General features: G+C 63.7%; 189 protein-coding genes, 1 tRNA gene and 1 riboswitch (1 of these 191 cut by a window edge). Of the genes, 76 read left to right on the top strand and 114 right to left on the bottom strand.

Features of this window, described 5'->3' with window-relative positions:
* The 35 genes from ACK4FJ_RS10120 to ACK4FJ_RS09950 all read right to left on the bottom strand — a co-directional run.
* Window positions 1–797: the 5' portion of a glycosyltransferase family 4 protein gene (locus tag ACK4FJ_RS10120; RefSeq protein ID WP_409765996.1), read on the bottom strand. The gene continues 556 nt to the left of window position 1, outside the view; only the first 797 of its 1,353 coding nucleotides appear in the window; it begins with the start codon at window positions 795–797; its stop codon lies beyond the left edge, outside the window.
* 16 nt (window positions 798–813) lie between these two features.
* Window positions 814–1,806 carry a glycosyltransferase family 2 protein gene (locus ACK4FJ_RS10115; protein WP_409765994.1) on the bottom strand — a complete coding sequence of 331 codons (993 nt, stop codon included), beginning with the start codon at window positions 1,804–1,806 and terminating at the stop codon, window positions 814–816.
* A complete protein-coding gene (locus ACK4FJ_RS10110) occupies window positions 1,791–2,660 on the bottom strand; it encodes an alpha-1,2-fucosyltransferase (protein WP_409765992.1) in 870 nt (289 codons plus the stop codon). Before ACK4FJ_RS10110 ends, ACK4FJ_RS10115 begins: the two co-directional genes overlap by 16 nt.
* 35 nt (window positions 2,661–2,695) lie before the next feature.
* Window positions 2,696–3,751: a glycosyltransferase gene (locus ACK4FJ_RS10105; RefSeq protein ID WP_409765990.1), complete on the bottom strand. Its 1,056-nt coding sequence runs from the start codon at window positions 3,749–3,751 to the stop codon at window positions 2,696–2,698.
* The gene (locus tag ACK4FJ_RS10100; RefSeq protein ID WP_409765988.1) at window positions 3,748–4,617 is read right to left on the bottom strand and encodes a glycosyltransferase family 2 protein; all 870 of its coding nucleotides are present in this window, start codon (window positions 4,615–4,617) and stop codon (window positions 3,748–3,750) included. The genes ACK4FJ_RS10105 and ACK4FJ_RS10100 overlap by 4 nt, the downstream gene beginning before the upstream one ends.
* Window positions 4,614–5,309, bottom strand: a complete 696-nt coding sequence (locus ACK4FJ_RS10095) for a class I SAM-dependent methyltransferase (RefSeq protein WP_409765986.1) — start codon at window positions 5,307–5,309, stop codon at window positions 4,614–4,616. Before ACK4FJ_RS10095 ends, ACK4FJ_RS10100 begins: the two co-directional genes overlap by 4 nt.
* Before the next feature lie 13 nt (window positions 5,310–5,322).
* Window positions 5,323–6,255 (bottom strand): glycosyltransferase, encoded by a 933-nt coding sequence (locus ACK4FJ_RS10090; RefSeq protein WP_409765984.1) that lies wholly within the window; start codon window positions 6,253–6,255, stop codon window positions 5,323–5,325.
* Entirely contained in the window at window positions 6,255–7,673 is a 1,419-nt protein-coding gene (locus tag ACK4FJ_RS10085; protein WP_409765982.1) for a glycosyltransferase, read from the bottom strand. Before ACK4FJ_RS10085 ends, ACK4FJ_RS10090 begins: the two co-directional genes overlap by 1 nt.
* Complete coding sequence (locus ACK4FJ_RS10080) at window positions 7,670–8,737, bottom strand: polysaccharide deacetylase family protein (protein WP_409765980.1); 1,068 nt, start codon at window positions 8,735–8,737, stop codon at window positions 7,670–7,672. The genes ACK4FJ_RS10085 and ACK4FJ_RS10080 overlap by 4 nt, the downstream gene beginning before the upstream one ends.
* Window positions 8,737–9,423 (bottom strand): class I SAM-dependent methyltransferase, encoded by a 687-nt coding sequence (locus ACK4FJ_RS10075; RefSeq protein ID WP_409765978.1) that lies wholly within the window; start codon window positions 9,421–9,423, stop codon window positions 8,737–8,739. Before ACK4FJ_RS10075 ends, ACK4FJ_RS10080 begins: the two co-directional genes overlap by 1 nt.
* Entirely contained in the window at window positions 9,420–10,784 is a 1,365-nt protein-coding gene (locus ACK4FJ_RS10070; protein WP_409765976.1) for a polysaccharide pyruvyl transferase family protein, read from the bottom strand. The genes ACK4FJ_RS10075 and ACK4FJ_RS10070 overlap by 4 nt, the downstream gene beginning before the upstream one ends.
* Window positions 10,748–11,437 carry a class I SAM-dependent methyltransferase gene (locus tag ACK4FJ_RS10065; protein ID WP_409765974.1) on the bottom strand — a complete coding sequence of 230 codons (690 nt, stop codon included), beginning with the start codon at window positions 11,435–11,437 and terminating at the stop codon, window positions 10,748–10,750. Before ACK4FJ_RS10065 ends, ACK4FJ_RS10070 begins: the two co-directional genes overlap by 37 nt.
* 10 nt (window positions 11,438–11,447) lie before the next feature.
* A complete protein-coding gene (locus tag ACK4FJ_RS10060; protein WP_409765972.1) occupies window positions 11,448–12,521 on the bottom strand; it encodes a radical SAM/SPASM domain-containing protein in 1,074 nt (357 codons plus the stop codon).
* 14 nt (window positions 12,522–12,535) lie between these two features.
* Window positions 12,536–13,345: an SDR family oxidoreductase gene (locus ACK4FJ_RS10055; RefSeq protein ID WP_409765970.1), complete on the bottom strand. Its 810-nt coding sequence runs from the start codon at window positions 13,343–13,345 to the stop codon at window positions 12,536–12,538.
* 50 nt (window positions 13,346–13,395) lie between these two features.
* Window positions 13,396–14,052 (bottom strand): SIS domain-containing protein, encoded by a 657-nt coding sequence (locus tag ACK4FJ_RS10050; RefSeq protein ID WP_409765968.1) that lies wholly within the window; start codon window positions 14,050–14,052, stop codon window positions 13,396–13,398.
* Complete coding sequence (locus tag ACK4FJ_RS10045; RefSeq protein WP_409765966.1) at window positions 14,027–14,791, bottom strand: SDR family NAD(P)-dependent oxidoreductase; 765 nt, start codon at window positions 14,789–14,791, stop codon at window positions 14,027–14,029. The genes ACK4FJ_RS10050 and ACK4FJ_RS10045 overlap by 26 nt, the downstream gene beginning before the upstream one ends.
* 1 nt (window position 14,792) lies before the next feature.
* Window positions 14,793–15,608 (bottom strand): sugar phosphate isomerase/epimerase family protein, encoded by an 816-nt coding sequence (locus ACK4FJ_RS10040; RefSeq protein ID WP_409765964.1) that lies wholly within the window; start codon window positions 15,606–15,608, stop codon window positions 14,793–14,795.
* A gap of 17 nt (window positions 15,609–15,625) precedes the next feature.
* The gene (locus ACK4FJ_RS10035) at window positions 15,626–16,072 is read right to left on the bottom strand and encodes a VOC family protein (protein ID WP_409765962.1); all 447 of its coding nucleotides are present in this window, start codon (window positions 16,070–16,072) and stop codon (window positions 15,626–15,628) included.
* The gene (locus ACK4FJ_RS10030) at window positions 16,069–17,397 is read right to left on the bottom strand and encodes an aspartate aminotransferase family protein (RefSeq protein WP_409765960.1); all 1,329 of its coding nucleotides are present in this window, start codon (window positions 17,395–17,397) and stop codon (window positions 16,069–16,071) included. Before ACK4FJ_RS10030 ends, ACK4FJ_RS10035 begins: the two co-directional genes overlap by 4 nt.
* A gap of 99 nt (window positions 17,398–17,496) precedes the next feature.
* Window positions 17,497–18,228 carry an acylneuraminate cytidylyltransferase family protein gene (locus tag ACK4FJ_RS10025; protein ID WP_409765958.1) on the bottom strand — a complete coding sequence of 244 codons (732 nt, stop codon included), beginning with the start codon at window positions 18,226–18,228 and terminating at the stop codon, window positions 17,497–17,499.
* Between the two features lie 10 nt (window positions 18,229–18,238).
* A complete protein-coding gene (locus tag ACK4FJ_RS10020) occupies window positions 18,239–18,985 on the bottom strand; it encodes a class I SAM-dependent methyltransferase (RefSeq protein WP_409765956.1) in 747 nt (248 codons plus the stop codon).
* On the bottom strand, window positions 18,982–19,287 hold the full coding sequence (locus tag ACK4FJ_RS10015) for a hypothetical protein (protein WP_409765954.1): 306 nt from the start codon (window positions 19,285–19,287) through the stop codon (window positions 18,982–18,984). The genes ACK4FJ_RS10020 and ACK4FJ_RS10015 overlap by 4 nt, the downstream gene beginning before the upstream one ends.
* 4 nt (window positions 19,288–19,291) lie before the next feature.
* Window positions 19,292–20,179, bottom strand: coding sequence for an N-acetylneuraminate synthase family protein (locus tag ACK4FJ_RS10010; protein ID WP_409765952.1), 888 nt, complete (start codon window positions 20,177–20,179; stop codon window positions 19,292–19,294).
* Window positions 20,180–20,220: 41 nt separating this feature from the next.
* Window positions 20,221–21,204 (bottom strand): NAD(P)-binding domain-containing protein, encoded by a 984-nt coding sequence (locus ACK4FJ_RS10005; RefSeq protein WP_409765950.1) that lies wholly within the window; start codon window positions 21,202–21,204, stop codon window positions 20,221–20,223.
* Window positions 21,201–23,186, bottom strand: coding sequence for a hypothetical protein (locus tag ACK4FJ_RS10000; RefSeq protein WP_409765948.1), 1,986 nt, complete (start codon window positions 23,184–23,186; stop codon window positions 21,201–21,203). Before ACK4FJ_RS10000 ends, ACK4FJ_RS10005 begins: the two co-directional genes overlap by 4 nt.
* Window positions 23,183–24,313 (bottom strand): SGNH/GDSL hydrolase family protein, encoded by a 1,131-nt coding sequence (locus ACK4FJ_RS09995; protein ID WP_409765946.1) that lies wholly within the window; start codon window positions 24,311–24,313, stop codon window positions 23,183–23,185. Before ACK4FJ_RS09995 ends, ACK4FJ_RS10000 begins: the two co-directional genes overlap by 4 nt.
* On the bottom strand, window positions 24,313–25,290 hold the full coding sequence (locus ACK4FJ_RS09990; protein WP_409765944.1) for a Gfo/Idh/MocA family oxidoreductase: 978 nt from the start codon (window positions 25,288–25,290) through the stop codon (window positions 24,313–24,315). Before ACK4FJ_RS09990 ends, ACK4FJ_RS09995 begins: the two co-directional genes overlap by 1 nt.
* The gene (locus ACK4FJ_RS09985) at window positions 25,287–26,009 is read right to left on the bottom strand and encodes a class I SAM-dependent methyltransferase (RefSeq protein WP_409765942.1); all 723 of its coding nucleotides are present in this window, start codon (window positions 26,007–26,009) and stop codon (window positions 25,287–25,289) included. Before ACK4FJ_RS09985 ends, ACK4FJ_RS09990 begins: the two co-directional genes overlap by 4 nt.
* A 125-nt stretch (window positions 26,010–26,134) precedes the next feature.
* A complete protein-coding gene (locus ACK4FJ_RS09980; protein ID WP_409765940.1) occupies window positions 26,135–27,421 on the bottom strand; it encodes an ABC transporter ATP-binding protein in 1,287 nt (428 codons plus the stop codon).
* 27 nt (window positions 27,422–27,448) lie between these two features.
* Window positions 27,449–28,336 (bottom strand): ABC transporter permease, encoded by an 888-nt coding sequence (locus tag ACK4FJ_RS09975; protein WP_409765938.1) that lies wholly within the window; start codon window positions 28,334–28,336, stop codon window positions 27,449–27,451.
* A gap of 6 nt (window positions 28,337–28,342) precedes the next feature.
* Complete coding sequence (galE, locus tag ACK4FJ_RS09970) at window positions 28,343–29,359, bottom strand: UDP-glucose 4-epimerase GalE (protein ID WP_409765936.1); 1,017 nt, start codon at window positions 29,357–29,359, stop codon at window positions 28,343–28,345.
* Window positions 29,356–30,249 (bottom strand): glycosyltransferase family 2 protein, encoded by an 894-nt coding sequence (locus ACK4FJ_RS09965; protein WP_409765935.1) that lies wholly within the window; start codon window positions 30,247–30,249, stop codon window positions 29,356–29,358. Before ACK4FJ_RS09965 ends, galE begins: the two co-directional genes overlap by 4 nt.
* A 19-nt stretch (window positions 30,250–30,268) precedes the next feature.
* On the bottom strand, window positions 30,269–31,225 hold the full coding sequence (locus tag ACK4FJ_RS09960) for a GDP-L-fucose synthase family protein (protein ID WP_409765933.1): 957 nt from the start codon (window positions 31,223–31,225) through the stop codon (window positions 30,269–30,271).
* Window positions 31,225–32,316: a GDP-mannose 4,6-dehydratase gene (gene gmd / locus ACK4FJ_RS09955; RefSeq protein WP_409765931.1), complete on the bottom strand. Its 1,092-nt coding sequence runs from the start codon at window positions 32,314–32,316 to the stop codon at window positions 31,225–31,227. The genes ACK4FJ_RS09960 and gmd overlap by 1 nt, the downstream gene beginning before the upstream one ends.
* Before the next feature lie 18 nt (window positions 32,317–32,334).
* Window positions 32,335–33,750 carry a mannose-1-phosphate guanylyltransferase/mannose-6-phosphate isomerase gene (locus ACK4FJ_RS09950; protein WP_409765929.1) on the bottom strand — a complete coding sequence of 472 codons (1,416 nt, stop codon included), beginning with the start codon at window positions 33,748–33,750 and terminating at the stop codon, window positions 32,335–32,337.
* A 737-nt stretch (window positions 33,751–34,487) separates the two neighbouring features.
* On the opposite strand from ACK4FJ_RS09950, the gene ACK4FJ_RS09945 reads away from it, so the two are divergent.
* The 9 genes from ACK4FJ_RS09945 to cysG all read left to right on the top strand — a co-directional run bounded on the left by ACK4FJ_RS09945 (window position 34,488) and on the right by cysG (window position 46,664).
* Entirely contained in the window at window positions 34,488–35,066 is a 579-nt protein-coding gene (locus ACK4FJ_RS09945; RefSeq protein ID WP_409765927.1) for an ANTAR domain-containing response regulator, read from the top strand.
* Window positions 35,067–35,376: 310 nt separating this feature from the next.
* Entirely contained in the window at window positions 35,377–36,672 is a 1,296-nt protein-coding gene (locus ACK4FJ_RS09940; RefSeq protein ID WP_409765925.1) for a CmpA/NrtA family ABC transporter substrate-binding protein, read from the top strand.
* 32 nt (window positions 36,673–36,704) lie between these two features.
* Window positions 36,705–37,568 (top strand): nitrate ABC transporter permease, encoded by an 864-nt coding sequence (ntrB, locus tag ACK4FJ_RS09935; RefSeq protein ID WP_409765923.1) that lies wholly within the window; start codon window positions 36,705–36,707, stop codon window positions 37,566–37,568.
* Between the two features lie 10 nt (window positions 37,569–37,578).
* The gene (locus tag ACK4FJ_RS09930) at window positions 37,579–38,895 is read left to right on the top strand and encodes a CmpA/NrtA family ABC transporter substrate-binding protein (RefSeq protein ID WP_409765921.1); all 1,317 of its coding nucleotides are present in this window, start codon (window positions 37,579–37,581) and stop codon (window positions 38,893–38,895) included.
* Between the two features lie 19 nt (window positions 38,896–38,914).
* Window positions 38,915–39,715 (top strand): ABC transporter ATP-binding protein, encoded by an 801-nt coding sequence (locus ACK4FJ_RS09925; protein WP_409765919.1) that lies wholly within the window; start codon window positions 38,915–38,917, stop codon window positions 39,713–39,715.
* A 23-nt stretch (window positions 39,716–39,738) separates the two neighbouring features.
* On the top strand, window positions 39,739–42,186 hold the full coding sequence (gene nirB / locus ACK4FJ_RS09920) for a nitrite reductase large subunit NirB (protein WP_409765917.1): 2,448 nt from the start codon (window positions 39,739–39,741) through the stop codon (window positions 42,184–42,186).
* Between the two features lie 10 nt (window positions 42,187–42,196).
* Window positions 42,197–42,547: a nitrite reductase small subunit NirD gene (nirD, locus tag ACK4FJ_RS09915; protein WP_409765915.1), complete on the top strand. Its 351-nt coding sequence runs from the start codon at window positions 42,197–42,199 to the stop codon at window positions 42,545–42,547.
* A 6-nt stretch (window positions 42,548–42,553) separates the two neighbouring features.
* Window positions 42,554–45,229, top strand: coding sequence for a molybdopterin-dependent oxidoreductase (locus ACK4FJ_RS09910; protein ID WP_409765913.1), 2,676 nt, complete (start codon window positions 42,554–42,556; stop codon window positions 45,227–45,229).
* Complete coding sequence (gene cysG / locus ACK4FJ_RS09905; protein ID WP_409765911.1) at window positions 45,201–46,664, top strand: siroheme synthase CysG; 1,464 nt, start codon at window positions 45,201–45,203, stop codon at window positions 46,662–46,664. The genes ACK4FJ_RS09910 and cysG overlap by 29 nt, the downstream gene beginning before the upstream one ends.
* Before the next feature lie 172 nt (window positions 46,665–46,836).
* Here cysG and rimO read toward each other — a convergent pair whose 3' ends face one another.
* The 4 genes from rimO to ACK4FJ_RS09885 form a co-directional block, all read right to left on the bottom strand.
* Window positions 46,837–48,180: a 30S ribosomal protein S12 methylthiotransferase RimO gene (gene rimO, locus ACK4FJ_RS09900; protein WP_409765909.1), complete on the bottom strand. Its 1,344-nt coding sequence runs from the start codon at window positions 48,178–48,180 to the stop codon at window positions 46,837–46,839.
* A gap of 47 nt (window positions 48,181–48,227) precedes the next feature.
* Window positions 48,228–48,725 carry a transcription termination/antitermination protein NusG gene (locus tag ACK4FJ_RS09895; protein WP_409765907.1) on the bottom strand — a complete coding sequence of 166 codons (498 nt, stop codon included), beginning with the start codon at window positions 48,723–48,725 and terminating at the stop codon, window positions 48,228–48,230.
* On the bottom strand, window positions 48,722–49,387 hold the full coding sequence (locus ACK4FJ_RS09890) for a MarR family transcriptional regulator (protein WP_409765905.1): 666 nt from the start codon (window positions 49,385–49,387) through the stop codon (window positions 48,722–48,724). Before ACK4FJ_RS09890 ends, ACK4FJ_RS09895 begins: the two co-directional genes overlap by 4 nt.
* A 72-nt stretch (window positions 49,388–49,459) precedes the next feature.
* Window positions 49,460–50,779, bottom strand: coding sequence for an amidase (locus tag ACK4FJ_RS09885; protein WP_409765903.1), 1,320 nt, complete (start codon window positions 50,777–50,779; stop codon window positions 49,460–49,462).
* Window positions 50,780–50,883: 104 nt separating this feature from the next.
* On the opposite strand from ACK4FJ_RS09885, the gene ACK4FJ_RS09880 reads away from it, so the two are divergent.
* Entirely contained in the window at window positions 50,884–52,638 is a 1,755-nt protein-coding gene (locus ACK4FJ_RS09880; RefSeq protein ID WP_409765901.1) for a glucan ABC transporter ATP-binding protein/ permease, read from the top strand.
* A 1-nt stretch (window position 52,639) separates the two neighbouring features.
* Window positions 52,640–53,074, top strand: a complete 435-nt coding sequence (locus tag ACK4FJ_RS09875) for a hypothetical protein (protein WP_409765899.1) — start codon at window positions 52,640–52,642, stop codon at window positions 53,072–53,074.
* 5 nt (window positions 53,075–53,079) lie between these two features.
* On the opposite strand, the gene ACK4FJ_RS09870 is transcribed toward ACK4FJ_RS09875, so the two are convergent.
* The 9 genes from ACK4FJ_RS09870 to ACK4FJ_RS09830 all read right to left on the bottom strand — a co-directional run bounded on the left by ACK4FJ_RS09870 (window position 53,080) and on the right by ACK4FJ_RS09830 (window position 63,895).
* On the bottom strand, window positions 53,080–53,391 hold the full coding sequence (locus ACK4FJ_RS09870; RefSeq protein ID WP_409765898.1) for a hypothetical protein: 312 nt from the start codon (window positions 53,389–53,391) through the stop codon (window positions 53,080–53,082).
* 154 nt (window positions 53,392–53,545) lie between these two features.
* A complete protein-coding gene (gene hutU, locus ACK4FJ_RS09865) occupies window positions 53,546–55,222 on the bottom strand; it encodes a urocanate hydratase (RefSeq protein WP_409765896.1) in 1,677 nt (558 codons plus the stop codon).
* A 13-nt stretch (window positions 55,223–55,235) separates the two neighbouring features.
* Window positions 55,236–55,994 (bottom strand): histidine utilization repressor, encoded by a 759-nt coding sequence (hutC, locus tag ACK4FJ_RS09860; RefSeq protein WP_409765894.1) that lies wholly within the window; start codon window positions 55,992–55,994, stop codon window positions 55,236–55,238.
* 86 nt (window positions 55,995–56,080) lie between these two features.
* The gene (locus ACK4FJ_RS09855; protein ID WP_409765892.1) at window positions 56,081–57,469 is read right to left on the bottom strand and encodes an amidase; all 1,389 of its coding nucleotides are present in this window, start codon (window positions 57,467–57,469) and stop codon (window positions 56,081–56,083) included.
* A gap of 18 nt (window positions 57,470–57,487) precedes the next feature.
* Window positions 57,488–58,786, bottom strand: coding sequence for a M20 family metallopeptidase (locus ACK4FJ_RS09850; protein WP_409765890.1), 1,299 nt, complete (start codon window positions 58,784–58,786; stop codon window positions 57,488–57,490).
* Between the two features lie 53 nt (window positions 58,787–58,839).
* Window positions 58,840–60,474, bottom strand: coding sequence for an ABC transporter ATP-binding protein (locus ACK4FJ_RS09845; RefSeq protein ID WP_409765888.1), 1,635 nt, complete (start codon window positions 60,472–60,474; stop codon window positions 58,840–58,842).
* A 3-nt stretch (window positions 60,475–60,477) separates the two neighbouring features.
* Window positions 60,478–61,320, bottom strand: a complete 843-nt coding sequence (locus tag ACK4FJ_RS09840; RefSeq protein WP_409765886.1) for an ABC transporter permease — start codon at window positions 61,318–61,320, stop codon at window positions 60,478–60,480.
* Window positions 61,320–62,261, bottom strand: coding sequence for an ABC transporter permease (locus ACK4FJ_RS09835; RefSeq protein ID WP_409765884.1), 942 nt, complete (start codon window positions 62,259–62,261; stop codon window positions 61,320–61,322). The genes ACK4FJ_RS09840 and ACK4FJ_RS09835 overlap by 1 nt, the downstream gene beginning before the upstream one ends.
* Window positions 62,262–62,293: 32 nt before the next feature.
* Window positions 62,294–63,895: an ABC transporter substrate-binding protein gene (locus tag ACK4FJ_RS09830; RefSeq protein WP_409765882.1), complete on the bottom strand. Its 1,602-nt coding sequence runs from the start codon at window positions 63,893–63,895 to the stop codon at window positions 62,294–62,296.
* Window positions 63,896–64,128: 233 nt separating this feature from the next.
* On the opposite strand from ACK4FJ_RS09830, the gene ACK4FJ_RS09825 reads away from it, so the two are divergent.
* The 3 genes from ACK4FJ_RS09825 (at window position 64,129) to ACK4FJ_RS09815 (ending at window position 67,850) form a co-directional block, all read left to right on the top strand.
* Window positions 64,129–65,595 carry a M81 family metallopeptidase gene (locus ACK4FJ_RS09825; RefSeq protein WP_409765880.1) on the top strand — a complete coding sequence of 489 codons (1,467 nt, stop codon included), beginning with the start codon at window positions 64,129–64,131 and terminating at the stop codon, window positions 65,593–65,595.
* Between the two features lie 22 nt (window positions 65,596–65,617).
* The gene (locus tag ACK4FJ_RS09820; RefSeq protein ID WP_409765878.1) at window positions 65,618–67,171 is read left to right on the top strand and encodes a gamma-glutamyltransferase family protein; all 1,554 of its coding nucleotides are present in this window, start codon (window positions 65,618–65,620) and stop codon (window positions 67,169–67,171) included.
* Window positions 67,172–67,289: 118 nt separating this feature from the next.
* Complete coding sequence (locus ACK4FJ_RS09815; RefSeq protein ID WP_409765876.1) at window positions 67,290–67,850, top strand: VUT family protein; 561 nt, start codon at window positions 67,290–67,292, stop codon at window positions 67,848–67,850.
* Between the two features lie 44 nt (window positions 67,851–67,894).
* Here the strand turns inward: ACK4FJ_RS09815 and queC are convergent, their stop codons facing one another.
* The 4 genes from queC to ACK4FJ_RS09795 all read right to left on the bottom strand — a co-directional run bounded on the left by queC (window position 67,895) and on the right by ACK4FJ_RS09795 (window position 73,404).
* On the bottom strand, window positions 67,895–68,602 hold the full coding sequence (queC, locus tag ACK4FJ_RS09810; RefSeq protein WP_409765874.1) for a 7-cyano-7-deazaguanine synthase QueC: 708 nt from the start codon (window positions 68,600–68,602) through the stop codon (window positions 67,895–67,897).
* A complete protein-coding gene (locus tag ACK4FJ_RS09805; RefSeq protein WP_409765873.1) occupies window positions 68,599–71,178 on the bottom strand; it encodes a TRAP transporter permease in 2,580 nt (859 codons plus the stop codon). Before ACK4FJ_RS09805 ends, queC begins: the two co-directional genes overlap by 4 nt.
* Before the next feature lie 87 nt (window positions 71,179–71,265).
* Complete coding sequence (locus ACK4FJ_RS09800; RefSeq protein WP_409765871.1) at window positions 71,266–72,243, bottom strand: TAXI family TRAP transporter solute-binding subunit; 978 nt, start codon at window positions 72,241–72,243, stop codon at window positions 71,266–71,268.
* A gap of 237 nt (window positions 72,244–72,480) precedes the next feature.
* A complete protein-coding gene (locus ACK4FJ_RS09795; RefSeq protein ID WP_409765869.1) occupies window positions 72,481–73,404 on the bottom strand; it encodes a LysR family transcriptional regulator in 924 nt (307 codons plus the stop codon).
* A 169-nt stretch (window positions 73,405–73,573) separates the two neighbouring features.
* Between ACK4FJ_RS09795 and ACK4FJ_RS09790 the strand changes: the two genes are divergently transcribed.
* A complete protein-coding gene (locus ACK4FJ_RS09790) occupies window positions 73,574–74,830 on the top strand; it encodes a D-amino acid dehydrogenase (protein ID WP_409765867.1) in 1,257 nt (418 codons plus the stop codon).
* A 3-nt stretch (window positions 74,831–74,833) separates the two neighbouring features.
* Here the strand turns inward: ACK4FJ_RS09790 and ACK4FJ_RS09785 are convergent, their stop codons facing one another.
* Genes ACK4FJ_RS09785 through ACK4FJ_RS09775 form a run of 3 tightly spaced genes read right to left on the bottom strand, consistent with a single transcriptional unit; the run spans window position 74,834 to window position 77,972 of the window.
* Complete coding sequence (locus tag ACK4FJ_RS09785) at window positions 74,834–75,688, bottom strand: 3-keto-5-aminohexanoate cleavage protein (protein WP_409765865.1); 855 nt, start codon at window positions 75,686–75,688, stop codon at window positions 74,834–74,836.
* The gene (locus ACK4FJ_RS09780; protein ID WP_409765863.1) at window positions 75,688–77,022 is read right to left on the bottom strand and encodes an aspartate aminotransferase family protein; all 1,335 of its coding nucleotides are present in this window, start codon (window positions 77,020–77,022) and stop codon (window positions 75,688–75,690) included. The genes ACK4FJ_RS09785 and ACK4FJ_RS09780 overlap by 1 nt, the downstream gene beginning before the upstream one ends.
* Entirely contained in the window at window positions 77,019–77,972 is a 954-nt protein-coding gene (locus ACK4FJ_RS09775; RefSeq protein ID WP_409765861.1) for a MurR/RpiR family transcriptional regulator, read from the bottom strand. Before ACK4FJ_RS09775 ends, ACK4FJ_RS09780 begins: the two co-directional genes overlap by 4 nt.
* A 111-nt stretch (window positions 77,973–78,083) precedes the next feature.
* Between ACK4FJ_RS09775 and ACK4FJ_RS09770 the strand changes: the two genes are divergently transcribed.
* The 9 genes from ACK4FJ_RS09770 (at window position 78,084) to ACK4FJ_RS09730 (ending at window position 86,258) form a co-directional block, all read left to right on the top strand.
* Window positions 78,084–78,998 (top strand): LysR family transcriptional regulator, encoded by a 915-nt coding sequence (locus ACK4FJ_RS09770; protein ID WP_409765859.1) that lies wholly within the window; start codon window positions 78,084–78,086, stop codon window positions 78,996–78,998.
* Between the two features lie 113 nt (window positions 78,999–79,111).
* The gene (locus ACK4FJ_RS09765; protein ID WP_409765857.1) at window positions 79,112–79,912 is read left to right on the top strand and encodes a putative hydro-lyase; all 801 of its coding nucleotides are present in this window, start codon (window positions 79,112–79,114) and stop codon (window positions 79,910–79,912) included.
* Window positions 79,913–79,937: 25 nt separating this feature from the next.
* Window positions 79,938–80,996: a TRAP transporter substrate-binding protein gene (locus ACK4FJ_RS09760; protein WP_409765855.1), complete on the top strand. Its 1,059-nt coding sequence runs from the start codon at window positions 79,938–79,940 to the stop codon at window positions 80,994–80,996.
* Window positions 80,997–81,063: 67 nt separating this feature from the next.
* A complete protein-coding gene (locus ACK4FJ_RS09755; protein ID WP_409765853.1) occupies window positions 81,064–81,663 on the top strand; it encodes a TRAP transporter small permease subunit in 600 nt (199 codons plus the stop codon).
* A 4-nt stretch (window positions 81,664–81,667) separates the two neighbouring features.
* Window positions 81,668–82,951 carry a TRAP transporter large permease gene (locus tag ACK4FJ_RS09750; RefSeq protein WP_409765851.1) on the top strand — a complete coding sequence of 428 codons (1,284 nt, stop codon included), beginning with the start codon at window positions 81,668–81,670 and terminating at the stop codon, window positions 82,949–82,951.
* A 16-nt stretch (window positions 82,952–82,967) separates the two neighbouring features.
* Complete coding sequence (locus ACK4FJ_RS09745) at window positions 82,968–83,648, top strand: DUF2848 domain-containing protein (protein ID WP_409765849.1); 681 nt, start codon at window positions 82,968–82,970, stop codon at window positions 83,646–83,648.
* 24 nt (window positions 83,649–83,672) lie between these two features.
* Window positions 83,673–84,416 carry a 5-oxoprolinase subunit PxpB gene (pxpB, locus tag ACK4FJ_RS09740; RefSeq protein ID WP_409765847.1) on the top strand — a complete coding sequence of 248 codons (744 nt, stop codon included), beginning with the start codon at window positions 83,673–83,675 and terminating at the stop codon, window positions 84,414–84,416.
* Window positions 84,413–85,468: a biotin-dependent carboxyltransferase family protein gene (locus ACK4FJ_RS09735; RefSeq protein ID WP_409765845.1), complete on the top strand. Its 1,056-nt coding sequence runs from the start codon at window positions 84,413–84,415 to the stop codon at window positions 85,466–85,468. Before pxpB ends, ACK4FJ_RS09735 begins: the two co-directional genes overlap by 4 nt.
* A 16-nt stretch (window positions 85,469–85,484) precedes the next feature.
* Window positions 85,485–86,258 (top strand): LamB/YcsF family protein, encoded by a 774-nt coding sequence (locus ACK4FJ_RS09730; protein ID WP_409765843.1) that lies wholly within the window; start codon window positions 85,485–85,487, stop codon window positions 86,256–86,258.
* Here ACK4FJ_RS09730 and ACK4FJ_RS09725 read toward each other — a convergent pair.
* Entirely contained in the window at window positions 86,233–87,222 is a 990-nt protein-coding gene (locus ACK4FJ_RS09725) for a helix-turn-helix transcriptional regulator (RefSeq protein WP_409765841.1), read from the bottom strand. The two genes, ACK4FJ_RS09730 and ACK4FJ_RS09725, sit on opposite strands and share 26 nt — an antisense overlap.
* 192 nt (window positions 87,223–87,414) lie before the next feature.
* Here ACK4FJ_RS09725 and ACK4FJ_RS09720 point away from each other — a divergent pair, with 192 nt between their 5' ends.
* The 17 genes from ACK4FJ_RS09720 (at window position 87,415) to glpK (ending at window position 102,647) form a co-directional block, all read left to right on the top strand.
* Window positions 87,415–87,969 carry a dTDP-4-dehydrorhamnose 3,5-epimerase family protein gene (locus ACK4FJ_RS09720; protein WP_409765839.1) on the top strand — a complete coding sequence of 185 codons (555 nt, stop codon included), beginning with the start codon at window positions 87,415–87,417 and terminating at the stop codon, window positions 87,967–87,969.
* 3 nt (window positions 87,970–87,972) lie between these two features.
* The gene (locus tag ACK4FJ_RS09715; protein WP_409765837.1) at window positions 87,973–88,863 is read left to right on the top strand and encodes an urease accessory protein UreD; all 891 of its coding nucleotides are present in this window, start codon (window positions 87,973–87,975) and stop codon (window positions 88,861–88,863) included.
* A gap of 297 nt (window positions 88,864–89,160) precedes the next feature.
* A complete protein-coding gene (gene urtA, locus ACK4FJ_RS09710; RefSeq protein ID WP_409766726.1) occupies window positions 89,161–90,432 on the top strand; it encodes an urea ABC transporter substrate-binding protein in 1,272 nt (423 codons plus the stop codon).
* Between the two features lie 154 nt (window positions 90,433–90,586).
* Entirely contained in the window at window positions 90,587–92,518 is a 1,932-nt protein-coding gene (gene urtB / locus ACK4FJ_RS09705; RefSeq protein WP_409765835.1) for an urea ABC transporter permease subunit UrtB, read from the top strand.
* Window positions 92,511–93,686: an urea ABC transporter permease subunit UrtC gene (gene urtC, locus ACK4FJ_RS09700; RefSeq protein ID WP_409765833.1), complete on the top strand. Its 1,176-nt coding sequence runs from the start codon at window positions 92,511–92,513 to the stop codon at window positions 93,684–93,686. Before urtB ends, urtC begins: the two co-directional genes overlap by 8 nt.
* The gene (gene urtD / locus ACK4FJ_RS09695; protein ID WP_409765831.1) at window positions 93,683–94,510 is read left to right on the top strand and encodes an urea ABC transporter ATP-binding protein UrtD; all 828 of its coding nucleotides are present in this window, start codon (window positions 93,683–93,685) and stop codon (window positions 94,508–94,510) included. Before urtC ends, urtD begins: the two co-directional genes overlap by 4 nt.
* Window positions 94,511–94,514: 4 nt before the next feature.
* Complete coding sequence (gene urtE / locus ACK4FJ_RS09690) at window positions 94,515–95,210, top strand: urea ABC transporter ATP-binding subunit UrtE (RefSeq protein ID WP_409765829.1); 696 nt, start codon at window positions 94,515–94,517, stop codon at window positions 95,208–95,210.
* Window positions 95,211–95,239: 29 nt separating this feature from the next.
* Complete coding sequence (locus ACK4FJ_RS09685; protein WP_409765827.1) at window positions 95,240–95,542, top strand: urease subunit gamma; 303 nt, start codon at window positions 95,240–95,242, stop codon at window positions 95,540–95,542.
* Window positions 95,543–95,555: 13 nt separating this feature from the next.
* The gene (locus ACK4FJ_RS09680) at window positions 95,556–95,864 is read left to right on the top strand and encodes an urease subunit beta (protein WP_409765825.1); all 309 of its coding nucleotides are present in this window, start codon (window positions 95,556–95,558) and stop codon (window positions 95,862–95,864) included.
* A gap of 12 nt (window positions 95,865–95,876) precedes the next feature.
* A complete protein-coding gene (ureC, locus tag ACK4FJ_RS09675) occupies window positions 95,877–97,649 on the top strand; it encodes an urease subunit alpha (protein ID WP_409765823.1) in 1,773 nt (590 codons plus the stop codon).
* A gap of 114 nt (window positions 97,650–97,763) precedes the next feature.
* Window positions 97,764–98,363 (top strand): urease accessory protein UreE, encoded by a 600-nt coding sequence (locus tag ACK4FJ_RS09670; RefSeq protein WP_409765821.1) that lies wholly within the window; start codon window positions 97,764–97,766, stop codon window positions 98,361–98,363.
* Window positions 98,347–99,051, top strand: coding sequence for an urease accessory protein UreF (locus ACK4FJ_RS09665; RefSeq protein ID WP_409765819.1), 705 nt, complete (start codon window positions 98,347–98,349; stop codon window positions 99,049–99,051). Before ACK4FJ_RS09670 ends, ACK4FJ_RS09665 begins: the two co-directional genes overlap by 17 nt.
* On the top strand, window positions 99,048–99,674 hold the full coding sequence (ureG, locus tag ACK4FJ_RS09660; protein ID WP_409765817.1) for an urease accessory protein UreG: 627 nt from the start codon (window positions 99,048–99,050) through the stop codon (window positions 99,672–99,674). Before ACK4FJ_RS09665 ends, ureG begins: the two co-directional genes overlap by 4 nt.
* A gap of 6 nt (window positions 99,675–99,680) precedes the next feature.
* Window positions 99,681–100,061, top strand: coding sequence for a DUF805 domain-containing protein (locus ACK4FJ_RS09655; RefSeq protein ID WP_409766724.1), 381 nt, complete (start codon window positions 99,681–99,683; stop codon window positions 100,059–100,061).
* Between the two features lie 146 nt (window positions 100,062–100,207).
* On the top strand, window positions 100,208–100,876 hold the full coding sequence (gene eda / locus ACK4FJ_RS09650) for a bifunctional 4-hydroxy-2-oxoglutarate aldolase/2-dehydro-3-deoxy-phosphogluconate aldolase (RefSeq protein WP_409765815.1): 669 nt from the start codon (window positions 100,208–100,210) through the stop codon (window positions 100,874–100,876).
* Between the two features lie 14 nt (window positions 100,877–100,890).
* Window positions 100,891–101,136 carry a DUF1272 domain-containing protein gene (locus ACK4FJ_RS09645; protein WP_409765813.1) on the top strand — a complete coding sequence of 82 codons (246 nt, stop codon included), beginning with the start codon at window positions 100,891–100,893 and terminating at the stop codon, window positions 101,134–101,136.
* A gap of 17 nt (window positions 101,137–101,153) precedes the next feature.
* Window positions 101,154–102,647, top strand: a complete 1,494-nt coding sequence (gene glpK, locus ACK4FJ_RS09640) for a glycerol kinase GlpK (RefSeq protein WP_409765811.1) — start codon at window positions 101,154–101,156, stop codon at window positions 102,645–102,647.
* Between the two features lie 4 nt (window positions 102,648–102,651).
* On the opposite strand, the gene ACK4FJ_RS09635 is transcribed toward glpK, so the two are convergent.
* Entirely contained in the window at window positions 102,652–103,692 is a 1,041-nt protein-coding gene (locus ACK4FJ_RS09635; protein ID WP_409765809.1) for a helix-turn-helix domain-containing protein, read from the bottom strand.
* Window positions 103,693–103,943: 251 nt separating this feature from the next.
* Between ACK4FJ_RS09635 and ACK4FJ_RS09630 the strand changes: the two genes are divergently transcribed.
* The 7 genes from ACK4FJ_RS09630 to ACK4FJ_RS09600 all read left to right on the top strand — a co-directional run bounded on the left by ACK4FJ_RS09630 (window position 103,944) and on the right by ACK4FJ_RS09600 (window position 110,691).
* Entirely contained in the window at window positions 103,944–104,693 is a 750-nt protein-coding gene (locus ACK4FJ_RS09630; RefSeq protein ID WP_409765807.1) for a hypothetical protein, read from the top strand.
* Window positions 104,694–104,820: 127 nt separating this feature from the next.
* Entirely contained in the window at window positions 104,821–105,420 is a 600-nt protein-coding gene (locus tag ACK4FJ_RS09625) for a hypothetical protein (protein WP_409765805.1), read from the top strand.
* A gap of 375 nt (window positions 105,421–105,795) precedes the next feature.
* Window positions 105,796–106,356 (top strand): F0F1 ATP synthase subunit delta, encoded by a 561-nt coding sequence (locus tag ACK4FJ_RS09620; protein WP_409765803.1) that lies wholly within the window; start codon window positions 105,796–105,798, stop codon window positions 106,354–106,356.
* The gene (gene atpA / locus ACK4FJ_RS09615; RefSeq protein WP_409765801.1) at window positions 106,356–107,885 is read left to right on the top strand and encodes a F0F1 ATP synthase subunit alpha; all 1,530 of its coding nucleotides are present in this window, start codon (window positions 106,356–106,358) and stop codon (window positions 107,883–107,885) included. Before ACK4FJ_RS09620 ends, atpA begins: the two co-directional genes overlap by 1 nt.
* 26 nt (window positions 107,886–107,911) lie before the next feature.
* On the top strand, window positions 107,912–108,796 hold the full coding sequence (locus ACK4FJ_RS09610; protein ID WP_409765799.1) for a F0F1 ATP synthase subunit gamma: 885 nt from the start codon (window positions 107,912–107,914) through the stop codon (window positions 108,794–108,796).
* Window positions 108,797–108,841: 45 nt separating this feature from the next.
* Window positions 108,842–110,266, top strand: coding sequence for a F0F1 ATP synthase subunit beta (atpD, locus tag ACK4FJ_RS09605; protein ID WP_409765797.1), 1,425 nt, complete (start codon window positions 108,842–108,844; stop codon window positions 110,264–110,266).
* Between the two features lie 23 nt (window positions 110,267–110,289).
* Window positions 110,290–110,691, top strand: coding sequence for a F0F1 ATP synthase subunit epsilon (locus ACK4FJ_RS09600; protein WP_409765795.1), 402 nt, complete (start codon window positions 110,290–110,292; stop codon window positions 110,689–110,691).
* A 257-nt stretch (window positions 110,692–110,948) separates the two neighbouring features.
* Here ACK4FJ_RS09600 and ACK4FJ_RS09595 read toward each other — a convergent pair whose 3' ends face one another.
* The 7 genes from ACK4FJ_RS09595 to sfsA form a co-directional block, all read right to left on the bottom strand.
* A complete protein-coding gene (locus ACK4FJ_RS09595; RefSeq protein ID WP_409765793.1) occupies window positions 110,949–111,224 on the bottom strand; it encodes an Imm27 family immunity protein in 276 nt (91 codons plus the stop codon).
* A gap of 11 nt (window positions 111,225–111,235) precedes the next feature.
* Window positions 111,236–111,883 carry a 5,6-dimethylbenzimidazole synthase gene (bluB, locus tag ACK4FJ_RS09590; RefSeq protein ID WP_409765791.1) on the bottom strand — a complete coding sequence of 216 codons (648 nt, stop codon included), beginning with the start codon at window positions 111,881–111,883 and terminating at the stop codon, window positions 111,236–111,238.
* Window positions 111,880–113,691 (bottom strand): phosphomethylpyrimidine synthase ThiC, encoded by a 1,812-nt coding sequence (thiC, locus tag ACK4FJ_RS09585; RefSeq protein WP_409765789.1) that lies wholly within the window; start codon window positions 113,689–113,691, stop codon window positions 111,880–111,882. Before thiC ends, bluB begins: the two co-directional genes overlap by 4 nt.
* 79 nt (window positions 113,692–113,770) lie before the next feature.
* Window positions 113,771–113,920, bottom strand: a riboswitch (TPP riboswitch).
* A gap of 35 nt (window positions 113,921–113,955) precedes the next feature.
* Window positions 113,956–114,657 carry a RadC family protein gene (gene radC / locus ACK4FJ_RS09580; protein WP_409765787.1) on the bottom strand — a complete coding sequence of 234 codons (702 nt, stop codon included), beginning with the start codon at window positions 114,655–114,657 and terminating at the stop codon, window positions 113,956–113,958.
* Window positions 114,658–114,721: 64 nt separating this feature from the next.
* The gene (locus tag ACK4FJ_RS09575; RefSeq protein ID WP_409765785.1) at window positions 114,722–116,284 is read right to left on the bottom strand and encodes an MFS transporter; all 1,563 of its coding nucleotides are present in this window, start codon (window positions 116,282–116,284) and stop codon (window positions 114,722–114,724) included.
* A gap of 145 nt (window positions 116,285–116,429) precedes the next feature.
* Window positions 116,430–117,242, bottom strand: coding sequence for a type I methionyl aminopeptidase (gene map / locus ACK4FJ_RS09570; protein WP_409766722.1), 813 nt, complete (start codon window positions 117,240–117,242; stop codon window positions 116,430–116,432).
* A gap of 61 nt (window positions 117,243–117,303) precedes the next feature.
* A complete protein-coding gene (gene sfsA, locus ACK4FJ_RS09565) occupies window positions 117,304–117,996 on the bottom strand; it encodes a DNA/RNA nuclease SfsA (RefSeq protein WP_409765783.1) in 693 nt (230 codons plus the stop codon).
* Between the two features lie 59 nt (window positions 117,997–118,055).
* On the opposite strand from sfsA, the gene ACK4FJ_RS09560 reads away from it, so the two are divergent.
* From ACK4FJ_RS09560 to ACK4FJ_RS09540, 5 genes are all read left to right on the top strand, one after another.
* The gene (locus ACK4FJ_RS09560; protein WP_409765781.1) at window positions 118,056–118,832 is read left to right on the top strand and encodes a competence/damage-inducible protein A; all 777 of its coding nucleotides are present in this window, start codon (window positions 118,056–118,058) and stop codon (window positions 118,830–118,832) included.
* A complete protein-coding gene (locus ACK4FJ_RS09555) occupies window positions 118,832–119,248 on the top strand; it encodes a Rap1a/Tai family immunity protein (protein WP_409765779.1) in 417 nt (138 codons plus the stop codon). The genes ACK4FJ_RS09560 and ACK4FJ_RS09555 overlap by 1 nt, the downstream gene beginning before the upstream one ends.
* 101 nt (window positions 119,249–119,349) lie before the next feature.
* On the top strand, window positions 119,350–119,709 hold the full coding sequence (locus ACK4FJ_RS09550) for a hypothetical protein (protein ID WP_409765777.1): 360 nt from the start codon (window positions 119,350–119,352) through the stop codon (window positions 119,707–119,709).
* Window positions 119,710–119,719: 10 nt separating this feature from the next.
* A complete protein-coding gene (locus ACK4FJ_RS09545; RefSeq protein WP_409765775.1) occupies window positions 119,720–120,055 on the top strand; it encodes a hypothetical protein in 336 nt (111 codons plus the stop codon).
* On the top strand, window positions 120,052–120,393 hold the full coding sequence (locus ACK4FJ_RS09540) for a hypothetical protein (RefSeq protein ID WP_409765773.1): 342 nt from the start codon (window positions 120,052–120,054) through the stop codon (window positions 120,391–120,393). The genes ACK4FJ_RS09545 and ACK4FJ_RS09540 overlap by 4 nt, the downstream gene beginning before the upstream one ends.
* On the opposite strand, the gene ACK4FJ_RS09535 is transcribed toward ACK4FJ_RS09540, so the two are convergent.
* From ACK4FJ_RS09535 to ACK4FJ_RS09515, 5 genes are read right to left on the bottom strand one after another with little or no spacing between them, the layout of a single operon-like run.
* The gene (locus tag ACK4FJ_RS09535) at window positions 120,374–121,369 is read right to left on the bottom strand and encodes an ABC transporter ATP-binding protein (protein WP_409765771.1); all 996 of its coding nucleotides are present in this window, start codon (window positions 121,367–121,369) and stop codon (window positions 120,374–120,376) included. The two genes, ACK4FJ_RS09540 and ACK4FJ_RS09535, sit on opposite strands and share 20 nt — an antisense overlap.
* Window positions 121,366–122,373, bottom strand: a complete 1,008-nt coding sequence (locus ACK4FJ_RS09530; protein WP_409765769.1) for an ABC transporter ATP-binding protein — start codon at window positions 122,371–122,373, stop codon at window positions 121,366–121,368. The genes ACK4FJ_RS09535 and ACK4FJ_RS09530 overlap by 4 nt, the downstream gene beginning before the upstream one ends.
* A 19-nt stretch (window positions 122,374–122,392) precedes the next feature.
* Complete coding sequence (locus ACK4FJ_RS09525; RefSeq protein WP_409765767.1) at window positions 122,393–123,238, bottom strand: ABC transporter permease; 846 nt, start codon at window positions 123,236–123,238, stop codon at window positions 122,393–122,395.
* Window positions 123,231–124,181: an ABC transporter permease gene (locus ACK4FJ_RS09520; protein ID WP_409765765.1), complete on the bottom strand. Its 951-nt coding sequence runs from the start codon at window positions 124,179–124,181 to the stop codon at window positions 123,231–123,233. Before ACK4FJ_RS09520 ends, ACK4FJ_RS09525 begins: the two co-directional genes overlap by 8 nt.
* Window positions 124,181–124,366, bottom strand: a complete 186-nt coding sequence (locus tag ACK4FJ_RS09515; protein WP_409765763.1) for a DUF1289 domain-containing protein — start codon at window positions 124,364–124,366, stop codon at window positions 124,181–124,183. The genes ACK4FJ_RS09520 and ACK4FJ_RS09515 overlap by 1 nt, the downstream gene beginning before the upstream one ends.
* Before the next feature lie 161 nt (window positions 124,367–124,527).
* Between ACK4FJ_RS09515 and ACK4FJ_RS09510 the strand changes: the two genes are divergently transcribed.
* The 5 genes from ACK4FJ_RS09510 to htpG are packed head-to-tail and all read left to right on the top strand — an operon-like array spanning window position 124,528 to window position 131,023.
* On the top strand, window positions 124,528–125,280 hold the full coding sequence (locus ACK4FJ_RS09510; RefSeq protein WP_409765761.1) for an ABC transporter ATP-binding protein: 753 nt from the start codon (window positions 124,528–124,530) through the stop codon (window positions 125,278–125,280).
* 14 nt (window positions 125,281–125,294) lie between these two features.
* On the top strand, window positions 125,295–126,029 hold the full coding sequence (locus ACK4FJ_RS09505) for an ABC transporter permease subunit (RefSeq protein ID WP_409746175.1): 735 nt from the start codon (window positions 125,295–125,297) through the stop codon (window positions 126,027–126,029).
* 9 nt (window positions 126,030–126,038) lie between these two features.
* The gene (locus ACK4FJ_RS09500) at window positions 126,039–127,973 is read left to right on the top strand and encodes a Gldg family protein (RefSeq protein WP_409765759.1); all 1,935 of its coding nucleotides are present in this window, start codon (window positions 126,039–126,041) and stop codon (window positions 127,971–127,973) included.
* 21 nt (window positions 127,974–127,994) lie between these two features.
* Window positions 127,995–129,137, top strand: coding sequence for a DUF4340 domain-containing protein (locus tag ACK4FJ_RS09495; protein ID WP_409765757.1), 1,143 nt, complete (start codon window positions 127,995–127,997; stop codon window positions 129,135–129,137).
* 23 nt (window positions 129,138–129,160) lie between these two features.
* Window positions 129,161–131,023, top strand: a complete 1,863-nt coding sequence (gene htpG, locus ACK4FJ_RS09490; RefSeq protein ID WP_409765755.1) for a molecular chaperone HtpG — start codon at window positions 129,161–129,163, stop codon at window positions 131,021–131,023.
* A gap of 20 nt (window positions 131,024–131,043) precedes the next feature.
* Here htpG and ACK4FJ_RS09485 read toward each other — a convergent pair whose 3' ends face one another.
* The 16 genes from ACK4FJ_RS09485 to ACK4FJ_RS09410 all read right to left on the bottom strand — a co-directional run bounded on the left by ACK4FJ_RS09485 (window position 131,044) and on the right by ACK4FJ_RS09410 (window position 150,161).
* Window positions 131,044–131,841, bottom strand: a complete 798-nt coding sequence (locus tag ACK4FJ_RS09485) for an NUDIX hydrolase (RefSeq protein ID WP_409765753.1) — start codon at window positions 131,839–131,841, stop codon at window positions 131,044–131,046.
* Between the two features lie 31 nt (window positions 131,842–131,872).
* Complete coding sequence (locus ACK4FJ_RS09480; RefSeq protein ID WP_409765751.1) at window positions 131,873–132,298, bottom strand: GNAT family N-acetyltransferase; 426 nt, start codon at window positions 132,296–132,298, stop codon at window positions 131,873–131,875.
* A gap of 101 nt (window positions 132,299–132,399) precedes the next feature.
* Window positions 132,400–133,182: a DUF1223 domain-containing protein gene (locus tag ACK4FJ_RS09475; RefSeq protein WP_409765749.1), complete on the bottom strand. Its 783-nt coding sequence runs from the start codon at window positions 133,180–133,182 to the stop codon at window positions 132,400–132,402.
* Window positions 133,183–133,201: 19 nt separating this feature from the next.
* Window positions 133,202–136,678, bottom strand: coding sequence for a double-strand break repair helicase AddA (addA, locus tag ACK4FJ_RS09470; protein ID WP_409765747.1), 3,477 nt, complete (start codon window positions 136,676–136,678; stop codon window positions 133,202–133,204).
* Complete coding sequence (addB, locus tag ACK4FJ_RS09465; protein ID WP_409765745.1) at window positions 136,675–139,641, bottom strand: double-strand break repair protein AddB; 2,967 nt, start codon at window positions 139,639–139,641, stop codon at window positions 136,675–136,677. Before addB ends, addA begins: the two co-directional genes overlap by 4 nt.
* A complete protein-coding gene (locus ACK4FJ_RS09460; RefSeq protein ID WP_409765743.1) occupies window positions 139,631–140,353 on the bottom strand; it encodes a nucleotidyltransferase family protein in 723 nt (240 codons plus the stop codon). Before ACK4FJ_RS09460 ends, addB begins: the two co-directional genes overlap by 11 nt.
* Window positions 140,350–141,363, bottom strand: coding sequence for an aminoglycoside phosphotransferase family protein (locus tag ACK4FJ_RS09455; RefSeq protein ID WP_409765741.1), 1,014 nt, complete (start codon window positions 141,361–141,363; stop codon window positions 140,350–140,352). Before ACK4FJ_RS09455 ends, ACK4FJ_RS09460 begins: the two co-directional genes overlap by 4 nt.
* Window positions 141,356–141,838 (bottom strand): tRNA (adenosine(37)-N6)-threonylcarbamoyltransferase complex ATPase subunit type 1 TsaE, encoded by a 483-nt coding sequence (gene tsaE / locus ACK4FJ_RS09450; protein ID WP_409765739.1) that lies wholly within the window; start codon window positions 141,836–141,838, stop codon window positions 141,356–141,358. The genes ACK4FJ_RS09455 and tsaE overlap by 8 nt, the downstream gene beginning before the upstream one ends.
* 9 nt (window positions 141,839–141,847) lie before the next feature.
* On the bottom strand, window positions 141,848–143,959 hold the full coding sequence (locus ACK4FJ_RS09445) for a PAS-domain containing protein (RefSeq protein ID WP_409765737.1): 2,112 nt from the start codon (window positions 143,957–143,959) through the stop codon (window positions 141,848–141,850).
* Window positions 143,960–144,087: 128 nt separating this feature from the next.
* Complete coding sequence (ahcY, locus tag ACK4FJ_RS09440; protein ID WP_409765735.1) at window positions 144,088–145,482, bottom strand: adenosylhomocysteinase; 1,395 nt, start codon at window positions 145,480–145,482, stop codon at window positions 144,088–144,090.
* Window positions 145,483–145,600: 118 nt separating this feature from the next.
* Window positions 145,601–145,900, bottom strand: coding sequence for an HPr family phosphocarrier protein (locus ACK4FJ_RS09435; RefSeq protein WP_409765733.1), 300 nt, complete (start codon window positions 145,898–145,900; stop codon window positions 145,601–145,603).
* On the bottom strand, window positions 145,900–146,307 hold the full coding sequence (locus ACK4FJ_RS09430; RefSeq protein WP_409765731.1) for a PTS sugar transporter subunit IIA: 408 nt from the start codon (window positions 146,305–146,307) through the stop codon (window positions 145,900–145,902). Before ACK4FJ_RS09430 ends, ACK4FJ_RS09435 begins: the two co-directional genes overlap by 1 nt.
* 51 nt (window positions 146,308–146,358) lie before the next feature.
* Window positions 146,359–147,258 carry an RNase adapter RapZ gene (rapZ, locus tag ACK4FJ_RS09425; protein WP_409765729.1) on the bottom strand — a complete coding sequence of 300 codons (900 nt, stop codon included), beginning with the start codon at window positions 147,256–147,258 and terminating at the stop codon, window positions 146,359–146,361.
* Entirely contained in the window at window positions 147,255–147,734 is a 480-nt protein-coding gene (locus ACK4FJ_RS09420; protein WP_409765727.1) for an HPr kinase/phosphorylase, read from the bottom strand. The genes rapZ and ACK4FJ_RS09420 overlap by 4 nt, the downstream gene beginning before the upstream one ends.
* A gap of 93 nt (window positions 147,735–147,827) precedes the next feature.
* Window positions 147,828–149,393 carry a stimulus-sensing domain-containing protein gene (locus tag ACK4FJ_RS09415; protein WP_409765725.1) on the bottom strand — a complete coding sequence of 522 codons (1,566 nt, stop codon included), beginning with the start codon at window positions 149,391–149,393 and terminating at the stop codon, window positions 147,828–147,830.
* Between the two features lie 60 nt (window positions 149,394–149,453).
* The gene (locus tag ACK4FJ_RS09410) at window positions 149,454–150,161 is read right to left on the bottom strand and encodes a response regulator transcription factor (protein WP_409765723.1); all 708 of its coding nucleotides are present in this window, start codon (window positions 150,159–150,161) and stop codon (window positions 149,454–149,456) included.
* A gap of 116 nt (window positions 150,162–150,277) precedes the next feature.
* Between ACK4FJ_RS09410 and ACK4FJ_RS09405 the strand changes: the two genes are divergently transcribed.
* On the top strand, window positions 150,278–150,673 hold the full coding sequence (locus ACK4FJ_RS09405) for a DUF2306 domain-containing protein (protein ID WP_409765721.1): 396 nt from the start codon (window positions 150,278–150,280) through the stop codon (window positions 150,671–150,673).
* A gap of 19 nt (window positions 150,674–150,692) precedes the next feature.
* On the opposite strand, the gene ACK4FJ_RS09400 is transcribed toward ACK4FJ_RS09405, so the two are convergent.
* The 4 genes from ACK4FJ_RS09400 to ACK4FJ_RS09385 form a co-directional block, all read right to left on the bottom strand.
* The gene (locus tag ACK4FJ_RS09400) at window positions 150,693–151,586 is read right to left on the bottom strand and encodes an OmpA family protein (protein ID WP_409765719.1); all 894 of its coding nucleotides are present in this window, start codon (window positions 151,584–151,586) and stop codon (window positions 150,693–150,695) included.
* The gene (locus ACK4FJ_RS09395; protein WP_409765717.1) at window positions 151,579–152,376 is read right to left on the bottom strand and encodes a motility protein A; all 798 of its coding nucleotides are present in this window, start codon (window positions 152,374–152,376) and stop codon (window positions 151,579–151,581) included. The genes ACK4FJ_RS09400 and ACK4FJ_RS09395 overlap by 8 nt, the downstream gene beginning before the upstream one ends.
* Window positions 152,377–152,539: 163 nt before the next feature.
* Entirely contained in the window at window positions 152,540–153,352 is an 813-nt protein-coding gene (locus tag ACK4FJ_RS09390) for an ABC transporter permease (RefSeq protein WP_409765715.1), read from the bottom strand.
* Complete coding sequence (locus tag ACK4FJ_RS09385) at window positions 153,349–154,131, bottom strand: ABC transporter ATP-binding protein (RefSeq protein WP_409765713.1); 783 nt, start codon at window positions 154,129–154,131, stop codon at window positions 153,349–153,351. Before ACK4FJ_RS09385 ends, ACK4FJ_RS09390 begins: the two co-directional genes overlap by 4 nt.
* A gap of 127 nt (window positions 154,132–154,258) precedes the next feature.
* Between ACK4FJ_RS09385 and ACK4FJ_RS09380 the strand changes: the two genes are divergently transcribed.
* Window positions 154,259–154,334, top strand: a tRNA-Phe gene (locus ACK4FJ_RS09380).
* A 202-nt stretch (window positions 154,335–154,536) separates the two neighbouring features.
* Complete coding sequence (locus ACK4FJ_RS09375; RefSeq protein ID WP_409765711.1) at window positions 154,537–156,768, top strand: mechanosensitive ion channel family protein; 2,232 nt, start codon at window positions 154,537–154,539, stop codon at window positions 156,766–156,768.
* Here the strand turns inward: ACK4FJ_RS09375 and ACK4FJ_RS09370 are convergent.
* The 4 genes from ACK4FJ_RS09370 to ACK4FJ_RS09355 are packed head-to-tail and all read right to left on the bottom strand — an operon-like array spanning window position 156,765 to window position 159,742.
* Window positions 156,765–156,953 carry a hypothetical protein gene (locus ACK4FJ_RS09370; RefSeq protein WP_409765709.1) on the bottom strand — a complete coding sequence of 63 codons (189 nt, stop codon included), beginning with the start codon at window positions 156,951–156,953 and terminating at the stop codon, window positions 156,765–156,767. The two genes, ACK4FJ_RS09375 and ACK4FJ_RS09370, sit on opposite strands and share 4 nt — an antisense overlap.
* A gap of 55 nt (window positions 156,954–157,008) precedes the next feature.
* A complete protein-coding gene (locus tag ACK4FJ_RS09365; protein WP_409765707.1) occupies window positions 157,009–157,572 on the bottom strand; it encodes a hypothetical protein in 564 nt (187 codons plus the stop codon).
* Entirely contained in the window at window positions 157,569–158,930 is a 1,362-nt protein-coding gene (locus ACK4FJ_RS09360) for a cytochrome P450 (protein ID WP_409765705.1), read from the bottom strand. Before ACK4FJ_RS09360 ends, ACK4FJ_RS09365 begins: the two co-directional genes overlap by 4 nt.
* A complete protein-coding gene (locus ACK4FJ_RS09355) occupies window positions 158,927–159,742 on the bottom strand; it encodes a 2-oxo acid dehydrogenase subunit E2 (protein WP_409765703.1) in 816 nt (271 codons plus the stop codon). Before ACK4FJ_RS09355 ends, ACK4FJ_RS09360 begins: the two co-directional genes overlap by 4 nt.
* A gap of 372 nt (window positions 159,743–160,114) precedes the next feature.
* Between ACK4FJ_RS09355 and ACK4FJ_RS09350 the strand changes: the two genes are divergently transcribed.
* The gene (locus tag ACK4FJ_RS09350; RefSeq protein WP_409765701.1) at window positions 160,115–161,335 is read left to right on the top strand and encodes an aminotransferase class I/II-fold pyridoxal phosphate-dependent enzyme; all 1,221 of its coding nucleotides are present in this window, start codon (window positions 160,115–160,117) and stop codon (window positions 161,333–161,335) included.
* A 93-nt stretch (window positions 161,336–161,428) separates the two neighbouring features.
* On the top strand, window positions 161,429–163,939 hold the full coding sequence (locus ACK4FJ_RS09345) for a DNA translocase FtsK (protein WP_409765699.1): 2,511 nt from the start codon (window positions 161,429–161,431) through the stop codon (window positions 163,937–163,939).
* A 179-nt stretch (window positions 163,940–164,118) separates the two neighbouring features.
* Here ACK4FJ_RS09345 and ACK4FJ_RS09340 read toward each other — a convergent pair whose 3' ends face one another.
* Window positions 164,119–164,874: an alpha/beta fold hydrolase gene (locus ACK4FJ_RS09340; RefSeq protein WP_409765697.1), complete on the bottom strand. Its 756-nt coding sequence runs from the start codon at window positions 164,872–164,874 to the stop codon at window positions 164,119–164,121.
* Between the two features lie 277 nt (window positions 164,875–165,151).
* A complete protein-coding gene (locus ACK4FJ_RS09335) occupies window positions 165,152–165,475 on the bottom strand; it encodes a heavy metal-binding domain-containing protein (protein ID WP_409765695.1) in 324 nt (107 codons plus the stop codon).
* Between the two features lie 79 nt (window positions 165,476–165,554).
* Here ACK4FJ_RS09335 and ACK4FJ_RS09330 point away from each other — a divergent pair, with 79 nt between their 5' ends.
* From ACK4FJ_RS09330 to ACK4FJ_RS09295, 8 genes are all read left to right on the top strand, one after another.
* Complete coding sequence (locus ACK4FJ_RS09330; protein ID WP_409765693.1) at window positions 165,555–166,232, top strand: LolA family protein; 678 nt, start codon at window positions 165,555–165,557, stop codon at window positions 166,230–166,232.
* Window positions 166,233–166,446: 214 nt separating this feature from the next.
* A complete protein-coding gene (gene sucC / locus ACK4FJ_RS09325; RefSeq protein WP_409765691.1) occupies window positions 166,447–167,616 on the top strand; it encodes an ADP-forming succinate--CoA ligase subunit beta in 1,170 nt (389 codons plus the stop codon).
* A gap of 1 nt (window position 167,617) precedes the next feature.
* A complete protein-coding gene (gene sucD / locus ACK4FJ_RS09320; RefSeq protein WP_409765689.1) occupies window positions 167,618–168,496 on the top strand; it encodes a succinate--CoA ligase subunit alpha in 879 nt (292 codons plus the stop codon).
* Between the two features lie 50 nt (window positions 168,497–168,546).
* A complete protein-coding gene (locus ACK4FJ_RS09315; RefSeq protein ID WP_409765687.1) occupies window positions 168,547–171,426 on the top strand; it encodes a 2-oxoglutarate dehydrogenase E1 component in 2,880 nt (959 codons plus the stop codon).
* A 48-nt stretch (window positions 171,427–171,474) separates the two neighbouring features.
* On the top strand, window positions 171,475–172,689 hold the full coding sequence (gene odhB / locus ACK4FJ_RS09310) for a 2-oxoglutarate dehydrogenase complex dihydrolipoyllysine-residue succinyltransferase (protein WP_409765685.1): 1,215 nt from the start codon (window positions 171,475–171,477) through the stop codon (window positions 172,687–172,689).
* An 11-nt stretch (window positions 172,690–172,700) separates the two neighbouring features.
* On the top strand, window positions 172,701–173,015 hold the full coding sequence (locus tag ACK4FJ_RS09305) for an antibiotic biosynthesis monooxygenase (protein WP_409765683.1): 315 nt from the start codon (window positions 172,701–172,703) through the stop codon (window positions 173,013–173,015).
* Between the two features lie 18 nt (window positions 173,016–173,033).
* Window positions 173,034–174,437 (top strand): dihydrolipoyl dehydrogenase, encoded by a 1,404-nt coding sequence (lpdA, locus tag ACK4FJ_RS09300; RefSeq protein ID WP_409765681.1) that lies wholly within the window; start codon window positions 173,034–173,036, stop codon window positions 174,435–174,437.
* 68 nt (window positions 174,438–174,505) lie between these two features.
* Entirely contained in the window at window positions 174,506–175,384 is an 879-nt protein-coding gene (locus tag ACK4FJ_RS09295) for a DMT family transporter (RefSeq protein WP_409765679.1), read from the top strand.
* Window positions 175,385–175,389: 5 nt separating this feature from the next.
* Here the strand turns inward: ACK4FJ_RS09295 and ACK4FJ_RS09290 are convergent, their stop codons facing one another.
* Genes ACK4FJ_RS09290 through ACK4FJ_RS09280 form a run of 3 tightly spaced genes read right to left on the bottom strand, consistent with a single transcriptional unit; the run spans window position 175,390 to window position 178,491 of the window.
* Window positions 175,390–175,932, bottom strand: a complete 543-nt coding sequence (locus ACK4FJ_RS09290) for a GDYXXLXY domain-containing protein (protein WP_409765677.1) — start codon at window positions 175,930–175,932, stop codon at window positions 175,390–175,392.
* Window positions 175,929–177,101 carry a DUF2157 domain-containing protein gene (locus tag ACK4FJ_RS09285; protein ID WP_409765675.1) on the bottom strand — a complete coding sequence of 391 codons (1,173 nt, stop codon included), beginning with the start codon at window positions 177,099–177,101 and terminating at the stop codon, window positions 175,929–175,931. The genes ACK4FJ_RS09290 and ACK4FJ_RS09285 overlap by 4 nt, the downstream gene beginning before the upstream one ends.
* 25 nt (window positions 177,102–177,126) lie before the next feature.
* Window positions 177,127–178,491 (bottom strand): alpha/beta fold hydrolase, encoded by a 1,365-nt coding sequence (locus tag ACK4FJ_RS09280; protein ID WP_409765673.1) that lies wholly within the window; start codon window positions 178,489–178,491, stop codon window positions 177,127–177,129.
* 118 nt (window positions 178,492–178,609) lie between these two features.
* Here ACK4FJ_RS09280 and ACK4FJ_RS09275 point away from each other — a divergent pair, with 118 nt between their 5' ends.
* From ACK4FJ_RS09275 to ACK4FJ_RS09265, 3 genes are all read left to right on the top strand, one after another.
* The gene (locus ACK4FJ_RS09275) at window positions 178,610–179,818 is read left to right on the top strand and encodes an MFS transporter (RefSeq protein WP_409765671.1); all 1,209 of its coding nucleotides are present in this window, start codon (window positions 178,610–178,612) and stop codon (window positions 179,816–179,818) included.
* 91 nt (window positions 179,819–179,909) lie between these two features.
* Window positions 179,910–180,194, top strand: a complete 285-nt coding sequence (locus ACK4FJ_RS09270; RefSeq protein WP_409765670.1) for a hypothetical protein — start codon at window positions 179,910–179,912, stop codon at window positions 180,192–180,194.
* A gap of 31 nt (window positions 180,195–180,225) precedes the next feature.
* Entirely contained in the window at window positions 180,226–181,503 is a 1,278-nt protein-coding gene (locus ACK4FJ_RS09265; protein WP_409765668.1) for an amidohydrolase, read from the top strand.
* Here ACK4FJ_RS09265 and ACK4FJ_RS09260 read toward each other — a convergent pair.
* The 6 genes from ACK4FJ_RS09260 to fsa form a co-directional block, all read right to left on the bottom strand.
* Window positions 181,500–182,264: a putative DNA-binding domain-containing protein gene (locus ACK4FJ_RS09260; protein WP_409765666.1), complete on the bottom strand. Its 765-nt coding sequence runs from the start codon at window positions 182,262–182,264 to the stop codon at window positions 181,500–181,502. The two genes, ACK4FJ_RS09265 and ACK4FJ_RS09260, sit on opposite strands and share 4 nt — an antisense overlap.
* Window positions 182,248–183,201 (bottom strand): DUF692 domain-containing protein, encoded by a 954-nt coding sequence (locus ACK4FJ_RS09255; protein ID WP_409765664.1) that lies wholly within the window; start codon window positions 183,199–183,201, stop codon window positions 182,248–182,250. Before ACK4FJ_RS09255 ends, ACK4FJ_RS09260 begins: the two co-directional genes overlap by 17 nt.
* Before the next feature lie 127 nt (window positions 183,202–183,328).
* Window positions 183,329–184,111, bottom strand: a complete 783-nt coding sequence (locus ACK4FJ_RS09250) for a DUF3750 domain-containing protein (protein ID WP_409765662.1) — start codon at window positions 184,109–184,111, stop codon at window positions 183,329–183,331.
* A 68-nt stretch (window positions 184,112–184,179) separates the two neighbouring features.
* Window positions 184,180–185,154, bottom strand: coding sequence for a tyrosine recombinase XerC (locus ACK4FJ_RS09245; RefSeq protein WP_409765660.1), 975 nt, complete (start codon window positions 185,152–185,154; stop codon window positions 184,180–184,182).
* Window positions 185,130–185,849, bottom strand: coding sequence for a DUF484 family protein (locus ACK4FJ_RS09240; RefSeq protein ID WP_409765658.1), 720 nt, complete (start codon window positions 185,847–185,849; stop codon window positions 185,130–185,132). Before ACK4FJ_RS09240 ends, ACK4FJ_RS09245 begins: the two co-directional genes overlap by 25 nt.
* Window positions 185,850–185,865: 16 nt before the next feature.
* A complete protein-coding gene (gene fsa, locus ACK4FJ_RS09235; protein WP_409765656.1) occupies window positions 185,866–186,534 on the bottom strand; it encodes a fructose-6-phosphate aldolase in 669 nt (222 codons plus the stop codon).
* A 128-nt stretch (window positions 186,535–186,662) separates the two neighbouring features.
* On the opposite strand from fsa, the gene ACK4FJ_RS09230 reads away from it, so the two are divergent.
* Window positions 186,663–188,834, top strand: coding sequence for a primosomal protein N' (locus ACK4FJ_RS09230; protein WP_409765654.1), 2,172 nt, complete (start codon window positions 186,663–186,665; stop codon window positions 188,832–188,834).
* A gap of 78 nt (window positions 188,835–188,912) precedes the next feature.
* Window positions 188,913–189,311 (top strand): hypothetical protein, encoded by a 399-nt coding sequence (locus ACK4FJ_RS09225; protein ID WP_409765652.1) that lies wholly within the window; start codon window positions 188,913–188,915, stop codon window positions 189,309–189,311.
* Window positions 189,312–189,323: 12 nt separating this feature from the next.
* On the opposite strand, the gene ACK4FJ_RS09220 is transcribed toward ACK4FJ_RS09225, so the two are convergent.
* The 10 genes from ACK4FJ_RS09220 to ACK4FJ_RS09175 form a co-directional block, all read right to left on the bottom strand.
* Complete coding sequence (locus tag ACK4FJ_RS09220) at window positions 189,324–189,575, bottom strand: hypothetical protein (RefSeq protein ID WP_409765650.1); 252 nt, start codon at window positions 189,573–189,575, stop codon at window positions 189,324–189,326.
* A gap of 132 nt (window positions 189,576–189,707) precedes the next feature.
* On the bottom strand, window positions 189,708–190,637 hold the full coding sequence (locus ACK4FJ_RS09215) for a 2-hydroxyacid dehydrogenase (RefSeq protein WP_409765648.1): 930 nt from the start codon (window positions 190,635–190,637) through the stop codon (window positions 189,708–189,710).
* Between the two features lie 15 nt (window positions 190,638–190,652).
* Window positions 190,653–192,281 carry an ABC transporter ATP-binding protein gene (locus ACK4FJ_RS09210; protein WP_409765646.1) on the bottom strand — a complete coding sequence of 543 codons (1,629 nt, stop codon included), beginning with the start codon at window positions 192,279–192,281 and terminating at the stop codon, window positions 190,653–190,655.
* A gap of 5 nt (window positions 192,282–192,286) precedes the next feature.
* The gene (locus ACK4FJ_RS09205) at window positions 192,287–193,315 is read right to left on the bottom strand and encodes an ABC transporter permease (protein WP_409765644.1); all 1,029 of its coding nucleotides are present in this window, start codon (window positions 193,313–193,315) and stop codon (window positions 192,287–192,289) included.
* Between the two features lie 4 nt (window positions 193,316–193,319).
* The gene (locus tag ACK4FJ_RS09200; RefSeq protein ID WP_409765642.1) at window positions 193,320–194,429 is read right to left on the bottom strand and encodes a microcin C ABC transporter permease YejB; all 1,110 of its coding nucleotides are present in this window, start codon (window positions 194,427–194,429) and stop codon (window positions 193,320–193,322) included.
* 12 nt (window positions 194,430–194,441) lie between these two features.
* Window positions 194,442–196,259, bottom strand: coding sequence for an extracellular solute-binding protein (locus ACK4FJ_RS09195; protein ID WP_409765640.1), 1,818 nt, complete (start codon window positions 196,257–196,259; stop codon window positions 194,442–194,444).
* Window positions 196,256–196,864, bottom strand: a complete 609-nt coding sequence (locus ACK4FJ_RS09190; protein ID WP_409765638.1) for a GNAT family N-acetyltransferase — start codon at window positions 196,862–196,864, stop codon at window positions 196,256–196,258. The genes ACK4FJ_RS09195 and ACK4FJ_RS09190 overlap by 4 nt, the downstream gene beginning before the upstream one ends.
* A gap of 14 nt (window positions 196,865–196,878) precedes the next feature.
* Window positions 196,879–198,708: an extracellular solute-binding protein gene (locus ACK4FJ_RS09185; protein ID WP_409765636.1), complete on the bottom strand. Its 1,830-nt coding sequence runs from the start codon at window positions 198,706–198,708 to the stop codon at window positions 196,879–196,881.
* A 23-nt stretch (window positions 198,709–198,731) separates the two neighbouring features.
* Window positions 198,732–199,529 (bottom strand): histidinol-phosphatase, encoded by a 798-nt coding sequence (gene hisN / locus ACK4FJ_RS09180; RefSeq protein ID WP_409765634.1) that lies wholly within the window; start codon window positions 199,527–199,529, stop codon window positions 198,732–198,734.
* A 39-nt stretch (window positions 199,530–199,568) separates the two neighbouring features.
* The gene (locus ACK4FJ_RS09175) at window positions 199,569–200,114 is read right to left on the bottom strand and encodes a c-type cytochrome (protein WP_409765632.1); all 546 of its coding nucleotides are present in this window, start codon (window positions 200,112–200,114) and stop codon (window positions 199,569–199,571) included.
* Window positions 200,115–200,192: the final 78 nt, after the last annotated feature.

Below are 200,192 nucleotides of genomic sequence, written 5' to 3'. Positions count from 1 at the left end.
CTGCGGGCCAGATTCCGGATATAGGTCATTGTGGAAGGCGCCGCCATGTCATCTGCATGCCGTTTAAATCTGTCGATCTGCGGCGGCAGTAGCGCGTTACCGTTAAGTATCAGAGTCACCGCGCGGCCATGTGTTCTCATACGAGCGAACGCCATAGCCAGTTCAAGATGGCCCTTGCGACCGGTCAAGCTGCCGACTGTAGAGAAAACAAAATGTTGTGGTGTGATGCCCAGTTTTTTGCGCAGATCGTTCGCCTGCGGAATTGGTCCGAATTCCCGCTCGTCGGCACCATTTGGGATCACCACCCAGTTCTGCAGCCCGTGCTGGCGGGCGAAATCGATATCCCGATACTGATTGGCATAGAAGATCAGGCGGTCGAAGGCGGCTAAGTGCTTCGGTAATTCACGAAAATATTGTGCGAAGGCCGGATTGTGCAGGCCGGAGAAGCCGCAGGGGATGAAGACTTTTCTAGAGTGGATGCGATCAAGGATGGGCAGCAGGGCGTCGAAAGTCCATTGCTGTGCGGCCTTGATCAGAATGGCATCGGCGGGAAAATCGAGCACAAACTGTCGATAGCGCTCGACCTCGCCCACGATTCTGCCGGCCGAGTTTCCGGTTATCCCAAACTCCTTTATATGCACGCCGTTAAGTTCGGAGAAGTGGCGAGCTGCCAGTTTTGTAGTCGCCACCGTCACCTCGTGGCCGCGTGCGACCATGCGTTCGGCGATTTGTCGCATGACCTCCTGAACGCCGCCGACGCTTGGCGCGTAGAATTCGCAGCAAAATAGAAGGCGCATACCGTGTGGTTCTGTTTCAGCGTATTAGGTTGATCAGGCGCTGGGCCAGCGGTCGTGCCGCAGATAGGGCAGTCCTCAGGTATGGGTGCCTGTAGTTCATGTAGTGGTAGCGAAGGGAGGCGAGACGATAGCGCAGGCGGCTGGTAAATTCCTCGTCCTGCCGTCCCTGAGCTATCCGTTCTGCCGCACGGCGGATGATGCTGGTCATGAGCTGATAATTTGGGTGGCGGGACAGGCGGGTACTAGAGCGGAGCAGAAGGGAGGCTGCGTCATGCATTTCCTGGCTGGGCTGGCTCAGTCCCAGGGTAGCTGCCAGGTTCTCGGCACTGATCAATGCCACCTTGTCTTGAAACGAGACGGTACGGCTGATGCTGGTCGGCATTTCACGGTATATAACCAGTCGATCCGGCAGATTAGCCATGCGGTGCCGGCGGGCAAGGCGGGACCAGAGTTCAAAGTCTTCCGGTGGTTGGCGTTGCGGGTCGGTGGTATAGCCGCCGATCGCCCGCACAGCGTCGCGGCGCAGCATTACAGAACTGTGGACAAACTGCGAATCGAACAGCAACTCGAAGCGGATATTCATGTCATCGAGCGGATGGTCATGACCGCGTTCGGTCGGTGTATTATTCACGTGTATTCGTGAGCGGGTGCCCAGCAAGGCATGATCTGGATGAGTGGACAGAAAGGCGACCTGCTTCTCCAGGCGGTCGGGCATGGAGAGGTCGTCGTGATCCTGACGGGCGATGAATTCTCCGCGCGCCATCTCGATTCCGAGATTAAGGGTGGCCGCGAGGCCACGATTCTCCTGTTCGATCAGGCGTAAGCGCGGATCAGAGAAAGACCGTACTACGGCAGACGAATCGTCTTTCGAGCCGTCGTTGATCACGATCAATTCGAAATCGACGAAGGTTTGTGAAAGAATACTCTGGATTGCCTCGCCGACCTGGTCGGCACCGTTGTAGAGCGGCAGAATAACGCTGACGCGTGGGGATGTCACAAGCGGCTCCATGTGTCAGGAATCAGGTCGCGAGTATCGAGCGCATTTGTCGCGAACCAGCGGCGCGGCGCGAATACGAGTTTGTCAGGGCGGGGATTGAGCCATGCCCCCCACCAGCTGAATGAGCTATTCGCGGTGATATGATGGCGGCAACGCGCCATCAGATGCATGTCCTCGAAATCGCGGCCGTCTCCCTGCGGGTCGACGAAGACCAACGGCCAGCGATGCGGCAGGTTGGAGCGGGTCCATTCCGGGTCGTCACTGAAGACAAAAAAGACCGGATCAATTATCCGCTCGGCCATGCGGCCCATCGCTTCGACATACCATTCGATCGGACAGAGGCCATGATGTTCCAGCGTCACAGGGTTGCTGGCATAATCGCCGCGGCGCACATGCAAGGAAATGGCGTTAACTGTGGCCATTTGTTCGGCCAGTGCTATGCGCTGCGCCGAGAGTGGCTGGACCGGCTGAAATTCGGCGCGGATAGTGTCGGCGATGGTGCTGAAATAGCGCTCGCTCTGCCAATACCCGATCAGATAGGCCGACGAGCCGCAATTCAGGGCTGCCGGATTAAACTGGAAGCCGCGCTCATGCACCGTCGGCATCCGGCTCGGCCAGTATCGACCCAGGCGCGCCAAGCGCGGATGCAGCCGTTGCGGCCATGGAATCATGTTCGCGAGATCGGCTTTGTGCGCCAGCTCTGCCTTAATGTTTAAGTGGCCAAGCTCGTAATTGCGCAGCTTGTCGGACCGGAAGCTCTCGATATCCAGTTTCAGTGGTACCCCGCGTTCTAACGCCAGACGGCGCCCGAAAGCATACTGAAACATCTGGTTGCCGAGACCGCCGAGAAGGCGAATCACAATCATGTGCAGAATAACCTACAATACAGGATGATGTGCATTCAGCGCGCTGCCGTGAAAAAGGCACGCGCCGTGCGCAGGAACTGGAGGGGGCGAAAGCCAGTTTTTATCGCAAGCTTCCTGATGTGGCGCTTTATCGGATATGTCAGCATCGTTATGCAAAGCCGCAGAGGGCGCAGGAAGGGGGGGCCGTAGAGCCGGGTTGCGAAAGTATAGGGGCGGACGCGCGCATACATCGCCTCGATCTCCCGCAGACAGGCGAAGAGGCGCCATGGCGCAATATCCGAGGCAGTGGTCAGGCAGTTCAGGTTTTCCTTTATTACGACCTGCGCATTGACGTTCCTGGCCACCGCTTCCTGCCATTTGCCCCAGATGACGATCTGTGCCTCGACCTGGCGGATCAGACGGGTCAGCGTATGGCCAGTCTGCATTTGGTTTGGATGTCGACGCAGGCGTACCAACGGCTGATCCGCAAAATCAAAAGTGGTCGCATGTGCCAACCGGAGCCAGAAATCCCAATCTTCAGCAAACTTCAGGCTTGTATCAAACAGACCAACCTGCTTCAGCAATTCACGCTTCAGGACCACGGCCGAGGCGGAGCCGGAGATGTAGTTGCCGGACAGCAGGGGATCGAAGATCTGTCCGCGCAGCGTGGGTGCGATGATTCTCTCGGTTTCAAGCGGGCTGCCATCCGCGGTCATGGCGCTGTAATTGCAGTAGACAACACCGGGCCTGAGCGGCGAGGTGGCGAACAGAGCCATTTGCATCTCTAGCTTGTGAGGTTCCCAGACATCGTCGCTGTCGAGGAAGGCGATGTATTCGGCAGTCGCCTGTCGACAGCCATGATTGCGAGTGTCGCTGAGGCCAGAATGCGGCTTCCGTAAAAGACGGACCCTGGGGTCGTCTGCGAAGCTCTGCTCCACCAGTTCGGGCGACCCATCCTTGGACCCGTCGTCGACAACCAGAACGGCATTGACCGGGTATGTCTGGTCGAGGATGGACTGAATGGCCTCGAGGATGAAATCTTTTGTATTATACAGCGGTATGACAACATCCACGCTGCGGATACTGCCAGCCGGCAGAAGTTCGACGTTCATGTGCGCCCCGCCGCATGCAGGCGTCGCAGAACCGATCGCAGCGGACCAAGGGCCCGCGAGGCACGGCCCCGCCATTGCGCGCGTCTGGCGGCGCGCCGGCGTTCTTTGGTATTACGGATCTCCTGACGCGCCAGTTGCAGGGGCACTGCCATTGTCGATCCCTGGTCACGGCACCAGGCTGCAAAATTGTCGACCACCGTGATATGTTGCGTCCAACCATCGGGGCTTGCCGCCCGAATACTTGAGGCCGGGTTATCCCGGTAACGGAGCAGCGGTTCGGAGATGAAGTCGAAATCCGTTAAACAGGCAATGCGGAGCCAGAGCGCATAATCCTCACCCACGGTCAAATTCTTCTGCTCGGGGAAGCCGATGGCGTGGTCCAGAAGGGAGCGGTGAATGACCACCGAACTGCAGATTACCTGATTGTCGAGCAGCAACTCAGGCAATCGGATCACCGGATCGGTGCGCCCAAGCAGTGGATTCTGGCTGTCGTCGTCCGGAACGACGCGGATCGCCTCGGTGCAGCTTGCGCGGCGACCTGATATCGCCATAGCTGATAATTGCCGGGCCAGCTTGCCTGGCAGCCATTCGTCGTCGCTGTCGATAAAGGCGATCCACTCACCTTTAGCGGCGCGCAGACCGCGGTTGCGGGGTATCGAGGGCCGACCGCCGCGCGGTCCGGCCAGCCAGCGAATTCGGGCGTCCCCCAATTCGTATACGATCTTCCGGGTTGTATCGGTCGATCCGTCATCGCAGACCAGCACCTCCAAGGGGGGCATAGTCTGGGCCAACGCACTTCGTATCGCGGTTCCGATCATATCCGCGCGGTTCCATGTCGGGATGACGACAGAGATAGTTGGCGTCATTTCGATGCTTGGCCGCGCGCGTACTGGGCCGCGAACATGACCATCCAGGTTTCCAGTAATGCCAGCTCCCCCTCCGTATCGTCGACGAGAAAGTTGCGCAAGAATGTCCGAGCGGCGGTCATATGGTCGAGCGCTGACCCCGGTGGTTTGACAGCGATAATCTCAATATTGTGAGTCTGTTTCCAACCGTTGCGCCGAATCTCTATCGGCTCAAAGCCAAAACATTTGACCATATGGCACAAGTCTTTGGCCGTATACCCCTCATAATGGGCGGCCCAGTCCGCCTCATGCGAACCAAACAGATGACGCTCAGCCACTGCGCGATCATTGAAACTGCGTAGCGGATGCAGCAGCGTCAGTAGAGTGCGCAGCATATCGGGGACCTCGATATGCAGACGACCGCCATCGGCCAGCCAGCCATGCCACGTGGCCAGTAGAGCGCTGGCTACAGGGCGACGAAAATGTTCGAACACATGGTGAAGGCGAACTTCTGCAATCGACCCCGGCGCATAGTGCAAACCGCAGATATCGGCATGTAGATCGGCAACGCTGGCCTGCTGCACTGTGTGATTGTTTAGCGGAAAATCGATATTCAGATAACCATCCAGATAACGCTGGCCGCAGCCCAGATGCAGCTTGGTGCCGTTTGCCGGCGCGGGTTGGCCCGAAGTGGAGCGCGGAATGTTGGTCATAGTGTTCGCTCTTCTACAGAATTCGGCCGCGCCGGCTTGCCAGGCTCTTCAGCCGGGAAAGGCCTGGTACGCGGCGCTCGACGGCGCGGCGCCAGTTGGTCCATTTCATCCGGCGCAGTTCGTCAGCCGGAAACTGACGCCATGTCTGGTCGGTGTCCTCATGGTCGCGCTCGATCCACCCGCCAAGACTATGCGGATTGGTGGGGTCGACCAGTGCGGTCCACCGCGACAAAAATACGTTCCAGTCCCTGTTCTGTCCGACTAAATTGCTGGCACGCACTTCGGTGTTGGCGTCAGAAAAATGCTCGACATAGGCATCGGTGCAATCGATGCAGGCCCAGCCTCTGTCCCAGAGCTTCAGGCAGAGGTCGCCGTCGGCATGGTAGAAGGAGTAATGTTCCTCGTCGATATAGCCGATTTCGGTCAGTGCGTCATTGAGATAGAGGCCGTGATTGACGAACATGCGCCGGCCCAGCGTCAAACCGACCCGATATTGCGCCTGCTCGGGCCAGTTGCGCCAGTAGAATGCAACTGCGCCGATTTTTTCGCCCTTAGCCAGATGACTCTCGAAATGTGCGATGCCGTTGCGCAGACTGTTGCGATGCAGAAGGCAGTCGTCGCTGACCATGCAGATGTATTTGCCCTGGGCGGCCTTGAATCCGAGATTCATGAAGTAACCCCAGGAGCGGCGACGAATCTGCCGCCCACGCCATTCGCCGCGATTATGTTGGATAATGCTGACAATATCCTTCTGTGCGGTTAGCCAGGCGATGCTGCCGTCAGTCGAGCCGCCGTCCACGACGATAATCTCGCCGGCGCCTTGCAGAGCGTCAATCTCGCGGCGAATGCTTTCCACTGTGCTCTTGAGGAAGGCGAGGCGATTATACGATCCCAGAACGACAGAAACGACTGGGGTGGCGGGCGTAACAGAAATGGAATTGGTCATCAGAGTCGGGGGGGGAGAATATGTGGTGATGAAGGGTCTGCGGTTTCCAGGGAAGGCGCTTCGCTCAGGATTTCCTCGTACCAAGTCAGCAGTGCAGCTACCTGGCGGTCGAGATCGAAGCGGGCGGCGGCATCTCGCGCGGCGTTAGCCGCGAGCATGGCGATTAGGTCCGGCTTGTCGAGGATGTAATTTAAGGCCGTCGCCAGGGCGATAGGGTCGCGCGGCGTGAGTAGGCCCGTGGCGCTTTCGGCAGGCCATGCCTGTTGGTCGTGTGCCGTGCCAGGGACATGCAGACTGCGGATTTGTTCCGGAATGCCGCCCACGGCGGTTGCCGCAACTGGCGTGCCGCAAGCCAGGGCTTCGATCACCACATTGGGGAATGTGTCAGCCCGCGCAGCATGCACGTAAAAATCAGTGGCCTGGTAGTAGCTGGCCATACGATCAGGCGACGATACATGCGGCACATAGGAAATTGTCGCCTGACCGACCTGTTCAGGTGCGCTCGTCTCGCCCAACGCGAGCAGCCGTAGCTGACGACCGGCCGGTGGGGTTAGCCGCGCCAGGCAATCGCGCAGAGTGGCGATGTCTTTCCAGACATTGCCCTTGATGCCGTTTGCGGCAAACATCAGAATAAGGTCATCCTCAGGCAGATTCAGAGCGCGCCGCGCCGCAATCTTGTTGCCTGGTTTGAACCATTGCATATCCACGCCGTTGGGAATCACTCGCGCCGATTGCAAGGCCGGAGCCAGCATAGATGCTTTGACTTTCTGCATCAGCCAACGGGAGGGCGTAGTCACATGCAGGCGGCTGGCGCGGTAGATTGCCGCTTTGCGTTGCCAATTCTCGGCGCTGCGGTCGACTGGGATGGCTGGTGGTATGGTGAGGTCGGGGCATGCGCCACAACCGTTACGCCAGCGCTCACAATCGAAAGAATGCGCGCAATGCCCAGCCAGCATCCAAGCATCGTGTAGATTGCAGATCACCGGCAATTTGGCCGATAGCTGGGGCAATAGTCGAAGATCGAAATAATCACCATGCAGATTGTGACAATGCAGGATATCCGGCTCTGCCGGGGGCAGATCGAGTAGCATTCTCGTTCCGGGAAAATCGAAATCCTCGTAACCTGGTTCGGATTGTCTGCGTAGCGATGCCTGCATTCTACCCGAATGCGGATTCAGGCCCAGCCGGCGTATAATGCGCTGGGCGAATCCACGGAACGTATGGCGAGGTTGCAATGGCGGCGCTGTCGGAGCGGGCGGTTCGTTTGGAATGACAAAAACATCACTGTGCTTTTGCGTTGTATGGCCAACAGCCATCCATGCATGGTGTCCCAGCGCTTGATAGCGGCGTTGTAGATTGGCTGCCACCATCGCCGCGCCACCCTGATGATAAGCGGTGTTAACTTGAAGGATGTTCATGCCCTCAAGCCCGGTTCCAGGTGGTCGAAACTCTCGATAATCAGATTCTGCAATGCCTGAGGGGTAATATTACGTACCAACAGGCGCGGCAGCTGGTATCGGTCGGTATCACCACGTACCAGTCCGGGATAGTTGGAGCAGGAAAGGACAAAGCCCTTGCGCTTTATCAGAGATACGGTTTCACCTGAATAGGCGTCCAGATTTCCGTAAGGAAAGGCAAAGGTGTCTATATCTTGGCCCAGCCAAGCAGTAAGGCGCTGCCGTCCGGTGTCGATTTCTGTCTCCTGTTCGGCCGCCGACAGTCCAGAGAGACGGGGATGATGATGGCTATGGGCGCCAATGGTAACCACATTCCCTTCTGCCAGCGTGACGACCTCAGCGCGGGTGAGCGGACGATGGCTGTCTCGAGCTTCCTCCGGTATCTGGGCCGCAGTCACCAAGGCCGATAGCACTTTGTCTCGCTGATCGCGCGACAGAGGATTGATGGCAGTCATGAGGGCGCGATAGAGGCTGTGTCGCGGCGAGGGATCGTCCGACGACAGGACCGACCATCCAGGCGCCGGCAAAAAGTCGCCGCTCGCCGGCCACTGCCGTGGCCCCTCGGGGAAAGGCAGGATCAGCGGATCAGGCAGCGGCGTGGGCGCAAGAATTGCACGCTCGATCACGTCCCACCAGTATTCGCGTTGGCGTTCGATGAAATCGGTGGCGATGAATACCGTCGCGGGCACAGCATGGCGCTGCAGGATGGGCTTGGCGTAATACAGGTTATCTGCATAGCCGTCATCAAAAGTCACGGCAATGGCTCGGCGAGGCAGTCGTCCGGCGGCGGCGGCGGCAATCATATCGCTTAGATGCATTGGGGTGCCTAGCGTCTTTAGTAGTGCGATATGGCGATCGAAGTTCTCCGGTGTGACCGCCAGCAGCTGCGGATCGGACTCCAGTGCCGCCACTCGGTGATACAGAAGGATCAATCCCTTGGGTTCGCGTCGTTTGCGCCAAGCAGCGACGTGGTTTTGGCCGAGCCGCCAAAGGCTGCGTGGTGCCCGGAGGACGCGCATCAGCATCAGTGATCCGCTTTCTGTGCCCGTACGCCGACCAGAATCTGATAGTCGGGGTCATAATGCGACAGCTCGGCGGCGCTCAATTCCTGTGCAGAAACGCCATAGAGTGAAGCGGTGGCGGTTAGGATGTTGCCATAGGCGGTGGTGGTTACGGAGCCACCGGGGAAAGCCTCGTCGAAAAGACGCTGTGCGGCCATGTCGGTGACGCGCCAGTAATCTCCCCAGCGGTCGTAATCGAAACGGCTAATCTGAGTCAGCGCTGGCAAGCTAGCCAGCAGCACACCGCCTGGCCTGAGTGCCCGGTGGGCGGTCGCGATCGATGCGCGCATGTCGTAGATCACATGCAGAACCTGAGTGAGGATAATGGCGTCGAACCGTTCATCTGGTATGCCGTCACCGGTCATCAAATCGCCGACGACTGTCACCTTTGGCGTTTCTGCCGAAGGGCTGAGCACGTCAATGGTGGCGTCCGCTGCGGCGAAGGCCTGCGCGTAGCGATCATCGCCGACCTCCAGGACACGGCCATGCAGGTCGGCGCGGCAGCTGTCGAGAAAGGCTTCGATATAATGGCGGCGAACAGGCGTGCCTCGATCCTGACCGAAGGCGGCGCTGATCGGAGTCAGACGGCGTAAGTCACCCCAATTCACGGGCCGAGCTTGTTTGCCGAGTAGGCGGCTGAGCAGGTTCACGTCAGGCGGCCCTTCAGGCGCAGCAATGCGGCCATTTCACTAATGACCCAGTCGTTACGCTTGGCGAGTTCGGCGTTGACGGTCTTGATTTTGTGGCCTGCCTTGTCGTGCTGACTATGTATCACCTGGATGGCAGTGCGCAATTCAGACTCATCGGCCGTCGCAAGGTCTATGGCCGTGGAGGGCGCGCCATAGAAGTCTACCAATCCATGGGATTTAAAACGGTAGTAGTCGCCGGTGAAGATGATGATTGCGGGTTTACCCTCGGATAAAGCGAAGACGTGCACATGATAGGATAGGCCGAGTGTGAAGCGTGCTGCGGCAATGCTGGTCTTGATCAATTGCACGTCCTTGGTTACCGGCGCCATCAGCAGGCGAGAGGAATGTTTCATCCTGGCCGCCAGTTCGGCTCCGCAATCCTTGTCATGACGTGAGTGGACGTCATAGCTCATCGGAAAGAAGACGAGGCGTAGCCCGGTTAGTTCCGTAGCAGTATCGAAGGCAGCGGCAACCTTGTCGTAATATCGGTCTGTATCCTGCGTGTAATCTGTCGATCGCCAATGTACGGCTATGAAATTTTCAGCCGGCGCCAAACCGGCGGATTTCAGGTAGGAATCACGGTCGGCATCAGAAGCAAGCGGTAGGCTGAGCGCCTCGTCAGCGGTGATCTTCGTGCGACAGTGCGACAAGGCTAGGGTGCGAGTATAATCCGCACTGAACGCATGATCGCGAAAGGCGAGCAGGTCCAGACGATCGAAGGCACGCGCCATAAGACTCTTCAGATCGGTGCGCGTAAGCGGACCGAAACCCTGCGGTCCTACCGCAGAAACCGCGACGAAGGGGCGTACGGCCTCGTAGAGCCAAGTTTTGTAAGCTGCGCCAAACGCGTTAAAGTCATTAAAATCAGCGGCGCCGACCCCATAAAAGGCATCGCAGGATCTGAGCGCGGCGATAAGTGAGGTGAGATCACCACATATTTTACGCGCTACTCCATGTTTCTTGAGGCCGAACAGCAGGTGTGCCGCGGCCGATATCTGGGGCAGAGTTAATTCCGCTAGTGGCAGGCCATGGCCTCGCATTCGCGTCAACAGCGCCTGGAGGCAGTCTCGCACTGCCATGTAAAAAAGGAACGGCGAGGGGACTTCCTCGACGCGCCAACCGTCGAAAACCGGAAGTGGGCGCGTACCCTCTCGTGGAATAACGAAAATGCACTCGCCGAGTTGCGCCTGAAGGCGGCGCAGAGCATTTGACAGCATGGCTTCGTCGCCGAGATTGCCATACGCCTCACCATGATCGACAAAAACTCGCAGCGGTTTTGACATAATCATTTCCAAGCGGCGCAGGCTACGATGCTTGGGCATCCTGGATCATGAAAGTCCAGAACCTGCGGCGAGAAATGATGCTTCATCAGATACTGGGGCGAGCCCGATGCCGTCGCTGCATTGCCATAAGTATGAATTTCGATGCGTGTGAAATCAGCAAACAATAGCCGTAGGGAGTCCGGCGTCATGCGCCAGTAGTCCCCAGGGTGTGGGGCATAGCCTTGCAGTACCATCGGTACGGTGCATAACACCACTCCGCCTGGGGCCAGAAGCCGGTGCATCTCCTGTACCGCCAGCCATGGGCGAGGCACATTGCACAAGACGTGTGTACATAGGAAGGTGTTAAAGCAGCCATCCGGCAGATGGCCTGCCGCCTGCAGGTCGCCCACAATGGTTGCGCCCGGCGCTTCGACGGTGTCCCAGACCTCATAGTCGGTTACGGTGGGGCGATGCTGATAGCGATCACGGTAATATGGCGGCATGAACTCAACTACGCGGCCATGCACAGCATCGTCATAGTGAGTGAGGAAGGTATCGATATAGTGACGTGCCGGGCTGGGCACTGGCGAATGGCCGGCAGGGAAGCCAAAATAGTTGATCGTCAGGCCCCAGCCCAGCACCCGGCCGAGGCTATGCTTATAGACGCCATATAACGACTGGCGGAAAAAGTTGCCGATGGTACCAGTCAGCATGATGCCTGTGTCACTTCGAAGGGGCCGGAGCGGGAATGACGGTGGCTGTCTTCCAGAAATCGCGGGCGACATCTTGTGATTCGATGCAGTTTTTGCAGATGTCTGGCATCTCGAAATCACCATCAACCTGACGTCGCCGCTGCTCCTGGAACATCTCGCTGTTGTAGACGTCCTGCGGCGATTGTTTTGTCAGATTGCCGAGCGGGAACTTGGTTTCGTAATCCTCGCAGCACATGGCAACGGTGCCATCCCAGTCCACCTGCATGACCTGCCAGACGTAGCGGCAGGAATACTGGCGTTTTCGCGTCTTGGTCTCGAAATGCCCTCCCCAGCCAATATAGGGTGGGATGACAACATTATGCACTAGCGGTGTCCAGTAATCGCGGAAGGCCTGGATTTCCTCTTTTGTGTGGTGCTCGGTGGGAATCAGCGAAACGTGGATTTCAACAGGTTTGCCGCGAACATTGTTCATCTCGATGAAGCGGTGCAGATTCTTCTGCGTTCGTTCGTAAGGCAGCTTCATTACTGTTTCATATACGTCTTTGGAGAAGGCATTCAGGCTGACGGAGAGAATGTCTAGTTTGGCATCGAAGAGCTGCTCTGCACGATGCTCTTCCAGCGCGCTGACATTCGAGTAGATGGCGACGCGTGCCTTTGGGAATACGCTTTTCTCATAACGGATCTTTTCGACGATCGTGCGGTCCAGCAGTGGCTCGCCCATTCCGGCGTGACTGATAAGCTGAATCGGCGCACCCCAGGCAGCCACTTTGTCAACGATCAGCTTGTGAGTTTCGGCCGACATGATCCCCTTGGTGCGTTGCAATGTCGGGTAGGGGCACATCACGCAGGCTGCATTGCAGCGATTAACAGTCTCAATAGCGAGCTGGACTGGTAGAACGCCATGCGGGCGGCTTTTGTCAAATTCGCGGCGGATGCGGCGCTGAATCTGGTACTCCTCGATGGCAGGGACCGTGTTCAGTATCTGTGGTATAGCTATCAGGGCGCGCGGGATGGCGCGGAGCGTTCGGGGGGCGACCGTCAGGCTTTGACGAACGCCGCGTGTGATCGCTTTGACAATCTGCATTGAGTACTCCGTCGTCACCAGCTCGTGCGGCCGCCATCCACGATCAGGTTTGCGCCGTTCATATAAGATGAAGCATCCGAGACCAGAAAAACGATCGCGGCCTTGTATTCGTCCCTGTGCGCCATGCGTCCAAGTGGGATTAATTGCTCGATACGGCTCAGGAAAACCTCATCCTGCCCGGCGTAGACGCCGCCCGGGCTGATGGCGTTGCATCGAACGCCCCGGTTGATCCAGTAGGTCGAGAGGTATCGAGTCAGACCAATCAGACCGGCCTTCACAACAGAATATGTTACAGGCTTGACCGGTTGTTGGGTTTCGGGAACGCCATCCTTGCGATAGAGCCGCTGATCGGGTGCAATGACGGCTAGATCGGAGGCGACGTTGAGTATAACACCTTTGCCCTGGCGTGCCATGTCTTCGCCGAAGGTGCGGCTGAGCAGGAAGGCGCCGGTCAGGCCGACAGCGATATCATTCTGCCATTCGGAAAGCGGGAAATTTTCCAAACGACTGAAGTTAATGTTGCCATCCTCGACCTTCGGATTGCGGGCCGCATTGTTGATCAGGATATCAACATTGCCGCGGGCGCGGAGTTCCGCGGCCAGTTCATCCACCTGCTGCGAGTCGGTGATGTCGATGCCGTAGGCTGCTGCAGCTACGCCATAACGAGCAGCGATCTGTTCGGCGATCTGTCGTGCAGCTGTGATGTTGGAATCCACAAGTATCGGGGTCGCGCCCATTTCCGCCACGGCAGCAGCATGACGCTGACCGAGCAGTCCGGCCCCGCCTGTGATGACTGCAGTGCGGCCTGACAGGTCGAAAGCCATCCGAACGGAGGCAGGCGCACTGGCAAGGGGGCTGCGTGGCATGGTCATGATCAGGCTTTAATTCTCTGGATCGCGCCGGCAGCCAGAAGGCCATCCTCGATAAGTTCCATAAGAGCATGGCCGGCGGTGATGTGGACTTCTTGGATGCGCCCGGTTTCCTTGCTTGGCACTACGAAGGCGATATCGCAGAGCGGCAGCGCGGGGCCGCCGTCGCCGCCCAGAAAGCCGATCACAGGCATGCCTTTCTCGCGCGCAACCCTCATGGCGCCTAAAACGTTCGGCGATTTTCCAGAAGTGGTGATGCCTAGCAGTACATCGCCCTTGCGGCCCAGCGTACGGGTCATGCGCTCGTAGAAGACCTCGTAGCTGTAATCGTTACCACAGGCGGTCATCGAAGACGGATCCAGTGCTAGGGCAATCGCAGGAATGCCGTCGCGGTTCACGTCCGGACGGAGGCGCACCAGAAGCTCGGCAGCGAGGTGCTGGGCATCTGCGGCGGATCCCCCATTGCCGCACATTAGAATTTTGCCGCCGCCAACGAGAGATGCGACACAGAGGTCTGCCATGGCCAGAAGCGGACCAAGGTAATTCTCCTGGGTCGTCTGTTTCAGGGCGATTGAACGCTGGAAAATCCCTTGTACCGCCGCTAAGCGGGGATCTGCGCCAGAAGCGGGTTTGCTGTCAGAAGCCACGTGTTTGTCCACCATCCACCACCCAGGTTGAGCCTGTTACAAAACTAGCGCGGTCCGAAGCCAAGAAAACCACGACATCGGCGATTTCCTCCGGTTTGGCAAAACGGCGCAACGGAACCTCGCTCTGCAGCATGGCCTGGACACCAGCGGGATTCTCCAACAGCTTACGATCCCAAGTGCCGCCCGGAAACATCACGTTACCAGGCGCTACCGCGTTGACGCGCACTCCTAGCGGGCCGGCGCTGCGCGCCAGGCTTTTTACAGCCGCCTGCAGGCCAGCTTTTGCGGCGGCATAGGGGGCGGGGGCGCCCACTGCTTCCAGACCAGCAATAGATGAGATCATGGTCAGGCTGCCCTGCCGGGGGGCCAGCCGATCAATGGCATAGGCAGCCAGCGCTGTCGCGCCGAGGAGATTGAGCGACAGTACGCGTTGCCATTCGGCCTGCGGCACGGCATGGCCAGCTTGCGACATGCCGCTGCCCACATTGGCAATGGCGGCATCGATAGGCCCCATGCTTCGTTCTACAGAATCCAGCGTGGCGAGGATTTCCTCATCGCGGGTCATGTCGGCAGTGAAGCCGCGCACCTCGCTGCGGGCGGTTATGCTGCTGATGGCTTCAGTCAGGGGTTGCTGCATGCGCGCCACCATGGCCACGCGAGCGCCTTCCTGGGCAAAAGCCTGGGCAATTGCCAAGCCGATGCCGCGGCTCGCGCCTGAGACCAGGATGAGCTTGCCCGCTAAGCCGAGTTCCATGTCAGGCCGCAGCCTCCCAGAGCTTTTCGGTCAGATCGCGGTTGTGGCGGGCGAGCTCGACTTCGCCGCCATCTTCGCCGCGAGCTGCCTGCAGAATCAGCCAGCGCTCAAAGCCCGTCTTGCGGATCATACGAAAAGCTGCGGGCAGATCGGCATTGCCCGTACCGAGCGGCTGAGTGGATCCGCCAAGTTTACGGTCTTTCACATGCACGCTGCCTAGATATGGCGCCAATGCAGTCAGCTCCTCCACCGGATCGTAGCCCAGTGAGGCGCTGTTTCCGATGTCAAAATTAGCTTTCACCTTTTCGTGCCCGATGGCGGCAAGAAGTTCTCGGAACGTAGCGGGCGGCAGATCGGTCTCAAGATGTAGTTCGACGCCATAACTCGCAGTATGCGGAGCGAGATCGCGTAGTACCGCGATTACCGCGGCGAGCGCCGCCTCACTTCTGAGCGAGGAGGCGTCAACGAAGGGCAGTACGATGTAGGTAATTTCTAGTAGACTGGCGCGGCCAATCAGCCATTTAAGATGTTCGATATTGGCAGCCTGCACGACGGCGCCTTCATCTACCAGACGCTCAGTCATGTAGTAGTCGGCGCAAATCGACCGCACACGCACGCCGCTGGAGGCGGATAGCGCCCGCAATTCAGCCAGTCCGATATCGGTGCGGAGCGGATTGTCCTGCTCATGCGGTTTTTCGTAGATCCATTCGATGCATGACAGGCCTGCCTCTGCGGCAAGCGGAAACTCTTCGCGCCAGGCACGGGCAGGGAAAGCCTGGAATCGCCCGTCGTAGGGCGGCAGCAGACGGCCTTGCATGATTCCAACTGGAATTGTCATTGCGGCGGCTCCAATAATTCGACAAGCTCAACATAGGTGCCGTCTGGATCGCGACAGAAAGTGACTAGCGCTCTGCCGTCGACCGACCTTCTGGGGGCTGTAGTGAATTCCACGCCTGCTGCGCTCATACGCTGATGCAAAGCTTCAAGCCCGTCGACCGTCAGAGCGATATGCGTTGGGCCGCGTGTGCTTAAGTCGATGTTACGGTTGATATCGCGAACCAACGGATTCATGAATTCTAGGAGTTCGATCTGCGACGCATTGTCGGCGCTAGCCAACTTCACCGTGCGCAAATGCGCTTTATTCATCCCGAGAATGGCGTCGATGAAGTCGCCGCTCTCGTCCATGATGCGCGCTTCAGAGAAGCCGAGTAAGTCGCGATAGAAGAACAGCGCACGCTCCAGATCGGACACGACGATACCGACATGCCGGAGCATGGTCATGCCGCGACCGCCTGTTCCGCAATGATCTCTTCGATCGACTCCTCAAGCACATCCATGCCTTCATTCATGACGTCTTCCGGCATGGTGAGGGGCGGGCCGAACTTTATCGATTCGCGGCCTGTATGCACGAGAAGAACTCCCTTGTGCATGGCACGCTGGCAGATCAGGCTCGCGGTCAGGCCATCTGGCTCGTCGCTACCGGGCTTCTTAAAGATCAGTGCAGCCAGCATGCCCTCCCCAATCACGTGAGAGATGCGGTCCGGGTATTTTGCTTGTATGGCGCGGAGCCGGTCGAGCATGATTCTGCCCATGCGAGCCGCAGCGCCACACAGATCGCGGCTCACAATCTCATCGAGATTGGCAAGGCCTGCAGCGCAGACCAGGGGGTTGGCGGAATGCGTCGAAGACATCGAACCGACATCGGGCAGATCGAGCAACTCTTTGCGGCCCAGCACCGCTGAAAGCGGCAGGCTGGAGCTGATGCCCTTGCCGGTAGCGATCAGATCCGGCTCGACACCATAATGTTCATGCACGAACATTTTACCGGTGCGACCGAACCCCCCCTGCACTTCGTCGAAGCCCAGCAGGATACCGTTGGCCTTAGCGAATTCCGCCGCCGCCTGCACATAATCGGTGGGAATGAAGGCCGCGGCCCAGCCGATATAGGCCTCGAACATGAAACCACAGAGATCCTTGGCGAGGTCAAGCCCCTTGCCGCGCAGCAGATCGAGATGCGCGTTGAAGCGGTCGCGGCCGGTTTCGCCGTTTTTCAACGACCATGTGTAGGGGAACGGCACCTGATGGACATTCGGATCCTCGAAGCCGATCCAGGTGCGCCCGGCGGCAGTGCCGCCGATCATCGCGGCACCCTGTGTGCGGCCGTGATAGGCGCCCTCGAAGGACATGATGCCGAGGCGGCGTTTACCGCGGCGTTGGCCGTTCATGCGCATCAGCTTGACCACTGCCTCGGTCGCCTCGGTACCGGAGGACATCAGATAGGCCTTGTCGAACTGCTCCGGGGTGACTTCGATCAGGCGGCGCAGGAATTTCGCGCGTATCTCGGTAGCATAGGAATAGGTATGCAGCAGGCCGTGATCGATCACCTCTCGCAGGGCCTTGACGATGCGCGGATTGGCATGCCCGGCATTGGCGACAAAGATCGTGGAGGTGTAGTCGATCCAGGTGTTGCCCCAGCGGTCGAACACCTGAAAGTCCTCTGCACGGTCCCACACCACCGGCATCTGGCCGTGCATCGAGCGCGATTCGAACTGCTCCAGGTCGTTCAGGATCGGCAGGGATTCCGGAACGGGCAGCGCCGTCTGCACGCAGCGATACTGCGTCTTGACTGGCGGACGGGTGACGGGCATGCGGGAGAAGGCAAAGGCAGCCATGAAGCGTTTCCAGTATCGCGGTTTGGTTGGTGGTTAGCGGGCTTGCAGATAATCGAGAATGACCGGGCGGCGACGCCCGATCTGGTATTCGAGCAGTTCGAATTCCTCAATCGTGTCGACCTCGACCGAGACGGGTGTCGGCTGGCCTAGCACCTTTGGGCCGAAGATGCCGGCATCGGGCGGCGTTGCCCGGATATGGGCCGTGGTGACGATATCGACATAACCGTTCGGCTGGTAGGCCGCCGGGAAGGCCTGGCGCGGCAGGTTGTAATATTCGGGCCGTGGATCATGTGGGAAAAGGCCGGTGAGCCAGCCATCCTCGAGACCCATCATCTTCTGCGGCGGCTCGGGCAGCGGATGCACCGAGCGCAGGCCGGTGGCATCTGGGCGAGCGGCCAGCAGTGCCGTGGCCTCGCGGAGGATGGCCGGGTCGCGCAATGGCGTGGTCGGCCGCAGGATCGCCAGGGCATCAGGCTCGGCGCCTTTGTCGCGCCAGAAATCCAGCGCGTGCTGGATATAGGCGCGGTCGGGTGCGCGATCGCCAGCCATTTCGGCCGGGCGCAGGAACGGCACCTCGGCGCCGAACTTCGCCGCGATATCGGCGATACCCTGATCGTCGGTGGAGACGAAGACCTTGTCGTAGCCGGCATGCAGGCCTGCGAGAACCGAATAGGCAATCAGCGGAAAGCCGCCAAGCGGCTTGATGTTCTTGCCGGGCACGCCCTTGGAGCCGCCGCGCGCCGGAATGATGGCATAGGTCTTCATGGATACTTGCTCAGATACTCGGCTTCGTTCCGTAGGCCAACAGCATGACCTCGTTCGAGAAGCGAATGAATTTGTTGACTTCGTTCGGCCAAGGAGCCGTCGGATGCATCGGCCGGAACGGCAGCGGCAGCCATGCGATCAGGCGGCAAATCCAGGCCATAGCCGGCCAGCGCCATACCGACGGCAACTGATAGAAATGAATAACGCGGACATTCTCGAATCCGGCGAGCTGCATGGCCTGCTCCAGGCTGGGGCCAGTGAAAGGTGTCACATGCGTGTGGTCAATGTAAAACGGGCCCCAGGCATTGTGAATCCAGCTCGGCGTCATGATCACGGCGTCGCCACCAGGAACCAGAGCGGCGAAAGCCTTGGCGAGAAAGGCATCGGGGTTGCGAAGGTGCTCGATGACCGACTTGGAGTAAACGTGATCGAAGCTGTTCGCGGGAACCGGCAGGGGGTCGGTTTCGAGATTGGCGACATGAACTTCGTGTTCGGGGGCAAAGTCCGGCGCAGCGGGCGAAATATCGATCCCAACGGCACCGTACCCGAGCGAGGCGAAGGCGCTCAGGAATTCACCTCGCCCGCAGCCAATATCCAGCAGTCGACCGCGTCGTGCGAACCAGCGTTCGCCAACATACTTTGCTAGCTTGGCAGGGTAGCTGGTGAAAGGCGCCTTCACTGGGTCGTAAGACAACTTGAGGTATTCAGCCCGCTCCATGACTGAAGCGGCTTGTTTATTGTCCGGATCGGCGGTCACCTGTGCGAGCTCCAGTCCCAGGTCTCGGAATTGAAGGCGCGGTCGTCGATGAAGATGTCGGCTTCCGGCTTGCCAAGGATCAACTGATGATATCGCACGCCCCAGCGGCTCATCTGGGCCTCGGTGACCGCGCGCCAGTCGATGCCCGTGGTAGTGCCGCGTGCCGTGAAGAGTTTGATCGTATGACCCTGATCGTAAAGCGCGTTGACGATGGCGATCCGGTCGGGCCATGGCTCCGCCTTTTCGTAGGCACCGTACGTGTTCGTGCACAGGGTGCCATCGATATCGAAGCAGTAGATCATCGGCTTACCAGTAGCGCAGCTTTTTGGCCACGGCCATTTCGGCGTCGCTGACGGTCTTCTCGCCGGAGCCGAGCACGGCGGGAATTTTCTTTACGGTGGAAACAAGCTGGGCCAGACCGGCATGCTCCAGCGATGCGGCCTGGTCGCTGCCATACATGGCACGGTCAAGCGTGATGTGGCGCTCGATGGCCACGGCGCCCATCATGGCGGCGATCAGGCTGGGCGATACGGACGCTTCATGGCCGGAATAGCCGACCGGCACATTGTAACGCTCGCGCAGGGTGGTGATGCAGCGCAGGTTCAGGGTTTCTTCCGGGCTCGGATAGGTCGAGACCGTGTGCATCAGCACGATGGGGCAGTTGTGTTTCTTGAAGATGGCGACTGCCGCATCGACCTGTTCCAGCGTGCACATGCCGGTCGACAGGAAGGTCGGCTTCTTTTCGGAGGCGACGACTTCAAGGAAAGGCTGATGGGTCGCCATGGCTGAGGCGACCTTGTTGTAGGGGGAGTTGTACTGACGCAGGAATTCCTGGCTGGGGATGTCCCAGGCCGAGGCAAACCAGTCGATGGCCTTCTCACGGCAATAGGCATCGATGGCATCGTATTCCTTCTTGCCGAATTCCAGGCCTTCCTTCTGCTGGCGCTGGGTGGTACCCCAGGGGCTTTCGCGCGGCTGGGCCAGAACGTCCGGCGAATAGACGATATCGATGGTGCGCTTCTGGAATTTGACGGCGTCGCAGCCGCATTCCTTCGCCTCATCGATCAGCTTGCGGGCGATGTCCAGGCTGCCGTTATGATTGATGCCGATTTCCGCGATGAAATAGACTTTCTTCGGCATGGGCCACGGCGCGCTCTGGATCATGTCTGTGGTGAATTGGAAGCCCTTCGTCATATTGCTTTCTCCTGGATATGCAATTGTTGGAATCGTGGATGCTAGGCAACGCTATTCTGAGTGTAGCCGCAAATAGTCTCAGCGATCCGCAGGGTCTGGACGCTTTCGTACAGGTCGGGCAGATTTGTCGGCCTCGCGCCATGCGGCTGCAGGAATTCGGCAAGCATACCAGCCAAGCCTGGCTTGACGTTGGTCGGCTCGCTGGCAATGACGATGGGTTCGACGCTGAAAGAGTTCTTCATCTGCACCTGCAGGGTCTCCAGGGGGCACAAGAACAGGCGCCGGGCGGGTGTGGTTACTTCCACTCGCCAGCGTCCAGCAGTGCCCCAACTGGCCAGATAACTGAAGATGGCGCCACGTTCGCTCCGCCCTGACCCTGCGAAAGATGCAGCAGTTTCATGCCAAGGTAGGCTGCCTTCCTGCAGTGGCGACATCGTTACGGGCTTACCCATAAGGAAGACAACAAGATCAATTACATGAGTGGAGTTCGATAATCCCCAGCGATCAGTAACAATTTTCGGTAGCCGCTTCATTTCTTGTTCGGCGAGAACCAGGCGTTCGACCTCGGTGAACTCGAAAAACACAGTGCGGATCCCCCCATCCTCTGCAATAGCGTTGCGCAAGGCAATTACGGATGGGTAGAAACGGCGGTTGAAAGCGACAAATGCATTTGCCTTGGCGTCGGCAACATCTTTCGTTAGGCCGGCTAGAGCTGTTGAGGAAAGTGCGCCCGGTTTCTCGATCAGAAGATGGCGGAAACCGGCCGCCAAGGCCTGGCGCGTGACGGCCGGCAAGGCGTCTTGCGTGACGGCCAAGATTGCCGGGCCATCACCACGTAGCGCAGGTAGGCTTAGCCCCTGAATACCGAAGCGATGGGCCAGCGCGGTATACTTCTCCGCGCTTCGTCCGGTGACTCTGATATGCTCGGCAGGCACCCCGAGTGTTAGCAGGGCGCTTATATAGGCTGCGGCCATCTCGCCAGTGCCCATGATCGTGACGGCAGCGTTGTTATTCAGGCGCGTCATGCCGCTTCCTGACCCGTATGGCCGTGTGAAATCCGATCGAGAGCTGCATCGGAAAGAGGGTGCCGCCTGGCGGCTGCGAATAGGAAGTCGACCGCACGCTGCGCGGCTTGGCCTCGCCCGATCACGTATTTATACAGGAAGTCATCGTCAACCGGAGTTGTCGACCATCTTGGCTGCTTGGCGAAGGCAGTGGTCTCGGCCAGGAAATCCGCCTCGGTTTCGGCGAATACGGCACAGCGCCGGCGCAGAGCATCTCGTGCACCAGGCTGCAGCCGATATACCTCCCGGTCAATATAAGCAAGGACTGGCTTGTCGGTTGCGATTAGATGTAGCAGTGGCGTGCTTGGACTTTCGGTGACGAAGGCATCAGCTCGATCCAGGCAATCCCGAAGGGGAATTTCCGGTAGAATTGATATATTCGGAGCCGTCAGCGTTCTAATCCAGTCTTCGACTGGCGATCTCAATTGCGGATAGCGGCTGTGCAGAGGTGGCTTAACGATGATCTCCATATCTGGAATTATCGCAAGCCGTTCGATCAGGGTTTTACAGAAACGCCAATAGGCCAGTTCGGAAGGAAATACATATCCCATGTATCGGCAATCGCCGACCATGGCATTAAGAATCACCATAAGGCGTCTCTGGCCGCGCTGCGCAACAGCAGCGTGCTTGCGGCTGGTCTGCATGATCTCCTCAACCCACGGCATGCCCACCGCTACGGGGCGCGCACGGCGGGTGCTAGCACGCCAGCGGGTAAGCGGTGATGGTTGGCGGAAGGTCTCTGCGGATTCTAGGCCGCCGCATAGGAAATAATCGCAGTCGGCCATGTCATAGCGCTCATGCATGGGCAGTAACGCATATCCAAGGAAGCCGCCGTAATGATGTGACACGAATGGCGCGCCCGCTCGATGAGCCGCTCGGCCCCAGATGTAATTCGAGTCGACCATGCCGCCAGCCAGGAAAACTACGTTCCGGTCGCGTCGCGACAAAGCCTGGCGAGCCCGTCGTTGAAGACTGAGCAGAGCCGGAAAAAGGTCTACGACAATGGTTCGCCATTGGCCTTCGATACAAGAGAAGAGCGGTACCCCATATCGGGTCAACATGGCATGAATCTCAGGATCGTTCAGTATCGCCTGCCAAAGTAAACGGCAAGTCTCCTGATCGGCTGGCTGAATGCTGTCAGGGTCGGCATAGCGGTCGAGGAATTCCTGCATGGTCGCGATCTCGCCACCACGTGCGACCCAGTTCTCTATGATAGCGTCGCCTAGGTCTTTGAATTGCGCGTGTAGAAGCAGCGGGGCATTGTTGGCGGTGCGGGTGGCAGCGCCAGACTGCCGCGCCGGGAACAGGCGATGTAAAATACGCACCCAAAGAGCGGGTTTGGCGGCAGAGGGGTGAATTGCAGCCGGAGAGAGCGAGAGTGTTTCTGGTTCGGTCGGTGCTGCTGGTGCGGGTGCCAATGGATTGTCGCCCGGATGATCAAGCCAGTCGACGGGAATATGGCGAGCCTCGGCTACGCGCGGAGCGAGGCGGCTGGTCGCTCCCCAGACCGGTTTGTCAAACGAAGTAATACCCGTCTGGACTGGCTCATCGGGCAGCCGGAATGCGATCAAGCGCGCGGGTTTCAGTATGGTCAGTGCGGCGGCGATCTGCTCCAACCGAATAAAATAACCGTCCAGATTAGCCTTTAGGTAATGGAAATAGCCGCGCAGAGAAATGTCAGCGTCATGCGGATTGGCAAGCAAGATTCCACGTTTCAGGGTGTCAACGCGATCCGCTGCCGCTTCGACAAGGTCGATAGTAGTCTGGGCGAGTTCAGCGAAACAGTTTTCGGGCATAAGGGCATCGGCACGCCAGTATGTATGGCCCTCCCGCTCTGCCCAATCGTCGACCACGGGCGTAACTGCTACGAGGATACAGGCCGAATCTGCTATCAGTGCCGCCTTGGCCTGCCCCACTGTTTCCGCGAAGGCCAACGTGCTCACGACTCTGCCTCGGTTGTGGCCAGATGGATGTCGCGCAGCAGCGCATTACCCAGATGCTCAGCCATAAAGCGCATGCCTTGCGGAGTGAAATGCACTGCGTCGACGAAATGTTCTCGATCGCGCGGCATCAGTGCATCCAGATCGACGAAGGGGGCGCCGAATTCACCCGCCAGGCGTCTGTATAGCTGGTTCTGAAGGGTTACACCCTCGCGCAGCTTGCGATTCCGCTGCGAATCATTGTGAAGATAGAAAACGTACGAAGAAATAATGATATGGCTGCCATGAGCCCGGGCAAGGATGAGAAGGTTACGCAACGCCATTTCTTCGGCCACAAGCGGTCGATAGGGGCGACTGTAATCTGGAATGCTGGTTTCCACGCGGGCCAGAACTTCGTTGCGGACATTGCCAGTGCCGACCAGCCGGTCCTTCGCAAATTCATAGCTGTGCCACCAGCGAATCTTCGGCAACCAGTAGCCCCGCTTGATGACGTGGAGTGCTTCACCAAGGTTGCGTCGGCCATGCGTATAGTCCAAAGCGTAATCATCCATCAGGTGCAGCGGCAGGTCATTCAGGCCCTGATAGAAAATGATCGCATCGGGTTTTAGGTGGGTGATATTAAGAGTGTAGTTGACGAGGACATCAAGCGTAGTCCAGCCGCCGATCCCACAGTTCAGTACCTCGACATCGTGATATTTTCTTGCAATGCCGGGGTCGGTGAGCAGCTTCTCGCGCAGCAGTTCTGGATAAGACCAGTCCCGCTCGTCATCGGCGATGCTGTTGGCCGTTCCCGATGAGCCTAGGCAGGCGACGCGCAATACGCCATCAGGCTTCTCAATGCGGAAGTCGTCACCGAAATGTCCCATATTATTCAGACGCAGAGGCTGCCTGAACGAATAAAATCGATCAGGCCAGAGCGCATATGGGATCGTCTGGTTGATATCGATGATACCGTGTTTACGGTAGGCGAAGGTAAGGAAGGGATGCGACACGACGTGTCCACGGTCCCAAGGGAATTTGATTGCGACGAAATAGTCGCGCCCGTAAGTCCTGCGATGCCAGAGGCGAAACAGCAACTCCGTGACTACAAGGGCTGCGACAAACCCGATTATGAAGCTGAAAATCGTCATTAGGTGAAAGCGAAGTCTCTTCTTCCGCTGATTTCGAGCAAGTCAAACAGCAATTCGTAAGCCGGGGCTGTTTGACTCAGCAGGGGATTACTAGGATTGCGGCCGGCCAGCAACGCTGCTAGCCACTCACTGGTCTGTTCTGCCAGATCGGCCTGCTCAAGGCCTCGTGCGGAGCGAGTCTCGTAATCTGCGCCATACAGGTAGTTCGGCTTTCTGCTGTCCGGCGTTCGCCAGTGCTGGCTGGCCGTGTCGGCGTGCTGGTCTACTACCCAATGCAGGTGTGGGCCGAGAATGGAGAATGCAGTCGGTGCGGAACTGGCCGCAGTGCAGGATAGAAAAAGACGCGATCCGTCCGGAAAGGCGAAAAGGCCGCGTCCGCCGTAATCTTGGAACTGCGATCCACGCCCGGATTGGATCGGAGTAGAGTCGATTTCACCGAACAGCATCCGGCCGCTCTTGCAACCAGAAAGATGCAGAGCGAAATCCAGCCAGTGGATACCATTGCAGCCTAGGCCCATTGCACCTGATGAGACAGAAATCACGTAGGGGCCCTTGCCAACAAGCGGCTTGAATCCCGGCAGATTGCGGCGGTAGTGGTTCGACCACACGCGGCACGCGCTAATGCGTGCTGCCTCGACCATGGCGGCAACGCGCGCGCGGCTCTGCTCGAGCGGCTTTTCGACCAGGATGTTCTGCACGCCAAGAGCCAGTATTTGCTGGAAGCGCTCCAATCGTCCAGCGGCGGTCTCGGCCATTACGGCGGCCATATAGGTGACGTCAGGCGGCAGGGCGCTTATTGACGGAAAGGCCGCGAGGGTCGCATCGGGATAATCGGCGACGATCCGGACGCAGGCATCCATGGCTTCGGAGCTTGGCTCTACCAGATGAAGGTTCACCGCATGACGAAACAGGCCGCGTAAATGGCGTTGACCCATGCGGCCGCCGCCGATCAGTAGGATATTCGCTGGTGCAGTCATCGCGGGTTGCAAATCATGAAAACGGAATCGGCCAGCCCTTGGTCAATAAGGGCCTGCTCGTAGGCGTCATTTAAGGCAGTGTCGTTAAAACGGGGCCACTTGTTCTGGCCGCCACCGCGACCCTCGGCCAGCCATCCGAAGGTGTTCCCCAGAGTATAGCGCTGCAATTGGGTGTCCAGGAGGACATCTAGTCCGGCACGCTCAGCAACCGCACGCAGCGTCTTGTTGGTGAAATACCAGATATGATCTGCGCTGTAGTGATTGCGCGCATAAGCCTCACTGGTAAAGGCAGTGTTGAGCGCTTCGTCGGTGTTCGGAACCTCGAGGACAAATCGGTCGGCCTTGGGGAAGCGTTCCCGAAGCAATATTAGCGTATCCCACGGATATGCCACATGTTCAAGAACATGAAACAGAACAATGGTGTCGATATCAGCCGGCAACTCATCCAGCGTGTTGGTGCAGGCAAAGCCCGCTGCGCGATGGCTTTTTACTAGGCGGCTGCTGAGGTCAAAACCGGTTACGCTGGCGAAATGGCCTGCGGCGCGCCGTAGGAAGCCGCCAATGCCGCAGCCGAAATCGAGAATATGGCGCTTATGGGCATTCGGTAGCAGCGCCTCCAAGCGCGCTATACGCTTGATGTTCCAGTGAGCCTCGCGTTCATAAATTGGCGCACTGTCCAAGGGGAAATAGTCATCCGCGGCATAGTGGTCGATCTGCACATGCCCGATGTCAGCAATCTGTACAAGAGCGCAAGCGGCGCAACGCATCACCGCCAGCTCGGGACGGTCGGAGCAGGTTCGACCTGTCTCTACTAGAGATTCGCCGCAGAAACGGCATATCGAGTTCATTTGGCGGCGGGGCTTTCTAGCCGTTCTGTATCCCAGCCAATTTCGGCAACGATCATCATGCCTCGATGCTGTGACCAGCTCTTGATCTGCATGTTGCCGCTCTGATCGTCCTCGTTAATTGCGAAGCTGACTGCATCCGGCTGACCATCGTGGCCATATTCGCCATGCAAGCCGATCGCTAGAGAGGGGTAGATGGTATAGGTACCGCCGGTGAGCAGCCGCTTAGGCAGCGGCAGCCGCCCTTTGTACCAGCCTGCTTTGCGATAGATCAGAAGCTCGGGATCCAAATCCGTGTCATAGGTCTGGTAGATGTAAGCGCCATCGCGGCCAATGGCGCAGATAACGATACAATCGCGCACGTCGCGCTTCAATTCGTATTCAATCTCGATGTATGCCTGCTGATCGAGGCCAAATTCGCGAATGGGGCGACCGGCGCTGTCTGTTACCGCAATGCGGCGAATCACGCCATCGAGATGGGGCTTATCCGGGAACTCGCGCTCGGCGGCATCGGTATACAGTGCGTTGCCCAGATACTGCTCGATGATCTGTTCAGTCGGCCCGAAGGCTTTCGCCTGGCCCTTTTCCAGATACAGCGATTTCGGGCAGAGCTTGCGCACCGACGGCATGGAATGACTAACAAAAAGAATGGTGCGGCCTTCTTCGGCGGCATTCTCCATGCGGCCGATGCTCTTGCGCTGGAAGCTGGCATCGCCGACTGCCAAGACTTCGTCCACGATCAGTATTTCCGGCTCAAGATGTGCGGCAACGGCAAAAGCCAGTCGCACGCTCATGCCGCTGGAATACCGCTTCACCGGCGTATCGATAAACTGCTCCACGCCGGCGAAGTCGACGATGCTGTCGAAGTGCCGGTCGATATCGGCCCGCGGCAGCCCCAGAATGGCGCCGTTCAGATAGACATTCTCCCGGCCGGTCAGTTCCGGATGGAAACCGGTGCCAACTTCCAGCAACGAGCCGACCCGGCCAACTAGCGTGGCGCTGCCGCGGGTGGGCTGCACGACGCGCGACAGAATCTTCAGCAGAGTGCTCTTGCCCGCGCCATTGCTGCCGATGATGCCGATGCGTTCGCCTTGCTTCACTTCGAAGGACACATCCTTCAGCGCCCAGAACGTCGATGCCGGCTCCGCCCGCTCATTGTGCCGGCCGGAATGCAACAGACCGGAAACGGCGCGACTTACGGTTTCGCCCAGCGTGCGCGCGGGCTCATACCCACCCAGCTGGTACCGCTTGGAGAGGTTCTCGGCCCGGACGACAATTTTACTCATGCTGGATTACTCATACAGGACGGTTCCTCAAATCCGGTCGGCGAAGATTCTCTCGGTCCGCTGGAAGCAGCGCAGCCCGCCGATGGTTAGTACGATGACGATGAAGCCGGCGCCCAGAACGGACTCGATCGGCGCCTTGAATGGCGTGCCGAACAGACTCCACCGGAACCCGTCAGCCATGATGGCGAACGGGTTCATGTAATACAGCAGCCGCCAGCGCTCGGGGATCATGTCGACTGGATAGACGATCGGCGACACATACAGCAGCAGCTGGGAGATGATCGGCAGAACGAACCGGATGTCGCGATACAGAACGTCAAGTGCCGCGAACCAAAGCATGACCGAGACGGCCACCATGGTCGTCCACAGCCAGAACAGGGGAAGGGCAATGATATGCCAGCTCGGCGCAACCCCGTAGAAAGCCATGACGGCAAAGGTCACCATGAGACCGATCAGCAGATCGACGAGCGCGGAGAAAACCACGCTCATAGGCAGAATCAGCCGCGGGAAATAGATTTTTGTGACTAGGTTCGCATTGCCGGCAACGCTGGAACTGCCCTCGTTCAGGATGCGCGCCGCGTATTGCCATGGCAGCAGCGCAGCAAAGACGAATACAGGATAGGGTAGGCCGGCAGAGGGGAATTTCGCGAAATGCCCGAAGACGATACTGTAGATGATCAATGTGAAGATGGGCTGGAAGACAGCCCATGCAACGCCGACCACGGTCTGCTTGTAACGGACCTTGAGGTCACGCCAGACCAGAACGCGAAGGATATTCGATGCCTGCATGCTTTCGCGCAAGTAAGCCAAGGTCGGCTTGTGTCCGGCAGATATGGTTATCACCGCAGCATTGTCATGTTGCGCCGGAACGGGGGGCAGGCTATCAGTGCTGCTCATTGGGTGGTTGTTGCTCATAAGGATCTACGCGTCTGCATAACCATACGGGTTGCCGCTCTGCCAACGCCAGGTATCGGCACACATTTCATCGATATCGCGCCGGGCCCGCCAGCCCAGCAACTTTTCCGCCAGGCCCGCATCGGCCCAGCATTCCGCCACATCGCCGGCGCGGCGTTCCGCCACGACATATGGCACTCGCCGGCCGCTGGCCCGTTCGAAAGCCTGCAGCACTTCCAACACCGAATAGCCGCGGCCAGTGCCCAGATTAATGGCTGAAAAGCCCGTTTTCCGGTTGAGGAGACCCAGTGCGGCAACGTGACCCTCGGCTAGGTCGACGACGTGGATGTAATCTCTCACGCCGGTGCCATCTCTGGTCGCGTAGTCATCGCCGAAAATTGTCAGATGCGGCCGACGGCCGACGGCTACCTGGCTGATATAGGGCATAAGATTGTTCGGCGTGCCGCGCGGATCCTCGCCGATGCGACCGGATATGTGTGCGCCGACCGGGTTGAAGTAGCGCAGTGAGACGATGCTCCAGCGCGGATCGGCGTTTGCCAAATCTGAAAGGATTTCCTCACAGACCAGCTTGGTGCGGCCATAGGGATTCGATGTGCTGCACGGCAGTCCTTCGTGCACAGGCAACACCGCAGGCGTACCATAAACCGTAGCGGATGAGCTGAAAGCCAGTCTATGCACGCCCGCTTCGGTCATGGCGGCGCAGAGCGTGATCGTTCCTGTCACGTTGTTCTGGTAGTAGCTCAGCGGTTTCTCTACCGACTCGCCGACTGCCTTCAGGCCGGCGAAATGTATGACGGCATCGACTTCATGTCGCTTAAGGGCTTCAGTAACAACAGCATGGTCGCGGACATCGGCCTTTATGAAAGTGATATCTTGGCCGCTGATCATGCGGCATCGGTCGAGCGCCGCGGCTGAGCTGTTGCTGAGATTGTCGAGCACGATTACGCAATGTCCGGCCGCCAGCAAACTCAGGCAGGTATGCGAGCCGATATAACCGGCGCCACCGGTTATAAGGACGTTCATCGTGCAGCCTTCTCAGTAGAGTATGTTGCCATTCCGGGGTGACCGAGCAGATTCCGCAGAATTTGTGCGGCGTCGGGCGGCACTGCGCCGCTCATGCGCATGAAATACAGATGCTGGCAATGCGGCAGCGCTGCTGCAATATCGATGATGGATTTGAAGCCAGTCAGTAAGGCAGCGGCGGCGATATTGCCCCATTGTTTTCGTGCAGCAAAAATACGAATCTGCGCGGTCAACAGGCTGCGCCGCCCCTGCAGAGTAACACCAAGCCGGAAGGATGTCTGACGATAGCCGAGTAGAATTTTGTCAAGGCAGGCGAAGTGGCTGCTGTCCAAGCTACGTAGCAATAATTCCTGGTCCTCGGCGCGCAAGGCTTCCGGGTGCTTGTAGTGATGTCGACGAAACCACTCGGCACGTCCCATCCAAGTTGGATGTGGCAGCGGAATGTTGCGCCATGGGCGCGCGCAGAGCTGCGCATGGCTCCCGGCGTAGGGCAGCAGTCCAATGATCGAACCGTCATCATGAAAAACCACGGCGCGGCAACCGAGCAGGTCGATTTCCGGCTGTGCATCCAAGGCGGCGACCTGCTGGGCGAAGCGGGTCGGGAAACTGATGTCGTCGGCATCCATCCGTGCCAGATAGCGACCGCGGGCATTGTCGATGCCTTGATTTAGTCGCGTAGCCAGGCCGCGTTTTACGCCATCCTGGAAGAGACGGATACGGGGATCTTTCAAGCCACGCACGTAGTCGGGCGTGCCGTCATCGGAGCCGTCATCGAGTACCAGCAGCTCAAAATCGTCGAAGCTCTGGTTCAGCACCGAGGAAATGGCTGCGCCAAGGGTGGCGAGGCCGTTGCGAACCGGCAGTAGTACCGAGATGGTGGGAGGTGTCACGAGGAAACCGGCAGGCCGACTAGGCGTTGGAGCCGGTATCTAGGAAGGAACGATAGGTCAATTTCAAACCCTCGCGCAGGGACGTCTTGTAGCGCCAGCCCTGTGCGGCAAGAGCGGAGACATCAAGAAGTTTGCGCGGCGTTCCGTCAGGTTTAGTGGCATCGAAAATGATCTCGCCCTCGAAGCCCACAGTTTCTAGAACCAGCTCAGCCAGCTGGCGGATGGTGACGTCCTCGCCAGTGCCGACATTTAATAGCGGGCCGTCATAGCCGCGCTCCATCAGGAAAACACAGGCATCGGCCAAGTCATCAACGTACAGAAACTCGCGCATTGGCTTGCCACTACCCCAGACCACCAGTTCCCGCTTGCCGGCCAGGCGCGCCTCATGCGTTTTGCGCAACAACGCAGGTAGCACATGGCTGTTGGCAAGATCGTAATTGTCGTTCGGGCCATAGAGATTGGTTGGCATAAGCGAGATATATTGTCGGCCGTACTGACGGTTGTATTCGTCGCAGAGCTTGATGCCTGCGATCTTGGCAATGGCATAAGGTTCGTTGGTGAATTCCAGTGGCCCAGTCAGCAAATAGTCTTCGCGAATCGGCTGCGGGCAGTCACGCGGATAAATGCAGCTTGAGCCGAGAAACATCATGTTTTGTACGCCGGCGAGATGCGCGGCATGTACGAGATTCGCCTCGATCATCAGGTTCTGATAGAGGAACTCTGCCCGATAGGTGTTATTGGCATGAATGCCCCCTACCTTGGCTGCCGCCACCATCACATAGGCCGGTTTCTGCTGCTGCAGAAAGTTGCCCACGGCAGCCTGGTCGGTGAGGTCGAGTTCGGCACGGCTGCGCGTGATGATATTGTTATAGCCGGCTAGTTGCAGCCGGCGCAAAAGCGCCGATCCGACCATGCCACGATGGCCGGCTACGAAAATGCGGTCCGTCTTTTTCGGGGGTGTCGCGGGCATTTGCATTATTCGTGGTAATTAAAGGTGGCGAAGCCGTGGCGCTGCACCAGTTCGTCGCGTTCGGCAGCCTTCAGGTCTTCCCGCATCATCTCGCGTACCAATTCGGTGAAGCTTGTGCGTGGCTTCCAGCCCAGCTTCTGATGCGCCTTACTGGCGTCGCCAAGCAACGTTTCGACTTCGGTGGGGCGGAAATAACGCGGATCGACAGCAACAATACATTTGCCGTCATCGGTATAGCCCTTTTCCTCGACGCCTTCGCCTTTCCAGGTGACCTTGATCCCAACTTCCTGCGCGGCGATTTCGACGAATTCACGCACGCTATATTGCTCGCCGGTGGCGATGACGAAGTCTTCGGGTTTGTCCTGCTGCAGCATCAACCACTGCATCTCTACATAGTCGCGGGCATGGCCCCAGTCGCGGCGCGCATTCATGTTGCCGAGGTAGAGGCAGTCCTGCAGTCCCAGTTTGATGCGAGCCAATGCGCGGGTAATCTTGCGGGTGACGAAGGTCTCTCCCCGCAAGGGCGATTCATGATTGAACAGGATGCCGTTGCAGGCATAGATGCCATAGGCTTCGCGGTAGTTCACCGTGATCCAATAGGCATAGAGCTTGGCGACTGCATAAGGACTACGTGGGTAAAAGGGCGTGGTTTCCTTTTGCGGAATTTCCTGCACCAGGCCGTAAAGCTCAGAGGTCGAGGCCTGATAGAAGCGGGTCTTCTTCTCCAGCCCCAGGATGCGAATGGCCTCCAGGATGCGTAGCGCGCCAAGCGCATCGGAGTTGGCCGTGTATTCTGGCTCCTCGAAACTGACTGCGACATGGCTCTGTGCGGCAAGGTTGTATATCTCGTTCGGCTGCACTTGCTGGATGACGCGGATCAAGCTCATAGAGTCGGTCAGGTCGCCGTGATGCAGTATGAAGCGGCGATTGTCCACATGGGGATCTTGGTACAGATGATCGATTCGGTCTGTATTGAACAGTGAAGTGCGTCGCTTGATGCCATGAACTTCATAGCCCTTTTGCAACAGGAATTCGGCGAGATAGGCGCCGTCCTGGCCGGTGACGCCGGTGATAAGCGCAATCTTATTTGTCTGCATTTTTTCTTCTTGTCTGTTTTAGGCGCGGCCATAGGCATCTTGGAAGCGGACGATATCGTCCTCACCAAGATATTCGCCGCTCTGCACTTCAATCATGACGAGGGTTGATGTTCCCGGGTTTTCTAAACGATGCTTGTGTCCAGCCGGGATATAAGTGGACTGGTTGGCCTGGATCATGAACTCCTGATCGCCGTTGACCACCTTGGCGGTGCCGCTGACGACTATCCAATGTTCGCTACGGTGGTGGTGCATTTGCAGCGACAGCGATGCACCGGGTTTCACTTCGATGCGTTTGATCTTGAAGCGATTGCCCTCTTCCAGCACCGTATAGGTACCCCAGGGACGATACACAGTGCGGTGTAGCTTGTAGGCTTCGTGCTCATGTGTCTTTAGCATATTGTAGATATGCTTCACATCTTGAGCCTGATTGCGGCTGAGTATCAACAGGGCATCGGGCGTATCGATGACAATCAGATCCTGTACGCCGGTCATACCGACGATGCGGTTATGGCTTTGAATGTAGCAGTTCTTGGTTGCATGCAGGATAGCCGTTCCTTCGATCCGGTTGCCATCCGCATCGGGCGGCGTGAGATCGGCCAGTGCGGTCCAGGAACCAATGTCGTTCCAGCCGATATCGCAGGGCACAACGGCGGCCCGGTCGGTCTTTTCCATGATGGCGAAATCGACGGATATATCTGGGACCGCGTGGAAGCTCTCGGAGTCGAGTTCGACCTGATAGCCCTTACCTTCTATAGCAATGGTCGAGCGGTCGAGGCAGTTCGTCACTCTATCCAGCACATCGCGGCAATGGTGCGCGGCTTCCTCAAGGAAAGCAGCGGCCGTGAAACAGAGCATACCGGAATTCCAAAGGTGTCGGCCGCTCGCCAAATAGGCCTGGGCATTGCCTAGCGAAGGTTTTTCGACGAAGCGCAAGACGGTATTACCCTCGGCCTCGATATAGCCGTAGCCGGTTTCGGCATGGGTGGGTTGTATCCCGAAGGTGACCAGCCTGCCTTGCTGGGCAATCCGGCAGGCCGTCTCTACGGCGATGCCGAAGGCGGGCATATCATTAATCAGGTGGTCGGCAGGCAGGACCAGCAGGATCGTGTCCGGTCCTTGGTTGCGGCTGACTTGCAGCGCGGCGGTTATAATGGCGGCCGCCGTGTTGCGGCCGAACGGTTCCAGAATGAAGGGGGTGGCAAGGCCGGCATGATTGATCGCGCGGTATTCATCCTTAGTCTGGAACAGGAATTCGCGGTTAGTAACAGTCAGCACGGTACTGACCTCTGGCAGGCTAATGCTGCGCAGGAAAGCTTTCTGTAAAAGACTTTCGCCGTCCCGCATCTTAATAAACGGCTTAGGGTGCAACTCGCGGGAAATGGGCCACAGGCGCGAGCCGGCGCCGCCACAAAGAATCACAGGAACGAGAGTCAAGAAGAACTCCTAGCCGCACAACTAACGAACATTTTATTGCCGCAGTAAAACTTCTATCCGGGGGGCTATGGCGGAATTTGACATCAATTGTGAGTTTTGTGGTTCAAGCTTTGTGCTCGATATGGTGTTGCCGGAAAAGCAACCCATTGGTTAAAGCTAAGATTTTATAGCACCATAGCTACCGCAGGCCGATCATCCCGCAGCCAATTTCTCGATGTTCATACAATGAACGTAATCTTAGAGGCAAGATTAATATTTTTGATGGTCTTTGTAACATTATTACTGCCATCGACTGAGCGGGGGGTATGGCAAGACAAAAAATAACAACCAATAGGATTATTATAAATTTTAATACTACCTATGATTTTATGTCCTGTTGAACACTGCTTATGCACCGTCAGCAACATAAAAACGTCTATTATCATCGTCTGTTGCTAAGCCAACCCCCAGCCATGGCTTCGTGTTAAATCACTTAATTCTTGGCATTATCAAAACCAGAAGTGTTGCGTAAGGCCAGCAGCACGGTTGCACGCTTCAAGCTCTGCAAATTGCAGTAATAGAGCACGACTGACAAACCTGTTCACACTTGATGTCGCACCTATCTGGAAACCGGTCAGGTCAAACACTTGGCGGGTTTTTTGTTGTCGCCGTAGACCACGCGTCACCCGTCTGCCGCTCCGGTATGCATCTTGCTTGAAAACAGGGCTGACAGAGCAGGGTGCAGGGCCGTGGCCGGCGTGCGTATTCTTTTGATCGACGAAAATCCCGAGCGCGCGGGCGTGCTGGCTGCGGCTTTGCGTGAGCAGAATTATGATCTCGTCGCACAGCTTGCGCCACGGGACCTGAACGCGCAGCGGGTGCAGGAAATCGCGCCGGATGTCATCATCGTCGACATGGAATCGCCTTCGCGGGACACCATCGACAGCATGCGCCAGATCAACGCCGAACAGCCGCGTCCCGTGGTGATGTTCGTCGACCAGTCAGACGAATCGATGATCCAGCAGGCGATGCAGGCCGGCGTCTCGGCCTATATCATCGATGGGCTCAACGTGAACCGGGTGAAGCCGATCGTCGACGTTGCGATCGCGCGGTTTCGCGAATTCCAGGCCCTGCGCGAGGAATTGCAGAAAACCCGGGCCAGCCTCAACGAACGTAAGATCATCGACCGGGCCAAGGGCCTTTTGATGCGCGAGCGGGGGCTGGGCGAGGACGAAGCCTATGCGGCCCTGCGTAAGCTCGCCATGGATCGCCAGCAGCGTCTGGTGGATGTGGCGGAGAACCTGCTGACCTTTGCCGATCTGCTTAAAAAGAAATAGGCAGCTGCCCTCATTTTGTGCAGCGCAGCAAAGTGCGGCCATTGGGGCAACCCAGCCAGAAGCTTGAAAAACCGGGTTTCCTGGGTCTGGCACATATCCTGCTTTGAGAAGACCGAGACCCGCTGCAACGGCGCAGCGGATTGATCGGCCTTCCGCCCCGCCTCCCCAGGCAAAGCAGCAGCGTCGATCGCAAACGGACAATGGCGTCCCGCAATCCGGCCTCGGCTCCGAGGTTTCGATTGCAGGGCGCTTTTTTTATGGCCGCGAGGCCGGGCAACGACCCGGCAGCAGGGACAAAAAGGGGATCGACATGGCTGTGTTCAATCGTCGTCAGTTGCTGAAATCCGCCACCGGCGCCGCCGCGGTGATGGCTGCGGCTAGGCTGCAGTTTCCCGCCGGCGCCTTCGCCCAGGCCGCAGGACCCGAGGTGAAGGGCACCAAGCTGGGTTACATCGCGCTTACCGATGCCTCGCCGCTGATCATCGCCAAGGAAAAGGGCATGTTCGCCAAATACGGCCTGCCCGACATGAGTATCGAGAAGCAGGCCTCCTGGGGCGCCACGCGCGACAATATCGAACTGGGCGAAGCCGGTGGCGGCATCACCGGCGCACATATCCTCACGCCGATGCCGTATCTGATTTCATCGGGCAAGGTCACCAAGGGCAACGTGCCGGTGCCGATGTACATTCTTGCCCGACTGAACCTGAACGGGCAGGGCATCTCGGTGTCGAGCGCCTATGCCGGCATGAATGTCACCAAGGATGCCAAGACCTTCGGCGAGGCGCTGAAGAAGGCCAAGGCCGGCGGCAAGGAAATCAAAGCCGCCATGACCTTCCCTGGCGGTACGCATGATCTGTGGATCCGCTACTGGATGGCGGCCGCGGGCATCGATCCAGACAAGGATATTTCCACCATCGTGGTGCCGCCGCCGCAGATGGTGGCGAACATGAAGGTCAATGCGATGGAGGCCTTCTGCGTCTGCGAACCGTGGAACCTCCAGCTCATCCACCAGAAGATCGGCTTCACTGCGCTGATGACCGGCGAGTTGTGGAACGACCACCCTGAGAAGTCGCTCGGTTTGCGGTCCGACTGGGTCGACAAGAATCCGAAGGCAGCCAAGGCGATTCTGATGGCGACCATGGAAGCCCAGCAATGGTGCGACAAGATGGAGAACAAGGAGGAGATGTGCAAGATCGTCGGCGGCCGCGACTGGTTCAAGGTGCCGGTAAACGACATCCTCGACCGTGCCAAAGGTATCGTCGATTACGGCGACGGTGGCCGCAAGGTGACCGCCGATGTGAATAATCCTCTGATGATGAAGTTCTGGCGTGGCAATGCCTCCTATCCGTACCAGAGCCATGACCTGTGGTTCCTCACAGAGGATATGCGTTGGGGCTATCTGCCCACCGATTTCGACGCCAAGGGTCTGATCAAGAAGGTCAACCGTGAAGACCTGTGGCGCGAGGCGGCCAAGTCGCTCGGCACCAGCGATGCCGAGATTCCGAAATCGACCTCGCGCGGCAAGGAAACCTTCTTCGACGGCAAGGTATTCGATCCGGAAAACCCGATGGCTTACCTGAAAAGCCAAGCCATCACCCGCGTGTGACCCCGATGTCCGCCCACGACAAGGAGCTGTCCATGGCTGTGAAAACCGATGTTCTGACCAAGGCGGACCTGGGTGGCGAGGGTATCCTCGCCACGCTGGCGCCGCGCGTGGCAAGCGGCCTGCGCATGTTCGTCAGCCGCGTACTGCCGCCGATCCTGTTTATGGGCCTGCTGCTGGCAATCTGGGAGATCGCCTGCTCAAGCCCCGATGCAACCCTGCCCCCGCCATCCACCGTGCTGACCGATACCTGGGAACTGATCGTCGATCCCTTCTACGACAAGGGCAATCTCGACAAAGGCCTGTTCTGGCACCTGGCTTCCAGCCTGCAGCGCGTGGCGATCGGCTTTGCCATCGCCGCCGGCGTCGGCATCGCGCTCGGCGTGCTGATCGGCCAGTCGACCCTGGCCTTCCGCGGGCTCGATCCGATCTTCCAGGTTCTGCGCACCGTGCCGCCGCTGGCCTGGCTGCCGCTGTCGTTGGCAGCTTTCCGCCACGCCGATCCCTCGGCAATCTTCGTCATCGCCATCACGGCGGTCTGGCCGATCATCCTCAATACCGCCGTTGGCATCCGTAACATCCCGCAGGATTACCGCAACGTAGCCCGCGTGCTGCAGCTCAACGGGTTCGAGTATTTCTTCAAGGTGATGCTGCCAGCCACGGTGCCCTTCATGTTCACCGGCCTGAAGATCGGCATCGGCCTCTCCTGGCTCGCCATCGTCGCGGCCGAGATGCTGATCGGTGGCGTCGGTATCGGCTTCTTCATCTGGGATGCCTGGAACAGCTCGTTGATCAGCGAGATTATCCTGGCGCTGATCTATGTGGGCCTGGTCGGATTCATGCTCGACCGCATGATCGCCTTCGTCGGCAGCCGCATCGGCGGCTACAGCCAGCAATAAGAGGCCCGTGATGGCGCGACGTCCAGCCAAGACAAAAACCGTGCGGACCGCCACGCCGGCGGTCCTCACACCGATGCGGATCGGCTTCATCGCGCTGACCGACAGCGCGGTGTTGATCGCCGCGAAGGAAAAGGGCTTCTTCGCGCGCCAGGGGCTGGACGTCACCCTGGTGCGCGAACCCTCCTGGGCGAATATGCGCGACAAGGTGGCGCTTGGCGCGCTGGATGCGGCCCATATGTTGGCGCCGATGCCGCTGGCGGCCACGCTGGGGGCAGGCGGCTGGAAGAAGCCGCAGATAACCAGTTTCGTACTGAACCTGAACGGCAACGCCGTCACCATCTCCACCAGGCTGTGGAACCGCCTGGTCGATGCCGAACCGGCCCTGGCGCAGGACCGGCTCGAGGCCGGCAACGTGCTGCGCCGGCTGATCACCGCTGATCGCAAGGCCGGGCGCGACAAGCTGACCTTTGCCACCGTGTTCAATTATTCCTCGCACCAGATCCAGCTGCGTTACTGGCTGGCCTCTGCCGGGATCGACCCGGATCGCGATGTCAACCTGGCGGTGGTGCCGCCTCCCCAGATGACCGACCGTCTGGCTGCCGGCGAGATCGATGGCTTCTGCGTCGGCGATCCGTGGAACTCCCTGGCCGTGCTGCGCGGTGTGGGCCGCATCCTGATCTCAGGCTATGAGATCTGGAACAACCGCGTGGAAAAGGTGATCGGCGTCAATCGCGACTGGGGCGAGCGCAATCCGCTCACCCACAAGCAGATGCTGATGGCCCTGATTGAGGCCGCCGAATGGCTCGACCGGCCGGAAAACCGGCTGGAGGGCGTCGAGATCCTGGCGCGACCCGATTATATCGGCCCGCAGGCGGCCGAGGCGATCCGCCTCAGCATGCTGGGCGTAGTGCGCTACGGCCTGGATGTCAGCCCCGAGCACATGCCCGATTTCTTCGTGTTCAGCCGCTACAGCGCCAATTTCCCCTGGCGCAGCCAGGCCGAATGGTATCTGACCGAGATGCGGCGCTGGAAGTTGATCGACCCGGCTACTGACATTTCCGCCGTGGCCGATGCGGTCTACCGTACCGACCTCTATCGCGAGGCCGCCGCCGCGCTGGACAAGCCCTTCCCGCTGATCGACCGCAAACCCGAGGGACTGCATGCGGGCCCGTGGCAACTGGCTCAGGCCAGCGCGCCGATCGAGATGGGCGCCGACCTGTTCTTCGACGGTTCGTATGTATCGTCGGCCCGTCCCGCCGCGCCGGCCCAGCCGCGCGAAGTGAATGACGGCAGCCTAGCCACCCGCCGCCCCAGCGCCAATCGGTAATCAGAAACAGGAGCCCCCCATGAGCGCCTATCTCAGCTTCGAAGACGTCGGGATGACCTTCAAGGGAGCCAATGGCCCCTTCATCGCCCTGCGCGATATCCACCTGCAGATCGGCAGCGGCGAGTTCGTCGCCCTGATCGGCCATTCCGGCTGCGGCAAATCCACCCTGCTCAACGTCGTGGCAGGCCTGCTGCGCGCCACCCATGGCGGCGTGCTGCTGCAGGGCAAGGAGGTCAACGCTCCCGGCCCGGACCGCGCCGTGGTGTTCCAGAACCATTCGCTGCTACCCTGGCTGACAGTCTACGACAACGTGCGGCTGGCCGTCGACAAGGTGCATGGCAGGGCGAAGTCGAGCGCCGAACGCGACGAATGGACCCGGCATAACCTGGCGCTGGTGGGCATGGACCACGCGCTAGACAAGCGCCCACAGGAAATCTCCGGCGGCATGAAGCAGCGCGTCGGCATTGCCCGGGCACTGGCGATGGAGCCAAAGGTGCTGCTGCTGGACGAGCCGTTCGGCGCCCTGGACGCGCTGACCCGCGCGACGCTGCAGGACACGGTGATGGAACTGCACGCCAAACTGAAAAACACCGTGATCATGATCACCCATGACGTGGACGAGGCCGTACTGCTCTCGGATCGCGTCGTGATGATGACCAATGGACCGGCGGCCACGATCGGGGAAATCCTCGATGTGAATCTGCCGCGCCCGCGCAACCGCCTGGCCCTGGCCAGCGATCCGGAATACACGCGCTGCCGCCAGCAGATCCTGGAGTTCCTCTATGCCCGCCATCGCGCACCCTCTGTGCAGGCAGCGTAAGAGGGCTGAAGGAGTCCAAGGCCATGCAAGAACGTCTCGTCATCATTGGCAACGGCATGGCGCCCGGGCGCATGCTGGAGAAACTGTTCGAGGCCGCGCCCGGCCGCTATGCCGTGACGATCTTCAACGCCGAACCGCGGGTGAATTACGACCGCATCATGCTTTCGCCCGTGCTGTCGGGCGAGAAGACCTATGAGCAGATCGTGATCCATGGCGATGGCTGGTACATCAACCATGGCATCACGCTGCACAAGGGCACGCGCGTCACCGCCATCGACCGTGCGGCAAAGACCATAACCACCGATAACGGCCTGACCGAACCCTACGACAAGCTGGTGATCGCCACCGGTTCGGTGCCCTTCATAATTCCCGTGCCGGGCCACACTCTGCCGGGCGTGCTGAGCTACCGTGACCTGGACGATGTCGATGCCATGATCCTGGCCGCGAAGTCACGCGGCAATGCCGTGGTGATCGGCGGCGGCCTGCTGGGCCTGGAAGCGGCGGCCGGCCTGGCCGAGCAGGGCATGCAGGTTACAGTGGTGCATCTGATGCCGACCCTGATGGAGCGCCAGCTCGATCCGGCCGCCGGCTATCTGTTGAAAAAAGCCATCGAGGAACGCGGCATCCGTGTGCTCACCGGCGCCAACACCAAGGCAATCACCGGCAATGGCCGGGTGGAGGCGGTCGAGCTGGAAGACGGCACGCATATTCCCGCCGACCTGGTGGTGATGGCGGTGGGCATCCGGCCCAATGCCGCGCTGGGCAAACAGGCCGGCCTGACCGTCAACCGCGGCATCGTGGTAGACGACCAGATGCGCAGCTCAGACCCGGATATCTTCGCGCTGGGCGAATGCGTCGAGCATCGCGGCGCCACCTATGGCCTGGTCGCGCCGCTCTACGAGATGGCCGCCGTGCTGGCCAAGACGCTGGTGGACGAGCCGGCCGCCTATAACGGCTCGGTGACGGCCACCAAGCTCAAGGTCACCGGCATCGATTTGTTTTCGGCCGGCGACTTCGCCGAGGCGCCTGACCGCGAGGAGATTGTGTTGCGCGATGCGGCGCGTGGCGTCTATCGCCGGCTGGTGCTGAAGGACAACCGGGTCATCGGCACGGTGCTGTACGGCGATACCGGCGACGGAGCCTGGTTCTTCCAGCTTCTGCGCGAGGGCGCCGACATCGCGGATATGCGTGAAACCCTGATTTTCGGCCAGGGTTATGCGGGAGGTAGCCCGCTGGACCCTATGGCGGCCGTTGCAGCCTTGCCGGATGAGGCAGAGATCTGCGGCTGCAACGGCGTGTGCAAGAGCAAGATCACCGGTGCGATCACAGCCAATGGCCTGACTACGCTGGAAGAAGTACGAGCCGTCACCAAGGCCTCGGCCTCCTGCGGGTCCTGCACCGGGCTGGTGGAAAAGCTGATCGGCCTGACGCTGGGCGATTCCTATACGCCGAAGGCATCGAAGGCCGCCTGCGGCTGCACCGATCTGGGCCATGACGACATCCGCCGGCTAATCGTGGCCAAGGAGCTGAAATCGATTCCGGCGGTGATGCAGGAGTTGGAATGGAAGACCTCCTGCGGCTGCAGCAAATGCCGCCCGGCATTGAATTATTACCTGCTGGCGACCTGGCCCGGCGAGTATGTGGACGACAACCAGTCCCGCTTCATCAACGAACGCGCCCATGCCAACATCCAGAAGGATGGCACCTATTCGGTGGTGCCGCGCATGTGGGGCGGCGTCACCAGCGCCAAGGAATTGCGCGCCATTGCCGACGTGGCCGACAAGTTCAACATCCCCACCGTGAAGGTGACCGGTGGTCAGCGTATCGACCTGCTGGGCGTGAAGAAGGAAGACCTGCCGGGCGTCTGGGCCGATCTCAATGCCGCCGGCATGGTGTCGGGCCATGCCTATGCCAAGGGCCTGCGCACGGTGAAGACCTGCGTCGGCACCGAATGGTGCCGCTTCGGTACCCAGGATTCCACCGGGCTTGGCATCAAGCTGGAGAAATTCACCTGGGGCAGCTGGACGCCGCACAAGGTGAAGCTCGGCGTCTCGGGCTGTCCGCGCAACTGCGCCGAGGCGACAGTGAAGGATATCGGCATTATCTGCGTCGATTCCGGCTATGAATTCCACATCGCCGGCGCGGCGGGTCTGGAAGTGAAGCAGACCATCCTGCTGTGCAAGCTGGAAACCGAGGAAGAGGTTCTGGAATATACCGGAGCCCTCATGCAGCTCTATCGCGAGCAGGCGCATTACCTGGACCGTATCCACAAATGGCTGCATCGCGTCGGCCTCGATACCGTAAAGCAGCAGATCGTCGAGGATCATGAACGCCGCCGCGCGCTGTTCGCCCGCTTCGTGCAGGCGCAGAAGGTGGCGCAGGTCGATCCCTGGGGCGAGCGCGTCAACGGCGCCTTCGCCCATGAATTCAAGCCGCTGGCCGATCTGCGGCTGGCCCATGCCGCCGAATAGGGAGGGCGCCATGACCCTTACAACCATGATTGGCGACTGGATCGATATCGGCACGCTGGACGACATTCCAAAGCGCGGTGCCCGCGTGGTGAAGACGGCAGGTGGCGACATCGCCATATTCCGCACCATGGACGACAAACTATTCGCAATGGACGACAAATGCCCGCACAAGGGCGGGCCGTTGTCACAGGGTATCGTCCAAGGCGACAGCGTGACGTGCCCCCTGCATAACTGGGTGATCAGCTTGGCCACCGGCGAGGCCCAGGGCGCCGACCATGGCTGCACCCGCACCATCGCCGTACGGCTGGAGCATGGTCGCGTGCAGCTTGCCTGGCCCGGCCGGGCGATGCAGGCCGCCTGAGGCAGCATGAGCGCCGCGCCCGAAACCCGCAGCACCTGCCCCTATTGCGGGGTGGGCTGCGGCCTGCGGCTGCGGCACGAAGCCAATGGCGGCATCGCCGCGCAGGGCGATCCGGCTCACCCGGCCAATGCCGGCCGCATCTGCTCGAAAGGGTCGGCGCTGGCCGAGACGCTGGGCCTGGAAGGCCGTCTGCTGCACCCCGTGATGGATGGCCAGCGGGTGAATTGGAATACGGCACTGGATCGTGTGGCGCAGGTTTTCTCCGACACCATCGCGCAGCATGGCCCGGACTCGGTGGCCTTCTATGTCTCGGGGCAACTACTGACCGAGGATTATTACGTCGCCAACAAGCTGATGAAGGGCTTCATCGGCTCGGGCAACATCGACACCAATTCGCGGCTCTGCATGGCTTCAGCCGTGGCGGGCCACAAGCGCGCTTTTGGCAGCGATACGGTACCGGGCGTCTATGCCGACCTCGAACTGGCCGATCTGGTGGTGCTGGTCGGGTCCAACCTGGCCTGGTGCCATCCGGTGCTGTTCCAGCGCCTGATGGCCGCCAAGGCCGAGCGGCCAGAACTGACCATCGTGGTGATCGATCCGCGCCGTACCATGACGGCGCGCAGTGCCGATCTGCATCTGGCGCTGAAACCCGGATCCGACGTGGCTTTGTTCAATGGCCTTCTGGCGCATCTGGAGGGGCTGGGTAAGATCGGTGCCGGCTATGTCGCGCGGCATACCAGCGGTTTGCCGGCGGCATTGGCGGCTGCCCGTAGCCTGCTGCAAACCGAGATTGCCGCGATCACGGGCCTCAGCCAGGCCGAGCTGAAACGTTTCTACGATCTCTTCGCCCGGCATGAGCGCGTGGTGACGGCCTATTCCCAGGGCGTGAACCAGTCGAGTTGTGGCACCGACAAGGTGAATGCCATCATCAACTGCCATCTGTTCACCGGCCGCATTGGCCACCCCGGCATGGGACCATTCTCGATCACCGGCCAGCCCAATGCCATGGGCGGTCGCGAGGTGGGCGGCCTGGCCAACCAGCTCGCCTGCCACATGGAGCTGGAGAACCCGGATCATCGTCGCATCGTGCAGGATTTCTGGGCCGCGCCGCGCATCGCCGACAAGCCGGGCCTGAAGGCGGTGGACCTGTTCCGCGCCGTGAAGGACGGCCGCGTGAAGGCGATCTGGATCGCCGGCACCAATCCGGTGGACAGCCTGCCCGATGCTGACGATGTGCAGGCAGCATTGCGGGCCTGCCCCTTTGTCGTCGTGTCGGATGTCCTGCAGGTGACCGACACGGCGCGCCATGCCCATGTGCTGCTGCCGGCGGCGGCCTGGGGCGAGAAGGACGGCACTGTCACCAATTCCGAACGCCGCATCTCTCGTCAACGCAACTTCCTGCCGCTGCCTGGCGAAGCGAAGCCCGACTGGTGGATATTTGCCCAGGTCGGCTGCCGGATGGGCTGGGCCGATGCCTTTGGCTACGAAAAACCGGCCGAGATATTTGCCGAATATGCCCGGCTCAGCGGCGTGGAGAATGATGGGCGACGGGATTTCGATATTTCCGAGCTGGGCGATATCACGCCTGCCGATTATGAATCGCTCGCGCCGTTCCAGTGGCCCTGGCCGGCTGGACAGCCGCGTAATGACGAGCGGCGCTTTTTCGCCGACGGCCGGTTCTATACACCCGACCGCAAGGCGCGGTTCATCGCCACGCCATGGCGTGCGGCCGCCGAGCTGCCCGGTGAAGATCATCCGCTGGTGCTCAATACCGGCCGCATCCGCGACCAGTGGCATACCATGACACGCACGGGCCGCTCGCCGCGCCTGATGGGCCATATCGCCGAACCTTTTCTGGAAATCCACCCGGCCGATGCCGCGGCCCATGGCATTGCTCCGGCCAGCCTCGTGATGCTGCACAATCCGCGCGGCCATGCGATCCTGCGCGCGCTAGTCAGCGAGGAGCAGCAGCGCGGCACGGTCTTCGCGCCGCTGCACTGGACGGATCAATTCAGCGCGCAGGCGCGTGTGGATGTACTGGTCAACCCGGCCACCGATCCGGTCTCGGGCCAGCCGGAACTGAAATTCACGCCCGTTGCCGTGCAGCCCTATGCCGCTAGCTGGTATGGCTTCGCCGTGCTGGCAAAAAGGCCCGCCCCGCCGCCGGTCGGCTACTGGACGCTGGCGCCGGCGCGCGCGGGGTGGCGGCTGGAACTGGCCGATCGGATCCTGCCGCAGGACTGGACGATACTGGCCCGCGTCCTTTTCGGCATTGAAAGCGATGCTGGCATCGAACTGCTAGCTTATCACGATGACGCTGCCGGCCAGCATCGGTTCGCCGCCTTCCGCGACGAGCGCCTGATTGGGGCGCTGTTCATCGCGCCGCAGCCGGTGGCGGTATCACGCGCCTGGGCCGCCGACCAGCTTGATGCGCCATTCGCCACGGCCACGGCGCGGCTGCGCCTGCTGGCCGGTCGCACCGGCGCGGACCAGCCGGATCGCGGTGCCATCGTCTGCGCATGCTTCGATGTCGGCGCCAGGCAGATTGCTGCGGCGGTTGCGGGCGGCTGCGGCACGGTGGAGGCCGTGACGGCCGCAACCCAGGCCGGCGGCAATTGCGGTTCCTGCCGCAGTGAAATCCGGAGGATCATCGATGGGTTCAGCATCCAGAAAGCCGGCTGACGTCACGGTACCTCCGGCCGTGCGGCGCATCGCGCCGCTGGCCGTGCTGCCGCTGTTCATCGACCTGCACGGCAAGCGCGCCGTGGTAGCGGGCAACGAAGCGCCCGCAGCATGGAAGGCCGAATTGCTGGCCGCGGCCGGCGCGCGGGTGGAGGTTTTTGCGCCGTTGCCCGGGGCTGAATTGCGGGCCCTGCAGGACAGCATCGTTTTGCATATGCGAGCCTGGCAGCCAAGCGATCTTGCCGGCGCGGTCATGGCGGTGATCGATGCGGCCGATGAGCAGGTGGCGGCGGCGTTTCATGCCGCCGCACGCAGCGCCGGCGCGATCTGCAGCGCCATCGACAAGCCCGGCCATGGCGACGTGCAGTTCGGCTCCATCGTCAACCGCTCGCCGCTGGTGATCGGCATCTCAACCGATGGGGCGGCGCCGGTGCTGGCCCAGGCGGTGCGGCGGCGCATCGAAACCCTGCTGCCGGCCACGCTGGGCGCCTGGGCCGCCGCCGCCAAGCGCATCCGCGCGTCGCTGGCAGGCCGCCTGCCGACGCCCACGCAGCGCCGTGCTTTTTGGCAGCGGTTTGCCGAACGCGCCTTTCTTGAACCGGCTGTGCCGTCCGATGTCGATCTGCTGCGCATGCAGCCGGAGGCTGATGCCGGCCATGTCACTTTGGTTGGCGCCGGGCCGGGCGATGCCGAGCTGCTGACCATAAAAGGCATGCGGGCGCTGCAGGCGGCAGACGTGATCCTGTTCGACGATCTGGTGTCGGATGGCGTGCTGGAACTGGCGCGCCGCGAGGCCCGCCGCATGATGGTGGGCAAACGCGGCGGCCGCGCGAGTTGTCGGCAGGACGACATCAACGCGCTGATGATCAAGCTGGCGCGCCAGGGCAAACGCGTTGTGCGGCTGAAATCCGGCGATCCGATGATCTTCGGCCGCGCCGGCGAGGAAATTGCCGCATTGCAGGCGCAGGGCATTCCGGTGGATGTCGTGCCGGGCATCACGGCGGCGGTGGCGGCGGCCAGCCGGCTCGGTGTGTCGCTCACCCATCGCGAGGCAGCGCATTCAGTGCGTTTCGTCACCGGGCATTCGCGTCAGGGCGGCCTGCCGCAGGACCTCGACTGGCGTGGCCTGGCCGATCCCGAAACCTCGCTGATGGTTTATATGGGCGGCCGTACCGGCGACGCGTTTGCTGCGCGGCTGATTGCTGAGGGCCTTTCCCCCGCTACGCCGGTCGTGGCCCTGGCGGCCGTATCCCGTCCGGAAGAAGCGCGCTGGGCGGGCCGGCTGGACAACCTGGCAGAAGGGCTGGCCTCGCTCGGCAATGAGCAGCCCATCCTGGTGGGCATTGGACGGGTCTTCGCGGGGCTCCATGCAGCGGCCGGGACTCCGGGGGAAGTCCGATATTTTGAAGCGCGGGCGCTCAGCAGAACCGCCTGATTGTCAGGGGAAGCCACTGGCCTGGCTTTTGGCGGCAGGGCTAATTATTTAGATAATTTGGTTTTTATTATGAATTCTACGTCTGATCACGAGATGCTAAGAACTCGTTCTTTAGGAAGTTTATTGAATACATTCAGACGTTCAGGGGGCTGGAGCTATCGGAAGCAATTTATCACAATCTTCCACTCAAGTCGTAGGCATCAGCCTTTTCAATTCTTACCTTGACCATGTCGCCGACCTTAACGCCGGTGGCATTTTTTACTTTTACGACCCCATCGATTTCCGGGGCATCGGCGAAACTGCGTCCAACGGCCGTGGTGCGTTTGGTTTCGTCTATCAGCACATCCAGTGTGCGGCCGACAAAACGTTTCAGCCGCCTGGCGCTGATCTTCTGCTGTGTTGCCATGAAGCGTTCCCAGCGTTCCTGCTTCACCTCGTCAGCAACGTGACCGGGTAGATCGTTGGCGCTTGCGCCTTCGACGTTTTCGTATTTGAAACAGCCGACGCGGTCGAGTTCGGCTTCTTCCAGCCAGTCCAGCAGGAATTCGAAATCCGCCTCGGTCTCGCCGGGGAAACCGACTATGAAGGTCGAGCGGATGGCGAGGTCGGGGCAAATTCCTCGCCAGGCCTTGATGCGCTGCAGGACCTTTTCCTGGTTGCCGGGCCGGCGCATGCTTTTCAATACGCGCGGCTCGGCATGCTGGAACGGGATGTCGAGATACGGAAGGATTTTGCCTTCCGCCATCAGCGGGATGATCTCGTCCACATGCGGATAGGGATAGACATAGTGCAGCCGTACCCAGGCGCCAAGGCTGCCCATGGCGGCGGCCAGTTCGGTCAGGCGCGCTTTCACCTTGCGATCACGCCACTGGCTTTCGGCGTGCTTGATATCGACGCCATAGGCCGAGGTATCCTGCGAGATCACCAGCAGTTCCTTCACGCCGGCTTTCACCAGCCGTTCCGCCTCATACAGCACATCGTTGGCCTGCCGGCTTTTCAGTTTGCCGCGCATGGACGGTATGATGCAGAAGCTGCAGCTGTGGTTGCAGCCCTCTGAAATTTTCAGATAGGCGTAATGGCGGGGTGTCAGCTTGATGCCCTGGGGCGGCACCAGGTCGACGAAGGGATCATGTGCCGGCGGGGCAGCATCATGCACGGCCTCCACCACAGCTTCGTATTGCTGTGGCCCGGTCACCGCCAGCACATCGGGGAACATGCCGCGGATCTTTTCTGCTTCCACGCCCATGCAACCGGTAACAATTACGCGGCCATTCTCCCGCATGGCCTCGCCGATCGCCTCCAGCGATTCTTGCTTGGCGCTGTCGAGGAATCCGCATGTATTCACCAGCACCACATCGGCGGCATCGTAGGAACCGGAAATGGCATAGCCTTCGGCGCGCAGCTTGGTGATGATGCGCTCGGAATCGACCAGTGCCTTCGGGCAGCCGAGGCTGACAATGCCGATCTTGGCCGGCTCGGCGGCTTGGGCGGCTTTCGCGGGGGCAGACTTGCTCATGGCGGCGGGCTTATACGCCTCAAATACAGGACTGGCTAGGGGGCCATTCAGGCCGCCGCGACCTGTCGAAGCGGCATCTGGGTCCGCACCAGCCGACCCAGCAGGGAGATCAGCAGGATGGCGCGGTTACCATCCACGGCTTCCTCGAACAGGGCCTCGGTATCGGCCATTGGGCCCTCGACGATTCGCAATGTCTGGCCCCGCCGGAAGCCGGGCGGGTTCAGGCGGATATAGCCCTTTTCATCCTCTCGGGACCGGATTTCCGCGATGACGGGATCGGGCACCGGAATCGGCCTGTCGCCGCTCATCACCAGGCCGACGACCCCGCGCGTGCCGTTCACCGAGCGCCAGCGCTGGTTTTCCGTATCGATGCCAACGAACAGGTACCGCGGAAACAGCGGAGCATCCACGATGCCGGTGCGTCCGGCCTGCCGGCGTAGTTTCTGATAGAGCGGCAGATAGACCCCGAAATTCTGGTTTCCCAGCTCGCGTGCGGCCATCGCTTCCTTGCCGGGCTGGGTATAAACCGCATACCATTTTGTCATGCCGCCCGCTCCCGCTTTTGCGAAGGCGCGTTTTGCGGCGTGATATGCAGCAATCGTGGCGCAATCAGACGTTCCTGGCTCAGCAATGCGATGAGTTGATCGTATATCTGCTGCGGCGCAGTGCTGTCTGCGATAACCACCGCCTCTGCGCCTGCCGCAATGGCGGCATCCAGGTCTCTAACCACCGGGTGGCCGTGGAAATGTTCGATATTACGGCCGGGCGCGATCACGGCTGTGACGGTAACCCCGACGGAGGATGCTGACAGAAGGGCAATCTCCGCCAGCTCGCCATTGCCGGCGATCGCGACCCTGGTCATGCCGCGAGCCAGCAGGACCTGGAAGGAATCTTCATACTGGCTGCGGGCATGACGGAAAAAATTCAGGGACGTGGCGAGGTATTCCGCCACCAGCCGGCTCTTTTCGGCAAAGCCTTTTGGCGTGAGGTAATAGGCATACCGGCGCGCCGGCGCGGTCTGAATCTTGATCAGACCCTTTGATACGCAACGGCGCAGCAGGGCATTGGCGAGGCCAAGCGCCATGTCGAGCTGGCTGGCCAGGCTGCGCTGGGTGTGCTGCTCGGCGCCATCCACGGCCGATAGCAGGGCCACCATCGTGGCCGCGTCGGAGCCGCTTTCGCCTGATTTGCCCGTTTTGTCGTTCATGCCGTGAACGATAAGGCCTGCAGCCGCCTCGGTCAAATAGAATAGCCTTTTGATTCAGAAGGCTGTTTTTTATTATGCCAGCAGCCGTTCCACCGCCGCTGCCATCCGCAGCAGGCGCCGATCCTGGCCGTTCCGGGCCACCAGCATCAGGCCGACGGGGAGTTCCCCGGGGCGCAGGCCGGCCGGCAGGGGCAGGGAAATAGCGCAGAGATCAAAGAAGTTCCCCACTGAGGTATTACGCAGCAGCAGCATGTTGGCGGCCGTGAAGGCCGCTTCGCTGGCGGCCAGATCGGCGATTTTCGGCGCCCGGATTGGGGTGGTCGGCAGGATCAGGGCATCCAGGTCGGCTAGATCGGCATCCATGGCCCGGATCAGTTCGGTGCGGCGGCGCTGCATAAATATGTAATCAGTAGCCGATACCGCCCGTCCGCGTTCGATCCGGCCACGCACCAGCGGGTCGAAATCCTCCGGCCGGCTGTCCAGGGCGGCCTGATGCACAAAAAAGGCCTCGGAAGCGGCAAACCCGCCTTTGGCATTTACGGCCTGCATTTCTGCCAACAGTGGCAGGGGGTGGTCGGCGAGCGGCACCCCAGCCTTGCCCAGACGGCCCAATGCTGCCTCAAAGGCCCGGGCCACTTCCGGTTCCATGCCCTCCAGCAATGGGCCTTGGGGAATGCCGAAGCGCAGACCTGGCAGCGGGGCGGGATTGAGCGGCTGCGGCGTCTCGCCCGCCATCACCGCATCGGCCAGGGCGCAGTCGGCGACGCTGCCGGCCATCGGGCCGATGCTGTCGAGCGCGAAGGAAAGCGGGAAGGCGCCTGCAGTCGGCACCCGGTATTGGCTCGGCTTGAGGCCGACGATGCCGCACATCGCGGCCGGAATCCGGGTCGAGCCGCCGGTATCCGAACCGATGGTGATCTCGGCCATGCCGTCGGCGACCGAAACCGCACCGCCGGAGCTCGAGCCGCCCGGAATCCGGCTGCGGTCGGCCGGATTGCCCGGGGTGCCGTAATGCGGGTTGATGCCCACGCCGGAGAAGGCGAATTCGGTCATGTTGGTCTTACCGATGATCACGGCGCCGGCCTGGCGTAACCGGGCGATTGCCGGTGCCATGGCCGTGGCGGGCGGGGCGTCCCGCAGCAGTTTCGAGCCCGCCGTGGTCGGCTCTCCGGGCATGTCGAACAGGTCCTTGACCGAAACGATCCGGCCATCCAGCGGGCCGAGCGGCAGGCCCTGCCGGACCCGGGTGTCGGCGGCCTCGGCCTCGGCCCGGGCACGCTCGGCATACAGGCGGGTAAAAACACGACTGCCTTCGCCGGCCGGATCGGTGGCCTTTGCCAGGCAGGCTTCCAGTCGCTCCCGGGCAGAGGCAGGCTTGGGCGAAACAGTCATCGAACTCTCCGGCTGTATGGTAACGGGAACTCGACGCACTATCGCCGATCCTGCCTCTGCGGCAAGGCCTAGCGGCCCGGTTGGCCGCGCTTCATACTTGGTACATGGATTTCGTTCGAATCTATGCCCGGGTGTTGGGCCTGCTGAAGCCCGAGCGGCCGCTGGCCGTCCTGCTGGCGCTGGCCAATATCGGTTTGGCCGGTGTGGGTTTCATCGAGCCGATCCTGTTCGGTCGCATCATCGACGTGCTGTCTAATTCCGCCGGTTTGTCGCCGGATGAAAGCTGGGCGGAAACCATCCAGTTGCTGCTGATCTGGTGTGTGGCCGGCATCGGCGGCATCATGGCCGGGATCCTTGTTGCCTTGCATGCCGACCGCCTGGCCCATCGCCGTCGCCTGGCTGCCATGGCGCTGTATTTCGAACACGTGCTCAGTCTGCCGGCCGCCTTCCACAGCGGCACCCATTCCGGCACGCTGCTCAAGATCATGCTGAATGGCGCCGACAACCTGTTCGGCCTCTGGCTTGCCTTCTTCCGCGAGCATCTTTCCACCTTCGTGGCGGTGCTCGCGCTGCTTCCCTTGTCGCTATACCTCAACTGGCGGCTGGGCCTGCTGCTGATCGCGCTAATCGTGGTTTTTGCTTTGGTCAGCGCCATTGTGGTCGCGAAAACCGAAAAGGCGCAGGGCCGTGTCGAGGCCTATCATTCTGAACTCGCTGCGCGCGCCGGCGACGCGTTGGGCAACGTGGTTCTGGTGCAGAGCTTCGTACGGCTGGCCCTGGAAGCCCGCGACCTCGCAGCCGTGATGGAGCGCCTGCTGAAGGCGCAATTTCCGGTGCTCAATCTCTGGGCGCTGATGACCGTACTCAGCCGCATGGCCTCGACCATCACCATCATCGCCATCTTCGTGCTGGGCAGCTGGCTGCATCTGCATGGCGAAACCACGGTCGGCGAGATCGTCAGCTTCATGGGTTTCGCCACCATGCTGATCGGCCGGCTGGAAGCTGCCATGGGATTCGTCAGCCGCATGTTCTTCCAGATGCACAGCCTGGGTGAGTTCTTCCAGGTCCTCGATACCGAGGCTGCCGTGCGCGACAGACCCGGCGCCCGCGACGCCGGCACCCTGAGAGGCGACGTGGTGTTCGAGAACGTCACGCTGTCCTACGACACGGCCCGGCTGGCAGTCACTGATCTCAGCTTCGATGTGCCGGCCGGCAGGACGGTGGCGTTGGTCGGCCCCACCGGTTCGGGCAAAACTTCATCGATGGCCCTGCTCAGCCGGCTGTGGGATCCGCAATCGGGCCGCATCCTGATCGACGGTACCGACATCCGCGACTACACGCTGGAAAGCCTGCGCCGCAATATCGGTGTGGTGTTCCAGGACAGCGCGGTATTCCACCGCTCGATCGCCGACAACATCCGCATCGGACGACCCGAGGCAAGTGACGCCGAGGTGGAGCAGGCGGCAAGGCTGGCCGAGGCGCATGACTTCATCATGCGTCAGCCCAAGGGCTATGGCACGCTGGTCGGCGAACGAGGGGTGAATTTAAGCGGCGGTGAGCGCCAGCGGCTGGCGATAGCCCGGGCTCTGCTCAAGAATCCGCCAGTCCTGATCCTGGACGAGGCAACCTCGGCGCTGGATGCCGCCACCGAGGCGCGTATCCAGAAGGCCCTGGATGCCCTTATGCGTAACCGCACCACTTTCATCATCGCTCATCGCCTTGCCACCGTCCGGCAGGCCGACCTGATTCTCGTGCTGCAGCAGGGCCGCATTATCGAGCGTGGCAGCTTCGACGACCTGGTGCGGCAGGGCGGGTTGTTTGCCGATCTGGTGCGCACCCAGTTTCAAGGAGCGCATTGAGGTGGCGAATATGATCTTCCGGATCAGTCTGATCGGTTTCCTGCTATCGGTATTGTCCCTGCCCGCCTTTGCCATGGACCTGACGGGTCTGTGGTATGGCGAACGCAAGCTCGGCGGCGGGATGTTCGTGCAATGGCTGTCCAACCGCCGTCCGGATGGGTTCTTCGATATTGAGTTTCGTTATTTCAGGGATTGCAAATCCGAGCGCGTTGAGCGGCAGATAGGCCGCTGGACATCGGGCGGTAATATCCTGGCCACGCACGTCCATATGGTCGATGGAGCGCGCGCAGATATTCGCCACCGCTATATTATCGATAGACTGGAAGGCGAGGTGCTGCACTACCGTCATGTGCAGACCGGCACGCCGTTTTCGGCACGGCGGCTGCCAGCGGGATCGGATTGGCCCGGCTGTGTGGTGGAGGACGCTGTATCCTGACCTGACTAGCGCCAGACCCGGCGCAGGCGGTCGCCTTCCGGTGCCGGTTCTGCGGCTGGCGCGGCAGGTTTGGGAGTCGCTTCGCGCACAGCCTGACGTTCTTCCCAGGCCTTGCGCAGCTTTTCATGCCCTTCGATGCTCTGCACGGTGAGTTCGCATTCGTTGGCAATGCTCATCATGACCTGACGATCGATGCGGGCGTAGCTCTTCATCTTCGCGATCACGCATTCCTCCCGGGTCGGAGTCACGCCCGGCACGTAATAGCGGTCATCGCCGCGGCTGCCAGGCCGAAGCATCCAGCCCACGACACCCAACATCAAAAGGATGGCCAGGACCGCGCCGCCCGTGATGAGGCGGCGGGGGTTCAGGCGTTGGATGGACAATTGCGGCAAGGCGGCCCGGGCTCCATATCGATGGATAGCATAGACCGGAATCCCTTCCTCGCGGCAGGCCGATTCTGAATCGGCGGTGTTATTTTACCAGGAAAGGCAGGTTCAGGCCCTGCTCCTGTGCGCATTTCACCGCGATGTCATAACCGGCATCGGCGTGACGCATCACGCCGGTGGCAGGATCGTTCCACAGCACGCGTTCCAGTCGTCGCGCCGCCGCCGGCGTGCCGTCGGCCACGATCACCACGCCGGCATGCTGCGAGAAGCCCATGCCGACGCCGCCGCCATGATGCAACGACACCCAGGTGGCACCCGAAGCGGTATTGAGCAGGGCATTCAGCAAGGGCCAGTCGGACACGGCATCCGAGCCGTCCTTCATGGCCTCGGTCTCGCGGTTGGGACTCGCGACCGAACCGGAATCGAGGTGGTCGCGGCCGATCACGATGGGGCCTTTCAGTTCGCCTTTCGCCACCATCTCGTTAAAGGCAAGCCCCAGGCGATGGCGCTGGCCCAGGCCGACCCAGCAGATGCGCGCCGGCAGGCCCTGGAACTTGATCCGCTTGGCGGCCATGTCGAGCCAAGTATGCAGGTGCGGATCGTCGGGGATCAGCTCCTTCACCTTGGCGTCGGTCTTGTAGATGTCCTCCGGGTCGCCCGAGAGGGCCACCCAGCGGAACGGGCCGATGCCTTTGCAGAACAATGGCCGGATATAGGCGGGTACGAAGCCGGGAAAATCGAAGGCTTCCGTCACGCCCACTTCCTTGGCCATCTGGCGGATGTTGTTGCCGTAATCGAACGTCGGAATGCCCATCTTCTGGAAGACCAGCATGGCGCGCACATGCTCGGCCATCGAGGCCTTTGCGGCGGCGACCACGGCCTGGGGATCGTGTTCCTTGGCCTTCTCCCATTTGTCCAGGCTCCAGCCGGCCGGCAGATAACCGTTCAGCGGATCGTGGGCACTGGTCTGATCTGTTACCGCGTCCGGGCGGATGCCGCGCTTCACCATCTCGGGCAGGATTTCGGCGGCATTGCCCAGCAGGCCGATCGAGACCGCCCGTCCGGCCTTCTTCGCGTCATCCAGCATGGCCAGCGCCTCATCCAGGCTGCCGGCCTGCATGTCGAGATAGCCGGTGCGCAGGCGCATTTCGATGCGCGAGGGTTGGCATTCGATGGCGATCATCGAGGCACCGGCCATGGTGGCGGCCAGGGCCTGGGCGCCACCCATGCCGCCAAGGCCGGCCGTCAGGATCCAGCGACCTTTCAGCCTGCCGCCGTAATGCTGGCGGCCCATTTCCACGAAGGTCTCGTAGGTGCCCTGCACGATGCCCTGGCTGCCGATATAGATCCACGAGCCGGCGGTCATCTGGCCGTACATCATCAGGCCCTGGCGATCCAGTTCGTTGAAATGCTCCCAGTTCGCCCAGGCCGGCACCAGGTTGGAATTGGCGATCAGCACGCGCGGCGCATCCTCATGGGTGCGGAACACGCCCACCGGCTTGCCCGATTGCACCAGCAGGGTCTCGTCGGGTTTCAGCGCAGTGAGGGCTTTCTGGATCTGGTCGAAACTTTGCCAGTTGCGGGCCGCGCGGCCGATGCCGCCATAGACCACCAGTTCCTCCGGCTTCTCGGCCACATCGGGATCGAGGTTGTTGCGCATCATCCGGTAGGCAGCCTCGATCTGCCAGTTGCTGGTATGCAGGTCGCTGCCATGGGGGCTGCGGATGACGCGGGAATTGTCGCGGCGGGATGATGCGGACATGACAACCTCTGACTTACAGGTAGGTGCGCTTCGACGTGCCGTCGGCGCGATAGGAAAAACGGGTGGCGAAACGGTGGGCATGGCCTGGATACCAGAGCGTCGCGGCCGACACGATCTGGCTGCCCGACCAGGTGCGGCGGCGCAGGCGCAGGCAGGGCTCGCTGGCCGCCATCTTCAGCAGCTTGCGGATGCGGGCATCGGGCATGGCTGCCTCGACGATATGCTCGACCTCCGAGGCTGGCGCGGCACGCATGAGGAATTCGTTCGGCGTCACGGTTTCGAAATCGGTTTCCAGATAGCCCGGCGCGGTCTGCGGATTGACGAAGCGGTCCTCCACCTGCAGCGGGATGCCGTCGGCCATGTGCACCAGCAGGGAATGGTAGACGCTGGTGCCGGCGGCCAGGCCCAGCTCGCGGGCGACCTCAGGGGTGGCTTTCTCGCCTTTCAGCAGTTCGACCCGCGCGGAATGGCGCTGGCCACGCTCGCGGATTTCCTCCGCGATGTTGCGTAACTCGACCAGGTTGAAGATCGGGCGCTTCTCGGCCACGAAAGTGCCGGTGCCCTGCACACGTACCAGCAGGCCCTCATGCGTCAGTTCCCGCAAGGCGCGGTTCACGGTCATGCGGCTGACCTTGAGCTGCCGCACCAGGGTGCTTTCCGACGGCACCTGGTCGCCGGCGCGCCAGTCGCCGGCCTCAATGTGCTTGACGATGTATTCCTTGACCCGCCGGTAGCGCGGGGTTGGCCCGCTGGAGGCGTCTGGCCCGGTCATGACGTCTTCCTGCCCCTGTTTGGTGCAGGAAGTATAGGTTCAATTGTATATACAAGTCCAGCCGGGTAATGGCGTCTGCTATTGCCTCACGGTTCCGGCCAGGGGCGCAGGGCCGGTCGCATCTGTTCGAAGACATGCGCCATCCGCAGCACACCGACATCGTCGAAACGGTGGCCGACGATCTGCAGCCCGATCGGCAGGCCATCCTCGTCATAGCCGGCGCAGATCGATGCCGCCGGCTGTTCCGACATGTTGAAGGGGGCGGTGAAACAGATGTGGTCGAAGGGCCGTTCGGTATCGTTGCCCGGGCAGGCTTCCTCCGCCGCATAGGCCGTGATCGGCGAGGTGGGCGTCAGCAGGAAATCGTAGGGTTCGGTTGCCGCCACGGCGGCCTCGCGCAGGGCGAAGACCTGGGCCAGCGCCCGCATGGCCTCGGCGGCGGTGAAGGCTGCCGCGCCACGGCACCACGCGGCGATGAAGGGCAGCACCTTGGCCTGCCGCGCCGGCGGCATCAGTTCGAAATCGGCCCAGGCGCGCGAGCGGAACATGGTGTCCAGCCCGTTCATCATCGTCGCGGTCACGAAAGGCTTCACCGGTTCGACATGGGCACCGGCAGCGGCGAACAGCTTCGCCGCACGTTCGATGGCCTCGCGCACGGCGGGCTGCGGCCTGGTGCCGTGGCCGATATCCAGCAGCAGACCGATGCGTTTACCCTTGGCTTCGCCATCCAGCAGCTTGGGGTAATCGGTCTCCTGATAGGGCAGGGCCATGTAGTCACGGGCATCCGGCCGGGTCAGGTGGTTCATCAGCAGGGCGGAATCCATCACCGTGCGGGTCATCGGTCCGGTGACGCGGCCGAGCCAGGGCGGATTGATCGGGATGCGGCCCAGGCTGGGCTTCAGCGCGAAAATGCCGTTATAGGCCGCCGGCAGGCGCACGCTGCCGCCGATATCGGTGCCCAGCGCCAGCGGGCCGTAACCGGCTGCCACGGCGGCGCCGGCGCCCGATGACGAGCCGGCCGTGTTGCGCCGGATGTCCCACGGATTGCGCGTCGTGCCATGCAGGCTGGAAACGCCTGAGGCCAGCATGCCGAAATCCGGCATCGTGGTCTTGCCCAGAATGACGCAGCCGGCTTCCTTCACGCGCGCGGCCGGCGGGGCGTCGATAACGCTGGGTGTCAGTTCGGCGGCAGCCGTGCCGATGGGCGTGGGCGCGCCCTTGCTGGCGATGTTTTCCTTCAGCGTGATCGGCACGCCATCCAGCGGGCTCAGGGCATCGCCCTTGCGCCAGCGCTGTTCCGCCGCCTTGGCCTGGGCCAGGGCGCCGGGCTCGTCGACCAGATACATGGCGTTCAGCTTTGGCTCCCAGGCCTTGATGCGGGCCAGGGCGGCCCTGGTCGCCTCCACCGGGGAAATGCGGCCGGTGCGATAGCCCATCCACAGGTCGTGGGCGGTCAGGTCGTGCAGGGCGGTCATGTCGCTCTCCGGATCGGATCAGGATTCGAGACGGTTCACACCGCACCAGCGCGTCATGAACAGCGCCAGCACCTTGGCGACGTCCATCATGCTGTCGATGGACACCCATTCGTCGATGCCGTGGATGTTCTCGGCATGGGGGCCATAGCAGGTGGCCGGCGTGTTGCCATAGAGATTGAAGAAGCGGGCATCGGTGGTGCCGGTGAAGGCGGTGTAGTCCGCCGTCTTGCCGGTCACGTCGCGCACGCAGTCGCTCAAGGTCGTGATCACCGGCTGGTTCATGTCGAGTTCAAAACCCTCGGCCTGGAAACCTTCGTAGATCACGCGGTAGGTCAGGCTGTTGCTCATCGGGTGCCGGCGATAGGCGTCGGCCAGCAGGGCTTCCACCTCGGTCCGCACTTCGGCCGGGCTCTTGCCGGGATAGAAGCCGAGCCGGATATCGGCGCGCGCCGAGGTCGGCACCGACGAGGCCCATTCGCCGCCCTGGATCCTGCCCAGGTTGAAATTCACCGGATGCTCGTGCCTGTGATAACAGGCATGGCGGTGCTCGGCCGCATTCCAGCGCTGTTCCAGCTTCTTGAGCTCGCCGAACATGTAGGTGGCGAAATCGATGGCGCCGACGCCGGTATGGGCCACCGAGGCATGCACCGGCTTGCCCGAGACTTCCAGCGCCAGCCACATCACGCCCATCTGCGCCTGCAGGATGCCGGGCGTGGGTTCGGGGATGATGGCGGCGTCGGCCGTGTAGCCATGCACCAGGCAGGCCAGCGCGCCGTTGCCGGTGCATTCTTCTTCCACCACGGACTGCAGGATCACTTTCGCGGCCGGCTCGAGGCCGAGCCTCTGCAGGGCTTTCAGCGCCATGGTGTAGGCGACGATGCCGGCTTTCATATCGCCGGCGCCACGCCCGTAGAGACGATCATCCTTGATCCAGGGCTCGAATGGCGGTTTTGTCCACAGGCTTTCGGCACCCACGGGCACCACGTCGATATGGCCGTTGAAGATCAGCGAACGGCCATGCCTGCCGCGTCGCGGCTCATGAATGCCGACGACATTATGGCGGCCATCATAGGAAACGATGGAGGGGGAATAACCCGGATGGTCCCTGATCTTCGCCTCGTCGATGGCGAATTCATCCACCTGCAGGTCCATTTCCGCGAAAACCTCGCGCATGCGGTCCTGCGCGCTGCGCTCCTGCCCCAGCAGGGAAGGGTGACGCACCAGATCGAGCAGCAGGTCCACGGCATCGCCGCGTAGGTCTGCAACGGCCGCTTCGACCTGCCTTTGGTCGACGGTCGCGTCCAGGGTGTCCGACATCGCGTTCCTCCTTTCCGCCCCGCCTGTCTTTCTGTCCAGCCTGTGCCGGCAGATTAAGAGGCGGCCGCCTCCAGCCAGTGCCGCCCCGGCAGGGCGGCGAAAAGCTGCTGCGTGTATTCATGCTGCGGGCTGCTGAACAGCCGCGCGGTCTCAGCGAATTCCACCACTTTGCCACGCTGCATCACCGCGATGCGGTCGCATAGCCGCGCGGCGACGCGCAGGTCGTGGGTGATGAACAGGATGGCGATGCCGAACCGGTCGCGGATGTTTTCCAGCAGATCAAGCACCTGGGCCTGCACCGAAACGTCCAGTGCCGAAACCGCCTCGTCGGCGACCAGGATTTCTGGCTCCATGGCGAGCGCGCGGGCGATGGCGATGCGCTGGCGCTGGCCGCCCGAGAACTGGTGCGGGTAGCGGTCGAGCGCGGCGCCGTCGAGGCCAACGGTTTCCATCAGGCCACGGGCGCGCTCCAGCGCCTCCTTGTGCGGGATGCCGTAATTCAGCGGCCCCTCGATGATCGACTGGCCCACCGTGCGGCGTGGGTTCAGCGACCGGTATGGATCCTGGAACACCACCTGGATGCGGCGGCGGAACGGGTGCAGGCTGCGCTCGTTCAGGCCGGCGATATCCATGCCGTCGAGCATGATGTTGCCGCCGCTCGGTTCGATCAGGCGGGCGATACAGCGTGCCGCCGTCGACTTGCCCGAGCCGGATTCGCCGACGATGCCCAGCGTCTGGCCCTTGTGCAGGTCTAGCGTCACGCCGTCCACGGCACGCACCACGCGGGTGCCCTTGAACATGCTGGTCGTGGTGTAGACCTTGGTCAGGTTCTCGGCATGCAGCAGCGGGGCGCCCGAGATCGGCGTGGCCTCACGCGGAGTCAGGCGCGGCACCGCCTTGATCAGCATCTTGGTGTATTCGTGCTGCGGATTGTACAGCACGTCCTTCGCGCTGCCGCTTTCCACCACCTCGCCATAGCGCATCACCACCACGCGGTCGGCGATGTCGGCCACCACGCCGAAATCATGGGTAATGAACAGCACGCCGGTGCCGTGGTCGCGCTGCAAGTCGCGCAGCAGGGTCAGAATCTGCGCCTGGGTGGTGACGTCCAAGGCCGTGGTCGGTTCGTCGGCGATCAGCAGGGCCGGTTCCAGCGCGAGTGCCATGGCGATCATCACGCGCTGGCGCTGGCCACCGGACAGCTGATGCGGATAGGCCTGCATCAGCCGCTTCGGATCGGGCAGATGCACGTCGCCGAACAACTGTTCGACGCGCTCTTCCACGCCCAGCCCGCGGCCCTGGCTGCGCATGTCCCAGCCATGGGCGCGCATCAGTTCGGCGACCTGCTCGCCTACCCGGTGCACCGGATTGAGCGCGGTCATCGGTTCCTGGAAGATCATCGACATCCGGCTGCCGCGCAGGGCACGCAGGCGTGCCTTGCTGGCCTGGCGCAGGTCTTCGCCTTCCAGCCGCACCTCGCCATTCGCGATGGGCAGGCTGCCCAGGCCCATCACGGTGCTGGCAGTCACCGACTTGCCCGAACCGGACTCGCCGACCAGGCAGACGATCTCGCCCGGCATCACGTCGAAACTGACATTCTGCACGGCGAGGCTGCGGTCGCCGCCCTTGGGCAGGGCAACGGACAGGTTCTTCACGCTGAGGACGGGGGCGTTCTTGGTCTCGGACATGGCTCAGGCCCCCAGCCGCTTCTTCATGCGCGGATCGAGCGTGTCGCGCAGCCCGTCGCCCAGGATGTTGACCGCCAGGATGGTGACGGCGAGGAACCCGCCGGGGAACAGGATGATCCAGGGCGCGCGCTGAAACACGCCGCGGCCTTCGGCGATGATGTTGCCCCAGGTTGGGATTTCCGGCGGCAGGCCGGCACCAAGGAAGCTCAGGATGGCTTCCACCAGGATGGCCGAGGCGCAGATATAGGTGCCCTGCACGATCAGCGGCGCGATGGTGTTGGGCAGGATATGCTGGATCAGGATTTTCGGCGTCGGCGTGCCCAGGCCGATGGCGGCCTCGACATAGGGCTCTTCGCGGATCGACAGCACCACGCCGCGCACCAGGCGGGCGACGCGCGGGATTTCCGGAATGACGATGGCGACGATCACCGTGACCAGCGTGGCGCCCGACAGCGAGACCAGCGCAATGGCCAGCAGGATGCCGGGAATCGCCATCAGGCCGTCCATGGCGCGCATCACCGGTCCGTCCAGCCAGCGGATGTAGCCGGCGACCAGGCCGATGGTCAGGCCGATGCTGATGGCGATGGCGGATACGCAGGCGCTGACCAGCAGCGAGACCTGCGCGCCATGCAGCACGCGGGTCCAGACATCGCGGCCCAGCATGTCGGTGCCCATCAGGAATTCGCCGGATGGCGGCTTCAGGCGGAAGCGCGGTGCGATCTGGCCCGGGTCGAACTGCGACAGCACTGGCGCGAGCAGCGCGACGATCAGCAGGATCAGCAATATGCCGCCGCCGATCAATACGGATGTATTGCGGAAAACCGCATGACGGAACAGGGCACGCATCAGTAACGAATCCGCGGATCGAGAAGGACGTAGGCGATGTCGATGGCCAGGTTGATCAGCACATAGACACCTGAGAAGAGCAGGATCACGCCCTGGATGATCGGGTAGTCACGGGCCAGCACCGCCTCGACCACCAGCCGGCCGACGCCGGGGATGTTGAACACGGTTTCCGTGATCACCACGCCGCCGATCAGCAGGGCAAAGCCGATACCGATCACCGACACGATAGGCACGGCGGCATTGCGCAGCGCGTGCCGCACCAGCACGGTGCTCTCGTTCAGGCCCTTGGCATGCGCCGTGCGGATGTAATCCTCGCCCAGCACCTCCAGCATCGCGGCGCGGGTGATGCGGGCGAACAATGCGATATAGATGAAGCTGAGGGTCAGGGTCGGCAGGGCGATGCGCTCCAGGAATGGCAGTAACCCCTCGCTCAGCGAGGCGAAACCTTGCACGGGCAGCAGATCCAGTTTCATCGAGAAGAAATAGATCAGGATATAGCCCAGCACGAAGACCGGGATCGAGAACCCGACCACCGACAGGGCCATGATGCCGCGGTCGATCCAGCCGCCCTGTTTCCAGGCGGCGATGATGCCGATCGGCACCGCCACGATCACGGCGAAAAACAGCGTGGTGAGCGCCAGCGAGATGGTCGGCTCGATGCGCTGGCCGATCATCATCGCGACCGGTTGCTTGGACAGCACGGAGCGGCCGAGGTCGCCCTGCAGCAGTTGCCCAAGCCAGGTGACGAACTGTTCCCAGATCGGCCGGTCGAGACCGAGATCGGCGCGGATGGCGGCGATCATCTCTGGCGTGGCGGCATCGCCGGCCAGGATCGCGGCCGGGTCGCCGGGGCTGAGCCGCAGCAGCAGGAATACGAAAATGGCCACCACCCCCATGACAGGGATGGCGGCCACCAGACGTGAAGAAATCAGACGAAGCATGGAAAACGCTTACGCAACTATCATGCCACTCGTCATTCCTTTTCGATGTTCCACAGGATGAAGGCCGGCGAGGGCAGGGTGCCCTTGACGTTCTTGCGCACCGCCGACGGCTGGAAGTATTCGCCGAGCGGGATGTAGTGGACCATTTCGTAGAGACGCTTCTGCACGGCGACGGCGATGGCTTTCTGCTTGGTCGGGTCCGCTTCGCGGGCGTAGTCGTCACGCAGCTTCTCGATCACCGGATCTTCGGTCCAGCCGAAGAAGCCGCCCTGCTTGCCCAGGCCCTTCACACCGGCATTGGTGATCGGGTTCATCATGTCGGCCGTACCCCAGGCGGTGTGAAAGATGTGCCAGCCGCCCTGGTCGATGGGATCGGTCTTGGCGCGGCGGCCCACCAGGGTCTGCCAGTCCATCGACTGCACTTCGATATTCATGCCGATGGCGCGCAGCAGCGGAGCCGAGACCAGAGGCAGCTGGTTGATGCTGTTCAGGTCGGTCGGCGCCATGATGACGATCTTCTCGCCCTTGTAGCCGCTTTCCGCCAGCATCTTCTTCGCCTTGGCAACATCGGCCTTCTTGATGCCGACGGCGCCTTCCTCGGTCTTCAGCGGGGTGGAGCAGCCGAAGATCGCACCGCAGACCTTGTAGTAATCCGGGTCGCCCACCTGGGCGGCCAGATAGTCTTCCTGCTGGATCGCGTGCAGGATGGCCTGGCGCACCTTCACGTTATCCAGCGGCGGCTGCAGCCAGTTCATGCGCAGCATGTAGTTCATGCCGAGCGGCTGCAGGTTGCGGATCTCGATATCCTTCTGCTTCTTCAGTTCGGGCAGCAGGTCGAAGGCCGGCTGTTCCCAGATATCGACTTCGCCCTTGATCAGGGCGTTCATCGCCGTCTGCGGGTCGCTGATGGTGGTCCACTCGACGCGGTCCACCTTCACCACCTTGCCGCCGCTGGTGAAGCTGGCCGGCTCGCTGCGCGGCTTGTAGTCGGGGTTCTTCTCATAGACCACCTTCACGCCGGGCTGGAATTCAGCCTTGACGAAACGATAGGGGCCCGAGCCGATTTCGTCCGGCACGTTCTGGTTCGGCGGCGTGTCGGCCATGCGCTTGGGCATGATGAAGGGCACGTTCGAGCTGGGCTTGCCGAGCGAGTCGAGCACCAGGCCGTAGGGTTCCTTCAGCACGAGCTGGAAGGTCTTCGCGTCGACCTCTTTCCACTCCTTGGTATAGGAGAAGAGCTTCTGGCCCATGGTGTCGTTCTTGCCCCAGCGTGCCAGCGAGGCGATGACGTCGGCCGAGGTGACCGGCGCGCCGTCATGGAATTTCAGGCCGTCGCGCAGGGTGAAGGTATAGGTCAGCTTGTCGCCGCTGACCTCATGCTTCTCCACCATCTGCGGCTTGACTTCCATCTTGTCGTTCACGGCGAACAAGGTGTCGTAGATCATGTAGCCGTGGTTACGCGACATGAACGCCGTGGTCAGGATCGGATCGGTGATGCGCAGACCGGCATGCGGGATGAAGCGCAGGACCTTCTTGTCCTGGGCAATGGCCTCGGTGGCCGCGCCGGCCAACAGACCAAGTCCGATACTCAGGCCGATAACGGACGCGAGTTGACGAAAATGACGTGAACGCATGGTACTCCCCCTTGTTTTTGTTTGACCGCTAACGAAAGCTGATCATGGTATGCATACGGAGGTCAAGGGAGTCTTTGCCGATTTCGTAAGCCGTCGAGCAGATGCCGTTTCGCTGTGCAGCATGCTCGTTGGCGTGGCGTTCCTCATATAACCGGGAGACATTGGTTCATGTCGAAGTCTATCGAATGCGGTGCGAGTCACGTCCGGAGAGCGGCATCGGGCCGCTGCCGCCGATGAAAGTCTTCATTGCCTGCCTTGGCACGGAAACCAACACTTTTTCGCCACTGCCGACCGGCGAGCAGGGATTCGCGGAATGGATGCTGTTTCGCGGCGATGCAACCCGGCGTCCGGAGAACCTGTTTTCCGGTCCGCTGCATGTCTGGCGGCGCGCGGCGGAAGCGCAGCAGGCAGAAGTGGCAGAGAGCCTGTCGGCATTCGCCCAGACCGCCGGTATTACGGTACGTAAGGTCTATGAGGGATTCCGCGACGAAATCCTCGCCGACCTGAAGGCGGCCATGCCGGTCGACATGGTGCTGCTCAGCCTGCACGGCGCCATGGTGGCCGATGGCTATGACGATTGCGAAGGCGACCTGCTGGAGAAAATCCGGACCATTGTCGGACCAATGGCGGCGGTGGGCGCCGAACTCGATCTGCATTGCTCGATCACCGAGAAGATGCTGAGCAATGCCGATGCACTGGTCACCTTCAAGGAATACCCGCATGTCGACAGCAATGCGCGTGCGCAGGAACTCTATGACATCTTGCTGGCCAAGCAGCAGGGCAGCGCCAGGCCGGTGATGGCGGTGTTCGATACCCATATGATCAGCCTGTGGCGCACGCCGGTCGAGCCGATGGCCTCGTTCGTGCGTGAAATGCAGGCCTGCGAGGGCCGTGACCGCATCCTATCGGTATCCTTTGCCCATGGCTTTCCGATGCAGGACGTGCCGGATGCCACGGCCAAGATGGTGGTGATCGCCGATGGCGACAAAGCCAAGGCGCAAGCGCTCGCCGAAAAACTCGGACGCAAGATCTGGTCGCTGCGCGAACAGACCGCGCCGAAGAACCTGAGCATCGATGCCGCGCTGGATCGTGCGCTGGGCCATGCCGGCAAGCGGCCGGTGGTGCTGGCCGACATCACCGACAATCCCGGCGGCGGTGCCGCCGGCGACGCCACCTTCATCCTGCGCCGCATCGTTGAACGCGGCATCGAGAATGTGGCCAGCGGCGTCTACTGGGATCCGATGGCGGTGCGATTCTGCTGCGATGCCGGCGAGGGCGCCAGCTTCGATTTGCGGGTGGGCGGCAAATGCGGCGTCACCTCGGGCGATCCGCTCGACCTGCATGTCACGGTCAAGCGTATCCTGACCGATGCGGCGCAGCCGGCGCTTACCGGCAGTCTGTCGATGGGGCCGTCGGTCTGGATCCAGGCCGACGGCGGGCGCGACCTGGTGCTGAATTCGCTGCGCACCCAGACCTTCCATCCCGGTGCTTTCGAGCAGTTCGGCATCCGTCTTGCCGACAAGGCCATGGTGGTGGTGAAATCGACCCAGCATTTCCATGCCGGGTTCGCGCCCATCGCCGGCGACATTCTCTATGTCGAGGCGCCGGGCGCGATGCGCTCGGATTTCGCAGACATTCCCTTCCAGAAAGTGCGCGGTCCCTACTGGCCCCGCGTCGCCGATCCCTTCGCTGCCGCCTGATAAAAAAGAGAGCCTTGCGCCCATGTCGGAGAATCTGAGTCGTTCCCTGCGTTACAGCAAAGAACCCGTTCGCAGCAAAGGCGGCGTCGTCGCCGCGCAGAACCAGAAGGCCGCCGATATCGGCGCCGAGGTGCTGCGCAGCGGTGGCAATGCCATCGATGCTGCCGTGGCCACCGCGTTTTCGCTCGCCGTGCTGGAACCGTGGATGAGCGGCATCGGCGGCGGCGGTTTCATGCTGGTCTGGGATGCGAAGAAGAAGAAGGCCCATGTCGTCGATTACGGCATGGTCAGCGCCGCAGGCCTCAATCCGGCCGATTATCCGCTGGCAGAAGGCGTGGGCGGCGATCTGTTCGGCTGGCCTCTGGTGGTCGAGGACCGCAATATCCTCGGTTATCCCTCCATCGCCGTGCCGGGCCAGCCCGAAGGCATGCGGCTGGCGCTGGAAAGTTTCGGCACCCGCAGCTGGCAGCAGAGCTTAGGGCCAGCCATCGAACTGGCCCGCCAGGGCATCGAGGTGGACTGGTTCCTCTCCATGGTCGTCACCTCGGCGGCGAAGGACCTGAGCAAATTCCCGGCTTCGCGCGCGCTGTTCCTGCCCGATGGCCTGCCGCCTTCGGCCGACTGGGCCGGCGTGGCGCCGCGATTGAAGAACGAAGCCCTGCTGGCCAGTCTGCAACGCCTGAGTGCCGCCGGCGCGCGCGATTATTACGAGGGCGAACTGGCCGCGAAACTGGTGCGCGACCTGCAGGCCGGCGGCTCGAAGATCTCAGCAAGCGACCTTGCCGGCTATCGTGCCCGCCTGGCCGAGCCCCTGAGTTATGCCTATGGCGACAAGACCCTGCTGCTGCCGCCCGGCCTCACCGCCGGCCCCAGCCTGTGCGACGCGCTGGAGGTCGCCGGTCCGAAGCTGGATCGCGGCGGCCTGTCGCCGCAGAGTTTCGTCGCCTATGCCGAAGGCCTCACGGCTTCGTATGAAAAACGTCTCGCCGGCATGGGTGACGACAACGGCAAGAGCTGCACCACGCATTTCTGCGTGATCGATGGCGAAGGCAACATGGTGGCCTTGACCCAGACGCTGCTGTCGCTGTTCGGCAGCCGCGTCATGCTGCCCGAAACCGGCGTGCTGATGAATAACGGCATCATGTGGTTCGACCCGCGTCCGGGCAAACCGAACTCGCTCGGCGCCGCCAAGCGCCCGCTGTCCAACATGCTGCCCAGCCTGGTCATCGATGGCGACAAGCCGTGGCTGGCCATCGGCGCCTCGGGCGGGCGCCGCATCATGCCGGCGGTGATGCAGCTGCTGTCCTTCCTGATCGACTACCGCATGCCGCTCGATGCCGCCTTCCACCAGCCGCGCATCGATGCCAGCATTCCGGGCCAGCCCTTCTGCGATCCGCTGCTGGATGATGCGACCCGTGCGGCTGTGAAGGCCCGTTACCCCAAGGCCGGCGAAAAGCGGCGCGATCCGTTCCCGCTGGCCTTTGCCTGCCCCTCGGCGGTGATGATCGAGCCTGACGGCAATCGCATCGGCATGACCGAAATCGCCCAGCCCTGGGCCGGGATGGCGGGCGCCTGAGCGGCGATTCATCCAGCCGGATCAAGCCCTAAGCGGGCCGGGCTTGCACCCGGCCCGGCCGCGCCGTATATCCCCGCCGCAACGAGAGGCCCCGCTGCAACAAAAGGATTTCCCGGTCATGGATCGCGTGCGTCTTGAGGGTTATGCATTTCTGGCGGCGTTCATCGCCTGTGTGCCGGCGGCCAACTGGCTGATCGGCAATGTCGGCACTGTCTGCGTGCCGCAGGGGCCCTGCCTGATCCCGGTTGCGCCTTTTGGCATCACCGCACCCAGCGGTGTCTTGATGATCGGTCTGGCCCTTGTGCTGCGCGATCTGGTACAGCGCCGGCTGGGCAAACGCTGGACGCTGGGCGCCATCGCGGTTGGCGCGGCGTTGTCTGGCCTGATCGCGCCGCCGGCGCTGGTGATGGCCTCGGCCGTGGCTTTCCTGCTGTCCGAACTGGCTGATTTCGCGGTGTACACGCCGCTGCAGAAACGTGGCCTGATCCGCGCCGTGTTGCTTTCCAGCCTGGTCGGCCTCTGCGTCGATTCCGTGGTATTCCTGTATCTCGCCTTCGGCAGCCTCGACTATCTGGCCGGCCAGATCATCGGCAAGGCATGGATGGTGCTGCTCAGCATCCCGGTGATCCGACTGCTGCGCGACCGCGACCAGCGGCTCGGCATAACGGCATCGGCCTGACAGTAAAAAGGCGGCTTCTCAGCCGCCTTTTTTGTTGCCTACTTTCATTTTGGCGCCTTCATCCTCGCAATGGCTCCGACCCAGTAATCGGGGTCTTCATATGCAGTCGGATCCGGCACGCCGGCCAGATGGAAAGCCTCGCGCCGCTCTACGCAGGTGCCGCAGCGGCCACAATGTTTCTCCCCGCCCTTGTAGCAGCTCCAGGTCTTTTCGTACGGCACGCCCAGGCGTGCGCCCTCGCGCACGATGTCGGCCTTGGTGAAGCCGACGAAGGGCGCGTAAAGCTGCACCTCCCACATGCCTTCCAGCGCGCAGGCCTGCATGGCGCGGAAGGCATCCACGAAGGCCGGCCGGCAATCGGGATAGATGAAATGATCGCCGCTATGCACGGCGATGCCCACCGCATCGGCCTTCGCCCCGGCGGCGATGCCGAAGGCGATACTCAGCATGATGGCGTTGCGGTTCGGCACCACGGTCGATTTCATGTTGTCTTCGGCATAATGGCCGTCCGGCACCGCGTCGCCGCCGCTGATCAACGAGGACGAGGTGAGGAAACGCCCGAGGCCGGCGATATCGACCACGTCATGCCGCGCGTTCAAGGCGGCGGCGATGCCGGCGGCATGTTCGATCTCGCGGCGATGGCGCTGGCCGTAATCGAACGAGATCAGGCGCTCCAGTCCGTTTTCCGCCGCGATCCGGTAGGCCAGCGTGACGGAATCGATGCCACCCGAGCAGAGAACAACGGCCTTCATGCCAGGGCGGCTTTCCGGCGCCGGGTCTGCAGCAGTCCAATCAGGCCGATGGCCGCCAGGGCGGGGATGAAGAACCAGAATTTCGACGGCCGGTCCGCCGGAATCAGCACGGCCTTCACATCGAAACCGCTCTCCAGCCCCACGCGTTTGGCATAGGAGCCGAATTTCACGGCGCCGACCTGAATCGTATCGCCCAGCATCATGAAATTGGCGCCGGAATCGGCCAGTTTCTCGCGGCCCGTCGCCTGGCTGCCAAGCGGCAGGCTGATGGTTTTCTCGATGTCGTCGCCTTCGATATTCATGCCGGCGATCACCAGATGGATGCGGCTGTTGGGCCGCATGCCCTCGGCGATCTGGAACAGCTGCGCCGGCGGCGCCGTTTCGTAAGGGTCCGCGATCATGTCGAGCCAGAAGCCCGGGCGGAACAGCGTGAAGCAGGCCAGCAGCAGCACGGCAGATTCCCACAAACGGCTACGGGTGAAGAAATAGCCCAACGTGCCGGCCGAGAAGGCCAGCATGGCAATCGTGCAGGCCGCGATCACCAATGCACCTTCCATCCAGCTGTCGATGCCGATCAGCAGGATCTGCGGATTGAACACGAACAGGAAGGGCAGGATCGCCGTGCGCAGGCTGTAGACCGTGCCCTGCAGGCCGGTCTTGATCGGATTCTCGCCCGAGATCGCGGCGGCGGCGAACGACGCCAGGCCCACCGGTGGCGTCACGTCGGCCATGATGCCGAAATAGAACACAAACAGATGCACCGCGATCAGCGGTATGGGGATGCCGGCCTGGGCGCCCAGTTCGACGATCACCGGCGCCATCAGGGTGGCGACCAAGATATAGTTCGCGGTGGTCGGGATGCCCATGCCAAGCACCAGGCAGATGAAGGCCGTCAACAGCAGCATGAGGATGATGTTGCCGCCGGAGATGAATTCGACGAAGTCGGTCATCATCAGGCCCATGCCGGTGAGCGTCACGGTGCCGACGATGATGCCGGCCGTGGCCGTGGCGATGCCGATGCCGATCATGTTGCGGGCGCCGATATTCAATCCATCAACGAAATCGCGCAGGCCGAGCACGACGGCGGCTGCGACATCGGTTTTGCGGAACAGGGCGAATAACGGCCGCTGGGTGAGCAGCAGGGCGATGATCGTGGCCGTGGCCCAGAAGGCCGACAGGCCGGGCGACATCTGCTCGACCATCAGGCACCACAGCAGCACGCCAATCGGCAGCAGGAAATGGAAGCCGGTGCGGGCGACATCCCATGCTTCGGGCAGATGGATCACCGGATCGTTGGGGTCGTCCAGCTTCAGGTCGGGGAAGCGCGCGGCATAGGCGATCAGGGCGACATAGCCGCCCGCGGCGGCCAGCGCGAGCAGCCATGGCGCGGCGTCGCCGAAAACGGCCTTGATGCCGAGGATGGCGTAATACAGCGCGCAGATCACCACGATGCTGCCGCTCCAGCCGAGCCCGAGCCGCAGCATCCGCTCTTTCACCGGACGCACGGTATCGCGCTTCAGCGGCTCGATTCCGGCTTTCAGGGCTTCCAGATGAACCATATAGAACAGCGCGACATAGGAGATCAGCGCCGGCAGCAGGGCATGCTTGACGATCTGGGCATAGGGGATGCCGACATATTCCACCATCAGGAAGGCGGCGGCGCCCATCACCGGCGGCATGATCTGGCCGTTCACCGAGGACGAGGTCTCGATGGCACCCGCCTTCACGCCGGACAGGCCGACCCGCTTCATCATCGGGATCGTGAAAATGCCGGTAGAAACGACATTCGAGACGGACGAACCCGAGATCAGGCCGGTCAGGCCCGAGGAGACGACAGCGACCTTGGCCGGGCCGCCGCGCAGGTGCCCCAGCAGGGCGAACGACATCTGCATGATGTAATTGCCGGCGCCGGCTTTCTCCAGCAGGGAACCGAACAGCACGAAGAGGAAGACGAAGCCGCTGGAAACGCCGAGCGCCACGCCGAACACGCCTTCGGTGGTCAGCCACTGGTGCTGCAGGAACTTGGTCAGCGAGGCGCCCTTATGCTGGATCGCTTCGGGCATCCATGGGCCGGCGAAGGTGAAGGCAATGAACACGGCCGCGACGACCACCATCGGCGGACCCAGGCTGCGCCGCGCCGCCTCCAGCAGCAGCAGGATGCCGACACCCGACGTGATCAGGTCCATCTCCGTCGGCGTGCCGGGCCGCAGGGCCAGGGCGCGGTAATGCGTGAACAGGTAGCTGGCGGCGAAAGCGGCCAGCAGGGCGAAGATCCAGTCACTGATCGGAATGTAATGGCGCGGCGAGCGCTTCAGCGCCGGGTAACAGGTGAAAGCGAGGAAGACGGCAAAGCCCAGATGGATGGCGCGCGCCTCGGTATCGTTCAGGATGAAGATGCCGAACACGAAAGGCAGCGGCGAGGCATACCAGAGCTGGAACAGCGACCAGGCCACGGCGACGAGGAACAATATCCGGCCGACCGCGCCCTTCGGATCTCGTCCGCCCAGATCGGAATCGGCGACGAGTTGCTGCAAGTCCTGCTCGGAGACGGGGCGTTGCGCTGCGGCGGTGCTCATGATCGGTCCTCGGAAATCGGTCGTCTGGTCGCTCAAAAAAAAGCCGGCCCGTTGTTACGCGGGCCGGCTTGACGGTGTGGAGCCGGATTACATCCAGCCCTTTTCCTTGTAGTACTTCACAGCGCCCGGATGGAGCGGGGCCGAGTTGCCGTCCTTGATCATGTTCTTCGGATCAAGCGCCGAGAAGGCCGGGTGCAGCTTCTTGAATTCGTCGAAATTCTCGAAGGTGGCCTTCACCAGCTGGTAGACGGTCTCATTGTCGACCTTGGCCGAGGAAACCAGCGTGGCCAGCACGCCGTAGGTCTGGGTCGCCTGCGGGTTGTTGTTGTACAGGCCGGCCGGGATGGTCGCCTTGGCGTAGTAGGAATTCGCCGCAACCAGCTTGTCGACGGCCGGGCCGGTGATCGAGACCAGCTTGGCGCCGCAGGTGGTGGTGGGATCCTGGATGTTGGCCGACGGATGGCCGACGCCGTAGAAGAAGCCGTCGATCTTGTTGTCGCACAGCGCGGGGCCATGCTCATCGGCCTTCAGCTCAGACGCCAGCGAGAAGTCCGACAGTTTCCAGCCCAGCGCGCCGAGCAGCTCTTCCAGCGAGGCGCGGGTGCCCGAACCCGGATTGCCGACGTTGAAACGCTTGCCCTTCAGGTCCTCGAACTTGGTGGCGTTGATTTCCTTGCGGGCCAGCACGGTGAACGGCTCGGGGTGCACCGAGAAAACCGAACGCAGGTCACCGAAGGCACCCGCATCCTTGAACGCGCCGACGCCCTTCAGGGCGTTGTAATGCACGTCGGACTGGGCCATGCCGAAATCGAGTTCGCCGGCCTTGATGGTGTTGATGTTGTAGGCCGAGCCGCCGGTCGATTCGACCGAGCAGCGGATGCCGTGGGCCTTGCGGTCCTTGTTCAGCAGGCGGCAGATCGCGCCGCCGGCTGCGTAATACACGCCGGTCACGCCGCCGGTGCCGATGGTGACGAATTTCTGCTGCGCGAAGCCGGTGCCGGGCAGGGCGGCCAGCAGGGCCGCGCCGAGCATGCCGCCCAGCAGGTGCTTGGTTGCAAACTGCATGTTACTTCTCCTCCGTATTGGACTGCGCCGTCTGGGCGCAACCGATTGACTGATATGATCGCCGACCGTATTGGCGGCGTCGGCACAGGCCAGGAACTGCGTAATGGCAGACCGCACCCCGTTGCGGCATACCGGCCCATACGCTCCCTGTGATAGCGGAAAGACCCTGCCTCCCGCCATGCGTATCGGTACCCTGTCCATAACCCGATGGTATGGACACCGGTCCGGCCGGTTTCGTCAAGTCCGTTGCGGCTTGTTTGTTGTCACAAGTGCGCCAGAAACCGATTTTTCCACTTGCATCAGCACGGCGCCGAACTTGCGTGCCAGCACCGAGGCCGGCTGGTGCTTGGCCCGCATGATGTGCACCGCAAAATCGATTCGCGGCAGCAATGGCCGCGCGATCACCTGGCGCGGATCGTGGGCCGCAGCCGTGTACTGATCGACAATGGCCACGCCGGCGCCGCGCGCGACAAGCGACAGCGCGATCTGGTTGGTTTTGACCTCGACGATGGGCTGCAGGTCCACGCCCGACAGCTTCACGGCGGCACCGAAGGCGGCACCCAGCGGGTCGTCGCTGCGCAGGCCGATGAAGGGGTGTTTGCGGAACCAGTCGAGTTTCACAGTCGCGGGCACCTGGTTTTCCATGCTCTTCGGAAAAATACCGTAGAATTGCGCCTCGGCCAGTTGCTGGATGTCGAGGCCGGGATGCGCCTGGATGTCGAAGCCGATGCCCAGGTCCACCTCGTGGTTCAGCACCACGCGCACCAGGTCGGCATATTGCCGGGTCTCGACCTCGAAGCTGACATCGGGGTGTTTCAGGCGGAAACGGCTGATCGCCAGCGGCACCAGGTCGAGGCACAAAGCCGGCGCGGCGGCGATACGCAGATGGCCGCTGGTGGCGGCGCCGAGGTTGCGCGAGAGTTTGCGCAGGTTCTCCAGCCCGCTGATGATGCGCTCGCTCTCGGCATGCAGCACTTGGCCCTCGCGGGTCGGTAGCAGCCGGCCCTTCACGCGATCAAACAGCTTGTAGCCGAGCTGGTCCTCCGCGCGCAGCAGCAGGCGGGTGGCCGCCGGCTGCGAGATGTTGAGCATCTTGGCGGCAGCGGTGATCGTGCCGGTCAGCATGATGGCATGGAAGACTTCGAGATGGCGCAGTTGCATGGTGGGTTCCGATTCTGGCGACCGCACTCTAGCGGTGCGGAGGCTTTCCCCCAAGGGGCGGCATAACCGGATGTTATGGCTGCCGCCCGCATCGGCAGTGGTGGCCTTGGCCGGCGCTCCCTAGCTTTAGGATGGGTGGTCGTATTGTGGCGCTGCCATGGAGTGCGGCATGGATATCGTGGTGATCGGGTCTGGTGTGGTGGGGATGACGACGGCCTGGCGGCTGGCGCGCGACGGCCATCGCGTCACCGTGGTCGATCGCGCCGGTGCCACCGCCCAGGGCGCCAGCCACGCCAACGGCGCCCAGCTCAGCTATTCCTATGTCGCCCCGCTGGCCTCGCCCAGTGTGTGGTTCGACCTGCCGAAATACCTGTTCGGGCGGACATCGCCGGTGCGGTTCCGGCCGGGCTTCGACCTCTTTCAGTATCGCTGGCTGTTGCGATTCCTGGCCGCCTGTACACGCGCGGAAGCGCTCGCCACCACCGAAAAACTGTTGCGGCTGGCTTTCCTGAGCCGTGATGTGCTGCATGCCGCCGCCGATATCCGCGCCATCGATTTCCTGTGGAGCCGCACCGGCAAGCTGGTGCTGCAGGGTGATGCCGCCGGTCTGGCCGGCGCGCGGGCGCAGGCGGAATACCAGAGCCGTCTGGGCAGCGAACAGCAGGTGCTGGACCGCGACGGTTGCCTGGCCGTGGAGCCGGCGCTGAAAGCCATCGCGCATCGTATCCATGGCGGCGTCTTCACACCGGGCGACGAGGCGGCCGATCCCTATCGCCTCTGCCTGGGCATCGAAGGCCTGCTGTCGGGCGCCAATTCCGGTGTGCGTTTCGTCTATGGCTCGAAAGTGCGCGGCCTGCTGCGCGCGGGAGGTCATTTGTTGGGCGTGCAGACCGATGCCGGCGTGATCGAGGCCGATGCCTATGTGCTGGCCGCCGGCGTCGCCAGCCGACGGCTGGGCCTGAGCGCTGGTCTCGACCTGCCGATCTATCCGATCAAGGGCTACAGCCTGTCGCTGCCGATTGCCGACGATGCGGCAGCGCCCCATGTCTCGATCACCGACACCGCCTGCAAGACGGTCTATGCCCGGCTGGGCACACGCCTGCGGGTGGCCGGCATGGCCGATATCGTCGGCGCGAATGACCAGATCGATCCGGCCCGTCTGGGCCAGCTTGTAGCGCAGGCGCGCGAGGCTTTCCCCCAGGCCGCCACCTGGCAGCAGATCGAACCCTGGACCGGCCTGCGCCCGGCCACGCCGAAGGGCCTGCCGATCCTGGGCAACAGCGGCATCGACAACCTGCTGCTCAATGTCGGCCACGGTGCGCTGGGTTTCACGCTCGCCTTCGGCTCGGCCGAGGCCATCGCCGCGAAAATCGCCGGCCGTCCCGCTCCGGTGCCGGAACAGGATTTCGGCCTGGCGGCGGCCTGAGAGTTAGCGTAGGTCCGCCAGCATCTCGCGCGCGGCTCTGGCATCGGCGATGGCGCGGCCCATCAACCCGGCATGCTGCACGGTCTGGCGCACCAGGGCCGTGTTGTCGGCCGCTACGCTGCCGTCGCTGAGCAGGATGTTGTTCTCGAAGCCGATGCGGGCATGGCCGTTCAGGCCCAGTGCCGCCAGGGCGCAGGCCGATTCCTTCGGGCCGAAGGCGCAGACGGCGAAGGCGCCATCGGCATTGCTCCAGTCATGCAGGAAGGGCAGCAGGTCGGTCGGTTCCGACCGCTGGCCGGCGCTGTAGCGGCCCAGCACGAACAGCACGAAATGTTTCTCGCCCGGCACGATACCGCGCGCCTTCAGGTCATGGAAACGCTGCAGGTCGGCATCGGAATACAGGATGTACTGCATCATCGTGCCGGCCTTGTGCAACTCGCCCAGAAAGGCGGCGGCGTCGGATTCGGTGTCCGCATCCGGCACGATCTCGCGGATGGCAAGTGAACAGGCTTCCGGCATCAGGGCACGCATCGCCGCCATCTGTTCGTGGCGGCTGTAAATGCCGGCCGCTTCCGAGGTGGCCTGGATGATGATGTCGTCGCCGGCCTCGCGGCGTATCGCGATGGTGGCGGCGCGGTAGAGATCGGCATCCAGCGAATGCCGCCCGCTGCCCGGTTCGCGCACATGCAGGTGGATCATGGCCGCGCCGGCATCCAGGCATTGTGCGGCACAGGCGCCCAGTTCGTCGGCCGTCAACGGTACGGCCGGATGGTCGGCCTTCAGCTTGCGGGCCCCATTGGGTGCGACGGCGATCAGGGCGGGCGCCAGCACGGCGGGGATGATCGGGGCGGCGCTCATCAGGCGATGCTCTTCAGGGCGGTATCGACCGCGTCACCCAGCCGTTCGACGATGGTGTCGATGTCGCCCGGTTTGCAGATGAAGGGCGGCGCCAGCAGCACATGGTCGCCATGTTTGCCGTCGATGGTGCCGCCCATGGGATAGCACATCAGGCCGATAGCCATCGCTTCCTTCTTGATCCGTGCATTCAGTTTCAACGCCGGGTCGAAAGTGGCCTTGGTGGTCCGGTCCTGCACCAGTTCGATGGCCTGGAACAGGCCGCGGCCGCGGATGTCGCCCACATGGCGATGATTGCCGAAGCGCTCCTGCAGGCGGTCCATCAGATGCGCGCCCATCGCTTTTACATTGTCGAGCAGGTGGTCGCGCTCGATCACCTCCTGCACGGCCAGGGCGGCGGCGCAGGCCATCGGATGGCCCAGATAGGTATGGCCATGCTGGAAAAAACCAGAGCCCTTGGTGAAGGCGTCGAAGATATGCCGGCCCAGCAGCACGGCGCCAATCGGCTGATAGCCGCCGCCCAGGCCTTTGGCGATGGTCATGATGTCGGGCGAGACGCCTTCCTGCTCGCAGGCATGCAGCGTGCCGGTGCGACCCATGCCGCACATCACCTCGTCCAGGATCAGCAGCACGCCATACTTGTCGCAGATTTCCCGGATGCGCCTGAAATAACCCGGTGCGGCTGTCACGGCGCCCAGGGTGGCGCCTACCACCGGTTCCGCCACGAAGGCGATCACGCTGTCCCGGCCCAGTTCCAGGATCTTGGCTTCCAGTTCGTCGGCGGCGCGCTTGCCATAGGCTTCCGGTGTCTCGTCGGGCCGGCGGTCGCGGTATTCAAAGCAGGGCGCAATGTGATGCGCCTCGATCAGCATGGGCGCGAATTGCTGGCGTCGCCAGGCATTGCCGCCCACGCTCAGCGCGCCGACGGTGTTGCCGTGATAGCTCTGGCGCCGGGCGATGAAATGCCGGCGCTGCGGCTCGCCGCGCTCCACGTGATACTGCCGCGCCATCTTCAGCGCCGCCTCGATGGCTTCCGAACCGCCCGAAACGTAATAGACGTGGCTGATGCCCTTGGGCGCGCCGCCCACCAGTTTGTCGGCCAGTTTCTCGGCCGGCTCGGTGGTGAAGAAGCTGGTATGGGCGAAGGCCAGCTTGTCGGCCTGCTCGTGGATCGCGCGCGTCACATCGGGATGGCCATGGCCCAGGCAGCTCACCGCCGCGCCGCCCGAGGCATCGATATAGCGCTTGCCGGTGGAATCGATGATCTCGATGCCTTCGCCGCCGACGGCGACCGGATAGGCGTGGTTGGTCATGCGGTGCAGGATGCGGCTCGTCATGGGGTGGCTTTCTTGCGCTTGGGGGACCAGTAGGTGGAGAAGGCGCCGAGTTGCACCTCGGCATTGCGGATGGCGGCCAGAGCCTGCTCGCCGGCGCGGGCGGCGATCAGCGCCACCAGCGTCTCGGCCATGGCAAAGGCCGGCGTGACGGCATGGAAGAATGAAGGCGTCTCGGTCGGCACCAGCAGGCTGTGCTGGGCGAGGCCCGCCACCGGCGACACGCGGCTGTCGGTGATCGCCACGATGGTCAGGCCGCGCTGGCGCGCATAGGCTACGCGTTCCACCGTGGCGCTGGCATAGGGCGCCACGCTGACCGCCAGCAGGGCATCGCCGCGGCCGGCATGGCGCAGGGCGTCGATGCCGGTATCGCCGGCACCGTCCAGCAGCACGCCATTGGCGCGGAACAGGCCATAAATGTAGCTGGCATGGAAGGCCACCGCATGGCAGGAGCGCAGGCCCAGGAAATGCAGGCGGCGCGCAGTATCCAGTGCCCCGGCGGCGGCCACCAGCGCGGCGATGCCGGCCTCGTCATGGCTGCTGGCGATATGTTCGGCCATCGCCCAGCCGATCTGGCCGGCCAGGGCGGCATCGCCGCTTTGCTGCTGGCGCTGCTGCAGCCGGTCGGCGCGGTTGCTGAATTCGGCGCTGAAGGCCTTGCCGGGGTTGCGGCGCAGCAGGCTGGCCTGCACATCGCGGAAGGCGGCGAAATCGGCAAAGCCCAGCTGCCGCGCCAGCCGCGTCATGGTCACTGGCGGCACGCCGGCGCGGCGGGCCTGTTCACGCATGGACAGCAGGGCGACGTCGTCGGGATGGTCCAGCACGAAGCGCGCCGCCGCCTTCAGCTGCGGCGGCAGCGTCTCGAAGGCGGCCGCGATGCGGGCTGGTAGCGAGTCGGGCGCGGTATGGCGCGGGCTGGGCATGGCAGGATTGAAGCCGATTTCCTCAGTCATAGCAACAAATGATTCAGCAAATGAATTAATGAAACAATCGTTTCAAATGGGGCTGCTGCGCCGCCTATAAGATTTGCTTATGCTGTTTTGGATTCAGCGACAGGAATTCCTATGGCCGATCTGCGCAACCTCGAAACCTTCGTCTGGGTCGCCCATCTGGGCGGCTTCCGCGCCGCCGCCGAAAAACTCAACACCACGCAGCCGGCAGTATCGCAGCGCATCGCCCTGCTGGAAACCGAACTGGGCGTGAAGCTGTTCGACCGCGAACCGCGCGGCGTGGCGCTGACGCTGAAGGGCAACGAATTGCTGCCCTATGCCGAGCGCATGCTGCAACTGCGCGCCGACCTGCTGCAGGCGGCACGCGAGAAACGCGCCATGCGCGGCGTGGTGCGGCTGGGCGTGGCCGAAACCATCGTGCACACCTGGCTGTCCAAGCTGATCGAGCGCATGCATGCCGTCTATCCGGCGCTGACGCTGGAGATCGAGGTCGATACCTCGCCGATCCTGCGCGAACGGCTGGTGGCGCATCAGCTCGATATCGCCTTCCTGCTGGGGCCGGTCAGCGAGCCGCGTATCAAGAATGTCGCGCTGTCCAGCTATCCGCTCGCCTGGGTCGCCAGCCCCGATCTCGATCTCGGGCCCGAACCCGTGCCGCTGGGCACGCTTGGGCGCTGGCCGATCATCACCTATCCACGCAACACGCGGCCTTTCATCACCATCCGTGAAATGATGACACGCTCCGACCTGCCCAACCTGCGCATGTATGGCAATGCCTCGCTCAGTACCATCGTGCGCATGACGCTGGATCGCATCGGCATCAGCGCGATCCCCCCGGTGGTGATCCGGCGCGAACTGGCCGAGAAGCGCCTGCGATTGGTGCGCGCCGAGCAGAGCCTGCCGGATCTGAACTTTTCCGCCAGTTATCCGCTCAAACCCGACAGCTACATGGCGGAAGCCGTGGTGGAGATCGCCCGCGAACTCGCGCAGGCCGAGGCAAAACGCCGGAATAAGCAGCGCCGCGCCTGATTTTTAATCGATAAGAATTTCTTATCGCATTCCATCCGAAACCGCGATTGGACAGGATGGCCCCGCCCGTGATGGCATGACCGGATTGTGACGGTAGGGTCTTGGGGGAAGGCATGAATGCGATGACGGCCAAGGTTTATGGCAGCGGCCACGCGGCGCGGTTGGCCGTGCGGCGCGGCGAGCATCGCGGCCCCACCGCCGGCATCGCGCCGGGCTTGGTGCAGGGCAACCTCGCGATCCTGCCCAAAGCGCTGGCCGACGATTTCTTCCGCTTCTGCCAGTTCAACCCCAAGCCCTGCCCGTTGCTGGCGGCCAGCGAACCCGGCGATCCGCGCCTGCCCACGCTGGGCGAGGATGTCGATATCCGCACCGATATTCCGCTTTATCACGTCTGGCGCGACGGCGTGATGGTCGAGGCCGTCACCGATCTCAAAAGCCTGTGGCGCGACGACCTCGTCGCTTTCCTGATCGGCTGCTCGTTTTCCTTTGAGGAGGCGCTGGTCGAGGACGGCATCCCGCTGCGCCATATCAGCTGCGGCACCAACGTGCCGATGTACCGCACCAATATCCAGACCCAGCCGGCCGGGCCGTTCCACGGGCCACTGGTGGTGTCGATGCGGCCGCTGAAGCCCGCCGATGCGATCCGCGCCGTGCAGATCACGTCGCGTTTTCCGGCCGTGCATGGCGCGCCGGTGCATATCGGCAAGCCCGAGGTGATCGGCATCAAAGACATCATGCAGCCCGATTACGGCGATCCGGTCGAGGTGAAGGACGATGAACTGCCGGTCTTCTGGGCCTGCGGCGTCACGCCCCAGTCGGTGATCGCCACGGTGAAACCGGATTTCTGCGTCACCCATGCGCCCGGGCACATGCTGGTGACCGATCTGAAGAACAGCCGTTTGGCCATCCTGTAAGTTCTACCAACCAGAGGGGAAGACAATGAAGACCATGATCAAGTCGCTGGCGGTTGCCGGCGCATTGCTGACCGGCCTGGCCGGTGCGCCGATGGCGCAGGAAATGCCGAAGACCGCGCTGAAGGTGGTCGGCGCCTGGGGGAACCTGACCCAGTACAAGAATTTCGAACAGCCCTTCTGGTCGAAGGAGATCACCGAGAAGTCGAACGGCGCCATCACCGCCGAGATCACCCCGTTCAACGAAATGGGCCTCAAGGGCGCCGAGATTTTCCGCCTGATGCGTCTGGGCGTGATCGACTTCGGTTCCACCGTGCTGGGCTATGTCGCGGCCGACGATGCCCGCAACGAGGCGGTCGACCTGGCCGGCCTGGCGCCGGACGTGGCCACCGCCCGCAAGATTTCCGACGCCTACAAGCCGGTCTACGACAAGTTCTACCGCGAACGCTTCGGCGTGCAGGTGCTCGGCATCTGGCCGTATTCGGCCCAGGTGCTGTTCTGCAACGGCGACATCAAGGGCCTGGCCGACCTGAAGGGCAAGAAGGTGCGCACCGGCAACCGCACGCTGGCCGAATTCGTCGAGGCCTTCGGCGGCACCGGCGTGACCATGGCCTTCAACGAGGTGGTGCCTGCCCTGCAGAACAAGGTGGTCGATTGCGCCATCACCGGCACGCTGTCGGGCAACTCGGCCAAGTGGCACGAGGTGGCGACCCATATCTATGCCCTGCCGCTGGGCTGGAGCCACGTCATGCATGGCGTGAACGTCAAGACCTGGGAAAAGCTGAACCCGCAGGTGCGCGCTTTCCTGCAGAAGGAAATCGCCGGCCTGGAGGACCGCATCTGGAAGGCAGCCGCCGAGGAAACCCAGCAGGGTTATGACTGCAACGCCGGCAAGGCCAGCTGCACTATGGGCACCAAGGCGAAGATGACCGTCGTGCCGGTCTCGGATGCCGACAAGGCCCTGCTGAAGAAGGCGCTGACCGAAACCGTGCTGCCGAAATGGGCCGCGCGCTGCCAGGGCGATTGCGTCGCCACCTTTAACGACAGCATTGGCAAGGTGGTCGGCCTGACCGCCACCGCCAAGTAAGCTGCCTCCCCAGCCGGGGCCCGGATTCTCCTCCGGGCTCCGGCATTTTTATGTCAGGGTATCGCCCATGATCATGCTGCTGGATCGCTGGCTCGGCCTCGCCGACCGCCTGTCGCGTTACGCCATCTGGGCTGGCGGCGCGCTGGTGCTGACCTCGGCCTTCCTGGTGTCCATCGACGTGCTGCTGCGCAAACTGCTGCTGGTCTCGGTCGGTGGCGCCGATGAACTCTCCGGCTATGCCTTCGCCATCGGCACCGCCTGGGCGCTGGCCTTCACCCTGCTGCGACGCGCCAACGTGCGCGTCGATGCCCTCTATGTCCGTCTGCCGCGCGCCATCTGCGCCATCCTTGATATCTTCGCACTGCTGTCGCTGGGCGGTTTCCTGCTGCTGCTGACCTGGCAGGCCTGGGATGTGCTGGGCACCTCGATCTCCTTCGGCGCGCGTGCCACCACCCCCCTGCAGACGCCGTTGTGGATGCCACAATCGCTTTGGGTGATCGGCCTTGCGCTGTTCCTCTTCACCCTGCTGCCCCTGCTGCTGCGCGCGCTGTTCGCGCTGCTGGGCGGCGACCTCGATACCGTGCGCCGTCTGGCCGGTGCGCGCAGCATCGAGGAAGACGCCGCCGACGAGGCCGCGCATACCGTCGCGCTCAAGCGGCAGGACTGATCCCATGCTGGCAACCTCCCTCATCCTCCTGCTTGCCCTGCTCGCTGCCGCCCTGCCGGTGGCCGGTGCCCTCGGCACGCTCGGTCTGCTGCTCGACCAGCTTTATTCCAAGATGCCGCTCAGCCTGGCGCTGGGCGAGGTCGCCTGGTCCTCCTCGAAGGATTTCCTGCTGGTCGCCATCCCGATGTTCATCCTGCTGGGCGAGATCCTGCTGCGCGCCGGCGTGGCCGAGCGCATGTACGAGGCGATGGTGAAATGGCTGGCCTGGATTCCCGGCGGCCTGATGCATTCCAATATCGGCGCCTGCGCCATCTTCGCCGCCACCTCGGGCTCCAGCGTCGCCACGGCCGCCACCGTCGGCACGGTGGCTTTGCCGCTGGTGAAGAAGCATGGCTATAACGAACGCCTGTTCCTCGGCACGCTGGCGGCCGGCGGCACTTTGGGCATCCTGATTCCGCCGTCGATCAACATCATCATCTATGCGGTGCTGACCGACACTTCGATCCCCAAGCTCTATCTGGCCGGCATCATCCCCGGCTTGGGCCTTGCCCTGCTGTTCATGGCGATGGTGGCCATCTTCTGCGTGGTGAAACCCGGCTGGGGCGGCAAGACCGTCAGGGTCGGCTGGGGCGAACGAATCCGCAGCCTGGCCGATCTGCTGCCGCCACTCGGCATTTTCCTCGTGGTGGTCGGTTCGATCTATGCCGGTCTCGCCACGCCCACCGAGGCCGCTTCGCTCGGTGTGGTCGCTGCGCTGGCGCTGGCGGCGGCCTACCGCAAGCTGTCGTTTGCCATGCTGAAGGAAGTGCTGGAAAACACCATGCGCACCACCGCCATGGTGATGCTGATCATCGTGGCCGCGTATTTCCTCAATTTCGTCATCTCGGCCATCGGCCTCACCGCCATGCTCACCGACTATATCGCCGGCCTGGGCCTGTCGAAATTCGAGATGCTGCTGGCCATCGTGGTGTTCTACCTGATCCTCGGCTGTTTCATGGAGACGCTCTCCATGATGATCACCACCATCCCCATCGTGGCGCCGGTGATGTTCGGCCTGGGTTTCGATCCGATCTGGTTCGGCATCGTCATCATCATCCTGATCGAGATGGCGCTGATCACGCCGCCGGTCGGCCTCAACCTCTTCGTCGTGCAGTCGCTGCGCACCAATGGCACGCTGAATGACGTGATCGCCGGATCGGTTCCCTTTGTGCTGGCGATGCTGGCATCCATCGTGCTGCTCGCGCTGTTTCCCGCCATCGCGCTGTGGCTGCCCAACACCTTTGGCTGAACGCAGGATTTTTGCCATGCTGACTTTCAACCGTCTTTGGGGCGAGCGCCGCGACCGCGTTGCCGTGCAGATCGATACCCTGATCGTGGCAGGCTGGGCCGGGCGCGACCAGCATGCCATCGAGCATCATATCGAGGAGTTGGCCGCCATCGGTGTGCCGCGGCCGTCTTCCGTGCCGCTGTTCTATCGCATCGGCACCGGCCAGCTTAGCCAGACTGGGTACCTGCAGGTGCTGGGCCCCGATACCTCGGGCGAGGTCGAGCCGGTGATCGTCTCGCTGGTCGATGGTCTCTGGGTCACGGTCGGCTCCGACCATACCGACCGCAAGGCCGAGGCCGCCGGCGTGGCACTGTCGAAACAGCTTTGCTCCAAGGTCCTTGGCAACGATCTGTGGCGTTATGAGGAGGTCGAGAAGCACTGGGACGACCTGATCCTGCGTGCCTGGGCCACCATCGACGGGCAGCGCGTGCTCTACCAGGAGGGCGCGGTCTCAGGCCTGCGCAGTCCGGCCGACCTGATGCAGCGCTACAGCAACAGCGCCACCCTGCCGCCCGGTTCGCTGATGTTCGGCGGTACCATTGGCGCCATCGGCGGCATCCGGCCGGCGGTGCGTTTCGAGATGGAGTTGGAAGACCCGGTGCTCAAGCGCAGGATCGGCCACGCCTACGACATCGAAGCCTTGCCTGTTGTCGCCTGAGGCGCGAAGCCCTATGACTGCGGCATGACCAGCTATCCGCAGATCCGCGCCTTTGGCGATACCGGCTTCAGCGTCGAGTTCGGCGAAGGCATCGACCGCGCGGTGAATGCGCAGGTGATGGCCCTGCATGCCGCGCTGGCGGAGGCGAAACTGCCTGGTGTGGTCGAGACCATCCCCTCTTTCCGCGCCCTGCTGGTGCAATACGACCCGCTCAATACATCGCGCGCCGATCTGGAAGCGCAGGTGCGCGCCATGTTGGCCGGCCTGAAGGCCGAACAGCGCACCGGTCGGCTCTGGCGCCTGCCGGTCTGCTACGCGCCCGATCTGGCGCCCGACCTGCTCGACGTGGCCGAACGCTGCAAGACCACGCCCGATGCCGTGGTCGCCACGCACACCGCCGGCCGCTATTTCGTCTACATGCTCGGCTTCATGCCAGGCCTTGCCTATATGGGCGGGCTGGCCGCGTCGCTGCATCTGCCGCGCCGCAAGGAACCGCGCCTGAAGGTGCCGCAGGGTTCGGTCGCCATCGCGGAATCGATGACCACGATCTATCCCTGGGAAAGCCCGGGCGGCTGGCACCTGATCGGCCGCACGCCGCTGAAGCTCTTCGATGCATCGCGGGCCGAGCCGATCCTGCTCGCCGCCGGCGACGAGGTCACCTACACGGCGATCTCGGCCGATGATTACGTCGCCATGCTCAGTCGGGTGGAGCAGGGTGCATTCGACTACGCCGCCCTGCAGATCAACGAGGGGCAGGTGAAGCCATGAGCGCCGCCGGCTTCCTCGATATTGTCTCGCCCGGCCTGATGACCAGCGTGCAGGATCTTGGCCGCTTCGGCGCGCAGGCCCTGGGCATGCCGGTGGCCGGTGCCACCGATCCCATCGCGCTTCGGCTGGTGAACCGCCTCGTCGGCAATCCCGAGAATACCGCGGCGCTGGAGATCGGCTATCTCGGCCCCGGCTTCACGGTGGCGGCCGAGAGGGTGCGCATCGCTTTCGGTGGCGTCGCCAAACTTGTGCTGCAGCCGGCTGATGGATCCGAAGCGCGCAGCCTGAAACCCTGGCGCTCGGTCTTGCTGAAACGCGGCGACCGGCTCTCCATCGGCGCCATCGAGGATGCCAGCGTGGCCTATCTGGCCGTGCAGGGCGGCTTCGCGCTGCCGCTGTTCATGGGCAGCCATTCCACCTATATGCGCTCCGGCCTCGGCGGCTTCGAAGGCCGTGCGCTGAAGGCGGGCGACCGCCTCCCGCTGGTGCTCGGCACCGCACCCGAGGGCGAGGAGCATGAACTGCCCGATGCCATCGACTATGGCAGCGGCCCCATCCGCGTTGTGCTCGGCCCGCAGGAAGACCGCTTCACGGCGAAGGGTATCGAGACCTTCCTCTCGGCCACCTACACCGTGACCAAGGAAGCCGACCGCATGGGCCTGCGCCTGGACGGCGCAACAGTGGAGCACACGCGCGGCGCCGATATCGCCTCCGAGGGCCTGGTCACCGGTTCGATCCAGATTCCCGGTAACGGCAAGCCGATCATCCTGATGGCCGACCGCCAGACCACCGGCGGCTATACCAAGATCGCCACGGTGATCTCGGCCGATCTGCCGCGCGTCGGCCGCATGAAGCCGGGCGATGCCCTGACCTTCCAGGCGATCGCGGTCGCCGAGGCCGAGGCGATCCGCCGCGCGCAGGAACAGGGCATCCGCCGCCTGGTCGAGAGCATCCGCACGGCCCTGCCGGATATATGGCTCGACCACAACGCCCTATATACTGTGAACCTGATCAGCGGCGCCGTGGATGCGCCCAGCGGGCACTGGCGCTGAATCGCGGAGACGGACCATGACCCTGAAAGTGAACCTGAACAGCGATCTGGGCGAAAGCTTCGGCGCCTGGACCATGGGCGACGACGCGGCGATGCTCTCCGTCGTCACCTCGGCCAATGTCGCCTGCGGGTTCCATGCCGGCGACTGGAGCGTGATGCAGGATACCGTGGCCGAGGCCGTGAAGAATGGCGTCTCCATCGGCGCGCATCCCTCCTATCCCGACCTGCAGGGGTTCGGCCGTCGGCCGATGACCATGAACAACAGGGAAGTCGAGGCCCTGATCGCCTATCAGGTCGGCGCGCTGATGGGCGTGGCGGCCACCAAGGGCGGCAAGGTCACCCATGTGAAGCCCCACGGCGCCATCAACAACAAGGCCGCCACCGACATGGACCTTGCCATGGCGCTGGCGCGCGGCATCGCCGGCGTCTCGCAGGACCTGATCTTCCTGGCGCCGGCCGGCTCGGCCATGGTGGATGCGGCGCGCAAGCTGAACCTGCCGGTGGCGCAGGAGGTCTTCGCCGACCGCAATTACGACGATGCGGGCAACCTGGTGCCGCGCGGCCAGCCGAAGGCCATGGTGCATGACAACGATGAAGCCCTGCAGAACGTGCTGCGCATGGTACAGGAGAAAGCCATTGTCTCGCTCTCGGGCAAGCGCATTCCCTGCAATGTCGATTCGATCTGCGTGCATGGCGACAGCGCCGGCGCGGTGTCCATGGCGCGCCATATCCGGGCCGGGCTGGAGCAGGCCGGCGTGAAGATCGTCACCCTGCCCGCGATGCTGGCATAGCCGCCGCGACCTGTTTTTTCAGAACGTGCCGCCGCGGCGGCGCGCCGTAGCGCGCCGTATAGGCGTTGATGAAATTGCTGACATGATTGTAACCCACGCGCCAGGCGATCTGCTTCAGCGGCGCGGCGCCTGATTCCAGTGCGATGCGGGCATGCTCCAGCCGGTAGTTGCGCAGCAGCTCGAAAACCGTGCTGCCGAATTCGCTGCGGAAACAGGCGTTCAGGCGTTTTTCGCTCAGGCCCACCGCGTCGGCCAGGTCGCCCAGGCCGGGCGGACGCCGCATGTCGAGCAGCAGCAGCCGGTGCGCCGTCGTCACCGCTTCGCGTTCCCGCGCCGTCAGGATGCGGGCGGGCCGGATCTGGCTCGCCATCTGGCTGGCCAGAAGCTGCAGCACGACGCCTTCCACGAACAGCAGCCGCAGCGGGCCGTTCAGGCCGGGCGCAAACAGCCCCTCGGCCAGATGGCGCAGCCGTCGCGTCGCGTGCATGCAGATAACGCGGCTGGTTTCCATTTCCGGCTCCAGCAACGGCAGCAGGGCAGGCGGAATGGCGCCGTCGAACATCCGCTCAAGCCGGTCGCGGCGCAGGGCATAACCAGCCAGGCGCAGGCGCTGCGGCGCCTTCACATGATAGCGCGGATCGCGGCCCGAGGGCCGGAACAATACGGCCTGGTCCGGCCCGGCCGTCACCTGCAGACCATCGGGTATCTCGATCTCGACATGGCCCTCGACTGCGATGGTACTGCTGGCCCAGGGTGTGCTTTCGGGCCCGCTTCCGGGGTCGCGCGACTGCACGGTGATGTCGCTGTGGATGGTGGCATGGGTGAGGAAGACGCGCAGGCCCGGCGCCACGTCGATGCGCTCGATCACGGCATCCCACTGCGCGTCGCTGATGCGCGTGCGCTCGTTGACCTTCAGGGCGCGGCCGCCATCCGGCTGGTGCAGCAGCCATTCGATGTCTTCCATCGCGCTCCTCCTTCCCGATCCCGTCTTTCAGATAGGAAGCGCGGAAGGTCGCGTTAAGGGGGTGGGGTTCGATCCGTGCGGCATAACAGGGCGGCGCGGCATACAAGAGGGGCGGCCTCGCGTCGTGTGTGGCTTGCCAATCCCAGGCCCCTTGTCGATGATGAGGGCCCTTATCCTTTTGTCCGGTCCGCCATGTTCCAGATCGCTCCGCCTGTCCTGCCTGGCTGCCTGCTCATGCGGGCGCCTACCCTGATGCTGGGCGAGGGCTGGTCGAGTCCCATCCACAGCGAAACCCATATGGGCCAGATCGGCATCCACGAGCGCTTCGTGGAGGACTGGATTCATTACGCCCTCAAGCCCGGCACGGTCCGCGGCCCGCGTTATCAGCTCGCTCCCGGCAGCCAGGCCATGCTGCTGCGCGTGTTGCGCGGCCGGATCTATTTCGCCGCCATCGACGTGCGCCGGGCATCCGATACCTTCGGCAAAGTAATGGAGGGTGAGATGTCCTATATGGGAGCCGAGCAGTTTTATGTCATGCCTGGCTTCGCTGTCGGTTGGTGCAGCATGGAGGCGGCCGTCGAGGTGCTGGTGAAGACCAGCGCCGGCAGCGATCCCGCGCTGGAACGCGGCATCAACTGGTGCGATCCGGCTTTGGGCATCAAATGGCCCGTAAGGCCGGTCGACGCGACCGTATCGGCCGAGGATGTCAGCCAGCCGATGCTGGCCGATCAGCCCGACCTGCTCTGATTCATGGCTGGCGGCATGGCCGGCAGCATGCCGCAGTTACAGCGCGCCGACGGCGCCCTGACTCTGCGCGTCGCGGCCCCGATCGCGCCGGGCAGTCTCAGCCGCATCGCCGATCTCTATCAGCACGATCCCTGCCGCGCGCTGATGCCGGCGCCCGATCCGGGCGAAGCCTTTACCGCCGTGCTGGTCACCACCGCCGGCGGCCTCACCGGCGGCGACCGCCTGCGGCTCGGCGTCGCGGTCGAGGCCGGTGCGGAAGCGCTCTGCACGCCCCAGGCGGCCGAGAAGATCTACCGCGCCGAACGCAACAGTGCGGCGGCCGATATCGATATCGCTCTGTCGGTCGCGGCCGGCGCCGCGCTCGAATGGCTGCCGCAGGAAACCATCCTGTTCGATGGCGCGCGGCTGGATCGCCGGGTTGGCATCGACCTGCAGGGCGATGCGCGGCTGCTGGCAGGCGACATCACCGTGTTCGGCCGCATCGCGCGCGGCGAGCGGTTCACCGCCGGCCGGCTGTTCGACCGCTGGCGCCTCTCGCTGGACGGACGCCTGCTGTGGCATGACGCCGCCAGGCTGGATGACGGCAGCCTCGACGCCACGCTCCGGCACCCCGCCGGCTTTGACGGCGCACTGGCCCAGGGCCTGATCCTGGCCCGGCTGCCGGAGCCGGATTTTGGATCGGCGTTGTTGCGCGACCGCCTGCGCGATTTGCTGCCGGCCGCCGAACAGCCCGACGGTGCCCTGTGGGGCACAACCGTGATCGATGGCCTGTTGCTGGTGCGACTGTTGGATCGTGACCCTGCGCGGCTGCGCCGCCAGTTCGGATTTTTATGGGCCGCTATGCGCCCCGGTCTGGGGCGCAAGGCCGCCATGCCGCGCCACTGGCATTTCTGATTGCCTCTAATTTAATCTATGCCTGTTTTTAGGCATTATTAGCCTAAAATTTAGGCTTACGCGCGGCGAAGTAGTTCACAAGATCGCTGTAGAATCACCGCGGTAGTAATCCATCTCCAGCATGGTGTTTGTCATATTGCAGCGCGGAATCAGCGCATTACCGGGGGTATCGGATCATGCCCTCACGGCATTCCGGCCTTGGCACGCTCCTTGCCATTCCTGACCTGTGCGGCTGAGCCCATGGGGGGGCCAGACCCAAAGCAGGAGAGGAAGAGAATGAGCAAATTCATGCGGACCATGGCCGCAGCAGGCGCGATGCTTGGGGCGGCCGCCTTCGGCAGCCAGGGCGCCTTGGCGCAGGACACGATCAAGGTCGGCGTCCTGCATTCGCTGTCCGGCACCATGGCGATCTCGGAGACGACCCTGAAGGACACCGTCCTGATGATGGTCGACGACATCAACAAGAAGGGCGGCCTGCTCGGCAAGAAGGTCGAGGCGGTGGTGGTCGATCCGGCTTCCAACTGGCCGCTCTTTGCCGAAAAGGCGCGCGAGCTGATCTCGAAGGAAAAGGTCGCGGTAGTGTTCGGCTGCTGGACCTCGGTGTCGCGCAAATCCGTGCTGCCGGTTTTCGAGGAACTGAACAGCATGCTGTTCTACCCCGTCCAGTATGAGGGCGAGGAAAGCTCGAAGAACGTCTTCTACACCGGCGCCGCGCCGAACCAGCAGGCCATCCCGGCGGTGGAATACCTGATGGGCAAGGAAGGCGGCGAGGTGAAGCGCTGGGTGCTGGCCGGCACCGACTACGTCTATCCGCGCACCACCAACAAGATTCTTGAGGCCTTCCTGAAGTCGAAAGGCGTGAAGCAGGAAGACATCATGATCAACTACACGCCGTTTGGTCACAGTGACTGGCAGACCATCGTGGCGGACATCAAGAAGTTCGCCTCGGCCGGCAAGAAGACCGCCGTGGTCTCCACCATCAACGGCGATGCCAACGTGCCGTTCTACAAGGAGCTGGCCAACGCGGGCATCAAGGCCTCCGACATCCCGGTGGTGGCCTTCTCGGTCGGCGAGGAAGAACTGGCCGGCATCGACACCAAGAACCTGGTCGGTCACCTGGCCGCCTGGAACTACTTCCAGTCGGTGAAGAACCCGGTCAACGACGCTTTCATCAAGCAGTGGAAGACCTTCATCAAGAACGACAAGCGCGTCACCAACGATCCGATGGAAGCCACCTATATCGGCTTCAAGATGTGGGCGCAGGCCGTTGCCCAGGCCGGCACCACCAACGTGGATGCCGTGCGCCAGGCCATGTATGGCCAGAAGGTCAAGGCGCCGTCGGGCTTCACGGCCGTGATGAACACCAACCATCACCTGTCCAAGCCGGTGATGATCGGCGAAATCCGCCCGGATGGCCAGTTCAACATCGTCTGGCAGACCAAGGGTCCGGTGAAGGCCGATGCCTGGTCGAAATACATCCCGGAAAGCGCCAAGCTGACGGCCGACTGGACCTTCCCGTGGGTCTGCGGCAACTGCGAGAAGCCGAAATACGCGGCGCTGACCAACTGAGCGCGACCCAACTGAGTGCGACGTTGACCTGATGGCGACCGGCCCCCTCCTCCGTCCCGAGACGCGGGAAGGGGCCGGCACCGCCACCGACTGCATCACCAGAACAACGATAAAAACCGTCCCGTCTTCAAATCTCGCAGAGCGTCTGGTGCCGATGAACCGTTTCCTGCCCATTCTATTGGTCGCGCTGATGCTGGCGTTGCTGGTCGCGATGCGTCCGGCCCATGCCCAGGATCTGGCCGATACCCTGGTCGGTCTGGCCGAGAGCGATCCCAAGCCTGCCATCGCCGCGCTCACCGCCAGTGATGACGACAAGGCCAAGGCCGCGCTGGCCGCGCTGGCCCAAGGCAATCTCTATCTGCGGCTGGCCGACAATGCCGTGGTGATCGGCGAGAAGGACGGCGAAATGATCGTCGTCACCAATGCCGCCACCGGCGACATCGAGGACATGGCCAAACCGGAAGAGTTGCAGGCCATAACGTTGCCCGACGATGCGCGCGCCCTGCTGGGTGATGCCGGGGCAACGAAGGCAAGCGGCCCGCTGGATTTCGCCGGCGCCGTGGCCGCGCTGAAGGCCGACAGTTTCTCCGACAAGGCGAAGGCCATCGATGCGCTCACCGCGCTGGCCGATCCGCGTGCCATCCCGGTCTTCCAGGCGCTGGCCGATGGCCGGCTGTTCCTGCGCAAAAACGACGGGGCCGTCGTGATCGGCAATGCCAGCGGCAACGACGTGGCGCTCACCGATCCCGTCGCCCAGGAAAAGCTCGGCATCGTCGCGCCGGGCGAACTGGACGTGATCTTCGTCAACAACAACCTGCGCAACGTGCTGCGCGAGGCGGTCGGCCGGCTGGGCCTGTCCAGCCCCGATCCGGCACAGCGCCGGGCCGCCGCCAATGCCCTGCTGGATAACGCCACGCCGGAGGCCGTCGCGCTGCTGCGCGAGGCCTATGCAAAAGAAACCAGCGGCAGCGCAAAATCCGCCATGGCGCTCACCCTTGCCGCCGTCGATCTGGCCGATGCCGACAAGGTCAGGCGTCTGCAGGCGATTCAGGTGCTGGGCGGTTCGTCCAACCTGCGCGTGCGGGCCATGCTGCAGGCGCGCCTGAGTCAGGAAAGCGAGCCCGACGTCAAGGCGGCGCTGAACGCCGCGTTCGACAAGCTGCAGTTTAAGTTGCAACTCTATGGGTATGCCGAAAATCTGGTGCAGGGCATCTCGCTCGGTTCGGTGCTGCTGCTGGCCGCCGTCGGACTGGCGATCACGTTCGGCGTCATGGGCATCATCAACATGGCCCATGGCGAGATGATCATGCTGGGCGCCTACTCGGCCTATGTGACGCAGGAAATCTTCCGCGCTTTCTTGCCGCCCGCCTGGATCGGCGCCTATCTGGTCGCGGCCCTGCCGATGGCCTTCCTGGTGGCGGCCCTGGTCGGCATCGCGCTGGAGCGCGGCGTAATCCGTTTCCTCTACGGCCGGCCGCTGGAAACCATGCTGGCCACCTGGGGCATCAGCCTGATCCTGCAGCAGGCGGTGCGCGCCATCTTCGGCGCGCCCAACAAGGAAGTCGCCAATCCGGAATGGATGACCGGCGCGTTGGAACTGGCCGGCGGCTTCGCCATCACCTGGAATCGCATCTACATCATCATCTTCTGTTTCGCTGTGCTGGGCCTGATCGCGCTGATCCTGCGCAGGACCAGCTTCGGCCTGCATATGCGTGCCGTGACGCAGAACCGCGCCATGGCCGATGTGATGGGCATTCCGACGGCGCGCATCGACGCGCTCACCTTCGGCCTGGGCTCGGGCATCGCCGGCATGGCCGGCGTGGCCTTGAGCCAGATCGGCAATGTCTCGCCCAATCTCGGCACCATCTACATCGTCGACAGTTTCCTGGTCGTCGTCTTCGGCGGCGTCGGCAACCTGATGGGGACGCTGGTCGGCGCGCTCACGCTCGGTGTGGTCAACAAGCTGCTCGAGCCGGTGGCCGGCGCGGTGCTGGGCAAGGTGGTCGTTCTGGTCTGCATCATCCTGTTCATCCAGAAACGCCCGCGCGGGCTGTTCGCGGCCAAGGGGCGCTCCGCCGATGCTTAACAAGACCGGGCATGAGGATTTAAAAACGCTCGCGCAGCCCAAGCCTTTGCTCGACCGGCGCGGCTGGGCGGTTTTCCTTGGCATCGGTTTCGTGCTGATCGTACTGGTGCCGCTGCTGAACCTGCTGCCGGCCTCCGGATCGGCCTTGCACCTGCCGGGCTATCTGATTCCGCTGCTCGGCAAATACGCCTGCTACGCCATCCTGGCGCTCAGCCTCGATCTGGTCTGGGGCTATGCCGGCATCCTCAGCCTGGGCCATGGCGCTTTCTTCGCGCTTGGCGGCTATGCCATGGGCATGTACCTGATGCGCCAGATCGGCACGCGGGGTGTTTATGGTCATCCTGAGCTGCCGGACTTCATGGTCTTCCTGAACTGGAAGGAACTGCCCTGGTACTGGTATGGCTTCGACAGTTTCCCCTTCGCGCTGCTGATGGTGTTCCTGGTGCCGGGCCTGCTGGCGCTGGTGCTGGGCTGGTTCGCTTTCCGCAGCCGCGTCACCGGCGTCTATATCTCCATCGTCACTCAGGCGATGACCTTCGCCCTGTTGCTCGCCTTCTTCCGCAACGACATGGGCTTCGGCGGCAATAACGGCCTGACCGATTTCAAGGACATTCTGGGCTTTTCGGTGCAGGCGCCGGAAACCCGCATCGGGCTGTATGTGGCATCGGTGCTCAGCCTCGGCCTGTGCTTCCTGCTCTGCCGGTTCGTCACCCGCTCCAAGCTCGGCCGCGTGCTGCTGGCGGTGCGCGATGCCGAAAGCCGGGTGCGCTTCCTCGGTTATTCGCCCACCTCGGCCAAGCTGTTCGCCTTCGTGCTTTCGGCTCTGCTCGCCGGCCTGGCCGGCGCGCTTTATGTGCCGCAGGTCGGCATCATCAATCCATCGGAATTCTCGCCGGCCAATTCCATCGAGATCGCCATCTGGGTGGCGGTTGGCGGTCGCGGTACGCTCTATGGCGCCGTCCTCGGCGGCGTGCTGATCAACCTGGTCAAGACCTGGCTCACCGGCGCCGCGCCCGAACTCTGGCTGTTCGTGCTGGGCGCCCTGTTCGTCGCTTCCACGCTGCTGTTTCCCAAGGGCATCGTCGGCCTGGTCGGCCAGTGGCAGGCCTGGCGCGCCGAGCGGCGCAGCTATCAGTCGACTGCGCCAACCGGAAAGGCGGCTGAATGATGCGCCCCGCCATGCCGCAACCCACGCCGCTGCTCGAACCCGCCACCGCGGGCATTGCGCCCGACGTGGTGCACAAGCCGCGCGTCTCGGATACCCAGCTTTATCTCGATGGCGTCACCGTCTCCTTCGATGGCTTCAGGGCGATCAACAACCTGGCCCTGATGGTGGCGCCGGGCGAGTTGCGCACCATCATCGGCCCGAACGGTGCCGGCAAGACCACGATGATGGACATCATCACCGGCAAGACCCGGCCCGACGAGGGTGAGGTTTTGTTCGCCGGCCGCATCGACCTGACCAAGCTGGACGAGACCGAAATCGCCAATCTCGGCATCGGCCGCAAATTCCAAAAGCCCACGGTGTTCGAGAATCTCACCGTGTTCGAGAATTTCGAACTCGCGCTGAAGGCGCCGCGCGGTTCCTTCCGCACGCTCACGGCACGGCTGGACTCGGAAGCGCTCGACCGCATCGCCTGGGCGCTGGATACGGTGGGGATGGCCGCCAGGCTGCGCGATTCCGCCGGTGCACTCAGCCATGGCCAGAAACAGTGGCTCGAGATCGGCATGCTGCTGGTGCAGGACACCCAGCTCATCCTGCTGGATGAGCCGGTGGCCGGCATGACCGATGCCGAAACCAAGCAGACCGCCGAGCTGATCCTGTCGCTGAAAGGCGAACGGACCCTGGTGGTGGTGGAGCACGACATGGAATTCGTGCGCGACCTCGGCGCGCGTGTCACCGTGCTGCACGAGGGCAGCGTGCTGTCGGAAGGCAGCGTCGATCATGTGCAGAACGATCCGCGCGTGATCGAAGTCTATCTGGGGCGCTGATCTCATGCTGAAAGCCGAAGGACTGAATCTCTATTACGGCGCCAGCCATGCCCTGCGCGATGTGGCACTGACGGCCGAAGCGGGCAAGATCACCTGCGTGCTGGGCCGCAACGGCGTGGGCAAGACCTCGCTGATGCGCGCCCTGGTCGGCCTGCAGGGCGTGCGCAGCGGCGCCATCCTGTGGGAAGGCGAGGACATCGTCGGGCTGAAACCCCATGAACGGGCCCGGCGCGGCATCGCCATGGTGCCGCAGGGCCGCGAAATCTTCCCGCGCCTCACGGTCTACGAAAACTTGGAGACCGGGCTGGCACCCTTGCCCCGGGGCGAACGCAGCATCGACGACGAGATTTTTGCCCTGTTCCCGGTGCTGCACGAGATGCGCAACCGCCGCGGCGGCGATCTTTCGGGGGGACAGCAGCAGCAGCTGGCGATCGCGCGGGCCCTGGTCACGCGTCCCCGGCTGCTGCTGTTGGACGAACCGACCGAGGGCATCCAGCCCTCGATCATCAAGGATATCGGCAGGGTGATCCGCAGCCTGGCCGACCGCGGCACCATGGCCATCGTGCTGGTCGAGCAGTATTTCGACTTCGCCAAGGCCCTGGCCGACCGCTTCATCCTGCTCCAGCGCGGCGAAGTCGTGGTCGAAGGCGACGCTTCCCGGCTGGAAGGCGACGACGTCCGCCGCTATCTTACCGTCTGAATTCAGTCTGCCTGGGGGAGCGACGCGGCATGAATCTCACGCCCCGCGAGAAGGATAAATTGCTGGTCGCCATGGCGGCCATGGTCGCCCGCCGCCGGCTGGAGCGCGGGGTGAAGCTGAACCACCCCGAGGCCGTGGCGCTGATCACCGATTATGTGGTGGAGGGTGCGCGCGACGGCCGCTCCGTGGCCGAGCTGATGCGCGACGGCGCCGGCGTGATCACCCGCGACCAGGTGATGCCCGGCATCGCCGAAATGATCCACGAGATCCAGGTGGAGGCCACCTTCCCGGACGGCACCAAGCTGGTGACCGTGCATAATCCGATCCGCTGACGGAGGCCGCAGCATGATCCCAGGCGAAATCATCACGGCCCCCGGCGAGATTGAACTGAATGCCGGCCGCCCGACGGTCAGCATCGACGTCGCCAATACCGGCGACCGCCCGATCCAGGTCGGCAGCCATTACCATTTCTTCGAAACCAACCCGGCGCTGCAATTCGACAGAGATAAAGCCCGTGGCATGCGGCTGGATATCCCGGCCGGCACGGCGGTGCGCTTCGAGCCGGGGCAGACGAGGACCGTGTCGCTGGTGGCCTATGCCGGCAAGCGTAATGTCTACGGCTTCCGCGCCGCGATCATGGGCACGGTCAGGTAAGGGGCAACAGCCATGGCGATCCGTATTCCCCGTTCCGCCTATGCCGGCATGTATGGCCCCACATTGGGCGACAAGGTCCGCCTGGCCGATACCGACATCATCATCGAGGTGGAAAAGGATTTCACCGCCCAGCCTCCGGTCCACGCGCCCAGCAAAGGCCATCCGGACGGTTATGCCGCCAACACGCCGCTCTACGGCGAGGAAGTGAAGTTCGGCGGCGGCAAGGTGATCCGCGATGGCATGGGCCAGAGCCAGGTCACCAATGCCGCCGGCGCAGTCGATACCGTGATCACCAACGCGCTGATCCTGGATCACTGGGGTATCGTGAAGGCCGATATCGGGCTGAAAAACGGCCGTATCGTCGGCATCGGCAAGGCCGGCAACCCCGATATCCAGCCCGGCGTCGACATCGTCATCGGTCCCGGCACCGAGGCCATCGCGGGCGAGGGCAAGATCGTCACCGCCGGCGGCTTCGACGCCCATATCCATTTCATCTGCCCGCAGCAAATCGAAGAAGCGCTCTATTCCGGCGTCACCACCATGATGGGCGGCGGCACCGGCCCGGCGGCCGGCACCTCGGCCACCACCTGCACGCCCGGCCCGTTCCATATCATGCGCATGCTGCAGGCGGCCGAGGCATTTCCGATGAATATCGGCCTGCTGGGCAAGGGCAACGCCGCCCTGCCGGATGCGCTTATCGAGCAGGTCGCCGCCGGCGTCTGCGGCCTGAAACTGCACGAGGACTGGGGCACCACGCCGGCCGCCATCGACAACTGCCTGAACGTGGCCGAGCAGCATGACATCCAGGTGGCGATCCACACCGATACGCTGAACGAAAGCGGCTTCGTGGAAGACACCATCGCGGCGTTCAAACACCGCACCATCCACGCCTTCCATACCGAAGGCGCCGGCGGCGGCCATGCACCCGATATCATCCGCGTCGCCGGCCTGGCCAATGTGCTGCCCTCATCCACCAATCCCACCATGCCCTACACGGTCAACACCGTGGACGAGCATCTCGACATGCTGATGGTCTGCCACCACCTGGATCAGAAGATTCCGGAAGACGTCGCTTTCGCCGACAGCCGCATCCGGCGCGAGACGATCGCCGCCGAAGACATCCTGCATGATCTCGGCGCCTTCTCGATGATGTCGTCCGACAGCCAGGCCATGGGCCGGGTGGGCGAGGTGATCATCCGCACTTGGCAGACCGCCGACAAGATGAAGAAACAGCGCGGCCGGCTGCCCGAGGAAAAGGGCGACAACGACAATCTGCGCGCCAAGCGCTACATCGCCAAATACACCATCAACCCGGCGCTCAGCCACGGCGTGGCGCACGAGATTGGCTCGGTCAAGATCGGCAAGTTCGCCGACCTGGTGATCTGGTCGCCGGCCTTCTTCGGCGTGAAGCCCGACATGGTGCTGAAGGGCGGCTCGATTGCGGCTGCGCCGATGGGCGATCCCAATGCCTCGATCCCCACGCCGCAGCCGGTGCATTACCGCCCGATGTTCGCCAGTTTCGGCCGCAATAGGGTGCAATCCAGCCTCACCTTCGTCAGCCAGGCCGGCATCGACAATGGCATCGCGGCCAAATTCGGGCTGCAGCGCCCGCTGGTGGCGGTGAAGGGCTGTCGCAAGGTGACCAAGGCCGACATGGTGCATAACGCCTACATGCCGAAGATCGAGGTCGACCCGGAAACCTATGTCGTGCGCGCCGACGGCCAGCTGCTGACCTGCGAACCGGCTTCAGTGCTCGCCATGGCGCAGCGGTATTTCCTGTTCTAGCCAAAAAACAAACGTATCATGGCCGGGCTTGACCCGGCCATCCACGAGATGATGCTCTGCGATACGGAAAGACGTGGATGCCCGGAACAAGTCCGGGCATGACGATTAGGGAGAATGGCAGTGCTTCGTGCAACTGCAGTTATAGCATCCGGCCACTGGCCCGCGCCTGAGCACCGCGCCACGGTCACGCTGGCGCATCATGATCGCCATCGCCGCCGCATCCGGCTCAGTGCCGACGATGGCACGGCCTTCCTGCTCGACCTGCCCGAGGCAACGCTGCTGCGCGATGGCGACGGGCTGAAGCTGGAGCAGGGCGGTTATATCGAAGTGAAGGCTGCCATCGAGCTGCTGGTGGAGGTGCGTGCCGCTTCGCCGCAACTGCTGGCGCGGCTGGCCTGGCATCTGGGCAACCGCCACCTGCCGGCCGCCATCCATGCCGACCGCATCCTGATCCGCGACGACCATGTGATCGTCGACATGCTCAAAGGCCTCGGCGCGCAGGTGCAGGCCGTGGAGGCGCCCTTCGATCCCGAGGGCGGCGCCTATGGCCAGCATAACCACGATCCGGCGCATCCCTATGGCCTCGGCTCGCGCTACGGCAAACCGGAACAGGGCCACGCCCACAGCCATGGCGGCCATACTCACGTGCATCCCCATGCCGACGATCCGGGGCATGAGCACGACCACACCCACGACCATGACCACAAGCACTGAAGCGGGTGGTATCGCGCCGGGCGATCTCTATCGCCTGCTGGCCTGGTTCTCGCCCAGCTATCCGATCGGTGCCTTTTCCTACAGTCACGGCATCGAATACGCCGTCGAAACCGGCCGGGTGAAAACCGCCGCCGATCTCAGCGGCTGGATCGGCCATATCCTGCGCCATGGCGCTGCCTGGGTCGATGCCGTGCTGCTGAAAGAGACTTATATCTCCGTCGACGATACCGCGCGGCTGCAGGAACTGGCCGATCTCGCCGCCGCCTGGCGCGGCACGGCGGAAACCGCGCTGGAAAGTGCGCAGCAGGGCGGGTCCTTCGTGATGGTCACGCGCGCCGCCTGGGGGCATCCCGCCATCGATGCCTTTGCCGCCGCGCGCGGCGAGCGGCCGGTGGCCTTGAGCATCGCCATCGGCGTGGCGGCCGCTGCGCATAAGCTCCCGCTGCGCCCGGTGCTGGCCGCCTATCTGCATGCCTTCGCCGCTAACCTGGTTTCGGCCGCCGTGCGTCTGATTCCGCTGGGCCAGACCGATGGCCAGCGGGCGCTGTCTGCCCTGTTGCCGGTGACGGAAAGCGTGGCAGACTGCGCGCTGGCCTGCCCGCTGGACGAATGCGGCACGGCGGCGCCGATGGTCGATCTGATGTCGATGTTGCACGAAACCCAGTATACGAGGCTGTTCCGCTCATGAGTTCGAATCCCCCAAGCAGCAATCCTCTGCGTGTCGGCATCGGCGGCCCGGTCGGCTCGGGCAAAACCGCTTTGGTCGAACGGCTCTGCCGGCACCTGCGCGACGACTGGAACATCGCCGTCGTCACCAACGACATCTACACCAAGGAAGACGCCGAATTCCTGACGCGGGCCAACGCGCTGGCGCCGGAGCGCATCGCCGGCGTCGAGACCGGCGGCTGCCCGCATACCGCGATCCGCGAGGATGCCTCGATCAATCTCGCCGCCGTGGCCGAGATGCAGAAGAAATTCCCCGGCCTCGACGTGATCTTCGTCGAATCCGGCGGCGACAATCTCGCCGCCACCTTTTCGCCCGAACTGGCCGACATCACCATCTACGTGATCGACGTCTCGGCCGGCGACAAGATTCCGCGCAAGGGCGGCCCGGGCATCACGCGCTCCGACCTGCTGGTGATCAACAAGATCGACCTCGCACCGCTGGTCGGTGCCTCGCTGGAGGTGATGGACCGCGACGCAAAGAAAATGCGCGGCCAGCGCCCCTTCATCTTCGCCAACCTGAAGGCGGAAAAAGGCGTGGCCGAAATCGCCGACTTCATCCTGAAAAGCGGCGGCCTGAAGGAATAGGGCTTGGTGGTGGGAGAGCCGTTCTACCGCGATCTCTTCCGCTTTTCCGGTCGGCGCCGGCGTGGGTCCTATTTCAACCTGGTCTTGGTGGCGTTGTTCCTGTCGCTGCCATTTACCTTTATCGCCTTTGCGCTGAACACGATCCAGCATGACCGGCTGGTGGACATGCTGATCTGGCTTTATGCCATACCCGCGGCCATAGCCATGAATATCGCCGGTGCGCAACGCTGCCGCGATATCGACTGGAGCGGCTGGATCGTGCTGCTGACCTATATCCCAGTGATCGGTCTTGCCGTTTGGCTGGTGCTGATCTTTTACCCCGGCACGCGCGGCCCGAATCGCTACGGCCCCGATCCCTTGGCCGAGGCCGGCGGGTCTGCTTCATAAAATAAGATCGTCATGCTCGGCCAATGAACATTCCTGGGCCCGAGCATCCACGTTTTCCATTTTAAACTCGTGGATGCCACGCCTAAAGCGTGGCATGACGGCAAAAATTTGGGCTATCCTGTGCAAAACAAACACAGGGAGGAATCATGCCGGACAAGGCCAGCGAGAAGACCATGGAGCGTACCGCCGCCATCGATGCGATCCTCAGCCGTGCGCCGGTGATCCCGGTTCTGGTGGTGGAAGATGCCGCCCAGGCCGTACCGCTGGCGAAAGCCCTGGCGGCGGGCGGATTGTCCGTGCTGGAAATCACCCTGCGCTCGGCAGCCGCGCTTGAGGCAATCAAACGCATCGCGGCGGACGTGCCGGAAGCCGTCGTCGGTGCCGGCACGGTGCTGAATGCCGCGCAGTTTGCCGCTGCTCAGCTGGCCGGCGCCAAATTCGTCATCTCGCCCGGCGCCACCGAGGCGCTGTATTACACGGCGAAGGATACCGGCCTGCCTTTCCTGCCGGCGGTGGCCACGGCTAGCGAGATCATGCGCGCGCTGGAGCAGGGTTTCACCCGCGCCAAATTCTTTCCCGCCGAGGCGATGGGCGGCATCAAAGCCCTGCAGAGCCTGGCCGGGCCGTTCCCGCAGATGCGCTTCTGCCCCACCGGCGGCATCACGGAAGGCAATCTCGCCGCTTATGCCGCCCTGCCGAACGTGGCCAGCGTCGGGGGCTCCTGGCTGGCGCCGAAGGAGATGCTGCAGAAAAGCGACTGGGCCGGCATTACTGCCTTGGCCAAAAAAGCCGTGCAGATCGCCAAAGGCCAATAGGGAGGAATCGCACCATGCTTGACCTGCGCCCGAACTGCGAATGCTGCAACACCGACCTGCCGCCTGACGCAGATGCGATGATCTGCAGTTTCGAATGCACCTTCTGCCGCGATTGCGCCGAAGCCACGCTGAAAGGCATCTGCCCCAATTGCGGCGGCGGGCTGGTGACGCGGCCGATCCGCCCGGCATCCAAACTGGGCAAATATCCCGCCAGCACAAAACGTGTGTTCAAGGCCGAGGGCTGCGCGGCAGCCGAATAGCTACAGCAGAGTAAGGCATGAGCAAATTTGTCCTCGCCATCGACCAGGGCACCACCTCGTCGCGCGCCATCGTCTTCGACGGCCACGGCCTGCCCATGGCCGTGGCCCAGAAAGAGCTGACCCAGCATTACCCGGCCGATGGCTGGGTCGAACATGATGCCGAGGACATCTGGCGCGACGTGCAGAGTGTGATGCGCGAGGCGGTTGCCAAGGCCGGCCTGCGCGGCGGCGATATCGCCGCCATCGGCATCACCAACCAGCGCGAGACCACCGTGGTGTGGGAACGCGCCACCGGCCGGCCGATCCACCGCGCCATCGTCTGGCAGGACCGCCGCACCGCCGAAACCTGCCGCCGCAAGCTGGCCGATGGCTTAGGGAATCATGTGCAGCAGAAAACCGGCCTGCTGATCGACAGCTACTTCTCCGCCACCAAGATCGCCTGGCTGCTCGACCATGTGCCCGGCGCGCGGGCGCGGGCGGAGAAGGGCGAGTTGTGCTTCGGCACCATCGATTCATTCCTTCTGTTCCGCCTCAGTGGCGGTGCCGTGCATGGGACAGATGCTACCAATGCCTCGCGCAGCATGCTGTTCGACATCCATATGCAGGACTGGGACGACACGCTGCTGAAAATCTTCGACGTGCCGCGCGCCATGCTGCCCGAGGTGAAGGATTGCAGCGGCATGTTCGGCGCCGCCACGGCCGACATCCTCGGCCATGCCGTTCCGGTGGCCGGCATCGCCGGCGACCAGCAGGCCGCGCTGTTCGGCCAGGCCTGTTTCCAGCCCGGCATGGTGAAGTCCACCTATGGCACCGGCTGCTTCGCGCTGGTCAATATCGGCGACAAGCCGGTGCGTTCGGAAAACCGCCTGCTCACCACGGTGGCCTATCGCCTGAACGGCCAGACCACCTATGCGCTGGAAGGCTCGATCTTCGTGGCGGGCGCGGCCGTGAAATGGCTGCGCGACGGCCTGCATCTGGTGAAGGATGCAGCCGAGACCGCCACGCTGGCCGCCGCCGTGCCCGAGACCCACGGCGTCTACCTGGTGCCGGCCTTCGTCGGCCTCGGCGCGCCTTACTGGGATCCCGATGCGCGCGGCGCGCTGCTCGGCCTGACGCTGGATGCCGGTGCGGCGCATATCGCGCGCGCCACGCTGGAATCGGTGGCCTACCAGACGCGCGACCTCACCGCGGCGATGAAATCCGACGGCGCCTCCTCGCCCACGGCGCTCCGCGTCGATGGCGGCATGGTGGCCAATGACTGGCTCTGCCAGTTCCTGGCCGACATGCTGGACGTGGCGGTGGAACGGCCGCGCGTGATCGAGACCACGGCGCTCGGCGCGGCCTATCTGGCCGGTCTGGCGGTCGGCGTCTATTCGGGTCTGGATGCCGTGGCCTATGGCTGGCATTGCGAACGCCGCTTCGAGCCGCGCATGAATGCCGCCACGCGCCAGCGGCTTTATGCCGGCTGGCAGGATGCCGTCAGCCGCGTGCTGAGCAAACGCTCTGGCTGATCCGTCAGGCGCCGGCGAGGTCGCGCGCCCAGCGCCACATTGCCTGCACGGCGGCGTCTGCCGTGCCGCCTTCTGTCGGCGCGGGCAGGGCCGGGCGGTTGCCGCCGCGCTCGCGCGCCTCGCGCGGCGTCATGCCGAAATGGGCGCGGAACAGGCTGCTGAAATGGCTCGGTGAGCTGAAGCCATAATCCAGCGCGATGTCGAAGATGCGGCGATGCGCCTGGGCCGGGGCGGTGATGGCGCGGAAGCAGGCCATCAGGCGGCGCCGCTGGATATGCTCGCGCACGCCGCCCAGCGGCTGGAACAGGCGATAAAGCGTGGCGCGCGAGCAGCGGAATTCCCCGCACAGGCTTTCGGCATCCAGCGCCGGGTCCTTCAGGTTGCGGTCGATATGGCGGCAGATCGTGGCCAGCGTCGCGCTCTGCGTGGCGGCAGCGCCGATATCGCGATGGCGGGTCAGGGCATCGAGCAGGGAAAGCGTACCCTGGGCGATCGAATCCGCCTCGGCCGCCGCGGCGCGGCCCAGCGTCTGGCGCAGCGACAGCATGTGATTGGCGAAGACCTGCGCCGAGGCCGAATTGTCCTCGAACAGCGCGCCTGAGCGGTCGAGCAGTTGCGGCAGGTCGTTCTGCAGCAATTCGCGCGGCAGGATCAGGGTCAGCGTATCGGCGTCGGTCGATTCCGCCATCACCTCGCGGCCGAGATTGACCATGGTGATGTTGCCCGGCGCCTGCACAAAACTGTGGCCGTTGTTGACCACCCTGTTGCGGCCGGAGACGAAGAGCTGGACCGTGACGTGGTCGGTATCGCTGTTGCGGGCCAGCCAGGCGGCATCGCGGCGGAAATGCTGGGCGCCGAATTGGGTGTCGATGAACAGCGCCTGTCCCAGATGGTATTGCCGGATGGCCGGCGGCCGGGCCGGCGCCGCGTAGGCCAGCGGCCGGGTGTCGTAATAGACCGCGAGGCTTTGCCGCCACAGCTCGGGCAGCATTTCGTCGGGCACCATGCCGGGCAGCAGGGCCGCGCTCGGGATCGGACCGGTCATACGCAAAATCCCCCATTTCTTGGGCGGCCAGCGCCTCGGTCATGGATTGTATGCATGGCATTAGGCCACGCCTCGTGACCCGGGGCAACGGCAGGTTGGGCGAGCGGGGAGTGAATTTTGTGCGACACGCCGGCAATCTGAGACGCAAACGACAGATTTCCGAGATTCGGAGACAATCGCGCCCGTGCGCCTTCTGGTAGTTTTTTACCATCCCAGAACGGGATGGTTAACCACAGAAGGGGAACAGGATCATGGACCGGCAGGATATTCTGGATACTGAGACGATGATGTCGCCGGTGCTGCCGGAGCCGGGGGTATTGCCGTGGCGGCAGGCGGATGGAGAGGCTACGCCGCCGGCATTGCCCCTGCAGGATGCCGATGCTGGCCAGGCGATGCAGGCCGGGCTCGCGGCGGCGATCGCGCAATGCGAGGCGGCGCTGGGATCGCTCGACGATATCACGCGGCTGATCGCCAAGATCCGCGGCCAGATCGCCGTGCTCGGCGAGCGCGGCCTGGCCGCGCCGGAACAGGATATCCTGCGCAACAATATCGGCCTGCTGGTGGGCCGGATCGAAGCCAGCATCGCGCGCGCCAACAGCGATGGCCGCAATCTTCTGCGCGACGACGGATTCGATCCCGCGCTGGGCATTGCCGGAACATCCCTCGCCGAGGAGGGCGCCGCGGTAGAAAAAGGCCCGCCTGCATCGCGCAGCCTGGCCGATGCCGCGCAGGGCCTGCTGGCCGAACAGGGCGGTATGGTGAACTGGCTGTCGATGTCGCCGCCCAACACCTTTGTCGCCGGGTATCTGCTCGACGGCTTCGCGCATCGGGTCGAAACGCGCCTGGTCGCGCTGGCAGTGCAGAAGCAGGCCCTGGAGGACCGCCACGCCTTTGTCACGGCAACGCTGCGGGCCGCGGGGGAAACGCCATCTCCCGGCCTGGCCCCCGGGTTGGTTATCGCCGGTCCGTCCGTCACCCGCGCCGCCGCCTGCCTGTCCTGACCCGCCTGTTCTGACCCACCTGTTCTGACGCTGTATCCGTGGCGCGTCAGGCGCTTGAATGTTCTTATTATGTTCCCATATCCGAGAATGGGGAATTACGCCTGCATCGGATATTAGGAGCAATCATATGTCTGAAGTTATTGATCCATCTTTGATTTCTAGGAATTCACCGTCGTCCGCCCGGCGCCGCCGGATCGACTGGGAGAGTGCCGCTGCCCTGATCGCCGGCGGCGGCAGTCTTAACGAGGTCGCCGCGCAACTCGGCTGCCGGCCCCATGAAATCCGCCGCAACCTCAAACGCAGCCCGCGGTTCCAGCGCCTGATCGACCAGGCCTTCAAGCAGCAGCATCTGCGCGGCCAGCTGCGCTTCGCCAGCCTGGCCGAGCGCACCGTGCAGTATCTGCAGCAGGCCGAGAAGCTGGATGCTCGCACGCTGCAATGGCTGGGTGCGCAGCTTGGCCTGGAGCGGGGTGACCGGATGCTCACCGGCCATGTCGCCGAGCGGCTGCGGGTCGCGCTGGGCCTTGCCCCGCCCGCCGCGCAGGATCTCCCGCCGGATGCGCTGCGGACCATGCAGCCTGAGGTGATCGAGGTGCTGACCATCGAAAAATACCGGGAAATGGTCGCGCAGCTGGACGCCGAAGAGGCGGCCGAGCAGGAGCGGCAGGCGGCCGCCGCGCGCGCCAACTGGCAGTCCCGGTGGGACGACGAGGTGAAGCGGGGCTGAGACCGGGCCAGCTTCAGGGCCGGCGGAATTGGCGATGATTGGCCAGAATTGTCGATAATTGTCGATAATTGGCAATTACTGGCCAGGTCTGGCCGGTTTCGGCCGCTCTTTGCGGCCGTGGCTGGCGCTTTTATGACCTGCCGGATAAGTGCGGCGAATGGCGCATCGCAGCGTGCCGGCCTCGCTGTTGCGCCGCCGAAACCCGTATGCTAGTTAAGCGCGGCTTTCGCGCCGGGGGGCTTTGTGAAGGCAGTGGTCGCCCCGTGAATTCCTTAGACTGTTCAAGGTCTTATGCGGAGCGTCGGGAGGGTGGCCAGGGCCGGGAGGCCCGAGTCCCGACCGGCGGTTCCGCGTCCTAGAGAAGAAGGGTCGTTCGTGGCTCAGGAATCTACGCTCGTCTCCGGCATCGCCGGCCGCTACGCGACTGCGCTGTTTGATCTGGCGCGCGACGCCGGCCAGCTCGACGCCGTCGCCAGGGATCTCGATGCATTGTCGGCCATGCTGGGCCAGTCGGCCGACCTGGTCCGCCTGGTCCGTTCGCCGGTCTTCAGCCGCGAGGAACAGGCCCGCGCCATCGCCGCCGTGGCCGAGAAGGCCGGCTTCGCCGACCTGGTGCGCCGCTTCCTCGGCGTGCTGGCCACCAATCGCCGCCTGTTCGTGCTGGCCGACGTGATCGCCGGCTTCAAGCGCCTGCTCAGCAACCATCGCGGCGAGACCATTGCCGAGGTCACCTCGGCCGTCCCGCTCTCGGATGCCCAGCTGCAGCAGATCAAGTCTTCGTTGTCGTCGGATGCCGCCGGCAACGTGGTGATCGACGCCAAGGTCGATGCCGACCTGATCGGCGGCCTGGTCGTCAAATTCGGCTCGCGCATGATCGATGCGTCGATCCGTACCAAACTCAATAATCTGAAGACCGCCATGAAAGGGGTTGCGTGATGGACATCCGCGCCGCAGAGATTTCCGAAATCCTGAAGACGCAGATCAAGAATTTCGGCACCGAGGCCGAGGTTTCTGAAGTCGGCCAGGTGCTGAGCATCGGCGACGGCATCGCGCGCGTTCATGGCCTCGACAAGGTCCAGGCCGGCGAGATGGTCGAGTTCCCCGGCGGCGTGAAGGGCATGGCCCTGAACCTTGAGACCGACAATGTCGGCGTCGTGATCTTCGGCGACGACCGCGGCATCAAGGAAGGCGACACCGTCAAGCGCACCGGCGCCATCGTGGACGTGCCGGTCGGCAAGGGCCTGCTGGGCCGCGTCGTAGACGCGCTGGGCAACCCGATCGACGGCAAGGGCCCGCTGACCGACGTCAAGCGCGCCCGCGTGGAAGTGAAGGCGCCGGGCATCATCCCGCGCAAGTCGGTGCACGAGCCGATGCAGACCGGCCTGAAGGCGCTCGATGCCCTGGTGCCCGTCGGCCGCGGCCAGCGCGAGCTGATCATCGGCGACCGCCAGACCGGCAAGACCGCCGTGGCGATCGACGCGATCCTGAACCAGAAGGCGACCAATGCGGGCGCCGACGAGAAGAAGAAGCTGTTCTGCATCTACGTCGCGGTGGGCCAGAAGCGCTCGACCGTCGCCCAGGTGGTGAAGACGCTGGAAGAGTCGGGTGCGATGGAATACTCCATCGTCGTCGCCGCCACCGCGTCGGAGCCGGCCCCGCTGCAGTTCCTGGCGCCCTATACCGGCTGCGCCATGGGCGAGTTCTTCCGCGACAACGGCATGCATGCCGTGATCATCTATGACGATCTGTCCAAGCAGGCCGTCGCCTACCGCCAGATGTCGCTGCTGCTGCGCCGTCCGCCGGGCCGCGAAGCCTATCCGGGCGACGTGTTCTACATCCACTCGCGCCTGCTGGAGCGCGCCGCGAAGATGTCGGACAAGAACGGCGCCGGTTCGCTCACCGCCCTGCCGGTCATCGAGACCCAGGCTGGCGACGTGTCGGCCTACATCCCGACCAACGTCATCTCGATCACCGACGGCCAGATCTTCCTCGAGACCGAGCTGTTCTATAAGGGCATCCGCCCGGCCATCAACGTCGGCCTGTCGGTCAGCCGCGTCGGTTCTGCCGCGCAGATCAAGGCGATGAAGCAGGTTGCCGGCTCGATCAAGCTCGAGCTCGCGCAGTACCGCGAAATGGCCGCCTTCGCCCAGTTCGGTTCCGACCTCGATCCGGCGACCCAGCGCCTGTTGAACCGTGGCGCCCGCCTGACCGAGCTGCTCAAGCAGGCGCAGTACCAGCCGCTGCCGGTCGAAGAGCAGGTCGTCTCGATCTATTCGGGCGTGAAGGGCTATCTCGACAAGCTGCCGGTCAGCGCCGTCACCCGCTACGAGCAGACCCTGCTGAACACGGTCCGCACCAAGCATGCCGACCTGCTCAAGGGCATCCGCGAGCAGCAGGCCCTGACCCCGGATCTCGAAGCCAAGCTCAAGGGTGTGCTCGACGAGCTCGCCAAGACCTTCGCCTGAGCCGGCTGAACGAAGGGTAGCGCGTCATGCCTAGCCTCAAGTCACTGCGCGTTCGGATCAACTCGGTCAAATCGACCCAGAAGATCACGAAGGCGATGAAGATGGTGGCAGCCAGCAAGCTGCGCCGCGCCCAGGAGGCGGCCGAGGCCGCGCGTCCTTACGCTGAGCGTATGGCCGGCATCCTCGCCTCGCTGGCGGCCGGCCAGGCCGGCAGCGACACCGCACCCCGGCTGCTGGTCGGCACCGGCCGCGACGATGTGCATCTGCTGGTCGTCGCCACCGCCGAACGCGGCCTGTGCGGCGCCTTCAACTCGTCCATCGTCAAGCTGGCCCGCCGCAAGATCGAGGAGCTGACCGCCCAGGGCAAGACGGTCAAGATCCTCTGCGTCGGCAAGAAGGGCCGCGACCAGCTGCGCCGCGACCATGCCGCCAAGATCGTCGACACCGTCGATCTGGCCAAGGTCAAGCGCGTCGGTTTCGCCGAGGCCCAGGAAATCGCCGACCGCGTGGTGGCGATGTTCGAGGCCGGCGAGTTCGACGTCGCCCATGTCTTCTTCAACAACTTCAAGTCGGTCATCAGCCAGGTGCCGACCGTGCAGCAGCTGATTCCGGCCATGTCGGGCGACACTGCGACGGCCGCGCCCGAGCTGAATGGCGCGATCTACGAGTTCGAGCCGGACGAAGAGACCATTCTCACCCAGCTGCTGCCGCGGAACCTGTCGATGCAGGTCTACCGGGCGCTGCTCGAGAACGCGGCCTCCGAACAGGGCGCCCGCATGTCCGCGATGGACAACGCGACGCGCAATGCCGGCGAGATGATCAAGAAACTCACGACCGTCTACAACCGGTCGCGTCAGGCCCAGATCACCAAAGAGCTTATCGAAATCATCTCCGGCGCCGAGGCCGTATAAACGGCGCGCGCTGGCAGAAACGAGACAGAAGGACGGAGCAGCATCATGGCTACGAGCAAAGCGGGTCGCATCACCCAGGTTATCGGCGCGGTCGTCGACGTTCAGTTCGACGGGCATCTGCCGGCGATCCTCAACGCACTGCATTGCACCAACCAGGGCAACCACCTGGTGCTCGAAGTGGCGCAGCATCTGGGCGAGAACACCGTCCGCACCATCGCGATGGACTCGACCGACGGTCTGGTCCGCGGCATGGAAGTCACCGACACCGGCGCGCCGATCTCGGTGCCGGTCGGCCAGGAGACGCTGGGCCGCATCATCAACGTGATCGGCCAGCCGATCGACGAGCGCGGTCCGGTCAACGCCAAGCAGGCGGCCCCGATCCATGCGCCGGCCCCGGCCTATGTCGACCAGTCGACCGAACAGAAGGTGCTGGTCACCGGCATCAAGGTCGTCGACCTGCTCGCGCCCTATGCCAAGGGCGGCAAGATCGGCCTGTTCGGCGGCGCCGGCGTGGGCAAGACCGTGCTGATCATGGAGCTGATCAACAACATCGCGAAGACCCACGGCGGCTACTCGGTTTTCGCCGGCGTCGGCGAGCGTACCCGCGAGGGTAACGACCTCTATCACGAAATGATGGAATCGGGCGTCATCAAGACCGATGGCCCGGGTTCCAAAGTGGCCCTGGTGTACGGCCAGATGAACGAGCCGCCGGGCGCCCGCGCCCGCGTCGCGCTGACCGGCCTGACGCTGGCGGAATACTTCCGCGACCAGGAAGGCCAGGACGTGCTGTTCTTCGTCGACAACATCTTCCGCTTCACCCAGGCGGGTTCGGAAATGTCGGCGCTGCTCGGCCGTATCCCCTCGGCGGTGGGTTACCAGCCGACGCTGGCCACCGACATGGGCGCCCTGCAGGAGCGCATCACCTCCACCAACAAGGGTTCGATCACCTCGGTGCAGGCGATTTACGTGCCGGCTGACGACTTGACCGACCCGGCGCCGGCCACCTCGTTCGCCCACCTGGACGCCACCACGGTGCTGTCGCGCCAGATCGCCGAGCTGGGCATCTACCCGGCCGTGGATCCGCTCGACTCCACCTCGCGCATCCTGGATCCGCGCATCGTCGGCGACGAGCATTACGACGTCGCCCGCCGCGTGCAGGAAATCCTGCAGAGCTACAAGTCGCTGCAGGACATCATCGCCATCCTGGGCATGGATGAACTGTCGGAAGAGGACAAGCTCACCGTGGCCCGCGCCCGCAAGATCCAGCGCTTCCTGAGCCAGCCCTTCGACGTGGCCCAGGTCTTCACCGGTTCGCCGGGCGTGCAGGTTCCGCTGGCCGAGACGATCCGCGGCTTCAAGGAAATCGTCGAAGGCAAGCACGACCATCTGCCGGAATCGGCTTTCTACATGGTCGGCACCATCGACGAGGCGATTGCCAAGGCGAAGAAGCTGGCCGCCGAAGCGGCCTGAGCCGCAAGGTAAGGAGTTAAGCCATGGCCGAGACCGTCAGGTTCGAACTGGTATCGCCGGAGAAGCTGCTGCTGGCTCTGGATGCCGAAATGGTGGTCGTGCCCGGCGAGGGCGGCGATTTCGGCGTGCTGCCGGGTCACACCCCACTGATCTCGACCATCCGCAACGGCATCATCGAGGTCACCGTCGATGGCCGCGTGGCCGAGCGCATCTTCGTCGCCGGCGGCTTCGCCGAAGTGGCCAACGACAAGCTGACCGTGCTGGCCGAAGAGGCCGTGCCGGTGGCCAAGCTCGACCGCGCCAAGGTCGAGCAGATGCTGAAAGACGCCCGCGAGGATGTCGAGGACGCCAAGGACGACCACGCCAAGGCCCGCGCCAATGCGCAGGTCGAAAAGTATACGGCGATGCTCGAGGCGGCGGCGTAAGTACTCAGATCGCCATTGTAAGTTTTAGTGTCATGGCCGGGCTTGTCCCGGCCATCCACGTTTCAGGGGCCACTTAAAAATGGCCCTTGATTATTGAGCAGAATGTACCATTTTTGTTCTTAACGCTGTTGGTCATCGTGAATCAACTTCACCCCCGCCGTCATGCCACGGCTTGGCCGTGGCATCCACGAGTGCCTCTCTTTTGGAGCGAGCAAAGGCGTGGATGCCCGGGTCAAGCCCGGGCATGACGACAAAAATTAATCGCGAAGACTGTTATACTTGCGCTTGGCCAATTCAGCCGGGATCACCGTAAGTCGTGAAGGCCCGCCGCCATGAAGATGGCTCTCGGGATAGGTGAGCTCCCACAAGCGTTTGTCATTCGGATCACGGAACAACGTGTCCCAGCCGCTTGCATCAGCCCCGATTTTTTCAAGATGGCCGGAGATCAAACGCTCAATGCGTCGGCAGATCACGTCCGGTTGTCCGCTATCCCATGACCCCCGCAGATCAAATTCGTTGGACTGTAACGTCATGAGAATCCTGTTCACCGTTTGATGATCTGCTCATCCACACCGCGCCGATGCTCCCAGCCGGCGCGTTCGAGTTCGGGCCTGGCCTGTACCTCCTCCGGCCAGCCGACGCATAAATACGCCACCAGTTTCCAGTCCGGCTCGACGTCGAGATCGCGCGTCAGCGCCTCCGGCTCGAAGATCGAGACCCAGCCGGCGCCCAGGCCGGCCGCGCGGGCCGCCAGCCAGAAGCCGTAGACCGCCATCACCGCCGAGTAATCCAGCATCTCGGGCATGGTGCGCCGGCCAAGCCCGTGGCCCTGGCTTGTCGCCTCGTCGCAGAAAATGGCGAGATGCACCGGTGCCTCTTTCAGGCCGGCGAGTTTCAGCGAGGCATAGAGCTTCGCCTGCTCGCCGCTGTAATCCGACAGCGCCTCTTTATTCGCCCGTTCGAAATTGGCCACCACCTTGGCGCGCCGCGCCGCGTCTTCCACCAGCACAAAGCGCCAGGGCTGGCTGTTGCCCACGCTGGGCGCCAGGGCGGCGACCTCCAGCAGCCGGGCGATCAGCTCGCCCGGCACCGGATCGGTCCTGAAACGGCGCACGTCGCGCCGCCAGGCCATCAGCTCTTTCAGCCGGTCCTGGAAGTCCGCGTCGAAGACGGGTGGCGAAACATCCTTCATCGCTCCGGATGATATATCTCGCCGCCCTGTTTGCGGAAGCGTTCCGCCATCTCCGCCATGCCTGTTGTCGCGGCGACATCATTCTGCTGCCGGGCGGCGTCGCGCACCTCCTGGCTGATTTTCATCGAGCAGAATTTCGGCCCGCACATCGAGCAGAAATGCGCCGTCTTGTGCGCCTCTTTCGGCAGGGTCTGGTCATGGAACTGCGCCGCCGTCTCGGGGTCCAGGCTTAAGTTGAACTGGTCCTCCCAGCGGAATTCGAACCGCGCGCGGCTCAAGGCGTCGTCGCGCCGCGCGGCCCCCGGATGGCCTTTCGCCAGGTCGGCGGCATGGGCCGCGATGCGATAGGTGATCACGCCGGTCTTCACGTCGTTGCGGTCGGGCAGGCCGAGATGCTCCTTCGGCGTGACGTAGCAGAGCATGGCGCAACCATACCAGCCGATCATCGCGGCGCCGATGCCGCTGGTGATGTGGTCATAACCCGGCGCGATGTCGGTGGTGAGCGGCCCCAGCGTATAGAACGGCGCCTCGCCGCAGGTTTTGAGCTGCTTGTCCATGTTGGCCTTGATCTTGTGCATGGCAACATGGCCCGGCCCCTCGATCATCACCTGAACGCCCTTCTCCCAGGCGATCTTCGTCAGCTCGCCCAACGTCTCCAGTTCGGCGAACTGGGCGGCATCGTTGGCATCCGCCGTCGAGCCCGGCCGCAAGCCGTCGCCCAGCGAGAAGCTGATGTCATAGGCCCGCATGATGTCGCAGATGTCCTCGAAATGCGTGTAGAGGAAATTCTCCTGATGATGCGCCAGGCACCATTTCGCCATGATCGACCCGCCTCGGCTGACGATGCCGGTCACACGCTGCGCGGTGAGCGGGATATAGCTGAGCCGCACGCCGGCATGGATGGTGAAATAATCCACGCCCTGTTCGGCCTGCTCGATCAGGGTGTCGCGATAGACCTCCCAGGTCAGGTCCTCGGCTTTGCCGTTCACCTTCTCCAGCGCCTGGTAGATCGGCACCGTGCCGATCGGCACCGGGGAATTGCGGATGATCCAGTCGCGGATGTTGTGGATGTTGCGGCCGGTGGAGAGGTCCATCACCGTGTCGGCGCCCCAGCGGATCGCCCAGACCATCTTGTCCACCTCCTCGGCCACCGAGGAGGTGACGGCGGAATTGCCGATATTGGCATTCACCTTCACCAGGAAATTGCGGCCGATGATCATCGGCTCCAGTTCCGGATGGTTGATGTTGCAGGGGATGATGGCGCGGCCGCGCGCGATTTCCTCGCGCACGAAATCCGGCGTCACGAAATCGGGGATCGATGCGCCGAAATCCTCGCCGTCACGTTTCGCCAATTCTTTCCGCGCCTCGTTCTCGCGGATGGCGACATATTCCATCTCCGGCGTGACGATGCCGCGCCGGGCATATTCGAACTGCGTGACGGCGGCATTGCCTCTGGCGCGCAGGGGCCGGTGAGAAAGCGGAAATGCAGGCACGCTGCTTGCCCCACCATTATCGGCGGCCTGCACGGTGCGGCCGTCATAGGCTTCGACATCGCCGCGCGCCTCGATCAGCGCCGTGCGCCAGCGCGGCAGGCCACGGTTGATGTCGATCTCGGCCTCGGGATCGGTATAGGGCCCCGAGGTATCGTAGACCGGCAGCGGCGGCTCGCCGGCCGAAGGATGCGTGGCGATCTCGCGGTGCGGCACGCGCAGTTGCGGATGCAGCAGGCCCGGCTGATAGACCTTGTTTGAGGCCGGCAGCGGACCTGTCGTGATCTTGAAATTGGGGGCGTCGGTAAGCTTGTCCATGGGATTTCCTTCTCGTGTGACGACAGGAAATCCGGGATGTGGTGGATGTTCGCGGAATGCAGGCGACGAGCATGGCTGGTACGCCTGAACGACCGTTCCCTCCGCCGGCATGACCCGGATCAGGTTCACGAAACCGCGCATTCGCGCGATTTCTCAGGGTCACGGCGTTGCAGGGAAGGGCCCTGCCGGCCGAATCTCAGCGCCCTAGCGGCGCCCCCCTCGGTAAGGTCGATGGTGGCGCAGGGTGGCTGCCGGGTCAACCCGTCAGATCAGGCCCTTCTCGCGCAGACTGACATGGCCCTTGCGGCCGACGATCAGGTGATCGTGCAGCTCGATGCCCATCACGGATGCGGCCTGGCGCACCTGGCGCGTCATCTCCACATCGGCGCGCGAGGGCGTCGGGTCGCCGCTGGGATGGTTATGCACCAGGATCAGGGCGGCGGCGTTCAGTTCCAGCGCGCGCTTCACCACCTCGCGCGGATAGACCGGCGTGTGGTCCACGGTGCCGCGCTGCTGTGCCTCGTCGGCGATGATCTGGTTCTTGCGGTCGAGAAACAGAATCCGAAACTGCTCCACGCCTTCATGCTGGAGCGCGGCGCGGCAGTAATCGAGCAGGGCCTGCCAGTTGGAGATCGCCGGCCGCTGCATGGCGTCTTCCTTCAGCAGCCGCAGCCCGGCCTCGCGGGTGACCTTCAGCGCGGCGATCACCGCCTCGCCGCAGCCCGGCACCTTCATCAGCCGCTCGGGCGCCGCCGACAGAACGGCACCCAGCGAGCCGCATTCGGCGATCAGCGCCTTGGCCAGCGGTTTCACATCGCCATTGCGGAACACGCCGAACAGGATCAGTTCGAGGATTTCATAATCGGGTATGCCGGCGCCGCCGCTTTCCAGGAAACGGGTCCGCAATCTTGCGCGATGGCCGTGGTAATGCGGTTTTGTGTCTGCGTCGTCGTCTGCGGCAGTCATGGCCTTCGCGGTCCGGTGCCGCAGCCTAGCATGACCATGAGGGCAGGGGAATCTGCCGGGGCGCTCAGTCGGCGGGGGTCGCGGCCGGCTTGCGGGGATGCAGCATGCCGGCGGCCAGCAGGGCCGCAAGGATGGTGATCGTGGTGCAGATGCCGGCCGCCAGCAGGAAGCCGTCGCTGAAAGCGGTGCGGGCGATGCGGATCAGGTCCGCGCCGATGGCCGCCGGCAGTGCGGCCGCCACCGTCAGGGCGCCGGCCAGGGTATTGATGGCGGCCTCGGCGGCGGCGGTATCGAGGCCGGCGGGCATCTGTGCCGCCACGCTGTCGCGATAGATGGCGGTGGCGATGCTGCCCAGCACGGCGATGCCCAGGGCGCCGCCGAATTCGGCGGCGGTTTCCGATATGGCCGAAGCGGCACCGGCGCGCTCCGGCGGTGCGGCGCCGACGATAAGGTCGGTGGTGAAAGTGAAGACCGGCGACAGGCCGAGGGCAAACACGATGAAGGCCGTCATCAGCAGCACGAAGCTGTCGAAGGCGATGGCGCCGGCCAGCAGGGCGAACCCGATAGCCGCCACGCCCAGTCCGGCCGCTACGATCTGCGCGGGCGGCATGCGGCGGGCCAGGCCCGGCGCCAGGATCGAGCCGGCAATGAAGGCCAGGCCCGACGGCGCGGTCCACAGGCCGGCGGTGAAGGGATCCATGCCCAGCACGAGCTGCAGATACTGCGCGCCATAGAGGAAGATACCGAAGGCGGCGAAAATCCCCAGGATGTTGATCGCCAGCGCGGCGCTGAAGGCGGGATTGCGGAACAGGGCCAGGTCGATCAGCGGATCGGCCAGCTGGCGCTGCCGCCGTACGAAGGCAACACCGATGCCGATGCCGGCAAGAATGATTACAACCGGCAGCCAGCCCAGGCCTGTCTCGGCGATGCGTTTGATGCCATAGATCACCGCCAGCACGGCGGCCAGAGACAGGACGGCGCTGGGGATGTCGATGCTGCCGGCATCGGGATCGCGGTATTCCGGCAGCAGGCGCGGACCCAGGATGAGAAGCAGCACCATCACCGGCACGGCGATCAGGAAGACCGAGCCCCACCAGAACCAGGTGAGCAGCAGGCCGCCGATCACTGGCCCCAGCGCGCCGCCGGCCGAAAAGCTGGCGATCCAGATGCCGATGGCGAAGGTGCGCTGCCGTGGATCGTGGAACATGTTGCGGATCAGCGACAATGTGGAGGGCGCCAGCGTTGCGGCCGCCACACCCAGCGCGGCGCGGGCGGCGATCAGCAGTTCGGCCGTGGGCGCGAAGGCGGCCAGCACGGATGCGATGCCGAAAGCGGTGGCGCCGATCATCAGGATACGACGACGGCCGATGCGGTCGCCCAGCGTGCCCATGGTGATCAGTGAACCGGCCACCAGGAAGCCGTAGATGTCGACGATCCACAGCAGTTGCGCGCTGGTTGGATTCAGGTCGGCGCTGAGATGCGGGATCGCGAGGTTCAGCACCGTCAGGTCCATGGAATAGAGCAGGCAGGGCAGGGCCAGAACGGCCAGGCCGACCCATTCCCGCCGCGTGGCCTGCGGCGGGTCGGAGGGTGATGCGGCGGCTGGGTCTGGACTGCGTTCGGTCATGGCAACCTGCGGCGATTCGGGCTGCGAAGTATGGCGCTGTTATGTTGCAGGCGCGATATCCGTCATCACATCCACCATGCGGATGCGGAAAGACTGCTGACAGAGTCTGTCAGCAGCAGCGCAGCCGGCCTTCTGTATTGGGCGTTCAGATATAGGGCGGCTTGTGCCAGCCCTTGGGCGAGAGCGTGAATATCTCGTAGCCGGTCTCGGTCACGCCGATGGAATGCTCGAACTGCGCCGACAGCGAGCGGTCCTTGGTCACCGCCGTCCAGCCATCGGAGAGCAGCTTCACCTGCCACTTGCCGGCATTCACCATGGGTTCGATGGTGAAGAACATGCCGGCCTTCAGCGGCACGCCGGTGCCGGGTTCGCCGTAATGCAGGATGTTGGGTGGTTCGTGGAAGATGCGGCCCAGGCCATGACCGCAGAAATCGCGCACCACCGAAAAACGCTCCTTCTCGACGAAACTTTGGATGGCATGGCCGATATCGCCGGTGGTGGCGCCGGGCTTCACCACTTCGATGCCGCGCATCATCGCTTCATAGGTGATGTCGCAGATGCGCCGGCCTTTCACGCCCACATCGCCGAGCAGGAACATGCGGCTTGTATCGCCGTGCCAGCCGTCGAGGATGACGGTGACGTCGATATTCAGGATGTCGCCATCCTCCAGCACCTTGTCGCCCGGGATGCCGTGGCAGACCACATGGTTGACCGAGGTGCAGATCGATTTGGGGAAGCCGCGATAGCCCAGCGGCGCCGGCACGGCGCCATGCTCGACGATGTAATTGTGGCACAGCTCATCCAGTCGGCCCGTGGTCACGCCGGGCACCACGAAGGGGGTGATGTAGTCCAGCGTCTCGGCGGCCAGACGACCGGCCCTGCGCATGCCCTCGAAATCCGCCGGGCTGTGCAGCCGGATGGCGCCTGGGCGGAGGTCGTCGTCCTCGTCCGTGTCGATGATGGCGCGGGCCTGGGTCTGGTTCACGGCAGAAATCCGATATTATTGCAAAATCAGCATGTTACGGGCCAATCGGCAGGGGCCGGTCCAGCACGATGCCGGCCTCCGTAACGCGACAGGCGTAACATAGCGCCTCGACCCCGGCATTCCTAGCCTCGATGAACCCGGCGGCATAGGCGGGGTCGCAGTCGCCGGCGATGCGGAAACTGGTGCAATCCCCGCGCTGAACCAGGAACAGCATCACGGCGCGGTGGCCGGCTGCCACCATGGCGGCCAGTTCGCGCAGATGCTTGGCGCCGCGCGCCGTCACGCAATCGGGGAACTCGGCCAGGCCCGCCTGCCGCATCAGGTGCACGTTCTTCACTTCCAGATAGCAGTCGGGTCGTCCGGCGCCGGAGAGCAGGAAATCCACCCGGCTGTTGCCGCCATAGGCGACTTCCGGGCGATGGGTATCGTAACCCTCCAGTTCGGCGATGCGGCCCTGGGTCAGGGCTTCGGCCACCAGGCGGTTGGGCAGCGTGGTGTCGATGCCGACCAGGGCGCCATCGGCCTCGGCCAGGACCCAGCCCCAGGCCAGCTTGCCGCGGCCGGGTTTGAGCCAGACGCGGCTGCCGGGTGTGTCCAGCCCCAGCATGGCGCCGGGATTGGGACAGTGCACCGTGGCCTCGCTGCCGTCGGAGAATCTTACATCGGCGAGGAAGCGCTTGTAGCGCCGCAGCAAAACGGCGGGGGTGAGGGGCTGGGGGAAGTCCATGCCTCCGGCTATAGCGGCCGCTGGTCTGCCCGTCCAGCGCGTGCTATGTCCTGTGCGCCATGACGGAAACGCCCGAAATCGCCAACCCCAAAATCGTTACGGCGGCCATGCTAGTGATCGGCAACGAGATCCTCTCGGGCCGGACCCGCGATGCCAACATGCATTTCCTGGCCGGCAAGTTGACCGAACTGGGTATCCGCCTGCGCGAGGCCCGCGTGGTGCCCGATATCGAAGCAACGATCATCGCGGCCGTGAACGACCTGCGCGCGCGCTACGACTATGTGTTTACCTCGGGCGGTATCGGCCCGACCCATGACGACATCACGGCCGACTGCATCGCCAAAGCTTTCGGTGTGGGTATCGACGTGCATCCGGAGGCCCGCCGCCGGCTTGAGGCGCATTACGAAGCCGGCATGCTGAATGCCGCCCGCCTGCGCATGGCCCGCATTCCCGATACCGCCACGCTGATCGACAATCCGGTTTCGGCCGCGCCCGGTTTCCGCATCGGCAACGTGATGGTGATGGCCGGCGTGCCCAAGATATTCGAGGCCATGGTGGCCAGCGCCGCGCCCACGCTCGTCGGCGGCGACAGGCTGCTCTCGCGTACCGTGCTGGCGCTGGTGCCCGAGGGCGCGGTGGCCGAGGATCTGGGCAAATTACAGGCCGAGTATCCCGACGTTGATATGGGCTCCTATCCCGCTTTCCGGTCGGGCAAGGCGTCCACCGCCATCGTGCTGCGCTCGACCGACAAAGCCCGGCTGGATGCCGCGTCCGAGGCGATGTATGCGATTTTCCGCCGCATGGGCGGCGAGCCGTTCGAGAACGAGATCGTCTGATGCGCCGTTTCTCCGCAGCTGCGGTTCTGGCCGTGGCCTTCGCCTTTCCCGTGTCCGCCCAGCAGCAGGCCCCGGCCCAAATTGTGGCCCAAACCCCAACCCAAACTCCGGCCGCCCTGCAGCCGCCGCCGCGTTTCCTGGCGAAAGACCTGCAGGCCATGTGCGAAGGCGCCGATGGCAGCGTGCGGCTGGCCGGCTGCCTGCGGTATCTGCAGGGCGCGGTGGCGCTCTATGAACTTGCGGTGGCCGACGGCAAGGATTTGACCTGGTTCTGCGCGCCGCGCGAGGCGCCGGCAAGCATGCTGCGCCAGCAATTCGTGGAATGGGCGCGCGATAATGCCGACCAGATGAGTTCGGATGCCATACAGGCGGTGAAGCTGGCGCTGGCCGATGCCTATCCCTGCCAGGGCGACTAGCGCAGCAATCCAAGGTGCGGCCCCGATTATGCCGCAATCGCCTGTCAGCCTGACTGGACTATAATCATGTCGGCCGGCGGAGACCGGCAGACGGATATGCCATGCGCAGCACCCGGTTCGTGTACCTTGTCGTTGCTCTGTTGATTGGCCCGCTGGCCGCCTGCGGCCCGCCGCTCGCCTGGCAGCGGCCAAATACCTCGCTGGCCGATACCGAACTGGACAGCCGGGAATGTGCGGCGCTGGCGCGGGACCAGGCTTTCCGCGAAAGCATGTTCGGTCCACCCTTCGGGTATTATGGTTACCCCTATGGACGCTATGCCTTCGGTCCTTATCCCTGGGGCTATTACGGGCCACGTTATGGCTTTTCCGACTCTTTCATGTGGCGCGGCCAACGGGAAAGCGAATTGCAGAATTTCTGCCTGCGGGCACGCGGCTATCGGCTGATGCCGGTGGCGCAGTAGGAGGGGCCGTATGAAAACGCCTGCCACCAGCTTCATCTTCGCGGCCTTCCTGCTGTCGGGTTGTACCGCCAGCACGGAATGGTCGCGGTCGGATACCAGCCTGGAGCAGCGCCTGGCTGATGAGAAAGATTGTGCCGAAATCGCCTCTTGGCAGGCGCTGGATGAAAGTTTCGCCTCCGGCCCGAAATACCCACCCTATCGCGACACGCAATTCATCTATGGCGGCGATGACGATGGCGGCGGTATTTCCACCAGCTACAGCCGGCGCGGCGCGCGGGAATACGAACTGACCGAGTATTGCATGCGCCAGCGCGGTTATGTGCTGGTGCCAATCGCCAAACCATGAAACGCATCCTGCTTCTGGCGCTGCTGTTATCGGCCTGTGCCACGGCGCAGACGGAATGGGTGCGCAGCGACACGACGATGGCGCAGCGCGACAGGGACGAGAAGGAATGCGGCGAGATTGCCGCAGGACAGGCGCTGGATGAAAGCATGTCTTCCCGACCGCTCTATCCGCCCTGGACCGGGACCGGCTTCAATCGCGGTTTCCCGTGGTCGCCGTTCTATCGCGGCCATGAATCGCCATCGTATTTCGACCGTGGCCCGAGACAGTACGAACTAACCGAATACTGCATGCGCCAACGCGGCTATACGCTGCAGAAGATCACGCCAGCTCCGAAATAAGTTCCTCGGCCTTGTGGCAGGCCACGTTGCGCCCATCCGTCATGCGGCGCAGAAGCGGCGTCTCGCTGCGGCAGCGTGCATCGGCATAACGGCAGCGTTCGGCCAGCGCGCAACCATCGGGCAGGTGAGTTGGGCTGGGCGGATTGCCTTGCAACAGGGCATGGCGGCGGCGCTGCCCAGGTGCCGGTGGCACGGGCTGGGGCAGGGCGGCCAGCAGGGCCTCGGTATAAGGATGCGCCGGCCGGGCGAAGATCGTGGCCGTATCGCCATGTTCCACCACGCGGCCGAGATACATCACCGCCACCTTCGGGCAGAGCTGGTCGATCACGGCCAGGTTATGACTGATGAACAGGTAGGTCACGCCATGGCGTTCCTGCAGGTCGGCCATCAGGTTCAGCACCTGGGCCTGCACCGAGACATCAAGTGCCGAGACGGCCTCGTCGGCGACGATCAGCTTCGGCCGCGTGATCAGGGCGCGGGCGATGGCGATGCGCTGGCGTTGGCCACCGGAGAATTCATGCGGGTATTTCTCCATGTCGGCAGGCCGCAGGCCGACGGTTTCCAGCGCTTCGGCGATGCGCGCGTGTCGTTCGGCTTTCTCCAGCCGCTCCAGCGCATCCAGCGGCTCGGCCACGATGCGGGCCACGGTCAGGCGCGGATCGAGCGAACCATAGGGATCCTGGAACACCATCTGGAAATCGCGCCGCGCCGCGCGCAGCTCGGCAGCACCCAAGCTGTTCAGGTCGCGACCGGCGACGCGGATGCTGCCCCGATCGGGGTGTTCCAGGGCCATGACGAGGCGTGCCAGCGTGGACTTGCCGCAGCCTGACTCGCCCACCACGCCGAGATTCTCGCCGGCCCGGATCTGCAGGGAAACACCGTTGATGGCATGGACCTTCTGCGGTGCCGCAAAGGGCAGGCTGCGCGGCAGGGGATAGGCCTTTTGGACGTCGTTGATCTCGACCAGCGCGCTCATGGCCGCTCCCGCGTCATGTCGGTGCGCCAGCATTCCGCGCCGTGCTGCGGCCCTACCGGCACAAAGGGCGGGAAGTCGTTAGCGCAGCGCGGCTCGGCCAGCGCGCAGCGCGGCGCAAAGGCGCAGGCCGCGCCCAGGTCGCGCAGGTCGGGCACCACGCCGGGGATGGTGGGCAGGCGCGGCCGGGGATGGGGCTGGCCTGCTGCCAGCCGCGGCATGGCGGCAAACAGGCCGCGCGCATAAGGGTGACGCAGGCCGGCGAAGACCTCGCGGACCGGCCCGGTCTCGACGGCGCGGCCGGCATACATCACCAGCACGCGGTCCACCGTTTCAGCGATCACGCCCAGATCGTGGCTGATCAGGATCAGCGCCATGCCGCTGTCATCTACCAGTTTGCGGATCAGGTCGAGAATCTGGCCCTGGATGGTGACGTCCAGCGCGGTGGTCGGTTCGTCGGCAATCAGGATGTCGGGGTCGCAGGCCAGCGCCATGGCGATCATCACGCGCTGGCGCTGGCCGCCCGACATCTGGTGCGGATAGGAATCCAGCCGTGCGCGCGGATTGGGGATGCCGACGCGGTCGAGCAGTTCCACCGCGCGTTCGTAAGCCTGCCGGCGGCTGAGGCCGAGATGCTGCTGCAGCGGTTCGGCGATCTGGTCGCCGATGCGATGCAGTGGATTGAGCGAGGTCATCGGCTCCTGGAAGATCATCGCCAGGCGATTGCCGCGCAGACCGCACATCCGGCGCTCGTCGTATCGCAGGATGTCGTCGCCACGGAACAACACGCTACCGCCGGCATGGCCGTTATCCGGCAGCAGGCCCATCAGGGCCAGGGCGGTCAGCGACTTGCCGCAGCCGGATTCGCCGACGATCCCCAGCGTCTCGCCGCGCCGCAAGGTAAAATCCAGGCCGCGCACGGCTTCGGCCGGGCCGCGTGCGGTGGCCAGCGTCACGCGCAGGTCGCGCACGGCAAGCAGGGTTTCGTTCGTCGCATCACCGCTCATGGCGTTACTGCTCATCGCATCACCGCTGCCGCGACAGGCGCGGATCTGTCAGATCGCGCAGGCCGTCGCCCAGCAGGTTGAAACCCAGCACGGCGATGGCGATGGCCAGGCCGGGAAACACCGCCAGATAGGGGGCGCGGAACACCATGGTCTGCGCCTCGTTCAGCATGCGGCCCCAGGATGGCGTCGGCGGCTGGGTGCCAAGCCCGAGATAGGACAACGCCGCCTCGGCCAGGATGGCGAGCGCGAACTGGATGGTGGCCTGCACCACAATCACCGCCAGGATATTGGGCAGCACATGCTCCAGCGTAATGCGGAAACCGCCCTTGCCGGCACTGCGCGCGGCCAGAATGTAGTCGCGCGACCAGACCGCGTTGGCCGAACCACGCACCACGCGGGCGAAAACCGGGATGTTGAAGATGGCGATGGCGACGATGGAGTTCATCGTGCTGGGGCCAAACACAGCGGCCAGCAGGATCGCCGAGAGGATGGCCGGAAAGGCGAAGGTGAAATCGGCGAAGCGCATCACCAGTTCCTCGATCCAACCGCGCCGCGCCGCGGCCAGCAGGCCCAGTGCGCTGCCTGCCAGCAGGCCGATGCCGACGGCGACCAGCCCCACCAGCAGAGAATTCTGCGCGCCGGTGAGGACCAGCGAAAGCACGTCGCGGCCGAAACTGTCGGTGCCCAGCCAGTGCTCGGCCGAAGGCAGGGCCATGCGCTTGCGGATATTCATCGCGGTCGGCGCATAGGGCGTCCAGACCAGCGACAGCAGCGCCATGCCGAGCACAAAGCCCGAGAGCAGGGCGCCGACGGCAAAGCTGCGGTGGCGCAGGGCGCGGCGGAACACGAGTGTGGTCTCAGACATCGCGGCCCTTCAGTCGCGGATCGATCACCGCATAAAGCACGTCGACCACAAAATTCACTGCCACCACGGTGAAGGCTAGCAGGATCACGGCAGCCTTCACCACTTCGATGTCGCGGTTGCTGATCGCCTGGAAGACCAGCCGGCCGAGGCCGGGCAGGGAGAAGACCTGCTCGACCACGATGGTGCCGGTGAGCAGATTGCCGAATTGCAGTCCGATCACGGTGATCACCGGGATCAGGGCATTGCGCAGCACATGACGCCACAGGGCCTGGCTGCGGCTCAGGCCCTTGGCGCGGGCGGTGCGCACAAAATCCTCGCGCAGCACCTCCAGTACGGCCGACCGGGTAATACGGGCGAGGATCGCGGCCTGCACCACGGCCAGCGAGATGCCCGGCAGGATCAGGCTGAGCATCGCCGGGCCGAAGCCGGCGCGCCAGCCCGGGAAGCCGCCGGCCGCCAGCCAGCCGAGATTGACGGCGAACAGCAGGATCAGCAGCAGGCCGAACCAGAAATTGGGGATCGAGATGCCGAGCTGGCTGATGCCCATGATGATGACATCGCCCGCCCTGTTGTGCCGGGCGGCGGCGAAGACGCCCAGGCCCAGGGCCAGCACCACTGTGAGCAGCATGGCGAACAGGGCCAGCGGATAGGTGAGTGCCAGCCGTTCGGCGATCAGCGGCCAGACCGGCGTCTTGTAGGCATAGGAGATGCCGAAATCGCCCTGCAGCAGGGCGGCCATCCAGCCGACATAGCGTTCCAGCACCGGCCGGTCGAGGCCGTATTCATGGCGGAAGACGGCAAGCTGCTCGTCGGTGGCGTCGATCCCCAGCACCAGCAGGGCCGGGTCGCCGGGCAGGATCTCCAGCACCAGAAAGATGATCACCGAGGTGGCCAGCAGGGTGGCGAGCAGGGTGGCGAAGCGTTTGAGCAGGAAGGCCGGCATCAGGCCGCTCCCGCCTGCCGGCGCCGCTCGGCCAGCCGTTCCAGCAGGGCATGTTTGCCGGCGGCGTCCAGGGTCGGCCAGACGCCGATTTCCTCGCCGGTGCGGAAACAGCCCAGGCACCAGCCGCTGCGGCGGTCGATGCTGCACACCTTGTTGCAGGGCGAGGGCGGCGGGTCGTCGATCATGGCGGAATTATGGCAGCCGGAAGCGGAATTCACAGGCCCGTGAGGGGCTTGGCGGGCTGCAAAATGCCGTGGGGGGCTTGAACCGGGGGCATGGAAACTCTTATCTAGCGGGCGCCGCGGGACGGAGGCCGTTCCGGGCTGGCAGGGGATTCAGTAAGACGATGATCGACATAAAAAATCTGGTCAAGCAATTCGGTCCGTTCACCGCTGTCGACCATATCAGTTTCAGCGTTGCCAAGGGTGAGGTGCTCGGCTTCCTCGGGCCCAACGGCGCCGGCAAATCCACCACCATGAAGATGCTGTGCGGGTTCCTGAACCCGACCTCGGGCAGCATCTCGGTCTGCGGCCACGACGTGGAGGCCGATCCGCTGGCGGCCAAGGCCAGCATCGGCTATCTGCCCGAAGGCGCGCCCAGCTATGCCGACATGACGGCGCGCGGGTTCCTCGATTTCATCGCCGATGTGCGCGGCATGAACGGCAAGGACCGTGACTGGCGGCTGGACAAGGTAATCGATCAGGTCAACATCAAGGATGTACTGGACCAGCCGATCGATACGCTGTCCAAGGGCTACAAGCGCCGCGTCGGCCTGGCCCAGGCGATCCTGCATGATCCGCCGGTGCTGGTGCTGGACGAGCCGACCGACGGCCTCGACCCGAACCAGAAGCACGAGGTGCGCGGCCTGATCCAGGCCATGGCGCGCGACAAGGCCATCATCATCTCCACCCATATCCTTGAGGAAGTGGAAGCGGTGTGCAGCCGTGCCATCGTGATCGCCCGGGGCCGCATCGTCGCCGAGGGTCGCCCCGAAGGCCCAATCGGATCTAATGGCGGCTGGCGCATCGGCGACATCCTCGCCGCGCCCGGCAAGCTCGATGCCGCCTTCCGCCAAGTGACGCAAGCCCGCGCGGCCTGACCAGGATACTCGCCATGAAGCCCATGCTCGCTGTCTTCCGCCGCGAAATCGCCGGCTATTTCGCCACCCCGGTGGCCTATGTCTTCATCGTGGTGTTCCTGTTCACCGCCGGCATCTTCACCTTCTATCTCGGCCAGTTCTTCGAACGCGGCCAGGCCGACCTGAAGGCCTTCTTCCTGTTCCATCCCTGGCTTTACCTGTTCTTCCTGCCGGCCATCGCCATGCGGCTGTGGGCCGAGGAGCGCAAGGCCGGCACCATCGAGCTGCTGCTGACCCTGCCGATCCCGCTCTGGGCCGCGGTGGCTGGCAAGTTCCTGGCCGCCTGGGCCTTTGCCGGCATCGCGCTGGCGCTGACCTTTCCCCTCTGGCTCACGGTCAACTGGCTGGGTTCGCCCGATAACGGCGTGATCCTGGCCGGCTATATCGGCAGCCTGCTGATGGCCGGGGCCTATCTCGCCATCGGCAGCTGCATGTCGGCGGTAACCAAGAACCAGGTGATCGCCTTTGTGGTGGCCGTGCTGGTCTGCTTCATCTTCACCGTTTCGGGCGCGCCGATGGTGCTGAGCTTCTTCCAGGGCTGGGCACCGGCTCTGGTGGTCGACACCATCGCCTCCTTCAGCTTCCTGGGGCATTTCAACGCCATCACCGAGGGCGTGATCGACCTGCGCGACCTGGTGTTCTTCATCTCCCTGATCGTGGTCTGGCTCTATGCCACCGCCGTCGTCGTCGATTTCAAGAAAGCGGGCTGAGATCGCATCATGAAAACCGGCAGCAAAGCCCTTCTCACCGGCACCGGCCTGATCGCCGCCTTCGCGATCTTCTTCGCCGTCAACATCATCGCCAACCAGGGTCTACGCGACACCCGCATCGACCTGACCGAAGCGCGGCTCTACACATTGTCCGACGGCACGCGCAATGTGCTGAAGGCGATCCCCGAGCCGATCACGCTGCGCTTCTTCTTTTCCGACAAGCTGGCCGGCAACGCGCCGCAGCTCAGGCAGTATGGCGCCCGCGTGCGCGAGCTGCTGGAGCGCTATGCGGCGCTGTCGAACGGCATGCTGCGGCTTGAGGTGATCGACCCCGAGCCCTTCACCGAGGCCGAGGATCGCGCCGTGCAGGCCGGCCTGCAGGGTATCAACCTGCCGGGCGGGCAGCTCTATTTCGGCCTGGTGGCCAGCAACACGCTGGACCAGCAGCAGACCATCCCCTTCTTCCAGGCCGAGAAGGAGCAGTTCCTCGAATACGACCTCACCAAGCTTATTTATGCCCTGAGCAATCCGAAGAAGCCGACCGTCGGCATCCTCGGCAGCCTGCCGCTGGAATACGGCCCGGGCGGCATGATGGCAGCCATGCGCGGCCAGTCGCAGCCCTATCTGATCCTCGACCAGATCAAGCAGTTCTTCGTCGTGAAGATGCTGGATGCGACCAAGCCCGAGGAGATCGACGACAAGCTCTCCGTCCTGATCCTGGCGCATCCCAAGGACCTTTCGGCCCAGGCGCAGTATGCCGTCGACCAGTTCGTGCTGAAAGGCGGCCGGCTGATCGTCTTCGCCGATCCCTATTCCGAAACCATGGCCGCCATGCCAAACCCGATGACGGGCCAGCCGATGCCGCCGGGCGCCGACCAGTCGTCGCTGCTGCCCGATCTGTTCAAGGCCTGGGGCATCGAGGTGGTGCCGGGCAAGTTCGTCGCCGACCTAGCCCTGGCCCAGCGCGTGCAGACCGGCCGCAGCGGCCCGGCCGCCGTGGTCGACTACATCCCGTGGCTGGCCATTCCGGGCGACCGGCTGAGCCAGGAGGATGTCGTCACCGCCGACCTCACGCAGATCAATGCCGCCTCGATGGGTGCGATCCGCAAGCTCGACGGCGCCGCCGTCACGCTCACGCCGCTGATCAGCTCGTCGAACCAGGCCATGCTGATGGACACGAACGACCTGCAGGGCGATCCGAACCCGCAGGTGCTGGCCGAGAAATTCAAGCCGACGGGCGAGACCTACACCCTGGCGGCCCGCATCAGCGGCCCGGCCAAGACGGCCTTCCCGAACGGTGCGCCGGCGGTGGAGAAGAAAGACGGCGAGAAGCCGGCCGAACAGAAGCCGGCGGCAGCGCAGGTGATGGAAAGCACCAAGCCGATCAACGTGCTGCTGGTGACCGATGCCGATCTGCTTGACGACCGCTTCTGGGTGCGCAGCCAGCAGATGTTCGGTCAGAACCTGTATGTGCCGATCGCGGCCAACGCCGATTTCCTGGTCAACGCGATCGACAACATGTCGGGCTCGGGCGATCTCATCGGCCTGCGCAGCCGTGGCCGCTCGCAGCGCCCGTTTGAGCTGATCGACAACATGCGCCGCCAGGCCGAGCAGCAGTTCCTTGCCCGCCAGAAGGCGCTGGAGCAGAAGCTGGAAGCGACCCAGAAGCAGCTGGCCGACCTGCAGTCGAAGACCCAGGAGCAGTCCAATGCCTTGCTCAGCGCCGAGCAGCAGGCGGCGATGGATGCCTTCCGCGACGACTTGCTCAACACCCGGCGCGAACTGCGCGGGGTGCAGCGCGAGTTGAACCGCGACATCGAAGGCCTGCAGCTGCTGGTCAAGTTCATCAATATCGGGCTGATGCCGCTGCTGGCTGCCCTGGTGGCGGTGGGGCTGGCGATTGCCTGGCGCCGCCGGCGCATCCGGCGCGCCCTGGAAGGCTGATTTCAGTTAGGGAGTATGGCGATGCAGATGCGTAACAAGACCTGGGCGATCCTGGTGGCGGCGGCGGTCGTGCTGGGTGGCGCGGGCTGGTGGCTGGCCACCTCGCGGGATCGCGCCACCGAGGCCGATTTCACGCCGAAGCCCTTGTTCGCCGGTTTGATGGCCAAGGTGAACGATGTGGCCTCGCTGGAGATTTCGACGCCCAAGGCGCTGTTCCGTATCGAGCGCGGCGCCGATGCCGAGCACTGGATCATGCCGAGCCGCAACGATTACCCGGTGCGGGCAGATCTGGTGCGCAAGAACGTGCTGGGCATCGCCGGCCTGGAAACCCTCGAACCGCGCACAGACAAACCCGAGCATTACGACCGCCTGCAGGTGTCCGAGCCTGACAAGTACCAACCGGCCGACGAGGCCGCGAAGTCAGACCCTGGCCCGATCCTGGTGCGTCTGGTCGATCCCGATACCAAGGCGATTGCCGCCGTGATCGTTGGCAAGACCAAGAGCTATCCGGTCGGCGGCAAGCCCGGCCAGATGCATGTGCGCAAGCCCGAGGAGGCCCGCGCCTGGCTGGCGCAAGGCACCCTCGAACTGCCGGCTGATCCGGTGCAGTGGCTGGTCAAAGACCTGATCAAGATCGACCGTGCCCGCGTGGCCACGGCCACCGTCACCCATCCCGATGGCAGCGTGCTGCAGGTGGTGCGCGGACCGAAGAAGGAGGATGGCGCGTCGGTCGATTTCCTGCTGCCGGATATGCCGAAGGGCATGAACATCGCCTCGGCCTATGACGTGAATGCCGTGGCCGGCGCGCTGGCGTACCTGGTGTTCGACGATGTCGCGCGGGAAAGCGAGAAGGACTTCACCAAAGCCACCGTCACCGAAATCGTCACGCTGGACGGCGTGAAGGTGGTGGTAAAAACCGTTCCGGCTGAAGAAGACAAGAAGGCCTGGATCACCATTGCGGCCAGCTACGATGCCGCGCTGGCCAAGCCGGATGACGGCAACAAGGACCTGCTGTCGCCCGACGAGGCGGAAAAGCAGGTCAACGAGGCGATGCGGCGCATGACCGGCTGGGCCTATCTGGTCTCGGAATCGGTGGCGCGCGACCTGACCCGCAAGCTGGCCGACCTGATCGAGCCGGAAAAGAAGGACGAGAAAAAAGGATAACGCATCAGACGGGAGACGCAGGGATGACTGCCCAGACCATGCATTTCCAGGCCGAGGTGACGCGGCTGCTGCATATCGTCACCCATGCCCTCTACAGCCAGAAGGAAATCTTCCTTCGCGAGTTGATCTCCAACGCCTCCGATGCCTGCGACAAGCTGCGTTTCGCCGCGCAGACCGAGCCGGATCTGTGGGCGGGCGACACCGAACTCAAAGTCGTCATTTCCTTCGACAAGACCGCGCGCACCCTGAGCATCGCCGATAACGGCATCGGCATGGGGCGCGACGAACTGATTGCCAATCTGGGCACCATTGCGCGCTCGGGCACCGGCGAGTTCGTCTCCTCGCTCAGCGGCGATGCCGCAAAGGACATGGCCCTGATCGGCCAGTTCGGCGTCGGCTTTTATTCCGCCTTCATGGTCGCGGCGAAGGTGGAGGTTGTCTCGCGCAAGGCCGGCGAGATGCAGGCTTGGTGCTGGGTTTCCGACGGATCGGGCGAATTCAGCATCGGCGAGGCGGGCCGGGAAGGACGCGGCACCACCATCCTGCTGCATCTGCGCGAAGGCGAGGACGAATTCCTCGACCCCATGCGCCTGCGCCATGTGGTCAAGACCTATTCCGATCACATCGCGCTGCCGGTCGTGCTGCAGGATGGCGACAAGGCGGAAACCCTGAATGCCGCCAGCGCACTGTGGTCGCGGCCGAAATCCGAAGTCACCGAGCAGCAATACACGGATTTCTACCACCACGTCGCCCATGCCTTCGATGAACCCTGGCTTACGCTGCATGCCCGGGCCGAAGGCAAGCTGGATTACACCTTGCTGCTGTTCGTGCCGGGCATGCGCCCGCACGACCTGTTCGATCCGGCGCGCAAGGCGGCGCTGAAGCTGTATGTCCGGCGGGTATTCATCACCGACCGCTGCGATGAACTGGTGCCGGCCTGGCTACGGTTCCTGCGTGGCGTGGTCGATTCCGCCGATCTGCCGCTGAATGTCAGCCGCGAGATGCTGCAGCATAACCCGGTCGTGGCGCGCATCCGGCAGGCGATCACCCGGCGCGTGCTGGGCGAGCTGGAAAAGAAGGCCGGTAAGGATGCCGCGGCCTACGCCGCCTTCTGGGAGAATTTCGGCGCCGTGCTGAAGGAAGGCATCTATGAGGATGCCGAGCACCGGGAGCAGCTTCTCAAGCTGGCGCGCTTCCGTTCGTCGTCGCGCGAAGGCTGGGTATCGCTGGACGAGTATGTCGCCGCGATGAAAGACGGCCAGAGCGCGATCTACGTCATCAACGGCGACCAGATCGACCAGCTCAAGCGCAGCCCGCAACTGGAAGGCTTCCGCGCCAAGGGTGTGGAAGTTCTGCTGCTGACCGATCCGGTCGACGATTTCTGGCTTTCGGTCGTGCAGGATTACGCCGGCAAGCCGGTGAAGTCCGCGACACGCGCCGGCGCCGACCTGGATGTCGTACCGGATGCCGGCGAGACGAAGCCGGAAGATGGTGAGAAGGTGGAAGGCGCTGCGCTTGGCACGCTGATCGCCGCGCTGAAGCAGGTTCTGGGCGATGCGGTGAAGGATGTGCGGGAATCCAAACGGCTGACCGACAGCGCCGTTTGTCTGGTAGCGGCCGATGGCGACATGGACATGCATCTGGAGCGCTTGCTGCGCCTGCACCAGAAGCTGGACAAGACCAGCCCGCGCATCCTTGAGATCAATCCGGGCCATGCCCTGATCGGGGCGCTGGCGGCGCGGGCGCAGCAGCCCGGCGCGGTCGATGCGCTGAATGATGCCGCCCAGCTGCTGCTCGATCAGGCGCGGCTGGTGGAAGGCGAGCCGCTGGCCGATCCGGCCGGCTTCGCCCAGCGGCTGGCGCGGGTGATGGCCAAGGCGCTCTAGACCAGGCCCTTTAGGCCTGATTACATCCCGACGCGGCTGAGCGGCACTTCCGTCACGCCATAGCCGGCTTCGGCCGGAATGCGCAGATGCGGCTCGGCGAAGCTGGCCTTGTCCAGCACCGGCATCACGTCGACGATGGGCGTCTGCGCCGCCTGGGCCAGCGCCTCGTCCACGCTGCGCGCGCGGGCCAGCTTCACCAGCTGCATGCGGGTGGCGAACACAATGGTGCGGGTCTTGGCTTCCCAGGCATCCAGCGCGGCCTGCGGCGCGATCCATTCGGAATCGACCGACTCGCTGCCGTCATGGGCGCCGATCTGGCCCTCCGGCGCGCGCGCCAGGAAAAACCAGGTGTCGAAGCGCTTCGGCATCACCTCGGGCGTGATCCAGTGGGCGAAGGGCACCATGCAGTCCAGGGCGTAATCCAGGTTCTCGGCCTCGGCCAGGTCACGCAGGGATTTGTCACCGCGATTGAGCGGCTCGCGCCAGGCTTCCAGGGCGGCGGCGCGTTCGGCCGACAACAGCTTGCCGTCGCCTTTCGGACGCGCGAGCAGCAGCCCGGATTCCTCGAAGGCTTCGCGGATCGCGCCGAAGGCAAAAGGCGTGAGCGCCGGGGCGAAATTACCCGGCCGGGCATGGCGGCCCTGCAATACCGGATCGCTGTCGCCCGCCGCCAGTTTGCCGCCGGGAAATACCATGGCGCCGGAGGCAAAATCGATGGCGTGGTGGCGTTTGACCATGAACACTTCCAGTCCCGCATCGCCATCGCGCAGCATCAGGATCGTGCTGGACGGCAGCAGGGCGGATTTCGTCTCGGTCATTGGCGTTTCCTTCGGTTTCTTGTTCTGATTCTCAAACGGGGCGGCGAAGATAAAGCCGGTTGCCGCCATGGGGCATCGGGCTGAAGCCACGCCGTTGCAGCCAGGCGATGCTGTCGCGTTCCCCGATGGCGCGCTGCACCTCCACGGCCTGCAGCCCGAGCTGGCGGGCATGATGGCCGGCGACATCCAGCATCCAGCCGCCCAGGCCGCGTCCACGTGCCTCCTCGGCCACGGCCAAGCGATGTACCAGCAGGCTCTCCTGCAGGGGCAGGAATACGGCGAAGCCGTCGATGGCGGTGCGCCATTCGGCCAGGAACAGGGATTGCTCGTGCTGCAGGGCATGGAAATCCAGCTTCGCCGCATCGGAGAGCGCGCTTTGTGCGATCTCGATCAGGCGCGGCAGATCGTTGCGATCGGCCAGTCGCATGCGATGTTCGATCCGCTGGATCACCTGCATTTGGGGGACCCCCTTCTGGCGACTCCCTGATTTCCGTCTCTCAGCTTCGGGCGGTGGGGCTGGGCTGTCAACGACTGCCGTAACGGCAGCGGGAAGGACGGTCAGGGTTTGAGATCGACGGCGCCGATGATCGGCCCGTTGGAACCGGCATTGAGCATCTGCAACATGACGACGGCGCCCTGGTGACTCCAGTCGGTGCCATCGAGGTCGGGCACGTCGTAGCGTCCGGCCCGGCCATTCCAGCGACCGAATTCGTTCCAGGCGCGGGCCACATTCAGATAGCTCAGCGTGCGGCCATGGTTCTCGCCGCGCTCTATGGTCACATCATGCTTGCGGTCATAACGGCAGAGCAGCAGTTTGGCCTCGCCCTGCCAGTTCGGCATGTCAGGCACCACGATCTGCCAGCCCTTGGCCCTGCCGCGCTCCGCACGCAGCGGTACATGGGTCTGTCTGCTGGCCTTGGCCAGAGCCTTTTCCACAGCTTCGCGATTGGAGCCCACCGCCTGGAACTGGCCGTCGATCACCACCTGCGGTGTATAGATCTGGCGATTGCCGATGCCACGCGCGTAATCCTGCTGGCGGACATTGTGGCCCTTGCGGCTCAGCGTGTCCTTCCAGCCGAGATAATCCCAGTAATCGACATGCAGCGAGATCGGCAGTACGCCGGGCTTCTTCGCCCATTCGGTCATCAGCGCATCGGCCGGCGGACATGAATTGCAGCCTTGACTGGTGAACAGCTCCAGTACCACCAGCTGCGACGGCGCAGACGTCTGTGCGCGGGCCGGCTGGCCTGTAACCAGCGCCAGAAGTGCAACCAGCATGGCCGACAGCCCCAGCGAGAGCCAATGTCGCGTTCCCATCGTCATGCCGCTGAAACTAGGCATTCGGTGGCATCCCGACCAGTCACGTTGCGGTGAAATTTGCCAGCCGCCGATCCAGCAGGCTGTCGGGCAGGGGCATCAGGCGCGGCGCATAGGTCCATAACAGGGCGGCCCTGACCGGGCGATCCGGGAAAATCGCCTGCAATAATCCGCGATACAGTGCCATTTGATCCAGATAGGCGGGGTCGACCTCTTCGGGCCTGGCCGGCGGCGGTCGGTTGGTCTTGAAATCAACCACCAGCACGGCCGTGTCCGTCACCAGCAGGCGATCGATCTGGCCGCTCACCAGCCGCTCGCCCAGACGGCCGACCAGTGGTGCTTCAACATGGGCGTTGGATGCGAAGACCGCAGCGAAAATGGGATCGGCAAGCACGGCCAATGCCTCACGGGCAATCTCGGCCCGGGATGCCTGCGCCAGGCCATGCATCGGATGGGCGAGATAGCGCGCGGCAGCCTGTGCGCGTTCCGCTTCGGACAGATCGGGCAGGGTCTGCAGCAGCCGGTGGATCAGTTTGCCGCGCGCCAGGCCGGCGCGGCGGTCCGGCGCGGTGGGGCCGAGCGGCGGCGGTTCGGCCTTGCTCGGGCGTGAGGGGCTGAGCGGGCGTGGTGGTGCCGGTTCTGGCGGCGGCGGATGATGCAGCCAGATCGGCGCTGTAAAATGCCCTGGCTGAATCTCGGGCGGAACCGCTTTCGCCTGCTGGCCGGGGAAGGTTTCAAACCGCAATCCCTCATCGCCCCAGGGCAGGGCGACGACCTGTTGCGGCTGCAGGCTGGCGAAACCGGCGGAGACCAGATCGTACCAGCTTCCCTGCGGCGGGCCGCTGTCGGCGGTTTTGCCGTTGAGATAGCCGCAGACATACAGCCGGTCGCGGGCGCGCGTCAGCGCCACATAGAGCAGGCGGCGGTATTCCGCCATCTGCTCGGCGCGGCGGGCGCTGCGCAGAGCAGTGGTCAATGCCGTGTCGTTGTCCTTGCGCATCGGCCAGTAGAGTTGCGGCACGGCCTGGGCGGCACGCGGGCCGCCCATCACGGGCCGCCGCGGCGGCTGCGGTGCCTCGCCCCAGAGCAGGCCTTCGCCATCCTTGTCCTGCGGCAGGTCGCAGCAATCGGGCAGGATCACCACCGGCGCCTCCAGGCCCTTGGCACCATGCACGGTCAGTACGCGCACCTCGTTGCGGCCCTGATCGAGGTCGCGCTTGATCTCGCCGGCATGGCGCGGGAACCAGGCGAGGAAACCCTGCAGGCAGGGCGCGGCCTCGCGTTCATAGGCCAGGGTGGCGCTGAGGAATTCATCGATCGGTTCGTTGGCTTGGCTGCCCAGCCGGGCGATCAGGCGGCGCCGGCCGCCGCCGGCGCCCAGCATCGCGCTATAGAAAGCAAAAGGCGGCATCAGGTCGGCACGGCCAAGCATCTGGCGCAACTCATCGCAGGCAGCCTGCCAGTGCGGCCGTTCATGGGCGCGGCGGCGCAGTTCACGCCATAGTCGGGTTTCCTGCCGCCGCCAGCACAGTGCGAAGAGGTCGTCCTCGCTGAAATTGAACAGCGGGCCTTTCAGCACGGCGGCCAGCGTCAGGTCGTCGTCGGGCAGCAGGCAGAAAGCGCCCAGCGCCAGCAGATCGAGAACCGCGACCTGTTCGGCCAGGATCATGCGGTCGGCACCGGCTACCGGCACATTGGCGTTCTTCAATGCCTGCACCATGGCCTCGAAGAACACATTGCGCCGCCGCACCAGGATCATCACGTCGCCGGGCTGGATGCGGCGGCCAAGGGCGGGCAGGTCTTCGGTGTCGATCCAGTGCCTGATCCGCGCCGCGATGGTCTCGGCCAGCCGTACGCGCGGATCCTTCCGGCCGACATAATCCAGCGGCGCATCCCAGGGTTCGCTCTGCGCTTTCGGGTCGGGCTTGAACGGTGGCCAGAGTTCGATGCGGCCAGCTTCTTCCGCGCGCCTGGCCTTGTGGTGCAGCGGGCGGTCGTCTTCCACCACGCCGGGCCTGGCGGCGTCCTGCGCAAAGACGGCGTCCACCAGTTGCAGTATGGCAGGCGCCGAGCGGAACGACATTTCCAGTGGCACGGGATGCAATTGTTCGCCCACGGCCTCGGCGCGGCGGCGGAAGTCGCTGCGCATGTCGAGGAAGGCCTGCGGCCGCGCGCCCTGAAAGCTGTAGATCGACTGCTTGACGTCACCGACGGCGAAGATGGTGCGACGTGGGCCGTCATGCGCGCCGGCACCGCTGAAGAATTCCTCCGCCAGGGCCGCCACCACCGACCATTGATCGGGGCTGGTATCCTGCGCCTCGTCGACCAGGATATGGTCGATGCCCTGGTCCAGCTTGAACATCACCCAGGGCACCTGGCTGGGTTCCACCAGCAGGTCGCGGCTTTTCAGGATCAGGTCGTCGTAATCCAGCAGGCCATGGGCGGTCTTCAGCGCGCCATAGGCATCCAGCAGTCGCTCGCCCAGCCGCAGCAGCATGGAGGTGGCCTCGGCGATGGCGACCGCATTGAGCTGCTGCAGCAGGGCGATCAGTCGGTCCTGTTCCTGCTTCAGGGTATCGGCACAGGATGGATCGGCCTTCAGCGCTGCCTTGCTGGCAAGGTTGCTGCGCGGTTCGCCTTTCTGGGTGAAGAAAGACGCCAGCCATTCGGCTTCGAAGCGTTCGACAGGGCTATCGGCGGCCAGCCAGCCGGCCAGTGGTTCACCCAGTTTGCGGTCATTCGTGCCACCCTGCACCAGCGCGCCCACCGCGCGTCGCAGATCGGCCATAGCCATGCCGGCAACATGCACACCGATGATGGCCCCGCGCGTGGCATCGGGTGGCAGGCCAAGCTGGGCATAGAGCGCGCCGGAAGCCGCCGCAGAGCCGCCATGCGCCTGCAATAGCAGGCCGAGGTCGCGTCGTTTGCCGAGCAGCACCTTGATCAGGTTGCCGAAGCGGCTGTCGTCCACGCGTTCGGCGAAGAAGCGGATCACCGCCTCGAAAGCCGGATCGTTCAGTCCGTCGGCCAGCACGCGGTCGCGCGCCACCGCGAAGAGTTCCCTGGTCACCGCCTCGTCGGCGACGGCAAAGCCCGGCGGCACGCCGGCCTCGACGGGGAAACGTTTCAGCAAGGCCTCGCAGAAGGCATGCACGGTCTGCAGCCGCAGGCCGCCCGGCGATTCCAGGGTACGGGCGAACAATTTGCGCGCTGCAATCATGTCTGCTTCGCCGACCTGCTGGCCAAGCAGATCGAGCAGTTCGGTTTTCAGGGCCGCGTCGGCCAGCGTGGTCCATTTGCCCAGGCGCTCGGTCAGGCGCAGGGCCATCTCGGCGGCGGCGGCCTTGGTGAAGGTGAGGCAGAGGATGCCGCTTGGCCGCGTGCCCATCAGCAGCAGGCGGGTGACGCGGTCGACCAGCACGCGGGTCTTGCCCGATCCGGCATTGGCGGCCACCCAGGCCGACAGGTTCGGATCGGCGGCGACGCGCTGGTTGGTCTGGTGGGCGTGAAGCTCGCTCATGCGTCTTCTCCGCCGCCTTCGGCGCGTTCGGCCACGCGGGCGAGGTGGTCGTAGTCGCCGGCATAATCGACGAATTGCGGCCGCGGCCGTGACAGGTAGGGTGTGGTGGGATCGTCGAATTTCGCCACCCAGGCCTGCAGGCGGGCCAGAGCTTCGTCAGCGAGAATATCGGGCGGCGAAACCGGTGGGCGGCCGCCTTCGACGGGTTTGGCCTCGCCCGGCGGATCGCCGCCGCCAAGCCGGATATAGACCAGTTCGGCGATCCTCGCCGGATCGAGCCCTTCGAAACCGCCATGTGTGGCGATGGCCGCTTCCAGCGCGAGTTGCGGGGACAGGCCGGTCTGCACCTGTTTGGGCGAGGGTGGGCGGCCGGTCTTGTAATCCAGCACCGCCAGACGGCCATCGGCCGCATTGCGGTCGATGCGGTCGGCCTTGGCTTTCAACGTGAAGGAGCCGCCGGGTGCGTCAAAAGCATAGCTGCCCTCGCGCTCCAGCAATGCGGGACGGAACCCGGCGGCGCGGCGTTCGCGCTCATTGGTCAGGAACCAGCGCATGGCGCGTTCGAAACGTGGCCACCACAGCGCGGCGATTTCCGGCCGTTCCAGCCATGCGCCGAATTTCATGCGACCCAGTTCGAGCAGTTCCGGCAATGCCGTCGCGTCATCCGGCAGGTTTTCGCCATGGCGGGCCAGAAAGGTTTCCAGCACGGCGTGGATGACGTCGCCACGCAGCCTGGCATCCGGCGGCTGGCCCGGCGGGTCAAGCCGGCGCAGGCCAAGGATGCGCCGCGCATAGACTTCGTAAGGATCACGGACCCATTTTTCGATAGCCGTGACATACAGCTCGCGCGGCCGCGCCTCCAGCGGCGGCGTGGGGCGCGGCGCGGCGATGGAGACTGCGGCGGCCGGGCGGTCGAGCCATTCGGTCCAGGCGAGATAACGCGGTGCCAGCGTGGCCTGCCAGCGCGCATCGTCCTTCAGCAACGCATCCAGCCGCAACAACCAGCGTGCCGGTACGGTTGGTGTGCCGTCGACTTTGGATGCGCGAGTGAGGATCACTTCGTGGCTGCTGGCGGCCTGCACAAAATCCTGCGCGGTCTGGCCCAGCCGGCGTTCCGGCGCGCTGAGGCCCAGATGCTGGCGCATCGGGCGGCTCAGCCAGGGGTCTTCCCGGGCCTGCGGCGGCCAGGTGCCTTCGTTGAGGCCGCCGAGGATGATGCGGTCGGCATGCTGCAGACGTGCTTCCAGCAGGCCCCAGATGAACAGGCGTGGATGACGGCCATAACGCGGCCGCACCATCTGACCTTCCAGCAGGGCTTCCAGCAGGCGCGGCCAGGCAGCCGGCTTCAGCGTACCGAAATGCGGCGCGGCCTTCAGTAATTCGGTGATCAGGTCGTGCAGGGCTTCGCCATCTTCATGCTGCCACAGGCTGGGAGGTTCCCCGTCGTTGGTTTGCGCCAGCGCATCGGCGGCGCGGATCTGCGCCTCCAGCAGCGTATGCAGTTCCGTCTCGTCCTGCCGTATCGCGGCGACCAGAGGCTCCATGGCGGTTTTCAGCCGCGCCAGCGGCGGCAACAGGTCGGCATGCTCGGCCAGTTGAAGGGCCAAGGCATCGAGACCCTGCTTCGGCTGTCCACGGCGCAATACCTTGCGTTCGATTCGGCGCGCCCAGCGCAGCAGGTCCTGTCGTGCCATACCCAGCCGGCAGAAGGGATGCTTGAGCAAGGCCAGCAGGGCAACGGCACTGAAATCCTCTGCCACGGCTTCTGCGATCAGGCGCAGGAATACCGCGGGCGGCATCTGGCCCAGGGGCTGGCCGGCGGAATCGTCGATCTCGATGCCATAGCGCGTCAGCTCGGCAGCCACGCGTCGCGCCAGCATACGATCCGGCGTGACCAGTGCGGCGGTGCGGCCGGGTTGTTCCAGCGTTTCGCGCATGGCCAGTGCGATGGCCAGTGCCTCCTCGCGCGGGCCGGGTGCTTCTATGCGGTGCAGGTTGCGAAAGGCATCGTCGGCGATGCCGCCCGACAGTTCGCGCCAGCGATGAGTTTCTCCGGGCGGCAGCAGGGCAGACGACAGCAACGCAGCGCGCGTGGTTTCGATGGTTGTGTCGCCATCTTCAGCAGGCCATGGCCTGACTTCGTTCCGCAGCACGCCCATGGTGTCGAGCAGATGCGCCAGGGCATGCTGGGGATGGGTCGGCTCATCGCGTGCGCCCTGCCATGCGGCCTCGTCGAGGCTGGTATCCAGGCCGGGCAGTACCACGGCGCCCTGCGGCAGCCGGGCCGCCAGTTTCAGCAGACGCGCGGTGGCCGGGATTGTGCCGGTGGAGCCGGCGGCGATCACCGGATCGGCGGGCGGATTCTCCTGCCAGTGTTCGATCCAGCGCTGGGTCAGGCGCTGGCGGTATTCGGCGGTATCCAGCCGGCCTTGTTCCATCTTGATGGCCGGCCAGGCCTGACGGATCACCTGCAGGAAATCGAGCGTCTGCTGCCAGTGGCCGGCGAGTTCCAGCGGCACCAGATCTGGCAGCTTGTCCAGCGAGGTTTCCTCGGTGGCGACAGCATCGAGCAGATGGCCGAGTTCACGTGCCAGGCGCAGGGCATTGGCGGGATCGTGTCCTGCCAGCGGCGAGGCCAGCACCAACTTAGCCAGCAGCAGGCTGCGATCCAGTGTGGAGAAAGGCTGGGCCTCCCCGCCATCGCCGCCGATGCCGCGCAGTTCCAGTTCGTCCTCGTCGATATCGCCCAGCGGCCGTATCTGCGGCAGCAGCAGCGCGGCGCCATCGCTCAGGCGCAGGAAGGCCTCGGCCAGCGCACGGCAGGCGCGGCGCGTGGGCAGCAGGATGGTGATGCGGGAGAGCTCAATCGGGTCTTTGCCCCAGCGTTGCAGCATGCCAGCCGCGAGCAGGTCCAGAAACGGCCGGCCTGGCGGGATGGTGTAGACGGCGGGATCAGTCGCCATGGCCGCCAAGCAGGGCCTCGGCGGCAGCGAGGCCTTCATGGTTGCCTACATCCATCCACAGGCCGCGATGGGCCAGACCATGCAGGCGGCCGGCAGCGATGACACGGTCGTAGATCAGGTTCAGCGAAAATGGCCCCATGGGCACATCGCGGAACAGATGCGGCTGCAGGATTTGCACGCCGGTGAAAACATAAGGCGCCGTCGGCAGGTCGCCACGCCGCGTGAGTCGGCCATCGGCGCTCATCATGAAGTCACCCGCCCCGGCATGGCCGGTGGCCTTCTCGCGCGGCTGCACCAGCAGCAGGGCATCCATCCGCGCCGGATCGAAAGCCTGTGCCAGGCGCCGCAGGGCCGGTTCGGCATCGTCGCGCCAGATCAGGTCGGCATTGACGGCGAAGAACGGCGTATCGCCCAGCAGGGGTAATGCCCTGGCGATGCCGCCACCGGTTTCCAACAATAAGTCACTTTCATCGGAGATGATGATGGCGATGTCGCGGCGCTGCGCCAGATGATCGCGAATCTGCCCGCCGAGCCAGTGGATGTTGACCACGGCGCGTTTCACACCGGCCTCGACCAGACGGTCCAGGCAGCGGTCTAGCAGGTTGCGGCCCGCCACGGGGATCAACGGTTTTGGTGTGCGGTCGGTGAGAGGCCGCAGCCGCGTGCCGAAACCGGCGGCCAGAACCATCGCGGTTTCAGGCAGGGCGATCATGAGGCCAGGCTGAGCGCGGGCAGGCCCGGCAGCGGCTTGCGGCGCAATTCGGCCGGAACGGCTGCGTCAATCCAGCGCCGCAGGTCGGCGAGCGCCGGATGCGTGAGATCGTGTTCGACCAGGCGCCACATGCGCGGCATGAAGGCCTGGTAATGCGGTTTGCTGTCGCGTTTCCACAGTCGCGTGAAGATGCCGACAATACGCAGGTTGCGTTGCGCGCCCAGGATGGCATAGGCACGGCGGAACGCGGCATCATCAATCCCACTGCCGGCGATGTAGCGCCGCAGCATGGCTTCGGCCAGATCGGGTGCGACGTCGCGGCGTGCGTCTTCCAGCAGCGAGACGAGGTCATAGGCCGGATGGCCGGCGACGGCATCCTGGAAATCCAGCAGGCCGACACGGGCCGGGCCCGTGCGCCCAGGGAGCCAGATCAGGTTTTCCGCATGGAAGTCGCGCAGCACCAGGATGCGCGGCGGCAGGCAGACTTCGGGGGCCAGCGCCTGCCACAGGGCCTGGAATTCGCGTCGTTGCGTCTCGGGCGTGTCGCGGCCGGTCAGCGCCGGCAGATACCAGTCGGTGAACAGGCCCAGTTCATCGATCAGCCGTGCTTCGTCATAGGGCGCCAGATCGGCCGGCGCGGCATGACGATGCAGGTCGAGCAGGAAGTCGATCGCGGCTTCATAAAGCGGCAATTCATCGTTGCCCTGGCGGATCAGGCGGGCATAGAGATCGTCGCCCAGGTCTTCCAGCAACAGGAAGCCGTGTTCGGCATCCTCGGCCAGAATGCCGGGCGCGCTGTAACCATGCTGCAGCAGCAGGCGCGCGATCTTCAGGAAGGGGCGGACATCCTCCTGCGGCGGTGGCGCGTCCATCAGCACAGCCGGGCGGCCATCCAGATGCAGGCGTTCGTATCTGCGGAAGGAGGCATCGCCGGCCAGTTTTGCCCGATTGGCCGCGCCCCAGCCGGCGCGCGTCAGGAAATCATGGGACAGGGCGGAACGATCAGACATGAGCGGAGGCCGAAAGCGAGGAAAGGCGTTGCGCCCATGCCGCATCGCCGATCAGGTCGGCGCGGCGGGCGGCAGGCGGAGAGTCGAGCGGGGTGAGCCGCAGGGTCAGGGCGCCGGCCGGCGGGTGCTGGCCGAGCCGGTCGGGCCATTCGATCAGCACGATGCCGTCCTGCAGGGCTTCATCCAGGCCAAGCTCGTCCAGTTCGCGCGGATCGGCCACCCGATAGAGATCGAAATGCCACAATGTGCCCTGCGGGGTGTCGTAGGTCAGCACGATGTTGAAGCTCGGACTCGGCACTTCGGTGCCGGCGCCGCACAGGCTGCGGATCAGGGCGCGCGCAAAGCTGGTCTTTCCGGCCCCAAGCGGCCCGTCGAGCAGCAACGCGTCGCCCGGGCGCAGCAGCGGCGCAAGCCGGGCGGCCAGCGCGGCGGTGGCTGCCTCATCGGGCAGCATCAGGCTGCGAATCACGGACATGACAGCACTCTACTGACGGGCGGACAGCGCCGCAATCTGGCGCTCGGCCTCAGGCACCCGGCATGGGAGCAGGATTTCGACCGTCTCCGCGCCATCCTCGGCAACATCCTGCCGCAGGCTGGCGCCATGCAGGTCGAACAGGCCGCGCGCGACGATCAGCGAGAGATTGGCCTTGGCGCGTCGTTGCTCGGATGGATCCACCAGATCGGCGAAAACCTGGCGCGGCTGCACCGGACTCAGGCCGCCGCTATGGCATTCGATGCGCAGGCCCAGCCGGCTATCGCCGTCGCGCGCCACCTGGATCGCGACGCGACCGCCTTGCGGCGTACCGTCCAGTGCCGCAGCCATAACGCTGTCGAGGGCCTGACGCAGGCGCTGACTGTCGCCCGTGATGGCCGTGTCGGGCACGAGATCGGGCAGGTCGAGCATGATGGCGCGCCGTTCGGCCAGTTCCTGCCACTGCGCGGCATCATCGCGCCACAGGCTGTCGAGCCTGACTTCCGCGGGATCGAGCGCCATCTGGCCCACCTCGATGGTGGCGATGGCGATGATGTCGTCCAGCAGGCGCAGCAGGTCGCGCGAGGTGCGCATGATATCGCTGCAATATTCTTCCTGCCGGGCATTCATCGGACCGAGGATGCCCTGGGCCAGAACTTCGGTCATGCTGATCAGCGTGCCCAGCGGCGAACGCAGGTCATGCGTGATGTTGCTGATGAAGGCGGCATTCATGCGGTCGGTGCGTTCCAGCGCCTCGTTGCGCTCGCGCAGAGCGCGTTCGATGCGGATGCTGGCGCTGACATCAAGATAAGTATAGAGAACGGCGCCGTCGGGCAGCGGGACCGAGGCATAGTCGATCACGGCGCCGTCACCGCGCTCCAGGCGGCCACGGCTGGCCTTGCGGCTGGCGAAACTGTCGACCAGCCTCTCGCGCATCTGGTTCCAGTCCGGGCCGCGCTGCATCAGCGGCCGTGCCGCCTCCAGCACCTCGGTGATATGCGGCTGGCGGTTCAGCAGGTCGGGATCGATCTGCCAGAGCTGGGCGAAGGCGCGGTTATACAGCGACAGGCGGCCGTCGGAGCCATAGACGACAACGGCTTCGTAGAGATTGTCCAGCGTGGCGCGCTGCACCGCGATCATGGTGTTGGTGGCGCGCTCCAGCGTCAGTTGCCGCGTCACGTCGTCATAGGCGAACAGCAGGCCGCCGGACGGATAGGCGCTGATCACCAGCCGGAGCGTCGAGCCGTCGGGCAGGTGGATCAGTTCCTCCTGCCGTTCGATCACGGTGGTGAACAGGGAAAGCTGGTTGCGCTTGTAGGCCTGCCAGTCGATCTGTTCGGGCAGGCGCCGCTCGGCCCTAAGCTGTTCCAGCACCTCGCCAAACCCCGGCCGGGTTTCCAGCCAGGCCTCGTCCAGTTGCCACAGCCGCGCATAGGCGCGATTCCAGATCAGCAGCTTCTTGTCCGGACCGTAGATCGCTGTGGCGGTGGAGATGGTGCGCAGCACCTCCATATGGGCTTCCATATGGCGGCGCAGCTGGCCGCGCGCATCGGCTTCCGGCGTGATGTCCTGGCCGAAACCCAGCGTGCCGGCGCCGGCCGGCAATTCAAAGATGCGATAGTTGCGCCGATCACCCTCGGCGACGAAACGCCGCTCCTGCATCTGCAGCGCATTCGCCGCCAAGGCGGCCCTGGCCAGTTCGCGCGACTGGTCGAGATCATGCGACGATGCCAGTTCCAGACCGCGTTTCACGGCTTCCTCGGCATCGGTCTCGGCCAGCTGGGCATAGCGGGCATTGACCCAGACGAGGCGGCCGCTGCCATCGCGGCGCCAGATCGGAAAGGGCGCGGCATCCAGTAAGGTCTTCGCCTCAGCCTCCGTGCGACGCAGGGTGGATACCTCCACGCCCTGGCGTTCATGCTCGGCCTGCAGGGCCGCCAGCCGTTCCTGCAGGGCGGCTTTGGATTTGCGTTCGCCGTCGCGCTCGGTGGTTCGCGTGTCGAAGGCCGCCAACGCGGCCTGCAACTGGTCGGCAAGTCGGCGGGCACGCAGGGCCTGCCAGCCGGCCACGCCGATGGCCGCTCCGGCAATGGCGCCAAGCCAGATCGTTTCGTTCAGCGGCATCGGTCCGCATTCCCCTGCATCGCGCCACTATCGGCCAGCCCGGCGGCCCAATACAAGGCGTTAAAAACAGCAAAGGCCGGTCCGGGGATTTTCCCGGACCGGCCCTCTGCGAAGCGGTAACGATTCGATCAGTAGCGGTAATGATCCGGCTTGAACGGGCCTGCCTCGCCAATACCGAGATACTTGGCCTGCTGGGCGGTCAGCTTGGTCAGCTTGGCGCCCACCTTGGCCAGATGCAGGCTGGCGACCTTCTCGTCCAGATGCTTGGGCAGGGTGTAGACCTGCTTCTGGTACTTGCCCGGATTGGTCCACAGCTCGATCTGCGCCAGCACCTGGTTGGTGAAGGAGGCGCTCATCACGAAGCTGGGGTGGCCGGTGGCATTGCCCAGGTTCACCAGGCGACCTTCCGACAGCACGATGAGGCGCTTGCCATCGGGGAATTCGATCTCATCCACCTGTGGCTTCACATTGTGCCACTTGTAGTTCTTCAGCGCGCCGATCTGGATCTCGCTGTCGAAGTGGCCGATGTTGCAGACGATGGCGCGATGCTTCATGTGGCGCATGTGGTCCAGCGTGATGACGTCCACATTGCCGGTGGCGGTGACGAAGATGTCGCCCTTCGGGGCGGCTTCTTCCATGGTGACGACTTCATAACCTTCCATCGCCGCCTGCAGAGCGCAGATCGGATCGATCTCGGTGACCATGACGCGGCAGCCGGCATTGCGCAGGGACGCGGCCGAGCCCTTGCCCACATCGCCGAAACCGGCGACCACGGCAATCTTGCCGGCCATCATCACGTCGGTGCCGCGGCGGATGCCGTCGACGAGGCTTTCGCGGCAGCCGTAGAGGTTGTCGAATTTCGACTTCGTCACGCTGTCGTTCACGTTGATCGCCGGGAACAGCAGCTTGCCTTCCTTGGCCATCACATACAGACGATGCACGCCGGTGGTGGTTTCCTCGGTCACGCCCTTGATGGCGGTGCCCATCTTGGAATACCAGCCCGGCGCTTCCTTCAGCTTCTTGGCGATCGCGGCGAAGAGGACGGTTTCCTCCTCGTTGGTCGGCTTCGAGATCACCGAGGCGTCCTTCTCGGCCTGCATGCCCAGATGGATCAGCAGGGTGGCGTCGCCACCATCATCCAGGATCATGTTCGGGGTGCCGCCATCGGCCCATTCGAAGATCTTGTGGGTGTAGTCCCAGTATTCCTCCAGCGTCTCGCCCTTCACGGCGAAAACCGGGATGCCGGCCTTGGCGATAGCAGCGGCGGCATGATCCTGGGTCGAATAGATGTTGCACGAGGCCCAGCGGATGTCGGCGCCCAGCGCCTTCAGGGTCTCGATCAGCACCGCGGTCTGGATCGTCATGTGCAGCGAGCCGGCGATGCGGGCGCCTTTCAGCGGCTGCTTCTTGCCGAATTCCTCGCGGATGGCCATCAGACCGGGCATTTCGGTCTCGGCCATGTCCAGTTCCTTACGGCCCCAATCGGCGAGGCCGATATCCTTGATTTTGTAATCCGCGCTCATTTCGCAGCTCCAGCTTCCGTCAGTTTCACAACTGCGCGGCGGTATAGCAGGGCCGGAAAGGGTCTGTCCAGTCTTATATAAAGAAATCTTTATATAGGAATATAAGGTTACCGGATAATTACTCCGACTCCCCGAATTTGCCTTCCACCAGCTCGATCAGGGCGGTCATGGCGGCCTGGGCCTCGGTTCCGGTCGCGGTGATTTCGATGCAGGAGCCCTGGGTACCGGCCAGCATCATCAGGCCCATGATCGACTCGCCGTTGACGGTCTGGCCGTCCTTGGAAACCTGGATCTTGGCCTGGGGGAAGCGGGCGACGACCTGCACGAACTTGGCCGCCGCGCGGGCATGCAGGCCCCGCTGGTTGGGGATCACCACGCTCTGCCGCAGCGGCGCTCCGGTGGCGGTTGCTCCATCCATCAGGCGGATTCCCCGGCCAGTAGCTTGGAGGCCACGTTGATATATTTGCGGCCGGCTTCCTGGCCGGCATTCACGGCTGTCGCCATATCGGACTTGGTGCGCACGCTGGCCAGCTTGATCAACATCGGCAGGTTGACGCCGGCGATTACTTCCACCTTCGCCTGATCCATGATCGAGATGGCAAGATTGGATGGCGTGCCGCCGAACATGTCGGTCAGCACGATCACGCCACGGCCGGTTTCGACGGCGGCCACGGCGGCGAGGATGTCCTTGCGGCGTTGCTCCATATCATCATCCGGTCCGATACAGACGGCGCGCATGTTCTTCTGCTGCCCGACCACATGTTCGGTGGCGTGGATGAATTCCTCGGCCAGGCGGCCATGGGTGACGACGACGATGCCGATCATACAGCCGATCCTGGAACGATGCCGGTCATTGGGGATCCTCGAAATTGCCGCTCAGGCATTCGCCAGGTCGCGGTCACGGTGCCGGATATCGACACGTTGTCCGGCATCGCGCAAGTGCCCGCCAAGGGCCTCTGCAACCACAACCGAGCGGTGCCGCCCCCCTGTACAACCAATGGCAATGGTCAGGTAGCGCTTGCCCTCGGCAGCGTAGCGCGGCAGCAGGCTCGAGATCATGCCGCTGAGCCCAGCGAAGAAGTCGGCATAGCCAGGATCGGCGGCGACGTAAGCGGCCACGGCCGGATCGGTGCCGGTCTGCGGACGAAGCTGATCATCATAATGCGGGTTGCGCAGGAAGCGCACATCGAACACCAAATCCGCCTCGCGCGGCAGGCCCAGTTTGTATGAAAACGAGAGTACCATGATACTGAGGCCGGGCAGGGCGTCCAGCGCGAATTGCGCGGCCAGAAGCTGCCGCAATTCGGGCAATGTGACAGTGGAGGTGTCGAAGACCTGATCGGCTTCGGCCTGCAACGGCCGCATCAGATGCCGCTCGGCCATGATCCCGTCCGCCACCGGCCGGTCGGCGGCCAGGGGATGTCGTCGCCGCGTCGCCGTGAAACGCTTGAGCAGCATTTCGTCTTCGCAGTCGAAATACAGTAACTGCACCGCCAGGTCGGGCCGTTGTTTGAGTTCGCCGATCATGGCGATCAGGCGGTCGGGCTGGAAATCGCGTGTGCGACTATCGACGCCGACCGCGATGGCGCGCCGTGCCGCGCTGCTCGCCGTATCGCTGTCCTCTGATACTGTCAGACGGCGCAGCAGTGAGATCGGCAGGTTGTCGACGGCCTCGTAACCGAAATCCTCCAGCAGCTTGAGCGCGGTAGTTTTGCCGGCACCCGATAATCCGCTGACCACGACGACAGGGATTGGTCCTGCACCTGTGCCGCTCATCCGTTCCGCCGCAGCTTTTTGTTGCCGATGACGCGCGCCTCGGCAGGTTCGAACAGCCGCCCGGTCGCCGCCCGCGCCAGCGCCCATTTCACCTTGATGGTCGCACTGGCCGAGAAGGCGTCGAGCGCCAGAACGGGCAGGGCGACCTCGAGCAGGGACTCGAAATGCGGTTCCGGCAGGCGCGGTACCTGTGTCGGCTGAACCAGATCGACGATCAGCGCGACCGGCGTGGCTGGGGCCGGGATCATGGCCACGGGGCCCAGGCCACGGATTTCGATCAGGCCGTGAAGGGCCGGTGGCGCCGACGCCATCAGTCGGCCATCCAGGCATTGCAGGACGGTCTGATCATCGGCCACAAGGCGCGCGCCCGCGTCGATCAGGCGTAAAGCCAGATCGGACTTTCCGGCGCCGGAAGGGCCGCGCAGCAATACCGCTTCGCCCGCAATCGCCACGCAGCTTGCATGCAATCTGATCATCGCCGCGCAGACTGCCGTCCGCTGCCGGGCAGAGTCAATACAGTGCAGCGGTAATCCGGTGTTGGTTAATGCCGATTGTTGCGGAGGGAGTCGCTACAGGGGCAGCCGCACGGTGAAGCGGGCACCGCTCTGGCCGTCATCGCGATTGTCGGCATGGATCTGGCCGCCCAGCGACTGCACGATCTGGCGGGCAATCGACAGGCCAAGACCGGAATGCAGACCGAAGGCTTCCGATGAGGGCCGCTCGCTGTAAAAGCGTTCGAAGATCGATTCCCGGTTTTCCTCCGGAATACCCGGCCCCTGGTCGGTGACGCTGAACATCACGTGGCGGGGTTCGCGGCGTACCGCAACCGTGATAATCCCGTCAGGCGGGCTGAAAGAGATCGCATTGTCGATCAGGTTGCGCGCCACCTGGCCCAGGCGGCCTTCAAAGCCTGGCGCCAGATAGGGGCCGGGTTCGATCACCTTCAACTCAATCCGTGGCATGTCGCCCTTGGCGCGATCGGTATAGGTCTCGATCACCGAGCGCAGCATCTGCGCGATATCGATCGGTGCCGCCTCGATGCGGGCGAGTTCGGCATCAAGGCGGGACGCCCCGGAGATATCCGTGATCAGGCGGTCCATGCGGCGAACGTCGTCCTGCATCACCTGAAGCAGGCGTTCGCGCAATTCTGGTTTTTCGGTGCGCTGGAAGGTTTCCATGGCACTGCGTAGCGAGGTCAGCGGATTCTTGATCTCGTGCGAGACATCGGCGGCGAATCGCTCGATGGCGTCCAGGCGCTGTGACAGGGCTGCGGTCATGGCGCGCAGCACGCTGGAGAGATCGCCGATCTCATCTCTGCGCTCGGAGAAATCCGGGATCGAGAGATGCGCGATGCGGCCCTTTGCGGCGCGGATGCGTTCGGCGGCCTCGGCCAGGCGATGGATCGGCCGCACGATGGCGCCGGCCAGATACAGCGATGCCAGAACGGTGAAGCCGAGAACGGCTGCGAAAATCTTCAGCACGCCCAGCCGCTCCTCGCGCACGCGGGCATCGATCTCGGCGCTGTCGACATTCATCATCAGAGCGCCAACCACCTTGCGCAGACCCTGCACCGGTACGGCTGCCGAGAGCATGATGCGGCCATCGCCAAGGTCGCGCAGCTGCCCAGCCGGATCGCCGGCCAGGGCGCTGCGGGCCTCACTGTAATCGTTGGCATGGGTGAAGGGCAGTTCGACATACCTGGGCAGATGCAGGGTTGTCATGAACAGCGCGTTGACGCGATCATAGATGCCGATCAGCGCCCTTTCCCAGGGCGTGTCGATGTTGGGCGGCGGCAATTGTCGCGTCACCACGCCGCGCCCTGCCGCCAGCAGCAGGCGGCTGTCGGCGATCATCTCGCCCTCGCTGTCGAACAGCCGAGCGCGGGCGTTCGATTGCGCCGACAGGCGGCGCAGCAACTGGCGGGCCAGTTCGGGATCCAGGGCCGGGGAGAACTCCTCAGGATTGATAGCGGATTCGCCAAGCGCGCCGGCGATCAGGCCGGCCTCGTAGCGCAGGGCCGTCAGCCGGCTGTCGATCAGGCTGAGACGGAACTGGTCGACATAGAAGAACGCCAGCACCAGCGAGATCGGCGCCGCCAGGTTGATCAGCAGGATGCGGCGGGTCAGCGGCGACATCAGCCGCCGCCGCGGGCGGGTGTCACTCACCGCTTAGCCCCCACCGCAAGCGGTCTGGCATCACACCGCCTGTTCCTTGAAGCGGTAGCCGACGCCGTAGAGCGTCTCGATGGCGTCGAAGCTGTCGTCCACCGATTTGAACTTCTTGCGCAGGCGCTTGATGTGGCTGTCGATGGTGCGGTCGTCGACATAGACGTTGTCGTCATAGGCCGCATCCATCAGCTGGTCGCGGTTTTTCACATGTCCGGGCCGCTGCGCCAAAGCTTCCAGCAGCAGGAATTCGGTCACGGTGAGCGTGACGTCCTCGCCCTTCCAGGTGCAGCGATGGCGGGCAGGATCAAGCGACAGCGGTCCGCGCACGATCATCTTGTCGGCCGATGTCTGCTCGGCACCGGGCTTGCTGGCCTCGGCACGACGCAGCACGGCCTTGATGCGTTCGATTAGCAGGCGCTGGCTGAACGGCTTGGTGATGTAGTCGTCGGCGCCCATCTTGAGGCCGAGTACCTCGTCAATCTCCTCGTCCTTCGAGGTGAGGAAGATTACCGGCACCTGGCTGACGCGGCGCAGGCGGCTGAGCGTCTCCATGCCGTCCAGGCGCGGCATCTTGATGTCGAGGATGACCAGATCGGGCATCTGCTGGGTCAGGTGGCGGAGCGCCTCGGCGCCGTCATTGTAGGTGCGCACCTTGTAGCCTTCGGCCTCCAGGGCGATGGAAACCGAGGTGAGGATATTGCGGTCGTCGTCGACCAGGGCGATCGTGGCGCTCACGGTTAATTCCTGTATCCCTGAGACATGGATGAAAATTCCCGGAAATCCGGTGATCGAAGTCACACCTATATAGCAACCCTCTGGCCGATTTGCAGGGGGTAGACCAAGGTCGGGCCATGAATACTGCCCCGCTGCTGGCCGCCGGACCCGCCATCCATATCCACCTCGCCGCCACCCTTGCGGCCTTGCTGCTGGGATTTGTCATGCTGGTCCGTCGCAAGGGCACGGCGTGGCATAAACGACTGGGCTGGCTCTGGGTTCTCCTGATGCTGACGGCAGCCGTGAGTTCGTTCTGGATCACTGGCCTGACTGGCGCGCGATTCAGTCCGATCCATGCCCTGTCGGTATTGGTGTTGGTCGCTGTGCCGGCGGCCGTCTATGCGATCCGCCGCGGCCGGCTGCAGACGCATCGGCGCGCGATGATGGCGCTATATTTCACCGGGCTCGTGCTGCCGGGCCTGTTCACCCTGTTGCCCGCGCGGCTGCTGGGCGGCCTGGTCTTCGGGAATTGAGACTCGCGGGGTTAACCCCTCAAGGCAGGCCGTCGGGCGGCAGGATCACGAAGCTGACGCGGCGGTTGCGTGCTCGTGCGGCGTCGCTGCGGCCACGCACCACCGGTCGGGTATCGGCGAACCCCACCGCTTCGAGCTGTCCGGCGGGCATGCCGCTGGCGATCAGGTGGCGCACCACGGTGGCGGCGCGGCCGGCCGACAATTCCCAGTTGCTGGGAAAGCGGAGATTGGCGATCGGCAGATCGTCGGTATGGCCTTCGACGCGGATGAAGCTGTTGAGCCGCGCCAGACTCGGCGCCAGCCTGGCCATCAGTGCCGCGCCTTCGGGCCGCAGGTCGGCCTGGCCGAGAGCAAACAGGATATTGTCGCCCAGCCGCACCACCACATGACGGTCGACCCGCTCGACCACGGCATCGCGGCCCAGTCCCTCGCGCGCCAGCAGGGCCGCAAGCTCGCGTGAGGTGCGTGTGGCCCAGGTCTGGGGCGCTTCGGGCAGTGACGGTTCGCGAGGCGTGGTCACGCTGGCCTGCGCTTGTCCGATACCGGTTATGGCATGTATTTCGGGCGTAGCTTCGGAGGCGGCGCCAGGCGGCGGCGGCGGTGCGATGGCGGGGCGCGTGGTCGAGGATTCGGTCCCGGCCTCCGGCGACACATCCTGGGGTAACTGGCCATCTACCGTCAGCACGGGCACGAAAACAGGGCGCAGCAGCGGGGATTGCAGGGGTTCCGGCGTGGCCTTGATAAAGGTCATCATGGACACCAGCACGACGAAGATGGTCAGCAGCAGTGTGACGGTGTCGCTGTAGGTGACCAGCCAATGGCCGCCGCCCTCATCTCCGGGTGGCGTGTAGCGCACGCTGCGCCAGTTCGGGCGGCGCTGCTGCGGGGGTTGATCGCGGGCGGCATCAGCCATGGATCTCGTCCCGGTAATCGCGCATGAAGCTGTTCATGGCTTCACGTACCATGGTCGGGCCGCGACCGAGCGACAGCAGCGAGATGCCTTCCAGCAGCATGTTCAATTTTGCCACGCGCTGGGCCGTGCGCTGCTCCAGCTTGATGGCGATCGGGCGGAACACCAGATTGGCCAGAACCACGCCATAAACGGTGGTGATCAGGGCCAGCGCCATGCCTTCGCCGATGGCGTTCAAGTCACCGCCACCAAGCTCTCCCAGCATCGCCACCAGGCCGACCAGGGTGCCGAGCATGCCGAAAGCGGGGGCGAATTCCGCCATGGTGCGAAACAGCTTGGCCTCGGCGGTTTCGCGCTCAACCATCTTCTGGATGCGCCAGCTCAGCAGGTGATGCACGTCTTCGACCGAAACACGGTCGATCACCAGTTGCAGGCCAAGGCGCAGGAAAGGATTGTTGATGCCGTTGGCGATCTTCTCGGCTTGCGGCAGCTGATGCTTCTGCAGCGCCATCGCCACCTGCTCCAGAACATCGACCTCGCGGCCAAGCGGCGGCTCTTCGCGGAATATGGCAAACAGCGAGCGGCCGATACTGGCGAGTTGCGACGAGCGGAAGGACAAAAAGGCAGCGGCGATGGTGCCGCCCAGAACAATCGCCAGGCTGCCCGGGTCCCAGTAGGAACCAGCACCGGCGTTGCTGCCGAACAGGATGAACCCTACCAAGCCGGCCGTGATGACGACGCCGATGATGGTCGAGTTGATGATCTGGAAAGAGGGTTTGCTGGGGCGGGACATGACTGGGAATGACAAATGGCGCGGTACTCATACCGCAAACCTGTCTTTTCCTAATCATTACAAATTGTTTAGGCCGTGATCCAGATCAACTGAAAGTCACAGCCTCAACGACATGCTTTGACAGTGACATATACCGGAAATTGAAAGGCGATCTGATTGTGGCTTACTCGCCCTGTCCCAGCAGCTGACCGCGGCGGCGCGAGGCCTCGAACCAGCCCAGGAACGCGGCAAAGCCAAGGCCGAGATAGAGGATGTTCAGGCCCAGCGCGCCGAGCATCAGGTCGCTGCGGAAGTTGCCGTCGATCAGCAGGGCGCGCATGCCCTCGAACACATAGGCGGGCGGCAACGACCACGCCACGGCCTGCAGCCAGTCGGGCAGTACGGTGACCGGGTAATAGACCGCCGCCACCGGCAGGAACAGGAAGGTTGCCGCCCAGGCGATGTTCTCCGCGCCCAGGCCGTAGCGCATCACCAGCCCGCAGACCGCGATGCCAATGGCCCAGCCGAACAGCGTGAGGTTGGCGAAGAATCCTGCCAGCGCGAAGCCCATGGAATAGATCGAGAAGTCGAAGAACAGCCAGGCCATCAGACTGACCGGGATCATGCCCAGCAGGGTGCGGATCACGCCCATCAGCAGCACAGAAGCGGCGAATTCGCTGGGCCGCAGAGGGCTGACGAACAGATTGCCCAGGTTGCGCGACCACATTTCCTCCAGGAAGGAGATCGCGACGCTGAGCTGCACGCGGAACAGCGAATCCCATAGCAGCAGGCCGGCCAGCAGGATACCGAAAGCCTGCGCCACATAAGCGGTCTTGCCGGCCAGAAACTGGGTGAGGAAGCCCCACATGATCATCTGCACGGCAGGCCAGTAGATGATGTCGATGATCCGCATCCACGAACCACCCAGCAGATAGGCGTGGCGGCGCAGCATGGCGCCGATGCGGTTGGCGCTGAATCCAAAAACCTCACCGCTCATGCCGCCGTCTCCGCCTGTGCCTGTGTCGCCGCCTTGCCGCGTCCGCGCGCGATGTCGAGGAACACTTCTTCCAGATCATCACGCCCGTATCGCTGGATCAGTTCAGCCGGTGTGCCGCGATCGACGATGCGGCCCTGCTTCATCATCAGCACCTGATCGCATAGCCGCTCCACCTCGGCCATGTTGTGTGAGGCCAGCATGATGGTGGCACCGCGCTCGGCACGGTAATCCTCCAGCAGGCCACGCACCCAGTCGGCGGTGTCGGGGTCCAGCGAGGCTGTGGGTTCGTCGAGCAGCAGCAGCTCCGGGCTGTTGATCAGGGCCTTGGCCAGCGCCACGCGGGTTTTCTGCCCGGCCGAGAGCGCGCCGGCCGGCCGGTCGAGCAGGGTGGTGAAATCCAGCTTCTGCGCCAGCTGGGCAATGCGCTGCTTCGGTTCCGGCACATCATAGAGCTGCGCGAAGACGCGCAGGTTCTGTTGCACGGTCAAGCGATGCGGCAGATCGACATAGGGCGAGGAGAAATTCAGCCGCGGCAGTACGGCATGGCGGTTGCGCAGCATGTCAGTGCTCAGCACGGTGATGTCGCCGCCGCTGGGCTTGAGCAGTCCGAGCAGCATCGCGATGGTCGTGGTCTTGCCGGCGCCGTTGCCGCCCAGCAGGGCCGTGACGCTGCCCTGCGGCACGGTGAAGTCGATCCCCGCCACGGCCTGGACATTGCCATAGGTCTTGGCGAGGCCGGCCACGACGATGGCAGGCGGGGCGGAAGACGGTGGAGACATGGTCTAAGGCTTTTTCCCGGCAGGACAAATTTGTCCCGCCTTGATATGGACAGGCGGGGGGATTTTGTCTATAACCGCGCGCCGTTGCCACCCTGTTACACTAGACGGGCCGCAACGATGTTGGTGGGCCCAGGTAGCTCAGTTGGTAGAGCAGGGGACTGAAAATCCCCGTGTCGGCGGTTCAATTCCGTCCCTGGGCACCATTCCCTCCATATTCCCCTCATGTTCCGGCGCGCCGCCGCGTTTATCGCGATTTGCGGCCATTATCGACATGCTGATGCCATATTTCCGGCGAAAATCCGCCGGATGATGGTTTTGAAATGTTGGCTTAGCGCCCGCACCCTCCTCATCCTGCTGTTTCTCGCTGTCCCGGCCCTGTCCGGAGCGGCCCTTGCCCAGTCCGCGTTGCCGGCTGCTGATCGTTCGTCCGCGCCGCCGGAAACCTCCGTCGCACCGGACCTGCATGCGGCCGAACTCAAGGCGCTGGCCGATCAACTTGCCGACGAGACCAGACGCAACGAACTGATCGCCACACTGCGGGCCCTGGCTGCTGCGCGCGAGACAGCGACGCAGGATGATACGTCACAGGCGGAAGCCGCCCAGTCGGAAGCTGCTGGCGATCCCGGTGCAGCCATCATCGACGGCGTGATGGCGCAGATGCGCCGGGCCGGCTCGGCCTTCGCCGCCTTCGGTGCGCTGTTCTCCGACCTGCCGGCCCTTATAGACTGGGCGCGGCTGCAGGTGGAGAATCCAAAGCGGCGCGCACTGTGGAGCGATGTCCTGCTCAAGCTTGGCGTGACGCTTTTCTCTGCCCTGTTGCTGCAGGCGCTGGCGCATCTGCTGATCCGGCGACCGCTGGCGGCATTGCAACTCGCTGGTAATGGCCAGGCGCAGGTTCCGGCGCAGTCGTCGGCTTCCGCGGTGTGGTTGCAGATTCTGTTCATCCTGTTGCGGGCGCTGGTCTCCTTGATCCCGATCGCGGTCTTCGCCGGTGCGGCCTATGGCATCCTCGCCCTGCTCGCGCCCAATGCCCTTACGCGCGATCTGGCGCAGATCGTGGTGCTGGCTTTCGTCGCCGTTTATGCCCTTGGCGTGGTCGGCGATGTGCTGCTGGCGCATGAAACGGCGCCGCTGCACCTTGATGAGGAAAGCGCCACCTATGCCCGGCTCTGGCTGCGCCGCCTGGCCATCCTGGCCGCCGTCGGTTATGTCACGGTGCAGGTTGCCGCGCGGGTGCGGATTCCCCCTGACGCTGTTGACACCATCGCCAAGCTGGCAGCCTTTGCCTTCGCGGCCCTGCTGGCGGTGCTGGTCCTGCAATTGCGGCAGCCCGTGGCATCGTGGATTCGCGGCAGCCTGCCGCCATCCGATGTGGCGCCGGCAACGCCACGTAGCCGGCCTTGGCATGTCCTGCGCCAGCGGATTGGCGATGTCTGGCACGTGCTGGCACTGCTTTACATCGTAGCGACCTACGGCGTCTGGGCCTTCGAGGTCGATGGCGGGTTTCGACTGATCCTGCGCGGTACTCTGCTGACCGTGGCCCTGCTGGCAAGCGCGCGGCTGCTGCAATTCACGACCGAAAAGGGTTTCACGCGCCTGTTCGCGATCAGCCCGGACACGCGACAGCGTTTCCCCGGCCTGGAGGAACGGGCCAACCGCTACCTGCCGCTGCTGCTCGGCGCCATCCGTGCCCTGCTCTATGCAATTGCCGCAATCATGATCCTGCAGGCCTGGGGCATCGACTCCCTGGCCTGGATCGCCAGTGAAACCGGACGCGGCGTGGTTGCGCGGGTCATTACCATCCTGCTGGTGGTGCTGGTCACCATTGCGCTGTGGGAAGCGGTCGCGGCCGGCATCGAATATTACCTGACCGGCGGCGCAGCGGGCCAGCCGACGGCGCGTTCCGCGCGGGCGCGCACCCTGCTGCCGCTGCTGCGCCGCACGGTTTCCATCGTGCTGGGCCTGATCGCGGCACTGATCGTGCTGTCGGAACTCGGGATCAACATCGCGCCGCTGCTGGCCGGTGCCGGCGTGGTCGGCCTTGCCATCGGCTTCGGCGCCCAGACCCTGGTGAAGGATGTGATCACCGGCATCTTCATCCTGACGGAAGATACCGTTGCCGTTGGCGACATCGTCGATCTGGGCGGTAATGGCGGTGTGGTGGAGGATATCTCGATCCGCACCATCCGCCTGCGCGACACCGAGGGTATCGTGCATGTGATCCCCTTCAGCGAGGTGACCAAGATCAAGAACATGACCCGCGGCTACGCCCAGGCGCTGTTCGATCTCGGGATTTCCTACCGCGAGAACGTCGATGAGGTGATCGAAGTGATCAAGGCGCTGGCAACCGAGTTCCGCGCCGAGCCGGAGTGGAATGCCCGGATTCTAGACGATCTGGAGATGTGGGGCGTGGATCAACTCGCCGATTCCGCCGTGGTGCTGCGTTTCCGCATCAAGACCCTGCCGGCGCAGCAATGGAGCGTGCGGCGCGAATTCACCAAGCGGATCAAGCACCGCTTCGATGAACTCGGGATCGAGATTCCGTTCCCGCATCAGACGATCTATTTCGGCGCCGACAAGCAGGGCAATGCGCCGCCGCTGCATCTGGCGCGCGAAACCGGCGGCGAAAAGGCTTAGGTTTCCGGATTATCCAGGCTGTCGCGGATCGCCTTCAGCGCCGCATGCAGCTTGTCGTCGCGGATGCGCGGCAGCAGGCGGTCAAGCTCGGCTGCAATCTCAGCCGGCGTGAGATAGCCGCGATAGGCATCCGGCGCCTCATCCAGGCTGCAGGCCGGCGAAGCGGAAGGGCTGGCTTTGTCCATGGCGGCAATCTAGCGGGTAAAAGCGATGCTGTCGCGCGGCGTCTCGGGCCATGCCTCAGGCTGCGGCAGCTTCCGTGCGGCGACGGATGTAGTCGCGGTCCAGCGAGAAGCGCAGGAAAAAACGCTCTTCGCCCTCAATTGTCGCAGTGGCGACCACATCCGCGCCCAGACGGCGATACAGGCCCAATGGCCGGCGCGCGGTGGTGGCGTAGCCGGCCAGCAGGCCGCGATTGCGCAAATCGGCGAAACAATCCGTCCAGAACGCATATCGTGTGCGCAGGTCGTGCCCGTCATTGACGAAAACGGTCAGGAATTCGCACAGGCCTTTATCCTCTGGCATCGCGAATCCAAAAGCCCCGGCCTGGCATTGCCGCAGGGCAACGTTAACCGCCAGCGCGGCGCGCACTTCACCATTTGCCTCGCGCTGCAGGTAAACGATCTGGTCGTTGTAAGGGATGCGGGTCGCCAGACGTTTCGCGTCATCATCCCATTGCCACAGCCAGCGGATCAGTCGGTTGCCGGTTACTGCCGAGAAGGCTCTGTAGAATGAGGCTTCATAGGCAAGCACGGCGTTGGCATCCGACGCATCGAGCAAGGTGAAGCGGCTCGCAACGCTCATCGCGGCACCAGTCGCAGGCTGATATCGCGGTCGGGCGCCAGGGTGATGCGGGCGATCATGCCGACCGGATGCGGATCCGCCAGTTCCAGACGATAGCGTTGCAAGATCATCGCCAGCGCAATCGTCATCTCGATCATTGCGAAGTGATTGCCGATGCAGGCATGCTTGCCGATGATGAACGGCATGAAGGCCTGACTTGGCCAGCTGGTCTTCATAAACCGCTGCGGACGAAACACGTCTGGGTCGCCCCACAATACGGGATCGCGATGCATGCCGAATATCGACAGCAGCAACAGGCTGCCGCGCGGTATCTGTCGGCCATTGAAGTCGTCGTCCTCGATGGCGCGGCGCGAGACGTGATAGACCGACGGATAGAAACGCATGGTTTCGTTGATCGTCGCCTGGGTCAATGGCAGGCGTTTCATGCTTTCCAGGTCGGGGGCGTTGCCGGCCAGAACATGGCTCAATTCGTCATGGATCTGTTCGACCAGTTCGGGTCGGCTGGCCAGCGCATACAGCATCCAGGCCAGTGATGTGGCGGTGGTCTCGAAGCCGGCGATGAAGAGGGTTTTGCTCTCATCGCATAGCGCGGCATCGTCCAGGGCCAGGCTGCCATCCGGTTCGCGGGCGGTGCGCATGGTCTCCAGGATGTCGTGTCTCACCGGGCAGCCATGACGTTCCGAAATATGCGCGTTGACATAGTCATCCATCAACCGCCGGGTCCGGCGCAGGTGCCGGTTGGCCCCGGTCGGCATCCAGCGCGGCGACATGAACAGGGAGGTGTTGCGGCGACGCAGCCAATACAGCCCGTCTCGAACGATAGCGCCGAACCGCGCAGAGCTGTTGCGGTCGATATCGGCGGACAGCAACGCCCGGCCGATCACCGAGAGCGACAGATGCTGGGTTTCAGAGATGGCCTGGATGGGCCGGCCGGCGCGACATTCGGTTTCCCAGTGATCCAGCATGGCCCTGGTTGCGGCCTGTGCTGCTGGTGCCATGCGCTGCAGCCCGTCGAGGCGGAAGGCGGGCAGGATCTGGCGCCGCCGCTTCAGCCAGAAGGGACCGTCGGTGGAGAGCAGGCCCTGGCCGACCACGGCCTGCATGTTGCGATAATGGAAACTGCGTTCGTATTTCTCCTGCCGCGTCACCAGAACCTGTCGCACCAGTTCGGGGTCGGAAACGGCGAGGAAGCGCTTGTGCAGGACGCGGAACCATGCCGCGCCGCCATGACTGGCGGCCACCTCCGCCGGCACCAGATGGGTGGCGGACATCATCTGTGCCGCATGGCCGAGCAGCCAGTGGCCGCGCGCCTGCGGAAAGTCGGTGAGGGCCTCGCCGCTGGCACCGGCGGGGTTCATTGGCCGGCCTCGCGCTCAGCATCGCGCAGCCGACGGGTTTCCTCAACGAAGGCATCGTCCAGTCCGGCGGCGCTCTGCAACAGCCCGCCGAAGCTGGCGGTGAAACGCGACAGGGTCAGGCCGTCGGTGATGGCATGGTCCACGCCGGCCGCCAGACAGAGCATCTTGCGTCCCTCGCGTTCGGCGACGCCGCCAATTGCCACCGTGCAGGTGAAGACATTGGGCGGCAAGGCCCAGAAAGTGCCGGGCACGCCGGGACTCTGCAGGTTGGTCAGGCCAACGGTGCCGTTGATGCGCTTGAGGAGATGCGGGTTGTTGCGCATGCGCCAAGCGAACAGGCTGCGCAGGATCCAGGGCAGGCGGGCGAAGCGGCGGCGCAGCTTCACCAGCGGATCCTGCGACAGGTCGGTATTGGTGGCGGCGCGCAGTTCCCAGTTGATCGCGGCCAGCGATTTCGCCTGCGCGGCGCGGAAGGTATAGCCCACGGCCATGCGGTGCCCGTCGGGCATGCGCCGATCGATGGCCGTGGCGATGTCGATGTCGTCGAAACGGACCAGCGACTTGCCATGGCGGAAGGTGTGCATCATCGGATGTTTCTGCACCGCTTGGGTCAGGCAGTAGGCGACGAAGGCATGCAGCGTCACGGGCACCCGCAACTCGCGACGATACTGCGCGATCAAGGCCATGGCCCGGGTGACGTCGACTTCGATGAAGCCGTAGACGGTATGGCGGCGATGCAGGCTGAGCGTGGTGAGTACGGCGTTGCGGACCACCGGCCATGGCTGGGAATGGAATTTCTCGGTCTGAGTCATCGTGCATGACGGCAGGCCGCCATCGGATGCGACCCGCGACTCCCCCTTCTTGTCGATGCTTGTCCCCCGGCCGCATGCCATGCGGCGCCAGGGGAGTGTCTAGCAACCGCCACGATTAATGACCAATGCTATTTGCGGCCGAATCGGCGGTTGCCGGAAGATTGCGGAACCGGGTCATGCCTACGGCTTGCATCGGCTGGCCGGATACTCCCATGGCGCGATATCGAAGGTTTCAGCCACGTAGGAACCGGCTGCCGGGCGGCCTCCCCCTGCGGCCTTGCCGCCCGGCAGCCGGACCCGTAGATTGCCCGCAACCCGTTTTCCGGCCCGATTCGCCGCTATCGACGCGGCAACATTTTTATCGTGATTCGCATGCTCAATCCCCGTATCGATGCCCTCAGCGACTATCCCTTCGCCCGCCTGCGCACCCTGCTGGATGCCGAGCCGCTGCCGGCCGGGATGACACCGATCAACCTGTCGATCGGCGAGCCGCAGCATCCGCTGCCGTCCATGGTGATCGAGCAGATGACGGCGGACCTGAGCGTACTGAACCGCTATCCCACCCTGAACGGCACACCGGATTTCCGCGCCGCCTGCGCCGCCTGGATCACGCGGCGCTACAACCTGCCGGCAAACCTGATCGACCCAGAGACCCAGATCGTGGCGCTGACCGGCACGCGCGAGGGGCTGTACATGATCGCCGGCGTGGTGGTGCCGGAGAAGAAGGGCAAAAAGGGCGAGCGCCCCGTGGTGCTGATGCCCAATCCCTTCTACCAGACCTATGTCGGCGCGGCGGTCGCGGCCGGGGCCGAGCCCTATTTCATGCCGGCTTTGGCCGAGAACGGTTTCCTGCCCGATTTCGGCACGCTGGATGTCGATACGCTGGATCGCACCGCGCTGGTCTATATCTGCTCGCCAGCCAATCCGCAGGGCGCGGTGGCCAGTGTGGAGTATCTGGCGAACCTGATCGAACTGTCGCGCAGGCACGATTTCGTCGTCGCCTTCGACGAATGTTATGCCGAAATCTACGACCAGGTGCCGCCGCCCGGCGGACTTGATGCTGCCCTGCATCTGGCCGGCGACAGGATCGGCCCCGATGCCCTGAAGAGCGTGGTCGTCTTCCATTCGCTGTCCAAGCGCTCGAGCGCGCCGGGCCTGCGGTCGGGTTTCTGCACCGGCGACGCCGAAATCACCAAGGCCTTCATCAAGCTGCGCAACTACGGCTGCACTGGCATGATGATGCCGGTGGCGGCCGCCTCAGCCGCCTTGTGGCGCGACGAGGTGCATGTCGAGCAGAACCGGGCGCTGTATCGCCAGAAATTCGACATGGCGCAGAATGTGCTGGGCAACCGTTTCGGCTTTTTCCGCCCGGCCGGCGGCTTCTATCTCTGGCTCGATGTGGGCGACCCTGAGGCCATGGCGCTGAAACTGTGGCGCGAGGCCGGCATCCGCACCCTGCCGGGCAATTACCTGACCCGCCCGGAAAACGGCGGAGAAAAGGCCGGAAAATCGTTCCTGAGGATCGCCCTGGTGGCCGATCTGGAAACCACCCGCAGCGCGCTTCAACGAATCGGTAACTTTCTGGGGGGTTAAATCCTCAGGCTGGGGCGAATCGGCCCGAACCGGCAGCGTTTTTCCTGCCGGCATGGTTAACGGGTCGCGTGATTTCAGAGTGCGAGGAACGGTATGGCTGCCAGGTCGAAGAAGAAGCGGTCTTTCTTTCCGGAAGGTTTCGACGAATTCCTGCGCCTGCGGGCGCGGGAGGGCGGCGGCGTCCTGATACTGGGGATCGGCTTCCTGCTGGCGCTGGCACTGGCCACCTTCGATCCCGCCGACCCGAATTTCAATCACGCCACGCCGCTGGCGCCGAAGAACTGGCTCGGCCTGCCCGGCGCCTATGTCTCGGATGTGCTGCTGCAGACCCTTGGCCTGTCGGCCTGGCTGTTCGTGCTGCTGCTGGCCTCCTGGGGTTTTCGCGTGGTGTCGCATCGCGGTTTGCCGCGCTGGTGGCTGAATGTGGCGCTGGTGCCGCTCACGCTGGTTCTGTTTGCCTGCTTCGCCGCCGCCCTGCCAGTGCCGGCCACCTGGAGCCTGCGCGCCGGCCTGGGTGGCGTGGTGGGCGACTACATCCTCTATCACCAGCTCGTGCCGCTGGGCGTTTCCTTCGGTCTGCCGATGTCGGCCGTGCTGCCGGGCATCCTGTGTTTTGCTTTTGCCGTGCTCTGCTTCTATTTCGCCTCGGGTTTAAGCTCCAGCGAATGGCGCAGCATGGGTGCCAGCCTCGGCTTTGGCGCCGCTGCGGCCACAGGCCTGGCCGCCCAGGGCCTTTATCGAAGCGGCAAGGCGGCCATGCGCACCGGGCAGGAAGCGCCGGAAGTGGTGGGCGGTTTCTTCGGCCGCCTGAAGGCGTTCTTCAGCCGCGGTGACGAAGACGACAAGCCGGTGCTGCGCAAGGCCGAGCCCAGCTTCGGCCGGGCCAAGGCGCGCGCCGCCGCCGAGGATGGCGACTACATTGATCCGGATGATCTGGACGACGAGATCGACGCTGATGATGACGAAGACATGCCGCGCCTGCCCACGGCCAAGAAGGCCGATGAAGGCCGCGTCACCCGTCGCATCGAGAAGCCGAAAACCGGCAGCCGCGTGGCGCGCGAGGCGCAGACATCGCTCAACCTCGGCGACGCCGGCGATTTCGAATTGCCCGAACTCTCGCTGCTGAAGCCGCCGCCGGCCGACAGCGCGCGCGAGAAGATCAACGAGGACGCGCTGGAACAGAATGCGCGCATGCTCGAATCCGTGCTGAACGAATTCGGCGTGCAGGGCGAGATCACCAAGGTGCGCCCCGGTCCGGTGGTGACGCTGTATGAACTCGAACCGGCGCCCGGCACCAAGTCCAGCCGCGTGATCGGCCTGTCGGACGACATCGCCCGCTCGATGAGCGCGCTGTCGGCCCGCGTCGCCGTGATCCCCGGCCGCAATGCCATCGGCATCGAGCTGCCGAATGCCAAGCGCGAGACGGTATACCTGCGCGAACTGCTGGCCTCGGCCGAGTTTGAATCGCCCAGCAGCAAGCTGGCGCTGGCGCTGGGCAAGGATATCGGCGGCTCGGCGATCATCGCCGACCTAGCCAAGATGCCGCATCTGCTGGTGGCCGGCACCACCGGTTCGGGCAAGTCGGTGGCGATCAACACCATGATCCTGTCGCTGCTCTACAAGCTCACGCCCGACCAGTGCCGCTTCATCATGGTCGACCCGAAGATGCTGGAGCTTTCCGTCTATGACGGCATCCCGCACCTGCTGGCGCCGGTGGTGACCGAGCCGGGCAAGGCGGTGGTGGCGCTGAAATGGACCGTGCGCGAGATGGAGGACCGCTATCGCAAGATGTCGGAACTCGGCGTGCGCAACATCGCCAGCTACAACGAGCGCCTCGCCCAGGCCCGCGCCAAGGACGAGAAGCTCGGCCGCACGGTGCAGACTGGCTTCGACGAGGCCGGCAAGCCGGTCTATGAGGAACGCCCGATCGACCTCAATCCGCTGCCCTTCATCGTGGTGATCGTGGACGAGCTGGCCGACCTGATGCTGGTGGCCGGCAAGGACATTGAGGCGGCGATCCAGCGTCTGGCCCAGATGGCACGCGCCGCCGGCATCCATCTGATCATGGCCACGCAGCGCCCGTCGGTCGACGTGATCACCGGCACGATCAAGGCCAATTTCCCGACCCGCATCTCCTTCCAGGTGACGTCGAAGATCGACAGCCGCACCATCCTGGGCGAGCAGGGCGCCGAGCAGCTGCTGGGCATGGGCGACATGCTGTTCATGCCCGGCGCCGGCCGCATCAGCCGCGTCCATGGCCCCTTCGTTTCGGATGAAGAGGTCGAGCGCGTGGTGAAGATGCTGAAGGACCAGGCCGAGCCGGTCTATGTCGAGGCGGTGACCAGCGATCCCGACGGCGGCAAGTTCGGTATGCCGGGCTCGGGCGGCGAGGGCGGCGAGGAAGACACGCTCTACGATCAGGCCGTGGCCCTGGTCTGCCGCGAGCGCAAGGCCAGCACGTCGTTCATCCAGCGCCATCTGCAGATCGGCTACAACCGTGCCGCCCGCATCATGGAGCGCATGGAGAAGGAAGGCGTGGTCGGCCCCGCCAACCATGTCGGCAAACGTGAGGTGCTGGCCCGCAACATCGAGGCGGCGGAATAACCGCTACCTGCATACAGTCATAAAAAAGCCCGGCAGCGATGCCGGGCTTTTTTTATGCGTCATCCTGGCCAAGCGACACTGTTTGTGTCGCGCGAGCCAGGATCCCATTTTGGATCAGCTTGAAAATGGGTTCCCGGGTCTTCGCTGACGCTCCGCCCGGGATGACGCTCGGGTTTTATTCATGCCGCATCGGGCCGCAGGCCATAGGCATCGGCCGGCGCTTCTGATTTCACGAAATGCAGCAGCATGGCCTGCACATCAGGATCGCTGATCAGCCGGCGGTGCCCAAGCCCGTCGAGGATGCGGAATTCGGCGCGCGGCCAGCCGGCGGCATTCTCCTGGCTGTGTTTCAGCGGCACGGTGCGGTCGTCGCGGCTGTGCAGGATCAGGCCCGCGGCATCCAGATCGCGCAGCTTGGGCGGCAGGTAGAGCGAGTCCATGCTGCGGCCGACGATGGTCTCGATGGCGGCATAGGCCTGTTCCACCTGGGCGCGGTCGAGTTTCAGCATCTGCATCATCGCGCCGGCGAACAGGCGCGGATGGTTGGGCGCGGCCAGGATGGCGAAACGCTCGGCGGCCAGCCCCATCTCGGTGGCGGCGATCAGCGTGGCGGTGCCGCCCAGCGAATGCGCGATCACCGCCTGGAATTTTCCGCCCTGTGGCAGCGCGCCAATGGCCACGGCCTCGCGGGCGACGGCGGCGACCCCGGCGGCCAGCACCGGGATCGGCGTGGCGCGGCCATGGCGCGAGCGGGCCGGAGACCGGCCATGACCGGGCAAATCGAGGCTGAGCACGCGATAGCCATCGGCCACCAGCCGGTCGACCAGCGGTGCCCAGCTCAGGTGATCGTCTTCCCAGCCATGCACCAGCAACACAGCGGGATCGCCGGTGCGGCCATAACTCCAGGCCGCCAACGGCCCGACCGGCCCTTCCACGGCGAAGGGCGTCGCATGACTGGCTGGTAGCTGTCGCGGCCCGGTCGGCCGGCGCTGGGAGGCCAGGAACAGTGTGGCAGCCCGGCGGGCAGCCCAGCCTGGGACGATGGCGAATCCGGTCCGGATCAGAGCGCGTTGGGTAAGGAAGCTAATAATAGTTCGAATGTTCGTGCTATTTTTAGCTTTGACGGAAGGCTTTTTAGGCATGGGCTATCCTTTCCCGGGAGGTCAGGCCAGGATAGCGAACGATCGTTCTATTTCAAGCGGATTTTTCAGGCTATCCGAGTTTCACCGCCGTGCCGCTGGCCGCCACCATCAGCATCTGGCGGTCGTTGCCGCCGATCTGCTGGTAATCCAGATCCAGGCCCACCACGGCATCGGCACCCAGCGCTGCAGCTTCTTCGACCAGGCTTTCCAGCGCCAGCGCCTTGGCCTTGCGCAACTCCTTTTCATAGGAACCCGAGCGGCCGCCCAGGATATCGGTGATGCCGGCGAAGAAATCGCGGAACACGTTGGTGCCCATCACGGCCTCGCCGGCGACGATGCCGAGATAGGCGGTGATCTTCTTGCCGTCCACGCTGTCGGTGCTGGTCAGGATCATGGTTCGCTCCCTGATTTGGTCACGGAAGATTATGCGGCTTGCCTTGATTTCGCCATCGCCCACCGCTACCCCTGACGCCATGGATACCTCACCCACCAGCCGCCGCCGTTTCCTGCTTGCCATGGCCGTCACAGCCGCCGCGGCGAAAGTCTCGCTGGCCACGGCCTATGCCGCCGCGCCGGCGGCGAATGCGCGCCTGACGCAGCAGGATCGCGCCGATCTGGAGCGGATTGCCGGCTATTTCAACCAGGTGCGGAGCATGCAGGGCCGCTTCCTGCAGGTGGGGCCCGAAGGCGATGCCGCCGAGGGCAAGATTTACCTGAGCCGCCCCGGCCGCTTCCGCTTCGAGTTCGATCCGCCGGTGCCGATGCTGATCGTTTCCGACGGTGCCTACATCATCATGGAAGACCGCGAGCTGAAATCGGTGGAGCGCATTCCACTCGGCGCCACGCCGCTCGATCTGTTGTTGCGCGAACAGGTGAAATTCGATGACAGTGTGGGCATCGCTAGGGTCGAACGCGGCGCCGCCATCCTGCGCGTCACACTGTTTGCGCCCGACCGCCCCAAGGAAGGCTCCATCACCCTGGTCTTCGGCGACAAGCCGCTGGAATTCGCCGGCTGGACCGTGACGGATGCGCAGGGCAAGGTCACGGCCATTACGCTCAGCCAGATCGACTTCAATCCCCAGCTCTCCACCCGCCTGTTTACCTATGGCGACCGGCCGTCGTCCGAGCGTGTGCTGCAGCAGCGGCGCTGACAGAGAGTGTTCGTCGGCGGTATTTGCCGCAAATTACAATTTTAACCGGTAATTACCGACTCGTAACGCGCAAGTCCGTGAACTTTCGTCGTAAAACCAGGATTAGGCCCGGGGCAAAGGTTGCAGGCCTTCGGAAGGCTGCTATAACCTCGGCCCCGAACGGCAATCATATATCCCGTGGCATTCGCTACCGGTCCGAAACCCGTAGGTCAGCATGAATATCCATGAATACCAGGCGAAAAGCCTGCTCGCGAAATACGGTGTCGCCGTGCCGCGCGGCGGCGTGGCGTTCTCTCCCGACGAGGCCATCACCGTGGCCAAGCAGCTCGGCGGTCCGGTCTGGGTGGTAAAGGCCCAGATCCATGCCGGCGGCCGCGGCAAGGGCGGCGGCGTCAAGGTGGTCAAGTCGATCGACGAAGTCGCGGAAAAGTCCAAGGCCATGCTGGGCATGACCCTGGTGACCCACCAGACCGGCCCCGAGGGCAAACTGGTCAAGCGGCTCTATGTCGAGGAAGGCTGCGACATCAAGCGTGAGCTTTACTTAAGCTTCCTGGTCGACCGCGCCACCTCGCGCATCACCGTGATGGCCTCGACCGAGGGCGGCATGGAGATCGAAGAGGTTGCCGCCTCGCATCCTGAAAAGATTCTGAAGGTCGCCATCGATCCAGTGACCGGCCTGCAGCCTTTCCATGCCCGCCAGATCGCCTTCGGTCTTGGCCTGGAAGGCAAGCAGGTGCAGTCGGCGGTGAAGTTCATGATGGCGATGTACGAGGCCTTCGTTGGTCTCGATGCCTCCATCGTCGAGATCAACCCGCTGGTCGTCACCGGCGCCGGCGACCTGATCGCGCTGGATGCCAAGATGAACTTCGACGACAACGCGCTGTACCGGCACAAGGATGTCGAGGACATGCGCGATCCGGACGAGGAGGATGCCTCCGAGCTGGAAGCCGCGAAGTGGTCGCTCAATTACGTCAAGCTGGACGGCGAGATCGGCTGCATGGTCAACGGCGCCGGCCTGGCCATGGCCACCATGGACATCATCAAGCTGTACGGCTCCGAGCCGGCCAACTTCCTCGATGTCGGTGGCGGCGCCACCAAGGAGCGCGTCACGGCAGCCTTCAAGATCATTCTTGGCGACAAGAACGTGAAGGGCATCCTGGTCAACATCTTCGGCGGCATCATGCGCTGCGACATCATCGCCGAGGGCGTGGTGGCGGCGGCCCGCGAAGTGAAGCTGGCCGTGCCGCTGGTGGTTCGCCTCGAAGGCACCAATGTCGATCTGGGCAAGAAGATCATGGCCGAGAGCGGCCTGCCGATCATCTCTGCCGACAATCTTGCCGACGCCGCCGACAAGGTGGTGAAGGCCGTGAAGGGAGCCAAGTAAAATGGCTGTTCTGGTCAACAAGGATACCAAGGTCATCTGCCAGGGCATCACCGGCAGCCAGGGCACCTTCCATACGGAACAGGCGATCGCCTACGGCACCAAGATGGTCGGCGGTGTGACGCCGGGCAAGGGCGGCACCACCCATGCCGGCCTACCGGTGTTCAACACCGTGGCCGAAGCCGTGTCGAAGACCGGCGCCAATGCCTCGGTGATCTACGTGCCGCCGCCGTTCGCGGCCGACTCGATCCTGGAAGCCATCGACGCCGAAATCCCGCTGGTGGTCTGCATCACCGAGGGCATTCCGGTGCTCGACATGGTCAAGGTCAAGCGCGCGCTCGGCGGTTCCAAGACCCGCCTGATCGGCCCCAACTGCCCCGGCATCATCACGCCGGGCGAGTGCAAGATCGGTATCATGCCGGGCCACATCCATCGCCGCGGCAAGGTCGGCATCGTGTCGCGTTCCGGCACGCTGACCTATGAGGCGGTGGCGCAGACCACAGCGGCCGGCCTGGGTCAGACCACCTGCATCGGCATCGGCGGCGACCCGGTGAACGGCACCAACTTCATCGATGCGCTCGACCTGTTCCTTGGCGACAAGGAAACCGAATGCATCATCATGATCGGCGAGATCGGCGGCAGCGCCGAGGAAGAGGCCGCCGAGTTCCTCAAGCAATCGAAGGTGAAGAAGCCGACCGTTGGCTTCATCGCCGGTCGTACCGCGCCTCCGGGCCGCCGCATGGGTCATGCCGGCGCGATCATCTCGGGCGGCAAGGGTGATGCGAACACCAAGCTGGAGGCCATGCGATCGGCCGGCATCCGCGTATCGGATAGTCCGGCAGCGCTCGGCACCACCCTGGTTGATCTGTTGAACGGGAAGTAACAGGAATCAGAAGAGGGCGGCGCCGGCCAACAAGCGGCGCCACGACATCGATGACGGCGCAGCTTGAACGCACGCAGTTCCTCTACGGTGGCAACAGCACCTTTGTCGAGGAGCTGTATGCCAAGTACGTTGCCAACCCCGACAGCGTCGATGCTTCCTGGAAGCAGTTCTTCGAAGCTCTCGGCGACGATTTCAGCCAGCCCAAGCAGGCCCTGAGCCGTCCGAGCTGGGCGCCAACCTCGGCGCTGATCCAGCTTGAGGACGAGGGCCTGCTCGGTGCCCAGGGCAAGGCAGCCAAGGCGGCCGACCGCGCCGCCAAGGCCGGCGGTTCCGCCGCCGATGCCCGTGCCGCCGCGCTGGATACCATCCGCGCGGCCATGCTGATCCGCAATTACCGCATCCGCGGTCACCTGATGGCCAGCCTGGATCCGCTGGGCATCCAGGCGTCCGGCGCCCATCCGGAGCTGGAGCCGCAATCCTACGGCTTCTCCGAAGCCGACATGGACCGGCCGATCTTCATCGACAACATGCTGGGCCTGGAGATCGCGACCCTGCGCGAGATCCTGCAGATCCTGCGGCGCACCTACTGCTCGACCATCGGCGTCGAGTTCATGCACATCTACCATCCGGAGCAGAAGGCCTGGATCCAGGAGCGCATCGAGGGCCGCGACAAGGAAGTCCACTTCACCAACGAGGGCAAGAAGGCGATCCTCAACAAGCTGGTAGAAGGTGAGATTTTCGAGCGCTTCTGCCACATGAAGTTCACCGGCACCAAGCGTTTCGGCCTGGAAGGCGGCGAGGCGCTGATCCCGGCGATGGAAGCCATCATCAAGCGCGGCGGCCAGCTTGGCCTGAAGGATATCGAACTGGGTATGCCGCATCGCGGCCGCCTCAATATCCTGGCCAACGTAATGGCCAAGCCCTATCGCGCCATCTTCACCGAATTCAAGGGCATGGCCTATCACCCGGACGATTTCCAGGGTTCGGGCGACGTGAAGTATCACCTTGGCGTGTCGTCGGATCGTGAGTTCGACGGCAACAAGGTGCATCTGTCGCTGGCGGCCAACCCGTCGCATCTGGAAATCATCAATCCGGTTTGCCTGGGCAAGTCGCGCGCCAAGCAGACCCAGATGGGCGATACCGAACGCGGGCAGGTCCTGACCGTGCTGCTGCATGGCGATGCGGCCTTTGCTGGCCAGGGCGTGGTGGCGGAATGCTTCGCGCTGTCGGAGCTGCGCGGCTATCGCACCGGCGGCACCATCCACATCATCGTCAACAACCAGATCGGTTTCACGACGAACCCGTCCTATTCGCGGTCGTCGCCCTATCCGTCCGATCTGGCCAAGGTGGTGCAGGCGCCGATCTTCCATGTGAATGGCGACGATCCGGAAGCCGTGACCCATGTGGCCAAGATCGCCACCGAATTCCGCCAGCAGTTCAAGAAGGACGTGGTGATCGACCTGTTCTGTTATCGCCGCCACGGCCATAACGAGACCGACGATCCCTCCTTCACCCAGCCGATCATGTATCGCGCGATCGCGACGCATCCGACCACGCGGCAGATCTATGCCAAGCGTCTGGTCGAGGAGGGCGTGATCAGCGATGCCGATGCCGAGGGCATGGTCACCACCTTCCAGAACCGCCTGGAAGAGGAACTGGAAGCCTCGAAGTCGTTCAAGCCGAACAAGGCCGACTGGCTGGAAGGCAAATGGTCCGGTCTGGAAATCGCCTCGGGCGACGACCGCCGCGGCACCACCGCGGTCGAGATGGAAACGCTGAAGAAGATCGGCCACGCCATCACGACGGTGCCCGACGGTTTCAACATCCACAAGACGCTGGCCCGCAACACCCAGAATCGCCGCAATGCGATCGACGCCGGCGAGGGCATCGACTGGGCGACGGCGGAAGCGCTGGCTTTCGGTTCGCTGCAGCTCGAAGGCTTCGGCGTGCGTCTGTCGGGCCAGGATTGCGGGCGTGGTACTTTCAGCCAGCGTCACAGCGTCTGGCATGACCAGCAGACCGAAGAACGTTATGTGCCGCTCAATCACATCGCCGATGGCCAGGCGAATTACGAGGTGATCGACAGCCTGCTGTCGGAAGCCGCCGTGCTTGGCTACGAATACGGCTACAGCCTGGCCGAACCGAACGCGCTGGTGATGTGGGAAGGCCAGTTCGGCGACTTCGCCAACGGCGCCCAGGTGGTGTTCGACCAGTTCATCTCCTCGGGCGAGGTGAAGTGGATGCGCATGTCGGGCCTCGCCGTGCTGCTGCCTCATGGCTATGAAGGCCAGGGTCCAGAGCACAGCTCGGCCCGCCTGGAGCGTTATCTGCAGCTCTGCGCCGAAGACAACATGCAGGTCGCGAACTGCACCACGCCGGCCAATTACTTCCACATCCTGCGCCGGCAGATGCACCGCAAGTTCCGCAAGCCGCTGATTTTGATGACGCCGAAGTCGCTGCTGCGTCACAAGCTGGCGGTGTCCAAGCTCACCGACATGGGGCCGGGTTCGTCCTTCCACCGCGTGCTGTGGGACGACGCGCCGCATGACGATGCCAAGATCAAGCGTATCGTGCTGTGCACCGGCAAGGTCTATTACGACCTGTTCGAGGAGCGCCAGAAGCGCGAGATGAAGGACACGGTGATCCTGCGCGTGGAACAGCTCTATCCGTTCCCGCACAAGGCCCTGCTGGCCGAGATGAAGCGTTACAAGAACGCCAAGACGGTGGTCTGGTGCCAGGAAGAGCCGAAGAACATGGGCGCCTGGAGCTTCATCGAACCCCATATCGAAGGCGTGCTCGGCGAACTCGACATCAAGATGAAACGGCCGCTTTATGCCGGTCGCGTCGAGGCGGCTTCGCCGGCTACCGGTCTGATGAGCAAGCATAACCAGCAGCAGGCCAAACTGGTCGACGACGCACTGACGGCGTAACCCGGGACGGGGACATCCGAGGGGCGTTTTTTTAGAGGGAAGTAAAACATGGCAGTCGAAATTCGTGTCCCGCAGCTGGCGGAATCGATCTCCGAAGCCACCGTCGGCCGCTGGGCCGCCAAGGCCGGCGAGGCGGTGGCCCGCGACCAGCTGCTGGTCGAACTGGAAACCGACAAGGTGACCGTCGAGGTCAATGCGCCGGAAGCCGGCACGCTGGGCGAGGTTCTTGCCGCCGAGGGCGCCACGGTGCAGGTCGGCGATCTGCTCGCCACCCTGAATGCCGGCGCCGGCGCTGCCGCGAAGCCCGCCGCCAAGCCGGCGGAAGCCGCCAAACCCGCCGCGGCGCCTGCCGCGCCGAAGGCCCCCGCTGCCGCTCCGGCTGCGGGTCAGGCCCTGCCGGCTGCTGCCAAGCTGGCCGCTGAAAAGAATGTCGATGTGTCGGGCGTTGCCGGCTCGGGCAAGGGCGGTCGCGTCACCAAGGGCGATGTGATGGACCTGCTCGCCGGCGGTGGTGCCGCGCCGGCTGCCCGTCCTGCCGTGCCGACCGGTCCGCGCGCCAATGCCGACCGCGAGGAACGCCAGCGCATGTCCAAGCTGCGCCAGGTGATCGCGCGTCGCCTGAAGGAAGCGCAGAACACCGCCGCCATGCTCACCACCTTCAACGAGGTGGACATGTCGGCCCTGATGGCCGCCCGCAAGACCTATGTCGACGGCTTCGAGAAGAAGCACGGCGTGCGGCTGGGCTTCATGTCCTTCTTCGTCAAGGCCTGCGTGCAGGCGCTGAAGGAATTCCCGGCGGTGAACGCCGAGATCGAGGGCGATGACATCGTCTTCAAGAACTACTTCAACATCGGCTGCGCCGTGTCGACCCCGACCGGCCTGGTCGTGCCGGTGATCCGCGATGCCGACCAGATGTCGTTTGCCGGCATCGAAAAGACCATCGGCGATTTCGGCAAGCGCGCCCGCGACGGCAAGCTCGGTATCGACGAACTGCAGGGCGGTACCTTCAGCATCTCCAATGGCGGCGTGTTCGGCTCGCTGATGTCGACCCCGATCATCAACCCGCCGCAATCGGCCATTCTGGGCATGCACAAGATCCAGGAACGTCCGATGGCCATCAACGGTCAGGTGGTGATCCGGCCGATGATGTATCTGGCGCTGTCCTACGACCACCGCATCATCGACGGCCGCGAGGCGGTCAGCTTCCTGGTGCGCGTCAAGGAATCGATCGAAGACCCGCAGCGCCTGCTGTTCGAGGTCTGAGGTAGGGACCGATGATCGTCCGGGTCTGGAGCACGGGGTTCACCCTCGCCCGCCTGGACGATCTGGTCGCTTTCGCCCGCAGCCGGCTGGAACCGTTTTTCCATAACCAGGATGGCTGTCTGGGCTGTTTTTTTACCTATGATTCCGATGAGTGGCGCACCATCAGTCTGTGGCGCGACCAGGTTGCCGTCGACGCGGTGAAGGATTCCGCCGACTACCGCGCCATGCTGGCCGACCTGGTCGGCAGCGGCATTCTGCAGGGCAGCCAGAATACGCGCGTTTTCAAGGCCGCTGGCGGCGGTGTTTTTGGCCCGCTGGCTTTCTAGGGTTTGGGAGATTCACGAATGAGCGAACAGGCTTTCGACATCATCATCATCGGCGCCGGCCCCGGCGGCTACACCATGGCGATCCGCTGCGCCCAGCTGGGCATGAGCGTGGCCTGCGTCGAGAAGGATGCCGGTCTGGGCGGCACCTGCACCAATGTCGGCTGCATCCCGTCCAAGGCGCTGCTGCATTCCTCTGAACTTTATCATGAGGCCACCCACGGCTTCGCGCAGCACGGCATCAAGGTCGGCAAGATCGAGGTCGACCTGCCGGCGATGATGGCGCAGAAGCAGAGCGTGGTCAGCTCCTCGAACAAGGGTATCGAATTCCTGTTCAAGAAGAACAAGGTCACCTGGCTGAAGGGCGAGGGCAGCCTGCTGGGCGGCGGCAAGGTGGCGGTGAAGGGCGAAAGCGCCGGCACATACTCTGCCAAGCATATCGTGATCGCCACCGGCTCCGAGGTCATGCCGCTGAAGGGCATCGAGATCGACGAGAAGCAGGTGGTCTCCTCCACGGGCGCGCTCAAGCTTGGCGCCGTGCCGAAGACCATGGTGGTGATCGGTGGCGGCGTGATCGGCCTGGAGCTGGGTTCGGTATGGAACCGGCTGGGTGCCGAGGTCACGGTGGTGGAATTCCTCGACCGCATCCTGCCGACCAATGACGGCGAAGTGTCGAAGCAGATGCAGCGCGTGCTGGCCAAACAGGGCATGAAGTTCAAGCTCGGCACCAAGGTCACCGCGGCCAAGGCCGGCAAGGGCGGCGTGACGCTGACCATGGAACCGGCCGCTGGCGGTGCCGCCGAAGAGGTGAAGGCCGATATCGTGCTGGTCTCGATCGGTCGCCGACCCTACACCGCTGGTCTGGGCCTGGAAGCCGCCGGCGTGCAACTCGACGAACGCGGCCGCGTGAAGGTGGACGATCACTTCCAGACCACGGCCAAGGACGTCTATGCCATCGGCGATGCGATTCAGGGCGCCATGCTGGCCCACAAGGCCGAGGAAGAGGGCGTGGTGCTGGCCGAACTGCTGGCCGGCCAGAAGCCGCATATCAACTACGACGCCATTCCTGGCGTGGTTTACACCTGGCCGGAAGTGGCCAGTGTGGGCAAGACCGAGGAAGAACTGAAGGCGGCCGGCATCGCCTACAAGGCGGGCAAGTTCCCCTTCACGGCCAATGCGCGCGCGCGCGCCATGACCATGACCGACGGCTTCGTGAAGATCCTGGAAGACGAAAAAACCAAGAAGGTGCTGGGCGCTCATATCATCGGCCCCGATGCCGGCCATCTGATCCAGGAACTGGTGATGGCGCTGGAATTCGGCGCCTCGGCCGAGGATGTCTACCGCACCGTGCACGCCCATCCCGCGCTGACCGAGGCGGTGAAGGAAGCGGCGCTGGCCGTGGACGGCCGCGCGATCAACATCTGATTACCGGCAACAAGGATCGACGAAGGGCGGCTGCAAAGCCGCCCTTTTCGTTTTAGGCTTCGACTCGCATGCCTCTCCTCGATGCAAAGATTCGTGCAGCTCTCTGGGTGCTGGGCGCGGCGCTGGCCTTTTCGCTGCTCTATGCCTCGGGCAAGCTGACCGGCGGCCTGGTGCCGGCGATCCAGATCGTGTTCATCCGCTATATTAGCGGTTTCGTCACGGTCGGCGGCATCGCGGCTGCCCGTCGCATCCCGCCGCGCAGCATCCTGAATACCGGCCGACGCCACCTGCATTTCATCCGCGCGCTTTGCGGCGTGGGCGGCGGTGCCTGTTCGATCTATGGCGCCACCCACATGCCGCTGGCCGATGCCTCGGCGCTGGCCCTGCTGCAGGGCGTGTTCGTCATGGCGCTGGCCGTTCTGCTGCTGCGCGAGCGGGTCAGTCTGATGCAGATGCTGGCCGCAGGACTCTGCCTGGCCGGTGCATTCGTGATCGTGCGCGGCAATGCGCCAGAGGCGGCGGGGGAGTTTTCGTTTGCCATCGGCATCGCGCCATTGGCGATGATTGCCGGCGCCTTCCTCACCGCCTGCGAGGTGATCCTGATCAAGATGCTGTCGCGCCATGAAAGCGCGCTGTCCATGCTGCTGCATGTGAACGGCTTCGCCGCCCTGCTGCTCACTCTGCCGATGCTGGCGCTGTGGCAGCCGGCGCCGGCGTGGGAACTGGCCGCGCTTTGTCTGCTAGGGCCGATGGCCATCGCCGGCCAGATGTGCAATGTGCAGGCCTATCGCCTGGCCGATGCCGCCTGGCTCGCCCCCTTCGGCTACAGTTCGCTGGTCTTCGCCGCCCTGATCGGCTGGATCGGCTTCGGCGACCTGCCCACGCTCGCCACCCTGCTGGGCGCGGGCTTGATCGTGGCCGGCGGCCTGCTGCTGATCCGGCGTTGAACCGCCTATCGAAAATAGTCCTTCGCCAGTTCGCCGTTTACATGCCAGCCGCGGATCAATACGCGGCGATCCGCGGTAACGGCAATGTCGACCGTCAGTGGTACTTCGCGGCTTCGAGCGATGCCCTCCAGCCGCAAGGCGTAATCTTCAGGGACATAGAGACGGGGAAGGTGGTGGCTGTCATTGCGTTTGGGACGGAAAACGGGCCTGTTGAAGTTGTTCAGTTCACCATCGATCCGAGCCAGACAATCATCGACCTGGAGGCTGACCAATGGGCCTTTTGCCTGATCGCGCGGTGCAGTGAGGCAAATGGTTACCTCTGCACTTCTTTTGCCGCCAGGGATACTCGGTGGCTCCAGCCAGTCCCAGTCGTAGTCGAAGTTGAAATAATGGCCTTTCAAGATGTCGCGTGGGTCGACGCCATGGATGGGCACCCGGAATACCGGCGCGTCGCGGGTCGCGCGTTCGGCCTGGATAACCATCGCCGCGAGCACCAAGATTGGCAGCAACAGGGCTGCGCTAAGAAGGATGAGAACCCGGCGCTTCATGCTACCCCGTTCGGCTGACGGCGCGCCGTGCGTTGCAGTAGCCAACGACCGATCGCTGCCAAGGCAAGGCAGAGTATGCCGCCTGCGATCAGGCCAAGACCTGTTTGCAGCAGGCCACCGAAGGCTTCCCAGTAGAAGATTAGGATTCGGACGGTAATGACGGCAAAGCTGCCGATGAAAAGTAGGCGTCGGCCACCACTGAGGGCAAGCCAGCCGGCAATACCCCAGAAGGCGATGAAGGGTCCGGCTAAAACGATGGAGAGAAGTTCGCGTTGATCGCTTGATATCGCGTTTGTTCCGGCGATTGCGCGGTGGAGCCAGAAAGAGATAAGCCAACAGGCTGCGGCGGCCATTAGCAGTAAGGCTAGCGACCGCGTGCCGGTTCTGGATTTGCGTCGCGCGATGGCAGCAAGAACGATTGCCGCCAATACGAGGCCAGCCAGGGGTTCAGCCCAATACAATGTAGCATCACGACTCAACACATACAGAATCTGCGGCAGACTGCCGGTAACCAGCAGGCTCGCCAAAGCGATCTGCCACAGCAGCGCGGCTTGTGCCTGTCGTTGCGGCCAGAACGCCAGAAGCCAGCCGGCAAGAATGAGGCCAAGGCTCAGTACCCAAGCCGGCAGAATCTGACTGTTGTTGCCGATCATATCGTGGAATGGGGCTAGCAGAGAATTCCAGCCGGTCAGGACCAGCAAAATCGCCGCCAATGCCCAAGCCATGACCGGCAATCGCGTTTTAGCGGCCAGTGCAAGGAACGGCGTGCAGATCAGAAGCCAAGTTCCGACGGCCTGCCAGGTCTCGCCGTGCAATTGATAAATCTGGCTGATGAGTGCGATGCTGGCTAGAACCAGACCGAATAACAGCAAGACAAGCAGATCGCTGATGCGATGCCAGCTGCCCATCGTGGCAACCAACACGCCGCAGCCCAGCAGGATCATTAACGTGAAGTCGATGCCAAGTTTTACGCTGTCGGGAATTCTCTCCCAATTGGCGGCAACAATTGAGACGATGCCGACACAGATGGCGAAGCCTCCCAATCCGGCAACGGCCCAGAGCCAGAGTGGGCGATGCTGGCTGGATTCATACGCTCTTATGCGGGCTACAGTATCCGGATCAAGAAGTCCGGCTTCATGCCACCGGGATAGATAGCGATTCTCGAACATTCTTCGAGAGGTTAGAGAGCCTGGTTCAATAATGCAATTCCGCGATCACCACGCGGTTGTCGGCCACCGGCCATGACTGCACCGCGATCACCTCGTCGTTGAAGCGGCAGGTCACGCTGCGCTGGGCCGTGCCGGCGGGCAGCAGCAGGGTGGAGGTGGAATTCACCGGGATGCCCGGCGGGATGCCGGGGCCGGGCTGGCCGTCGAAGGTGACGATGTCGCCGCGGGCGGCGCCGAAATAGCCGCGCGGCCGGCTGATCGTCACGCTGGAGGCCGCCGCCTTGTCCTTGTCGGTCAGCACGCCCGGGCGCAGATGCACGATCTGCGACGAGCGCGCAAAGGGCGAGCGGTAGATATGTGTGGTCGGGTGGTCGGGCGTGATCACCACGAATTCATAGGTGGCCCGGCTGGAGGCGCGGAACGGACCCCAGTAGCCGTCCGCGCCCGTGGTCTGCTTGTGCACCAGCGCGCGCCGCGCGCCAGTCTTGGGGTCGCTCTCGTAGATCTCCACCACGGCGCCAGCCACTGGCAGGTTGGTGCCGGCCCCGCGTACGATGTCGTTCACTTTGCCGTTCAGCAGCGGGCTGCTTTCTGCACTGATGCCGGTGGTGGCCGGCGCGCTGCCCATCACGAATTCCCAGGTCGCGGCGAAGGCCTTCGGGTGGAAGGCCACCTCGCGATGATCCAGGCCGGCCAGCACCACGTCCTTGGCGCCTTTCAGGGCCGGGCCCTCGGCCGTCACGCCGGTCGGCTGGCTAGGCATGCCCAGGGCGGCGCCGTCGGGCTGGGCGAACTTGTCGGCCGAATCGCTGCGTGTCGTCATCCAGGCCACGCCGGGCACCACTTCCGAAGGACCATCGTTGAGCTGGCGCAGGAAGGGCGAGGCGCCGTTGAATTCGCTGCCCACCAGCACCTTGTCGGAAACCAGCACGCCATGATTGGGCGTGCCGCACAGAACGGCGTGGCTCACATGGGCCGCGCCGCCGCCATTCTTGATGTAGTTGCGGATCGCATTGCCGCCGCGCGACGAGCCAACCAGCACAACCTTCGGCGCGCCGGTGCGGCGTTTGGCTTCGGCCACGAAAGCGGCGAGCTGCTCGCGCTGATCGGTCGAGGAGGAGCGATAGGCCTGGTAGGTGGCATCCACGCTGCGGGCCAGCGGATAGGGGAAGTCGATGGCGAACAGGCGGTCGGTATCGAAGCCGTTGCTTTCCCAGCGCCAGAAGGTGGTGTGCCAGAGCGCAGCCGTATCGCCGTTGCCATGCACGAATACGATGGGGGTCGCCTGGTCGTAGCGCGCGGCGCAGCCGGGCAGGATAGTGGAAAGACCCAGGGCGGCGGAACCGGCGAGGAAATGGCGGCGGGTGAGGATGGGCTGACGGATCGACATGGCGTTTCCCTGATCATGTGCCGAGGCTTGGGCCGGCGAGCGGTTGCCTCTGGCGGTTTAGGCGAGATCGGTGAATACTATGTGACAACGATATCATGTTCCCGTCCTCCCGCCAGCCATGTCCCCGCGTCGCCTGATCCTGCTGCTCTCCGCGCTGGAGGTGCTGGCGATTCTGCCCATCGCCAGCTTCCCCGCACTGCTGCCCGACTTCATCGCCGTCTGGGGCCTCACCAACACCGAGGCGGGCTGGATCGCCGGCGTCTATTATCTCGGTTACATGCTGCTGGTGACGCCGGCGGTGATGCTGACCGACCGCATCGATGCCCGTCTGATTTTTATCAGCGGTTGCGCGGTGACCGGCATCAGCACACTGGCTTTCGCCGCTTTCGCCGATGATTTCTGGTCGGGCCTGTTGCTGCGCGCCATCGGCGGGGCCGGGCAGGCCGCCGTCTACATGCCCGGCCTGCGGGCATTGACCGACCGGCTGAAAGGCGGCGAGCAGAGCCGCGCCGTCACTTTCTACACCGCCAGTTATTCCATCGCCATTTCGCTCAGTTTTACGATCACCGGCCTGCTCGCGGAATGGCATGGCTGGCGCTGGAGCTTTGCCGGCATCGGCCTGGGCAGTCTGATCGCCGCCATTCTTGCCTGGATGCTGCTCAAGCCGCAGACGCCGCCTGGCGCCAAGGCCAGTTCCGGTTTCGCGCTGCGGCCCGTGCTGCGCAACCGCGATGCGATGGGGTATATCATCGGCTATGCCGCCCATGGCTTCGAGCTCACCGCCATGCGCGCCTGGGTGACGGCGTTTTTCGTCTTTGTGCTGGCGCGCGACGCAGCTTTCGCCGCCAGCCTGCCCAGTCCCACCGTGCTGGCCGCCATCGTCACCCTGATCGGCCTGCCGGCCAGCCTGCTTGGCAACGAGCTGGCGCTGAAGATCGGTCGGCGCCGCGCCCTGATCCTGATCATGGGAATCTCAGGCATCATGGGCGTGCTGATGGGGTTCACCGCGCTGCTGCCGGCCTGGGTATCGCTGCTCTACTGCGCCGTCTATTTCATTTTCATCTGCGGCGATTCCGGCGCGCTCACTGCGGGCATGATGGCTGCCGCCGAGCCCGAGCATCGCGGTTCCACCATGGCGCTGCATTCCGCGCTGGGTTTCGGCATCTCGGTTCTGGGTCCGCTTTTTGTCGGCCTCGCTCTCGACCAGGCGGAACGTCTGTTCGACGGCCAGGGCGTGGCAAGCTGGGGCATCGGTCTGGCCGTGATGGGAATTGGTGCGCTGATTGGTCCGCTCGCTTTGTACTGGGCCGGGCGCCGCACAGTCTGAGTACGCGGATAGTGTAACGGCAATACCTGCATTGACCGTATCGGGACGATCCGGTCTAATCTGTTGACCGTCGTTCAACCGCGAGCGTGGCATGTGCCAGCGTTGCCAGATGCAGTCCGATGCCGACCTGATGGAACTATCGGGTCAGATCGGCACGCCGGACTGGCAGCGGCAATTCAAGCAGCAGCGCATTCTCGATCTGCTCGCACTCATCGAACATCCCGAAGCCCTGCCATCCGGCGACGCCCTGCGTGTCGGCCAGGAAATCCTCGTGCTGCTGGACGAGATCGGCGAGGGCGCCGAAGCCGAAGCCCTGCTGTCGGGCCTGCCGCGTCTGCGCGCCGGCAATGCGCCGACCTTCAGGGAATACAAGTGATCCTGCCTCTCCAACTCCGGACCCGTCATCCATGAACGCTCCTGCCCGCACCAGCCTCGCGCCCCAGAAAGCCGCTGTCTTCGCCCGGATCGATGCCCTGATGCCGGAACTGGAGAAGATCTATATCGACCTGCACAAGCATCCCGAACTGTCGATGCAGGAAATCCGCACCGCCGGCATCGCCGCCGCATGGCTCGACAAGAATGGGTTCGAGGTACATCCCGGTGTGGGCAAGACCGGCGTGGTCGGCCTGTTGAAGAACGGCGATGGCCCGGTGATCCTGCTGCGCGCCGACATGGATGGCCTGCCGGTGAAGGAAAAAACCGGCCTGCCTTTCGCCAGCGAGCAGACCGGCACCGACCGTTTCGGCCAGTCGGTGTCGATCATGCATGCTTGCGGGCATGACTTTCACGTCACCTGGCTGATGGCGGTGTGCAAGCTGCTGTCGGAAGCGCGCGAGACCTGGAAAGGCACGGTGATGGCCGTGTTCCAGCCCGCCGAGGAAACCGGCGCCGGTGCCCGCGCCATGCTGGAGGATGGCATGGTGAAGCGCTTCCCCAAGCCCACGGTTTCGCTGGGGCAGCATGTCGTGCCGCTGCCGGCCGGGCGCATCGGCTACAAATCCGGTGTGGCGATGTCGGCCGCCGACAGCTGGGAAGTGAAGCTGTTCGGTCGCGGCGCCCATGGCTCCAAGCCGCAGAACAGCATCGATCCTGTGGTGATGGCTTCGGCCACGGTGATGCGGCTGCAGACCGTGGTCTCGCGCGAGGTGGCGATGGCCGACAGCGCGGTGGTCACCGTCGGCACCATCCAGTCCGGCTTCAATGAGAATGTGATCCCCGATGAAGCGCTGCTGCGCCTCAATATCCGCACCTTCAAGGAAAACGTGCGCCAGCGCGTGCTGGCTTCGGTCCGGCGTATTATTGAGGCAGAAGCCCAGGCGTCCGGCGCGCCGAAGCCGCCCGAATTCTCGGTGATCAGCCAGTTCCCGCTCACCTTCAATGACGAGGCTGCCACCGCGCGCACAGTGGATGGCATGAAGGGCTGGTTCGGCGGCGACCGCGTCGTGGCGGTGGAAGCCGCTTCGGGCAGCGAGGATTTTGGCCTGTTCGGCACGGCGTGGAATGTGCCCTCGGTTTTCTGGGTGATCGGCGGCACCGATCCGGAAGTTTTCGAAAGGGCGATGAACGGCGACGATCCCGGTGCGATGCCGGTCAACCATTCGCCCTTCTATGCCCCGGTGCTGCATCCCACGCTGTGCACGGGCGTGGAGGCGATGCTGGCCGTGGCCTATACTTGGCTCGACTAGGCGAGATCCTCGGGCCGCGCGAAAACGCCGCCATCCAGCATCCAGCTGAAGCTGGCCGGGAAGTCGAAATCGCCACCGCTTGAGGCCGCCAGCGCGGCAAGCCCCAGCGATGCACCGCCCGCGATCTCGGCCAGGAAGCGATCCTCGCCGTGATCCAGCTTGTGCCAGCGCACGGTGATGCCATGGCGCCAGACTAGCAGGCGTTCGCCGCTACCGATCAACTGGATGCGATCCACGAAAGGTGCTTCCGGCTGGTGCACCTGCCAGATCTCGCTGACCGGGAAGGGCGTCGAAAGCCGTTGCGCTGAAGGATGCAGCGGCAGCACCAACTGTGCCGTGGCATCCGTGTCGGGCAGGTCTTCGGGCCGCAACAACGCGGCATCCTCGGCATGCTCGGCCATGTTCAGCGCCCATTCGAAGGCGGCGATGTCGGGCAGGTAATGATGGCCGGCCAGGTCGGCCAGGGCGGCGAGGAATGTGGGAAAGCCGGCGCCGTAGAGATGCAGGATCGGCGAGCGCGGCGGGTCGTAGATCAGGTAGTCTCTAGCCGTCTGGGCGAAGAAGGCTTCGCCTACCAGCGCACGGGTAACCGGAAACGTCGCGGCGATGGCATCCAGCAATCCGGCACGGAAACGGTTGGCATAAATCTGCAGACGGCCCTCGGCCGGGATCGCATCGCCGATCACCCTCTCGGCGATGGTGTAGAGCGAGCCGGTCAGCGCCTCGGCGAATTCCCGCTGCAGGTCAAGCTGCGCGCTCATCATCCGTCTCTGCAGCAGTGTCGTCAGGCGTGGTACTGGGCCGCAGGGCGGCGGCGCGCTGCTGTTCGGCATGGCCCGCCTCGGCCACCAGATGATCCAGCGGCGGCAAGTTTGTGTCCCATTCCAGCAGCGTGGCGGCATGGGGGAAGCGCTGCACCGCGCTGGCATAGAGTCGCCAGACCGGTTCGGCCACCAGCGCGCCGTGATCGTCGATCAGCAACACCCGCTCGTCGGCCTGGATCTCGCTATGGCCTGCCAGGCGGATCTGGTGCACGGCCGTTGCCGGCAGGCTGTCGAGATAGGCCTCCGCCACTGCCGGCGCCGCCTCGCGTCCGACATGGTTCACGCTGGAGACATACAGGTTGTTCACGTCGCACAGGAGGCCACAGCCGCATTGCTGGCTCAGGCGGGTCAGGAAATCGGCTTCGGCGATATGGCTGTCGCGGAACCGCAGATAAGTGGCCGGATTGGCCATCAGGATCGGCCGGTTCAGCCGGCTCTGCACGATGTCGACATTGCGACGGCAGGTTTCCAGGCTTTCCAGGGTATAGGGCAGGGGCAGGCGATCATTGTAGTAGCGGCCGTCGATCCCGGTCCAGGCCAGGTGCTCTGAAACCTGTGCCGGTTCCAGCCACTCCACCAGCCGGGCCAGACGCTCCAGATGATCCTGGTCGGGCAGTTCGCTGCCGGCCAGCCCCAGCCCGGTGCCCTGCACGGTCACCGGCCAGAGGGCCCGCGCCTGCTCCAGGTAATGGCGCGCCGCACCGCCGCCCATATAGGTTTCAGCATGGATATCCAGCCAGCCGACCGGCGGCCGGTTTTCCAGCAGATCATGGTGATGGGGTGGTCGCAGGCCAATGCCGACCCGCTCCGGCGCCAGGACCGCCGGCCGCAACGAAACCTGATCCCGTTCGGCAATCGGCTTCAGGTCGGTCATGACGCGCTGCTGATCACGAGAGATGTCCCGCACCGGTGGCTCTTCGGCGCTGCAGGATGCTGGCGCCGGATTGCAAGTGTACCATTCCGGACGGGAAAAAAACTGCCGAGATCAGCGGGAAACCAGATCAACCAGCGGTTTCTTCCGCAGGTCGAACGTCGTTCGCGGGCAGGCCAAGCCGCCCCAACCCGGGTAGCTTCAGGGCCGGACGCAGGATATCGACGCCGATGGTCAGCCCCAGCAGATTCAGTTCCAGCCCCTCGCGCATGGCGGCCGTGATGCCAGCCAGGCCGAACAGGGAAAGCTGCCAGCCGGTGCCGCTTGGGGCGGGAGCGATCAGCCGGTCGCTGCCGATCCAATCCTTGCCCACGGCGGTGGGCGGCAGTTCCAGTCCCAGTTCGGGGACCTCGCGGGCCAGATAGGCGATGAAGCTGTTCGAATTCGGGCCCGGCCAGATCACATAGCCATCGCGATATGGGTAACGCTCAGCGGCGGCAACCAGCAGCGGAATGGCGGCCGCAGCCTCCGGTCCGCGCAGGTCATGCAGCAACTCGGGCGGGTTGCCGGCCCAGTAGCCGTCCGGCGTGCGCTGGCTGATCCGCAGCGCCGAACCGCCCCAGCCCACCACCTCATAGCGCGTATAGCCCGGTGCGTCGGCTGGCTTGACCACCAGCCAAGTATGGACCGCGAAGGCCCCGCGCCAGCCCCAGACCCGGGCGGCATAGACCTGCACCACCGCGTCTTTCACCGTCAGGGGATCGGGGGCAAGGCCGGTGGAATCCCAGCGGCTGGTCGACCAGTGCCGGCGTTCGGCCGTGGCGACGCTGACGCCGCTGGCCATCAGCGGCATCGCGATCAGGGCCAGGAAAGCGGCCAGGATGAAGCGGGGTAAACGTCGGGGTTTCGTCATGTCTGCCTGCCAGTAAAGCATAGGCTGGCCGGCGATTGTGGCAATGGCAGGGCGATGGGGCAGGGCGATCAGGCCCTGGCTCGGGGATGGGCGCTGCCATAAACCCGCAGCAGGGCTTCGGCATCCACCTCGGTATAGCGCTGGGTGGTGGCCAGCGAGGCATGGCCCAGCAGTTCCTGAATGGTGCGCAGGTCACCGCCGGCCGCCAACAGATGCGTGGCGAAGGAGTGCCGCAGGGCATGAGGCGTTGCCGTTTCGGGCAGGTTCAGGGCGCGGCGGGCATTGCGCATGGCCTTCTGCACGATGGCCGGGTCCAGCCGCTTGCCGCGCGCGCCGTAGAATAACGGCGTGCCCCTGGTGATCGGCCAGGGGCAGAGTTTCACGTATTCGGCAATCGCCTCCCGCACCACGGGCAGGATCGGCACCAGACGCTGCTTGTTGCCCTTGCCGGTGACGGTAAGGCTGTCGCCCTGTGGCACATCATTGCCGTCGAGGCCCAGCGCCTCGCCCAGGCGCAGGCCGGCGCCCCACAGCAGCGTCAGGATTGCGGCATCGCGCGCCTGCAGCCAGGGCTCGGCGGCGAAATCCTCTGCCGTGTCGATCATCTCCTGCGCCGCCGGCACGCTGAGCGGCTTGGGCACGCTGTGGGGCCGTTTGGGGCTGCGCAGCAGACTGATGGCGGCGGTTTCCATCTGGCCGTCGCGCTGCAGGCGGCGGAAGAAGCTGCGCACGGCGCTTAAATTGCGTGCCAGCGAGGTTGCCTCCAGCCCGTCCTTGCGGCGATGGCTGGAATAGGCGCGGAAATCGCTGAGCCGCAGGCCGCGCAGGTCATCCAGCGAAGCCGCGCCGCCCAGATGCTCCCTTAAGAATGCGAAGAAACCTGCCAGGTCCTGGCCATAGGCACGCAGGGTATGGCGCGAAAAACGCTTTTCCTTGGCCAGCCAGCGATACCAGTTCTCGGCCGCGGCTTTGGCGTCGTCGGCGGCGAGAAAGAACGGCAGCCGGTCGTCGTCGTCGGTTACGGCTGCGGCAGGTCGAGCCATGAGCGCACCGAGCGGCCGAGCACGCCGGCGAGGAATTGCAGCAGCTCCGTGCCCTGGCTGGGCTGGAACTTGTCGGGCTCGCGCGAGCCCAGCGCCAGCATGGCGGCCGGTGAGGTGGGGCCGAAATCCAGCCGCGCCAGCGCATCCGAGCGCACAAGACTGGCGGCGGGGCCGTATATCCAGTCGGCGGCTTCGCATTTGTCGCGGGCGATGGCGGGCAGGGCACCCAGCAGGGTGTCGATGGCGCCATTGGGCAGCACGAAGACGCCGCCAGTGGCGATGTTCTTCATGCGTTCGGGATCGCCTTCGACGCAGAGGCTGATCACGTCAACCTCCAGCAGGTCGGTCCAGTCCTGCGTCGCCATATGCACCATATGCTCGAAGCTGCCGGCTTCCAGCAGCATCAGCACGGCGGCATGCACGCGCTGGGTGGCCGACAGATTCTGCCGGCTGGCATCCAGCAATTCCGTGCCGACATGCGAGATGCGGGTCAGTTCGCCCTGCAGTTTCTGCACCATGAAACGCTGCAGGTCGACCACGTTGTTGCCGCTATGCGGCTGCGCCGGCGGCAGCAGCACCTCGCACAGATCGGGATGACGGATCAGCAGGTCGGGATGCTGCTTCAGCCACGCAATCACCTCGGCCTCGTCGAGGCCGGCGGAAGCGGAAACAGGAGCGGTGATGCCGTCGGCCATGGTTCAGGCTCCGGCCTTACTTGTCGTTGCCCAGGATCGACTGGCCGGTTTTTTTCCAGTCGGCGAGGAAGGCATCCAGGCCCTTGTCGGTCAGCGGATGCTTAACCAGCGAGCGCAGCACGGCCGGCGGCACGGTGCAGACATCGGCGCCGATCTTCGCGGCTTCCACCACATGCATGGGATGGCGGATCGAGGCGACCAGCACCTCGGTCTTGAAATCGGGGTAGTTGTTGTAGATCTGCACGATGTCGGCGATCAGCGCCATGCCGTCATGGCCCACATCGTCCAGCCGGCCGACGAAAGGCGACACGAAAGCCGCGCCGGCTTTGGCGGCCAGGATCGCCTGTGCTGGCGAGAAGCACAGCGTGACATTCACCATGATGCCGTCGTCCGACAGCGCCTTGCAGGTCTTCAGGCCGTCCAGCGTCAGGGGCACCTTCACGGCCACGTTGGTCGCCAGCGCGGCCAGCTTGCGGCCCTCGGCCAGCATCGTGGCGTGATCGGTGGCGGCGACCTCGGCCGAAACCGGGCCCTTCACGATCTTGCAGATTTCCTTCACCGTGGCGACGAAATCCTTGCCGGTCTTGGCCACCAGCGAGGGGTTGGTCGTCACGCCGTCCAGCAGGCCGCTGTCGTTCAGGTCGGCAATCTCGGCCACATCGGCGGTATCGACGAAAAATTTCATGTCCTAAACTCCATGGGCGGCGCCGGCCTGCCCGAATCGGCCCCGATGGTATATGTCGTTTGGTTAACAATACCCGACCCGGCCAAGTCCTTCTAGCTTAACCGGGCCGTTCTACCGGAACTCGCCCCTTGACTCCGTCCGACCAGATCCGCGTTCTGCTGCCCCTGCCGCTGGCCGAACCCTTCACCTATCGTGCAGGCGAGGCCGGGCCGCTTTCGCCGGGCGATATCGTGGAAGTGCCGATCGGCAACCGCGTGTCGCTGGGTGTGGTCTGGGATGGTAGTCCTGAGCCGCTGCCGCCGGCCAAGGTGAAGGCGGTGCTGCGCCGCTGCGACGCGCCGCCGATCTCGCCCTCGCTGCGCAAACTGGTCGACTGGGTGGCGGGCTATACGCTCAATCCCACAGGCGCGGTGTTGAAAATGTGCCTGCCCGAACCGCGTGCGCTGGTCGAGCCGCCGCCGATGCGGCAGATTCTGCGGCCCGGCAAAGCCGTCGAGATGCGCGCCAGCGCCCAGCGCGAGCGTGTTTTGCAGATCGCGGCCGAACGACCGGGCTTGAGCCCGACCGAACTGGCCGAAGCTGCCGCCGTGTCGGTGGCCGTGGTGCGCAAGCTGATGGAACTCGGCGCGCTGCAGGTCGATCAGGTGCCGGCCTTTCGCCCGCCATCGCCGCCCGACTGGCGCCGCGATGGGCGTGCGCTGAATGTCACCCAGGCCGAGGCGGCGGCCGGCCTGCGCACGGCCGTGGCAGCGCGGGATTTCTCGGTCACGTTGCTGGAAGGCGTCACCGGTGCGGGCAAGACCGAAGTTTATTACGAGGCCGTGGCAGAGGCGCTCAAGGCCGGGCGGCAGGTTCTGGTGCTGCTGCCTGAAATTGCGTTGACCCAGCAATCGCTGGATCGTTTCGAGCAGCGCTTCGGCGCGCCGGCCTGGGCCTGGCATTCGGAGATGGCCGAAGGGCGACGCGCCGCCACCCTGCGCGCCATCGGTCATGGCGAGGCGAAGGTGGTGATCGGCGCGCGCTCGGCTTTGTTCCTGCCCTATGCCGATCTCGGCCTGATCGTGGTCGACGAAGAGCATGACGCCTCCTACAAGCAGGAGGAGGGCGTGATCTACAATGCGCGCGACATGGCAGTGGTGCGCGCCAAGCTGGAAAGTATAGCCGTCATCCTCGCCTCCGCGACGCCATCGCTGGAAAGCCTGCATAACGTTTCGCGCCGGCGTTATGCTCATGCCGTGCTGCCCGAACGCCATGGCGCCGCCACGTTGCCGCGCATCGATATTGTCGATCTGCGCAAGGAGCGCCTGCCGGCGCAGCGTTTCATCAGCGCGCCGCTGCAAACCGCGATCCGCGAAACCGTTGAGCATGGCGAGCAGGCGATGCTGTTCCTCAATCGCCGTGGTTATGCGCCGCTCACGTTGTGCGGCGCCTGCGGCCATCGCCTGCAATGCCCGAACTGCGTCGCATGGCTGGTGGAACATAAACGCCATGGCCGTTTGCAATGTCATCATTGCGGCCATCAGCAGCGCCTGCCCGATACCTGCCCGTCCTGCGGCGTCGAGGATCGTTTCAAGGCCTGCGGTCCGGGTGTCGAGCGGCTGGCCGAGGAAGCGGCCATGCTGTTCCCCGACGCGCGGCTGGCGGTGATGGCCTCGGATACCGCCAACTCGCCGCAGCAGATCGGCGAGATGCTGACGCGCATGGAAAACCGCGAGATCGATATTCTCGTCGGCACGCAGATCGTGGCTAAGGGGCATCACTTTCCGCTGCTCACCCTGGTGGGCGTGATCGATGCCGATCTCGGTCTGGCCGGCGGCGATCCGCGTGCCGCCGAGCGCACGCATCAGCTGCTGACACAGGTATCGGGCCGCGCCGGCCGCGCCGATCATCCCGGCCGCGTACTGCTGCAGAGTTTCCTGCCCGAGCATCCGGTGATCGCGGCGCTGAGCCGGCATGACAATGCGGGTTTCATCGCCGCCGAGATGGCCGAGCGCCAGCGCGCCGGCATGCCGCCTTTCGGCCGGCTGGCGGCCATCATCCTGAGCGGCACCGACCAGGCCCAGGTGCAGCAGGTGGCCCGCGATCTCGCCCGTGCCGCGCCGCGTGGACCAGGATTGACGGTGCTGGGGCCGGCGCCGGCGCCTCTGCATTACCTGCGCGGCCGCTTCCGCGAGCGGCTCCTGCTCAAGGCAGCCCGGGAGGTCGATGTTCCCGCCGTCCTGCGAGAATGGCTTGCGAAGATTAGACTACCTTCGGCTGTAAAACGCGCCGTGGATGTTGATCCTTATAGCTTTCTTTAGAAGTCCGGTTTTTAAGGAAGGCCGAGGTCGGTCTGGTTCCCGCGACAAGGGAAACCGGAAAAAGAGGGGAAGAAATCCATGCGTCGCGCACGCCTGTCGGGCATCCTTGCGGTGTCGCTTGCTGTTATTGCTCTGGTCGGATGCCAGGAAAAACAAACCGCGCCGGATCAGCGGCACAGCTCGCTCAGCAATTTCCAGCAGTTCATCCAGAAGACCGGCGGCCTGAAAAGCCTCAACACCTTTCATAAGCGGCGGCCGGAGATCAATTCGGAAGAGAGCCTCGGCGTGATCTATGACGGTGCCCGCACCCAAGGCGAGGTGATGCGCTTCCGCGACAAGCAGCTCGCCAAGGAAATGTTGCCGGCCCTCAAGGCCGTTCGCCAGCGTCTCGGCGAAACCGAGAACTGCGTGCTGCGCGGCTATTTCATCGCCTGCGGCGAGGAAAAATTCGTCGACGTGTTCCGCAAATGGGAGTGAGCGGCGCGCCGCTCACATCCACCAGCCGAGTGTGATGGCAAGGATCGCCGCGAGCGTGATCGGGGCCAGCGCCAGCGCGACCCAGAAGATCACGGCAGGCGTCCAGGCAAAGGCAAGCACGCCGATCAGCATCAGGATATTCACAAAAAACAGGGTCGCCTTCATGGCCTGAGGCTGGCGCTCGTTGGCGGCAAAACCCTCAGGCGCGACTGTGGTTTTTTCGCGGGCGGCAACCAGCAGGTCGTCGGCGGTAATGTCGGTCATGGCAGGCTCTTTTTCGTATCGTCTCGACAGGGAGGCGGAATTGAAAATGGCGGCCAGCCAGCATGAAAACCATCCGGCAGATTGCCGCATGGCGGAATGCCGCAGGGCAGATTGTCGCAGTTCTGGCCGGGCTTAATAGCCGCGCGCGTAATCCACCAGACGCAGGATCGGCAAGCCTTGCTGCAGACGGCGGATATTGTCGACGATCTGCGGCGCCACATGGGCCGGAATGCTGTCGGCCGCGTTATGCGGCGTCACCGTCACTTTCGGATGCGTCCAGAACGGGTGGTCGGGCCGCAGAGGCTCCTCGTTGAACACATCCAGCGTGGCGCCCGACAGCCATTCGCTGTCCAGGGCATGCAGCAGGTCGGCCTCCACCACATGGCCGCCGCGTCCGGCATTGATCACATAGGCACCGCGCGGCAGAAGCGACAAAGTTCGCCGGCTGATGATGCCCCTGGTCTGCGGTGTGAGCGGTAGCAGGCAGACCAGTATGTTGCAGATGCGCAGGAAGCCTTCCAGGTGATCGTCGCCATGGAAGCTGGTGACGCCGTCGACAGCCTTCAGGCCGCGGCTCCAGCTCGCCACCTGGAAACCGAAATCGACCAGCTTCCTGGCCACATGGCCGCCCAGCGTACCCATGCCCATGATGCCGACCACGCGCTCCGAGGCATCCACCAGCGGCAGCCACCGCCAGGTGCGGTTGCGCTGGTTGTTCGCCATCGTGTCGACCTGGCGGTGGAAACGCAGCACATGCAGCAGCACGTATTCGCTCATGCCCTGGGTCAGGCGACCATCCACTACGCGGGCCAGCGGCACGTGTTTCGGGATGTTCGGGTCGGCCAGGATGCCGTCCACCCCGGCACCGAAACTCTGGATCAGTTTCAGGTTGGGAAAACTCTGCAACAGGCCCGGCGGCGGCTTCCATACCAGCGCCACATCGATTTCGGCCGGATTGCCGGTCTGCGGGTGCAGGCGGATATCCAGGTCTGGGGCCTCCTTGCGTAGGGCGGCGGCCCAGTCCTCGACCGGATGGTTCCTCGAATAGATCAGAACGGCCATGGCGGATTCGGCAAATCAGGTGCGCACGGCGTGGTCATGAATCACTGCCATGTCGAAGGCGGCGGCGATCAGGGCGCGGGTATAGTCGGTCTGCGGCGCCTGGAATATCTGCGTGGCGTTACCCTGTTCCACCACGCGGCCGTCTTTCATCACCATGACGCGGTCGGCCAGCGCGCGGACCACGCGCAGGTCGTGGCTGATGAACAGGTAGGCCAGCCGGTGTTTCTGCTGCAGGTCGCGCAACAGATCGACGATCTGCGCCTGCACGCTCATGTCCAGCGCCGATGTCGGTTCGTCCAGCACCACAAAGCGCGGTTTCAGCACCATGGCGCGGGCGATGGCGATGCGCTGGCGCTGGCCGCCTGAGAATTCATGCGGATAGCGATCCATGGTCGCCGGATCGAGGCCCACTTCGGTCAGGGCCTCGGCCACCATGGCGCGGCGCGCGTCCTCGTCCTGGCCGATGCCGTGTACGCGCAGGCCTTCCTCCACGATATGGAACACGGTCAGGCGCGGGGAGAGGGAGTCGAACGGATCCTGGAACACGATCTGCATTGCGCGTCGCAGCGGTCGCATCTCGGCCCAGCTGCGGCCCTGCAATTCCTGGCCGTCGAACCGGATGCTGCCCTCGCTTTTCTGCAGGCGCAGCAGCGCATAGGCCAGCGTGGATTTGCCCGAGCCGCTTTCGCCCACCACGCCCAGCGTTTCGCCGGCGCGGATGGTCAGGGAAATCCCATCCACCGCCTTGATGTGGCCGATGGTCCGCCGCAGCAGGCCTGCGGTGATCGGGAACCACACTTTCACATCTTTTGCCTCGGTCACAACCGGGGCGTCGAGGTCGGCGGTATGCGGCTTGCCCTTCGGCTCGGCGGCCAGCAGTTTTTTTGTATAGGCGTGTTTCGGCGCCGCGAAAATATCGGCCACCGGCCCTGCTTCGACGATTTCGCCCTGCGTCATCACGCAGACGATGTCGGCCACCCTGCGCACGATGTTCAGGTCATGGGTGATCAGCAGGATCGCCATGCCCAGTCGGGCCTGCAGGTCTTTCAGCAGCTTCAGGATCTGCGCCTGGATGGTGACATCCAGCGCCGTGGTCGGTTCGTCGGCGATCAGCAGGTCGGGTTCGTTGGCCAGCGCCATGGCGATCATCACGCGCTGGCGCTGGCCACCGGAAAGCTGGTGCGGATAGGCATTCAGGCGCTTCTCGGCTTCAGGCAGGCCCACCAGCCGCAGCAGTTCTAGCGTGCGGGCTCGCGCCGCCGCCTTGTCCAGGCCCTTATGCAGGAAAAGAACCTCGTTGATCTGCCGCTCGATCGTATGCAGCGGATTGAGCGAGGTCATGGGTTCCTGGAACACCATGGCGATGCGGTTGCCGCGGATGTTGCGCAGCACTGGCTCCGGCGCTCCGACCAGCTCCTCGCCACCACGGAAGGTGACCGAGCCGGATGGATGGCTGGCCAGCGGATAGGGCAGAAGCTGAAGGATCGACAAAGCCGTCACCGACTTGCCCGAGCCGCTTTCGCCCACCAGCGCCAGCGTCTCGCCGCGATGGATGTCGAACGAAACATGCTTCACCGCATCGGCATCCCTGCCGAAGCGCACACTCAGGTCTTTCACCCGCAGGAGGGGCTGTTGTTTGGTCATGCCGCTCACCGGAAGGTCTTGCGCGGGTCGAAGGCGTCGCGCACCGCCTCGCCGATGAAGATGAGCAGACTGAGCATCACGGCCAGAACGGCGAAAGCCGTGATGCCCAGCCAGGGCGCCTGGATATTGGTCTTGCCCTGACTCAGCAGCTCACCCAGCGAGGGCGAGCCCGGCGGCAGGCCGAAGCCGAGGAAATCCAGCGCAGTGAGTGTGGTGATCGAACCGTTCAGGATGAAAGGCATGAAGGTCAGCGTCGCCACCATGGCATTGGGCAAAAGATGCCGCAGCATGATGCTGGCGTCGGATACGCCGAGTGCGCGGGCGGCGCGCACATAGCCGAAATTGCGGGCGCGCAGGAATTCGGCGCGCACTACGCCGACCAGCGCCATCCACGAGAACAGCAGCATGATCCCAAGCAGCCACCAGAAATTCGGCTGTACGATGCTGGCCAGGATGATCAGCAGATACAGGGTCGGCAGGCCGGACCAGATTTCGATGAAGCGCTGGAAGATCAGGTCGGTCTTGCCGCCGAAATAGCCCTGCACCGCGCCGGCGATCACGCCGATCACCGAACTGAGCAGGGTCAGCACCAGACCGAACAGCACGGAAATGCGGAAGCCGTAGATCATGCGGGCCAGCACGTCGCGGCCCTGGTCGTCGGTGCCGAGCCAGTTTTCCGCACTGGGCGGCGCCGGTGCCGGGCGGCCGAGGTCGTAATTGATGGTGCGATAGCTGTAGCGGATCGGCGGCCAGATCATCCAGCCGTCCTTTTCGGCGATCAGGTCCTGCACGAAGGCGTCGCGGTATTTCGCTTCCGTCTCGAAGTCGCCGCCGAAGGTGGTTTCCGGATAGGCCTTCAGCACCGGGAAATAATAGCCGCCGTCGTATTTGACGATCAGCGGCGAATCATTGGCCACCAGTTCGGCGAACAGGCTGACCACGAACAGCAGCGCGAAGATCCACAGCGACCAGTAGCCGCGGCCATTGGCGCGGAAATTGCGCCAGCGCCGGGCATTGATGGGCGAGAGCTGCATCGGCTCAGGCCTCCCGGCTTTCGAAATCGATGCGCGGATCGACCACCACATACATCAGGTCGGAAATCAGGTTCACCACCAGACCCAGCAGGGTGAAGATGAACAGCGAGCCGAACATGATCGGATAGTCGCGCTTCAGCGCCGCCTCGAAACCGAGCAGGCCCAGGCCATCCAGCGAGAAGATCACCTCGATCAGCAATGAGGAGGTGAACAGGATGCCGATGAAGGCCGAGGGGAAGCCCGCGATCACGATCAGCATGGCATTGCGGAAGACATGGCCGTAAAGCACGCGGCGTTCGCTCAGGCCCTTAGCCCGCGCGGTGAGCACATAGAGCTTGTTGATCTCTTCCAGGAAGGAATTCTTGGTCAGCATCACCAGGCCGGCGAAGCCGCCGATCACCATGGCAATCACTGGCAGGGCCAGGTGCCAGAAATAGTCGGCGACCTTGCCCAGCAGGCTGAGCTGATCCCAGTTGTCGGAAGTCAGGCCGCGCAGCGGGAACCACTGCACGAAGCTCCCTCCCGCGAACAGCACGACCAGCAGCACGGCGAACAGGAAACCCGGGATGGCATACCCCACCACGATGGCCGCCGAGGTCCAGATGTCGAAGCGGCTGCCGTCGCGCACCGCCTTGGCGATGCCCAGCGGGATCGAGATCAGGTAGACGATCAGCGTGGTCCACAGGCCCAGCGAGATCGAAACCGGCAATTTCTCGATGATCAGGTCCACCACTGGCCGGTCCTTAAAATAGCTCACCCCGAAATCGAACCGGACATACTGGCCCAGCATGAGCAGGAAGCGCTCATGGGCCGGCTTGTCGAAGCCGAACTGCTTCTCGATCCGCTTGATGAATTCCGGGTCCAGGCCCTGGGCGCCACGATATTTGGCGCTGCCCTCGGCGGCCTGGGCGAAGGCACCGGCCCCCGGGCCCGTCTCGCCGCCGGTGGCGCCCGAGACCCGCGCGGTGACGTCGGCGGCCGTGCCGGTCACCTGGGCGATCACCTGTTCGACCGGGCCGCCGGGCGCGAACTGCACCACGACGAAATTGATCACCATGATGCCGAGCAGGGTCGGCACGATCAGGGCCAGGCGGCGGATGATATAGGCAAGCATGGCGCTACTCTCTCACCTCTGACGCGGCAAATTCAATGCCTTGTCTTTTTCCGGATCGATCCACCAGGTATCGACCAGGCCCACATCATAGGTGGGTTTCACGGCCGGGCGGACAAAGCGGTCCCAGTAGCCCAGTTTCACCGTGCCACTGTACCAATGCGGGATCACATACCAGCCCCACATCAGAACCCGGTCCAAAGCGCGGGTGGCGGCGCGCAACTCGTCGCGACTGCTTGCCGAGACGATATGCTCCACCAGGTCGTCCACCGCCGGATCGCGCACGCCGGAGAAATTGAAGCTGCCCACCGTTTCGGCGGCGCGCGACGTCCAGTAGTTGCGCTGTTCCACGCCCGGCGTCAGCGGCTGGACGAAACGGCGCGACATGATGTCGAAATCGAAGCTGCGCATGCGGTTCTCGAAGGCCGAGATATCCACCACGCGGATCGAGACGGTGATGCCGATGCGTTCCAGGTTGCGGGCGAAGGGATTGATGATGCGCTGGAAGCTGGGCTCATAGAGCATGAATTCCAGCTCGAAGGGTTTGCCCTGGGCGTCGACCAGCTTGCCGTTCTCGATGCGCCAGCCGGCCTGCAGCAGCAGGGCCTGCGCCTGTTTCAGATTGGCGCGGTTGTTGCCCGAACCGTCCGTGCGCGGCGGCTGGAATTCTTGGGCAAAAACCTGCGGCGGCACCTGGGTGCGGAACGGCTCCAGCAGCTTCAGTTCGGCATCCGAAGGCAGGCCGGTGGCGGCGAGGTCGGAATTCTCGAACATCGAGCGGGTGCGCTTGTACAGGCCATAGAACAGCGTTTTGTTGGCCCATTCATAATCGTAAGCCAGATTGAGAGCCTGCCGGACGCGTGGATCGCTCAGATGCGGTTTGCGGCTGTTGAGAAACCAGGCCTGCACGCCCGATGGCGTTTCGTCCTTCAGCACCTCGCGTTTGATGCGGCCCTGGTCGAAGGCCGGTTTGCCCTTGTATCCGGTGGCCCAGACGCGGGCGATCACCTCTTCGCGATAGTCGTATTCACCGGCGAAGAAGGCTTCGGCTGCGATGTCGCGGTCGCGGTAATAATCCTCGCGGATCTGCGCGAAGTTGTAGCGGCCGCGATGCACCGGCAGGTCCTTAGCCCACCAGTCGGTTACGCGCTGGAACACGATGCTGCGGCCGGCATCCACGCGGGCGATGCGATAGGGTCCGGAGCCGGTGATCGGCTCGATGGTCGGGGAGGCGAAGTCGCGGCCCTTGAACCAGGCTTTCGGCAGGATAGGCAGAGTGGCGACGATCAGCGGCAGGTCGCGCCGGCTTTCCGTCTCGGCAAAGCGGAAGGTCACACGGCGTGGTCCGTCGGCGGTCACGCTGTCCACGTCGCGCAGGATCAGTTGATAGAGCGGATGGCCGTCCTTCTTTGTGGCCTCCACGGTGAAGACCACATCGTCGGCCGTCACCGGGCTGCCGTCATGCCAGCGTGCCCGCTCGTTGATCTGGAAGGTGACGGAAGAGCGATCCGGCGCCAGATCGGCGCTTCTGGCCAGATCGGCGTAGACCGCATCGGGCTCGTCCATCGCCCGCACCATCAGGCTCTGGAAACTCAGGCCCAGATTGCGCGCCATCACGCCCTTGAGGATCAGGGGATTGAGATTGTCGAAACCGTCAAGCTGCCAGCCGCGCAGCTCGCCGCCCTTCGGCGCATTGGGATTCACATAATCGAAATGCCGGAAATCTGGCGGATATTTCAGATCGCCGAAAGCCGACAGGCCGTGGCGTGGTTCGGCCTGGGCGGCGCCGGCCGCCAGCAGGAGCAGCAGGGCGGCAAGCGCGCGCCGCCTCACGCGGGCTGGTCTCCGGACAGGCTCAGGCGATGGCGCAAATGCGCCTTCACCGTCGGCCATTCGGCCGGCAGGATGCTGTAGACCACGGTGTCGCGCAGCGTGCCGTTCGGTGCCACCTGGTGGTTGCGCAGGATGCCGTCCTGCTTGGCGCCCAGCCGCTCAATCGCCTTGCGGCTCTGGTGATTGAAGAAATGCGTGCGGAATTCGACGGCAATGCAGCTCAGGTCCTCGAAGGCATGGGCCAGCAGCATCAGTTTGGCGCGGGTGTTCAGAGCCGAGCGCTGCACGCTTTTGCGATACCAGGTCGACCCGATCTCGACGCGTTTGTTGGCGGCATCGACATTCATGTAGGTGGTCATGCCCACCGGCCTGCCGTTATCAGTCTTGTCGATCACGGTGAAGGGCAGCATGGTGCCCTTTTCGGCCAGGCCGAGGCGACGGTCGATCTCTGCGGCCATGCCGTCCGGCGTCGGTATGGCGGTGTACCACAACTTCCACAATTCGCCGTCCCGCGTGGCTTCCGCCAGCGCATCGCGATGCGCATGGCTTAATGGCGCCAGGGCGACGGCGCTGTCCTGCAGCGTGACGGGTTTCAGCCAGCTCATGCTCTCTCTTTTTCCTACTGCTTCGCGCCGGCCAGTTTCGCGGCCTTGGCCGGATCGACCCACCAGGCCATGAAGTCGGTGCCATTCTTCGGCGTCTTGGGCGGCAGGCCGAACTTGTCCCAGTAGACGATGCGATCGGCGCGCAGGCTCCAGCCCGGAACCAGATACTGGCCCCAGGTCAGCACGCGGTCCAGCGCGCGCGTGGCCGTGATCAGGCTATCGCGGTCAGGGGCGTAGATCACCGCATCGATCAGCTTGTCCACCACAGGACTTTTCAGGCCGATCCAGTTGCTGCTGGAGGTATTGTCGGCGGCGGCCGAGGAGAAGAAGCTGCGCTGTTCGTTGCCCGGCGAATTGGACTGGCCCCAGCCCGAGAACACCATGTCGTAATCGAAGCTGCGCAAACGGGCGACATACTGCGCCGAATCCACCGTACGCATGGTCAGGGCCACGCCCAGCCGCTGCAGGTTCTGGGCCCAGGGCGCCACGATGCGTTCATACGTGGGGTCGGACAGCAGGAATTCGATATCCAGCGTCTCTCCCCTGGCGTTGCGCAGCCTGCCGTCTTTAACCTCCCAGCCGGCTTCTTTCAGCAGGCGGGCGGCTTCGCGCAGGTTCCTGCGGTCCTGTCCCGAACCGTCGGAGGTCGGCGCCTGATAGGCCGGCCCGAAGACTTCCTTGGGCAGCTTGTCGCGGAACGGTTCCAGCAGTTTGAGCTCGGCAGCCGATGGTTCGCCGCGGGCGGCGAAATCAGAATTCTCGAAATAGCTGCTGGAGCGGGCGTAGCCGCCATAAAAGAAGGTTTTGTTGGTCCATTCGTAATCGAAGGCCAGCGTCAGGGCGCGGCGCACGCGCACATCCTGGAACTTGGCGCGACGGATGTTGAACACAAAACCGCTCAGGCCCGATGGCCGCTCATGCGGCAGTTCCACTTTCTTCACCAGGCCCTGCTGCACGGCCGGGAAGTCGTAGCCGGTAGCCCAGACACGGGCGATATTCTCGCGCCGGAAATCGTATTGTCCCGACTTGAAGGCTTCCAGCGTCACGGTGGTGTCGCGATAGAGGTCGTAGCGGATGCGATCGAAGTTGTAGCGCCCCTTGTTGATCGGCAGGTCTTTCGCCCACCAGTCGTTGCGGCGCTCGTAGACGATGAAGCGGTTGGCTTCCAGCCCGGCGATCCTGTATGGCCCCGAACCGGTCCAGGGTTCCAGCGTGGTCTTGTCGAAGCCACGTTTCTCCCACTGTGCCTTCTGCACCACCGGCAACTGGCCCATGATCTGCGGCAGTTCGCGGTTCTTCGGGCCGGAGAAATGGAACTTCACCTTGCGCGGCCCCAGCACCTCGGCCTTCTGCACATTGGCGTAATAGAGCTGCAGCTGCGGATCGCCGTGTTTTTGAATCTGCTCGAAGCTCCAGGCCACATCCTCGGCCGTGATAGCTTTGCCATCGGCCCATTTCGCCTCTGCCCGCAGATTGAACGTGACCCAGCTCAGATCCTCGGGCACTTCTACGGTTTCGGCGATCAGGCCGTATTCGCTGGTGTCGTCGTCCATCGGCGAAACCATCAGGGTTTCATAGACAAGCCCCAGGCCTGGCGCCTCGTCGCCTTTGGGGATGAACGGGTTGAGGCTGTCGAAGCCGCCCACGGCATAGAGCTTCACCTCACCGCCTTTCGGCGCGTTGGGATTGACATAATCGAGCTGCTTGAAATCCGGGCCGTATTTCGGCGTGCCGATCAGCGAAAGCGCATGGCTGGTTTTGCCGGCCTGGGCGTCACCAGTCTGGGCAAATGTCGGGTTGGTCAGCGTGAGGGCGAGCAGGGCGGACAACAGGATGGTTCGCATTCGGGTCGCTCCCAGGGAAAAGATCATGCTCCGGACAGATAGGCCTGCGCCGCCGCGTGCAGGGCCGGATTGGCGGCCGCCAGCACGCGGGCGGGATTGCGTGTATCGAGCGGCCGGCCTTCCCAGTCGGTGATTACGCCGCCGGCGCCTTCCACCACGGGAACCAGCGCCGCGTAATCATAGGGCTGCACCCGGCTCTCGACGACCACATCCACGAAACCCGAGGCGACCAGGCCAAAAACGATGCAGTCGCCGGACAGCCTATTGAGCCAGCAGGCCTTGCGCAGACTCTCGAAGGCCGCGGCTTCGGCGGCATTGAACAGGCCCACGGAAGTGGTGGCCACGGCTGCCTTGGCCAGGTCGCTGCGGGGATTCGCACGGGTTGCCATGCCATTGAATATGGTGGCGCGGCCCAGCGCGCCAACCCAGCGGTCGCGCATATTCGGCTGGTCGATCACGCCCAGCACCGGCTGGCCTTCGAAAGTCAGCGCGATCAGGGTGCCGAAGATCGGCAGGCCGGTGACGAAGCTTTTGGTGCCGTCGATGGGATCGAGGATCCATTGCCACGGCGCTTCCGGCCGGACATGGCCGTATTCCTCGCCATAGATGCCGTGATCGGGGTATTTCGCCTCGATGGCCTGGCGCATGGCGGTTTCGGCGGCGCGGTCGGCGATGGTGACGGGCGAGGCGTCGCCCTTGGCCTCGATATCGAGGCGCTGGCGGAAATGCGGGCGGATCGCCGCGCCGGCCAGATCGGCCAGATGGTTGGCGAAACCGATCAGCGTGTCGGCGGAAACAGAAAAGGCCGGGATGTCGCGCATGTCGACGATTCCCGGCCCTGGTCTGAAAGCTTTAGGCGATTACGGCAGCGGCTTGGGGCTGTCCGACAGCGACCGCAGATAGGCGATCAGGTCGGCGCGCTCCTTGGCGCTCTTCGAGCCGGCATAGGCCATCTTGGTGCCCGGGGCATAGGCCTTCGGGTTCTTCAGGAAGGCATAGAGGCTTTCATAGCTCCATTCGCCGCCGGTCTTCATCAGGCCGTCGGAATAGGAGAAGCCGGACATGTGGCCCTTCGGGGCGCCGACGATGTCGTAGAGGTTCGGGCCGACCTTGGCCGCGCCGCCCTTGTCGGGGGTGTGGCAGGCCGCGCACTTGCTGAAAGCCTTCTTGCCGGCATCGACATTGGCTGAGGCGAGCAGGGTGGCGATCGGCGGATCGGCCTCTTCCTGCTTGGCCGCAGCGCCGGCGCCGCCCTTCGGGGCTTCCTCGGCCACTTCGATCTTGTAGGCCGGCTCGGCCAGCTTCTTCGGCGAGACCAGGATGTTGCCGAACTGATTCACGCCCATGATGATCAGCAGGCAGAACAGCACGGCGCCGATCATCTTGTTCAGTTCGAAACTATCCATCTCGCGACACTCCTGCCATCGACGCTGCGCCGGTAGTTGGGGACGGGGCAGCGAAACCGGTCTAAAACAGGCCGAAAC

Origin of the sequence: Ferrovibrio sp. (assembly GCF_046297595.1) — a bacterium.
GTDB lineage: Bacteria > Pseudomonadota > Alphaproteobacteria > Ferrovibrionales > Ferrovibrionaceae > Ferrovibrio.
The sequence above is the reverse complement of the archived record's forward strand: the minus strand, read 5'-3'. Positions and strand labels throughout refer to the sequence as shown.

What these genes read in the sequence shown, in the direction of transcription:
- ACK4FJ_RS10110 (WP_409765992.1), bottom strand. Translation starts at nt 2,660, where the DNA reads ATGATTGTGATTCGCCTTCTCGGCGGTCTCGGCAACCAGATGTTTCAG.
- urtC (WP_409765833.1), top strand. Translation starts at nt 92,511, where the DNA reads ATGCTTAACAAGACCGGGCATGAGGATTTAAAAACGCTCGCGCAGCCC.
- ACK4FJ_RS09820 (WP_409765878.1), top strand. Translation starts at nt 65,618, where the DNA reads ATGTCGGAGAATCTGAGTCGTTCCCTGCGTTACAGCAAAGAACCCGTT.
- ACK4FJ_RS09545 (WP_409765775.1), top strand. Translation starts at nt 119,720, where the DNA reads ATGAAAACGCCTGCCACCAGCTTCATCTTCGCGGCCTTCCTGCTGTCG.
- ACK4FJ_RS10065 (WP_409765974.1), bottom strand. Translation starts at nt 11,437, where the DNA reads ATGCTGACTGGTACCATCGGCAACTTTTTCCGCCAGTCGTTATATGGC.
- ACK4FJ_RS09225 (WP_409765652.1), top strand. Translation starts at nt 188,913, where the DNA reads ATGCGTCGCGCACGCCTGTCGGGCATCCTTGCGGTGTCGCTTGCTGTT.
- ACK4FJ_RS10060 (WP_409765972.1), bottom strand. Translation starts at nt 12,521, where the DNA reads ATGCAGATTGTCAAAGCGATCACACGCGGCGTTCGTCAAAGCCTGACG.
- ACK4FJ_RS09215 (WP_409765648.1), bottom strand. Translation starts at nt 190,637, where the DNA reads ATGGCCGTTCTGATCTATTCGAGGAACCATCCGGTCGAGGACTGGGCC.
- ACK4FJ_RS10050 (WP_409765968.1), bottom strand. Translation starts at nt 14,052, where the DNA reads ATGGTGGACAAACACGTGGCTTCTGACAGCAAACCCGCTTCTGGCGCA.
- ACK4FJ_RS09855 (WP_409765892.1), bottom strand. Translation starts at nt 57,469, where the DNA reads ATGACCGCCCTGCACGACCTGACCGCCCACGACCTGTGGATGGGCTAT.
- ACK4FJ_RS09330 (WP_409765693.1), top strand. Translation starts at nt 165,555, where the DNA reads ATGGATACCTCACCCACCAGCCGCCGCCGTTTCCTGCTTGCCATGGCC.
- rimO (WP_409765909.1), bottom strand. Translation starts at nt 48,180, where the DNA reads ATGAGCAAGTCTGCCCCCGCGAAAGCCGCCCAAGCCGCCGAGCCGGCC.
- nirB (WP_409765917.1), top strand. Translation starts at nt 39,739, where the DNA reads ATGCAAGAACGTCTCGTCATCATTGGCAACGGCATGGCGCCCGGGCGC.
- htpG (WP_409765755.1), top strand. Translation starts at nt 129,161, where the DNA reads ATGACTGCCCAGACCATGCATTTCCAGGCCGAGGTGACGCGGCTGCTG.
- ACK4FJ_RS09515 (WP_409765763.1), bottom strand. Translation starts at nt 124,366, where the DNA reads ATGATCGACGACCCGCCGCCCTCGCCCTGCAACAAGGTGTGCAGCATC.
- ACK4FJ_RS09460 (WP_409765743.1), bottom strand. Translation starts at nt 140,353, where the DNA reads ATGATCGCCCTGCCTGAAACCGCGATGGTTCTGGCCGCCGGTTTCGGC.
- ACK4FJ_RS09290 (WP_409765677.1), bottom strand. Translation starts at nt 175,932, where the DNA reads ATGAAGCGCCGGGTTCTCATCCTTCTTAGCGCAGCCCTGTTGCTGCCA.
- ACK4FJ_RS09940 (WP_409765925.1), top strand. Translation starts at nt 35,377, where the DNA reads ATGGCTGTGTTCAATCGTCGTCAGTTGCTGAAATCCGCCACCGGCGCC.
- ACK4FJ_RS09270 (WP_409765670.1), top strand. Translation starts at nt 179,910, where the DNA reads ATGTGCCAGCGTTGCCAGATGCAGTCCGATGCCGACCTGATGGAACTA.
- ACK4FJ_RS09285 (WP_409765675.1), bottom strand. Translation starts at nt 177,101, where the DNA reads ATGTTCGAGAATCGCTATCTATCCCGGTGGCATGAAGCCGGACTTCTT.
- ACK4FJ_RS09870 (WP_409765898.1), bottom strand. Translation starts at nt 53,391, where the DNA reads ATGTTGGGTGTCGTGGGCTGGATGCTTCGGCCTGGCAGCCGCGGCGAT.
- ACK4FJ_RS09275 (WP_409765671.1), top strand. Translation starts at nt 178,610, where the DNA reads ATGTCCCCGCGTCGCCTGATCCTGCTGCTCTCCGCGCTGGAGGTGCTG.
- ACK4FJ_RS09485 (WP_409765753.1), bottom strand. Translation starts at nt 131,841, where the DNA reads ATGACCGAGACGAAATCCGCCCTGCTGCCGTCCAGCACGATCCTGATG.
- ACK4FJ_RS09750 (WP_409765851.1), top strand. Translation starts at nt 81,668, where the DNA reads ATGCTGGCAACCTCCCTCATCCTCCTGCTTGCCCTGCTCGCTGCCGCC.
- ACK4FJ_RS09600 (WP_409765795.1), top strand. Translation starts at nt 110,290, where the DNA reads ATGGCCGAGACCGTCAGGTTCGAACTGGTATCGCCGGAGAAGCTGCTG.
- ACK4FJ_RS10085 (WP_409765982.1), bottom strand. Translation starts at nt 7,673, where the DNA reads ATGAACATCCTTCAAGTTAACACCGCTTATCATCAGGGTGGCGCGGCG.
- ACK4FJ_RS09595 (WP_409765793.1), bottom strand. Translation starts at nt 111,224, where the DNA reads ATGACGTTACAGTCCAACGAATTTGATCTGCGGGGGTCATGGGATAGC.
- odhB (WP_409765685.1), top strand. Translation starts at nt 171,475, where the DNA reads ATGGCAGTCGAAATTCGTGTCCCGCAGCTGGCGGAATCGATCTCCGAA.
- ACK4FJ_RS09990 (WP_409765944.1), bottom strand. Translation starts at nt 25,290, where the DNA reads ATGACTGCACCAGCGAATATCCTACTGATCGGCGGCGGCCGCATGGGT.
- ACK4FJ_RS09795 (WP_409765869.1), bottom strand. Translation starts at nt 73,404, where the DNA reads ATGCAACTGCGCCATCTCGAAGTCTTCCATGCCATCATGCTGACCGGC.
- ACK4FJ_RS09980 (WP_409765940.1), bottom strand. Translation starts at nt 27,421, where the DNA reads ATGAGTAAAATTGTCGTCCGGGCCGAGAACCTCTCCAAGCGGTACCAG.
- ACK4FJ_RS09790 (WP_409765867.1), top strand. Translation starts at nt 73,574, where the DNA reads ATGGATATCGTGGTGATCGGGTCTGGTGTGGTGGGGATGACGACGGCC.
- ACK4FJ_RS09995 (WP_409765946.1), bottom strand. Translation starts at nt 24,313, where the DNA reads ATGACGATTTTCAGCTTCATAATCGGGTTTGTCGCAGCCCTTGTAGTC.
- ACK4FJ_RS09575 (WP_409765785.1), bottom strand. Translation starts at nt 116,284, where the DNA reads ATGACCGAACGCAGTCCAGACCCAGCCGCCGCATCACCCTCCGACCCG.
- ACK4FJ_RS09295 (WP_409765679.1), top strand. Translation starts at nt 174,506, where the DNA reads ATGCCTCTCCTCGATGCAAAGATTCGTGCAGCTCTCTGGGTGCTGGGC.
- ACK4FJ_RS09185 (WP_409765636.1), bottom strand. Translation starts at nt 198,708, where the DNA reads ATGCGAACCATCCTGTTGTCCGCCCTGCTCGCCCTCACGCTGACCAAC.
- ACK4FJ_RS09910 (WP_409765913.1), top strand. Translation starts at nt 42,554, where the DNA reads ATGAGCGCCGCGCCCGAAACCCGCAGCACCTGCCCCTATTGCGGGGTG.
- rapZ (WP_409765729.1), bottom strand. Translation starts at nt 147,258, where the DNA reads ATGAGCGGCACAGGTGCAGGACCAATCCCTGTCGTCGTGGTCAGCGGA.
- ACK4FJ_RS09355 (WP_409765703.1), bottom strand. Translation starts at nt 159,742, where the DNA reads ATGACTCAGACCGAGAAATTCCATTCCCAGCCATGGCCGGTGGTCCGC.
- ACK4FJ_RS09680 (WP_409765825.1), top strand. Translation starts at nt 95,556, where the DNA reads ATGATCCCAGGCGAAATCATCACGGCCCCCGGCGAGATTGAACTGAAT.
- ACK4FJ_RS09535 (WP_409765771.1), bottom strand. Translation starts at nt 121,369, where the DNA reads ATGAGCGCGCTGGTCGAGATCAACGACGTCCAAAAGGCCTATCCCCTG.
- ACK4FJ_RS09890 (WP_409765905.1), bottom strand. Translation starts at nt 49,387, where the DNA reads ATGAACGACAAAACGGGCAAATCAGGCGAAAGCGGCTCCGACGCGGCC.
- cysG (WP_409765911.1), top strand. Translation starts at nt 45,201, where the DNA reads ATGGGTTCAGCATCCAGAAAGCCGGCTGACGTCACGGTACCTCCGGCC.
- ntrB (WP_409765923.1), top strand. Translation starts at nt 36,705, where the DNA reads ATGGCTGTGAAAACCGATGTTCTGACCAAGGCGGACCTGGGTGGCGAG.
- ACK4FJ_RS09715 (WP_409765837.1), top strand. Translation starts at nt 87,973, where the DNA reads ATGGCTGGCGGCATGGCCGGCAGCATGCCGCAGTTACAGCGCGCCGAC.
- ACK4FJ_RS09525 (WP_409765767.1), bottom strand. Translation starts at nt 123,238, where the DNA reads ATGTCTGAGACCACACTCGTGTTCCGCCGCGCCCTGCGCCACCGCAGC.
- sucD (WP_409765689.1), top strand. Translation starts at nt 167,618, where the DNA reads ATGGCTGTTCTGGTCAACAAGGATACCAAGGTCATCTGCCAGGGCATC.
- ACK4FJ_RS09635 (WP_409765809.1), bottom strand. Translation starts at nt 103,692, where the DNA reads ATGACCGGTCCGATCCCGAGCGCGGCCCTGCTGCCCGGCATGGTGCCC.
- bluB (WP_409765791.1), bottom strand. Translation starts at nt 111,883, where the DNA reads ATGAAGGATGTTTCGCCACCCGTCTTCGACGCGGACTTCCAGGACCGG.
- ACK4FJ_RS10035 (WP_409765962.1), bottom strand. Translation starts at nt 16,072, where the DNA reads ATGACCATGCTCCGGCATGTCGGTATCGTCGTGTCCGATCTGGAGCGT.
- ACK4FJ_RS09540 (WP_409765773.1), top strand. Translation starts at nt 120,052, where the DNA reads ATGAAACGCATCCTGCTTCTGGCGCTGCTGTTATCGGCCTGTGCCACG.
- ACK4FJ_RS09265 (WP_409765668.1), top strand. Translation starts at nt 180,226, where the DNA reads ATGAACGCTCCTGCCCGCACCAGCCTCGCGCCCCAGAAAGCCGCTGTC.
- ACK4FJ_RS09455 (WP_409765741.1), bottom strand. Translation starts at nt 141,363, where the DNA reads ATGTCTGATCGTTCCGCCCTGTCCCATGATTTCCTGACGCGCGCCGGC.
- lpdA (WP_409765681.1), top strand. Translation starts at nt 173,034, where the DNA reads ATGAGCGAACAGGCTTTCGACATCATCATCATCGGCGCCGGCCCCGGC.
- ACK4FJ_RS09560 (WP_409765781.1), top strand. Translation starts at nt 118,056, where the DNA reads ATGACGGAAACGCCCGAAATCGCCAACCCCAAAATCGTTACGGCGGCC.
- ACK4FJ_RS09645 (WP_409765813.1), top strand. Translation starts at nt 100,891, where the DNA reads ATGCTTGACCTGCGCCCGAACTGCGAATGCTGCAACACCGACCTGCCG.
- ACK4FJ_RS09785 (WP_409765865.1), bottom strand. Translation starts at nt 75,688, where the DNA reads ATGAGCGCCGCCCCGATCATCCCCGCCGTGCTGGCGCCCGCCCTGATC.
- ACK4FJ_RS09510 (WP_409765761.1), top strand. Translation starts at nt 124,528, where the DNA reads ATGATCGACATAAAAAATCTGGTCAAGCAATTCGGTCCGTTCACCGCT.
- ACK4FJ_RS09480 (WP_409765751.1), bottom strand. Translation starts at nt 132,298, where the DNA reads ATGCAGGTGATCCAGCGGATCGAACATCGCATGCGACTGGCCGATCGC.
- ACK4FJ_RS09255 (WP_409765664.1), bottom strand. Translation starts at nt 183,201, where the DNA reads ATGACCGACCTGAAGCCGATTGCCGAACGGGATCAGGTTTCGTTGCGG.
- ACK4FJ_RS09840 (WP_409765886.1), bottom strand. Translation starts at nt 61,320, where the DNA reads ATGCGTGCCCTGTTCCGTCATGCGGTTTTCCGCAATACATCCGTATTG.
- sfsA (WP_409765783.1), bottom strand. Translation starts at nt 117,996, where the DNA reads ATGGACTTCCCCCAGCCCCTCACCCCCGCCGTTTTGCTGCGGCGCTAC.
- ACK4FJ_RS09240 (WP_409765658.1), bottom strand. Translation starts at nt 185,849, where the DNA reads ATGGCCGACGGCATCACCGCTCCTGTTTCCGCTTCCGCCGGCCTCGAC.
- ACK4FJ_RS09975 (WP_409765938.1), bottom strand. Translation starts at nt 28,336, where the DNA reads ATGAGCAACAACCACCCAATGAGCAGCACTGATAGCCTGCCCCCCGTT.
- ACK4FJ_RS09665 (WP_409765819.1), top strand. Translation starts at nt 98,347, where the DNA reads ATGACCACAAGCACTGAAGCGGGTGGTATCGCGCCGGGCGATCTCTAT.
- ACK4FJ_RS09800 (WP_409765871.1), bottom strand. Translation starts at nt 72,243, where the DNA reads ATGCAGTTTGCAACCAAGCACCTGCTGGGCGGCATGCTCGGCGCGGCC.
- ACK4FJ_RS09895 (WP_409765907.1), bottom strand. Translation starts at nt 48,725, where the DNA reads ATGACAAAATGGTATGCGGTTTATACCCAGCCCGGCAAGGAAGCGATG.
- ACK4FJ_RS09305 (WP_409765683.1), top strand. Translation starts at nt 172,701, where the DNA reads ATGATCGTCCGGGTCTGGAGCACGGGGTTCACCCTCGCCCGCCTGGAC.
- ACK4FJ_RS10005 (WP_409765950.1), bottom strand. Translation starts at nt 21,204, where the DNA reads ATGACGCGCCTGAATAACAACGCTGCCGTCACGATCATGGGCACTGGC.
- tsaE (WP_409765739.1), bottom strand. Translation starts at nt 141,838, where the DNA reads ATGTCCGTGATTCGCAGCCTGATGCTGCCCGATGAGGCAGCCACCGCC.
- glpK (WP_409765811.1), top strand. Translation starts at nt 101,154, where the DNA reads ATGAGCAAATTTGTCCTCGCCATCGACCAGGGCACCACCTCGTCGCGC.
- ACK4FJ_RS09765 (WP_409765857.1), top strand. Translation starts at nt 79,112, where the DNA reads ATGAATGCGATGACGGCCAAGGTTTATGGCAGCGGCCACGCGGCGCGG.
- ACK4FJ_RS09685 (WP_409765827.1), top strand. Translation starts at nt 95,240, where the DNA reads ATGAATCTCACGCCCCGCGAGAAGGATAAATTGCTGGTCGCCATGGCG.
- ACK4FJ_RS09445 (WP_409765737.1), bottom strand. Translation starts at nt 143,959, where the DNA reads ATGCCGCTGAACGAAACGATCTGGCTTGGCGCCATTGCCGGAGCGGCC.
- ACK4FJ_RS09835 (WP_409765884.1), bottom strand. Translation starts at nt 62,261, where the DNA reads ATGCTTCGTCTGATTTCTTCACGTCTGGTGGCCGCCATCCCTGTCATG.
- ACK4FJ_RS09805 (WP_409765873.1), bottom strand. Translation starts at nt 71,178, where the DNA reads ATGAGCACCGCCGCAGCGCAACGCCCCGTCTCCGAGCAGGACTTGCAG.
- eda (WP_409765815.1), top strand. Translation starts at nt 100,208, where the DNA reads ATGCCGGACAAGGCCAGCGAGAAGACCATGGAGCGTACCGCCGCCATC.
- ACK4FJ_RS09315 (WP_409765687.1), top strand. Translation starts at nt 168,547, where the DNA reads ATGACGGCGCAGCTTGAACGCACGCAGTTCCTCTACGGTGGCAACAGC.
- urtD (WP_409765831.1), top strand. Translation starts at nt 93,683, where the DNA reads ATGATGCGCCCCGCCATGCCGCAACCCACGCCGCTGCTCGAACCCGCC.
- ACK4FJ_RS10045 (WP_409765966.1), bottom strand. Translation starts at nt 14,791, where the DNA reads ATGGAACTCGGCTTAGCGGGCAAGCTCATCCTGGTCTCAGGCGCGAGC.
- ACK4FJ_RS10025 (WP_409765958.1), bottom strand. Translation starts at nt 18,228, where the DNA reads ATGAAGACCTATGCCATCATTCCGGCGCGCGGCGGCTCCAAGGGCGTG.
- ACK4FJ_RS10090 (WP_409765984.1), bottom strand. Translation starts at nt 6,255, where the DNA reads ATGACCAATTCCATTTCTGTTACGCCCGCCACCCCAGTCGTTTCTGTC.
- ACK4FJ_RS09850 (WP_409765890.1), bottom strand. Translation starts at nt 58,786, where the DNA reads ATGTCGGACACCCTGGACGCGACCGTCGACCAAAGGCAGGTCGAAGCG.
- ACK4FJ_RS09205 (WP_409765644.1), bottom strand. Translation starts at nt 193,315, where the DNA reads ATGCAGCTCTCGCCCATCAATGCCCGGCGCTGGCGCAATTTCCGCGCC.
- ACK4FJ_RS10015 (WP_409765954.1), bottom strand. Translation starts at nt 19,287, where the DNA reads ATGATCTACTGCTTCGATATCGATGGCACCCTGTGCACGAACACGTAC.
- ACK4FJ_RS09880 (WP_409765901.1), top strand. Translation starts at nt 50,884, where the DNA reads ATGGATTTCGTTCGAATCTATGCCCGGGTGTTGGGCCTGCTGAAGCCC.
- ACK4FJ_RS10070 (WP_409765976.1), bottom strand. Translation starts at nt 10,784, where the DNA reads ATGCCCAAGCATCGTAGCCTGCGCCGCTTGGAAATGATTATGTCAAAA.
- ACK4FJ_RS09475 (WP_409765749.1), bottom strand. Translation starts at nt 133,182, where the DNA reads ATGCCTAGTTTCAGCGGCATGACGATGGGAACGCGACATTGGCTCTCG.
- ACK4FJ_RS09395 (WP_409765717.1), bottom strand. Translation starts at nt 152,376, where the DNA reads ATGTCCCGCCCCAGCAAACCCTCTTTCCAGATCATCAACTCGACCATC.
- ACK4FJ_RS09770 (WP_409765859.1), top strand. Translation starts at nt 78,084, where the DNA reads ATGGCCGATCTGCGCAACCTCGAAACCTTCGTCTGGGTCGCCCATCTG.
- ACK4FJ_RS09760 (WP_409765855.1), top strand. Translation starts at nt 79,938, where the DNA reads ATGAAGACCATGATCAAGTCGCTGGCGGTTGCCGGCGCATTGCTGACC.
- ACK4FJ_RS09830 (WP_409765882.1), bottom strand. Translation starts at nt 63,895, where the DNA reads ATGCGTTCACGTCATTTTCGTCAACTCGCGTCCGTTATCGGCCTGAGT.
- ACK4FJ_RS09550 (WP_409765777.1), top strand. Translation starts at nt 119,350, where the DNA reads ATGCGCAGCACCCGGTTCGTGTACCTTGTCGTTGCTCTGTTGATTGGC.
- ACK4FJ_RS09630 (WP_409765807.1), top strand. Translation starts at nt 103,944, where the DNA reads ATGGACCGGCAGGATATTCTGGATACTGAGACGATGATGTCGCCGGTG.
- ACK4FJ_RS09210 (WP_409765646.1), bottom strand. Translation starts at nt 192,281, where the DNA reads ATGACCAAACAACAGCCCCTCCTGCGGGTGAAAGACCTGAGTGTGCGC.
- ACK4FJ_RS09345 (WP_409765699.1), top strand. Translation starts at nt 161,429, where the DNA reads ATGGCTGCCAGGTCGAAGAAGAAGCGGTCTTTCTTTCCGGAAGGTTTC.
- ACK4FJ_RS09825 (WP_409765880.1), top strand. Translation starts at nt 64,129, where the DNA reads ATGAAAGTCTTCATTGCCTGCCTTGGCACGGAAACCAACACTTTTTCG.
- ACK4FJ_RS09175 (WP_409765632.1), bottom strand. Translation starts at nt 200,114, where the DNA reads ATGGATAGTTTCGAACTGAACAAGATGATCGGCGCCGTGCTGTTCTGC.
- urtE (WP_409765829.1), top strand. Translation starts at nt 94,515, where the DNA reads ATGCTGAAAGCCGAAGGACTGAATCTCTATTACGGCGCCAGCCATGCC.
- ACK4FJ_RS09220 (WP_409765650.1), bottom strand. Translation starts at nt 189,575, where the DNA reads ATGACCGACATTACCGCCGACGACCTGCTGGTTGCCGCCCGCGAAAAA.
- ACK4FJ_RS09925 (WP_409765919.1), top strand. Translation starts at nt 38,915, where the DNA reads ATGAGCGCCTATCTCAGCTTCGAAGACGTCGGGATGACCTTCAAGGGA.
- ahcY (WP_409765735.1), bottom strand. Translation starts at nt 145,482, where the DNA reads ATGAGCGCGGATTACAAAATCAAGGATATCGGCCTCGCCGATTGGGGC.
- ACK4FJ_RS09745 (WP_409765849.1), top strand. Translation starts at nt 82,968, where the DNA reads ATGCTGACTTTCAACCGTCTTTGGGGCGAGCGCCGCGACCGCGTTGCC.
- ACK4FJ_RS09845 (WP_409765888.1), bottom strand. Translation starts at nt 60,474, where the DNA reads ATGTCCGAGACCAAGAACGCCCCCGTCCTCAGCGTGAAGAACCTGTCC.
- atpD (WP_409765797.1), top strand. Translation starts at nt 108,842, where the DNA reads ATGGCTACGAGCAAAGCGGGTCGCATCACCCAGGTTATCGGCGCGGTC.
- ACK4FJ_RS09520 (WP_409765765.1), bottom strand. Translation starts at nt 124,181, where the DNA reads ATGCCGGCCTTCCTGCTCAAACGCTTCGCCACCCTGCTCGCCACCCTG.
- ACK4FJ_RS10095 (WP_409765986.1), bottom strand. Translation starts at nt 5,309, where the DNA reads ATGACCAACATTCCGCGCTCCACTTCGGGCCAACCCGCGCCGGCAAAC.
- ACK4FJ_RS09280 (WP_409765673.1), bottom strand. Translation starts at nt 178,491, where the DNA reads ATGTCGATCCGTCAGCCCATCCTCACCCGCCGCCATTTCCTCGCCGGT.
- ACK4FJ_RS09625 (WP_409765805.1), top strand. Translation starts at nt 104,821, where the DNA reads ATGTCTGAAGTTATTGATCCATCTTTGATTTCTAGGAATTCACCGTCG.
- ACK4FJ_RS09775 (WP_409765861.1), bottom strand. Translation starts at nt 77,972, where the DNA reads ATGACTGAGGAAATCGGCTTCAATCCTGCCATGCCCAGCCCGCGCCAT.
- addB (WP_409765745.1), bottom strand. Translation starts at nt 139,641, where the DNA reads ATGGCGACTGATCCCGCCGTCTACACCATCCCGCCAGGCCGGCCGTTT.
- hisN (WP_409765634.1), bottom strand. Translation starts at nt 199,529, where the DNA reads ATGCGCGACATCCCGGCCTTTTCTGTTTCCGCCGACACGCTGATCGGT.
- nirD (WP_409765915.1), top strand. Translation starts at nt 42,197, where the DNA reads ATGACCCTTACAACCATGATTGGCGACTGGATCGATATCGGCACGCTG.
- gmd (WP_409765931.1), bottom strand. Translation starts at nt 32,316, where the DNA reads ATGCAGACAAATAAGATTGCGCTTATCACCGGCGTCACCGGCCAGGAC.
- ACK4FJ_RS09755 (WP_409765853.1), top strand. Translation starts at nt 81,064, where the DNA reads ATGATCATGCTGCTGGATCGCTGGCTCGGCCTCGCCGACCGCCTGTCG.
- queC (WP_409765874.1), bottom strand. Translation starts at nt 68,602, where the DNA reads ATGAAGGCCGTTGTTCTCTGCTCGGGTGGCATCGATTCCGTCACGCTG.
- pxpB (WP_409765847.1), top strand. Translation starts at nt 83,673, where the DNA reads ATGACCAGCTATCCGCAGATCCGCGCCTTTGGCGATACCGGCTTCAGC.
- galE (WP_409765936.1), bottom strand. Translation starts at nt 29,359, where the DNA reads ATGAACGTCCTTATAACCGGTGGCGCCGGTTATATCGGCTCGCATACC.
- ACK4FJ_RS10105 (WP_409765990.1), bottom strand. Translation starts at nt 3,751, where the DNA reads ATGAACGTCGAACTTCTGCCGGCTGGCAGTATCCGCAGCGTGGATGTT.
- ACK4FJ_RS09555 (WP_409765779.1), top strand. Translation starts at nt 118,832, where the DNA reads ATGCGCCGTTTCTCCGCAGCTGCGGTTCTGGCCGTGGCCTTCGCCTTT.
- ACK4FJ_RS09370 (WP_409765709.1), bottom strand. Translation starts at nt 156,953, where the DNA reads ATGGACAAAGCCAGCCCTTCCGCTTCGCCGGCCTGCAGCCTGGATGAG.
- ACK4FJ_RS09815 (WP_409765876.1), top strand. Translation starts at nt 67,290, where the DNA reads ATGGATCGCGTGCGTCTTGAGGGTTATGCATTTCTGGCGGCGTTCATC.
- ACK4FJ_RS09885 (WP_409765903.1), bottom strand. Translation starts at nt 50,779, where the DNA reads ATGACTGTTTCGCCCAAGCCTGCCTCTGCCCGGGAGCGACTGGAAGCC.
- ACK4FJ_RS09360 (WP_409765705.1), bottom strand. Translation starts at nt 158,930, where the DNA reads ATGAACCCCGCCGGTGCCAGCGGCGAGGCCCTCACCGACTTTCCGCAG.
- urtA (WP_409766726.1), top strand. Translation starts at nt 89,161, where the DNA reads ATGGCCGCAGCAGGCGCGATGCTTGGGGCGGCCGCCTTCGGCAGCCAG.
- fsa (WP_409765656.1), bottom strand. Translation starts at nt 186,534, where the DNA reads ATGAAATTTTTCGTCGATACCGCCGATGTGGCCGAGATTGCCGACCTG.
- ACK4FJ_RS09735 (WP_409765845.1), top strand. Translation starts at nt 84,413, where the DNA reads ATGAGCGCCGCCGGCTTCCTCGATATTGTCTCGCCCGGCCTGATGACC.
- ACK4FJ_RS10115 (WP_409765994.1), bottom strand. Translation starts at nt 1,806, where the DNA reads ATGGAGCCGCTTGTGACATCCCCACGCGTCAGCGTTATTCTGCCGCTC.
- ACK4FJ_RS09405 (WP_409765721.1), top strand. Translation starts at nt 150,278, where the DNA reads ATGAATACTGCCCCGCTGCTGGCCGCCGGACCCGCCATCCATATCCAC.
- ACK4FJ_RS09435 (WP_409765733.1), bottom strand. Translation starts at nt 145,900, where the DNA reads ATGGATGGAGCAACCGCCACCGGAGCGCCGCTGCGGCAGAGCGTGGTG.
- sucC (WP_409765691.1), top strand. Translation starts at nt 166,447, where the DNA reads ATGAATATCCATGAATACCAGGCGAAAAGCCTGCTCGCGAAATACGGT.
- ACK4FJ_RS10040 (WP_409765964.1), bottom strand. Translation starts at nt 15,608, where the DNA reads ATGCAAGGCCGTCTGCTGCCGCCCTACGACGGGCGATTCCAGGCTTTC.
- atpA (WP_409765801.1), top strand. Translation starts at nt 106,356, where the DNA reads ATGGACATCCGCGCCGCAGAGATTTCCGAAATCCTGAAGACGCAGATC.
- ACK4FJ_RS09430 (WP_409765731.1), bottom strand. Translation starts at nt 146,307, where the DNA reads ATGATCGGCATCGTCGTCGTCACCCATGGCCGCCTGGCCGAGGAATTC.
- ACK4FJ_RS09730 (WP_409765843.1), top strand. Translation starts at nt 85,485, where the DNA reads ATGACCCTGAAAGTGAACCTGAACAGCGATCTGGGCGAAAGCTTCGGC.
- ACK4FJ_RS09500 (WP_409765759.1), top strand. Translation starts at nt 126,039, where the DNA reads ATGAAAACCGGCAGCAAAGCCCTTCTCACCGGCACCGGCCTGATCGCC.
- ACK4FJ_RS09505 (WP_409746175.1), top strand. Translation starts at nt 125,295, where the DNA reads ATGAAGCCCATGCTCGCTGTCTTCCGCCGCGAAATCGCCGGCTATTTC.
- ACK4FJ_RS09670 (WP_409765821.1), top strand. Translation starts at nt 97,764, where the DNA reads ATGGCAGTGCTTCGTGCAACTGCAGTTATAGCATCCGGCCACTGGCCC.
- addA (WP_409765747.1), bottom strand. Translation starts at nt 136,678, where the DNA reads ATGAGCGAGCTTCACGCCCACCAGACCAACCAGCGCGTCGCCGCCGAT.
- ACK4FJ_RS09930 (WP_409765921.1), top strand. Translation starts at nt 37,579, where the DNA reads ATGGCGCGACGTCCAGCCAAGACAAAAACCGTGCGGACCGCCACGCCG.
- ACK4FJ_RS09495 (WP_409765757.1), top strand. Translation starts at nt 127,995, where the DNA reads ATGCAGATGCGTAACAAGACCTGGGCGATCCTGGTGGCGGCGGCGGTC.
- hutU (WP_409765896.1), bottom strand. Translation starts at nt 55,222, where the DNA reads ATGTCCGCATCATCCCGCCGCGACAATTCCCGCGTCATCCGCAGCCCC.
- ACK4FJ_RS09530 (WP_409765769.1), bottom strand. Translation starts at nt 122,373, where the DNA reads ATGAGCGGTGATGCGACGAACGAAACCCTGCTTGCCGTGCGCGACCTG.
- ACK4FJ_RS10010 (WP_409765952.1), bottom strand. Translation starts at nt 20,179, where the DNA reads ATGACGAAGGGCTTCCAATTCACCACAGACATGATCCAGAGCGCGCCG.
- ACK4FJ_RS10080 (WP_409765980.1), bottom strand. Translation starts at nt 8,737, where the DNA reads ATGCTGATGCGCGTCCTCCGGGCACCACGCAGCCTTTGGCGGCTCGGC.
- ACK4FJ_RS09260 (WP_409765666.1), bottom strand. Translation starts at nt 182,264, where the DNA reads ATGAGCGCGCAGCTTGACCTGCAGCGGGAATTCGCCGAGGCGCTGACC.
- ureG (WP_409765817.1), top strand. Translation starts at nt 99,048, where the DNA reads ATGAGTTCGAATCCCCCAAGCAGCAATCCTCTGCGTGTCGGCATCGGC.
- ACK4FJ_RS10100 (WP_409765988.1), bottom strand. Translation starts at nt 4,617, where the DNA reads ATGACGCCAACTATCTCTGTCGTCATCCCGACATGGAACCGCGCGGAT.
- ACK4FJ_RS09245 (WP_409765660.1), bottom strand. Translation starts at nt 185,154, where the DNA reads ATGGCTCGACCTGCCGCAGCCGTAACCGACGACGACGACCGGCTGCCG.
- ureC (WP_409765823.1), top strand. Translation starts at nt 95,877, where the DNA reads ATGGCGATCCGTATTCCCCGTTCCGCCTATGCCGGCATGTATGGCCCC.
- hutC (WP_409765894.1), bottom strand. Translation starts at nt 55,994, where the DNA reads ATGACCGGGCCAGACGCCTCCAGCGGGCCAACCCCGCGCTACCGGCGG.
- urtB (WP_409765835.1), top strand. Translation starts at nt 90,587, where the DNA reads ATGAACCGTTTCCTGCCCATTCTATTGGTCGCGCTGATGCTGGCGTTG.
- ACK4FJ_RS09780 (WP_409765863.1), bottom strand. Translation starts at nt 77,022, where the DNA reads ATGACGAGCCGCATCCTGCACCGCATGACCAACCACGCCTATCCGGTC.
- ACK4FJ_RS10055 (WP_409765970.1), bottom strand. Translation starts at nt 13,345, where the DNA reads ATGGCTTTCGACCTGTCAGGCCGCACTGCAGTCATCACAGGCGGGGCC.
- ACK4FJ_RS09725 (WP_409765841.1), bottom strand. Translation starts at nt 87,222, where the DNA reads ATGGAAGACATCGAATGGCTGCTGCACCAGCCGGATGGCGGCCGCGCC.
- radC (WP_409765787.1), bottom strand. Translation starts at nt 114,657, where the DNA reads ATGACTGCCGCAGACGACGACGCAGACACAAAACCGCATTACCACGGC.
- ACK4FJ_RS09385 (WP_409765713.1), bottom strand. Translation starts at nt 154,131, where the DNA reads ATGTCTCCACCGTCTTCCGCCCCGCCTGCCATCGTCGTGGCCGGCCTC.
- ACK4FJ_RS09390 (WP_409765715.1), bottom strand. Translation starts at nt 153,352, where the DNA reads ATGAGCGGTGAGGTTTTTGGATTCAGCGCCAACCGCATCGGCGCCATG.
- thiC (WP_409765789.1), bottom strand. Translation starts at nt 113,691, where the DNA reads ATGGACAAGCTTACCGACGCCCCCAATTTCAAGATCACGACAGGTCCG.
- ACK4FJ_RS09420 (WP_409765727.1), bottom strand. Translation starts at nt 147,734, where the DNA reads ATGATCAGATTGCATGCAAGCTGCGTGGCGATTGCGGGCGAAGCGGTA.
- ACK4FJ_RS09720 (WP_409765839.1), top strand. Translation starts at nt 87,415, where the DNA reads ATGTTCCAGATCGCTCCGCCTGTCCTGCCTGGCTGCCTGCTCATGCGG.
- ACK4FJ_RS09335 (WP_409765695.1), bottom strand. Translation starts at nt 165,475, where the DNA reads ATGATCCTGACCAGCACCGACAGCGTGGACGGCAAGAAGATCACCGCC.
- ACK4FJ_RS09960 (WP_409765933.1), bottom strand. Translation starts at nt 31,225, where the DNA reads ATGCAAATGCCCGCGACACCCCCGAAAAAGACGGACCGCATTTTCGTA.
- ACK4FJ_RS09400 (WP_409765719.1), bottom strand. Translation starts at nt 151,586, where the DNA reads ATGGCTGATGCCGCCCGCGATCAACCCCCGCAGCAGCGCCGCCCGAAC.
- ACK4FJ_RS09350 (WP_409765701.1), top strand. Translation starts at nt 160,115, where the DNA reads ATGCTCAATCCCCGTATCGATGCCCTCAGCGACTATCCCTTCGCCCGC.
- ACK4FJ_RS09200 (WP_409765642.1), bottom strand. Translation starts at nt 194,429, where the DNA reads ATGCTTGCCTATATCATCCGCCGCCTGGCCCTGATCGTGCCGACCCTG.
- ACK4FJ_RS09365 (WP_409765707.1), bottom strand. Translation starts at nt 157,572, where the DNA reads ATGAGCGTTGCGAGCCGCTTCACCTTGCTCGATGCGTCGGATGCCAAC.
- ACK4FJ_RS09250 (WP_409765662.1), bottom strand. Translation starts at nt 184,111, where the DNA reads ATGACGAAACCCCGACGTTTACCCCGCTTCATCCTGGCCGCTTTCCTG.
- ACK4FJ_RS09190 (WP_409765638.1), bottom strand. Translation starts at nt 196,864, where the DNA reads ATGAGCTGGCTGAAACCCGTCACGCTGCAGGACAGCGCCGTCGCCCTG.
- ACK4FJ_RS09610 (WP_409765799.1), top strand. Translation starts at nt 107,912, where the DNA reads ATGCCTAGCCTCAAGTCACTGCGCGTTCGGATCAACTCGGTCAAATCG.
- ACK4FJ_RS09415 (WP_409765725.1), bottom strand. Translation starts at nt 149,393, where the DNA reads ATGTCGCCGCTGACCCGCCGCATCCTGCTGATCAACCTGGCGGCGCCG.